We start from the raw sequence: 230,686 nt of genomic DNA, 5'->3' as shown, positions 1-230,686 counted from the left end.
AGCGGTGAGTCGGTGCTCGCGGAGGTCGAACTGCTGGCGTGAGCGTCCGCCCCGGTGGGGCCGTGTCGTGCGTGGTGCACGGCACGGCCCCACCGGCCTGTGACGGGGTTCGCCGGTCCTCGTCGCGCTACGCGTCCTCGTCGTCCTCTTCCGGCCCGACGTCCCGGAAGACGCCGCGGAAGTCCCCGGTGCGCACCAGCTCGTCCACGACCTCCACCATCGCGTCGATTCCCGCGTCCCGGACGATCAGCCCGTCCCAGACGTAGAAGTACCGGCCGCCGAGGCATTCGCCGGAGTCGCGGCACGCGTCCATGTTCCGGTGCACGACGTCGAGGGTGTAAACGGTCCCCGACCAGCGTTCGCCGTCGTCGAAGATCACCCACATGTCGACGTCGTCGATCTCGTCGAGAGGTGTGTCCGCGTCGGGCACGAAGAGGATCTCGTACCCGTCCCGCCGGACCCGGTAGAACGGCCCGTCCCACATCCTGTGCCCCCGCTGCTGGTTCACGGCTGAGGGCCGCACCCCCGTCGGACGGGGTGCGGCCCTCGACTCGCCTGCCGTGCCGCTTGTTCGTTACTTGCGGATCAGGCTGCGCAGCACGTACTGCATGATGCCGCCGTTGCGGTAGTAGTCCGCCTCGCCGGGGGTGTCGATGCGGACGACCGCGTCGAACTCGACGCCGGTGTCGGTGGTGACCTTCACCGTGCGCGGGGTGGTGCCGTTGTTCAGCTCCTCGACGCCGGTGAAGGAGAAGGTCTCCTCGCCGGTCAGGCCGAGGGACTCGGCGGAGGCGCCCTCCGGGAACTGGAGCGGCAGGACGCCCATGCCGATGAGGTTGGAGCGGTGGATGCGCTCGTAGGACTCGGCGATGACGGCCTTGACGCCGAGCAGCGCGGTGCCCTTGGCGGCCCAGTCGCGGGACGAGCCGGAGCCGTACTCCTTACCGGCCAGGATGGCCAGCGGGACGCCCTGCTCGATGTAGTTGCGGGAGGCGTCGTAGATGAAGGAGACCGGGCCGCCGTCCTGCGTGAAGTCGCGGGTGTAGCCGCCCTCGGTGCCCGGCGCGATCTGGTTGCGCAGGCGGATGTTGGCGAACGTGCCGCGGATCATGACCTCGTGGTTGCCTCGGCGGGAGCCGTAGGAGTTGAAGTCACGACGCTCCACACCGTGCTCGGTGAGGTACTTGCCGGCCGGGGTGTCGGCCTTGATGGCACCGGCCGGGGAGATGTGGTCGGTGGTGACCGAGTCGCCCAGCTTGGCCAGCACGCGGGCGCCGGTGATGTCGGAGACCGGGGTGGTCTCCATCGTCATGCCCTCGAAGTACGGGGGCTTGCGGACGTAGGTCGACTCGGCGTCCCACTCGAAGGTGTTGCCGGTCGGGATCGGCAGGGCCTGCCACTGGGCGTCGCCCGCGAAGACGTCCTGGTAGGACTTGTTGAACATGTCCTCGCCGATGGCGTTGGCCACGACGTCGTTGACCTCGGCCTCGGAGGGCCAGATGTCGGACAGGTAGACCGGCTTGCCCTCCTGGTCCGTGCCGAGGGCGTCCCGCGTGATGTCCACCTTCATGGAGCCCGCGATGGCGTACGCGACGACCAGCGGCGGGGAGGCCAGGTAGTTCATCTTGACGTCGGGGTTGATCCGGCCCTCGAAGTTGCGGTTGCCGGAGAGGACCGAAGTCACCGCGAGGTCATGGTCGTTGACGGCCTTGGAGACCTCCTCCGGCAGCGGGCCGGAGTTGCCGATGCAGGTGGTGCAGCCGTAACCGACCAGGTTGAAGCCGACCTTGTCGAGGTACGGGGTCAGGCCCGCCTTGTCGAAGTAGTCGGTGACGACCTTGGAGCCCGGGGCGAGGGTGGTCTTGACCCACGGCTTGCGGGTCAGGCCCTTCTCCACCGCCTTCTTGGCCACCAGCGCGGCGGCGACCATGACGTACGGGTTGGAGGTGTTGGTGCAGGAGGTGATGGCCGCGACGGTGACCGCGCCGTGGTCGATCTCGTACGTCGAGCCGTCGGGGGCGGTCACGGTGACCGGGTTCGACGGGGCGCCGTTCGGGGTGACGGCCGGGGAGTCGGAGGCCGGGAAGGACTCCTTGCCCGCCTCGTCCACGTCGTCGACGTAGTTGCGGACGTCCGTCTTGAACTGCTCGGCGGCGTTCGCCAGGACGATGCGGTCCTGGGGGCGCTTCGGGCCGGCGATCGACGGGACGACGGTCGACAGGTCCAGTTCGAGCTTCTCGGAGAAGTCCGGCTCGGCCTGCGGGTCCAGCCACAGGCCCTGGGCCTTGGCGTACGCCTCGACCAGGGCGACCTGCTGGTCGCTGCGGCCGGTCAGACGCAGGTACTTCAGGGTCTCGTCGTCGATCGGGAAGATCGCGGCGGTGGAGCCGAACTCCGGCGACATGTTGCCGATGGTGGCGCGGTTGGCGAGGCTCGTGGCCGCCACACCCTCGCCGTAGAACTCGACGAACTTGCCGACGACGCCGTGCTTGCGCAGCATCTCGGTGATGGTGAGCACCAGGTCGGTGGCGGTGGTGCCGGGGGTCAGCTCACCGGTGAGCTTGAAGCCGACCACGCGCGGGATCAGCATGGAGACCGGCTGGCCGAGCATCGCGGCCTCGGCCTCGATGCCGCCGACGCCCCAGCCGAGGACGCCGAGGCCGTTGACCATGGTGGTGTGCGAGTCGGTGCCGACCAGGGTGTCGGGGTACGCCTGGCCGCCTCGGACCATGACCGTGCGCGCCAGGTGCTCGATGTTCACCTGGTGGACGATGCCGGTGCCCGGCGGGACGACCTTGAACTCGTCGAACGCGGTCTGGCCCCAGCGCAGGAACTGGTAGCGCTCCTTGTTGCGGCCGTACTCCAGCTCGACGTTCTGCGCGAAGGCGTCGTTGGTGCCGAACTTGTCGGCGATGACGGAGTGGTCGATGACCAGCTCGGCCGGGGCCAGCGGGTTGATCTTCGCCGGGTCGCCGCCCAGCTCCTTGACGGCCTCACGCATGGTCGCCAGGTCGACAACACAGGGCACGCCGGTGAAGTCCTGCATGATCACACGGGCCGGCGTGAACTGGATCTCCTGGCTGGGCTGGGCCTGCGAGTCCCAGTTGCCGAGGGCGCGGATGTGGTCGGCGGTGATGTTCGCGCCGTCCTCCGTGCGGAGCAGGTTCTCCAGCAGGACCTTGAGGCTGTAGGGGAGTCGGGCCGAGCCCTCCACCTTGTCCAGGCGGAAGATCTCGTACGACTCGTCGCCCACCGGCAGCGTGCTGCGGGCGTCGAAGCTGTTCGCCGACACGACGGTCTCCTTCATTGATGTGCGCGTACCACCGCATCCTGCCGCCACGCGGGCTTGGCCGATCCGCTAAGGTCAGGCTAAGTTAGGTAACCCTTACTGGGGTGGCGACTGCGGTGCGCCTCGGCAGATATCTCGATGTCGAGATAACTCTAGTACATGGGGGCTGGATGGTCATGCCCGGGCTCGCGAGGGGAGCCGGGTGGCGCTTCGCGCTGCGCCGGGGCGACGCCCGCCGGGCCGGCCGCAGGGGAGCGAATGCGGGGTCGGATGCGGGGTATCCGCCAGGCGACGCTGAACCAGCATTGCCGACAGAAGGAGCTTCCATGCCCCTCACGTTCCGCAAGAGCTTCCGGATCCTTCCGGGCGTGCGGTTGAACATCAACCGGCGCTCCTGGTCCATCACCACGGGCGGCGGACGGCACGGCCCGCGCCACACCCACAGCAGCACGGGACGTCGTACGACATCGATGGATTTGCCCGGACCTTTCGGGTGGCGTCGGACCCGTAACGCCAGGCGGCGTTGACGGGGCATCACCCGAATGGACCCCCCAGGAGGCGCCATCTCATATCTGAGATAGCCTCAGCCTCATGGCAGACGACTACCTCGTACGTATCGGCAAGCTCATCCGCGACGCCCGACAGCACCGCGGCTGGACACAGGCACAGCTTGCCGAGGCGCTGGGAACCAGCCAGAGCGCGGTCAACCGCATCGAGCGCGGCAACCAGAACATCAGCCTTGAGATGATCGCTCGCATCGGTGAGGCGCTCGACAGTGAGATCGTCTCTCTGGGCTATGCCGGACCGATGCATCTGCGGGTGGTGGGCGGCCGACGGCTGTCCGGCGCCATCGACGTCAAGACCAGCAAGAACGCGTGCGTGGCGCTGCTGTGCGCCTCGTTGCTCAACCGGGGGCGGACGGTCCTGCGGCGGGTCGCCCGCATCGAGGAGGTCTACCGCCTGCTCGAGGTGCTCAGCTCCATCGGCGTGCGCACCCGCTGGATCAACGACGGGGTGGACCTGGAGATCGTGCCGCCGAGCGCGCTGGACATGGACGCGATCGACGCCGAGGCCGCCGTCCGCACCCGCTCCATCATCATGTTCCTCGGTCCGCTGCTGCACCGCGTGGACGCCTTCAAGCTGCCCTACGCGGGCGGTTGCGACCTCGGCACCCGGACCATCGAACCGCACATGATCGCGCTGCGCCGGTTCGGGCTGGACATCGCGGCGACGGAGGGTCAGTACCACGCCGTCGTCGACCGCGCCGTCCGGCCGGACCGGCCCATCGTGCTGACCGAGCGCGGGGACACGGTCACCGAGAACGCGCTGCTGGCGGCCGCCCGGCACGACGGCGTGACCGTCATCCGCAACGCCTCGTCCAACTACATGGTCCAGGACCTGTGCTTCTTCCTGGAGGCGCTGGGCGTGCGGGTGGACGGCATCGGCACCACCACCCTCACGGTGCACGGTGTGCCGGACATCGATGTCGACGTCGACTACTCGCCCTCCGAGGACCCGGTCGAGGCGATGAGCCTGCTCGCCGCCGCGGTGGTGACGGAGTCGGAGCTGACGGTGCGCCGGGTGCCCATCGAGTTCCTGGAGATCGAGCTGGCGGTCCTGGAGGAGATGGGCCTCGACCACGACCGCACGCCCGAGTACGTCGCCGACAACGGCCGCACCCGGCTGGTGGACCTCACCGTCCGGCCCTCCAAGCTGGAGGCGCCGATCGACAAGATCCACCCGATGCCCTTCCCCGGCCTGAACATCGACAACGTCCCCTTCTTCGCGGCGATCGCGGCCGTCGCGTCCGGCAAGACCCTCATCCACGACTGGGTCTACGACAACCGCGCGATCTACCTCACCGACCTCAACCGCCTCGGCGGCCGCCTCCAGCTCCTCGACCCGCACCGCGTCCTGGTCGAGGGCCCCACCCGCTGGCGCGCCGCCGAGATGATGTGCCCGCCGGCCCTGCGCCCGGCGGTCGTCGTCCTGCTGGCGATGATGGCGGCGGAGGGCACGTCCGTGCTCCGCAACGTCTATGTCATCAACCGCGGTTACGAGGACCTGGCGGAGCGGCTGAACTCGATCGGGGCGCAGATCGAGATCTTCCGGGACATCTGAATCGAGTTCCGGGTCATCTGATACGCCCGAACGCCGCCGCACCCCGTCCGACCTGCTGTTCAGTGGGTCCGGGCGGGGTGCGGCGGCGTTTCAGGTGTGGGCGGCCGGAGTGTATGAGGCCCGGGTCAGGGCGCGCCCGCGCAGCGGAGGGCCGTGGCCGTGAGGTCGGTGAGCAGGGTTTCGGTGCTGGTCGCGGCAGGGGTGGCGAGGGGGTCGACGAGGACTTCGCCGATCGCGCCGGTGAGGGCGGCGGCGGTCAGTTCGGCGTTCTGGCGGGGCAGGACGCCCGCGGCCATCCCCTCGCGGACCACCTCGGCGAAGAGCGCGCGGTAGCGGCGGCGGAAGTCGAGGCGTTCCGCGCCCACGGCCGGTTCGGCGGGGGCGGCGAGCAGCGCGTAGGCCAGGCCGCGGTTCTCCAGGGCGCGGCGGGCGAACACCTCGGTGCCGCGGGCGAGGCGCTCCACGGGGTCGCCGGGGCCGCCCAGCACCTCGCCGAGCACCTCGACCTCGCGTCCGGCGGCGCGCCGGAACACCTCGACGGCGAGCGCCGCCTTGGACGGAAAGTGCTGGTAGACCGAGCCGGCCGCGATGCCCGCCGCGTCGGCGACGGCCGACACGGACGCCTGCGCCCAGCCCACGTCCGCCACGACCGCGGTCGCGCAGACGACGAGGTGTTCGCGTGCGGCTTCGAGCCGACTGATTTCGGCGGGGGTCTTGCGGTAGGCCATGAAAGAAGTGAACCATCATTCAGACTTTCCCGCCATGGCCGGTTCTCGCCGGTCGGCTCGTCAGGAGAACGTGATGCACCTCAGTGCCCTGCTGGACAGCGCGGTTCGCTCGGCCGGTGACAAGGAAGCGGTCGTGTACGGCGACCGGCGGTGGACGTACCGGGAGTTCGCCGATGCCGCCCGGCGTGCCGCGACGGTGCTGCGGGAGGCCGGGCTGCGCCCCGGCGACAGGCTCGCGGTGATGACGTACAACACCCCCGCGTTCCTGTTCGCGGCGTTCGGCGCCTGGTACGCGGGGGCCACGCTGGTGCCGGTGAACCACAAGCTCCGGACGCCCGAGGTGGAGCGTCAACTGCGGCACTGCGGCGCCCGATTGGGGATCGTGGACGCGGAGATCGGCGAGCGCGCGACCTCGGCCGCGGTGGACGTGCCGTGGCTGGTCAGCCACCCCGACGCCGACGCCGGCAGCCGCCCCGCGGACTCCTTCGAGTCCCGGGTGGCGCGCGCCGAGCCGTGGAACGGCCGGGAATCCCGCCCGGACGACGACATCGCCCAGGTGCTCTACACCTCGGGCACCTCGGGGAACCCCAAGGGCTGTGTGCACACGCACCGGTCCATCGCCCTGACGGCCACGTACACGGCGGCCACCGTCCCCCTCCACCGCGACGAACGCTTCCTCGTCTGCATGCCGATCTGGCACGCGTCGCCGCTCAACAACTGGACGATGGGGACCCTGCTGCTCGGGGCGACGGTCGTGCTCCAGCGCGAGTACGAGCCGCGCGGCATGCTGGAGACGATCCAGCGCGAGCGGATCACCGCGATGTTCGGCGCCCCGATCGCGCTCATCGCCCCGGTGCAGAGCGTCCCCGACTTCGCCGACTTCGACCTCACGTCCGTCCGCGCCTGGATCTACGGCGCCGGGCCCCTGGACGCGGACACGGCCCGCCGGCTGATGAAGGCATACGGCTCGGACGACTTCCACCAGGTGTACGGGATGAGCGAGACGGGTCCTGTGGGGGCCTCGCTCTCGCCAGCCGAGCAGGTGACGAAGGCCGGGGCGATCGGGCGCGGCGGCATGCCCGGCGTGGACCTGCGGGTGGTGCGGTCGGACGGCACGGACGCCGGGGCCGGGGAGACCGGCGAGATCTGGCTGCGCTCGGACACCCGTATGGTCGGCTACCTCGACGACGAGGCGGCCACCGCCGAGGTGTTCGTGGGCGACTGGTACCGCAGCGGCGACCTGGGCCGGGTCGACGAGGACGGGTTCGTGACCATCGTGGACCGGATGAAGGACGTCATCATCACCGGCGGCGAGAACATCGCCTCGCAGGAGGTGGAGGGCGCGCTGCGCGGCCACCCGGACGTCCTGGACGTCGCCGTGGTGGGCCGCCCGCATCCGCAGTGGGGTGAGACCGTCGTGGCCGTCGTGGTCCCGCGCGACGGTACGGAGCCCGGCCTGCCGGGGATCCGTGAGTGGCTGGAGTCGCGGATCGCCCGGTACAAGATCCCGCGCGAGCTGGTGCTGCGCCGGGAGCTGCCCCGCACCCCCTCGGGCAAGATCACCAAGCATGTGCTGCGCGACGAACTGGCGCGGGAGGCCGCCCCGGTGGGCGGCTGAGCAGGTCTGCCGTACGGCACCGGCCGGGGCCCGCATAGGGTCGGTGGCATGGCCGACGATCAGGGACACAGCACACGGAGGGCGCCGGGGCGCCCGCGTCAGGCGCACGTCACCCGCGCCGTCCTCGACGCGGTCGTCGACCTGGTGGCCGAGAGCGGCATGGGCGCCCTGACCATGGACGCCGTGGCGGCCCGCGCCGGGGTGAGCAAACCCGCCATGTACCGGCGCTGGCCGACCAAGCAGGATCTCGTCATCGCCGCCGCGGAGTCCCGGATCGGCCCGCTGACCGTGCCGGACATGGGTGATTTCCGGGCCGAGCTGCGGGCCGTGCTGACGGCGCGCATGGAGGCGTACCGGCAGCCCGGCGTGGGCCGGCTGCTGGCCGGGGTGATCGGCGCCGCAGCCGAGGCCGGGGCGGAGCCGGGCGCCTACCGCGACTACACGTCCCGCGTGATGAGCGAGACGCGTCATCTGCTGGAGCGCGGGGTGGCGCGCGGGGACGTCCGGCCGGACGTCGACATCGCCGACGCCGCGACGCTGGTGGCGGCGTCGCTGGTCTTCCGCATGGTGGGCGAGCAGCGGATGCCGGACGAGACGCTCGTCGAGTCGATGGTGGAGCTGATCGGCCGGGCGGTCGGCGTCCGGCCGTAGCCGCGGGCTCAGCCCGGCCGTAGCCCCGGCCTCAGCCCAACCGGAACAGCGGCCTCAGCCCGACCGGAACAGCGGGCTCAGCCCGAGCGGAGCGCACGCAGGCCCATTGCCTCGTGCGCCCCTTCGGCCTGCCCGGAAGCGGGTGCCTCCCCCGCCGAACACGCTCACGGAACGCGCACCGAAACAACTCGTCCGGCCCCCTTGCCCCGCCACGGATCAATATCGATACTGCCGGTTACGTAATCCCATCCGCTGTCGGGAGGTACCCCATGCAGGCCGTCGCCTCGACCCCTGTGGCCAATCCCAAGCCCGTCCTCGACAAGCCCCTCATGCACTACGGCAGCCGTGTCCTGGAGCGACTGGCGCCCGGCGCCGAGCAGTTCGCCTACCGGCTGCTGGAGATCGGTCCGCTCACCCCGCACTTCGGTGCCGTGGTCGGCGGCGTCGACCTGACCGCGCCGATCACCGGCGAACTCGCCGCCGAGCTGCGCCAGGCGCTGCTCGAATGGAAGGTGATCTTCTTCCGCGGGCAGCGCGGCTTCACCTCCGCGCACCAGCTCGCCCTGTCCGGCGTCTGGGGCCCGCCCGAGGCGAACCCGTTCTTCGCGCGCACCGGGACCCCGGGCGTCTCCCGGCTCGCCAAGGACGCCAAGGCCGCGGGCAACAAGAACATCTGGCACAGCGACCACTCGTTCATGGCCAACCCGTCGCTCGGCGCCGTCCTGCGCGCGGTGGAGGTGCCCGACGCGGGCGGCGACACGATGTGGGCGGACATGGCCGCCGCCTACGACAACCTGCCCGCGGACCTGAAGGAGCGCATCGAGGGTCTGACCGCCGTCCACGACTGGGAGGCGAGCTGGGGCGCCCTGATGAACGACGAGCAGAAGGCCGCGTTCCGTGAGACCTGGCCGCAGGTCGAACACCCCGTCGTGGTCCGGCACCCGCGCAGCGGCCGCAGGACCCTGTACGTGAACGAGCCGTTCACCCGCCGTATCAAGGGCCTGTCCGACGCGGAGAACCGCGAGCTGCTCGACATCCTGGTCCTCCAGGCACGGATCCCCGAGTTCCAGGTCCGCTTCCACTGGGAGCCCGACTCCGTCGCCGTCTGGGACAACATCGCCACCCAGCACTACGCGGTCAACGACTACTTCCCCCGGCGCAGGGTGATGGAGCGCATCGCCATCGCCGGTGTCCCGCTCTCCTGAACGGCTCTCCCCCTCTTCCCCAGGAGCACCCATGACCGCGGTACCCACCGTGCCCCAGCACCCCACGGAGACCACCGAGACGACCGAGGCACCCGGCGGCGGCCGGCGCGCCTGGACGGTGACCGTGCTGCTCGTGGTCTTCATGATGATCAACTTCGCGGACAAGTCCGTCCTCGGCCTCGCCGCCGACGAGATCCGCGCGGACCTCCATCTGAGCGCCACCCAGTTCGGGCTCGCCAACAGCGCCTTCTTCCTGCTCTTCTCCGTGGCCGCGGTCGTGGTCGGGCTCGCCGCCGACCGGATGTCGCCGAAGACGCTGCTCCTGGTGATGGCCGTCCTGTGGTCCGTCGCCCAGGTGCCCGCGGCGATCGGCGGCGGCCTCGCCGTACTGGTCGCCTCACGGGTCTTCCTCGGCGCGGCGGAGGGCCCCGCCTTCCCCGTCGCCCAGCACGCCACGCTGGCCTGGTTCCCCGACCACCGGCGCAATCTGCCCGGCGCCCTGATCACCCTCGGCGTCACGCTCGGCGTGATCGTCTCGGCCCCCGGCCTCTCCTGGGTGATCCAGCGCCACGGGTGGCGGACGGCGCTGTGGGTGCTGGTGGCGGTGGGCGCCGTGTGGGCCGCGGTCTGGGCCGTCCTGGGCGCGGACGGCCGGCACCGCGCCGTCACGGCCGCCGGTGAACCCCGCGAGGAGGTGCGGGCGCCGGTCCCGTACCGCAGGATCTTCGCCAGCCGCACCTGGACCGGCGTCACCCTCGCCTACTTCACCAGCTACTGGACCGTCGCCCTGATGCTGGTCTGGCTCCCCTCCTACCTGCGCAACGCCCTCGGCTACTCGGCCCACACGGCCGGCATCGTCGTCGTCGCACCCTGGACCATCGGCGCCGTCGTGCTGCTCACGCAGGCGGGCGTCACCGGCCGGCTGATGCGGCGCGGTGTCGGGAGCCGGCGGGCCCGCGGCTGGGTGGGCGGCTGGCTCCTCGCGCTCGGCGCCGCCTGCTGCCTGGCGCTGCCGCTGGCCGACGGTACGACGGCGAAGACCGTGCTGGTCGCCCTCGGCTTCGGCCTCGGCGGCTCGTACGCCACGATCGCCGCGACCACGGTCGCCGAACTGGCCCCGCCCTCCCGCAAGGGCGGCGCCCTCGGCACCATGAACGCGGTGGTGACGGCGGCCGGTCTCGCGGCGCCCGCGCTCGTCGGGGCGCTCGTCGACGCGCAGGGCACCGGCGGCTACCAGAGCGCGGTGCTGCTGTCCGGGGGGCTGCTGGCCGTGGGGGCCGCCGCGTCGTTCCTGCTGGTCGATCCGGCGCGGGACATCGCGCGGCTGACCGGCTGACCGGCTGACCGGCTGAATCCGAACGGTTGAAGCAGACCGGCTGAATCCGACCCGGCAGACTCGAACTCACCTGTCCCTCTTAGGAGTTCCCCTTGACCGTCGCACCTCCCCTCGACACCCCGCCGCTCGACCAGGCCCTCGCGGACCTGCGCGGCCGGGCGGCCTCCTGGACCGCCACACCGCTCGCCGAGCGCATCGGCCTGCTGGAGCGGATGCTCCCCCGCATCGGCGACGGCGCGTCCGCCATGGTCGCCGACTCGGCCCGCGCCAAGGGCTACGACGCCGGCTCCGACTGGGCCGCCGAGGACTGGGTCACCGCGCCCTGGGCGCTGGCGCAGACCGTGGGCGCGTATCTGCACGTGCTGCGCCGGCTGGCCGCCGGGCGGGACCCGGTGCCCGCCGCAGCCGTCCACGCCCGCGAGGGCCGTACGGTCGTCGACGTCTTCCCCGCCACGGCCACGGACCGGCTGCTGCTCAACGGCTTCACCGCCGAGGTGTGGACCCTGCCGGGCACGACCCGCGAACAGGCCCTGGCCCGCGCGGCGGGCGAGTACCGCGGCCGGCCCGGCGAACCGGCCGTGGCGCTGGTGCTCGGCGCCGGGAACGTCCCGGCGATCACCCCGCTCGACATCCTGCACAAGCTGTACGCCGAGGGCCAGGTCGTCCTCGCGAAGATGAACCCGGTCAACGCCCATCTCCGCCCGCACTTCGAGAAGGTGTTCACCGAGTTCGTGGAGCGCGGCTGGGTCCGCTTCGTCGACGGGGGCGCCGCCGAGGGCGCGTACCTCACCGCTCACGACGACGTCGACACCATCCACGTCACCGGCAGCGAGCGTACGCACGACGCCATCGTGTGGGGCACCGGGGAGGAGGGCGAGGAGCGCCGACGCGCGGACACCCCGCTCAACGACAAGCCGTTCACCAGTGAGTTGGGCGGTGTCAGCCCCTGCATCGTGGCGCCGGGGCCGTGGAGTGCCGCGGACTTCCGCTTCCAGGCCGAGCACATCGTCACCAGCAAGCTGAACAACTCCGGCCACAACTGCGTCGCCACGCAGATCCTGCTCGTGCCCCGCGACTGGGACGGCACCGAGCGGCTGCTCGCCGAGATCCGCCGGGTCCTCCGCGAACTCCCGCGGCGCGGCCCCTACTACCCCGGCTCCGCCGACCGCCTCGCCGCGGTGACCCGCGCGCACCCGGAGGCCGAGACCTACGGCGACGACGACTGCCGCGTCCTGGTCCCGGACCTCGCCGACGCGGACGATCCGATGCTCACGGACGAGGTGTTCGCCGGTGCCCTGGGCGTGGTCCGCCTGCCGGGTGAGGACGTGCCCGCATTCCTGCGCGCGGCAACGGAGTTCGCCAACGACAAGCTGCCCGGCACCCTCGGCGCCACGCTGCTCGTCCACCCCCGCACCGAGCGGGCCCACCGCACGGCAGTCGAGGAGGCCGTCGCCGGGCTGCGCTACGGCACGCTGGGCGTCAACTGCTGGTCGGCGTTCGGCTTCCTGCTCGGCTACACCCCCTGGGGCGCCTTCCCCGGCCACGACCGCCGGGACATCGGCAGCGGGGTCGGCTTCGTGCACAACGCGTTTCTCCTGGAGGACGTCGAAAAGACGGTGCTGCGCGCCCCGTTCGCCCCGTCACCACGCGGCCTGTTCACCGGCTCGCCGTCCCTGTCGCCCCGTCCCCCGTACTACGTCACCAACCGCACGGGCCGGACGACGATGCAACGCCTCACCGCCTACGCGACGGACCGGAGGCTGTCCCGACTGCCGGGCATCTTCATGTCGGCGTTGCGCGGCTGAGCGGACTCACCGGCTGCGTGAGGCAGGCATGCGCCAACGCCGGTGTGAGGCTGCGGGGTTACCAACGGCTCGCCGGTGTCGGTGCCGCGTCGACGGCCGGGATGATGAACGAACTCCATGACCTGCTCTCCCCCACGCACCGGCACGTCGCCGAGGAGAAGGAGCGGCGGCTGGTGCTGCGGGAGGACGCCGGGTCGGGGGCACCTCCCCTTCGGAGGGTCGACCTCGAATCCGGGCGAGTGGTCGTGCGCTCCGAGACACCGCCGCCGCCGTCCGAGCCGAGGGACGGAGGGCGGGCGTAGCTCGTCCGGCCGGGCACGGGGCAAGGGCCGTTTGTGGGGAGAAGCCCGGCGAGGTGGAGGTGCCGTCGCTACGCTGCCCGTGGGGCTAGGAGTGGGGGGTCCATGGGTGACGGCGGGCGTGTCGAGAGTCGGCGCAGGCTGTGTCTGGTCGTGGATGTCGAGCGGTACAGCGGGCGCAGTTACGACGCCCAGGCGAAGGTCCAGGACGGGGTGGCGCTCGCGTTGGACCAGGCGTGTGCCAACGCCGGTCTGCGATGGCGTGATTGCGAGCGGCAGGACCGGGGGGACGGCCAACTGCTCCTGCTGCCACCGGAGATCGACGAGGACCGGGCCGTTCCGGGGCTGATCCTCGGGCTGCGGGACATGCTGCCGCTGCTCAACGCCCGGGTGCCGGAGGAGCATGTGATCCGGTTACGGGTCGCGCTGGCGCAGGGCGCGGTGCGGCCGGCCAAGCTCGGGTTCGTGGCCTGGTCGGTCGAACTGGCCTCCCGGCTGCTGGACTCGGCCCCGCTGCGCAAGGAACTCGCCGTGGCGCAGGGCAGCGACATGGCGCTCATCGTGCCGGACGACCTCTACCACGACGTCTTCGAACGCGGCGCCGGCGGACTGCCGCCGGACGCGTTGCGCAAGGTGCGCGTGGAGATCAAGGCTAAGAAGTTCGCGGCCGACGCCTGGCTGGGCGCCCTGCCGCGCGGCCGTACCGCCCCGCTGGGCTTCCCGGTGGTCCCCGTCGGCGCGCCGCTGGCCCGGCCCCGGCGGTCGCTCGCCCAGCGGGCCGGTGCGGCGGCCGTCCTGGTCGGCGGAACGCTGTTGCTGCTGCCCGGCGCGGAGGCGGCCGCGCACTCCGCCGATCAGCCGTCCGCCGATCAGCCGTCCACCGGCCACCGGGCGGCGGACGCCGCCGAGACCGTGGCGACGACGACCGCCGACCATGTTGTGGACAGCCCGCATCCTCACCCCCACCACGTCGTGTCCCACGACTGGGGCGAGCACTACGGGCATGTCGGGGAGGCGGGGTCCGTGGTCGAAATCGGGACTGGCACCGGGACCGATACCGGGACCGACGAAGGGACTTGGTACGAGACCCACACGCCGGTCCCTTACGACCACGACACCCACGACACGTACGAGCACGACACCTGCCGTCACGAACCCGACGAGCCCCTCCCCCACGACGACCCCGCGTCCGGCAGCTTCTCGGTCGATCCGCATCACCCCGACTGGTGAGCGTTGCGGAAGTGGAACTCCTCGCACAGTTCCCGCGCGGTGCGGGCGTGCCGTCGTACCGCGCGGGGGCCCGACGCCTCCCGGGTCCGCCAGTGGGCAGCCTCTCGTGCCGCCGCGCGGGCGATGTCGTGGGCCGGGGCGTCGGGTGGCAGGCGGAGGCAGGACGCGGCGTCCGTGCCCGTCGCCAGGGCGACCAGCGCGGCCGTCTCGGTGTCCCCCAGGGGCAGCGTGCCGTTCGCCAACTCGGCCAGGGCTGAGCCCAGTTCGGTCTGGCGAAGGAGCGGATGTCGGCGTAGCGCGGTCACCCCCGAGCGCAGGGCAGCCCATGCCTCGCGTGCGGCGGGGACCGCCTGGGCGGCGAGGGTCAGGTCGTCCAGGGACTGGAGGGCGGACGCGGCGCGCAGCCGGTCCGCCGCGGACACGAACCGTTCGTCCATCTCCCGTACGAGCGCGTCGAGTCCGGACTCCTCCCGCAGCCGTTCGAGGAGGGCGCCGGTGCCGCGTACGGCGGGGCGGCCGTCGGCGCCGGTGAGGAGGCCGACGGCGAGCGCGATGCCGTAGACGCCCAGGAGGTCCAGCAGACGCAGCCGGGCCGCCCGGTCCAGCGGGCCGTCCGTCCACTCGGCGAACTCCTCCGGCGAGTACAGCGCCTCCTCCAGCACATCCGGCGGTACGTCGGTGAGTTGGCGCAGGAGCGCGGTGTCGTCCTCGGTGAACTCGTCGCCGCCCGCGGTCTGCGCGAGCAGGCCGACGACGGGGACGATGTGGGAGACCATGCCGGTGAGACGGGTGGTGTACGTGGCCGCCACCCGGCGGGCGCGCGGCCACGGGGTGCCGGTGCCGGAGCCGAGTTCGTCGATCCGGCTGAGGACGCCGAGGACGTTCATCGCGGTCATCCGGGAACCGGCCTGGCGGCGCAGCGACTGGAGGGCCTCCGCGTCCCCGGCGCCGGGGTGCGGCATGACGTACAGCAGGGCGTCCGCCCGGGAGAGGGCGCGCAGGGCGACCTCGTCCAGACCGCTGAGCGTGTCCATCCCCGGGGTGTCAATGAGAATATGACGTCGGGTCAGTTCGCTGCTGGTGACGTCCACGAGGAGTTCGGCGATCTCGTCCGGTGGGCTGCCGAGCCGGCCCGGTTCGCGCGGGATGCCGCCGCCGGGGTGCGCGGGGACGTCGTAGGCGCGGCCGTCGAGCCGCTGGACGCGGACCTTGTTCTGTACGCCCTGGCGGAACCAGGCCACCACCATGGTGCACTCGGTGGCGGCCGTGGCCGCGAGCCGCTGTCCGAGCAGGGCGTTGACGAGGGTGGATTTTCCGGCGTTCATCCGGCCCCCGACGGCGATCCGCAGCCGCCCCTCCGCCAGCCGGTCCCGTACGGCCTCCAGGGCGGCGACGACCGAGCCCGGTTCCGGATCGGGGCTGGGGGTGAGGGACTTGAGGGCCGTGGTCACCAAGTCGGTGGCCGCCGCGCAGAGTTCGCCCTGCTCGCGGCCGCCGTCGCCGCCGTCGTCCGGCCGCGGGTTGTGCGCCGCCGTCATGTCACCGCCCGGCCGGGACGGGTGGCGCGGTGTGCGTGCGGGCCTTCTCCAGCGCGGCCAGCAACCGCTTCGCCGGGCGTTTCAGCGGGGCGAGTTCCTTCGCCTCCGCCTTGGCCTCCTGTTCGTGACGCTGCCATTTGCGGTACTCGCTCTCCACGCCGTCCAGGGTGGAGACGAAGCTGTTCCAGAGCCCGGACTTGTTCTTCGCCTCCTCCGCGAGGCGGCGGCTGACGGCCAGTTCGTGTTCCAGGTCCTCCACCCGGATGTTGAGGTGCTGCGCCAGGCACCAGAGGACCGGCACCTGGACCCCGGCCGGCCGCGGCCCGCAGGACAGGGCGACCGTGGCGGCGCGCACCATCGCGGCGCCGTCCAGCGAGCGTTGGAGCGGGTCCAGGGGCGCGGTGGCGCGCGCCCAGGCGTCGCCGGGCGGCAGGAGGTCCGCTTTGGTGTAGGCGAGCACGACCGGGATACGGCTGGTGCGGCCCTCCATCGCCCGCTGGAGCAGCACCGTCAGCCGTCGCACCTCGCGGCCGCCGCGCGCGTCCTCGGCGAGGTGGTGGGCGTCGACGAAGACGACGATGCCGTCCGCCTCGGTCAGTTCGGCGAGGACCCGGGAGGTCTCCTCGTCGTCGGTACGGCTGCTCAGGGCGCCGCCGCGGTAGTCGGTCCAGGTGAAGTCGGCGACGGCGCGCCGCCCGTGGGAGAGCCGGAAGACGTGCTGTTCGCGGCGGGAGGAGGGCGGCGGGTAGCTGCCCTGGCGTACGGCGTCGGCGGCGGACCGCAGTTCGCGGTCCAGGGCGCCGTCCTGGGCGCGGATCTTGAAGCCGCCGTAGCCCCGGCGCATCAGGTCGTACATCATCGCGATGTAGGTCGTCTTGCCCGCGTTGCTGTGGCCCAGCATGACGATGTTCATGTGCGGTCCCCCGAGGTGCTTGGTCCGCCGGGGGCACCGGGGTCGGTGCCGAGGCGGTGAGTGAGGTCGTCGGCGCGGCGCAGCAGGCCGGTGACAGCGACCAACCGGCGCTGGGCGCGCTCGCGTTCGGCGTCCCGCTGTTCCTTGGAGGCGCGGGCGTGGCGCTGGAGGTTGGCGAGTTCGTCCTCCAGCAGGCGGCGTTGGGCGGTGATGCGGTCACCGAGCCGTTCGGCGAGGCGTTCGCCGACCTCGTCCACGGCCTGGGTGATCTGGGGCGGCACCTCGGTCTCCAACTCGCTGATGACGCGCTGCGCGTAGCGGCTGCCGTCGCCGCGGGCCCGGACCAGTTCGTCGCGGTCGCGGCGGCGCCTGGAGAGGAGGGTGACCATGCCGAAGCCGGCCGCGAGCGGCAGCAGGACGCCGGAGGTGGCCATCGCGGCGACGGCGACCGTGAGCGCGCCGGTGCTGAGGGCCGGGACGACCCGTTCGACGGTGCCGAGGACGCCGTCCCCGTCGTGCGTGGAGCGCACCAGCGGGGGCAGTGCGGTCAGCCGGTCGGGGCGGGCGAGCCCCTCGAACGACTCCTCGTCGCCGAGGCCGCACTCGCGTTCCATCAGGGCGGTGAGACGGGCGACGCCGTCGCGGGTGGCGTGGTCGAGGTCCATCCACACCGCCTCGATGCCGGCCTCCAGGTCCCGGGGCAGGGCGGTCGCGAGTTCGGCGCCGGGGAGCGAGGCGATGCGGGCGTCGGCGAGTTGGCGCAGGTCGTTGACGTTGCGCCGGAAGCCGGTGCGCAACCGGCGTTCCAGCTCGCGGGTGGCCTTGCGGAGCAGACCGCGCCAGCGGGCGTCGGAGTCCTGGAGGGCGCGCAGCGCGTCCCGCTGGCGCTGGATGTCGTCCACGAGGGTGGGGTCCTGGGCGAGCGCGCGCAGCCGGCGTTCCTCGGCGGCGGCGAGCGGGGCGAGGCCGGCGCGGGCGACGTGCACGATGTTGGCCAGCCGGAGTTCCGCCGCGCGCACGGCGACGCGGCTGGTGAGCGCCGACCGCAGCGGGACGAAGCCGTCGGCGGCCATGTGCCTGGCGGCGCGTTCCTCGTCGCCGCGGGCGAGCGCGGTCAGGGCGTCCTGGTGGGCGCGGCTGCTGACCGGGTACCAGGGGGCGGTGGCGTAGCGCGGGGCGTGCCGGGCGAGCAGCTCCCGGTTGCGTTCCAACACGCTCGGCCAGGAACGGTACTTGTCGGTCTGGGTGAGCACGAACACCACTTCGGCGATGCGGGTGGTGGCCTGTTCAAGGAACGCCAGCTCGGAGGCGGTGAGTTCGGAGGAGCCGTTGACGACGAAGACAAGCGCGTCGGCGTGGTGCAGCGTGGCCATGGTGATCCGGGCGTGCCCCGACACGAGCCCGCCCACGCCGGGTGTGTCGATCAACCGAAGCCCGGTCGCCAGGAGTTGAGCGGGTATCCCCACCTCCACGTGGTGGATGTCCCCGCGGTAGGGCGCCTGACTGTCCGGGTCCACGGCGGCGTACTCGGTGAGATCGTCCAACTCGATGGGCCGCGCGCTCTGCCCACCGTCGACGTACGCGATCGCGTGCGGCTTCTCGGCATGCCGCACGAGAATGTGCACCCCGGTCGCCACGTCGACCTCCACGGGCAGGAGGTCGCGGTGCTCGACCAGGGCGTTCACCAGTGAACTCTTGCCGCGCTTCTTCTCCCCTACGACGACGACGGTTGCCGCACCTTCCCGGGCGACGGCGACCTCTTCCCGTATCGCAGCGGCGGCAGCGCCTTCGGCGGTGTTCGGCGGGGGTGAGGCGACGCCACCACCACCCCGAATCGCCGGAGTCCCCTCGGGCGCCGCCGGAGCCGCGGCAGCGGCCCGCTCCAACAACTGGGCAGCGTCTTCGGCAAAGGCGAGGACTTCGTGGTGGAGGGGGTGCGGGTCGGGGGTCATGGGTTCTCTCCCAACGGCGGGGTGGTGGGGTTCGGGGGGTCCGGTGGGGTGGTGGGGCTGGGGGCGTCCGGCGAGCCGGCGGGACCGGAGACGTCCGGTGGACCGGCGGGACCGGAGGCGTGCGGCGGGGCGCTTGGTGCGGGGGCTGCCGGCGGGGCGGCGATTCCGGGGCCGGGGGCGCCGGGCGGGGCGGTGGGGACGTAGTACCCCTGCGGGGCGGCAGGATCGGGCTCTCCCGGCCGGGCGGCATCGGGGCGCCGGTTGACGAAGCCAGGGGCACCCTGCGAGGTGGCGGGCGCGGGATCCCCCGACCAGGCAGGGGGGTTGGGCTTTTGCTGCCGGGCGGCAGGGCTACTGGTGGTGGGCCCGGAGCCCGCCGGTCCGATGGCGCGGCCAGGGTCTTCTTGCCCGACGGCGGGCCCGAACTCTCCCCACCGGTCGGCGGAGCCGGGCGCCGTGGCCCCGGGTTCTCCTTGCCGAGCGACAGACCCGGCAGACCCCGGCCCGGCAAAAGAGCCGACGTCTCCCTGTCGGGCTACGGGCTCAGGACTGGGTACGCCCGACCCGACGGCAGGACCGAACTCCCCCGACCAGGCAGCCGAGTCGGCCCCTTCGTTCCGGGCGTCGGACCCCGGCTCCCCCAGCCTCACTACGGCGCCGGGATCTCCCGGCCAGGCAGCAGGCGCAGGGGCTCCCTGCCGACTGACAGGGCCGGGCACCCCCGACCCGACGGCAGGACCGAACCCTCCCGGCCAAGCCGCCGAGTCGGCCCCCTCATGCCGCGCGACGGCCCCGGGCTCCCCCGCCCCCACGGCAGTGCCGGGAACACCCGGCCAGACAGCAGGATTTGAGGCTTCTTGTCGGCTGGTGGGACTGGGCTCTCCCGCCCCGGCAGCAGGGCCGAACTCCCCCGGCCAAGCGGTGGAACCGCGTCCTTCCGACCGGGCAGCAGGACCATGCGCACCCTGCGAAGCAACAGACGCCGGCTCCCCCAGACCGGTCCCCTGCGGCCCAGCGACAGGGCCCGGGGCGACGAACCCCGGCTCCTCCTGCGGCCCGCCCCGCCCCGGGTCTCGCGGTGGAGCGGCAGGCCCGTGCTCACCCTGCCAAGTCGCGGACCCGAAGTCCCCTGGCCCGGTGACACTGCCAGGGTCTTCCGTCGGGACGACGGGCCCCGGCTCTCCCTGGCGGCGGGCTGCAGGTCCGGGCTGTGTCGGGTGCGTTGCGGGGGCCTGGCTCCCCAGCTCGGTGGCCGGGGCGACGGCCTTTGGCGAGCGCGTGGGGGCGGGCGGTGGTGGTGCGTCGTCCCATTCGTCGAAGGCGGAGGTCGCCGCGTTCTCGGGTGCGACCTCGCGGGTGCGGCCGAAGACGGGGCCCTCGGGTGGAGGGGTGGGGCGGGGCGGGGTGGCCGCACGCAGGCGCGCTTCCGACTCGGGGTCGTAGAAGTCGTCGTCCTCCTCCTCGTAAGCCGCCCTGCCCGTCAGTCCGCCGAATTCCTGTTGTTGCCGTGGGGGATCCGGCTGGACCAGGCGGGCCAGACCCCGCAGGAATCGGCCGGCGATGTCGCGCGCGCCCTCCTCCGCCTCCTGCGCCGCCCGCAGTTTCTCCTGTGCGGCCCGCTGCTTCTCCTGCGCGGCCCGTTCCTTCTCCTGTGCCTCCCTCTGCTCATCCCACGCATCCCGCCGTTCCTCCCCCGCCGTTCCGAGGCCCACCGCTCGTCTGGCCTTGTCGCGTAGGCCCTGGGGGCGCTGGGAGCCTGATGAGACTGGGGTCGTAGGCGCCGGCGGTGGGGGCGTGTGGTGGACCGTCTGCGGGGTCGTGATGTCCGCGCCGCACGCGTGCGTGAGGACCGTGCGGTCGGCGTCGCGGGAGACCTGCCAGCCCGTGGCCAGCACGCACGGCACCTCCGTGCGGGCGGCCGCGTCCCACCAGCGTCGTGCCTCCGTCTGCGGCAGGAGGTGGAGGGTGTAGGGCCGGGCAGGCGGCCACTCCGGGTCCCGACCGCCGGACGGCGCCGCCGGCCAGGGCGCGGACCCCGGCTCCGACGTCAGCAGCGGTGCCGCACGCGCACGCCAGACCGGCCCGACGTACCGCCGGTACGCGTCGCCCGCCCAGGGCACGAACCCCTCCGCCAGCACACCGAGCGGCGGCACCGGCCTGCGCGGGTCGGGATGGTGCCAGCCGACGAAGCCGTACAGCGGCCTGCCGTGCCGCTCCGCGGCCATCTCGGTGTCGATCAGTTCGATCCGGCAGGCCGCGCCCACCAGCACGCCATGCGCACCGCGGGCCAGCAACGGCCGTGGCCCGGCGGCGAGTCGGCGCCCGCCGGCCACCGCGGCCCGTACCGCCTGCCCCACCGGGCCCGCGGCCCCCATGCCAGGCGGCAGCGCCCGCCACCACTCGTCGACCTGGTGGGTACGGCCGTAGACCACGGCGTACCACTCGTCGGCGTCGGACGGTGATCGTTCGCTCATCGGTCAGTCCTCCTGAAGCTTTCCGTCCCGATAGATCGGGCTCGTGCGCAGGTCCTCGGCCATCTGCTCGGCCCACACGCGCGCCCCGCTGATCTCGCCCGCGGTCTCGCCGCGCCGCTCCCGGTCGGCGTCGATGGAGGACTCCAGGGCGTTGATCCGGCCGCGTTTGATCCAGGGGCCGAGGAAGCCGTTGCGCAGGCTCTCCACCTCCTGCCGCTGGCTTTCGAGCCGATGGTCGAGACCGCTCAGGGCCTGCTGCTGCCGCGGCAGCCGCTCGGTGAGGTAGTGCATCAGCGCGAAGGAGATCGGCTTGTGCAGGTTCTTGGGGTTGACCTGGTCGGGCCGTACCTTCAGCGCGTCCTCGCGGTCGAGCCCGAACGAACCGATCTGCACCGGGCAGAGCAGCACCGTCACTTGGTGGGCGAGGACCGGCACGAGGTCGAACAGATTCCGCCGTACGACGTCCAGCGCGTCCCGCGTCGGCCGGCCGGTGATCTGCGCGAGCAGGTCCGTCTTGGTGATCAGCACGATGATCGCCGGGGTCTGGTTGCCCTCCTGGACGTGGGTCTCCACGACCGTGGAGATCGCGCGGGAGAAGCGGGCGATGTGCATGGGGTCCCCGGACCGGTTGCGCGTGCCGTCGGCCGCGTCGTTGATCCACTCGGCGACGTGCTGCCCGTCGAGGGTGAGGATGATGGTGTCGGAGATCGCCAGCCGCTCCTTCAGCGCGGCCACGTCGGCGGACGCCCCGGTCGCGCGCATCCGTTCGGTGCCGGCGCCGCCCCGGTAGTCCTGGAAGTCGATCTCCAGCAGGGTGGTCATGCCGTGCTTGAAGGCGAACTCGTAGTCCAGGGGCTCCACATCGGTGGCGTCGGGCAGGGTGCCCGCCACGCACAGTTCGTCCCACGCGTCCGCGAGGTCGAGGTCCTTGTCGGGGTCGGTGGCGTAGAGGAAGTAGCCGTTGAGGCCGCTGGAGAGGACGGCGTACATGCCGTGCAGATACGTCGTCTTCCCGCAGCCGGAGGCGCCGAGCATGGTCATGGTGATACGGGGTGCCTGATACATGGCGATCGGTCCCTGGGTGATGGCGTAATGGCGGGATTGCGTGATGACTTGATGGGCCTGACGACTTGATGACTTGATGACTTGGTGGCCTGATGGCTGATGGCCTGATGGCTGATGGGGAACGGACGGCTCAGTCGTCGTAGGAATCGGCGTCGAACGCGAACCCGAACTCGAAGTCGGGGTCGCCGTCGGGCCGCAGGTACCGCGGTCCGCGTAGGGCGACCTCGGCCCCACGAGCCCGTGAACTCGCGTGCCTGGTAACGGCGTTGGATACAAGCGCCCCGAGCGCGACCGTCGCCTTGGGGTCGGCGCTCAGCGCGGGGAGCCTGCCCTCGCGTTCGGCGATCAGGTCGGAGATCAGCGGCGTACGGCTGGCACCCCCGGTGAGGACGACGGCGTGCAGATCGGCGGGTTCGACGCCCGCCTCCGCGACGGTCGCCGCGAGCACCTCGTGACTGCGCGTCAGGAGCGGTGCGACGGCGGCCCGGTACTCATGGGCGCGCAGCAAGAAGGGTTCGGAGTAGCCGGGTACGGCGATCTCGACCGACCCGGCGGTGGACAGCGCCTCCTTCGCGGCCACGATCTCCCTTCGCAGCAGGGCGAGTTGAGCGGTGGACGCCGGTTCGGTCGACTCGGTCAGCTCCTTCCACGGGTCGGGGTCGCGGGCGACCGCCCGTTCGCGGAGCAGGTCGGTCAGACGGTCGTCGAGGTCCTCGCCGCCGAGGTCCGGGTCGCCGCCGACGGCCACGGTCGTGAAGCCGTCGGCCGTGCGGCGCAGGACCGCCGTGTCGAAGGTGCCGCCGCCGAGGTCGTAGACGGCCAGACAGGCGCCCTCGGGCAGATCGGCGGTGCGGGTGTGGTGCAGGGCGGCGGCCACCGGCTCGGGCAGCAGCTCGGGTTCCTCGATGCCGGCCAGGGCCGCCGCCCGGGTGAGCCGGGCGAGTTCCGTGGCGCCCCAGCGCACCGGGTGGGTCAGGACGGTACGGGCCGGCGCCGTACCGCCGTGCGCGGCGACGGCGGCCTCCCGGACCCGGCGCAGGACGGCGGCGGCCAGTTCCTCGGTGGGCACCGCGCGTCCGCCGAGCAGGACGGCGTCCTGCCGGACCAGGGCCCGTTTGGGCGCCCGTTCGGTCATGTCGGGCCGGTTGACGGCGCGTTGGAGCGCGGCGCGGCCGGTGAGCGGTGTGCCGTCGGCGGCCAGGGCGACGACCGACGGCAGACAGCGGCTGTTCTCGAACTCCAGCATCGTCGCGCCGACGGCGGTGCCGGCAACGGCGGTTGCGGCGGTGGTGAAGCACGTGCCGAAGTCGACGGACAGCGACCACGGCCGGCCGTCCCCCGTGTCACCGTCTCCACACCCGTCACCGGACGCACGCCCGGACGCGAACGCGTTCAAGGAACCCCCCAGCCCCCACGGGCACGTTGCCGTCCCCTACGACCCGCCGTGCCCGTTCGCCGCACGAAGATAGGACACCCCGTGTGCCGCCGTACGGGTATCGGCGTTTCTGACATCTTGAGCACTTCGGACGGGCAGAATCCGGTCACATGACGACATCCGGGCAGCAGGCCGTCGGTCCGCGGTCATCGGTCCGCGCCCGGCTTCGGGGGAGGTCCGACGAGGTGCGCAGCGAGGCGACACGGCAGGGGCGCGGCGGGCGTTCCCCGGGCGGCAGATACCACTGGACGCCGGGCAGTCTGCTGGCCGAGCTGCCGCCGGACGCCGCCGAGCGGTTCCTCGGGCTGGGTCGCCCGGTGACCTTCGCGGCCGGGGACCGGCTGATCAGCGAGGGGTCCTCGGAGACGTCTCCGTTCCTGATCCTGACGGGCTGCGTGAAGGTGACCAGCGACGCGCAGGACGGCGGCACGGTGCTGCTGGCGCTGCGGACGCCGGGCGAGGTCGTCGGTGAGCTGGCGGCGCTGGACGACCGGCCGCGGTCGGCCACGGTGACCGCGGTCCGGCCGACCCTGACGCGGGTGATGACCGCGCGGGCGTTACGGGAGCATCTGCGGGCGAGCGCGGACGCGTCGGAGGCGATGCACCGGGCGATGGCGGGCAAGCTGCGCGGTGCCACGCGGTACCGGGTCGACGCGGCCTCGGGGAGCGCGACGACGCGGGTGGCGCGGGTGCTGGACTATCTGCTCCAGCACCACGCCCAGCCGGCGCCGGACGGGCTGCGGATCAGTGTGCCGCTCAGCCACACCGACCTCGCGGCGCTGGCGAACATCTCCGACGCGAGCGTGCAGCGGGCGCTGCGCTCGCTGCGGGACACGGGGGCTGTCACCACCCGCTACCGCAATGTGCTGGTCCGGGAGCCGGCTCTGTTGCGGACGATCGCCGCGCGGGAGACCTCGTGACGACGGAAGCGGTGCTGGGCGGTACGGCCCGGACACGGCCAGGGGAGGGCTGTCCGGGCCGCCACCGCCGGGAGGGGCGGGCGCTCAGCCCTCGGTCAGCGTGACGTCCTGGTGCCCGACGGCGTGGAACCGGGGCAGCGGCAGTCCGCTCGCGGTGCTCAGCTCCATCACGGTGACCTCGACCTCCGCCGCGCCGGGCTTCAGCGTGGTCAGGCTGGTGCGGCCCGTGTTCTGCCAGGTGTGCTCGGTGCCGTCGCACACCGCGCGCGTGCCGCCGATGCCGTGCCGCAGGTCCTCGGAGCCCTGCCGGACGGAGGAGCTGACGAAGACGGGGTCCGTGCCGGCGACGCAGCGGTAGGTGCCGGAGAGGGTGACCGTGCCGTCGGCGGCGACCCGGCCGGTGGCGTCGACGGTGACGCTCTCGGCCGGGTCGGCGACGGCGGGTGCCGCGCCGGCGAGCAGCAGCAGGGCGGTGCTCGCGGCGGCGGCCAGGGCAGGGCGGATCTGCATGGGAGACCTCCTGTTGTGGGGGGGGCTCCACTGGTACCGGGCGGGCGGGCTCCGCGCGGTGACCGTCACCCCTTCGGTGGCGAGTCCGCACCGGTCGTCGGCGAACCGTCCCGGGGATGTCCTGGTGCTGTCACGCTCGCGGCCCGCCACTGGCGGCGGCCGCGCGAGGGGCGCAAGGTCGTCCTATGCGAGGCCGGCCGTACGGCCGGCCGCCACCGACGTGGAGGTGCGCCATGTGTTCCCACCCGCTCTCCGGCCCCACCGCCGACACCCCCGCGGCACACGTCGTCGCCGCCCACCCCGAACAGGGCTGGAGCCTGCTGTGCGACGGCACGATCGTCTTCGACGACTCGGGCGAACTCCACCCCGACGGCAGCGTCGTCACCCCGCACCGCTGGCAGACCCGCCACCTCACGACCGCGGCCTGAACCACCCTCCCGCCGCAGGGCTCACGCATCCAGCACCGCGAACCCGTCCACCTCGACGAGGGCCTTCTCGTCCCACAGGCGTACGACGCCGATGACCGCCATCGCCGGGTAGTCGCGGCCTGCCGACTCCCGCCAGACGCGGCCCAGTTCGGCGGCATGGGCGCGGTAGGCGGGGACGTCCGTGGCGTAGACCGTGACGCGTGCCAGGTCGGCGGGGGAGCCGCCGGCCGCCTTCAGGGCGGTCAGCAGGTTGGTCAGGGCGCGCGCGAACTGGTCGGGCAGGGTGTCGCCCACGATCTTTCCGTCCGTGTCCAGTGCCGTCTGCCCGGCGAGGAAGACCAGTCGGGAGCCGGTGGCGACGACGGCGTGCGAGAAGCCGGTGGGCGGGGAGAGTTCGGGCGGGTTCACGCGTTCCGTCGTCATCGTCCGGCCTCCCGCTCCGCGTACAACTCCCGCGCGATGATGCCCCGTTGGACCTCGCTCGCCCCCTCGTAGATGCGCGGGGCACGCACCTCGCGGTAGAGGTGCTCCAGCAGGTGGCCTCGGTGCAGGGCGCGGGCGCCGTGGAGTTGGACGGCCGCGTCGACGACGTACTGCGCGGTCTCGGTGGCGAGCAGCTTGGCCATGGCGGCGCGCCTGGACAGGTCCGGGGCGCCGGTGTCGTGGGCGGTGGCGGCCGCGTAGACCATCAGGCGGGCGGCCTCGGTGCGCAGGGCCATCTCGGCGACGGTGTGCGCGACCGTCTGGAGGTCCCTCAACTTGCCGCCGAACGCGTCCCGTTGTGCCGTCCAGTCGAGGGTGGCGTCGAGCGCGGCCTGGGCCATGCCGACCGCGAAGGCGCCGACGCTGGGGCGGAAGAGATCGAGGGTGGTCATGGCGACCCGGAATCCGCGGTCGGGTTCACCGAGGACGTCGTCGGCGGTGACCGGGACGGCGTCGAAGGCGAGGGCGCCGATGGGGTGCGGGGAGAGCATGTCGAGCGGGGTGCCGGTGAGGCCGGGGCGGTCGGCGGGCACCAGGAAGGCGGTGACGCCGCGGGCGCCGGCGCCTTCGGTCGTCCGGGCGAAGACGGTGTAGAAGTCGGCCTCGGGGGCGTTGGAGATCCAGCGCTTCTCCCCGGTCAGGCGCCAGCCGCCCCGGCCGTCGGGCGCGGCGGCCAGGGAGAGCGCGGCCGCGTCGGAGCCCGCCCCGGGCTCGGACAGCGCGAACGCGGCGACGGCGGTGCCGTCGGCCACCCGCGGAAGCCAGCGCTCGCGCTGGGCGGGGGTGCCGTGGGCATGGACCGGGTGGGCGCCCAGGCCCTGGAGGGCGAGCGCGGTCTCGGCCTCGGTGCACTCCTGGGCGAGGGACTCGCGCATCAGGCAGAGGTCGACGGCGCCGGAGGTGAAGAGCCGGGGCAGCAGGCCGAGGCGGCCCAGTTCGGCGAGGAGCTGATGGTTGACGCGGCCCGGTTCACCCTTCTCGGCGAGCGGGCGCAGCCGGTCGGCGGCCAGGGCGCGCAGTTCGGAGCACCAGGTGTTCTGTGCCGGTTCGAGTGAGAATGCGGGCATCGCAGGTCCCCTCCGTCGCCTCTGTACGGCGGCACTCCCATCGAACATATCGCGTCCCGTTGACTGTCGTCACCAACGCGCTACGCTCGGGTGGCCGGACCAGGCAGCCCAGCCTGACCAGCCGGCCCCACCGGACCAGCCCAGCCGGACTCGCCCGACCACGACGCCCACCCGAGAGCCCGTCCAGGCAAGGGGGCGAACGCCCATGAACGTCTCGCCAGACTCGGCACACTCACCCCGCTCGGCACACTCAGCCCGCTCAGCCCGCTCAGCCCACGTCGACACCTTCGCGCGCGACCATCTCCCACCCCCCGGCCAGTGGCCGGACCTCCGCTTCGAGTTGCCCGAGCTGGCCTACCCCGACCGGGTGAACTGCGCCGCCGCACTCCTCGACGGCGACGGACCCACCGACCCCGGCCGGCCGGTCTTCCGCACCCCGTCGGAACCCGTCTGGACGTACGGCGACCTGCGCGCCCGCGTCGACCGGATCGCCCACACCCTCACCGGCGACCTCGGGATCGTCCCCGGCAACCGTGTGCTGCTGCGCGGCCCGACCACCCCGTGGCTCGCCGCCTGCTGGCTCGCCGTGCTCAAGGCGGGCGCGATCGCGGTCACCGTGCTGGACCGGCAGCGCCCGCACGAACTGCGCACCATGTGCGAGATCGCCCGCGTGGGCCACGCGCTGTGCGACGTCCGCGCCGTCGACGACCTCGTCAAGGCGGAGGCACCCGGGCTGCGCATCACGACGTACGGCGGTGACGGACCCGACGACCTGCTGGACCGGCCGGGACCCGGCACCCCGTTCACCGCCGTGGACACCGCGGCCGACGACGTGGCGCTGATCGCGTTCACCTCCGGCACGACCGGCCGGCCCAAGGGGTGTCTGCACTTCCACCGGGACGTGCTGGCGATCGCCGACACCTTCTCGCGGCACGTCCTGCGGCCGGTGCCGGACGACGTCTTCGCGGGCAGCCCGCCGCTCGGCTTCACCTTCGGGCTGGGCGGGCTGGTCGTCTTCCCGATGCGGGCCGGCGCCAGCGCCCTGCTCCTCGAACAGGCGGGCCCCCGGCACCTGCTGCCCGCGGTCGCCGAGCACCGGGTGAGCGTGCTGTTCACCGCGCCCACCGCCTATCGCGCGATGCTCGACGACCTCGACGGGCACGACATCTCGTCGCTGCGCCGCTGTGTGTCGGCCGGTGAGAACCTGCCCGCGGCGACCTGGCGGGCCTGGCAGGAGCGGACCGGGCTGCGGCTGATCAACGGCATCGGCGCCACCGAGCTGCTGCACATCTTCATCTCCGCCGCCGACGGCCACATCCGGCCCGGCACCACCGGCGTCCCCGTGCCCGGCTGGCAGGCGCGCGTGCAGGACCCGGCCGGGGCGCCGGTCCCCGACGGCGAGCCCGGGCTGCTCGCCGTGCGCGGCCCGGTCGGCTGCCGCTATCTCGCCGACCCGCGCCAGCGGGAGTACGTGCGCGACGGCTGGAACGTCACCGGCGACACCTACGTCCGCGAGCCCGACGGCTACTTCCGGTACGTCGCCCGCGCCGACGACATGATCATCTCGGCCGGGTACAACATCGCGGGACCGGAGGTCGAGGAGGCGCTGCTGCGCCATCCGGACGTCGTCGAGGCGGCGGTCGTCGGACGGCCCGACGCGCACCGGGGCCAGGTGGTCGTGGCGTTCACCGTGCTGCGGGAGGGCGCGCCGCGCGACACGGAGGCCCTGCGCGCCTTCGTGAAGGCGGAGTTGGCGCCGTACAAGTGTCCGCGCGAGATCGTGCTGCTGGACGCGCTGCCGCGCACGGCGACCGGGAAACTCCAGCGTTTCCTGCTGCGCGCCCCGCAGGACGGCGTCCCGCCCGGCGGCGGTGCGGGCGTCCGTGAGGCAGTCGTCCCGACCGATGGTGACCAGCAGTGATGCCGACGACCTAAGATGATCAACGTGTCCGACCAGCCCGCACCTCGGTCTCTCATCGTCACGCTCTACGGCGCCTACGGCCGCTTCGCGCCCGGCCCCGTACCGGTCGCCGAACTGATCCGGCTGCTCGCCGCCGTCGGCGTCGACGCACCCTCCGTACGCTCCTCCGTCTCCCGGCTCAAGCGCCGCGGTCTGCTGCTGCCCGCCCGCACCGCGCAGGGCGCCGCCGGTTACGAACTCTCGGACGAGGCACGGCAGTTGCTCGACGACGGCGATCAGCGCATCTACGCCACGGCGCCCGCCGAGGACGAGGGCTGGGTGCTCGCGGTGTTCTCCGTGCCGGAGTCGGAGCGGCAGAAGCGCCATGTGCTGCGGTCCCGGCTCGCCGGCCTCGGTTTCGGCACGGCGGCGCCCGGGGTGTGGATCGCCCCGGCCCGGCTCGCCGAGGAGACCCGGCACACTCTTCAACGGCTGCGCCTCGACCCCTACGTCGACCTGTTCCGCGGTGAGCATCTGGGCTTCGCGCCGACCGTGGAGGCCGTCGCCCGCTGGTGGGACCTGGCGGCCATCGCCAAGGCCCACGAGGCGTTCCTCGACCGCCACGCCGACGTGCTGCGCGCCTGGCAGCAGCGGATGGACACCCCGCCTGAGGAGGCGTACCGGGACTATCTCCTCGCCCTGGACTCCTGGCGCCACCTCCCCTACACCGACCCCGGCCTGCCGACCCGGCTGCTCCCCGACGACTGGCCCGGCGCGAGGTCGGCGGCGGTCTTCCAGGGGCTGCACGAACGGCTGCGGGACGTGGGCGCGGGCTTCGCCGGGGTGGAGTGACCCCCAACCACCGACCTCGGTCTCAACTCAGCGGCGTGAGACGGGGTTTGGGCGCGTCCGTGCGGCCGGTGCGCGGCGGCCTGCTGCCCGCCCGGTAGGGGGCGGGCCATTCGGCGGCCGCTCCCGTGTAGCCCTGCTCGGCGGCGGCGTGCAGGGTCCAGTTGGGGTCGTAGAGGTGCGGGCGGCCGAGGGCGCACAGATCGGTACGGCCCGCCAGGATCAGTGAGTTGACGTCGTCCCAGGAGGAGATCGCGCCCACGGCGATCACCGGGACGCGCGCCTCGTGCCGGATACGGTCGGCGAACGGGGTCTGGTACGACCGCCCGAACTCCGGTGTCTCGTCGGCGACGACCTGGCCGGTCGACACGTCGATGGCGTCGGCGCCGTGCGCGGCGAAGGCGCGGGCGATCTCGACGGCGTCGTCCGCCGACGTGCCGCCCTCGGCCCAGTCGGTGGCGGAGATGCGTACGGTCATCGGCCGTTCCGCCGGCCACACCCCGCGTACGGCGTCGAACACCTCCAGCGGGAACCGCAGCCGCTTCGCGAGGGAACCGCCGTAGGCGTCGGTACGCCGGTTGGTGAGCGGGGAGAGGAAACCGGAGAGCAAGTAGCCGTGGGCACAGTGCAGTTCGAGCAGATCGAAGCCGACCCGGGCGGCCCTCCAGGCAGCGGCCGCGAACTGCTCGCGCAGATCGGTGAGTTGGGCGCGGGACAGCTCACGCGGCGTCCGGCCGCCCGGCTTGTACGGCAGCGGGGAGGCGGCCACGAGCGGCCAGTTGCCGTCGGGCAGCGGCTCGTCCATGCCCTCCCACATCAGCTTGGTGGAGCCCTTGCGTCCGGAGTGGCCGAGCTGGACGCCGATCGCGGCGCCCGGGGCCGCGGTGTGCACGAAGTCGGTGATCCGCCGCCAGGCGTCGGCCTGTCCGGCGGTGTAGAGACCGGTGCAGCCGGGGGTGATCCGGCCCTCCGGGGACACGCACACCATCTCGGTCATGACGAGCCCGGCACCGCCGAGGGCGCGGGCGCCGAGGTGGACGAGGTGGAAGTCGCCGGGGAGTCCGTCGGTGGCGGAGTACATGTCCATGGGCGAGACGACGACCCGGTTGCGCAGGGTCAGTCCGCGCATCCGGAACGGGGTGAACATGGGCGGTGTGCCGGGCGGGCAGCCGAACTCCCGCTCCACGGCCTCGGTGAAGTGGGCGTCGCGCAGCCGGAGGTTGTCGTGGGTGACGCGGCGGCTGCGGGTGAGGAGGTTGAAGGCGAAGCGGCGGGGCGGCTGGTGGAGGTGGAGGCCGAGGTTCTCGAACCACTCCAGGCTGGCCCGGGCGGCCCGCTGGGTGGAGGCGACGACGGGCCTGCGCTCCTCCTCGTAGGCGCTCAACGCCCTTTCCAGTGATGGCTGTTCGGTGAGACAGGCGGCCAGGGCGAGGGCGTCCTCGACGGCGAGTTTGGTGCCGGAGCCGATGGAGAAGTGGGCGGTGTGGGCGGCGTCGCCGAGCAGGACGACGTTGCCGTGCGACCAGCGTTCGTTGACGACCGTGCGGAAGGTGGTCCAGGCGGAGTTGTTGGACTTCAGGGGCCGTCCTCCGAGCGCGTCCGCGAAGATCTTGGCGCAGCGCTCGACGGACTCGCGCGGGTCCGACTCACTCTCGTCGCCTGCGTCGAATCCGGCCGCCCGCCAGACCTCCTCGCGCATCTCGACGATGACGGTGGACGCGTCGGCCGCGTACGGATAGCCGTGCAGTTGCATCACGCCGTGCTCGGTCTCGGCGATCTCGAAGCGGAACGCGTCGAAGGCGAAGTCGGCGGCGAGCCAGATGTAGCGGCAGCGGTGCGGAGTGAGCACCGGCCGGAACGCGTCGGCGTGGGCCGCCCGGGTCGCGCTGTGCACGCCGTCGGCGGCGACGACCAGGTCGTACTCCTGCGTCAGCCGGGCGGGGTGGGGGGCCTCGGTGCGGAAGCGCAGGTCCACGCCGAGGGAGCGGCAGCGCTCGTGGAGGATCTCCAGGAGCCGGCGGCGGCCGAGGGCGGCGAAGCCGTGGCCGCCGGAGGTGTGGCGGACGCCCCGGTGCACGATGTCGATGTCGTCCCAGCGTACGAACTCCCGCCGCAGGGCTTCGTACACGACCGGGTCGGCGTGTTCGATGCCGCCGAGGGTCTCGTCGGACAGGACGACCCCGAACCCGAAGGTGTGGTCGGGCGCGTTGCGCTCCCAGACGGTGATCTCGCGGGTGGGGTCGAGGCGTTTGAGGAGGGCGGCGGCGTACAGTCCGCCGGGGCCGCCCCCGACGACGGCGACACGCATCGCGGCGTCACCGCCCCCGCCACTTGGGGGGCCGTTTCCCGGTGAACGCGGCGTGGAACTCGGCGTAGTCCTCGCCGTTCATCAGCAGGGCCTGGGTGGCGGCGTCCAGTTCGACGGCGGCGGCGAGCGGCATGTCCAGTTCGGCGGTGAGCAGCGCCTTGGTCTGGGCGTGGGCGAGGGCGGGGCCGTCGGCGAGCCGGCGGGCCAGCGCTCGGGCGGCCCGGTCGGCGTCGCCCGGCTCGGTCAACTCGCTGATCAGGCCGATCCGTTCGGCCTCCGGGGCGTGCACGGCGTCGCCGAGCATCAGCAGCCGGGTGGCGTGGCCGAGGCCGACGACCCGGGGCAGGAGATAGGCGGCGCCCATGTCGCCGCCCGAGAGGCCCACCCGGGTGAAGAGGAACGCGAAGCGGGTGGTGGGGTCGGCGACCCGGAAGTCCGCGGCGAGGGCGAGGACCGCGCCGGCGCCGGCAGCCACTCCGTGCAGGGCGGCGACCACCGGGAACGGGCACTCCCGTACGGTGCGCACGACCTGGCCGGTCATCCGGTTGAAGTCGAGGAGCTGGGCGGTGTCCAGGGAGAGGGTGGCGCCGATGATCTCGTCGACGTCCCCGCCGGAGCAGAAGCCGCGGCCCTCGCCGGCCAGGACGAGGGCGCGCACGGACCGCTCCCGGGACAGCTCGGCGAGCAGATCGCGCAGGTCGGCGTAGGCGCCGAAGGTGAGGGCGTTGAGTTTCTCGGGGCGGGCGAGGGTGACGGTGGCGACGCCGTCCTCCCGCTCGACGCGGAGGTGTTCCCAGTGGGGGGTGGGAGCGGCGGATCCGGTGAAGGGACTCATCAGGGCGGCCTCCTCGACGGTCACCCCCGAAGTTATCACTCATACGTGACTGTCGTCACGAGCACGCGATAGAACCGGGGGGAGGACTGTGTCACCGGTCGTCGATAAGGCCGTAACAACGGGATCGGATCCGCGAGGCCGGCCGTTGTGAGGGGTAGGCCGTCCGGTAGCGGGGCCGCGGGTCCCGTCCGGCGCCCGCGGTGCACCTCTGCCGGGGGTCGCCGTACCATTCCTGAAGTTGAAGGCAGGACCGCCTGATGTCGATCACGGGACCCTGCGCCATGAACGGACTCGCCTTGCACGATCGCCCCTCCGACGCCGCCGCCTCCTGGCGGATCGCGCTGCCGCACTCCGCCGCGGCCGTGCCGGTGGCCCGCGCGCTGGTCCGCACGGCGCTGGCGGAAGCGGAGCACGGAGCGGACAGCGACACCGCCGAACTGCTGACGGCGGAGCTGGTGGCCAACGCGGTGGAGCACACCCCCGCCGGGGACGCCCCGATAGAGCTGGTGGTGGAGCTACGGCCGGGCGGCTGCCAGATCGAGGTCCACGACCACGACCCGGTCCCCCCGGGCGACCTCACCCGCCCCTCCGCCGGGGACCCCGACCCCTGGCAGGAACACGGCCGCGGCCTCCTCCTGATCCGCTCCCTCAGCTCCTCCTGCGGCCACCGCCCCACGGAACAGGGCAAGGCGGTGTGGTTCCGACTGGCGGTGATTCCCCCGCAGTGGCGGCCACGGCAGTCCTGACCCGGGGAAACCCCGTCAACCGCGGGCCATCGTCGCGACCAGGACCGCCTTGATCGTGTGGAGGCGGTTCTCGGCCTCGTCGAAGACGACCGAGTGGGGGGACTCGAAGACCTCGTCGGTGACCTCCAGGGAGTCCAGGCCGTGGGCCTCGAGGATCTCCTGGCCGACCGTGGTGCCGAGGTCGTGGAAGGCCGGCAGGCAGTGCAGGAACTTGACGTCCGGGTTGCCGGTGGCGCGCAGGACGTCCATGGTCACGGCGTACGGGCCGAGGGCGGCGATCCGCTCGTCCCAGACCGCCTTGGGCTCGCCCATGGAGACCCAGACGTCGGTGGCGACGAAGTCGGCGCCGAGGACGCCCTCCGCGAGTGACTCGGTGAGGGTGATCCGCGCCCCGCTGGTCCCGGCGAGCTTGCGGGCCCGGTCGACGATCTCCTGGGCGGGCCAGTAGCTCTTGGGGGCGACGATCCGGACGTCCATGCCGAGCAGGGCGCCGGTGATCAGGTAGGAGTTGCCCATGTTGAAGCGGGCGTCGCCGAGGTAGGCGAAGGCGATGCCGGTGAGGGGCTTCGCGCAGTGCTCGGTCATGGTCAGCACGTCGGCGAGCATCTGGGTGGGGTGCCAGTCGTCGGTGAGGCCGTTGAAGACGGGCACCCCCGCGTGCGCGGCCAGCTCCTCGACCTTCGCCTGGCTGTCGCCGCGGTACTCGATGCCGTCGTACATACGGCCCAGCACGCGCGCGGTGTCCTTGACGGACTCCTTGTGGCCGATCTGGGAGCCCGACGGGTCGAGGTAGGTGGTGGAGGCGCCCTGGTCGGCGGCGGCGACCTCGAACGCGCAGCGGGTGCGCGTCGAGGTCTTCTCGAAGATCAGCGCGATGTTCCGGCCGCGCAGATACCGCGTCTCGGTCCCGGCCTTCTTGGCCGCCTTCAGTTCGGCGGCCAGCTCGATCAGGCCGCGGAACTCCTCGCCGGTGAAGTCCAGCTCCTTGAGGAAGTGGCGTCCGGCGAGGGCGGTCGGGACTGTCGCCATGGGGGCGCTCCAGGAAGTGCGGTCGGCAGGTGCGGTGACAGGGACGAGCAGGAACTTGCATGGAACTCTATACGACCACCGGCATTTATATACAGGTGCCTGTTCCCACGACTCGCACACCAGTCCCAGTGACCCACCCGCCTACACGGGCCCCCGCTCCAGCGGACAGCTCATACAGCGCGGCCCGCCCCTCCCCCGGCCCAGCTCGCTGCCGGGGATCTCGATCACCTCGACACCCTGTTTGCGCAGGTGGGTGTTGGTGGTGGCGTTGCGTTCGTAGGCGACGACGACGCCCGGCTCGACGGCGAGGACGTTGCAGCCGTCGTCCCACTGCTCGCGCTCGGCCGCGTGCACGTCCTGGGTGGCGGTGAGCACCCGGATCTCGCTCAGGCCGAGGGCGGCGGCGATCGCGCGGTGCATGTGCTCCGGCGGATGGTCGGTGACCTTCAGTTCCTTGTCGCCGACGCCCGGCTCGATGGTGTACGAGCGGAGCATGCCGAGCCCCGCGTACTGGGTGAAGGTGTCACCGTCGACCATGGTCATGACGGTGTCGAGGTGCATGAAGGCGCGCCGCTTCGGCATGTCGAGGGCCACGATGGTCCGGGCCGAGCCGGCGGCGAAGAGCTTGTGGGCGAGCATCTCGACGGCCTGCGGGGTGGTGCGCTCGCTCATCCCGATGAGGACGGCGCCGTTGCCGATGACGAGGACGTCGCCGCCCTCGATGGTGGACGGGTAGTCGGCCTGCCCCTCGGACCAGAGGTGGAACGGTTCCTCCCGGAACAGCGGGTGGTGCCGGTAGATCGCCTCGAAGTGCACGGTCTCCCGCTGCCGCGCCGGCCAGCGCATCGCGTTGATGGCGACGCCGTCGTAGATCCAGGCGGAGGTGTCGCGGGTGAAGAGGTGATTGGGGAGCGGGTCGAGGAGGAAGTCGTCGAGGTCCATGACGTGGAAGCGCACGGAGGTCGGTTCGGGGAACCCCTCCAGGAACTCCCGTTTGGTCATGCCGCCGACCAGGCTCTCGGCCAGTTCGGGTGCGGTGAGGGTCTCGAAGGCGGTACGGAGGTGGTCGGTGGCGAGGACCCCGTACTCCTTCTCGTCGAAGACGCGGCCCAGGACGAGTGCTCGGGCCGCCGGGATCGCCAGGGCCTCGACGAGCAGATCGCCGAAGAGATGCACCTCGACGCCACGGTCCCGCAGGACGTCGGCGAAACCGTCGTGCTCGGCGCGCGCCCTGCGCACCCAGAGCACGTCGTCGAAGAGCAGCGCGTCCTTGTTGCTGGGGGTGAGCCTTTTGAGCTCGAGATCCGGCCGGTGCAGGATGACGCGCCGCAGTTGCCCGGCCTCGGAGTCGACTTGGAATCCCATGACTCCATCCTGACCATCGAAGCCCGCCTTCACCCGCTTGTGGACCGTTTCGCAACCGCTTGTTTTCGTCCCCTTGACGACAAACGGTGGAACGGATTATCGTCGTAGTGACGAAAACGGGGACGGGACACAGGGACGAGGGGGGCCTCTCATGGCCGACATCACACGGCGCCTCGGCTGGCGCCATCTGCGCGGCGCGCCGACGGCGCACATACGCCACCACCGCTCCGGAAAGCTGGTGCACGACGGGCCCGGACTCAGCTTCTGGTTCCGCTCGCTGACCGCCGCGCTCTCCGAAGTGCCGGTCGACGACCGCGAACTGGCCATGACCTTCCACGCCCGTACGGCCGACTTCCAGGACGTGGCGGTGCAGGCCACCGTGACCTACCGGGTCAGCGACCCGGCCGTGGCCGCCGCCCGGCTGGACTTCTCGATCGACCCCGACACCGGGGTGTGGCGCGGGGCGCCGCTGGAGCAGCTCGGCACCCTGCTGACGGAGACGGCCCAGCAGCACGCGCTGGACGTCCTCGCCCGTACGCCGCTGGCGGCGGCGCTGGTCGACGGGGTGACGTCGGTGCGCGAGCGGGTCGCGGCGGGGCTGGCGGCCGAACCCCGGCTGCCGGCCACCGGTATCGAGATCGTCGCCGTCCGGGTGGTCGCCCTGCGGCCGGAGCCGGAGGTCGAGCGGGCGCTGCGCACCCCTGCCCGCGAGCTGATCCAGCAGGAGGCCGACCGGGCCACCTACGAGCGGCGGGCGGTGGCCGTCGAACGGGAGCGGACCATCGCCGAGAACGAACTCGCCAGCAAGATCGAACTGGCCCGGCGCGAGGAGCAGTTGGTCGAGCAGCGCGGTACGAACACCCGGCGCGAGGCGGAGGAGAGCGCGGCCGCCGACAAGGTGCGGGCCGAGGCCGAGGCCACCCGCACGGTCCGGCTGGCGGAGGCCGAGGCGGCGCGTGCGGTGAAGCTCGCGGCGGCCGAGGCGGAGCGCGCGGTGAAGCTGTCCGAGGCGGAGGCCGCGGGGCAGGTCCGGCTGGCCGACGCGGAGGCGCGGCGCACCGAGCGGATGACCGAGGCCGAGGCGGCGCGCACGGTCCGGCTCGCGGAGGCGGAGGCCGCCCGCGCCGTCCAACTCGCCCGCGCGGAGGCCGAGTCGGCGCGCGCGGTCGGTGAGGCGCGGGCCCAGGCGCAGGCGGCCTGGCTGCGGGTGCACGCCGATGTCGACGTGACGACCCTGCACGCGCTCACCGGCACCCGGCTCGCGGAGAACCTGCCGCACATCGACAGTGTCACCGTCTCGCCGGACGTGCTGACCGGGCTGCTCGCCAAGCTGGGAGTGCGGGAGTGAGTCTCGCCCCGCGGGCCGTGCTGGTCCATCGCACCACGGAGTACGAAGAGTTGACGGCCCGGCACGGCACGCACGGCCAGGCCGCCTTCTTCCTCTCCTCGCGGGGCCGGGACATCGAGGAGGTGGCGGAACGGCACCGGCGCACCCGGCGGGCACTGGCGGAGGTGACGGCCGCGATCCCCCTGACGTGGCGTCAGACCCGCCTGGAGCGGGCCGATCTGGACCGCTTCCTGTTCGCCCCGGAGGACGTGGTGATCGTGGTCGGGCAGGACGGACTGGTGGCGAACGTCGCCAAGTACCTGTCCGGCCAGCCGGTCGTGGGCATCGACACCGACCCGGGCCGCAACCCGGGCGTCCTGGTCCGCCACCGCCCGGCGGACGCGGCCGCCCTCCTCGCCTCGGCGCTCGCCGCGGGGACGGGCGTCGACGAGCTGACCATGGTGGAGGCCGTCGCCGACGACACCCAACGGCTGCTCGCCCTCAACGAGATCTACCTGGGCGCCGCCGGCCACCAGACCGCCCGCTACCGCCTGGGCCTCGACGGCGACGGGGGTGCCGTCGAGGCCCAGGCGTCCTCCGGGGTCCTGGTCGGCACCGGCACCGGCGCCACCGGCTGGATCCGCTCGGTGTGGGGCGAACGGGGCGGCGGCGGGCTGCGCCTTCCGGGCCCGGCGGAGAACCGGCTGCTGTGGTTCGTGCGCGAGGCGTGGCCGTCCCCGGCGACCGGCACCTCCCTGGTGGCCGGCGAACTGACGGCCGGCGCCCGCCTGACCGTCACCGTCGAGTCCGAACGCCTCATCGCCTTCGGGGACGGCATCGAGACCGACGCCCTGGAGCTGACCTGGGGGCAGACCGTACGGGTGGGGGTGTGCGGGGAGCGGCTGCGGCTGCTGGGGTGAAGGGGGCCGGCGCACGGGCCCGGCCCCCCCTTCACCGGTTCACAGTCGCGGGTCCACCGGTTCCGACTCCAGGGCCAGTACGCCGAACACGGCCTCGTGGATCCGCCACAGCGGTTCGCCCCCGGCCAGCCGGTCCAGGGCCTCCAGGCCGAGGACGTACTCGCGGATCGCGAGGGACCGCTTGTGGTTGAGGAAACGGCCGCGCAGCCGGGCGAGGTTGTCGGGGCGGGTGTACTCCGGGCCGTAGATGATCCGCAGGTACTCGCGGCCCCGGCACTTGATGCCGGGCTGCACCAGCCGGCCCTCCGCGCCCCGCACGAGCGCGCCGAGCGGCTTGACGACCATGCCCTCGCCGCCGCGGCCGGTCATCTCCAGCCACCAGTCGACACCGGCCCGCACCGACTCGGGGTCGCCCGTGTCGACGTACAGCCGCCGGGTGGTGCGCAGCAGGCCGGTGGGGTCGTGCTCCACCAGCCGGTCCAGCAGGGTCAGTTGTTCGTCGTGCGGCAGACCCGCGAGGCTGCGGCCCTGCACGGCGAGGATCTGGAACGGCGCGAGGCGTACGCCGTCCAGCCCGTCCGTCGGCCAGCAGTAGCGCCGGTAGGCGTCGGTGAACGCGGCCGCCTCCGTGGCCCGTTCGCGCTGCCGCGCCAGCAGCTCGGTGACGTCCACGCCCCGGCCGGCCGCACCCTCCAGCGCGGCCAGGACACCCGGGAAGACCGCGCCGGACGCGGCGCCCACGGCGGCGTACTGCGAGCGCAGCAGTCCGGACGCCTTCAGCGACCACGGCATCAGCTCGGCGTCCAACAGCAGCCAGTCCGTGTCGAGTTCGTCCCACAGCCCGGCCTCGCCGACGGCCGTACGCAGCCGTCCGAGGACCTCCTCGGTCATCTCCGGGTCGGTGAAGAACGGCCGTCCGGTGCGGGTGTAGAGCGCACCCGTCGGCCCCTCCCCGACCCCGAAGCGCCTGCGGGCCGTCTCCGCGTCCCGGCACACCAGGGCCACGGCCCGCGAGCCCATGTGCTTCTCCTCGCACACGACCCGCGCGACCCCGTCCCCGGCGTACTGCGCGAACGCCTCCGCCGGGTGCTCCAGATAGCCCTCGACCCGGCTGGTCGGCGTCGGCGCCATGGTCGGCGGGAGGTACGGCAGCAGCCGCGGGTCGACCGCGAAACGGCTCATGACCTCCAGGGCCGCCGCCGCGTTCTCCTCACGGATCGCGATCCGGGTCTGTCCGGCGTACCGGGTCTCCACGATCCTGCGGCCGTGCACGTCCGCCAGGTCCAGCGGCCGTCCGTCCTGCCCGCCGGGCGCCTCGGAGCGCAGCGGCTTCGCCGGCTCGTACCAGACCCGTTCCGCCGGTACGTCGACCAGTTCGCGTTCCGGCCAGCGCAGCGCGGTCAGCTTGCCGCCGAAGACGGCACCGGTGTCGAGGCAGATCGTGTTGTTCAGCCAGGTCGCCTCCGGGACCGGGGTGTGACCGTAGACCACGGCCGCCCGGCCCCGGTAGTCCTCCGCCCACGGGTAGCGCACCGGCAGCCCGAACTCGTCGGTCTCACCGGTGGTCTCCCCGTACAGCGCGTGCGAGCGGACCCGGCCCGAGGTGCGGCCGTGGTACTTCTCCGGCAGACCCGCGTGACAGACCACCAGCCGGCCGCCGTCGAGGACGTAGTGGCTGACCAGCGAGTCGATGAACTCCCGTACCTCGGTGCGGAACTCCTCGCTCTCGCCCGCCATCTGCTCGACGGTCTCGGCCAGTCCGTGGGTGTGCTGGACCTTGCGGCCCTTGAGGTGACGGCCGTACTTGTTCTCGTGGTTGCCGGGCACGCACAACGCGTCGCCGGACTTCACCATCGCCATCACCCGGCGCAGCACGGCCGGGCTGTCCGGACCGCGGTCCACGAGGTCGCCGACGAAGACGGCCTGTCGGCCCTCCGGGTGGACGCCGTCGGTGTAGCCCAGCTTGCCGAGCAGCGCCTCCAGTTCGGCGGAGCAGCCGTGGATGTCGCCGATGATGTCGAAGGGTCCGGTGAGGTGGGTCAGGTCGTTGAAGCGCTTCTCGGTGACGACGGTGGCGTCCTCGACGTCCGCCGCGCCGCGCAGGACATGCACCTTGCGGAAGCCCTCGCGCTCCAGGTGCCGCAGGGAGCGCCGGAGTTCACGGATGTGGCGCTGGATGACCCGGCGCGGCATGTCGGCGCGGTCGGTGCGGGCCGCGTTGCGCTCGGCGCACACCTCCTCGGGGACGTCCAGGACGATGGCGATGGGCAGCACGTCATGCTCCCTCGCCAGCTCGACGAGTTTGCGGCGGGCGTCCGACTGCACGCTGGTGGCGTCCACGACGGTCCGCCGGCCGGCCGCGAGCCGCTTGCCGGCGATGTAGTGCAGGACGTCGAAGGCGTCCCGGGTGGCGCTCTGGTCGTTCTCGTCGTCGGAGACCAGGCCCCGGCAGAAGTCGGAGGAGATGACCTCGGTGGGCTTGAAGTGCCGTCGCGCGAAAGTGGACTTGCCCGAGCCCGACGCGCCGATCAGCACCACGAGGGAGAGGTCGGTGACGGGCAGGGCGCGTCCCTGTCGCGGGGATACGGACGTCTCGGTCATGCGGCCTTCGCCTCCTTCTCGTACGGGGTGCCGAGCGTGAACACGGCCATCTGGGTGGGCGGTCCGACCTCGGGGTCGTCGGGACCGACGGGGACGAACTCGACGGTGTAGCCGTGCCGTTCGGCGACGGTGCCGGCCCAGGAGCGGAACTCCGCGCGCGTCCACTCGAAGCGGTGGTCGCCGTGCCGGACGTGCCCGGCCGGGAGGCTCTCCCAGCGGACGTTGTACTCGACGTTCGGGGTGGTCACCAGGACGGTGCGCGGGCGGGCGGAGCCGAACACCGCGTACTCCAGGGCGGGCAGCCGCGGCAGGTCGAGGTGTTCGATCACCTCGCTGAGCACGGCCGCGTCATAGCCCTTGAGCCGGGTGTCGGTGTAGGCGAGCGATCCCTGCACGAGCCGGACCCGCGCGGCCTGCCGCTCCCCCATCCGGTCCAGCTTGAGCCGGCGGGAGGCGATGGTGAGCGCGCGCATCGACACGTCGACGCCGACGATCTCGGTGAACCGGACGTCCTTGAGCAGCGCCTGCACCAACTGGCCCTGTCCGCAGCCGAGGTCGAGCACCCGGGCGGCGCCGGCCGCCCGCAGCGCGGCGAGGATCGCGTCCCGGCGCTGCGCGGCGAGGGGGGTCGGGCGGGCCTCACCGGCCTCCGCCTCCGCCTGCGTCTCCGCCGGGGTGTCGCTGTCGTCCTCGACGGCGTTGTCGATGGCCTCGACCTCGCTGTCGTCGGTCTCGGCGAGCCGCACCAGCTCCAGCCGCTCCATGGCCTCCCGGGTCAGCGACCAGCGGCGGGAGAGGTACCGGCTGGTGATCAGCTTCTGCTCCGGGTGCTCGGGCAGCCAGCCCTCGCCGGCCCGCAGCAGCTTGTCGACCTCGTCGGGGGCGACCCAGTAGTGCTTGGCGTCGTCCAGGACCGGCAGGAGGACGTACAGGTGCCGCAGCACCTCGGCGACGGTCAGCCGGTCGGACTCCAGGACGAGTCGTACGTACCGCGAGTCGCCCCACTCCGGGAACTCGGCGTCCAGGGCGACCGGTTCGACGGTCGCCGTCCAGCCGAGCGGCTCGAAGAGCCGGTGCACGAGCGCGGCACCGCCCCGGGCCGGCAGCGCAGGCACCTCGATGCGCAACGACCGTGCCTGCGCCGGGAGTTCGGGCCGCGCGGCGCAGACGCCCCGCATCGCGCTGGAGAAGACGCCGCTCAGCGCCACGGCGAGCAGCGAGGAGGCCGCGTAGGGGCGGTCGTTGACGTACTGGGCGAGTGCCGCGTCGGGCGCACCGCCCCGGCCCTTGCCCTTGCCGCGCCGGACCAGCGCCACGGCGTCCACCTCCAGCAGCAGCGCCGCCGTGCAGCGCCGGTCGTCCGCCTCGGGGTAGAGGACGTGCGCCGTGCCGTAGGAGGTGGAGAACGCCTGCGACTTGCCGGGATGCTTGTGCAGCAGGTAGCCCAGGTCGGTGGCGGGGCGGTCAGGGGTGCCGGTGGTGGTGATCGTCAGGAACACGGTGGTTGCCTCGAATGCGGTCTCGGAAAGGTGCGAAAGCGCTGGTGACGCGCTGTTCGCCGGTTTCCAACGTACCGAGAACGCCCCCGGGACACCCAGGAATATTTTCGCACCGGCGGACCGCCGCCGCCGGACCGCTCACTCGCCCCGCTTCCAGGCGCTGACCCCCAGTTTCCCGGTGGTCCCGAGGTCCAGTCGGGGTGTGACGATCACGGGGGCGGCGCCGGGCTTGGCGTGGACACGGACGTGGGGCACGTTGACCGCGGTGCCGGCGCCGGTGGTGTTGCGCCACATCAGGCCGGAGGTGGCGTACTCGCCGGGCTCGAGAGTGACGGGCCGGGGCGGATCGTCGAAGCCGGTCACCAGGGCGACGCCGGCGCCGCCGTGGACGACGTCGATCCCGTCGACCGGTTCGAGGTCCTCGTCAAGCAGGGTGAGCCGGGGGTAGCCGTCGAGGGTGTAGTCGCGGGTTCCGCAGTTCTCCAGGCGCAGGCCCACGACGCGCAGGCCCATCGCCGCGTCGCCGTCGTCGGCCGTGACGCGGATCCCGGAGGCCGGGCAGGTGCCGGTCTCGGCCGGCGCCTCGTCCGCGGGGACCGTGGTGACCTCGGAGACCTTCACCTTGCGCACCTCGGGCATCCCCGGGGGCACCCTGCCGAGCTGCACGGTGCCGCGTACGGTCCGGCCGGGCGCGACCCCGCGTACGGTCTCGCGCTGGTTGCCCATCACCTCGCCGGTGCTCGTGGTGAAGCTGAAGAGCACGGTGTAGGTCAGGGTCTCCTTGCCGTCGTTGGTGACCTCGTAGGCGGCGGAGATGCCGGATTCGACGAAGTTCTCGGTGCCGGCGGGGATTTCGCCGGGCCGGTCCGGGACACCGGGCGTGGGGAGGCGGTCGGCGTGCACGGATCCGATGCCGGACGGGCCGTCGGACGGCTCGGCGGACGGTGAGGCGGTGGGGAGGTTCAGGGCGGTGATCCTGACCCCGTCCACCGGCGGGTCGGTGACGGGGATGCCGGGCGCCGTGGCGGACGCGCCGGCGCCGGCGGCCGTCCCGGGGTGCTCCGTCCCGCAGGCCGTGGCGAGCAGGAGGACGGCGGCCAGGGCCGGGAGGAGCGAGGCGGATCTGCGCATCAGGCCACCTCATCAGGGCCGTAGCACCCCGGCTGTGACGGAAGCCACAGTTCCGGTCACAGCCGCGTCACAGCTCGCCGGGGGCGGCACACCGCTCACCCCGGAGGCACCGCTCACTGCGGCAGAGCGGTGAGCACGCCCGACGCCCGGTCGAGCAGGTACTGGAGCGGCTCGGCGGTCCACGGCCCGCGGTGGGCGATCAGTTCGGCGGCGTGCCGGCCGAGGTCCGCGCCGCTGAGCCAGGCCGGGCTGTCGACGCCCAGGGCGGCCCGGGGGCGGGTGCGGATACGGCCGATGACGAGTTCGTAGATCCGCGGCCCCGCACCGTCGAGTTCGGCGGTCAGGGTGCGCAGCAGGGACTTCTTGGCCGCGTTGGTCGCGCCGACGAGGGCGGCTCCCGGGAAGGCGATCTCCGCGCTGAGGCCGGTGAGATGGACGAGCGCGCCGTCGACGGGAAGCAGCGGGGTGACGACCCGCAGGGCGCGGAAGTGGCTGGTGAGGTTGTCGGCGATCATGGCGTCCCAGACCGCGTCGGACACGTCGAGGAGCGGTGTCGGCTCCGGTGGCCCCCAGTTGCCGATGGTGAGGACGGCGCCGTCGAACTTCCCGTGCCGGTCGGCGAGTCGGGTCCGTACGGCGGCGCTGTCGGGGTCGGAGAGATCGACGGCGTGCGGATGCAGGACGCCGGGTCCGATGCCGTCGGTGTAGTCGGCGAGGCGGTTCAGCCGGGCCTCGCTGCGGCCGGCCGCCACCACGGTGGCGCCCAGCTCGAGGAGCGCGCGGGTGATCCCCTCCCCGATGCCGCCGCTCGCGCCGACGACGAGGACCGTGCGGCCCAGGAGGAAGGGCTCGTCGAGGGGGTCCTCTGGTTCCTCGACCGGTGCTGGACGACTGCTCATTTCGGGGAGGCTAGCCACGGTCCGTGCCGATGACCAGATGCACATTTGGCCGCTTGCGTACGGATTCCGGCCCCGCGGTCTCGTATCGTTCGGTCGAACCTCGCGTTCAGTCAGCCCTCTTGTTCGGTCACGCCTCGCCGTGCGCGCGGGCGCCGTCGAGGGCCGTCCGGTACGACGCGGCCGCCGTGTCCTTGAACCCGGCGAGCCGGGGCACGTGCTCCGACTTGGTGAACTCGGCGTGCAGGAAGGTCAGATCGGCGGCGAGGCCGACCATGCCGAGGGCCGCCTTCAGATACGGCTCCTGGTGGTCGCAGTCCTCGCGGGGCGTGCCGGGACCGTAGGCGCCGCCGCGCGCGGAGGCCACCACGACCCGCTTGCCCGACAAGGGGCCTTCGCCGGTGGCCGGATCGGCGATCAGGGGCGCGATCAGAACGCGGTCGAACCACGCCTTGAACGTCGACGGCACCGAGAAGTTGTACATCGGCACGCCGAGCAGGATGACGTCGGCCGCGAGGAGTTCCTCGACCAGCGGCCACGTGATCGCCCAACTCTCCTTCTCCTCGGCCGTCTTCGCCGCGTCACGGGCCGCCGCGAGATCGCGTGTGCCCTCGGTCTCCAGCCGGTGCATCACCTCGATCTGGGCGTGGTCCACGTGCGGCACGGGCTCGGCGGCGAGGTCGCGGTGGACGTACGTGCCGTCGGGGTGGGCCTTGCGCCAGGCGTCCGCGAACTCGGCGGAGAGCCGCCGGGAGACGGAGTCCCGCCGGGGGCTGGAGTCCAGGTGGAGAAGGGTGGGCATGGAGGCGTTCCTTGTCCTGGGAGGGAGGGAGCCGGGTTCCCATTGAAGGCGCCTCCCGGGCGAGTCGTCCCGTAATCCAGCGTGATACTTGGTGACCGGACACGTAAGCAGGAGTGACGGTCGGCTGGGCGGAGTGACGGGTGCTGGACGTACGGAAGCTGATGCTGCTGCGCGAAGTCGGGGCTCGCGGATCGATCGCGGCGGCGGCGCAGGCGCTCAACTACACGCGCTCCGCCGTCTCCCAGCAGCTTTCGGCCCTGGAGGCCGAGACGGGTACGGCGCTGCTCGACCGGGGCGGCAGACGGGCCGGACTGACCGCCGCCGGACGCCTGTTGGTGGCCAGCGCCGAACGCGTGCTCGCGGAACTCGAAGCGGCCGAGGCGCGGTTGCTCGCGCGGGACGGCAGGGTGACGGGCGAACTGCGGGTGGGGGTGCCGTTGCACGACGGTCCGGCGCTGCTGGTGCCGGCGTTGACCCGGCTCCGCGCGTGCCACCCGGAACTGCGGATCACCCTGCACGGCGTCGCCGCCGACGAGGGCCGGCGGTCGGTACGGCTGGGGCGGCTGGACGCGGTGCTGGCCGCCGGCTATCCGCAGGTGCCCGAGGCACGGGTGCCGGGGCTGTACGAGGAGGCGGTGATCAGCGACCGCATCCGGCTCGCCGTACCGCCCGGACATCCCCTGGCCGGAGGCGAAGGACCGCTGGACCTGGCCGAGTTCGCGGACCAGCCGTGGCTGCTCGACCGGGCCTCCCGGCTGGGACGTCTGGCCCTGCATCTGTGCGCGGACGCCGAGTTCGTCCCCGACGTCGTCTCCGACATCGGGGACATGCAGGCCGTGTTCGGTCTGGTCTCCCTGGGCTGGGGCGTCGCGCTCGCCCCCGACCTGGTGCCCGACCGCCCCGGCCACCCCGTCGTCCGGGTCCCCCTGAAGGGCATCGACCCGGTCCGCCACATCACCCTCGTGGTGCGGGAGGGCGCGCGGAACAGCCCACCGGTGGCGGCGCTGCTGCCGGCGGTACGGGAGGCGGCCGACGAACTGCGGCGCTCGGCCCCTGACCGACAGCCATGAGGCCGGCCATCGCTTACGGGAGCTGCGACTGCACCTTGTCGGAGATCAGCTCCAGGTGGTCCAGGTCGTCGAGGTCGAGGACCTGGAGGTAGAGGCGCGTGGAGCCGACCTCGGCATAGCGGCCGATCTTCTCGACGACCTCGGCCGGGGTGCCCGCGAGCCCGTTGGTCTTCAGCTCGTCGACCTCGCGGCCGATCGCGGCGGCGCGGCGGGCCACCTCCTGGTCGTCCCTGCCGACGCAGACGACGAGCGCGTTGGAGTAGGTGAGGGCGTCGGCCGGGCGGCCCGCCTCCGCGACGGCGTCCCGGACCCGGCCGAACTGCGCGGCCGTGTCCTCGACGGAGGAGAACGGCATGTTGAACTCGTCGGCGTACCGGGCGGCCAGCCGGGGCGTGCGGCGCGCGCCGTGTCCGCCGATCAGCACCGGCACCCTGCCCTGCGCGGGCTTGGGCAGCGCGGGCGAGTCCTTGAGCTGGTAGTACGTGCCGTCGAAGTCGTAGGTCTTGCCGACCTCGGTGGCCCACAGACCGGTGACGATCTCCAGTTGCTCCTCCAGGCGGCCGAACTTCTCCTTCGGGAACGGGATGCCGTACGCCTCGTGCTCCTGCTCGAACCAGCCGGCGCCCAGGCCGAGTTCGACGCGACCGCCGGACATCCGGTCCACCTGGGCGACCTGGATGGCGAGCACGCCGGGGAGCCGGAAGGTGGCGGCGGTCATCAGCGTGCCGAGGCGGATACGGCTGGTCTCCCGGGCGAGCCCGGCGAGGGTGATCCAGGCGTCCGTGGGTCCGGGAAGGCCGTCGGCGTCCCCCATCTTGAGGTAATGGTCAGAGCGGAAGAATGCGTCGAATCCAAGATCCTCGGTGGCCTTGGCGACGGTGAGGAGGGTGTCGTAGTCGGCGCCCTGCTGGGGCTCGGTGAAGATACGGAGGTCCATGCCTCCATCCTGCCTCCCCGGACCCCGTCCACCGCACCCGCACCCGCACCGCGCACGCCGCTCCCCTCCCGGTTCACCGCTCGGGCAGCACCCCCTCCCGCTCCTCCCGTGCCGTCAGTTTGCGCAGCATCTCCAGGACGCGGTCGCGGGACTCGTCCGCCGCGTCGATGGCTTCCATGCACTGCCAGTACGTGGCCTCGTCGGCCGCCGCGCTCGCCACGCCGACCAGGGCGATGCCGATGTCGGCGAGCAGGACGCCGAGGTCGAGCAGGGCCCGGCGGGCGTCGTCCAGATCGGTGAGCTGGGCGGCGCGCAGATCCCCGGGATCGAGGTCCGGCGCCTCCAGCACCCCGCAGCCCCGGCCCGCCAGTTCGGTCAGGCCGAGGGCCTCGCCGCGCAGTTCGGGCGGGCCCGAGACGGCGAGCCGGCTGCCTATCGCCTGTGACAGGGCCTGCGCCTGCCACACCTCCGCGAGGATCGCCCGGCCGCCGCCGCTGTCCGCCAGCGCACGCCTGCTCGTCAGGATGAGCCGCACCGCGTCCATGCGCCGCCCCCGTCCATCCGTCCGTCCGTCCGAACTCCCTGACCCGCAGGGAGCATCCACTACCCAGAGTGAGGGTGTGTGGGGCGAAAAGCCAGAGGAAGGCGGAAATCTGTGGACAACAAATCGGTTTCGGGCCGGTGAACGACTCCGGAGAGTGAAAACGGACCGCGCCACTCCCCGTTTGCCCGTCCGTTCGCCCGTCCGTTCACCCCTGCGTCCGCCTACGGCGCCGGGAACCGCCGTTCGTTGCGGTCGATCTTCGCGTCCAGGGCCGCCAGCGGGTCGATGCCGAGCACCTCGCACAGTTGCAGCAGATAGGCGAGGACGTCGGCGACCTCGTCGGTCACCCGGTGGGCGGTCTCCGGGTCGTCCATGACGCGCGCCGACTCCTCCGGCGTCAGCCACTGGAAGATCTCGACCAGTTCGGACGCCTCCACGCTGAGCGCGGCGACGAGGTTCTTGGGGGTGTGGTACGGCTGCCAGTTCCGCGCGGCCGCGAAGTCGGCCAGCCGGCGCTGGAGTTTCGCCACGTCGAGGTGTTCGGTCACGGACCCAGGTGTACCACCGTCACACCGGACGTCCGCACGGCCCAGGAGGCGTCGCTGACCGCGGCGGTGCAGCGGATGTGCCCGCGCTCGGCCATCCGCACCGCGAGCCGCAGCAGTTCGGCGCGCTGCCGGACGTCGAGGCCGCGGTCGAGGTTGTCGGCGAGGAGGGTGAGCGACTGCATCGCGGAGGGCACCTCGCCCGCGGTGTCCAGGTCGAGGACGCCGGGGCCGGTGAGCAGCACCAGGGCGTAGGCGACGTATCGCAGTTCGCCGTAGCCGAGCCGGGCCAGCTCGGTGCGGGTGCCGTCGCCGCGGTCGAGCAGGGCGCGGACAGTGCCGTCGCCGAGCGGTTCGGCGAGCAGGTCCGTGACGGGCCGGGCGCAGCCCGCGGCGAGGGCGCCCACGAGCTGGGCGTGCCGCCGTACGCACTCCTCGCGGGTGCGCCAGAGCACGTCGGCGAGGTTGTCGCAGCCGCCGAGCAGCCGCCCGGAACCGGTGGGCACCGGCGTGCCCATCCAGTCCGGCTGGGGGTCGCAGGCGAAGACCGAGCGCAGGGCCACGACCATCTGTTCGGCGGCGGCGAGCACCCGGCGCTGGCCGTCGGTCTTGCCGGCGACGCGCAGCGGCAGCAGGGCGGTGCCGAGCCGGTCGTCGGGGAGCGGGGCGCGGGTGACGGGCGCGGATCCGGCGGTGTGCCAGGCCGCCTGCACGGTACGGCGCCCCGGGTCCCGCAGGGCGGTCTCCAGCAGGACGACACCGCCCGCGCTCAGCCGTTCGCCCACGACGCGCAGTTCGGGCTCCGCCTGTACGGCGATGTCGAGCCGGACCGGCCCGGCCGGACCGTCGGCGGTGCAGCCGATCCGGAAGCCCCGCCTGCGCTGGGCGTCGGGGCGGGCCCGTTCCGGCACGCAGGCGACCGGGTCGGGGAAGACCTCCACGAGCGGCGCGCCGGCGCCGAGCCGGGCCAGTGCCTCGTGGGCCCGCAGCGCGGTGGTCTTGCCGCTGCCGCTGCGCCCGGCGAACACCGTCACCGCGCCCAGCGGGAACGCGGCCTGCCGGTGCCCGGCGAAGGCGGAGAGCCGCAGTTCGGTGAGACAGGGGCGGACGGGCCGGCCGGGCACGGGGTCGGAGTGCGTCGCTGCTTGCGATCCCTGGGCCGGCACCCGTGCCGGTCTCTCCGCGGGCGGCACATCGGTGGCGTCGGCGGCACAGGCCACGTCCGGTGAAGGGCTGGCGGGGGAAGCGGGCGGCGGAACGGACATATCCGGACCGTAGGACTCCGCGTGCCTGACGAACCGTTCCGCCCGGCGAGCTTCCTACGATCGGGCGACGCCGGGACGCCGGCCGCTCCCCCGCTCACAGCCCGGCCGCGCACCCGCTCACAGCCCGGCACTCACCCGCTCACGCCCTGGCTCTCACCCGCTCACACCCCGGCCCCCTCCATGATCCCGCTCACCTCGGTGCCGGGCGGGGTCAGCAGGAACACATTGCGGTCCACCCGGTGCATCCCGCTGGCCAGACCGAAGACCACGCCGGTCGAGAAGTCGAGGACGCGCTTGGCGACCTCGGTCTCCGCGCCGGTGAGGTCCAGCAGGACCGGGATACCGGCCATCAGGGTCTCGGCGACCTCGCGGGCGTCCGCGAAGATGTTGATCCGCAGGACGACGAACCGGCGCCGGGTCTCCGTGTCCGCGTCGGGAAGCGAACGGTGGTTCACCGCCGACGGCCACGCGTCCCGGCCCCGCAGCGGAACGACCTGAGCGAGCCCCTCCCACTGTTCGTCGGTGACGTCGTATCGGCTCACCGGATCCCCCCGAATTGACTCGCGCTCCATGCATGCACGGGCCAATTCTTACGCCAAGTCACCCGTTCGGCCCAACAGCGACACGGACCGCGACAGAGGACCCGCCCTGATCGGACGTTCTTGACGTCATCCCGCCGAGCGGACGAAGCGGAGCGTGGCCGTGACCGCGGTCAGTCCGCGCATCATGCCGAGCTGGTTCCACCCGAGCCCGAACTCGTCCCGGTCCACGGTGAATTCGGCGGCCAGCGTGACCGCGTCGCCGTCCGCCCGCTCGACGCGCGCGGTGAGGGTGTGCGGGCGGCTGATGCCGCGGACGGTCAGTTGACCGGTCACACGGACCGTGTCGGCGCCGTCGAGTTCGGCGGTCCGGACCACGTAGGTGATCTCGGGGTGGTTCTCGGCGTCGAAGAAGTCGGCGCTGCGCAGATGTGTGTCCCGCTTGGCGTTCTTCGTGTCGAGGGAGGTCACGTCCAGGGTCAGGGTGCCGGTGGCGGACCCGTCGGGCCCGACCTCTCCCCCGCCGGCGACCGAGGCGAAGGCGCCCTTGACGGCGACCAGGCCCCACATCGTGCGGTGCTTGAGAGCGACGGCGGAGGCGCTCGCGTCGAGCTGCCAGGTTCCGGTTTCCACGGCGACGGTCATGGTGATCCCTCACATCGGTGCGCTGGGCGCTGGGCGCCAGTAATCCAAATTTGGATGAGACTGCTGAGGTCAACGCTAGCCGGTCATCCAAATCTGAACAACCTGTCGTGCAAATTTGGACAACGGATAGACTCGACGGCATGGCAGCCCCCGAGGAGCGACCCGAGGAGACCCGCGAGGAGACCCCCGCCGGCCTGCCCGAATGCCCCTCCGCCGAGGGTTCCGGGCTGCTGCCCCCGGAGCTGCGGGCCTGGATGGTGCTGCTGGCCGCGACGGGCGCGGTCGAGCAGCGGCTGCGGGCGGTGGTGAAGGAGCGGCTCGACGTCTCGCACGACGAGTTCCTGATCCTGTGCCTGCTCGCCGAGCACCCCCGTGAGGGTCTGCGGATGACCCGCGTGGCGGAGCTGCTGGGCCGCCCCAAGACCCGGCTGACCTACCAGGTCGCCTGTCTCCAGCACGCCGGTCTGGTCGTGCGCCGGTCGGCCTGCGGGGACAAGCGGGGCGTCGAGGTCGCCCTCACCGAGAAGGCCCGCGGTCTGCTGCGGGAGGCGTCCGGCACGCTCGCCGAGACGGCCGCCGGGGCGCTCGCCCATGTGATGGGCCCCGAACAGCGGGCCGCCGTACTGGGATTGGTGCCGGGCCTGCACGAGGCCGACCCGGCCTGACCCGCCCCGAGGAAACCAGGCGGACGCACTCCACTCCCGCCCCCTCCAGCACATCTATAAAGGTACAAAGCACCGTGAATACCCCCAAGCAGTGACACGAAAAACTGGTACTGCTCGTTTTCTTGAACTCTTCGTGTTTATGGAAGTAGGTTGTTCCCATGACTGCACCCCAGACTCCGACCACCGCCGAGGAGCTTCGCGGTGCCGGCCTGCGGGTGACGGCCGCCCGCGTCGCGCTGCTCGAAACCGTCCGCGCCGGTGACCATCTCGACGTGGAGGCGATCGCGACCGGTGTGCGCGATCGCGTGGGCCACATCTCGCTGCAAGCCGTGTACGAGGCACTGCACGCGCTGAACGCGGCGGGACTCGTCCGCCGGATCGAACCGCCGGGCAGCCCGGCCCGGTTCGAGGGGCGGGTCGGGGACAACCACCACCATCTCGTGTGCCGCTCGTGCGATGTCGTCGTCGACGTCGACTGCGCGGTCGGCCACGCCCCGTGTCTGACCGCGGCGGACAGTCAAGGCTTCTCGGTCGACGAGGCCGAGGTCATCTACTGGGGCCTGTGCCCCGAATGCTCCGCCGCCGGTACCGCGGCACCGTGATTCCCCTGTTCGGAAGGATTCCCCCATGTCCGAGAACCACGACGCAATCGTCACCGACGCGAAGGACGCGACCGGCGCGACAGAGGGCTGCCCGGTCGCCCACGGGCGCGCCGCGCACCCGACCCAGGGCGGCGGGAACCGTCAGTGGTGGCCCGAGCGCCTCAACCTGAAGATCCTCGCCAAGAACCCGGACGTGGCGAACCCGCTGGGCGCGGACTTCGACTACGCCGAGGCGTTCAAGAACCTCGACCTGGCGGCCGTGAAACAGGACATCGCCGAGGTGCTGACCACCTCGCAGGACTGGTGGCCCGCCGACTTCGGCAACTACGGCCCGCTGATGATCCGTATGGCCTGGCACAGCGCGGGCACCTACCGCATCAGCGACGGCCGCGGCGGCGCCGGCGCCGGTCAGCAGCGCTTCGCGCCGCTCAACAGCTGGCCGGACAACGCCAACCTCGACAAGGCCCGCCGTCTGCTGTGGCCGGTGAAGAAGAAGTACGGCCAGAGCCTCTCCTGGGCCGACCTGCTGGTCCTCACCGGCAATGTCGCGCTGGAGACCATGGGCTTCGAGACCTTCGGCTTCGGCGGCGGCCGCGCCGACGTCTGGGAGGCCGAGGAGGACGTCTACTGGGGTCCCGAGACCACCTGGCTCGACGACCGGCGCTACAGCGGCGACCGCGAGCTGGAGAACCCGCTCGGCGCCGTCCAGATGGGCCTCATCTACGTCAACCCCGAGGGCCCGAACGGCAATCCGGACCCGATCGCGGCGGCCCGCGACATCCGGGAGACCTTCCGCCGGATGGCGATGAACGACGAGGAGACCGTCGCCCTCATCGCCGGTGGCCACACCTTCGGCAAGACCCACGGCGCCGGCCCGGCGGACAACGTCGGCGACGACCCCGAGGCCGCGCCGCTGGAGGAGCAGGGCCTGGGCTGGAAGAGCACCTACGGCACGGGCAAGGGCGGCGACACCATCACCTCCGGCCTGGAGGTGACCTGGACCAGCACGCCCACGCGGTGGAGCAACGGCTTCTTCAAGAACCTGTTCGAGTACGAGTACGAGCTGACCGAGTCCCCGGCCGGTGCCAAGCAGTGGGTCGCCAAGGACGCCGAGGCGATCATCCCCGACGCGCACGACCCGTCGAAGAAGCACCTGCCGACCATGCTCACCACCGACCTGTCGCTGCGCTTCGACCCGGTCTACGAGCAGATCTCGCGCCGCTTCTACGAGAACCCGGACCAGTTCGCGGACGCCTTCGCCCGTGCCTGGTACAAGCTGACCCACCGTGACATGGGCCCCAAGTCGCTGTACCTGGGCCCGGAGGTCCCGGAGGAGACGCTGCTGTGGCAGGACCCGCTGCCGCAGGCCGAGGGCGAGCCGATCGACGCCGCCGACGTCACGGCGCTCAAGGCGAAGCTGCTCGCCTCGGGCCTGAGCGTCTCGCAGCTCGTGTCCACCGCGTGGGCGTCCGCGTCCACGTTCCGCGGCAGCGACAAGCGCGGCGGTGCCAACGGCGCCCGGATCCGTCTGGAGCCGCAGCGCGGCTGGGAGGCCAACGACCCCGACCAGCTCCGTCACGTCCTGAGCGTCCTGGAGGGCGTCCAGGCCGAGTTCAACACCGGCGCCAAGAAGGTCTCCCTCGCCGACCTGATCGTCCTCGGCGGTGCCGCCGCGGTCGAGAAGGCCGCGGGGGACGCCGGGTTCGACGTGGAGGTCCCCTTCACGCCGGGCCGGGTGGACGCCACCGAGGAGCACACGGACGCCGAGTCGTTCGCCGCGCTGGAGCCGGCCTGGGACGGCTTCCGCAACTACGTCGGCAAGGGCACCCGGCTGCCGGCCGAGTACCTGCTGCTCGACAAGGCGAACCTGCTGACGCTGAGCGCCCCCGAGACGACCGTCCTCGTCGGCGGTCTGCGGGTCCTCGGCGCCAACACCGGCCAGTCCTCGCACGGCGTGTTCACCGACACCCCGGGCGTGCTGACGAACGACTTCTTCGTCAACCTGCTCGACCTGGGTACGACGTGGAAGTCCACCTCGTCGGACCAGCACACCTTCGAGGGCCGCGACGCCGCCACGGGCGAGCTGAAGTGGACCGGCACCCGTGCCGACCTGGTCTTCGGCTCCAACTCCGAGCTGCGCGCACTGGCCGAGGTGTACGCGAGCGACGACGCGAAGGAGAAGTTCGTGAAGGACTTCGTCGACGCGTGGGTGAAGGTGTCGAACCTGGACCGGTTCGACCTGATCTGACGGTCTGAAGGGTCTTTGTCTGACGGCCTGAAGGGTCTTTGCCAGCCGGGCGGCTGCCGCGTCACCGCGGCGGCCGCCCGGTCCGTCATGGGGTGGGCGCCAGCCCCAGTTCCCGCCCGTCGGGCGTCGGCGCGAAGAAGCGGTCGACGTCGGCGTCGGTGACCTCGGCGAGTGTCGCCGGGGACCAGCGCGGCCGGCGGTCCTTGTCGACGACCTGGGCCCGGATGCCCTCCACGAGGTCGGCCGTACGGAGGGTGGCGACGGAGACCCGGTACTCCTGATCGAGCACCTGCTCCAGCGTGTCCAGTCGGCGGGCCCGGCGCAGCGCGGCCAGGGTGACCTTGAGCGAGGTGGGAGAGCGGGTGAGCAGCGTCTCCGCGGCCTCCTTGGCCGCCGGATCACCGTGCGCGAGAAGCCGCCGCAGGATCTCCTCCACCGAGTCCGCGGCGTAGCAGGCGTCGATCCACCCCTGCCGACGGCCCAACTCCCCCTGCGGCGGCGGCTGCACATGACGGGCGAGCGCATCGGGTACGGCGTGCTCGGCGAGGTCGTCGAGCAGCGCCGGTACCGCGTCGGACGGTACGAAGCGGTCGGCGAGGCCGCACAACAAGGCGTCGGCCGCGCCGATCTGAGCGCCCGTCAGCCCGAGGTGAGTGCCCAACTCCCCCGGCGCCCGGGCGAGCAGATAGGTACCGCCGACGTCCGGCACGAATCCGATACCGGTCTCGGGCATCGCGATCCTGGACCGCTCGGTGACGATCCGGACGCTTCCGTGCGCGGAGATCCCGACCCCGCCGCCCATCACGATCCCGTCCATGACGGCGACGTACGGCTTGGGGAAACGGGCGATCCGGGCGTCGAGCCGGTACTCGTCGTACCAGAACGCGGCCGCCGCGCTGCCGTCCCCGTCGCGGGCGTCGTCGTGCACGGCCCGGATGTCACCGCCCGCGCACAGCCCCCGCTCCCCGGCCCCGGTGATCACAACGGTCTCCACACCCGGATCCCGCTCCCACGCGTCGAGCGCCCCGTCGACACGGCGGACCATCTCGTGGTTCAGGGCGTTGATGGCCCGGGGCCGATTGAGGACGATACGGCCGACCCGGCCGGCCCGGTGCAGCAGAACGGGTTCCTCACTCATGGTCTTGCCGATCCCTTCCAGACTCCGTCACCCACCGGGGTCACCGTAACCGCTGCCCACGCGACCGACCGCGCCGAAAATGCCCGCCGTCACCGCCGTCCGCTGTGCGATCATCCGCTCGCAGTCTCTGCCGTCATGGAAGCCGCACGGCTTCGCGCACCTGGAGCGTCACTCCCTTTGCCCTTCCTCTCCTCCTACCGCAGGCTGTTCTCCCACCAGGGGAGCCTCGCGTTCACCTCGGCCGGCTTCCTGGCCCGGTTGCCGCTGTCCATGTACGGCATCAGCACGGTGGTGATGATCGCGACCGTGCGCGACTCGTACGCGCTCGCGGGGCTGGTCGCCGGGAGCGGGCTTCTCGCCGCCGTGCTGATCGTGCCGAGGATCAGCCGGCTGATCGACCGGCACGGCCAGAGCCGCATCGCCGTACCGGCCACGGTGTTCTCCGTGGTCTTCACGCTCCTGCACGTCGCCTGCGTGCGCTACGGCGCCCCGGACTGGACGCTGTTCGCCACCGCCGTCGTGTCGTCGACGCTGCCCAATGTCGGGGGCATGGTCCGGGCCCGCTGGGCGGAGCTGCTCAAGGACGAACCCGACGCCCTGCGCACCGCGAACGCGCTGGAACAGGTCCTCGACGAGGTGGGTTTCATCGTCGGGCCGATCCTGTCGGTCGCCCTGTGCACAACTCTCTTCCCGGAGGCGGGAGTTCTGGGCGCGACCGCCCTTTCGCTGGCCGGCACCCTGCTGCTCACGGCCCAGCGGGAGACGGAACCGCCGGTGCACGAACCGGACGGCGGCCGGGCGTCCTCACCCCTGCGCAACCGGGGACTCCAGATCATGATCCTGACCTTCCTCCTGACCGGAGCGGTCTTCGGATCCCTCGAACTGGCCACGGTCGCCTACACCGAGGCCCTCGGCCACGCCTCGTCGTCGGGGTGGGTGCTGGCCCTGATGGCTCTCGGCTCGGCGCTCTCCGGCCTCGCCTTCGGCGCGGTCGCCGTCCCTGCGCGACAGACGACACAGTTCCCGATCGGCGTGGCCGCGATGGCGGTGCTGATCGTGCCGCTCCTGCTCGCCGACGGACTCCTGTCGCTCGCGCCGCTGATGTTCGTCGCCGGCATGGCCACGGCCCCCACGATGATCACGGGCATGACGCTGGTCCAGCGGCTGGTGCCCCCGGCCCAGATCAATGAGGGCATGGCCCTCACCGTGACGGGCCTGCTGGCCGGCAACGCCCTGGGCTCGGCCCTGACCGGCCGCGTCGTCGAATGGTCCGGCGCACAGACGGGCTACCGCATCCCGTGCGTGGCAGCGGTCCTGGCACTGGTGGCGGTGCTCGCCGGGACGAGAAGGCTCAGCCGCGGAGTGGCGGCGAGCGACGACACGGAGAGCCGACGGACCGTGGAGCAGCCCAGGTGAAGAAAATCGCCGTGGCCCCTATCCCCGTAGGCCCGCGGATCGACAGGGCCTTGGCCCACCGCATCTCCGCCGCCTTCCGCGCGGTCGGTGTCCCGCACATCCTCGTCACCGATCTCACCGACTCCCCCACCGCGACCACCCGGCTCCCTGCCGACGCGGACTGCACGGCCCTCCGCCCACCCCTCCTGCTGCGCACCCCCGAAGCCCCGCAGGGTGCCGTCTTCTACCCGGAGGCGGGCTACGCGCTGATCGCAGGCACCGCCGCCTTCATGGCCGCGGCCGTCCCCGAGGGCGCCGACGCGGCCCGCGCACACTTCGGCCGCTACGCCCGCTCCCTCGCCGAGCGTCACCCCACCCTGGCAACCGTGGCCGCCGCCCACCCGGGAGCGGATCCGGGGGACGCTCGGTGATCTCCTCGACCGCGTGTTCATGATCCTGGAGGACTACTCCGTCGACCCGGCCTTCGCGGAACCCGGCGACCTCGATGACACCGCGCTGCGGACCGCCGTAAGCGCGACGTGGACGGCGTTCGGGTCCCGTCGCGGGTGAACTCGGCCCGGGGCCAAAGCCGGAGGAGAACCGGGAGCCGCCGCCGAGGCGAACCGGGCCCCACCGCCGGAGGAGAACCAGAGCCCCGCCCCCGGAAGAGAACCACCCGTGCCTTCCCGCGCGTCCGTACCTAAAGTGTCGGCAGTCACCGAGGGAGCGAGGAGGACCCGTGGAGCAGGCGAGGACAGTGCTGGCCGGGCGGATCGCCGAGCGGAGAGAGGGCGGGGACGATCCCCGCGCCCTCATCGGTGAGATGAGACGTTCGGTGCTGCTGGTGCCGGTGGCCGACGGGGGCCTGTGGTCGGTGCGTTCGGGCGGGGTGCGCTGGATCTGCGCGTTCACCGACGAGCCGGCGCTGGCGCGGTTCGCGTTGCGGCACGGATCCGGTGAACAGCCCATGGAGTACGCGGCGTTGCTGGGGGCGAGGATCGTGGACGAGATCGTGCCCGCGCTGGGCGAGCCCGCCGGGCTGGCCGTGGACATCGCGACCGAGGACGGGTCGATGTTCTTCCCGCCGGTGGTGGGCATCGTCCCGGACGCGGTCGCCGTGGATGCCGGTGTGGCACGGGAGGGGGCCGGTCGTGGGCGGTGACGGTCAGGATCTGCGGCTGGGCAAGGAGGCCGTCGCGAAGTTCACGCAGGGCGTGGGCGGGACGATCGAGCAGCTCGGTGAACTGGGCGGTGCCACCGGCTCGGTGATGGGCAAGGGCTTCTCGGGGATGGCGATGACCGGCATGGAGGCCGGACATCACGGGCTGTCGGTCGACTTCGAGGATTTCTGCGAGCGTTGGGAGTGGGGGGTGCGGGCACTGGTGCGGGACGCGAGCGCGATCGCGAACCTGCTCGGCCTGGCGGCGGGCACGCAGTGGGAGCACGACCAGTATGTGGCGGGCTCGTTGAAGGTGGGCGTGAACGCGCTGATGGGCGGCAACCCGCACGCGTCCGAGGAGGAGATCGCCCAGCAGGACTGGGGCGACGTCTTCACCCCGGACTATCTGAACCCGGACTGGAGCGCGGAGTCGTTCGACAAGGCGGGTCAGGAGATGGGGCAGACCTGGAAGGACACCGGCCGCACGGTACTGACCGAGGGGCGGGGCGGCCGGCAGTCGGAGTTCCTCAACGACGCGCTCGGTATCTCCGACGACCAGTGGAACCAGGCGCTGGACGACACCTTCGGCCCGTCTCCGGAGGAACGCGCACAGCAACAGCAGCAGGGTGAGTCCGGGGGGAACTGACCGTGGGTATCGGCGACTTCATCAGTGACATCACGCCCGACTCGGTCGAGGACGCGGTCGAGGACGGCGTCGAGTGGGTCGGCAACAAGGTCGAGGACGCGGGCAACTGGACGGCCGACCGGCTGGACGACGCCGGCTGGGAGTCGGGCGCGGACTGGGTGCGGGAGCAGTCGCGTTCGGTCGCCAACCGGCTGGGCGCCGAGGTCGACGAGATGGACCTCGGGCAGACCGAGGACAAGACCAAGCTGATCTACGGCAGCGCGGAGAAGATCCGTTCGTCGGCGGAGAAACTCCGGGGTTTCCAGACGTCGTTCGACAGCGCCGGCGAGGGCCTGAAGGGCCTGGACTCCTCCCGGCTCAAGGGTGAGACGGCCGAGGCGGTGCGCACGGCGGTGAGCACGCAGCCGCCGAAGTGGTTCACGGGCGCGGACGCGTGCGAGAAGGCGGCGGCCGCGCTGGAGGCGTTCGCCGGGACGGTGACGTGGGCGCAGGGGCAGGCGCAGCAGGCGATCGACAAGTGGAAGCAGGGTGTGAAGGCGTCCGAGGACGCCGCCGACGCGCACCGCAAGAAGGTCGACGACTTCAACAGCGCCGTGGACCGCTACAACGCCCAGCCCCCGGACAAGCGTGACCCGTCCACGCTTCCGCCGCGCCCGGCGGCGACGTTCACGGATCCGGGCAAGAAGCTGATGCAGGACGCCCAGGACCTGCTGGCCGATGCGCGCAAGCAGCGCAACACGGCTGCGGAGACGGCGCGTTCGGCGGTGCGGGCGGCCCGTGACCTGGCTCCGAAGAAGCCGTCGTACGCGGAGCAACTGCGTGACGGCGCGCAGGAGTTGCAGATAATGGGTGACCATGTCGGCGGCGGCATCATCAAGGGCACGGCCGGCATCCTGAACTTCGTCCGCTCGATCAACCCGACGGACCCGTACAACATCACGCACCCGGCCGAGTACGCGACGTCGCTGAACAGCCTGGCGGCGGGTCTGGTGGTCGCGGCCAACGACCCGGTCGGCACCGGCAAGCAGATGATCAGCGACTTCATGAAGGATCCGGCGGAGGGCTTCGGCCGGCTGATCCCCGACCTTGCGCTGACGGCCGCGACCGGCGGGGGCGGCGCCGCGGTCAAGGGCGTGCGCATCGCGGAGGAGGCCGCCGACGCCGCCCGGCTGCGCCGTCTGGTGGACGACGTCCCCGACGGCACCCACAACCGCCCCGACGGCGGCCGCACCACCGGCGGCACGGACCCCGTCGACCTGGCCTCGGGCCGGATGTTCCTGCCCCAGACCGACGTCGCGATCCCCGGCATCCTGCCGCTGGTGTTCGCCCGCCGCACGGAGTCGGGCTGCACCGCGGGCCGTTTCCTGGGCCCGGCCTGGACCTCCACCGTGGACGAACGCCTCCACGTCGACGCGATCGGCGTCGTCCACGTCACCCCGGACGGCCTGCTGATCACCTACCCGCACCCGGTCCCCGGCGACCCCACCCGCCCCGAGACCGGGACGGCCCGCACCCTCCTCACGCGGGAGCCCGACGGCGACTACACGGTCACCGACCCCGACACGGGCCTGACCCGCCGCTTCACCGCCCCGCCCGAGACCGAACCCGGCGGCGACGGCACGGCCTGGCTGACCACGATCACCGAACCCAACGGCCACACCCTCACCGTCGACCGCGCCGAGGACGGCCTGCCGCTGGCCCTGACCCACTCGGCGGGCCACCAGGTGAAGCTGACCACCGCCGACGGCCTGGTCACCGCCCTGACCCTGACCGGCGCCGGCGAACACGCCACCGACCTGCCCCTGATGGTCTACGGCTACGACGACCGCGACCTCACCACGGTCACCAAACCCTCCGGCGCCGCGACCACGTTCCTCTACGACGACCGCCACCGCGTCATCGCCTGGATCGACTCCAACAACCGCCGCTACGACTACGTCTACGACGACCACGACCGCGTGATCGCCGAGGGCGGCGAGGCCGGCCACGTCCAGATCACCCTCGCCTACACCGGCCCCGACCCGGACACCGGCCACCGCACCACCACCCTCACCACCGCCGAAGGCCACACCACCCGCCACCTCATAGGCCCCGGCTGCCACGTCCTGGCCACCACCGACCCCCTCGGCCACACCACCCGCTTCACCTACGACACCCGGGGAAACCTCCTCACCCGCACCGACCCGCTGGGCCGGACCACCACGCACAGCTACGACGAGAGCGACCGCATGGTCGGGGTGCTCCTCCCGGACGGCAGCCGACTCGCCATGGAACCGGGCCCGTTCGGCAGGTACACGGTGCTGCACGGTCCGGACGGCAGCCGCTGGCTCCAGAGCTTCGACGAGCGCGGCAATCGGGTGGCGGTCACGGATCCGGCCGGTCACACGACTCGGTACTCCTACGACTCGCGCGGCCGTCTGACGTCGGTCACCGACGCGCTGGGAGCCGTCACCACGGTCCGCTGCGACGCCATGGGCCGGCCCGTGCAGGTCGTCGACCCGGCGGGCGGCACCACTCGTCTTGAGCGCGACGCCCTCGGAAACACCACACGCGTCACCGACGCCACAGGCCGCGTCACGTGCCTCGAGCGGGACGCGGACTCCAACCTGGTCCGCCGGGAAGCCCCGGACGGCGCCATCGACTCATGGACCTACGACGGCGAGGGCAACCGCCTCACCCACACCGACCCGATCGGCGGAGTGACCCGCTTCGAGTACACCCACTTCGATCTGGTGGCGGCCCGCACCGAGCCGGACGGCGGCCGGTACGCCTTCGAGTACGACTCCGCACTGCGGCTCACGGGGGTCACCGGCCCACAGGGCTCACGCTGGACCTACGCGTACGACCCGGCCGGACGCATGCTCTCGGAGACCGACTTCGACGGCCGGACCCTCGGCTACCGTCTCGACGCCGCCGGACAACTCGTCTCCCGCACCGACTCCGTCGGCCACGTGACGTCCTTCGAGCGGGACGCACTCGGCCAGGTGATCCGCAAGGACATCGACGGCCGGGTGACCAACTACGACTACGACCGGGCCGGACGCCTCCTGACGGCGACCGGGCCGGACAGCGAACTCCGCTACGTGTACGACCGCCGGGGACGGGTCAAGTCCGAGCTGGTCGACGGCCGCGCCATGAGTTACACCTACGACGCCGTGGGCCGCGTCACCCGCCGTATCACTCCCACCGGCCACGTCACCACCTACACGTACGACACCGGTGGCCGTCCCGAGCGCCTGACAGCCGGTGGGTCCCCGATCGTCTTCACCCACGATGTCGCGGGCCGTGAAACGGCGCGTGTCTTCGGGGACTTCGCCGCACCCCTCACCGTCACCTCGGCCTGGGACGAGGCCGGGCGGCTCGTGGCCAGCGACCTGACCTCCGGCGGCCGTACGCTCAACAGCCGTACCTACTCCTACCGTCAGGACGGCTACCTCAGCTCCGTCAGCGACCTCCTGTCGGGCACCCGCACCTTCGAACTGGACGCGGCCGGCCACGTCACCGCCGTCCGCGCGCCGGACTGGACCGAGCGGTACGCCTACGACGCGAGCGGCAACCTGACCGAGGCGTCCTGGCCCGCCTCCCACCCCGGCAACGAAGCCACCGGCCCGCGGACCTACGCCGGCACCGCGATCACCCGCGCCGGCGCCGTCCGCTTCGAACACGACGCCCTCGGCCGCATCACCCTGCGGCAGAAGACCCGCCTGTCCCGCAAGCCCGACACCTGGCGCTACGAGTGGGACGCCGAGAACCGGCTCACCTCGGTGATCACGCCGGACGGGACCCGTTGGCGCTACCGCTACGACCCCCTGGGCCGCCGCGTCGCCAAGCAGCGCCTGTCCCGCGACGAGAGCGTGGCGGAGGAGATCCGGTTCGCCTGGGACGGCATGACCCTCTGCGAACAGACGGTCCACCACCCGGACGTCCCGAACGCGGTCGCCCTCACCTGGGACCACCGGGCCGGCGTTCCCCTCTCGCAGACCGAGCGCATCCTCACGGCGGACGCCCGTCAGGAAGAGGTGGACCGGCGTTTCTTCGCCATCGCCACCGATCTCGTCGGGACCCCTACCGAGTTGGTGGGGCCGGACGGCGACATCGCCTGGCGCTCCCGCGCCACCCTCTGGGGCACCACCGCCTGGAGCAGAACCAGCACGGCCTACACCCCGCTCCGCTTCCCCGGCCAGTACTACGACCCGGAAAGCGGCCTGCACTACAACCTGTTCCGCCATTACGACCCCGAGACCGCGCGCTTTCTCACCCCCGACCCCCTGGGGCTCGCCCCCGCGCCCAATCCCGTCACCTATGTCCACAACCCCCACACCTGGTCCGACCCCCTGGGACTCACCCCGTATCCGCGGGGCGAGAAGGGCAATCCGTTCGCGAACCGCGCGGATGCGGAAAAGGCCGCGTTCGACCTCGCCGGCGTGCGGTACGGAGAAGAACCCATTGCCGAATGGGTGGTCACCGGAGACAAGCATCTGAAGCATGCGCCGGGTTATGTCTATTCACCCGACCCGGCACACTGGGGGAATTTCCGGCAATTCGAGACGGACAGCGGCTCTCGTGTCGTCGTGGAACACACCCACGATCCGGCAGGTCCACATTTCCATGCCGGAAAACCGAAGGGCGACGACACCCGGAGCCTTGTCAACTTCGGCTGGGACAATTCGAGGATACAGCGGCCCGATGGCACCCTCGGCTACCCGGAGTCGATGGAGCGATATGGCAAGATCAACAAATCGGGTGGCGACCATCACCTGTTCTATGAAGGCGGATGAGGTCGCGGGGATCGATGAGAGGCCAGGGATCATGAACGACCGGCGGGTACCGGAGTGGCGGGACACGCTTGAGCGCTGCGGTCTTGAGGTGACAGGGGACGCGCCATCCGACGCCCTGCCCGTGAACTCCGCCATCTACGCGGTGAACGGAATCGAGGTGGAGCCGGTCGTGACGATCCCCGACTCCATCCCCCACGCCTCCGACAAACTGGACGAGGCATGGCATCACCATGCTTCGCAAGCCGCGCTGTACGACGAGAAAGGCGAATTCCTCATCCTCCCTCCCGGACCGGGCGGGAGCAGGGTCGGCTGGGTGCGTGTAAAGGACACGGTCGGGAAGAACCTTCCGTCACGCATCTCCGGCGTGACGGGTTCACCCGAGTTCATAGCTGTTTCCATTGACGGCCGCCACTTGTGTGCCGCCTCGGTGGAAGAATACGACTACTGGGTGGTAGTGCACGAATTCTGAGATCCGACGAAACGCACGGGCACCCGCCACCGGAAGCGGTGACAGGTGCCCGTGCGTGTTCAGGTCACGTCGAACGGCAACTCCCGTACTCACGGCACGGCTTCGGCTTGGGCTTCGGCTTGTGTGTCGGTTTCGGCTTCGGCTTGCACGGCTTGTCGTAGTTGCTGTGGCACGGCTGCTTCTTCGAGACCGTGATCCGGGCACGGTCCGGGTTCGACCGGACGGTGCCGTTCTCGGCCGTGGCCACCGCGATGTTGGTGACGCTGCCGCGCCGCGCGTCGGCCCGGGTGACCACGTAAGTGCCGGTGCAGGTGGTGCTGTCGTCGTCGTCCCCGGCCGGGCCGAGGATCGTCGCCTCGCAGGTCACGTCGTCGATGCGGTTGTCGCTGACGCCGACGCCCGTCAGCTCCCGGTCGCCGGTGTTGGTGACGGTGTACGTGTACGTCACCCGGTCGCCGACGCGGTAGGTACGGGAGTCGTCCACCGTCTTCGTGACGCGCAGCCCGGGCACGCTCCTGGCCCGCAGCGTCACGTCGTCCGGCTCCGACACCACCTGCGTGGAGCCGGACCGCCCTTGCGCGGCGGCCACGTTGATGACCGTTCCCCGCGCGGCGTCCGCCCGGGTGACGGTGTACGTACCGGTGCAGGTCGTGCTGGCGGCCGGGGCCAGGGTCGTGGCCTGGCAGACCACGTTCGGCACCAGGTCGTCGGTGACGCCGACGTCCGTCAGCTCCTGGCCACCGGTGTTGGTGACCCGGTACGTGTACGTCACCTCGTCGCCGGCCCGGTACACGCGGCTGTCGTCGGCCGACTTCTCCAGCCGCAGCCCCAGTTCGGATTCGACGAGCACGGTCACGTCGTCGGGCGGTGAGACGACCGGGGTGGTCCCGGCCTGCCCCTGCGCGGTGGCGGTGTTGGTGACGGACCCGGCCGTCGCGTCCGCCGCCACGATCGTGTACGTACCGGTGCAAGTGGTGCTGTCACCGGTCTGCCCGTTCGGGGCGAGGCTTGTCGACGTGCAGGTCACACCCGTCAGCCGGTCGTCGGTGATCCCGATGTCCGTCAGCGCCACGGGACCGGTGTTGGTGACGGTGTACGTGTACGTCACCTCGTCGCCGACCTCGTACACATGGGTGTCGTCGGCCGACTTCTCCAGCCGGACGCCGGGCCCGGACTGCACCGGGAGGGTGACGTCGTCGGGCGGCGACTCGACCGGGGTGGTCCCGGCCTGCCCCTGCGCGGTGGCGGTGTTGGTGACGGACCCGGCCGTCGCGTCCGCCGCCGTGACCGTGTACGTACCGGTGCAGGTCGTCGTCCCGCCGACCGCGAGGGTGGTCTGCGGGCAGGTGATGCCGGTGACCCGGTCGTCGGTCACGGTCACGTCGGTCACCGGGACGGTACCGCTGTTGGTGACCACGTACTCGTACGGCACCTGCGTGCCCGGCGTCAGCGGGGTCTCCAGCGGCGGGTCCTGGGAGACCTGCTTGACCAGGTTGAGCTGGGGCAGCGCCGCCGCCGGGTGGACGGTGAGGTTGCGGATGAGGTGGACGTCGGTGAACAGCCCGGTCGACGCGGCGAACCCGAACTTGTAGGTAGCGGGCACCGGTTGGGGCGCCGGGGTCGACAGCACCTGCTGGGTGCCGTTGCCATCGTGGAAGTCGATCGAGACCGTGATCACCGGGCCGGGCGCCGGGGAGATCTCGACGGTCACGGTACGGCGCGACACCTCCAGCGCGTCCTCGGCGTCCTCCGGGTCAGCCGGGACCGTGGTGGTCGGTCCGTGCAACTGGCCCGGGAGGGTGGAGGGCCAGGGCCCGGTGGTCGTGAAGTTGCTGGTCGTCGCGTCGAGGAAGCAGTAGCCCTCGATGCCGTCGCCCGGCCCGCGCAGCGTCACCATGTTCGCGCCGGGCGCCGGGATCCGGAACGGCGTCCCGGCCGGGGAGCCGTCGGCGCAGCCGTTGCCGCGGTGCTCCCAGTCCCCGAAGTAGTTGCCGAGCACGTCCAGACCGACGCCCACGTATCCACGGTTGACGCCCGGCAGGAAGGTGGCATTCGGATCGTCGTTCGGCAGCTTCTGCGCGTAGCCGAGGCTGCCGCCGAAGGCTCCGGGCGCGGTCAGCGACGCGGCGCCGTCGATGAGGAAGAAGGAGATGCCGTCGGCCGGAGGGTTGGTCGTACCGCCGTACTGCCACTGGTCGAAGGTGGTGACCAGGCCCTGGTTCGCGGGCAGCGCGTGGTTGTAGAGGACGGCGGCGGACTGGTCGTTGGAGGCGTCGGTGAGCCGCAGATAGCCGTTCGGCGCGGCATTGTCCGGCGGCACGGGACCGGTCGCGCCGGCGGGACACCCGCCGAGCGGATGGGTACCGGGCCCGGGCGCGGGAGCCTGCGGCGCACCGGTGAGACAGGCGGGCCCGAACGCCTCGAACCCCGCGTCCGCACTGGCCCCGGTGAACGTCTCGTCGACCAGCGGCACGCCCACGGGTTGCGCGGAGGCGGCGGCCCGGCCCTGGGGAAGCGGTGACGCCGCCTGAGCAGGCAGGGCCAGCCCGGCGGCCACCAGCCCCAGCACGCCCAGCCCTCCGACGGCCACTCGACCGAGTCGGAATTGTCTAAGTATCATATGAATAAAGGTAGGGACGCCCCCGGCCCCTCGACCGCGACGCGGCCGGACCCTCACCACGCACCCACCTTCCGGCGTACGCATCCGAATGACACCCCGGACGCCCCAAGGGCGACACTTGTAGCGTTCACCCCCGGAAAGGCCAGAAACCATGAAGGACCGTCAGGCCCCGCACTGGGCCGCCACCCTCGACCGCTGCGGGCTCACGCGGACGGACGACCGGCCGGCACCCGACGGCCCACCCCTGAACGCCGCGTTCCACGCCGTGAACGGATTCGAGGTGCAGCCGACCGCGGCCGTCCCCGCCTCCCTCCCCCACGCCGCCGAGGACCTGGACACGGCATGGCACCACCACGCCGCACAAGCGTCGCTCTACGACGACAACGGCGAGTTCCTCATCCTCCCGCCCGTACCCGGCGGCAGCAAGATCGGCTGGGTACGCGTGAAGGACCCACTCGGCAGGAACCTCCCGTCCCGCATCTCCGGGGTGACCGGGTCACCCGAGTTCATGGCCGCTTCGGTCGACGGCCGCCACCTGTGCGCCGCGTCGGTCGAGGAGTCCGAATTCTGGGTGGTGGCGCACGAGTTCTGAGAGGACTCGGGCCGGCCTGCCGAGGAGCCCCCAGGTACTGACATGCCCGTGCCACTGCCGGAGGCACTGTCAGAGGCAGGGATTACTCTGCCCGGAAATGATCGACCGGGCCGAAAGGGCAGGCCCTGGACAAGGTGACGTACTCCTACGCCGAGGGGTGGGACGGCGACACCCGCCGCACGTTCGGACCGCTGACGCGGGCGGAGGCGCTGGAACGGGACAGTGCCGGGGAACCTTAAGTCGTGCTGCACCGGGCCCCGGGCCGCCCGGACCCCACCGAGGTGCACCTCGTCGCCTGGCGTGACCACTTCGTCGGGATGTGGACCTACGACGAGCTGGGACGACGAACCCGAGAAGCCGACTTGCGCCTGCTGGAGGACGACCGCCTGTTCCTGCGGCGGTACGTGGAACGGCGGTACGCCTCACCGGAACAGCCGGACCTGGCACCCGACGCCTGACAGCTCACGCTCGAACTCCGCCCCGGCCGCCGCGCCTTGAAGGTGGTGGACGAACGCGGTGCGAAAGGCGGTTCTTTCCACACCGTGGCCGATGTACCGGAAGAGCAGCGGTGGCACGACCGGAGCAGGTTCGGAGTCCGAGCGGACACACTCGGCGAAACGACCGCACAGCAGGTGGCCTTCGCGGCCCCGGCACAACATGGAGACAGCCGAACCGCGGCACATCGCCACGGTTCGGATCCCGTCCGGTCGTCTGGCCGTCTCGGACCCGGAGGACGAGATGCCCCGCGAACTCACCGAGCGCATACCCCCCCCGGCGAGTACGCCGTGGAGGCAGCCGTGGTCGTCGGTGAGGGCGAGTACGAGGGGCAACGTTTCCCGGTCACCGAGAAGCCCTCGGTACGCCTACTGATCCGCAACGAGCCGGCTGCCACCTGGGAGTTGGCCCTGAGCGAGGACGAAGACCCCCGTCTCGTCCTCGACGGCCACGCCTACGGCTTCGACACCGACACGGCGTCCGGCGGTTTCGCCGACGCCGCAGCCTGGGAGACGCTCTCCGAAAAGGTCAGGCGTTACTACGACCAAGAGGACGACGATGCATGCGAGTCCATCAGCGACGGCTATGTGCGCGCCGTCGACGAGAAGACCGGGAGCAGCCTGGTGTCGTTCTACACAGGGGGCGACGGCACCTGGCCGGTCTGGCTCGGCCGCTCCGCCACAGGTGACCTGGTCTCGGTGGTGGTGATCACGTCACACCTCTAGCGTCGCCCGTACAGCGACGCACCTCGTACGCAGGGTCAGCGTACGCGCACGTTCGGTGGACAGTACGTGTCACTTTCCGTGACGATGGGGCCCAGTCAGAAGCGGTAGGTGTGGCACGTGCGCGGGAGGTGGCCGACGGTGGCCTACGACAACACGGACGGCGGGGCGGGGAAGGGGAGTTGCGGCGAACCCGGGGTCTCGGACAGCTTGCGCACCTTCGGCGCGGTCGTCCATGCCTTACGGGAACACGCGGGCCTCAGCCGGGAGGAGTTCGCCGAGCGGGTCTGTTTCTCGAAGCACACGGTGGCCTCGGTGGAGCTGGGCCGTCGCATGCCGGAGCGGGACTTCGTGGAGCGTGCGGAGGAGGCGACCGGCAACACCGGCGCGCTGCGCAGGGCCGTCCCGCATCTGTCGCGGCAGGCGGGGCTGGCGAGTTGGTTCCGGCAGTGGGCCAGGCTGGAGACACAGGCGGAGACGCTGTGGACGTACGAGTGCCGGGTCGTCCCCGGCCTGCTCCAGACCGAACGCTACGCGCGGGCGGTGACGGAGAGCGTGCCGCCGGTGAAGGACGAGCACCAGGTGACCGAGCAGGTCACGGCACGGCTGGAACGCCACCGCCTGTTCGACCGCAGGCCACCGATCACGTTCAGCTTCATCATCGAGCAGTCCCTGCTCGAACGCGGCACCGGAGGCCCGGACGTGACAAGGGAGTTGCTCGACAGCCTCCTGGAACGGTCGTCGCAGTTCAACGTCGAGTTGCAGGTGATGCCCCGTCACCAGCCGGACCACGCAGGGTTCGACGGCCCGTTGATGCTCCTGGAGTCACCGGACAACAAGTGGCTCGGCTACGCGGAGGGACAGCGTGGCGGGATCCTGGTCTCGGAGCCGAAGGAGGTCAGCATCATGTTCCAGCGGTATGCGAGACTGCGCTCGCAGGCTCTCACCCCCGACGACTCCAGGAGTCTGCTGACGCGACTGCGAGGAGCGCTATGAGCAGCACCGACGAACTGGCCTGGTTCAAGAGCAGCTACAGCGGTTCCGACGGCGACGCCTGCGTCGAGGTGGCCCGGGGACCACGAGCCGTCCACGTCCGCGACTCCAAGAACCACCGAAGCCCCGAACTCGCCCTCTCCCCCACGGCCTGGCACGACTTCATCGACTTCGCGGCCGACGCCCAGGGCGCCGGTCACTCGGCGACGTCGACGCCGTAACCGCGAGCGAGGTCGGCCAGACCGTGGTCGTACCCCTGCCCGACGGCCCGCAGCCGTCGGCCCTCGCCTCTGCGGTACAACTCGGCGAGGATCATCGTGCGTTCGGTGGTGGCGGCGTCGAGGGTAGCCTGGGGAGTCTCCATGGGCAGCCGCTCCAGGTCGACGGCGACGGTCTGCTCGGTCGGGCCGTCGACGGCGAGCCGCACGGTGCCGTCAGGATGCTCGGGCACGCCGTAGAAGGCGAAGTCATCGTCCCCCGGCACCTGTTGGCGCCAAGTGGCAGCCACTGTCCAAACTGTGCCGGTGACGGGCAGGTCGAGAACGCCACCGCGAACCAGTACCGCCAAGGTGTCCTCCGGTTCCCCTCCCGCGAGGTCCTTGACGGGGGCGCGCGACCAGTCGGCGTCGTGAACACGCAACCCAAGCAAGGCGATGCACGTCATACGGCGATCCGTCTCGCCCCCGGGAAGCACCACGACGTCGGACACACTGGCCGAGAGGTTCACCGCGGCGGAGGCACCGAGCGCGACAGAACGAGCCCGTGCCTTGGCGGCGGCCTCATGCGTGCCGCCCAGCACCGGAACCCTGCGCCGGGAGACTCGGTGCGGGGACGGACACGCGCCGAGCGGTGCCTTTGGCCTGGCCGGGCCGTGCATCCTCCAACTGCCGCAGACAGGTGGGCTCGTCAACGAGCGGAACCCCTTCGTGCGCGGCGCGATGCAGCCTGGCGGACCCGGCGCCGGGATCCTTGGTGACGACGACGTGCATTTTCACACGCACCAGCACCATGCCCGGAGGTTCCGTGACAGAGCGCAACGCCACCTGGTGGGACCGACTGGAGGAAGAAGTCTGTGTCGTCGCCCCGACCGACACCCTCTCCGTCGCGCACGCCCTGCCTCCCACCGGACTGATCTACTCGGCTCGGATGCGGGGCAGGCAAATGCGGGACTCCGACGGGGTGTTCACCCAGTTCTACGAGGCACTACGCCTCCCGTCCCACTTCGGCTGGAACTGGAACGCCCTACGGGACTGCCTGACCGACCTGCACTGGATCGACGCCCCGCACATCCTCATCACCATCGACGACGCCGACGCCGTGCTGTCCGAGAGCACCGAGGAACGCGAATTCCTCTTCCGCGCCCTGAACGACGCCGTGAAGTTCTGGGCGAAAAAGCCCGAGCTACCGGCCCAGGAAAAGACCATTTTCCAGGCCGTACTCCTGAGCAACCCGACGAGCGCACCCGTCCGCGCCTGAGCAGCCTGGGAAGGAGGTCCGGCCGTCCAACGCCCTCCCCAGCTCGCCCGACTCCGTGGCCGAAATGGGGATACGCCTCCAGCGCACTGTCGGAGACTGGCGGGCGACGATCAACGGGGTGACGAGGAGAGGAGAGCGCGTCGATGGAGGCGTTCACATACGAGCCCGCCGCCGACCGGCTCTTCGGGGCGGTCCACATCGCGCTCGACCACGAGGACGGAACGCTGACGGTGAGCGGCGACGGCGTGCCGCGCACCGAGATCCGGCGGATCGCCGGTACCCCGCTGGAGAGTCATGTGCCGATCGGTACGCGTGACCAGCGACGGCTCACCCTGAGCGTCGAGGGCGCGGACGAGGCCCTGCGCCCTGCGAAGGGCTTCCTGACCCGGCGTTCGTATCGGGTGGAGGTCGAATCCACGGCGCGGGGGCACGGGTATCTGCTGGTGCCGGACTCCCTGGGCACCAGCCGCCTGCTGCGCGACGGCCGTCTCCTCGGCGTCTTCACGTCGACTGGGGACGGAACGGTCAGCGCCGCATGGGAGGGGTCGAACAGCGGCGAACGCGTGGAACCCCACGATGCCGCCGTGGGGTACGCGCTCGCCGCCGCCTTCGGGACGGGGGCCGAGCCGATGTGGAAGCTGACGCTGAACGTCCTGCTGGAGCTGTGGCCGTGAGCAGGGTCCGCCCTCATTCCCCGGCCTGCGGCAGCAGGTGGGAACAGGTCGAACGAGCGACGAAAGCGATGCCGTCGTAGTCCTTCGCCGGTACGAGCGGCGCGGTGTTGAACCGGTAGAAGAAGCGCGGCACGTTGGCACCGAAGCTGCGCTGTGCCTGCGGCGCGTGCAGCCACGGGGCTGTGCGGCGCAGGTCGATGTAGTAGTCGCCTTTCAGGGCGTCGGCGAGCCGTGCCTCGATGGACCGGGTACCGGTGCCGATGCGGTGCCGTACGGGAGGGGCCTGGAGGTCGTCGCCCCTGCGGGCGAGGAAGGAGCCCATGCCGAAGAGCAGGGCCAGGGCGTAGTAGCGGTCGCCGTACAGATCGCGGAGCCTGCTGCCGAGCGCGGTGACCCCGTCCCCGTATGTGCCTTTCGCGAGGTGGCCGTTGTGCGCCCAGACCATGACGCGGGCGGTCGGGTCGTCGTCCACGAGGCGGGCGACGGCGTCTGCCATGGCCCGGTCGCGGACGGCGAAGGCACTCTCCTCACCCACGGACTGGTCGAGCGAGCGGGTCACGAGATCGGCGGCGCGGACGAGGATCCGGGCGTGCTCCACGACGTCGTCGTCGGCGTCGTCGTGAGCGGCCAGGTGGCGGGCGACCTCCTCGGCGCGGTGCCGGAGCGCCTGTTCGGGGTCGGGGCGCGAGCCGGGGCGGGCGTGGACCAGGATCTCCAGGGCGCGGGCGTCCTCCTCCCGTTCGGGCGCGTACGCGTGCAGGAAGGCCGTGACGGCCTCGACGGAGTCGGCGCCGCGCTGCGGGTCGACGCCGGCGAAGCGGACTCGGCGCTCCTCGGGGAGGTCCCGGTTGTGCGAGCGGAGCCACTCGACGAGGTCGACCATCTCCTGGGTCCGCCAGGTCCAGAAGCCGAGCCGGGCGACGAGCCGGACGGGATCCCCGACGCCGTGCCGGACGTACGCGTCCACGGCCCGGGCGGCGGACTCGCTGGCCTCCATGGCCAGGGTGGTGAACCCCTCCTCACGTACCAGGAACTCCACGATCCGGTGCTTCAGCCGGAAGAACTCGGAGGTGCCGTGGGTGGATTCACCGAGACCGACGACACGGACGCCACGCAGCGTCACCCCCAGCGGCTCCAGGTCGTCGGTGGGCGCACCCGGGATCAGCGACTCCAGGGGGCGGGCGTGCTCGGTCAACCAGCGGGCGATGTCGTCGGGCACCGGGGTGCCTCTCCTCCCTGCGTGCGGAGGCGCGCGGCCCCTGCGGTCCGGCCGTGCCACCGCACCCGATCGTCTGTCAATTCTCCGCCTCGCGGTACGCCGTCAGGATGTCCTGAAGGTCTCGTACGGCGTCCTCCCGGCCATGATCGGAGTACACGCCCGCGACGTTGACGACAACTTCGTCCACGCCCGCACGGTCATATTCGGCCAGGCCGGCTGCGATCTCCTGTGCTGTCCCGTACAGGAAAACGCCGGCATCGACGAGGGCGCGGGCACCGATGGTCGGGTGACTGTGGTGCACGCGCAGCCCGGCGCGGCGGAGCATGTCGGAGTAGTGGGGCCCGGCAAGGTGGGCGCGGGCCGCCGTGTAGGCGAGCCGGTACGGACTGCGGTGCGGGCGGTTGACGGCGGCGTGCACGACGGTGACCAAGCGCGGCACGGGACGACCCGCTTCGGCGGCGCCCTCGGCCATGGCGGGCAGCAGGGTGTCCTGGACGTAGCCGTGCGGGGTCATCCAGCTGATCGCGGCGTCCGCGACCTGACCGGCGGCGCGCGCGAGCGTCGGGCGCAGCACGCCGAGCCCGGTCTCGACTCCCGGGTGCGGCAGAGCGGGCGTGGTCTGCCCCGGCCTAGTGACGCGGTGGGCCAGCATCCGGCTGTGGTGGCACCACGGCCGCGTGTACCGCGGACTCGCTCCGCTATGGACGGAGTTGCACGCCGCGTTCCCGGAGGACGCGCTCGAACGCACCCGGCCCGGCCACTGGTGGGACGTACTGACCCCGCGCAGCGTGCACCGCCGCTCTTACCGACGCGTCATCGAGTGCCGGGACGGACTGGTGCGGATCAGCCCCCATCTGGCGCTGGTGGCAGACACCGAGGGGCCCCTGGAGCCTGAGGTCGCGGCGTTCCATCTGCGGACGGCACTGCGGGCGTACGCGGCGGGAGAGGATGCGCCGTCGCAGGCGGTGCCGGTGGCACTGCCCAACGGGGACGGAAGCGGCGGACTGGAAGACGACGTACGGCAATTGACACGGATGTCCGAAGCCTTGGCGGCTTCGCGCATGTGAGGAACGGAGCACCGATGGAGACGGAAGCACTGATCTCGGCCGGGCAGGTGGTCATCGGGCCGCACGAGCGACGGCTGTTCGACGGTGCGGTTCTGGTCCGCGACGGCGTGATCATGGACGTCGGCCCGCGCAAGGAAGTGGAGGCCCGCGCTCCTGTCGGCGTGACACGCCACGACCATCCAGACGGCACGCTGCTGCCGGGCCTCGTCGACGCGCACGTCCACCTCGCGCTGGACGCGGGCCCCGACCCGGTCTCCGCGCTGCGGGAGGCAGACGACGCCACGGTGAGCAGGGGCATGGCCGACCGGGCACGCGCCCTGCTGGACTCCGGAGTCACCACCGTGCGCGACCTGGGCGACCGCAATGGCCTGGTGGTAGGGCTGCGCGACAGCATCGCGGCCGGCAGGTTGCCAGGCCCCCGGATCCTGGCCGCGGGCACGCCCGTCACGGGCCCCGGCGGCCACTGCTGGTTCCTGGGCGGCGAGGTCTCGGGGGCGGAAGCCGTCCGCGACCTGGTGCGCCGGAACGCGGCCCTGGGTGTCGACGTCATCAAGGTGATGGCGACGGGCGGTGGCATCACCAAGGACGGTCCGCCGATCTGGTCCGCGCAGTTTACGGCGGAGGAGCTGCACGTCGTGGTGGCCGAGGCGGCCCACGCCGGCCTCCCGGTGGCGGCCCACGCGCACGGCACCGAGGGCATCCGATCGGCGGTCGAAGCGGGGGTGACCACGATCGAGCACTGCACGTGGATCGACCAGGACGGCTTCCGGCTGATCGAGGACGTGGTCGATGAGATCGCAGCCAAGGGCATCCACGTCTGCCCGGCCGCCAGCCCCGACTGGCGAGGCTTCGCCCAGCGCTTCGGCGCCGAGCGCGCCGAGACGATGTTCGGCGGGCTACGCAGCATGCGGGAGCGGGGGGTCAGCTTGATCACCGGCACGGACGCCGGGGTGAGCCGTGCGGTCTTCGACGACTTCGTCTCCAGCCTGGAGTTCTTCGCCCATCTGGGCTGCACACCACCGGAGATCGTGGACTTGGCCACCCAGCGCACGGCCGAGGCCCTCGGCCTCACCGACACCGGAACCCTCATCCCGGGACACCGCGCCGACCTACTCGTCGTCCGGGGCGACCCCCTGCGAGACCTCCAGGCTCTCCGCGCCGTACGCCTGGTGATGGCAGCGGGCCGCGTGCACCGGTGACGCCCGACCACGGGCAGGTGTTGGTCTATTCGTCGTAACCACCTGTTCGGTCCCCGGTGTTGCGCAGATCAGGCGTCCTTCTTCACCGGCTCCAGAATCGCCACGCACTCCACATGATGCGTCATAGGAAACAGATCGAACGCCCGCAAAGTCCGCACCCGATACCCCCCGTCCCGGAAGTACCCCAGATCCCGCGCCAGCGCCGCCGGGTCGCAGGCCACGTAGGCGATGCGGCGGGCGCCGAGGGATGTCAAATGCTCGACCGTCTTCCTGCCCGCCCCCGCGCGCGGCGGGTCGAGGACGATCAGGTCGACCTCCGTGATGCCCGTGCGCGGGAGGACGCTCTCGACCTTGCCCTGTTCGATGCGGACGCGGTCGAAGCCGGCGAGGTTGTGTCGCGCGTCCTCGACGGCGCGCTTGCCGGACTCGATGCCCAGCACCGCGCCCTTGTCGCCGAGGCGGTCCGCGAGGGCGCCCGCGAAGAGGCCCACGCCGCAGTACAGGTCGAGCGCCATGTCGCCCTTGCGCGGCAGGAGGCCCTGCATGACGGCCTTGACCAGGGTGTCGGCCGCCTGCGGGTGGACCTGCCAGAAGCCGCCGCTGCCCACCCGGTAGGTACGGCCGTCGGCCCGCTCGCGCACGAACGCCCGGCCGTGCACCCGGTGGACGCCGCCGTCCTTCTCCTCGACGCGCATCACGGAGACGGGGCGGTCCAGCTCGACGAGGGGGAGGCGGGCGCCGGGGCGGGGTTCGAGGATCACCATGCGGTCCTGGGACCCGGTGGCGGCGATCGCGTCGACCGAGGCCATGCCGGACCAGTCGCGCTTCTCGATGCCGAGTTCACTGACACCGGGCGCGGCGATCATGCAGTGGTCGATCGGTTCGACCTCGTGCGAGCGGTGCCTGCGCAGTCCGGCGTTGCCGTCCGCGTCCACCGCGTACTGCACGCGCGTCCGCCACTGCGGTACCTGCCCGGCCGGGAGCTTGTCGCCCTCGGCCGGCATCACCGTGCCGTCCCAGCCGGCCTCCTCGGGGGTGAGCCCCGCGAGCCGCTGGAGCTGCTCGGCGATCACCTCGCCCTTGAGCCGACGCTGAGCGCCCGGCTTGGCGTGCTGCCAGTCGCAGCCGCCGCAGCGGCCGGGACCGGCGAAGGGGCAGGGGGCCTCGACCCGGTCCTTGGACGCGTCGAGGATCTGCACGGCGTCGGCACGCAGGAACCGCGCGCCCTCCTCGCCGTCGGTCACCCGGGCCACGACCCGCTCGCCCGGAAGCGTGTGCCGTACGAACAGCACCTGGCCCGAGTCGGTGCGGGCGATGCAGTGCCCGCCGTGGGCGACGGGGCCGATCTCGACCTCGTACTCGGTCCCCACCAGCGATTTCTTCGGTTCTGCCTGCATGGCGGGGTGACTCCAGTGACGAGAAAGGGAAACGGCCGGACAACAGCCCACCAGTCTACGTGGGTGCCGCCCGGCCGTTGACCAGAAAGCCCTGAGCCCCAAGCCCTGAGCCCCAAGCCCTGCGCGTCAAGCCCTGCGCGTCAAGCCCTGCGCGTCAGCGCTTCGTGCCCGACGGCCCGCCCGAAGACTTGCCCGACGTCCCGGCGGAGCCATCGGAACCCGAACCGCCGGAAGCCGAACCCCCGGCCCCCGCCCCCGTCTCCGCCGGCCCCCTCCGCACCGACCCCGGGGCGTTCCACTCCGACCGCTTGCGGGCGCGGTTGCGGGCCGCCTCGGAGGATTCGAGCTGGTAGGGGACGGACGTGACCATGACGCCCGGGGTGAACAGCAGCCGGCCCTTCAGCCGCAGCGCGCTCTGGTTGTGCAGCAGATGCTCGTACCAGTGACCGACCACGTACTCGGGGATGATCACCGACACCGCGTCGCGCGGCGACTCCTTGCGCAGGCTCTTGACGTACTCGATGATCGGCCGCGTGATCTCCCGGTACGGGGAGTCGAGGACCTTCAGCGGTACGGGGATCCCGCGCCGCTCCCACTCCGCGCGCAGCGCCTTCGTCTCGGTCGGGTCGACGTTGACGGTGAGCGCCTCCAGGGTGTCGGAGCGCATCAGCTTGGCGTAGGCGAGGGCGCGCAGCGTGGGCCGGTGGATCTTGGAGATCAGGACGACCGAGTGCACGCGGGACGGCCGTACGCTGTCGTCGCTCGGGCCCTCGGGGGCCGCGATCTCGTCGGCGACCCGGTCGTAGTGCTTACGGATGGCGGTCATCGTCGCGTAGAAGATGACCATGCCGAGCAGGGCGACCCAGGCGCCGTGGGTGAACTTGGTGAGCAGGACGACGACCAGGACCAGCCCGGTGAAGAAGGCGCCGAAGGCGTTGATCGCGCGGGAGCGGACCATGTGGCGGCGCTTGGCCTGGTCGGTCTCGGTGGCCAGGTGGCGGTTCCAGTGGCGGACCATGCCGATCTGGCTGAGCGTGAACGACACGAACACGCCGACGATGTAGAGCTGGATCAGCCGCGTGGAGTCGGCGCCGTAGATCACGATCAGCAGGGTGGCCGCGCCCGCGAGGAGCACGATGCCGTTCGAGAAGGCCAGCCGGTCGCCGCGGGTGTGGAGCTGGCGGGGCAGGTAGCGGTCCTGGGCGAGGATCGAGCCGAGCACCGGGAAGCCGTTGTAGGCGGTGTTGGCGGCCAGGAACAGCACCAGGGCGGTGGCGCCGGCGAGGATCAGGAACAGGAAGCTGCCCTTGCCGAAGACGGCCTCGGCGACCTGGGTGATCACCGGGTTCTGGACGTAGTCCGCGCCGACCGCGACGCCGTTGTGCACCAGGTCGACGGCCGGGTTCTCGGCCATCCGGACGTCGGTGACCAGGGCCAGGACGATGATGCCGCAGAACATGGTGACGGCCAGCAGGCCCATCAGCGCCAGGGTGGTCGCCGCGTTCCGCGACTTGGGCTTGCGGAAGGCCGGGACGCCGTTGGAGATCGCCTCGACGCCGGTGAGCGCGGCGCAGCCGGAGGAGAAGGCGCGCAGCAGCAGGAAGACGAGCGCGAAGCCCGCGAGGCCCTGGTGCTCGGGCTTGATCTGGTAGTCGGCGGTCGGTGCCCGCATGGTGTCGTCGAGGACCAGGCCCCGGAACGCGCCCCACGCGATCATGATGAAGACGCCCGTGACGAACACATAGGTCGGGATGGCGAAGAGCTTGCCCGACTCCTTGACGCCGCGCAGGTTCATCACGGTCAGCAGGACGACCACGCCGACCGCGCAGGCCACCTTGTGCTCGACCACGAAGGGGACCGCGGAGCCGAGGTTCTCGATGCCGGAGGCGATGGACACGGCCACGGTGAGGACGTAGTCGACGAGCAGGGCGCTCGCGACGGTCAGGCCGGCCTTGGCGCCCAGGTTGGTGGTGGCGACCTCGTAGTCGCCGCCGCCGCTGGGGTAGGCGTGCACGTTCTGCCGGTAGGAGGCGACCACGGTGAACATCAGGACGACGACCGCGAGGGCGATCCACGGGCTGAAGTGGTAGGCCGACAAGCCCGCGATGGACAGGACCAGCAGCACCTCCCCGGGCGCGTAGGCCACGGAGGACAGCGGGTCGGAAGCGAAGACGGGCAGGGCGACGCGCTTCGGCAGGAGGGTCTCCCCCAGCCGGTCGCTGCGCAGTGCGCGCCCGATCAGAATCCGCTTGGGCACGTCGGTCAGTTTGGACACAACAGAGGATCGTATGCCGTCGAACACGGGGACGCCCACCCTCCCCCGCCGCCGGGACGTCGCGTCTGCCTCACGGGTGAAATCGGCCACGGCACGGCTACGGATTCCACGGCGGCAGGGATCGGCATGTCTATATGACAAACTCCTGGCCCGCTGCCGCCACTCGGAGGTTCCATGCACTCGACCGCGGAGCTGATCGGCGCCGTCGGCACCCTCGTCGGCCTCGGAATCCTCACCTTCTTCAGCCTCTGGAGCATCAGCCGCCGCTGACTGTCCGAACTGTGCACGGGGGTGCCCCACATCGACCGCGCGTGTGTAGCTTGGTCGACGGTCTGAGACCCTGTTCTGAGCCACGCAAGAGAACTTATTGACATCTTGACTTCTTGACTCGGAAGGACGGTCGTGCACATCGTCATCATGGGCTGCGGCAGAGTGGGTTCCGCTCTCGCCCAGACCCTGGAGCAACAGGGGCACACGGTCGCCGTGATCGACCAGGACCCCACCGCCTTCCGACGTTTGGGCTCCGGCTTCGGCGGCCGCCGGGTCACCGGAGTCGGTTTCGACCAGGACACCCTGCGCGAGGCCGGTATCGAGGAGGCGGGCGCCTTCGCCGCCGTCTCCAGTGGCGACAACTCCAACATCATCGCCGCGCGGGTGGCCCGCGAGATGTTCGGCATCGAGAACGTCGCCGCGCGGATCTACGACCCGCGGCGCGCCGAGGTCTACCAGCGCCTGGGCATCCCGACCGTCGCCACGGTCCGCTGGACGGCCGACCAGATGCTGCGCCGGCTGCTGCCCTCGGGTGCCGAGCCGCTGTGGCGCGACCCGACCGGGGGCGTCCAGCTCGCCGAGGTGCACGCCGACGAGTCCTGGGTCGGCCACAAGATCAGCACGCTCCAGGAGGAGACGGGCGTCCGCGTGGCGTTCCTCACCCGGCTCGGCGAGGCGATCCTGCCGACCTCGCAGACGGTGCTCCAGGAGGGCGACCTGGTGCACGTGATGATGCGCAGCGACGACGTGGAGAAGGTCGAGGCGTCGTTCTCCGAGGGCCCGAAGGAGGACGGTCACTGATGAGAGTCGCCATTGCCGGTGCCGGTGCGGTCGGCCGCTCGATCGCGGGCGAGCTGCTGGAGAACGGCCACGAGGTCCTGCTCGTCGACAAGGCGCCGACCGCCATCTCGGTCGAGCGCGTCCCGCAGGCGGAGTGGCTGCTCGCCGACGCCTGCGAGATCACGTCCCTGGACGAGGCGGCCCTCCAGCGCTGCAACGTCGTGATCGCCGCGACCGGCGACGACAAGGTCAACCTGGTCGTCTCCCTGCTGGCGAAGACGGAGTACGGCGTCCCGCGCGTCGTCGCCCGCGTCAACAACCCCAAGAACGAGTGGCTCTTCAACGAGTCCTGGGGCGTCGACGTGGCCGTCTCCACCCCGCGTCTGATGTCCGCCCTGGTCGAGGAGGCGGTGAGCGTCGGCGACCTGGTCCGGCTGCTGCGCTTCAGCCACGGCGACGCCAACCTCGTCGAGCTGACCCTCCCGGAGGAGTCGGCGCTGGCCGGCACCCAGGTCGGCGATGTGGAGTGGCCCGAGGACACCTCCCTGGTCACCATCATCCGCGGCACCCGGGTCCTCACCCCGACCCGCGAGGACTCCCTGGAGCCGGGCGACGAACTGCTGTTCGTGGCCGCCCAGGCCCGGGAGGAGCAGTTGGAGGACCTGCTGTCGGTGCGGCGCGAAGGAAGCTGACCCGACGGCGAGGCCGTAAGCCCGCTTCTTACGACGACGGAGAGGCCGTACGCCGACTTCATACGACGACGGAAGGGCGCCCCGAGAATCCGGGGCGCCCTTCCGTGTCGCGCGGTTCGGGCGGCGTCAGTCCTCCCGGCGGTGCCGTCCGCCGTTGGCGTCGGCGGCAGCGGCGGCCTTCCGCTCCTCCTCGGCCTTCTCCTTCGCCTCCAGCTCCGCGAAGACGTCGATCGGCGCGGGCGCCTTCGCCAGGAAGACCCAGGTCAGCCAGACGGCGAGCAGGAACGGCGGGATCTTCAGCGCGACCAGCACCCAGCCGAACTGGGTGGTGTCGGCCCACCAGTACAGCGGGAAGAGGATCGCGCACTTGGCGAGCAGGATCAGGCCCCAGGCGTAGCTGGCCTTGGCGTACGCCGCCTTGCGGCCCGGGTTGCGGGTGCGCCAGGAGAGGTTCTCCTTGAACACCGGGCCGAGGATCAGCCCGATCAGCGGGACCCCGCACAGGGTCGTGACGATGTAGGCCAGCCCCAGACCCAGCGTGTAGAGCATGCCGGGGAGATAGAAGTCCTTGGCGTTGCCGGTCATCATCGCGAAGACGACACCGAAGGCCACGCCGAACACCCCGCTGAAGGCGTGCTTGACGGTGTCCTTCATCGCCAGGCGGACCACGACCAGGATCACCGAGACCACGAGGGCGGCGATCGCCGCCATGTGCAGGTCCTTGTTGATCGTGAAGATCGTGACGAAGAGCAGGCCGGGCATCACCGTCTCGACCATGCCCCGCACCCCGCCGAACGCCTCGAACAAGGCAGCCTCGGTCACCGCCCGGGCGTCGTCCTGCTGAGTGTCTTCGGTCGGCTTGTCGAGCGACGTCACCGGCTACTCCCTACCGAGGGGTCTCAGTTCGTACTTCGGGTTGAAGAGCACCCGGCGGCCTCTGCTCATGGAGACACGGCCCGATGCGATGAGCCTGCGCCCCGGTTCTATGCCCACGATGGAACGCCTGCCCAGCCACACCACGTCCAGCGCGGCGGTGCCGTCGAACAGCTCCGCCTCCAGAGCCGGGACACCGGCCCTCGGCCGCAGGGTGACCGTGCGCAAGGTACCAGTAACCGTCACTATCTGGCGGTCCTGGCAGTCTCCGATGCGGATGCAGCCGGCCGTCTCGGCGTCCTCGCGCAGCTCCTCCGACTCCAGGTCCTCCTGGGACGAGGAGAGCCGGTCGAGCATGCGCCGGAACCGGCCCACCGGCTTTTCGGAACGAGGAACAGCACTCATATCAGAAGCGTACCGGTGCCCGCCGACACCGCCGTACCCCGCGGTACGAGCACTGGCACTACCGTTCGAACCGGTATCCCGTCCCCGGTTCGGTGATGAGGTGCGCGGGGCGCGAGGGGTCGGGCTCCAGCTTGCGTCTGAGCTGGGCCATGTAGACCCGCAGATAGTTCGACTCCGTCCCGTACGACGGTCCCCACACCGCCTGGAGCAGGTGCCTGCGGCCGACCGGCCGGCCCGCGTTGCGCACCAGCACCTCCAGCAGCCGCCACTCGGTGGGCGTCAGCCGGACGTCCTCGCCGTCCCGGTGGACCTTCCCGGCGGCCAGGTCGACGGTGAACCCGCCGACCTCCACGACCACGTCACTGTCCACGGCCGCTTCGCGCACCGCGTCCCGCAGCCGGGCCAGCAGGGCGTCGAGGTCGAAGGGCTTGGTGACATAGGCGTCGGCGCCCGCCGCGAGGGACTCGGCTCTCTCGGCCGCGGAGTGCCGGGCGGACAGCGCCAGGATCGGCACCCGGGTCCGGTCGCGCAGCTTCTTGATCGCCTCGACGCCGTCCATGTCGGGGAGTCCCAGGTCGAGCACGACCGCGTCCGGCCGGTGGGCGGCGGCCAGCTCCAGGGCGGTGACGCCGTCCGGGGCGGTGTCGACCTCGTATCTGCGGGCGCGCAGGTTGATCACGAGGGCGCGCAGGGTCTGCGGCTCGTCGTCGACGACGAGCACCCTGGTGGGGTTCACCATGCGGCCTGCCTCTCTCAGCTCCCGAGGACCATGGTCCCCCGGCCGGGCCGGCCGGAGGGGGTGAGGGGCGCCCGCTCCGCCGCCCCTCACCCCCTTCATCGGACGAGACCCCCCGATCGGTTCACGCCTGCTCGATTCACGCGGAGTTCTGGGCGTGGGTCAGCGTCTCCCAGGCCACGAACAGGTTGTTGCTGCCCGCCGGGCGGCCGCGCTCGGTGAGCGTCTGGGTGTTGGTCATCGCGACGCCGAGCCGGTGGTGCAGCGCGTTGAAGCCGACCTCGGTGACCGGCCCGAGCCCCAGGTGCAGGGAACCCCCGCACAGCCAGCTCGGGACGGCCGTGCCCAGCTCGTACTTGGACTGGAAGCCGAGCGCCTGCCGCAGCCGTTCGCCGACATCGGTGCCGTAGAGGTCCTGGCCCTGGATGCGGCTGGTCTCGGCGATGTGGGAGATCGCGGAGATGCCGTAGCCGGTGTGGGTGAAGTCGCGGCAGGTCTCCTGGGTCAGGCCGGTGACGAAGGTGCCCTGGCCCTGCCAGTAGTTGACGATCTTCTCCCGGGTGTTGAGGTTCTGGCTCGGCACGGTCTTCGGCAGATCGCCGTCGGAGGCGAGGTAGACGTAGGCCGCGGTCCGGGTGCGGAACTTCCCCATGGCCTTGTCGTACGACGCCTTGTCCTCCAGGAAGACGGAGATCCCGACGGCGGCCTCCATCATCGACAGCTCCCAGTTGCCGTTGGAGTTGGAGCCGTTGATGATCTCGGGCAGATAGACGTCACGGAGCATGGTGGCGAACCGGCCGGAGTTCGGCCAGCCGCCGGTGTACGTGTACTTGATGATCTCCGCGGCCTTGGGCCAGGAGGAGCCGGCCCAGCCGGTCTGGAGCGGGGCGTTGCTGTTGGTGTGGTCCCTGACGACCGCCGACCAGGCGTCCATGAGCTGGATGGCCTTCCTGGCGTACCGCTCGTCCCGGGTGATGTACCAGGCGAGGGCGTCGGTGTACGCGGCGATGGCGTCCTCGCGCTCGTCGGTGCAGCCGTTGTTGGGGTTGGAGTAGGAGCCGCACTCGACGACCGCGCGGGGCTTGGGGGTGCGGTTCAGGTCGGCGTACTTGCTCGCCAGCATCTGGTCGAAGGCGCCCTTCCAGGGCTGGGCGCCGGCGTTGACCCGGGAGCGGGTGAAGTCCAACTGGCTCTTGGAGACGGTGACTCCGGGGTGGGCGAAGGTCGCGGGAGCGGCTTCGGCGCCGGCGGGCAGGGCGAGGACTCCGGCGAGGAGGGCGGTGACGGCCGCGAGAAGTGGGGTTCTGCGCATGCGTGGGGGGCCTTCCGTTCTCGTATGTGAACGTGAAGCGCCTTTATGAACAGGCGCGCTGAGCCGAGACGGTAGGTACAGACCAATCCGGCGTCAAGAGTTCACACACGAGAAGGACACAAGAAGGACACGAGAAAGGGCCGCATCCCGAACGGGATGCGGCCCTCGCCGTTTCTACGAAGCCGAACGAACCGTTTCGACGATCCTCAGCGGACCTCGGTGATCTCCGGTCCGCGCTGGAGCTGGCCCATGCCGCCGGAGAAGCGCGAGCCCTCCTCCTGCTGCTGGACACCCTCGGGCACCATCTGCGCGTCGTTGGGCAGCTTGAGGACGATCGGGTCACGGGGGGCCATCGGACCGTCACCGCGGACCACGACCGTGTCCCGGAAGATCTGCTCCAGCAGCCCGGCGGCCTGCGGCTGCACCGCGCCCTGCCCCGAGATCACCCCGCGCAGGAACCAGCGGGGGCCGTCCACACCGACGAACCGCACGACGTGGAAGCCGCCCGTGCCGTCGGGAAGCTGCACCGGCACCTGGGCCCTCAGCTCCCAGCCCAGGGGGCCCTCGACCTCGTCGATGATGCCGCCCTGCTGGGTGATGCCCGAGCCGATCTCCTCGCGCACCTCGCCCCAGATGCCCTCGCGCTTGGGCGCGGCGAACGCCTGGAGCTGGATGGCGCTGTCGCGCAGTACGACGGTGGCGGCGACGATCGCGTCACCCGCGACCTCGACCCGCAGCTCCATGCCGTCGACGCCCGGCACGAACAGACCGCCCAGGTCCACCCGGCCCTCGGCCGGGTCGCGGACCTCCGAGTCGTCCCACGGCCCGTCGGGCCGGGGCTCCGGCTCCAGCCGCACGCGCTCGCGCGGGCCGGTCACCTCGTCGTCCGCCTCAGTGTCGACACTGTCGACGACCTGCTCGGCCTCGCCGGCCGCGTTCTCGGCGGCACCCTTCTTGTTGCGACGTCCGAACACGTCACTGTCCTTCCCGGTCGGATACGACCGAAGCGTATCGATACCCACCCACACTGCCGCCCACGGCGGCCTGACCGCTTGCACCGTCCACCGAGGCGTGGCCGCCGGTGGACCCGAAGCCCCCCGCGGCCCGAGCCGAATCGGGAAGCTCCGCCACCTCCTGGAAGCGAACCCTCTCGACCTGCTGGACAACCAGTTGGGCGATCCGGTCGAAGCGCTCGAACCGCACGGACTCGCGCGGGTCGAGATTCACCACGATCACCTTGATCTCTCCACGGTACCCGGCATCAACCGTCCCCGGGGCATTCACGAGCGCGACTCCGCACCGGGCGGCCAGCCCGGAGCGCGGGTGCACGAAGGCCGCGTACCCGTCGGGCAGCGCCACGGAGACGCCCGTGGGCAGGACCGCCCGCTCCCCCGGCGCCAGTTCGCACGCCTCGGTGGTGCGCAGATCGGCCCCCGCGTCCCCGGGGTGCTCGTACGACGGAAGCGGTACGTCCGGGTCAACCCGGCGGATCAGGACGTCCAGCGGGGCACGGCTCACGGGTTCACCTCGAAGGCGCGGGCCCGCCGGATCTGGTCCGGGTCGCTCATGGCCGCCTGGATCTCCTCCTCGCGGCCGTGCTGCACGAAGTGCTCCACGGCGACCTCGATGAAGAGCGCGTCCGCGCGGACGGCGACGGGTCCCTCGGGGCCGCCGATCCGCCCGGTGGCGGTCGAGTAGATCTTGCGCCGGGCCACCGCGGTGACCTCGGCCTCCAGGTACAGGGTGGTACCGACGGGCACCGGCCGGACGAAGTCGGTCTCCAGCCGTCCGGTCACGGCGATCGTCCGCAGCAGCCAGTTCAGCGAGCCGAGCGTCTCGTCGAGCGCGGTGGCCAGCACCCCTCCGTGGGCGAGACCCGGCGCGCCCTGGTGGGCGGCCTGCACGGTGAACTCGGCGGTCACGGTCACGCCCGCACCGGCCCGCGCCTCCAGGTGCAGCCCGTGCGGCTGCCCGCCACCACATCCGAAACAGTGTTCGTAGTGGGCGCCGAGAAGCTCGCCCGGTGCGGGGGCGTCGGGATGACGGACGGGTTTCCCGGCGTCGGCCGGGGGCTGAAGAGCTGCGGAAGTACCACTCACAGCCGCAGACCTTACCCGCGCGTCCGCCCGACCCCGACACCGTGCCAAGCTTGCTTCCATGCAGCTCTCCGCCACCCCGTACGAAGAACGCCTCACCGCCCCCCGCTCCTGGTGGCTGGTGTCGTTCCTCGTGGGCGTCTCCTTCGCCCTGATCCTGCTGCCGTTCGGCACCCTGCCGCTGCTCGGCGGGCTGGTCGGCGGCACCGCGGCCGCCGCGGTCGTGGCCAGCTCCTACGGCTCGGTCCGCATCCGGATCGTGGGCGACTCACTGATCGCCGGGGAGGCGAAGATCCCGGTCACGGCCCTGGGCGAGGCGGAGGTCCTGGACGCGGAGGAGGCGCGCGCCTGGCGCACGCACAAGGCCGACACGCGCGCGTTCCTGCTGCTGCGCGCCTACATTCCGACGGCGCTGCGGGTGGAGGTCACCGACCCGCAGGACCCGACGCCCTACCTGTACCTGTCGACCCGGGAGCCGGAGCGGCTGGCCCAGGCCCTGGCGGCGGCACGGGAGGCCGCGGCGGCGTCCTAGCCGCCTCTCGGTCACCGGGCCAGTACCGTCACCGGGCTAGTAGCCCAGCTCCCTGGGATTCCCGGGGAGCTTCTTCATGTCCAGGGCGTCCGCGGGCTCCTCCAGGCGCGGCAGCTCCGGCAGCGCGTCCCACGGCACCTGGGCCTTGCGCAGGTCGCTGCGGATCTTGGCGGCCAGCTTCCGGGTGTCCCGCCGGTTCATGAGCGCACCGACGGCGGCGCCGACCAGGAACGGCATCAGGTTGGGAAGGTCGCGGACCATCCGCTTCATGATCTGCTGGCGCAGTTCGCGCCGCATGGGGCCGCCGAGGGCGGCGTTGATGGTGGAGGGCTTCAGCGGGTCCACGCCGCGCTCGCCCGACCAGGAGCGCAGATACGCGGTGCTGCGGTCCTTGAGGTTGCCGGGCGGCCGGAGGCCGTACACCTCGTGCAGTTCGGCGATCAGCTTCAGCTCGATCGCGGCCACGCCGGTGATCTCCGCGGCCAGTTCGGTGGGCATCGCGGGCGGTACGGGCAGCATCGCGGCCGCGCCGATGCCGGCGCCGACCGTGGAGGTGGCGTTCGCCGCGCCCGCCACGAGCTTGTCCGCGAGCTCCTCGGGTCCGAGGCCGGGGAACTGCCTGCGGAGCGTCTGGAGGTCGCGTACGGGGATTCTGGGGGCGATCTCGATGATGCGGTCGGTCAGGTAGGCAAGGCCGGCCCTGGCACGGTCACCGCCCTTGCGGACGCCTTCCCGGGCCAGGTCTCTCGCCTTGTCGCGGACCACCGCGGCCCGTCGCCTGGCGACGGGTGCGGTCTCCTCGCCGGGCACCGGGTGGTCGGCCCGGTCGCCCGCCGCCGCGAGCGAGGCCGATCCCGCGGGAAGTACTTCCTCGCCGGATGAGCCCCGCTCGTCGTCACGCACGCCGTGAGGGCCTTCCGCGGGCCCTTTGTCCGCTCCCCGCGACAGGAAGCGGCGCTTCCGGGAGGGGGTCGAGCCAGTCACGGCCGACCCCGCCTCAGTCGCAGTCGCGGCAGATCGGCTGGCCGTTCTTCTCGCGGGCCAGCTGGCTGCGGTGGTGCACCAGGAAGCAGCTCATGCACGTGAACTCGTCCTGCTGCTTGGGCAGGACGCGGACCGCCAGCTCTTCGTTCGAGAGGTCCGCGCCGGGCAGTTCGAGCCCTTCCGCGGCCTCGAACTCGTCCACGTCCACTGCGGAGGCGGACTTGTCGTTCCGCCGGGCCTTCAGCTCCTCAAGGCTGTCTGAGTCGACGTCGTCGTCGGTCTTGCGTGGGGTGTCGTAATCGGTAGCCATTTCGCCTCTCCCCCTCTGGGTGTCTGCGGTGTCTCCAGCGCACGTAACGCGTGAGAGGCCGGACTTGTGCCCGCCTCGAGGCGGAGATTTTGCCTCACATCAAGGTCTGTTACTCAATCGACACCCAACCGGACTCCTCAAGAGTGATCGGCTTGGATGGCGATCGGGACCGTACACGGTCCCGTTGCCGCACCTCAAAGGCGTCTCACCGTGTACTTCCCGTGATCAGGACCCCCGAAAACCCGGATTTTCCGGGCCTTCCGACGGGCCTCATGATCACGGAGAGTAGATGGCCGGAAATTCGCCCTTGTGATCGATCACACACGGAGATGCGGGGGGTGAGCCCTGAAAATTCCGCGCAAAGCGAACATCCCCGCGTGTGTCGGCGACATGATCTCAGACCGGCAGGGTGACCCGCATCACGAGACCGCCCCCTTCCCTCGGCTGCGCCGTGATGTGGCCGCCGTGCGCCCGGGCCACGGACCGCACGATGGACAGCCCGAGCCCGACCCCCTTGTCGCTGCCCGTGCGCTCCGTGCGCAGCCGCCTGAACGGCTCGAAGAGGTTGTCGATCTCGTACGCCGGCACGACCGGGCCCGTGTTCGAGACGACCAGGACCGCCTGGCCGTGCTGGACGTCGGTGGTGACCTCGACCCAGCCGTCCTCCGGCACGTTGTACCGCACGGCGTTCTGTACGAGGTTCAGCGCGATGCGCTCCAGCAGCACGCCGTTGCCCTGGACGACCGCCGGCTTCTGCTCGCCGCGGATCGTCACCCCCTTGGCCTCGGCCTCGCCGTGCACCTGGTCGACGGCCTGCCCGGCGACCTCGGCGAGGTCGACCGGCTTGCGCTCCACTATCTGGTTGTCGCTGCGGGCGAGCAGCAGCAGGCCCTCCACGAGCTGCTCGCTGCGCTCGTTGGTGGCCAGCAGGGTCTTGCCGAGCTGCTGGAGCTCCATGGGCGCGCCCGGGTCGGACAGGTGCACCTCCAGGAGCGTGCGGTTGATCGCCAGGGGCGTGCGCAGCTCGTGCGAGGCGTTGCCGACGAAGCGCTGCTGGGCGGTGAAGGCCCTCTGGAGCCGCTCCAGCATGTCGTCGAAGGTGTCGGCCAGCTCCTTCAGCTCGTCGTCCGGGCCGTCCAGCTCGATACGGCGGGACAGGTCCGAGCCCGCCACCGCGCGCGCGGTGCGGGTGATCCGGCCGAGCGGGGACAGCACGCGGCCCGCCATGGCGTAGCCGAACGCGAAGGCGATCACGGCGAGGCCGAGCAGGGCCAGCAGCGAGCGGCTGAGCAGGTTGTCCAGCGCGACCTGGCGCTGGTGGTCGATGCAGGCGCTGATCGCGGTGTTGAACTGGGTGAGCGTGAGGCTGGTGGCGTTGGCCTGGTTGACCGCGGGGCAGTCGGCGCTGGCGACCTTGATCTCGTCGCTGACACCGAGGTTCACGATCTTGAACGGCGGCTGGTTGCCGGTGCTGATGGCCTGCGCGGCGAGCAGATAGATGATCGACAGCAGCAGGATGCCGGCGATCAGGAACATGCCGCCGTACAGCAGGGTGAGGCGTATCCGGATGGTCGGGCGCAGCCAGGGGAGGTTGGGCTGCGGTCTGCGGGGGTCCCAGGTGGGCTTCGGAGGCGCCTGGGGCGGCGCGGGCGTGGCGGCCACCGGGATCAGATCCGGTAGCCGGAGCCGGGCACCGTGACGATCACCGGGGGTTCGCCCAGCTTGCGGCGGAGCGTCATGACGGTCACGCGGACGACGTTGGTGAAGGGATCCGTGTTCTCGTCCCACGCCTTCTCCAGGAGCTGTTCGGCGGAGACGACGGCGCCCTCGCTGCGCATCAGCACCTCCAGGACGGCGAACTCCTTGGGGGCGAGCTGGACCTCCTTGCCGTCGCGGAAGACCTCGCGGCGGTTGGGGTCGAGCTTGATGCCGGCCCGCTCCAGGACGGGCGGCAGCGGCACGCTGGTGCGGCGGCCGAGGGCACGCACGCGTGCGATCAGCTCGCTGAAGGCGAAGGGCTTGGGGAGATAGTCGTCGGCGCCGATCTCCAGGCCCTCGACGCGGTCGCTGACGTCGCCGGACGCCGTGAGCATCAGCACGCGGGTGGGCATGCCGAGTTCGACGATCTTGCGGCAGACGTCGTCGCCGTGGACGAGGGGCAGGTCGCGGTCGAGGACGACCACGTCGTAGTCGTTGACGCCGATGCGCTCCAGGGCGGCCGCGCCGTCGTACACGACGTCGACGGCCATGGCCTCCCGGCGCAGTCCGGTGGCCACCGCATCGGCGAGCAGTTGCTCGTCCTCGACGACGAGTACGCGCACGGCGCTTGTCCTTCCTGTGTCCACCCGCGTAGCGCTCCACGAGAGCGCGCGGGCAGGGGTGCTGGTGAGTGTGCGTCCCATCCTGCCCTTTTCGGCCATAAGTCGGCGGTAAGACGGGTGAGGGCGCACGAAGGACGGGTGCGGGGCCCGGGAATGCGAGATTTTCTCGTGCGGTTGAGGTTTCCGCGGAAGGGAGCGGGGGGAGGACGGCTTTACACCCCGCGATCACGCTCCGCATGTGCCGCAGCACCATGTGGTACCTCGCGGTCCGCTTGCCGCAGAGCGGGCGTGGGTGTCCGGCACCGTCGCCGCCCGGCAGGGGGGTGGGCCGGGCATCCGCCGGAGACGTGATCGCCCTTTCTTTCCCGACGGCACACCCCCGTGCCACCGACCCACCGACCCAAGGACGAGGGGGCGCAGCATGGACGCATTCACCGCAGGACTTCTGCAGCGCATAAGGGCGACCGAGTCCGACCTGACCCGGGCTCAGGACGAGGGCGACGACTTCCTCGCCGACGTGGAGCAGGCAGAGCTGGAGGACCTGCGCCGCCTCGCCGCCGAACACGGCGTGGAAGTCGGCGCGACCAGCGTCTGAGCGGTCGCGCGACAACGATCGCGCGGCAGGAAGGGCCCCGGCGAATCCAGCGCCGGGGCCCTTCCGCATGCGCGGACGCGTGACCGGTGTCCAGGCAGCAGACAGCCGTCAGTCGTGCCAGGCGCCGAAGTCCTCCAGGAGCCGCTGGAGGGGCGCGAAGACGGCCGGGGTGGCGGCGATCGCCAGATCGCGTGCCGGGGGCTCTCCGGGCCGTCCACCCGTCAGCGCGCCCGCCTCCCGGGCGATGAGGTCGCCCGCCGCGAGGTCCCAGGGGTGCAGCCCGCGCTCGTAGTAGCCGTCGAGCCGGCCGGCGGCCACGTCGCACAGGTCGACGGCGGCCGAGCCGCCCCGCCGGATGTCGCGCAGCAGCGGGATCAGCCGCCGGGCCACGTCGGCCTGGTGATCGCGGACCTCGGTGACGTAGTTGAAGCCGGTGGAGACCAGCGCCTGGTCCAGGGGCGCCGGGGGACGGCAGGCCAGGACCCGCTCGCCCGCCCAGGCGCCGGTCGCCCGGGCCCCGCCGCCGCGCACCGCGTGGTACGTCTCGCCGCGCATCGGGATCTCGACGACCCCGACGACGGTCTCGCCGTCCTGCTCGGCCGCGACGGAGACGGACCAGGTGGGCAGCCCGTACAGGTAGTTGACCGTGCCGTCGAGCGGGTCGATCACCCAGCGGACGCCGGTGCTGCCCTCAGTGGAGGCACCCTCCTCGCCGAGGAAGCCGTCGTCGGGGCGGTGCTCGGAGATCAGGCCGGTGATCAGCTTCTCGGCGGCGATGTCCATCTCGGTGACCACGTCGATGGGGCTCGACTTGGTGGCGGCCACCGCGAGGTCGGCCGGGCGGCCGTCGCGCAGCAGCTCGCCGGCCCGGCGGGCGGCCTCCCGGGCGAGGGCGAGCAGGTCCGTGTGGAAGGGGTCGGTCACGGTGTTCCTCACGCGTAGGGGCTGTCGGCGCCCGCGGCGGCGGGCCGGGGTGCCCGCGCGGGGCAGCAGCCGACGGGGCAGAGGTCGTGGCTCGCGCCGAGCGTGCCCAGGGCGCAGGGGGTGACGGGCCGGCCGCTCTCGGCGGCGGCGCGCTCCAGGATCAGCTCGCGGACGGCGGCGGCAAAGCGCGGGTCGGCGCCGACGGTGGCCGAGCGGCGCACCGGCAGGCCCAGCTCCCCGGCCCTGGCCGTCGCCTCGGTGTCGAGGTCGTAGAGGACCTCCATGTGGTCGGAGACGAAGCCGATCGGGGCCATCACGACCGCCGGGACGCCGGCCGCGCGCCGCTCCTCCAGGTGGTCGCAGATGTCGGGCTCCAGCCACGGGATGTGCGGGGCGCCGGAGCGGGACTGGTAGACGAGCTGCCAGGGGTGGTCGACGCCGGTGCGCTCGCGGACGGCGTCGGCGATCAGCGCGGCGACGTCCAGGTGCTGCCGTACGTACGCGCCGCCGTCGCCGTGGCCCTCGACGGGTCCTGAGGTGTCGGCCGCGGTGGTGGGGATCGAGTGGGTGGTGAAGGCGATGTGGGCGCCGTCGCGGACGTCCTCGGGGAGGTCGGCGAGGGAGCGCAGGACGCCTTCGGTCATCGGTTCCACGAAGCCGGGGTGGTTGAAGTAGTGCCGCAGCTTGTCGACCCTCGGCAGCGGCAGGCCCTCGGTCTCCAGGACGGCCAGCGCGTCGGCGAGGTTCTCGCGGTACTGGCGGCAGCCCGAGTAGGAGGCGTAGGCGCTGGTGGCGAGGACCAGGATGCGGCGGTGGCCGGCGGTGACCATCTCGCGCAGGGTGTCCGTGAGGTACGGGGCCCAGTTGCGGTTGCCCCAGTAGACGGGCAGGTCCAGGCCGTGGTCGGCGAAGTCCTTGCGCAGGGCGTCCAGCAGGGCGCGGTTCTGCTCGTTGATGGGGCTGACCCCGCCGAACAGGAAGTAGTGCTGCCCGACTTCCTTGAGGCGTTCCGTGGGGATGCCGCGCCCTCGCGTCACGTTCTCCAGGAAGGGCACCACGTCGTCCGGGCCTTCCGGGCCGCCGAAGGAGAGCAGGAGCAGGGCGTCGTAGGGGGTGGCTTCGAGCGCGTCTGGCATGGGTCCGATCCTGCCACCCGGCACCGACGGCCGGGAAACGGCGGGGTGCTCCGGTGGGCCTCGGCGGCCGGGGTGCGCGGACCGGTGCGTTAGGGTGACCTCACTCGTAAGCTGTATAGGCCACCTTTACGCCTTACCCGGCGTGACCGTGACCCCACGAGCCACCCTTCCTTCATGCCGCGCGAAGCCGCACGCGCGCGTGACCGGACTTCCGGAGAGCCGCCGTGCCCAGCCCCTACCGCGCCCTGTTCGACGCCCCCGGCTCCAAGGGCTTCGCCGCCGCGGGGTTCCTCGGCCGGATGCCGCTGTCGATGATGGGCATCGGCGTGGTCACGATGATCTCCCAGCTCACCGGGCGCTACGGCCTCGCGGGGGCCCTGTCGGCGACCATCGCGCTGTCGGCCGCGCTCGTCGGGCCGCAGATCTCCCGCATGGTGGACCAGTACGGGCAGCGCCGGGTGCTGCGCCCCGCGACGCTGGTGGCGCTGACGGCGGCGGCCGGGCTGCTGCTGACCGCGCACTTCCGGTGGCCGGACTGGCTGCTGTTCGTGTGCTCCGCGGGCATCGGCGCCGTGCCGAGCCTCGGCGCGATGGTCCGGGCCCGCTGGGCGGCCCTGTACCGGGGCACCCCGAAACTGCACACCGCGTACTCGTTCGAGTCGGTGGTGGACGAGGTCTGCTTCATCTTCGGTCCGATCGTGTCGATCGGTCTGTCGACGGCCTGGTTCCCGGAGGCGGGGCCGCTGCTGGCGGGCTGCTTCCTCGCGGCCGGGGTGTTCTGGCTGACCGCCCAGCGCGGCACCGAGCCCGTCCCGCACCCGCGCGAGCGGCGCGGCACCGGCAGCGCGCTGCGCTCCCCCGGTCTCCAGGTCCTGGTGGTCACCTTCGTGGCGACGGGGACGATCTTCGGGGCGGTCGACGTGGTCACCGTCGCGTTCGCCGACGAACAGGGCCACAAGGGCGCCGCGAGCGTCGTCCTCGCGCTCTACGCGGCCGGCTCCTGTCTCGCCGGACTGGTCTTCGGACTGCTGCGCCCGCGGGGTGTGCCGGAGCGGCGCTGGCTGCTGGGTGTGTTCCTGATGGCCGTGAGTATGATCCCCCTCCTACTGGTCGGAAACTTGCCGTTTCTGGCCGTGGCGCTGTTCGTTGCGGGACTGGCCATCGCTCCGACGATGATCACCACCATGTCCCTCATCGAAGAGCACGTACCACGCGCACAGCTCACCGAGGGCATGACCTGGATCAGCACCGGGCTCGCGGTCGGGGTGGCGCTCGGCTCCTCCATCGCCGGCTGGGTCATCGACGCGGCCGGGGCGCGGGCCGGGTACGGGGTTCCGGCGGTGGCCGGTGCCGTCGCGGTCGCGGTCGGATTCCTGGGGTACCGCCGGCTCGTCAGGCCGGCGCCGGGTCGGGGAGGCACCGTTGAGCAGCACAGCGAGCGCGAAGAACGGCACGTGGCGTAACTGGGGCGGCAATGTGACCGCCCGTCCCGCGCGGGAGGTCACGCCCGCCTCCGTCGACGAGCTGGCGGAGGCCGTGCGCCGGGCCGCCGAGGACGGGCTGAAGGTGAAGGCGGTCGGCACCGGCCACTCCTTCACGTCGATCGCCGCGACGGACGGGGTGCTGGTCCGCCCTCAGCTCCTGACTGGGATCCGTGACATCGACCGGGACGCCATGACCGTCACGGTCGAGGCCGGTACCCCGCTCAAGCGCCTCAACCTCGCGCTCGCGCGGGAGGGCCTGTCGCTCACTAACATGGGCGACATCATGGAGCAGACGGTGTCGGGGGCCACCAGCACCGGCACCCACGGCACGGGCCGCGAGTCCGCCTCGATCGCCGCGCAGATCAAGGGGCTGGAGCTGGTCACGGCCGACGGCTCGGTGCTCACCTGCTCGGAGAAGGAGAACCCCGAGGTCTTCGCGGCCGCCCGGATAGGTCTCGGCGCGCTGGGCATCGTCACCGCGATCACCTTCGCCGTGGAGCCGCTGTTCCTGCTCACCGCGCGCGAGGAGCCGATGCCGTTCGACCGGGTGCTCGCCGACTTCGACGAACTCTGGGCCGAGAACGAGCACTTCGAGTTCTACTGGTTCCCGCACACCGGCAGCACCAACACCAAGCGCAACAACCGCAGCGCGGGGCCGCGCCGCCCGGTGGGCCGGGTGCCGGGCTGGATCGAGGACGAGTTCCTCTCCAACGGCGTCTTCCAGGTGGCCCAGTGGGTCGGCCGCGCGGCGCCCGCGACGGTCCCGACGATCGCGCGCGTCTCCAGCAGGGCGCTCTCCGCGCGCACCTACACCGACATCCCGTTCAAGGTCTTCACGTCCCCGCGCCGGGTGCGGTTCGTGGAGATGGAGTACGCCGTCCCGCGCGCGGCCGTCACCGAGACGCTGCGTGAACTCAGGACGACGATCGAGCGGTCCGGGCTGCGGATCAGTTTCCCGGTCGAGGTGCGCACCGCGCCGGCCGACGACATCACCCTGTCGACCGCCTCGGGCCGGGACAGCGCGTACATAGCCGTACACATGGTCAAGGGGACGCCCTTTCAGGCGTACTTCACCGCCGCCGAGCGCATCTTCACCGCGCACGAGGGACGGCCGCACTGGGGCAAGGTGCACACGCGGGACGCCGAGTACTTCGCGGAGGTCTACCCGAGGTTCGGCGAGTTCACCGCGCTGCGGGACCGGCTGGACCCCGACCGGCGGTTCCAGAACGACTACCTGCGCAGGGTGTTGGGGTCGTAGCGGACACTCGGGTGATTCCGGAGAAAGGGTGAAGCGGGGGGTGAAGTGCGCCACTTACACGATCACCGGAAGCCCTTCAGCACGGCCAAGTCGCGGTTCTTGCCAGAAGTTGGGCGGCGTGCCAATCCACGCACGTGGCCCAAATGGAGTACTGTTGCGAGCCCTGGGCCCGGCCTCCCTTCGGGGTGTCCGGGGCCATGCTGGACCGCCGGGAGGGGCTCGTTGCACAGGGTGACGATGTTGGTGACTTAGCGTGGCGAAATAGGTAACCGTGCCATAACGGCGATCACGGGCCCGTGCCCGACACGCCGGGCAACTCGGCAAGGTTGTGGCAGGCTGCACCCGGGCAGGCCACACTCGACTAGCGGAAGCAGCGACGCACGTGACGTCGGCAGGCACCACCCGGGAGGTCCCCATGCCCGAACTGCGTGTCGTGGCCGTCTCGAATGACGGCACACGGCTGGTGCTGAAGGCTGCGGACAGCACGGAGTACACGCTTCCGATCGATGAGCGTCTGCGCGCCGCCGTTCGCGGCGACCGTCCCCGCCTCGGCCAGATCGAGATCGAGGTGGAGAGCCATCTCCGCCCCCGTGACATCCAGGCGCGTATACGTGCCGGCGCGACCGCGGAAGAGGTCGCCCAGATGGCGGGCATCCCCGTCGACCGCGTACGCCGGTTCGAGGGCCCCGTGCTGGCCGAGCGCGCCTTCATGGCCGAGCGCGCCCGCAAGACACCCGTCCGCCGCCCCGGTGAGAACGCCGCGGGTCCCCAGCTCGGCGAGGCCGTCCAGGAGCGACTGCTGCTGCGCGGCGCCGAGAAGGACACCGTCCAGTGGGACTCCTGGCGCCGCGACGACGGCACCTGGGAGGTCCTGCTCGTCTACCGGGTCGCGGGCGAACCGCACTCGGCGAGCTGGACCTACGACCCGCCCCGCCGGCTCGTCCAGGCCGTCGACGACGAGGCGCGCTCGCTGATCGGCGAGTCCGACGACCTCGCCGCGCCGGAGCCCAGCTTTCCGTTCGTCCCCCGGATCGCTCGGCTGCCGCGCGACCGTTCGATGGACCGGGCGCTGGAGCGGCCGAGTCTGCCCGCCCAGCCGTCCGAGCCACCCGAGGAGACCATCGGGGAGCGCGAGCGGGACTCGCTGACCAGCCTGCTGGAGGCGGTGCCGAGCTTCCGGGGCGACCTGGTGGTCCCGGAGCGCCCGGTGGAGACCCCCGAGGAGCCCGAGGAGCAGGAGCCCGAGGCCGAGGAGCCGCCGGCGCCGGCCGCCTCCGCGGGGTCCGCCTACGCGGACGTCCTCATGCCGCGCTCGGTGGGCAGCCACCGGGACCGGCTGATCGGCGCCACCGACCGTCAGGCCGAGGCGGACGGCGTCCGTCCCGGCCGCCGCGCCGCGGTGCCGAGCTGGGACGAGATCGTCTTCGGCACCCGGCGCAAGAAGTCCCAGGAGTAACGGGATTCGTAAGGCGACTCGGCACGGGAGCCGCCTGAGGAGAACGCTTCGCACGACCCTCTATACGTACGGGAGGGCCGCACCTGTTCGGTGCGGCCCTCCCGTACGCGCGTGTGCGAGGAAGGTCACTGCGGATCGGGACCGACGGCGACCGGCCGGGACGGGTCCGAGGACCACTCCGACCAGGACCCCACGTACAGGGCGGCCGGGATGCCCGCCACGGCCAGCGCCAGCACCTCGTGGGCACCGGAGACGCCCGAACCGCAGTACACGCCCACCTCGGCGCCGTCGGACGCGCCCAGCGCCTTGAAACGGTCGTGCAGTTCCTCCGCCGGCAGGAACCGGCCGTCCGGGCCCACGTTCTCGTTCGTGGGCGCGGAGACGGCCCCCGGGATGTGCCCACCGACCCGGTCGATCGGCTCGACCTCGCCCCGGTACCGCTCCCCCGCGCGCGCGTCGAACAGCACACCGGAACGGGCGAGCACCGCGGCGGCGTCCGCGTCGAGCAGGCCCGTGGCACCCGGAACCGGCTCGAAGTCGCCCTCCCCGCGCGCGGGTACATCCGTCGACAGATCGCCGGCCCACTGCGGCAGCCCGCCGTCCAGGACCCGCACGTCCGGGTGGCCCGCCCAGCGCAGCAGCCACCAGGCGCGGGCCGCGGCCCAGCCCTGACCGCCGTCGTAGACGACCACCGGGCGGGCCGCCGAGACGCCCGCGCGGCGCATCGCGGCGCCGAACTCCGCGAGGTCGGGCAGCGGATGACGGCCGGCGGCACCGGCCGCGCCCGCCAGTTCGCGGTCCAGGTCGACGTAGACCGCGCCGGGCACGTGCCCGGCCTCGTAGGCGGCCCGGCCGTCGAACGGCGGCTCGCCCGCCGCCTTGGCCACGCTGAGCTGCCAGCGGACGTCGAGCACCACCGGCGGGCACTCTCCCGCCAGTTCGCTCGCGAGTTCGGATGCGGAGATGATGGCGTTCATGCCCCCCATCCTCGCGCACGGGGTGGCCCCCACGTCCATGTCCGGCTACTCTGCTCCGCCGGACAGCCTCGGTCACGAGGCGTACGGGTTCGAGCACATGCCGTACAGGCGATCGACATACGGCGACAACCGCGCGTGAACCGACGAGAACCCTCCACCAGGCATCCTCCGAGGGCGGAAGCGACACGGCCACCACCAGGGCCGAGGAGAAGGTGACGATGACCGAGGCACGTGGGTCGGCCGGCTCGGGAGGAACGGCGCACACCCGGTACGCGTCCGGCACACCCTGCTGGGTGAGTCTGATGGCGCACGGGTTGACGGCGACACAGGAGTTCTACAGCGCGCTGTTCGGCTGGGAGTTCCAACCCGGTCCGCACCAGCTCGGTCCCTACGCGCGGGCCCTGCTCCACGGGGAGGAGGTGGCCGGAATCGGCCAACTTCCCCCCGACCGGCACCTCCCGGTCGCCTGGACGCCGTATCTGGCCTCGGACGACGTCGATTCCACCGCCGAGTCGGTGCGGCTATGCGGCGGCACGATCGGCGTCGGCCCGCTGGACGCCGGGGACGCCGGGCGCCTGGCGATCGGCTCGGACCCCGCCGGAGCGGTCTTCGGCGTCTGGCAGGCGGCGCACCACCTCGGCACGGGCGTCACCGGCGTCCCCGGCACACCCGCGTGGAACGAGCTGCTGACCTACGAGGCCGCCGGTGTCGTCAAGTTCTACGAGACGGTGTTCGGCCACGAGCGGGACACCGATGCCTCCGCCGACTCCGACCACCTCACCCTGCGGCTCGCCGGACGCCCGGTGGCCGGGATCCGGGGCATGGGCAACACCCTCCCCCGGGACCGGGGTGCGCACTGGCTGACGTCCTTCCAGGTGGCCGACGCCGACGACGCCGTGCGTCAGGTCCGCGACCTCGGCGGCCGGGTCCTGGAACCCGCCCACGACGAGCCGCACGGCCGCGCCGCCACGGTGGCGGATCCGGAGGGCGCGGTCTTCTCGGTGGTCGAGCTTCGCGGCTGACGCGGTCCGCCCACCGGTTCACCTGCTCACCGGTCATACCGTCGCGATCAATGTCTCGGTTGGTTCACGGTGCTGTCCCGGTCGGATGCCCGCCGCGCTCGCCGCCGTCGGTGGTGGCTAATGTGCCTGGTCGCAGGGGTGCGCATCAGTGCGATCGCCCCGCCGAGCCTTCCACCGACGCGACTTCACGGGGGTACGACGACATGGCCCAGGGGACCACCTCGACGACCGGCAGAACGTCCCGGCGACGCCTGCTGCGACTGACCGGCGGCGCGCTCGCACTCGGCGCGCTCGCGGTCGGGGCGACCGGCTGCCGCAACGACGCGCAGGACACCACCGGCGGCGGGACGGGATCCGGCGGCACCGGCAAGGACAAGGGGAAGGGCACGGACAGCGGCACCGGCGGCAAGGGATCCGGCGGAACGGACGCGGCCGGCGCGCCCAAGCCGCTGTGGACCAAGTCCGTCTCCGCCGAGACCTACGGCAACAACGACGAACTCGTGGCCGTCGCCGGTGTGGTGATCGCGAGCGGCGCGCCGCTCGACGCCCTCGACGGCAAGACTGGCCGGCCGCGGTGGACGCTGAAGAACGGCGCCACTCCCGGCGCCCCGCTCCTCATCGGCGACGACACGCTGTACCTGGCCAGCAGCGCCTACGACGGCACCGTCAGCGGGCACGACCCCGCCACCGGCAAGGAGACCTGGCGCGGCCGACTGGGCAAGGAGTACCGGCAGCCGCGGCCGGTCGCGGTGGACGACAAGCAGGTGTACGTCATCGCCGAGATCCTGGAGGCGGACGGCTCCTCCCACACGAACGTGATCGCCGCGCTGGACAGCGGCACGGGCCGGGTGGCCTGGAAGGAACAGCGCGACCTCGGCACCGAGCAGACCGGTGTGCACACCGCCGTGCGGGATCGTTTCCTCGTCTACACCGACCTCAAGAAGAACCTCACCGTCCGCGACACCGCCACCGGCCGCCAGGTGTGGACCCACAAGACGACGAGCACCAACTACGGCGTCTTCGCCCTGCACGGCGACCTGGTGATCGTCCCGCAGGGGCGGGTCCTCCAGGCGTTCGCCCTGGCCGACGGCGCCGAGAAGTGGTCGCTGAAGACTGACGAGTTCGCCACCTTCAAGGAGCCGACCGTCCTGGGCGACACGCTGTACATCGCGGACAGCAACCGCACGCTCCGGTCGGTCGACCCGCGGACCGGCAAGGAGAACTGGCGCTCCGAGGACCTCTCCGAGAAGGGCGCCCAGCCGCCCCGGCAGTTCCTGGAGGCGGGCGGCACCCTCTACGGCGCGACGGACCTCGACGAGGGCGGCGGCATCCACGCCTTCGACCCGAAGACCGGCACCCTGCGCTGGACGTTCAACGACAAGTCCGGCGACTTCCACGCCTGGCTGATGGCCACCGACGGCACGCACGTCTTCGCCCTGCACGGCACGAAGCTGCACGCCCTGCCCGCCTAGGGCGGTTCGGCGCCTACGCCGGCGGGACCGGCAGGACGTCCGGGGAGAGGGCCGCCGCGCGCGCCGTCGCCGCTGTCATGCGGCGGCGGTGGTGGCGGCGGCACAGGACCTCGTAGCCGATGGTGTCGGCCTGGTCGACGTCGCCGACGACGACCTGCGCGCCCTCGACGACCATGACGCCGCCCACCGTGCGGGCGTTGTGCGTGGCGCGCGCCCCGCACCAGCACAGGGCCTCGACCTGGAGGACCTCGACCCGGTCGGCGAGTTCCACGAGCCGCTGGGAGCCGGGGAACAGCTTGGAGCGGAAGTCGGTGGTGATCCCGAAGGCGTAGACGTCGATGTCGAGATCGTCGACCACGCGCGCGAGCTGGTCGATCTGGTCCTCGGCAAGGAACTGCGCCTCGTCCGCGATCACATAGTCCGCGCGGCCGCCCTGGGAGAGGTGGTCGACCAGGTAGGCGTACAGGTCCTGCCCGTCCTCGACCTCGACCGCGTCGGTGACCAGGCCGAGGCGGGAGGAGAGCTTTCCTTCGCCGGCGCGGTCGTCACGGGTGAAGATCATGCCCTGGAGGCCGCGCGCGGAGCGGTTGTGCTCGATCTGGAGAGCCAGGGTCGACTTCCCGCAGTCCATGGTTCCGGAGAAGAAGACCAGCTCGGGCATGGGGAGTTGAGCACCTTTCGGTGGAGAGTCGGAGAGAGGGCGGGGCGTCAGGAGCGTACTTCGAGCAGGGGGACGAGCTGCTCGGCAGGGGTCATGGAACCGTGGTTGCCGACCATCAGCGACTCCTTGGGCTCCCGCTCCGAGGCGATGAGCAGGACGTCGTCCCGGGCCGCCGCGATCACGTCGCCGAGCCGGTCGTACACCCGCTCGTCGACCTGGGGGCCGAACCAGCCCGCGGCGATCGCCTCGTCGCGCGAGGCCACCCAGAACTGCTCGCCGAGGACCTCGCGCCAGCAGGTCAGGACGTCGTCCGCGGCTCCCGGTACGGCGTAGACATGGCGGGCGCGGCCCTCGCCGCCCAGCAGGGCGACCCCGGCGCGCAGCTCCCAGTCCTCGTCGAAGTCGATGCGGTGCTGCTCGTCGAAGGGGACGTCGACCATGCCGTGGTCGGCGGTGACGTACAGCGCGCTGCGCGGCGGCAGTTGTTCGGCGAGGCGCTGGACGAGCCGGTCGACGTACATGAGCTGGCCGCGCCAGGTGTCGGAGGCGACGCCGTAGCGGTGGCCTGCGCCGTCGAGTTCGGCGTAGTACGTGTAGACCAGGGAGCGGTCGCCGGCGGCGAGCTGCTCGGCGGCGAGGTCCATGCGCTCCTCGCCGGTCAGCCGCCCGTGGAAGGTGCCGCCGCTGAGCGCCACCTTGGTCAGCGGGGTGTTCTGGAAGGTGGGCGAGGACACCTGGGCGGCGTGCACGCCCGCCCGGTCGGCGAGCCGGAAGATCGTGGGGTACGGCTGCCAGGCGTCCGGTGAGGTCCAGGGCTGCCAGCGGAGCTGGTTCATCAGCTCGCCGGTGGCCGGGTTGCGCACGGTGTAGCCGGGCAGGCCGTGGGCGCCGGGCGGGAGGCCGGTGCCGACGGAGGCGAGGGAGGTCGCGGTGGTCGCCGGGTAGCCGGCGGTGAGGGGGCGTCCGGTGCCGCCGCGGGAGCTGCCGAGGAGCGCGTGGAGGTAGGGCGCCTCGTCCGCGTGGTCCTTGATCTGCTCCCAGCCGAGGCCGTCGATCAGGAAGACGCAGTTGCGGTCGGCCGGGGCCAGCTCGGGGATCGCCGCGGTGGTGCCGGGGACGCCCATGCCCGCGGCCAGGGTGGGCAGCAGGTCGGCGAGGGAGCCGCTGCCGTACTCGGGTACGGGGGCGGAGGCGACGGTGAGGGGCTCGGGGTGGTCCCAGGCTGGCTGCGCCATCAGCGGGTCAGATCCGCGGTGGCCTCGGAGAGCGACTGGGCGAAGGCGAGCGCCTGGCGCACCGTCTCCGGGCCGTCGCCCGCCTCGCTGACCCGCAGGCTGAGGTCGTCCGCCGTCGAGTTGCCGGTGTAGCCGTGGTCGGCGTCGCAGTTGGGGTCGCCGCAGGCGGCCGGTTCCAGGTCGATACGGGAGACGGCGCCCCAGCCGATGGTCAGCACGACCTCGCGGGGCAGGGTGCCCGGCGTGTACGACTCGGGGTTGGCGACCACCCGGCTGACCACGACGGACGAGATCCGGCCGAGCTTCACGGACTCGGTGGACGTGGTGGCGTACGGCGTCGGGGAGGTGGTGTCGGCGGCCTGCTCGTCGGTGTGGCTGACGATGAAGCGGTTGCCGGTGAGGACCAGCACCGTCACATGCCGGCGGACCTCGTTCTGGTCGAACGTGGTCTCCTGGTGGACCAGGAACGACGTGATGGGCTCGCCGCCCACGGCGGCCTCCACCGCCTCGGCCACGAGGGCCGGGTAGTAGCCGCTGCGCTCGATCGCCGCGCGCAGCCCCTGGGTCGTCGTACTGGTCTTGGCCATGCCGTCCATCCTAATCCGTGGGTAAGGGCGGTCCGGGCCAGTCAAGGGCAACCCCGTCCCCCGCAACAGGGCCGAACCCCTCTCACCTCCCCGGAGGCCCCACCCAGGGCGCGAATCGCCGCCCGGGCGCCGGGTCCGCGCTCCAGTACCGCAGCACCTGCCCCTGGACGACTTCCAGCCGCTGGGCGGCGACGAGGCAGGGCGCGGGTTCGGTGCCGCCGGCGTCGGCCTCGAAGGCGATCACGACGGGCGGCGCCTCGCCGAGCCGACGGGCCAGCGACCGCAGCTCGTCGGGTGTGGGAGCCCGGAAGACCGGGTCCTGGAAGGCGGCCGGGCACCGGACGAAGGCGGGATCGCCGAAGACCAGTTCGAGGCCGTGGTGGTAGGTGAGGTCGTGGCCGGCCGCCAGCCGGAGTTCCGCCGGGTTCCAGGCGATCACGTCCCAGTCCCACCAGGAGCCCTCGGGGAGGGTGAGGGGGCCAGGCGGCGTGCCGTCGGGAGGGGTCACGGTGGCTCTCTCAGTACGCCGGGAGCGTGCGGGGGCCGAGGTCGTCTCGGGCCGGGGGTGGGGCCAGGCGGACCGAGGCGCCGAGGACGCTCAGGCCCTGGGGGGCGACGACGACCGGTTCCAGGGTGACGGCGACGACCTCGGGGTGGTCGTCGACCAGCCGGGAGACGCGCAGCAGCAGCTCCTCCAGGGCGGGGGTGTCGACGGGGGTCGAGCCGCGCCAGCCGAACAGCAGGGGCGCCGTGCGGATCGAGCGGATCAGCGAGGTCGCGTCGCGGTCGGTGACCGGGACCAGGCGGTGCGCCATGTCGCCGAGGAGCTGGGAGGCGGCCCCGGCGAGCCCGAAGGAGAGCACGGCCCCGGCGGCCGGGTCGATGACCGCGCGGACGACCGTGTCGACCCCGCGCGGGGCCATCGCCTGGACGACCGGACGCACCTCCTCCGGCTTCCCGAACATCTCGGTCAACTCGGCGTACGAGCGTCGCAGTTGCTCCTCGTCGGCGAGGTCGAGGCGGACGCCGCCCAGGTCGGCGCGGTGGCGCAGATGCGGGGCGGTGGCCTTGAGGGCGACCGGGTAGCCGAGGGCGGCGGCCGCCGCGGCCGCGTCGTCGGGGGTGGGCGCGGGGATCGCGCGGCGGGGGTGGATGCCGTAACGGCCCAGCAGTTCGCACGTGTCGTCGGTGCCCAGGGTGAGGCCCTGTCCGCGCGCGAGGAGGCCCTCGATGAGCCGGGCGGCGCCCCTCTCGTCGATGTCGTCGTACTCGGGGACCCGGCCGGGTTCGGCGACCTCGCGGCGCCACTGGGCGTACTTCACGACCTCGGCGAGGGCCCGCACCGCGCGCTCGGCGGCGGGGTAGGCCGGGATGAGGTGGGCGCCCTCGGGGGCCGCGGCGGCGGGCGGCCGCGGGACGCCGTCCTCCGACGCCGCGGCACGCGCGCGGGCGGCCGCCTCGGGGCGGGGCGGCGCGGTGCTGGTGGCGGCCGACAGGGCGGCGGCGAGACCGCCGAGTTCCACGTGGACGACGAGGACCGGCTTCGCGGGCGCCGCGGCCGCGGCGGAGCGCAGCGCCTCGGCCAGCGCCGCGTCCCCCGTGGACGCCTCCCCGATCGCCGGTATCGCCGTCACCACCACCGCGTCGCACGAGGCGTCGCCCAGCGCCCGGGCGAGGGCGGCGTGGAAGTCCTCGGCCGTGGCCTCCGTCGTGAGGTCCAGCGGGGGCAGCGGCCGCAGCCCCTCGGCGAGACACGCGTCGTAGGTGAGCAGCCCGAGGGACTCGGAGTTGCCGAGGATGGCCACCCGGGCGCCGGTCGGCAGCGGCTGGCGGGCCAGCAGCAGTCCCGTGTCGACCAGTTCGGTGATGGTGTCGACGCGGATCACCCCGGCCTGGCGCAGCAGCGCGGAGACCGTGGCGTGCGGGAGCCGGGTCGCGCGGACCGCGTGTCCCTGCGGGGCGGATCCGGCGCCCTGGACGACGACCAGCGGCTTGGCGGCGGCCGTGCGCCGCGCGAGCCGGGTGAACTTGCGGGGGTTGCCGATGGACTCCAGGTACATCAGGACGACGTCGGTGTCGGGGTCGTCGTACCAGTACTGGAGGACGTCGTTGCCGGAGACGTCCGCGCGGTTGCCGGAGGCGACGAAGGTGGAGACGCCGGTGACCCCGGTGACGCCGCCGCCGCGCCGGTGCAGCCGGGAGAGCAGGGCGATGCCGATGGCGCCCGACTGGGCGAACAGGCCGATCCGGCCGGGGCGGGGCATCTCCGGGGCGAGGGAGGCGTTGAGCCGCACCTGCGGGGAGGTGTTGACGACGCCGAACGCGTTGGGGCCGATGATCCGCATGCCGTACGCGCGTGCCTGGCGGACCAGCGCGCGCTGGCGTTCGCGTCCCTCGGGGCCGCTCTCCGCGTAGCCGGCGGACAGCACGACGAGTCCCTGGACGCCGTGTTCACCGCACTCGGTGACGACCTCGGGCACATGGTCGGCGGGGACGGCGACCACCACCAGGTCGACGGGTTCGGCGATCTCGCGCACGGAGCGGTGCGCGGGCACGCCGTCGAGGTGCTTGAGGTCCTCCGGGAACGCCTTGTTGACGGCGTGCAGGGACCCGGTGAAGCCTGCCTCGCGCAGATTGTCCAGGACGCTGCGGCCCACGCCGCCGGCGGTGCGTCCGGCTCCGACGACGGCGACCGAGCCGGGCACCAGCAGGCGTCGTACCGAGTGGGCCTCGGCGCGCTGCTCCCGCGCGCGCTGCACGGCCAGGGAGCGTTCGGTGGGTTCGAGGCCGAACTCCAGGTGGACGACGCCGTCCTCGAAGCTGCGCTTCTGGGTGTAGCCGGCGTCCGTGAAGACCTTGATCATCTTGTTGTTGGCGGGGAGCACCTCGGCGGCGAAGCGGCGGATGCCGCGCTCGCGCGCGACGGCCGCGATGTGTTCGAGGAGTGTGGAGGCGACGCCGCGGCCCTGGTGGGCGTCCTGGACGAGGAAGGCGACCTCGGCCTCGTCGGCCGGGGCGGAGGCGGCCATGCCGTCGGCGCCGATGCGGTCGTAGCGTACGGTGGCGATGAACTCGCCGCCGACCGTGGCCGCGAGTCCCACCCTGTCCACGAAGTCGTGGTGCGTGAAGCGGTGGACGTCCTTCGCGGACAGACGCGGGTAGGGCGCGAAGAAGCGGTAGTACTTCGACTCGTCCGACACCTGCTCGTAGAAGCTGACCAGGCGCTCGGCGTCATCGACGGTGATGGGGCGGATGCGCGCGGTGCCGCCGTCGCGCAGCACCACGTCGGCTTCCCAGTGGGCGGGGTACTCGTGCCGGTCCGAGGCGCTCTGCATGGGGCCCAGAGTACGGCTCGCGTACGACAACGGCGCGAGGCAGTCTGTGGAGGACGGAGGTCGGATCGAGGCCGCGATCCGACGGCCGCACGGGAACGGGACGCATGACCCGTTCCTCCTGTGCTTCACGTGTGGAACACTGGTCTAGACAACCTGAGAACCGAAGGGCAGCAACACATGGCTGAGCGCCGCGTCAACGTCGGCTGGGCCGAGGGCCTCCACGCCCGCCCCGCTTCCATCTTCGTCCGAGCCGCCACGGCCGCAGGCGTGCCCGTTACGATCGCCAAGGCCGACGGCAAGCCCGTCAACGCGGCCTCCATGCTGGCCGTCCTCGGCCTCGGCGCCCAGGGTGGCGAGGAGATCGTCCTCGCCACCGACGCCGAGGGTGCGGACGCCGCCCTCGACCGGCTGGCGAAGCTGGTCGCCGAGGGTCTCGAGGAGCTTCCCGAGACCGTCTGACGTCCGGTCACCGCGGTACGCGAGCCGCGTCGCCCTCCGGGGCGGCGCGGCTCCGCCGTTTCCGGCTTTTTCCGGGCACCCGTACCCGCCCGCCCCACCGCGGGGGAATTACCGACGACACACCCGGAAAACATCTCCGGGCATACGAAGAGCGCGACACCGGAATTTCCGGGCGCGCGATGAAAAGGGCAGCGGAAATACCGCTCCGCCGAATACCTCTTCTTTGTATACGGCCACCGTGTTAATGCCGCAGACCCGTGATGTTTACGGGAGGTTGCGAAGTCCTCACACGGTCGGCGCGCTCGGTCCCGCCGGAGAATCGCAGCCGGTGCGCGGCCGTCGCGCGCTCGGTGTGCAGCGCCGTGAGCGCCCGCGCGCGGTCTCCGTCGCCGCGCGCCACCGCGTCCACGATCGCGCCGTGCTGGACCCAGGACTCCACCGGGTCGGCCGGGGCGTCCACCGCGTACATCCAGGCGATCTTGTGCCGGAGCTGGGTGAGCATCGAGGTCAGGGCGTGGCTCCCGGAGGCCTGGGCGAGCGTCTCGTGGAACCAGCCGCCCAGGGAGCGCAGATCCTCGCTGTTGCCCCTCCTGGCGCGCTCCTGGCCCAGCCGGACGAGTCCGCGCAGCACCTTCAGATGGGCCTCGGTGCGGCGCTGGGCGGCCCGGGCGGCGCCCAGCGGCTCCAGCAGCATCCGCATCTCCAGCAGATCGGCCGCCTCGTGCTCGGTGGGCTCCGCCACGCACGCGCCCGCGTGCCGGCGCGTGACCACGAAGCCCTCGGCCTCCAGGGTGCGCAGCGCCTCGCGGACCGGGACCCGGGAAACGCCGTAACGGCGGGCGAGAAGTTCCTCGGTGAGACGGCTGCCGCGCTCGTAGACACCGGCGACGATGTCGTCCCGGATCGCCGTGCACACCGAATGCGCCGGAATACGCATGACCGACCTCCGCCTTAATCCCCGTGAAACGTCGACGATTGACGTGTGTTCCGTGACTCTATTGCAATGAGCCGGAATTTCCGACGGCAGGCCGGAATCCAGGGATATTTTTTGGACAGCGGGGTCCCGAAAACGACGAAAGCCCCGGCCGTGGGGCCGGGGCCGGACGATGTGTCGCCGTCAGAGGTTCACGCCGTGCGAGCGGAGGTAGGCGACCGGGTCCAGGTCCGAGCCGTACTCCGCCGTGGTGCGGGCCTCGAAGTGCAGGTGCGCACCGGTGACGTTGCCGGTCGCGCCGGACAGGCCGATCTGCTGGCCCGGGGTGACCTGCTGGCCGACCGAGACACCGATGGAGGACAGGTGACCGTACTGGGTGTACGTGCCGTCGTTCATCTTGATGACGATCTGGTTGCCGTACGCGCCGCCCCAGCCGGCCTCCACGACGGTGCCCATGCCGACCGCGTGCACCGGGGTGCCGCTGGAGGCGTGGAAGTCGACGCCGGTGTGGCTGCCGGAGGACCACAGGGAGCTGCTGGCCTGGTAGCCGGTGGAGACGTAGGAGCCGCTGATCGGCATGACGAAGGTGTTGAGGCGCTTGCGCTCGGCCTCACGGGCGGCACGCGCGCGTGCCTCGCGCTCCTCGGCGGCCTTCTTGGCGGCGGCCTCGCGGGCGGCCTCCTCGAAGGCGGCTTCCTTCTGCGCCATGACCTGGTTGTCGATCTGGTCGGCGACGTCGTCGCCGGTGACCACGGGGATCAGCGCGGTCTGCGCGGGGGCGGGTTCCGCGGCGAAGGCCGGGGAGGAGGCGACAGTGGCCATCACGCCGGTGGTGGTGAGCGCCGCGACGCCGGCCGCGCGGGCGCTGGTGCGCTGCATCCGGCTGGGGCGACGGTGCTTCCCGGCCGGCTTCCCGGCGGCGTAGGTGAACGCCATGAAGTTGGGCGGTCCTTTCCTTCCTTCTCGCCTACCGGGTTAGCTGACGGGTTCGGAGCAGGAAGGTCTCCTACGGGCCCCCTCGCGTACGCGCGGGCGTCCGATTCACCCCAGGGACTGCACAGAGTGGGTCCCCGGCTCCCCTGGCTCGCGCCGTACGGGGACTCGGCGATGACTGTCCGGTGCCGCGGCTGCGGCGCACTGCCTGACGAACAGCCCGACTGACGCTATGCGGCGCCGCTTTCAATCCTCAAACGGATCACGGTTTTTGTAGCGCACGCCACAGGGCAGACAGGCAGCCTCCGCATCAATTCGGACATCTTGCGGCCCTGGTGACGCTTCCGTCACCGGGGCCGCCCGATGCTCGTGGTGGACGTACGCGCGTACGCGGCCGCGCAGTTGTCCGTTCGCCGGCTACGCGGCGTGTCCGGCTACTCGGCCGCGACGACCGTCACCTCGCCGATCCCGAGGGCCGCCACGGCGTCCCGGATCTGCGAGGCGTCGCCCACGAGGACCGTGACCAGGCGGTCCACCGGGAAGGCGTTCACGGCGGCCGCGGTGGCCTCCACGGTGCCGGTCGCGGCCAACTGCTGGTACAGCGTGGCCTGGTAGTCGTCGGGCAGGTGCTGCTCGACCTGGTCGGCGAGCGTGCCCGCGACGGCGGCGGCGGTCTCGTACTTCAGCGGCGCCACACCGACGAGGTTCTGCACGGCGACGTCGCGCTCGGCGTCGGTGAGCCCCTCGGCGGCCAGGGTGCGCAGCACCTTCCACAGGTCGTCCAGGGCCGGCCCGGTGTTCGGGGTGTCCACGGAGCCGCTGATGGCGAGCAGCGCGGCGCCCGAGCCGTCCGGGGCGGAGCGCAGGACCTGGCCGAACGCCCGCACGCCGTAGGTGTAGCCCTTCTCCTCGCGCAGGACGCGGTCCAGGCGGGAGGTGAGGGTGCCGCCGAGGCAGTAGGTGCCGAGCACCTGCGCGGCCCACACGCGGTCGTGCCGGTCGGCGCCGATCCGGCCGATGAGGAGCTGCGTCTGCACGGCACCCGGGCGGTCCACGATGACGACCCGGCCGGCGTCGTCGGCGGTCACCGGCGCGACCGGCAGGGGCTGGGCCTGGGAGCCCGTCCACGCGCCCAGGGTGTCGCCGAGCAGCTTCTCCAGGTCGACGCCGGTGAGGTCGCCGACGACCACGGCGGTGGCCGTCGCGGGCCGGACGTGCTTCTCGTAGAAGGCGCGGACGGCCGCCGAGTCGATGTTCTCGACCGTCTCCGCGGTGCCCTGGCGGGGGCGCGACATGCGCGCGGTGGCCGGGAACAGCTCCTTGGACAGCTCCTTGGCCGCGCGGCGGGAGGGGTTGGCCAGCTCGTGCGGGATCTCGTCCAGGCGGTTGCGGACCAGGCGTTCGACCTCGCTGTCGGCGAACGCGGGCGCGCGCAGGGCGTCGGCGACCAGGCCGAGCCCCTTCGGCAGCCGGGAGGCGGGCACCTCCAGGCTCAGCCGGACGCCGGGGTGGTCGGCGTGCGCGTCGAGGGTGGCGCCGCAGCGCTCCAGCTCGGCGGCGAACTCCTCGGCGGAGTGCTTGTCGGTGCCCTCGGAGAAGGCGCGCGCCATGATCGTGGCGACGCCGTCCAGACCGGCCGGCTCGGCGTCGAGGGGCGCGTCGAGGATGATCTCGACGGCGACGACCTGCTGGCCGGGGCGGTGACAGTGCAGCACGGTGAGGCCATTGGCCAGTGTGCCGCGCGCGGGTGCCGGGAAGGCCCAGGGGGTGGCCTCGCCGGCCTGGGGCTGGGGGTGGAACTCCATCGTGGCGAGCTCGCTCACTGGGCCGCCTCCTCGTTCTCGTCCTGGTCGGCGGTGGCTTCGGGGGCGGTCGGCTCGTAGACGAGGACCGCGCGGTTGTCGGGCCGCAGGCGCGCCTCGGCGACCTGCCGCACCTCCTCCGGGGTGATGTCCAGCACGCGCTGTACGGCGGTCAGGGCGAGCTGCGGGTCGCCGAACAGGACGGCGAAACGGCACAGTTCGTCCGCGCGTCCGGCGACCGTGCCGAGCCGGTCCAGCCACTCGCGCTCCAACTGGGCCTGGGCGCGCTCCATTTCCTCGTCCGTGGGCCCGTCCGCGGCGAACCGGGCGAGTTCCTCGTCGATCGCGGCCTCGATGACGGGCACCTCGACGTCGCCGGACGTCTTCACGTCCAGCCAGCCCAGGGAGGGCGCCCCGGCGAGCCGCAGCAGTCCGAAGCCGGCGGCGACGGCCGTACGGTCGCGGCGCACCAGCCGGTTGTAGAGGCGGGAGGACTCCCCGCCGCCGAGGACGGTGAGCGCGAGGTCGGCCGCGTCGCTCTCGCGCGTGCCGTCGTGCGGCAGCCGGTAGGCGGCCATCAGGGCGCGGGACGGCACCTCCTCCTCGATGACCTCGCGCAGCTCCTCGCCGATGACGTCGGGCAGCGCGCCGTCACACGGGGTGGGCTTGCCGTCGTGGGCGGGGATGGAGCCGAAGTACTTCTCGATCCAGGCGAGCGTGCGCTCCGGGTCGATGTCGCCGACGACCGACAGCACGGCGTTGTTCGGCGCGTAGTACGTGCGGAAGAACGCGCGCGCGTCCTCCAGCGTCGCCGCGTCCAGGTCGGCCATCGAGCCGATCGGCGTGTGGTGGTAGGGGTGGCCGTCCGGGTAGGCGAGCGCGGTCAGCCGCTCGAACGCGGTGCCGTAGGGGACGTTGTCGTAGCGCTGGCGGCGTTCGTTCTTCACCACGTCGCGCTGGTTCTCCATGGACTCCTCGTCCAGGGCGGCCAGCAGGGAGCCCATACGGTCGGCCTCCAGCCAGAGGGCGAGCTCGAGCTGGTGGGCGGGCATGGTCTCGAAGTAGTTGGTGCGCTCGAAGCTGGTGGTGCCGTTGAGCGAGCCGCCGGCGCCCTGGACCAGCTCGAAGTGGCCGTTGCCCTTGACCTGGCCGGAGCCCTGGAACATCAGGTGCTCGAAAAGGTGAGCCAGGCCGGTGCGGCCCTTGACTTCATGGCGCGAACCGACGTCGTACCAGAGGCACACCGCCGCGACGGGAGTCAGGTGGTCCTCGGAGAGCACCACCCGCAGCCCGTTCGCCAGGCGGTGCTCGGTCGCTGTCAGGCCCCCGGTGCCTGCCTGGTCTGTGGCCGTGTGACCCATGGGCATGTACGTCCTTCCGATCGCGGACGCGGTCGTGCAAACCGCGCGGTTCCTGCCGGTCCTGTCACTGTATGCAACCGCACGCTCAGCGGGCGAAGTTCCCGAAGCTCGTACGCCGAGAGCGAGATGTGGGGGTTGGCGGGGGGCGGGCCCGGCGCAAGGGCGCGCAAGCCGAGCGAGGCCAGCTCAAGAAAGGGTGGTCCGTGGGATGGCGTAGCCTGCGGGCAACCGTGGCAGGTGCGGTGACTTGCGTGGCGGGGCCCGGCACGGCGTCCCTCCGTGCGCACCGGGTCCTGGCCCGCCCTGTCAGTGCCACGGTCCACAATGGTCCGCGTCAGATCCCGTCACACGCCCCAGCAAGGAGCCGGCAGCGATGGCCCGCCGCAGCACGAAGACCCCGCCGCCCGACGACTCGTACGAGGAGCGGATCCTCGACATCGACGTCGTCGACGAGATGCAGGGCTCCTTCCTCGAGTACGCGTACTCGGTCATCTACTCCCGCGCCCTGCCGGACGCCCGTGACGGCCTCAAGCCGGTGCACCGCCGCATCGTCTACCAGATGAACGAGATGGGCCTGCGGCCCGACCGCGGCTACGTGAAGTGCGCGCGCGTGGTCGGCGAGGTGATGGGCAAGCTGCATCCGCACGGCGACGCGTCGATCTACGACGCCCTGGTGCGGATGGCCCAGCCCTTCTCCATGCGCGTGCCGCTGGTCGACGGCCACGGCAACTTCGGCTCGCTGGGCAACGACGACCCGCCCGCCGCGATGCGGTACACCGAGTGCCGTCAGGCCGAGGCGACGAGCCTGATGACGGAGTCGATCGACGAGGACACGGTCGACTTCGCCCCCAACTACGACGGCCAGGAGCGCGAGCCGGTCGCGCTGCCCGCCGCCTTCCCGAACCTGCTGGTCAACGGCGCGTCCGGGATCGCGGTCGGCATGGCCACCAACATGCCGCCGCACAACCTGGGCGAGGTGATCGCGGCCGCCCGTCATCTGATCCGCCACCCGAACGCGGATCTGGACGCGCTGATGAAGTTCGTCCCGGGCCCCGACCTGCCCACCGGCGGCCGGGTCGTCGGCCTCTCCGGCATCCGGGACGCGTACGAGTCCGGCCGCGGCACCTTCAAGATCCGCGCCACGGTGTCGGTGGAGACCGTGACCGCCCGCCGCAAGGGCCTGGTGATCACCGAACTGCCGTTCACCGTCGGCCCCGAGAAGGTCATCGCCAAGATCAAGGACCTGGTCGGCGCGAAGAAGATCCAGGGCATCGCCGACGTCAAGGACCTCACCGACCGCGCGCACGGCCTGCGCCTGGTCATCGAGATCAAGAACGGCTTCGTGCCCGAGGCCGTCCTGGAGCAGCTCTACAAGCTGACCCCGATGGAGGAGTCCTTCGGCATCAACAACGTGGCGCTGGTCGACGGCCAGCCGCTCACGCTGGGCCTGAAGGAGCTGCTGGAGGTCTACCTCGACCACCGGTTCAACGTGGTCCGCCGGCGCAGCGAGTTCCGCCGCGGCAAGCGCCGTGACCGTCTGCACCTGGTGGAGGGCCTGCTGACGGCGCTCGTCGACATCGACGAGGTCATCCGGCTGATCCGCTCCAGCGAGAACAGCGCCCAGGCCAAGGAGCGCCTGATCGAGCGCTTCTCGCTGTCGGACGTCCAGACCCAGTACATCCTGGACACACCGCTGCGCCGGCTCACCAAGTTCGACCGCATCGAGCTGGAGTCGGAGAAGGAGCGGCTCAACGCGGAGATCGCCGAGCTGACCCGGATCCTGGAGTCGGACGCCGAGCTGCGCAAGCTGGTCTCCGCCGAACTGGCCGCGGTGGCCAAGAAGTTCGGCACCGAGCGCCGTACGGTCCTGATGGAGTCGTCGGGCAGCACCGCCTCCGCCGTACCGCTCCAGGTCGCGGACGACCCCTGCCGGGTCCTGCTGTCCTCCACGGGCCTGCTGGCCCGCACGGCGAACGGCGACCCGTTCACGGCGGACGAGAACGCCAAGCGGACCAAGCACGACGTGATCGTCTCGGCCGTGCCGGCCACCGCGCGCGGGGAGATCGGCGCGGTCACCTCGGCGGGCCGGCTGCTGCGGATCAACGTCGTGGACCTGCCACAGCTCCCGGACACGGCGTCCGCGCCCAACCTGTCGGGCGGCGCCCCGCTGACGGAGTTCGTCTCCCTGGAGGGCGACGAGACGCTGGTCTGCCTGATCACGCTGGACGAGTCCTCCCCCGGCCTGGCCCTGGGCACCGAGCAGGGTGTGGTCAAGCGGGTGGTGCCGGACTACCCGACCAACAAGGAGGAGCTGGAGGTCGTCACCCTCAAGGAGGGCGACCGGATCGTGGGCGCGGTCGAGCTGCGCACCGGCGAGGAGGACCTGGTCTTCATCACCGACGACGCCCAGCTCCTGCGCTACCAGGCCGCACAGGTCCGGCCGCAGGGCCGCCCGGCGGGCGGTATGGCGGGCATCAAGCTCGCCGAGGGCGCGAAGGTGATCTCGTTTACGGCGGTGGACCCGGCGGCGGACGCGGTCGTCTTCACGGTGGCGGGCTCGCGCGGCACCCTGGACGACTCCGTGCAGACGACGGCCAAGGTGACGCCGTTCGACCAGTACCCGCGCAAGGGCCGGGCCACCGGCGGTGTGCGCTGCCAGCGGTTCCTGAAGGGCGAGGACTGCCTGTCCTTCGCCTGGGCGGGCGCCGTCCCGGCGAAGGCGGCCCAGAAGAACGGCCTGCCCGTCGACCTGCCGGAGACGGACCCGCGCCGTGACGGCTCGGGCGTGTCGCTGGGGAAGACGGTGGGCGTGGTGGCGGGGCCGGTCTAGGCCACGGGCTCCTGATCCTGCTCCTGTACGAAGTGCTCCTGCTCCTGCTCCTGCTCCTGCTCCTGCTCCTGCTCCTGCTCCTGAACGAAGCGGAGGACGCCCCACATACCGTGCTCGTCGGCGGTGTGCGGGGCGTCGCTCACACAGGCGTCCAGTTCCCGGACGAGCGCGGGCGCGTCGATGCCGGCGCCGATGAGCACGAGCTGCGTGAGACGGCCCTCCCCGGCAGCGCCGTTCCAGGGCTCGGGATAGAAGCGCAGGAAGCGGCCGACGGCGTGCACCGCGTACCGGTTCCCGGTGTCGTGCGCGCCGAAGTCGACGTACCCCTTGATCCGGTAGAGCCCCTCCGGCCTGCTGTCGAGGAACCGCATCAGCCGGCGCGGGTCGAGGGGGACGGCGGAGACGAAGGACGCGCTGTCGTAGGCGGCGTGCAGATGACCGTCGTGTGCGCCGTCGTGCGTACTGTCCGGCCGGTGCAGATCGTCGAAGGACAGTTGCCCGATGCGCTCCTCGCTCGGCCGGCAGTCGAAGAGGAACTCCGGGTCGATCCGGCCGTAGGTGGCCGGTACGACGGCGGCCCGGTCGGCGAGCGTCCGGACGACCCCGAGGACCCGCGCGGCGTCGGAGTCGTCGGCGGCGTCGGCGGCGTCGGCGACCCGGTCGAGCTTGTTCACGACGACGAGGTCGGCGAGCGCGAGATGCCGGTCGATCTCGGGGTGCTTCGCCCGGGTCGCGTCGAACTCGGCGGCGTCGACGACCTCGACGAGCCCGCCGTAGACGATCCCCGGGTGCTCGCTGGCGAGCAGCATCCGTACGAGTTCCTGGGGTTCGGCGAGACCGCTGGCCTCGATGACGATCACGTCGACGCCGGTCTCGGGGCGGGCGAGCCGCTCCAGGTAGACGTCGAGTTCGCTCGCGTCGACGGCGCAGCACAGGCAGCCGTTGCCGAGGGAGACGGTGGAGTCGCCGAGCGCGCCGGCCACGGCCATGGCGTCGATCTCGATGGCCCCGAAGTCGTTGACGATCGCACCGATCCTGCTGCCGCCGCTGCGGTGCAGGAGATGGTTGAGCAGGGTCGTCTTGCCGGAGCCGAGGAATCCGGCGAGAACGACGACCGGGATCTGCCGCGGACCGGGACCGTGCGACACCGGAACGTGCCGCGGACCGGGACCGTGCGACACCGACACCTGCTCCGGGCCGGGACCGTGCGACACCGGGACCTGCCGCGGACCAGGGCTCTGCTGTGACACCGTGCCACCTCTCTGACACCCGCGCGTGCACCGGCTCACGGCTCCGGCGCGCGTGCGGAAACGGAATGCGGGCCCAGGATACGAGCCGGGGGAAAGCCTCCCAGGTGAACGATTGTCGGCAGCGCGCGCGGGGCAGACGTCAGGCAAGGCGCTGGTGCGTGCGACCCTCGCTTCCCTCCGTGCGCCTCCTCTCCGCCTCCCCCGCCGATCAGAGCCGCTCGGCACCCTGGGAGACGGCACGCGCCGCCCACAGCCCGCCGCCCCGGCCCGCCCACCCGCATCCCGCCGACCGGCGCAGGGCCGCCTGATTCGGGGGTTGTTGACATGGCCACACGGAAGTCACGGGCACGGGGGCTGGTCCCCGTCACGGCGGTCGGCCTCGGCCTCGCCGCGGGTGCCCTCGCCGCACTGGCCGCGCAGCGGCACATGCTCGACGCGCTGCGCACACGGCTCGACCAGCTCGAGGCGTCGGCCCAGGACCAGCGTCACACGAACCTCGCCCACCAGCAGCGGCTCCACTGGGAACTGCTGAGCAAGGCCATCGACAGCCCCGAGCTGGCGGAGGTGCTGGACATCTTCGAGGCACCGGCCTCACCGCAGGAGCGGCGCCAGTACCTCTTCGCGAACGCCCTCTACACGAATCTGCTGTTCTACTACCGCATCGGCAACCTCAGCCGCGAGGAGTTCCACGGCCGCATGCGGGGGCTGTTGCAGAACCCCGTCGTGCGCAAGTACTGGTACGCGACACAGGGCCAACGGGCCACGCTCCCCGACGACTCGGACGAGGCCGGTCTGGGGCGCATGGTCGACGAACTCCTTCACCAGCTCGAGGAAGCGGACATCGACGAGTGGTGGGTGGTGGGCGAACCGCCCGTCGAGTGACGGCGCGCGCCCGGAGCTTCACGCCGACGGCCCATAACGAACGGATGAAGTACGGCGTTGTCCCAGTCATGGCTGGGGTTGACTCACACGTGATCGCGTAGAGCGGCTCCATAAGACCGTCGTTCACGCCGCCGGATGACGAACGCGCCCCACAGGGTTGCCTTCTCGCCCCGCAGTCGCCGTGCGCGCATTCCCTTCAGCGAAGTTCAGCCTGAAAGGCCAGAGGAACCAACAGTGAGTCAGATCATCCGTCGGATCGGTGTGCCCCCCAGCGAACGGGGGAGCACGGGAGGCGGCAACTGCCCCGACATCTTCGAGTTGGCCGACGGGAACTTCGCCGTGATCGGCACGGACGCGACGGAGAAACTCGACGGAGACCTCCCGGCGGACGCCTCACGCGCCGACTACGAGCGCATCGTCGTCATCACCCGGGAGACGCTGCTGCGCGCCAAGGCCGACATTCCGGACGCGTGAGCGCCCCCGGGAACTGACCACGCCGCCAGGTCCGGCACCGCGGGTGCCGGACCTTCCGCATGCCGTGGGCCGGGACGGACCCTCACCAGGCTGTTGACGTGCACCGCTACGGTGACCTCCATGCGCGATCACGAAGGCGGCCCCGGCCACGGGGAACGACGGCTGAGCACCCAGGAGGCCGCCGAGGTGCTCGGGGTGAAGCCCGCGACCGTGTACGCGTACGTCAGCCGTGGCCGGCTCAGCAGCCGGCGGGCGCCCGGTGGGCGGGGCAGCACGCTGGACGCCCGGGAGGTCGAGGCACTCGCGCGCCGCGGGCGGCGGGAGGGGGGCGGCGACGCGGGGAGCGGCGCCGACCTGTCCGTACGCACCCGTCTCACCCTCATCGACCAGGACCGGTACTACTTCCGCGGCACCGACGCGACCGAGCTGGCCGTCCGGCACTCCTACGAGGAGGTCGCCGAGTGGCTCTGGACCGGCCGTCCGCGCCCCGGTGCCGTCTTCACCGCTCCCGGGCCGTCCGTCGAGGCCGCCCGGCGCGCGGTGGAGGCGCTGCCCGGCCACAGCGGCCCCGTCGACCGGCTGAGGGTGGCCGCCGTCGCCGCCTCGGTGACCGACCCGCTGCGGTTCGACCTGTCCGAGGAGGCCGTGCTCGGCACCGCGCGCAGCCTGATCCCCACCCTCGTCGCCGCCCTGCCCGCGAAGGACCCCAAGGGCCCACCGGTCGACGACGGCCCCCTCGCCGGGCGTCTGTGGGCCCGGCTCAGCGGGCGCGCCCCCGGCCCGGCCCAGCTCCGGGCCCTGGACACGGCGCTCGGTCTGCTCGCCGACCACGACCTCGCCGCCTCCACGCTCGCGGTGCGCGTCGCGGCGTCGGCCCGCGCGCACCCCTACGCGGCCGTCTCCGCCGGCCTCGGCGTCATCGAGGGCACCCTGCACGGCGCGGCCTGCGGAGGGGCCCACCGCCTGCTCCTCGGCGTGCTCGACGCCGGCCACGCCACCCCGGTGATCGCCGAGGAACTGCGGGCCGGACGCCGTATCCCGGGGCTGGGCCACCCGCTCTACACCGGCGAGGACCCACGCGCGCGTGCCCTGTTCACCCTCCTGGCCGACATCCCCGAGGCGGTGCCCGCGCTCGCGGCGGCCCGCGACATCGTGGCCACCACCGCCCGCCACACCCCGCTGCACGCCAACGTCGACCTCGCGCTCGCCGTCCTGACCGCCTCCGGCGGCATGCAGCCCTCCGCCGGCGAGACGATCTTCGCCGTCGCCCGAACGGCGGGCTGGATCGCCCACGCTCTGGAGGAGTACGGCGAGCGGCCCCTGCGGATGCGCCCGAGCGGCCACTACGTAGGGCCGAAGCCGCCCCGGCCCCTCGCCGAGTGAGCGGCACGACACTCCCCGAGTGAGCAACGCGACGCGAAGCACACGGCACCGTGGACACGACTCGGAAGTCGCTCCGCGTCAAGTCAGGTTAGGCTCACCTCTGTGAGTACGTGCGCGACCGTCTCGCGGGACCTCGACGAGCCCCTGTCCGGAACCGCGGCCACGGCATCGACCTGGCTCCTTCTGGAACAGCCGGGCCCCTGGGGTGCGAAAGCGCTGGTGCAGAGCCACCTGGACCCCGTCCTGGGCCGCGCCCTGGAAGCGGCCGCCCAGGGCACGGGCGTGCGCGTCGCGCTCATCAGACGCCCCGGACGCCACGCGGACTTCGGCACTCCGCCGCTGCGCCAGGTGTACGCCGCGCACACCGTCCCGGGACGGCTCTGGCTGCGCAGCGCCTGGACCCACGACCCGGGCCGACTGCTCGACCTGGACTTCGCCGCCCTCGGCCGGGGCGACCACCGCACCTTCGACACCGCGCTGCGGGGCGGACCCCACACCGGCGACCCGCTGGCCCTCGTCTGCACCAACGGCAAGCGCGACCGCTGCTGCGCGCTCCTCGGCCGTCCCCTCGCCGCCGAACTCGCCGCGTCGGGCGTGGAGGGCGTCTGGGAGGTCACCCATCTGGGCGGCCACCGCTTCTCCCCCACCACGCTCGTGCTGCCGTACGGATACGCGTACGGCCGCGCCGAGGCCCACACCGTCAAGGAAGTCCTGCACGGCGTCCAGGACGGCCGGATCGTCCTCGACGGCTGCCGGGGCAGCTCCGCCTGGGAACGGCCCGGCCAGGCGGCGGAACTGGCCGTCCGCAGGGCGATCGGCGAGGACGCGGCGGAAGCGCTGACGGTCGTCGGCACGCACGGCGGCGCACCGCACTGGGAGGTGACCGTCGCCCACACCGACGGCCGCCACTGGCGGGTCACCGTGGCCCAGACCGCCTCCCAGCCGCCCCGCGAGGAGAGCTGCGGCGCGTCGGCCCTCGGCGCACCGGCCCGGATGGACGTGGTCGGGGTGCGGGAGCTGAGGACGGCGGGGGTGGCGTAGGCGGGGGTGGCCTAGGCGGGGGGCGGCCTAGGCGGGGGGCGGCGTAGAGGGAGAGGCCCGACGGGGCTGAGGTCGGCCGAGAGGGCCGCACTCCTACGGCCTCACCGCCCGCCCACGTACCGTCTGGGGCATGAGCACGCCTCCCGCCACCCGCCGCCACCTCCGCCTGGGCCTGCCCCGGCGCATGTTCTCGCAGGTGCTGCTGATGCAGTTGGCGATCGCGGCGGGTGTCGCGGTGCTGGCGACCGGGCTGTTCCTGGCCCCCCTGAGTGATCAGCTCGACGACCAGGCGATGCGCCGCGCGCTCGCCATCGCGCAGACCACGGCGGCCATGCCGGGGCTCGCCGAGGAACTCCAGGACACCTCGCCCGCCGTCGACGGGCCGGTGCAGCGGGAGGCGGAGCGGATCCGCGAGGCCAGCGGCGCCGAGTACGTCGTCGTGATGGACGTCCACGGCACCCGCTGGTCGCACCCCGACCCGGGCCAGGTCGGCGGCCATGTCTCGACGGACCCCAGCCAGGCCCTGGCCGGCGAGGACGTCATGGAGATCGACGACGGCACCCTGGGCCGCTCGGCCCGCGGCAAGGTGCCTCTGCGCGACGGCGACGGCACGATCGTCGGGGCCGTCTCGGTCGGCATCGAGTACGACAGTGTCCGCGCGCGGCTGCTCCACGCGATCCCGGGTCTGTTCGCCTACGCCGGCGCCGCCCTCGCGGTCGGTGCCCTGGCCGCGTGGCTGATCTCCCGCCGGGTCCAGCGGCAGACCCGTGACCTGGCCTTCTCCGACATCTCGGCGCTGCTGGCGGAGCGCGAGGCGATGCTGCACGGCATCCGGGAGGGCGTCGTCGCCCTCGACCGCACCGGCCACGTCCGTCTGCTCAACGACGAGGCCCGGCGCCTGCTGGACCTCGGCGACGAGGCCCTGGGCCGCTCGCCCGACGAGGCGCTCGGCGCGGGCCGCACGGCCGACGTGCTGGCCGGCCGGGTGACCGGCACCGACCTGATCGCCGTACGCGGACAGCGCGTCCTCGTCGCCAACCGCATGCCCACCGACGACGGTGGCGCGGTGGCCACCCTGCGCGACCGCACCGAGCTGGAGCAGCTCGGCCGCGAACTCGACTCCACGCACGGCCTCCTCGACGCCCTGCGCGCCCAGGACCACGAACACGCCAACCGCATGCACACCCTGCTCGGCCTGCTCGAACTGGAGAGGTACGACGACGCCGCGGAGTTCGTGGGGGAGGTGGTCGGCGAGCACCGGGCCACCGCCGAGCAGGTGGCCGAGCGGATCGAGGACCCGCTGCTCGCCGCCCTGCTGGTCGGCAAGGCGACCGTGGCGGCCGAGCGCGGGGTCGCCCTGTGGGTCTCGGACCGCACCCGCCTCCCGGACCGGCTGATCGACCCGCGCGGACTGGTGACGGTCGTCGGCAACCTGGTGGACAACGCGCTCGACGCCGCCGCGGGCACCCCGCACGCGCGCGTGGAGGTCGAACTGCGCGCCGAGGGACGCACGGCGATCCTGCGCGTACGGGACACCGGACCGGGCGTCCCTGCCACCGAACGCGAGCTGATCTTCACCGAGGGCTGGTCCACGAAGCGGGCTCCCGCACACGGGAAGCGCGGCATCGGGCTCTCTCTCGTCCATCGGCTCGCCGAGCGCCAGGGCGGCAGCGCCACCGTGGGCGAGGCGGACGGCGGCGGCGCCGAGTTCACCGTCGTCCTGCCCGAGGCACTGACCGACCCCGGGCCGGGAGACGGCCCCGAGGCCGCTCCCTCCGCCACGGATCCGGCGCCCGCCCTGGCCGCCCCGTCGCCCCGCACCGCCGAGGAGAAGTCACGATGATCCAGGTCCTGGTCGTGGACGACGACACCCGGGTCGCCCAGGTCAACGCCGCCTACGTCGAGAAGGTGCCCGGCTTCCGCGTGGCCGCCGAGGCCCACGACGCGGCCGGGGCGCTGCGCCAGTTGGAGCTGCTGCCCCAGGTGGACCTGGTCCTGCTCGACCACTATCTGCCCGACGAGACGGGCCTGGAGGTCGTCCAGGAGATGCGCCGCCGCGGCCACCAGACCGACGTGATCATGGTGACAGCGGCGCGGGACGTCGCCACGGTCCAGGCCGCGATGCGCCAGGGCGCCCTTCAGTGCCTGGTGAAACCGTTCGCCTTCGCCGGCCTGCGCGCCAAGCTGGAGGCGTACGCCGATCTGCGCCGCACGCTGGACGGCGGCGGCGAGGCCGAGCAGGCCGACGTCGACCGCATCTTCGGCGCCCTGTCCGCCTCTTCGGAACCCGGACTGCCCAAGGGCCACTCCCCCACCACCGCCGAACTGGTCCGCCAGTCCCTGATGAACGCCGAAGGTCCCCTGTCCGCCCAGGAGATCGCCGAGCGGACGGGAGTGAGCCGCCAGACCGCCCAGCGCTACCTGAAGCTCCTGGAACGCACCGGCCGGGCCCGCCTGACCCTGAGATACGGCGAAGCGGGCCGCCCCGAACACCGCTACACCTGGGCGACCCGCCCCTGAGCACCGAAGGCCGGCTGCCGTACGACGGTGCCGGTGGACGTAGGCCGCCTACACCGCCCCCGCTCCCGTCAGCGAACGCACCTCGGTCTCGGCGTGCTTGGCCTCGTCCGCGACCTCGGTGGAGGTGACGGTGCCGAGCCAGCCCGCGAGGAAGCCGAGCGGGATCGAGACCAGGCCGGGGTTCTGGAGCGGGAAGTACTGGATGTCCACGCCGGGGAAGAGCGATTCGGGGCTGCCCGACACCACCGGCGACAGCACGACGAGCAGCAGGGCCGGCACCAGCCCGCCGTACACCGCCCACACGGCGCCCCGGGTCGTGAAGCCGCGCCAGAACAGCGAGTACAGCAGGACCGGCAGATTCGCGGACGCCGCGACCGCGAACGCGAGCCCCACCAGGAAGGCCACGTTGAGATCGCGGGCCAGCAGGCCGAGGGCGATCGCGACGACACCGATCCCGACGGCCGCCGCCCGCGCCACCGCCACCTCACTGCGCGGCTTCGCGCCCCGGCGGCGCAGCGAGGCGTACAGGTCGTGCGCCACCGAGGCCGAGGAGGCGAGGGTGATGCCGGCGACGACCGCGAGGATCGTGGCGAAGGCGACGGCCGCCACGACCGCGAACAGCACCGTGCCTCCGGTGGAGTCGGCGCCGCCGCCCAGGTCCAGGGCGAGCAGCGGCACCGCCGTGTTGCCCGCCGCGTTGGAGCCCCGCACGGCGTCGGTGCCGACGATGGCCGCCGCCCCGAAGCCGAGGACGATCGTCATCAGGTAGAAGCCGCCGATGAGCCCGATCGACCAGACGACGGACCGCCGTGCCGCCCGGGCCGTCGGCACGGTGTAGAAGCGCGACAGGATGTGCGGGAGTCCCGCCGTGCCCAGCACCAGCGCCAGTCCCAGGCTCATGAAGTCGAAACGGGCCGTCCAGTCCCCGCCGTACTTCAGCCCCGGTGCCAGGAACGCCATCCCGTGCCCGCTGCGCTCCGCCGCCGTCAGCAGCAGCCGGTCGAAGTCACCGTGGAAGCGCACCAGGACGAGCACCGTGAGCACGATCGTGCCGGCGAGCAGCAGCACCGCCTTGACGATCTGGATCCATGTGGTGGCCCGCATCCCTCCCAACGACACGTAGATCACCATGAGCGCACCGACCCCGATGACCGCCCATACCTGGGCCGCGGCGCTCGTGTTCCCGAGGAGCAGCGCGACCAGGCTGCCCGCCCCGACCATCTGCGCCACCAGATAGAGAACGGACACGGTGACCGAGGAAGTTCCCGCCGCGATCCGCACGGGCCGCTCCCTCATCCGCGCGGCGACGACGTCGGCGAGCGTGAACCGCCCGCAGTTGCGGACCAGTTCGGCGACGAGGAACAGCACCACCAGCCAGGCCACCAGGAAGCCGACCGAGTACAGCAGCCCGTCGTAGCCGTAGAGGGCGATGAGCCCGGAGATCCCGAGGAAGGAGGCGGCCGACATGTAGTCGCCCGCGATGGCAAAACCATTCTCCATCGGCGAGAACAACCGCCCGCCGGCGTAGAACTCCTCCTCCGAACCGTGCCGGTGCCGGCTCACCCACGTCGTGATCCCCAAGGTGACCGCGACGAAGGCACTGAACAGCAGTAACGCGAGCGTCTGGTGGTCGCCGGTCACAGAACGCCGCCTCTCGCGCCCCGCGTCAACTCCTGTGTGTCCCAGCGCAGTTCCAGCGCGGCACGGTCCCGCCGCAGCCGGGCGTGCCGGGCGTAGGCCCAGGTGAGCAGGAACGTGCTGAGGAACTGTCCGAGCCCCGCGAGCAACGCCACGTTCACCGCGCCGGCCACGGGCCGCGCCATGAATCCCGGCGCCGCCGTCGCGGTCACGACGTACCCGACGTACCAGAGGAAGAACCCGGCGACGGCCGGCCCCACGAACCTCCGGTACCGGCTGCGCACTTCCTGGAAGGCCGCGCTGCGCTGCACCTCCAGGTAGACCTGGGCCGCCGCCACGGCCCCGTCCTCCCGCTCCTTGCGCGCCGCCGGCACCTCGGCCGTCGGCGCCCTTCCGGTGCCCGGCTCGCCCCAGCCCGACGCGAGCGCGTCGTACCACGGGTCTTCGTAGCGCACACCTGTCGGCGCGTCGACGAACGCCGAACCCTGGCTCTGATGGTGGTCGCCCGGTCTCTCGGGACCGTCCCCGTCGCCGTGGGAACGACCGTTGCTTGACTGCATGCCCAAGGATGGACAGAACGGGAAGATCCCCGACTCTTCTTCCCTGCACACTTCACCCCATCAGGTGACCCAACCGACGATTCACCCCGCCGGAGGCCGTACCAACCCCTTTCTGTACGCGTAACGCACCGCCTGCACACGATCCTTGATCCCGATCTTGGCGAACATGTTGTTGATGTGGGTCTTCACCGTCGCCGTGGACACATGCAGCCTCCGTCCGATCTCCTGGTTGCTGAGCCCTTCGGCGATCAGCAGCAGCACCTCCGTCTCCCGTGTGGTCAGTCCGTCCGGCGGTTCCGCCGGGTGCGCCGGCTCGGGCTCGGGCGCCGAAAGCCGCTCCAGCAACCGCCGTTGGACGCTCGGCGACAGCCCCGCGTCCCCGGACAGGACGCTCTGCACGGCCCGCACGATCTCGTCCCCGCCCGCGTCCTTGGTCAGATATCCCCGGGCACCCGCCTTCAACGCCGGGAACAGGGACTCGTCGTCGGCGAACGTCGTGAGCACCACCACGTGCGTCCCGGGGTGCTCGGCCCGGATGCGCCGGGTGGCCTCGACTCCGTCGCAGCGGGGCATGCGCAGGTCCATCAGCACCACGTCCGGGGCGAGTTCGGCGACCAGCTTCACCGCCTCGTCCCCGTCTCCCGCGGCGCCCACGACCTCGACCCCCGGCAGCAGTCCGAGCAGCATCACGATGCCCTCCCGGACGACGGTCTGGTCGTCCGCCACCACGACCCTGGCCGGCCTGTCGTCCGTCTCCCGCGTCATACCGGCACCCTCAGCGTCACCACGAACCCTTCCTCACCCGGTCCCGCGTCGAGCGACCCGCCCAGCAGCTCCGCGCGCTCGCGCATACCCAGCAGACCGTACCGGCCGCCGACCTGCGCGAGTTCGCCCGGCGAGCCCCCCGAGTCCCGTACGTCCAGGGTCACTTCATGGGCTTCGTACGCCAACCGCACACGGACCTTCGCCCCGGGCGCGTGCTTGCGGGCGTTCGTCAGCGCCTCCTGCGCGACCCGCCGCACGGTCTGCGACGCCTCGGCCGGCAGTGGTCTTCGATCGCCCTCGACGGTGATCTCCGTTCCATCGGCCTGACGCACGAGGCCGGTCAGGAACTCCTCCAGCGGGGTCAGCTCGCCTCTGAGCGCGGAGAGCGCCTGCCGGGTCTCGTCCAGCCCGTCACGGGCCATTCCGCGTGCCGCCACCACCCGTTCGAGGATCTGCTCCCGGTCCGCGCCCCGCTCGATCAGCAGCCGGGCGGCCTCCAGGTGCACGAGCTGCGCCGAGAGACTGTGGGCCAGCACATCGTGGATCTCCCGGGCGATACGGGCTCGCTCGGCCAGCGCCGCCGACTCCGCCTCGGCCGCTCTGGCCGCCCGTTCCTGCGCGAGCAGCCGCTGGGCACTGCCGCGCGCCTCGGCGTCCAGTCGCAGCGCGTAACCGGCGAGGGCCATGCCCCCGATGATGACGGCGGTGGTCGGCCAGGCGTCCCCGTCGGCCAGGGCGAAGGCGGCGAACGCGACCGTGGCCATGGGCAGACCGGCCGCGATCGGAAGTCTCTCCAGCGCGGCGATGGCGCACCCGCACCACAGGACGACGGCCGGTGAACGGAGGCCCACCGCCTGAAGGGCGGCCGCGAGCCCCAGCAGCAGGGCGTTGAGTCCGAGGGAGGGCCACAGCCGGTGCTGGAGCGTGGTCCGGAAAAACGCCCAGGCCAGCCCGCCGGCCACCAGCACCCCGACGCCCCCGGCGACGGCGGCCCCTCCGTGGATCCGGCTGTCGTGGAAGGCGCTCCACAGCAGCGCACCGAGCACCAGCAGCCGTACGGCCCAGGCCAGCAGCCGTCTGGGGCCCGAGATCCCCTGGCGGCCCAGCGCCTCGCGCGAGGGCCAGCGTGTCCACACGTTCTCCGTCACACGGGCTCCTTCCACGCGGCCCGGGGCAGGCGGTCACGGTACGCCGGACCGTGCGCGGAAGCCCCGTGCAGCTCGCTCGCCCGCCAGATCAGGATCCCGGAGCGGACCAGCAGGGTGGAGGCGAGGGCCAGGAGCAGGGCGGAGCTGTTCCGGTGGACGCCCACCAGCGCGCCCAGGCCGAAGAGACCCACGCGCAGGCCGATGCCGGTGATCCAGACGATCACGCTCGCCTTGGTGCTCTTGCTCCACACCGCGCCGTCCGGCTCCACCCAAATGCGGGTGGTCCAGGCCCAGCCGGCTCCCAAGGCCACGCCCACGATCAGCTCGGCCCCGAGCACCAGGGCCGAGGCGAGGTGATGGTGGGCGTCGAGAAGACCGGGCTCGCGCAGGGCCACGACGGCCAGGACACCGGGCAGGACCCACCACCGCCGGTCCGTGTCCACACGGCTCGCACGGAACTGCCGCACGATCACCAGCACGGCCACGGCCGCGATCAACAGCACGTCGACAAGCCCGGACATCACAGCCTCCGTCAGCGGGAAGGGGAAGCCGACAGCGAGTGCTGCCGACGCCTTCGACGCTACGGAATCCCGCAGGCCGGGAGATCGGAGCCAGGGTGGATCACGGGTGGAACTCGACCGGCCTGTTCCCTCCACCCACGGGTGGAGAGCCGGGCTCGTGCGCCCCGGCACCGGTCAGCCGTCGGGCCCGGCCCGGGCACAGACCTCGTGTCCGGCCCAGGCCCCACCTCTCACGGCCGAGCGCAGCGGCTACGCGTCGATGCGCGACCGGTCCAGCGTCGCCGCCGAACTGGAGATGAACTCCTTCCGAGGGGCCACGTCGTTACCCATGAGCAGATCGAACACCTGCTCGGCCGCTTCGAGGTCGGACAGGTTGATCCGTCGCAGGGTGCGATGGCGCGGGTCCATCGTCGTCTCGGCGAGCTGGTCGGCGTCCATCTCACCGAGGCCCTTGTAGCGCTGGATGGAGTCCTTGTACCGGACGCCCTTGGTCTGGAACTCCATGAGCTTGTCGCGCAGCTCGCGGTCCGAGTACGTGTAGACGTACTTGTCCTGACCCCGCTTCGGCTGGACCAGCTCGATGCGGTGCAGCGGCGGCACCGCGGCGAACACCCGGCCGGCCTCGACCATGGGCCGCATGTAGCGCTGGAACAGGGTCAGCAGCAGGCACCGGATGTGGGAGCCGTCCACATCGGCGTCGGTCATCATGATGATCTTGCCGTAGCGGGCGGCGTCGATGTCGAAGGTGCGCCCGGAGCCGGCCCCTATGACCTGGATGATCGCCCCGCACTCGGCGTTCTTCAGCATGTCGGTGACGGACGACTTCTGGACGTTGAGGATCTTGCCGCGGATCGGCAGCAGCGCCTGGAACTCGGAGTTCCGGGCGAGCTTCGCCGTACCGAGCGCGGAGTCGCCCTCGACGATGAACAGTTCACTGCGGTCGACGTCGTCACTGCGGCAGTCGGCGAGCTTGGCGGGCAGGGAGGAGGACTCCAGGGCCGTCTTGCGACGCTGCGCGTCCTTGTGCTGGCGGGCGGCGATACGTGTGCGTGCCGCGGCGACCGCCTTCTCCATGACGACCCGCGCCTGGGCCGCGGCGTCCCGCTTGGTGGACGTCAGGAACGCCTTGAGCTCCTTGGAGATCACGGAGTTCACGATGCGGCGGGCCGCCGAGGTGCCGAGGACCTCCTTGGTCTGGCCCTCGAACTGCGGCTCGGCCAGCCGGACGGTGACGACGGCGGTCAGGCCCTCCAGGGCGTCGTCCTTGACGATGTCGTCCTCGGCGACGCGCAGGAGCTTCTTGGCGCGCAGCACCTCGTTCATGGTGCCGGCGACGGCCGTCTCGAAGCCGGCCACGTGGGTGCCGCCCTTGGGGGTGGCGATGATGTTCACGAAGGACTTCAGGGTCGTGTCGTACCCCGTGCCCCAGCGCATCGCGACATCGACCTCGAGCTCCCGGGTGACCTGGGTGGGGGTCATCTGGCCGTGCTCGTCGAGGACCGGGACGGTCTCCCGGAAGGTGCCCTGTCCGGTGAAACGGAGGACGTCGCAGACAGCCTTGTCGGTGGCCAGGTACTCGCAGAACTCGCTGATGCCGCCGTCGAAGCGGAACGACTCCTCGCCCTTGCTGCCGCCGTCGCCCAAGCCGTACTCGTCGCGGACGACGATGGTCAGGCCCGGCACCAGGAAGGCAGTCTGGCGGGCGCGCTGGTGGAGGTTCTCCAGCGAGAGCTTGGCGTCCTTGAGGAAGATCTGCCGGTCGGCCCAGTACCGCACGCGCGTGCCGGTGCGGGCCCTGGCGATCTTCTTGGCCTTGCGCAGGCCGCTCCCGGATTCGAACTTGGCGTCGGGTCCGTCGGCGCCGAAGGCCCCGGGGACACCGCGGCGGAAGCTGATCGCGTGCGTGTGGCCACTGCGGTCCACCTCGACGTCGAGCCGGGCGGACAGGGCGTTCACGACGGAGGCGCCGACGCCGTGCAGACCGCCGGAGGCGGCGTAGGAGCCGCCGCCGAACTTGCCGCCGGCGTGCAGCTTGGTCATCACGACCTCGACACCGGAGAGTCCGGTCTTGGGCTCGACGTCGACCGGGATGCCCCGGCCGTTGTCCCGCACCTCGACCGAGGCGTCGTCGTGCAGGATCACCTCGATGTGGTCGCAGTAGCCCCCGAGGGCCTCGTCGACCGAGTTGTCGATGATCTCCCACAGGCAGTGCATCAGACCGCGGCTGTCGGTCGATCCGATGTACATGCCCGGACGCTTCCGCACGGCCTCGAGCCCCTCGAGGACGAGCAGGTGCCGCGCGGTGTAGTTGGAACCGTCCCGGTCTGCTCCTGCGAGCAGAGCTGTGGACGGCACGGACGTTTCGGCGGTCACGCGGTTCGCTCCTCGCTGAATTTCAGGTGGGGCCCTTCTGGGTAAGGGCACGGCGTCATTCGCCGCCAAGAGGGTACCGATGCCTGGTAGAGCCGTTGTCACGCCACCCTCGTGTGAGACTCACCCTAGTCCAGGGTCGCATGCGTGTTCGATCCCTCAATGGGGTGAAGTACATATCACGTTCCCTTCGAGGCATGAACCATTTAGGCTCCGGGCACGTCCTCATGAACAAACCGGCAACCCAGCCGGAAGGACCGGACCATGACCGACAGCGCGAAACCGTAAGACACAAAGACACGCAATACGGCACATTCGCCGCCAAACCGGCAGCAGACGGCCACCTCGAAGATTTTTTTCGAGGAGAAGCCACGAGCGGGAACGTTTTGGGGCTGGTTGGATGTTGACCCTGGTACGACAGCTCGTCGAGCTAGAGAAGAGGCGACGTGACTACTGTTCTGACCCCCGCGAGCCCGCTGACGGCCGCTGACCGCTGCGACCGCTGCGGCGCCCAGGCGTACGTGCGCGTCGTCCTGCTCAGCGGCGGAGAACTGCTCTTCTGCGCCCACCACGGCCGCAAGTTCGAGCCGGAGCTCAAGAAGATCGCCGCTGAAATACAGGACGAGACGGAGCGGCTGACGACCGTTCCTGCATCCGCCTCCGAAGAAGAGCGCTGATCCCTCGCGTCCACGACGAGCGAAAACCGGCACAGGCCGGTGCGTGGCGGCGGCCCCTGGAAACAGGGGCCGCCGCCCGTTTTTCTACCGCGAAACGACCTCCCCGCCCCAGGACGGAGAAGCACCCGGCTCCCGTCAGGGCATCGTGGCGGCGCCTGAAGGGGCCGCGAGGGCGCCCGGAGGTGTGGCGCGGAGCCCGAGTACCCGTACGACGTCCGAGACGCGCGTATAGACGCCTGGGCTCCCCGCGCGGCCGCAGCCGCTGCCCCACGACACCAGGCCGATGAGCCGGCCCTGGGCGACCAGCGGTCCGCCGCTGTCCCCCTGGCAGGCGTCGCGGCCGCCCTGCGGCTCACCGGCGCACACCATGCTCGACGCCAGGTAGGTGCCGTCGGCCGAGGCCGGATAGGCCCGCTCGCAGCGCTCGTCGTCCAGCACATGCACCTGGGCCGCCCGCAGACTGTGGGCGTAGGCGCCGAACCCGGTGGTGTCCCCCCATCCGTAGACGACGGCCTCGGTACCGGGCGCGTACGCGGGATCACCCTCGGCGGCCAGCGCGATGGCCGCCGTCCGCGGCAGAGATTCGGCAAGCGTCAGTACGGCGAAGTCGCCGGCGTTGCTCGCACTGTCGTAGCCGGGATTCACCCAAGTGCCGCTCACGCGGATCTCCCGGCCCTGGTCCGTGTACAGATCCGTGCGCTCCGCGATGACCTTCAGGTCACGCACCTGGTCCGGCGGCGCCCCGAGGGCGTCCAGGCTCAGGCAGTGGGCGGCCGTGAGCACGGTGGTCGGACCCACCACCACCCCGCCGCAGAACTGCCCCGATCGCGTACCTCCGAACCGGTCACGGCTGGACAACGCGACCGTCCACGGGCTGTGCGCGACATCGACGGGAAAGCCGCCCACGACGACGCCGTCGGAGGCTGCCGGGGCGGCCGACAGCAACGGTATGGCGGCCGCCGCGGCCGCGAGGATCAACGGCCGGGCCAGCGCCCGGACCAGGGGACGTCGCATGCACGCTCCTCACCTGAAGTGATCGATGAACACCCAGAGTGATCCAGTCGGCGACGCCCCGCACCCGCGCGCTCACGCCGAAGGCCCGGCCTCCCCTGGGGGGGAGCCGGGCCTTCGGCGTCGTACGGCGGTGACGCGGTCGTACGGCAGTGACCTAGTCGAGGTAGTCGCGGAGCACCTGCGAACGCGACGGGTGGCGCAGCTTCGACATGGTCTTGGACTCGATCTGGCGGATCCGCTCACGCGTGACGCCGTACACCTTGCCGATCTCGTCGAGGGTCTTGGGCTGACCGTCGGTGAGACCGAACCGCATGGAGACGACGCCGGCCTCGCGCTCGGAGAGCGTGTCGAGGACGGAGTGGAGCTGTTCCTGGAGGAGCGTGAAGCTGACCGCGTCGGCGGGCACGACGGCCTCGGAGTCCTCGATGAGGTCACCGAACTCGCTGTCGCCGTCCTCGCCCAGCGGGGTGTGCAGGGAGATGGGCTCGCGGCCGTACTTCTGGACCTCGATGACCTTCTCGGGGGTCATGTCGAGTTCCTTGGCCAGCTCCTCCGGGGTGGGCTCGCGGCCCAGGTCCTGGAGCATCTGGCGCTGCACGCGCGCGAGCTTGTTGATGACCTCGACCATGTGCACCGGGATACGGATGGTGCGGGCCTGGTCGGCCATGGCGCGGGTGATCGCCTGACGGATCCACCAGGTGGCGTACGTGGAGAACTTGTAGCCCTTGGTGTAGTCGAACTTCTCGACCGCGCGGATCAGACCGAGGTTGCCCTCCTGGATGAGGTCCAGGAAGAGCATGCCGCGGCCGGTGTAGCGCTTGGCCAGGGAGACCACCAGACGGAGGTTGGCCTCCAGGAGGTGGTTCTTGGCGCGGCGCCCGTCCTCGGCGATGATCTCCAGCTCGCGCTTGAGCTTGGGGGCGAGCTTGTCGGCGTTGGCCAGCTTGTCCTCGGCGAACAGACCGGCCTCGATGCGCTTGGCGAGCTCGACCTCCTGCTCGGCGTTGAGCAGCGGGACCTTGCCGATCTGCTTGAGGTAGTCCTTGACCGGGTCGGCCGTGGCGCCGGCGGCGGCGACCTGCTGGGCCGGCGCGTCGTCCTCGTCCTCGTCGGACAGGACGAAGCCGGCGTTCTCGGTGCCCTCGGGCTCGTCGCCCTTGGGGGCCGCCTCTTCGAGGACTTCTTCCTCGACCAGCTCGGCGTCGTCCTTCTTGGCGGCGGTCTTCTTGGCCGCCGTCTTCTTCGCGGGGGCGGTGGTCTTCTTCGCGGCCGCCTTCTTGGCGGTCGTCGTCTTCTTGGCGGCCGCCTTCTTGGCGGGGGCGGTCTCTTCGTCTGTGACGTCGTCCGCAGCGGAGGCGACCGGGGCGGCCGAGGTGGTGGCGGTGGCCTTCCTCGTGGTCACCGTCTTCGCCGCCACGGTCTTGGTGGCGGTGCGCTTGGCCGGACTCTTCGCTGCGACGCTCTTTCGGGTGCGCTTGGGCTCCGCGGCACTGACCATCAGCGTCACACCCTCTTCCTCGAGGATCTGGTTGAGGCTGCGCAGTACGTTCTTCCACTGAGTGGCCGGAATCTGGTCAGCTTCGAAGGCCCGACGCACATCGTCGCCGGCGATCTGCCCCTCAGCCTTTCCCCGCTCAATGAGCGCCATGACAGAGACGGACTCGGCGATCTCCGGCGGGAGCGTACGGGATGTGCTGGCCGACACGAACAACCTCTCGGAACGTTGGAAAACGGCTTCCGGCCCCGTCCACGACGGACAGGAGCCGACCACCGACCTGGGGATGGGCCGACGGTGCGGGCGGGGGCCGGGAAGATTCACAGCGCCGTGACCGGCGTCCGTATTCCCTCCTCGACTGTCACCTCTTAGGTCATCGCGTTGTTTCCATGAGCGTTACGCCCAATCTTCGTGGCCCGAGTCACACCCCGTAAGCGATCAAAAGCGGTCAGGCCATGACAAAGAAGGTCACCTGTGGCACCCGTGCGCGTTCTGCGCCTCTCGCGGCGGCCTTCCTCGCACGTCATCAGCCCCTGATTGTTGTGCGCCGGCGCATGCGCGTCGCACGCCCCACATCTGCCGTGCGCCCCATGCCCGCCAGGCGCCCCCGCCTGTCACGCACCGGACCCCGCAGCCCCGGGGACGGGTTCCGCGGGGTCCGAAGGGGGCGGGCAAGCCGGCCGGGGATGACGCAGGAGGGGGAGGGCACCCCCGGGCCGTGCCGCCCAGTGGTGCGCGGTCAGTGCTCGCGCGGCGCCGGTACGACGCGCTCCACCTCGGGGTGCACGGTGAGGAGCTGCCGCATCGCCGCCTCGGCCGCACCGCCGTCGGCCGCGGCCAGGGCGTCCACGATCCTGCCGTGGTGCGCCAGGGACACCTCGGTCGGCCGGTCGCAGCCGGTGACCGGACCGCCGGAGACCTGAAGGGCCGCCGACACGATCCCGGAGAGGTGTTCCAGCATGCGGTTTCCCGAGACCTGGATGAGCAGCGCGTGGAACTCGGTGTCGGCCCGGGAGTACGTGAGCGCGTCCCCCTGCGCCATCGCGTGCCCCATGATCTCGACCATGTCACCGAGCCGCTGCTGCACATCGTCCCGGCCGTGCCCGGCGGCGAGACGGGCGGCGAGCGGTTCGATCGTCCAGCGCAGCTCGCTCAGCTCACGTCGCTGATCGTCCCGCTGCGGACCGAAGGCGCGCCATTCGATGATGTCCGGGTCGAGAAGGTTCCAGTCGCTCACGGGACGCACGCGCGTGCCGACGTTCGGCCGGGCGCTGACCAGGCCCTTGGCCTCCAGCACGCGAAGCGACTCGCGGACGACGGTGCGGGAGACCTCGAAACGCTGGCCGATCTCCTCGGGCACCAGCGGACGGTCGGCGCCCAGGTCACCCGAAACGATCATCTGTCCGAGCTGTTGGACGAGCTGGCCGTGCAGCCCGCGACCGCGGCTGCCCGCGGTGCGCCGGCCCACGCGGCCCAGCTCGGGATCCGCGCCTTCCCAGACGGGAACGCCGACGCGGTCGACGGCGGGCGCGTCGGCGAAGGGGTAGCGGTCGAGTTCGCCCGGGCCGGCCAGACCGGAGTCGGCGGAGCGGGCGGCGGTCATCATGGTGTGCGCAAGGGTACTCACGGATCCTTTGTCGGCGTCGCCTCCAACTCCCTTGAGGTCTTTGGTGAAAAGCACACGAAAGGGTGATCGCTCACCCCGTCGCAATTGACGCCTTATCGGAAAGAAATGGGCTTTCTCCGGGGAGTTGTGCACATGCCCGGACCATATGGTTGCGGACAGTCGTCATCGGACCCTGCTGCGCAGGGTCGTGAACAGATACGCGCAGAGCAGCGTGGTCAGCGACAACGCCAGCGCCCAGCCCACGGGTTGAGCGACGAGGCGCACCGCGGCGGACAGATACCGCTCCCCGCCGAAGGGCCACTGCACCAACAGCACTTCGCGCAGGCGCACCGAAAGTCCCGCCGCAGTCCGCACTGATGTGTTCCCGGCGGCCGCCTGTACGAGGGGTACGACGGCCACCGGTACGGCGAGCCCCGCCGCCAGTCCTGCCGTGGTGGAGCGGAAGACACCCGCGGCCAGGACGCCGGCCCACGCACAGCCGACGACCAGTCCGAACCAACTGGCGGTCAACGCAAGCCAGTCCCCCGGAACCTTCGCGAACTCCCGACCGTAGAGCAGGTAGAGCACTTCGGCGTTGCAGCCCATCGTGAGGAAAGCCAGCAGCAGCGCGGTGAACGCGGCGACGACGAGCTTGGCGGTGAGCATGCCCAGCCTCCGGGGCACGGTCCCGCGGTCCGCGGCCAGCGCGGGGTGACGGAACTCGTCCCCGAAGGCCAGCGCTCCCAGCAGCCCCGCCCCGAGCGCCGCGGGCGGCAGCGGCAACTGCGCGGGCCACGCGGCCAGCAGCCGCGCCTGCGGGGTGTGCCCCACGCGCGCGAGGAGTACGGCGGTGAGGGCGGACACGACCAGGACGGCGGCCCCGGTCAGGAAGCCCGTGCTGATGCCCGCGGCACGGCGGAGTTCGTAGCGAAGTGGGCGGAGCGGGCTGGGGGCGGAGCGGACGGAGATGGGGGGCGGGAGGGCGGAGAGGGCGTCGGCGGCGCGGGGGGAGGGGAGAGGGGGTGACTGGGCGGGGGCGGGAGGCGGGGTGGTGTCGGGGCGCTCAACCTCGGCCTCAGAGCCGACCTCAGTTTCGGCTTCGGCTTCGGCTTCGGCAGGGTTGTCGAACGAGTCGTCGGTGTCGGTATCGGTGTCCGACTCCGTGCAGTCCGCCGTAGCGGATGCCTCGACGCGAGCCCCCGCCCCCACCACGCCCACGGCAGCCATCACGACGGCATTGCTCCCCATGTCGCCTGTCTCATCGGCAAGTTGGTGGATGAGGATGCCGTGGCGGAACGCCGCCTCTCCCACGTGTGCGCACGTACTGCCGTACACCGAGAGCCGGTTGCCGTCCTCCTGGACGACCTCGACGGAGCAGTGCGCGGTTCGGGCCTCCTTGGTGAGCAGAGCGGCGAGGCGGGCGGCGTGCGGGCTGCGGACGGCCACGCGGGGGCGCAGCCGGGTGCGGGCGAAGTCGGCGGCGTCCTGGTCCGCGACGAGCCTGCCCTCCTTCAGGGTGACGACCTGGTCAGCCGTGCGCGCGGCTTCCTTGGGGTCGGTGGTGGTCGTCAGGACCGTGCCTCCCTGGTCCGCGTGGGCCCGCAGCATGCCGTGCAGCCAACGGTTTTCGCGCGACGAGAGTCCGTCCGCCGGGGCGTCGAGAACGAGCGTGTGCGGATCCGCGAGCAGGGCGCAGGCCAGTCCGAGGCGTCGGTCCATGCCGCGGGAGAGGGTGCCGAGGCGTTCGTCGCGGAGGCTGACCAGGCCGACGACCTCCAGGACTTCGTCGGCTCGTCTGACCGGAACTCCGGTGGCCGCGCACAGCATCCGCAGATGGCCGCGGACGGTGCGGGACGGGTGTCCGGGTACGTCGCCCAGGAGAACGCCGACTTCTCGGGAGGGGTGGGCGATGCGGTGCAGGGGGCGGCCTCTGAAGTAGGTGAGACCGCGCCCCTGTTGGAGTTCGAGCATGAGTCTCAGCACCGTGGTCTTGCCCGCGCCGGGCGCGCCGAGCAGTACGGTGACGCGGCCCGCGCGTGCCTCGAAGGAGACGTCGTCGACGGCGGGCGGAAGCGCCTTGCGGGGGTTGCTGGTCAGTCCGACGGCCTGGATCACCCGAAGCAAGATAGCGCGTTATGTCCGATTTTCCCGGTCACCGCACGGCCGACGAGGCTGGCGTGATCCTCAACGGCCGCGGCGGCCCCGGCTCACACCTCGGGCCGCAGCATCGGCGGGTTGAGGAGGGTCGCGCCACCGGCACGGAAGAGTTGGGCGGGCCGGCCGCCCTGACGTGTGGTGGTGCCGCCGGTCGGGACCAGGAAGCCCGGGGTCCCCGTCACCTTGCGATGGAAGTTGCGCGGGTCCAGCGCCACGCCCCACACCGCTTCGTAGACGCGGCGCAGCTCGCCGACCGTGAACTCGGAGGGGCAGAACGCGGTCGCCAGGGACGAGTACTCGATCTTGGAGCGGGCGCGCTCCACACCGTCCGCGAGGATCTGGGCGTGATCGAAGGCCAGGGGGGCGACGGGTTCGCTGTCACGGCCGTACCCGCCCTGCTGAAGCAGTTCCTCGACCGGCGCCCAGCGCGCGTTGCTGACGTCGCCGCCGGCCCGTGGCGCGGGGAGGTCCGGGGCGAGCGCGAGGTGGGCGACGCTGACGACACGCATCCGGGGGTCGCGCTTGGGGTCGCCGTAGGTGGCGAGTTGTTCCAGGTGAGCGCCGTTGTCCTGGGACGGGGCGGCGGGATCGTGGGCGCGCAGTCCCGTCTCCTCGGCCAGTTCACGCGCCGCGGCCTGGGAGAGGTCCTCGTCCTCCCGTACGAAGCCGCCGGGCAGCGCCCACCGCCCCTGGAAGGGCGACTCACCCCTGCGTACCGCCAGCGCACACAGCGCATGACGACGCACGGTCAGCACGACCAGGTCCACGGTGACGGCGAAGGGCGGAAAGGCTGACGGGTCGTAGGGCATGCGGCGATCATAGTCGTCTTCCTGACGATAAACACTCCCTTCGCCGGACGCTTCAATGGCCGATCGACACCGGTTCGGCCGGGCTGGAACCGTTCTGCCCGGCTCCTTCCCGCCAGGGGTCGCCGTCTGAGATCACACGAGGTCGGACCTGGTCACGCTCCCAATTGCAGCCCGTCGGACGCCTCCTCGACCATGGCGAGTCCGAGCCGGCTGACGCGGACCGAGAAGGGGGCACCTGCGACGCGCAGGCCCGTGAGGACGATCTCGCCCAGGGGAGCGCTGGGCAGCGGGCGAAGGGTGACCGTGCCGGCCGGGGCATCGGGCCGGACACCGGCCGGCACGGTCAGCAGCAGCACCCCGGCGGCCGCGGCGGTGGCGGCGGGCCGGCAGGCCGCCGGGTGCGGCAGAGGAACGCCTGCCTCGCCTCGCTGCTCCCCCGCATACATCTCGGGGAGGCGGTGGTCGAACGCCTCGGCCGCCGCCAGCAGGCCGCGCAGCAGCGCACCGGCCTCCTTCTCGTGACCGGCGGCGGCCATGCCCGCCACGGCGATCGCCGTCTCGTGCACGCGTACGGCACCGTTGCGGTGGCCGAAGGGGTTGTGGCCGGCTTCGTCGGCAGCCAGGCCGCGCAGTCCCCAGCCGGAGTCCATGACAGGGCTGGCGAGGAGGCGGACCAGTTGGCCGGTGCGCACCTTGTCGAGCAGTCCCGGGGCCATTTCGCCACCGCCCAGCAGACCGGTGTCGAGCAGGTGGGCCGTGGTGGCGCAGAGCTGGGGCACCGGCCGCCCGTCCGAGGTGAGAGCGGCCATGGGCCGGCCGCCACCTGGATCGTCGGTCCAGAAGTCCTGCCGGAACGCGGCCCGCAGGGCCAACGCCCACTCCCGCAACTGACCGCCGCCCGGTCTGCCGTACGCGTCGAGAAGATCGGCTCCGAGCAGTGCCGCGCGGTGGGCGTGGGCCTGCGTCTCGCAGCGGACCGGTCCACCCGGCTGCGGATCGCGCAGATAGGGGCGGTCTCCGACGGTGGCGAGCAGCCAGGACAGGCATCGCTCGGCCGCCGGAAGCAACTCCTTCGTGTCCTGCTCGGGCAGGCCCCATCGGCGGGCCTCGGCCAGCAGGACGGGGAAGAGCAGGGTGGCCTCCGTCCCCGTGCAGCTCGGCGGCAGATGCGCGCCCGCGTCCCGGCGTGGGCCGGGGATCATGCCGGTCCTCGGTCCCTCCCCCGTGATCTGGCTGCGGGCGAGGACGCGCAGTGTTCCCGCGGCCAGTCGAGTGCCGAGCGGCAGTGCCATCCGGGCTGCGGCGAGCGCCTCGGCGGGGGCCAGGCCGCAGCGCCACGGCGCGCCCGCCGCGAGATGCGTGTCCGACGGGTGAGCCGGGTCGCGCACCAGCAGGGCCTGGAGATCCTCGACGCTCGTGGCGAGGAGTGGCTCGACGCGTGGATCGTCGCCCGTCGCTCGCGCGGGAGCTACGGGGCTCGTGGCGGCCCGGCCGGCGGGCCGGACGGGGCCCGCGCCCTCCAGGCGGGCCTTCAGCTCCACGGAGACGCTGCCGCCGGGAGGTACGTCGAAGTCCCAGCGCAGCAGTCCCGCGGAGGCGAGTGCGTCGGCGGGCGGCGGAGTGGCCGTGACGCACGACGCCCCGTGGGCGCCGGACCAGCGCAGGCCCGAGTCGTGGACGCTGGCGGGCAGTTCGGGACCGACGGTGCCCGACGCGATCGCCCCGAGGTCGGCCAGGTCCGTGCCGAGGGCCACCTCGACCGGGAGCCGCAGGGGCCGGGTGGCGGCACTCCGCAAGGTGATCCGCTCGGTGCCGTCCGCGGACCGGGTCCGCTCGATGACGACGTCCGGGTCCGGGCCGCCGTGCGGTGTGACGCGCAGGGTGCCGATGAAACGAGCCCGGTCGGCGGACGTCATCCTGGCCTGGACGACCAGTGGTTCCCGTCCGGCCACCCGCACCTGGCAGCGAGCCAGGACGCGTCGGCCCGCTCGGTAGATCCCCTCCAGCCCCTGCCCGGTGAGTTGGCCTTGGTCCGTGGAGACGGCCAGGCCCGGCAGGGCGACGCAGATCATCGCCGTGTGGGCGGGCGGCAGACCGGCGGAGCGCTGCGCCGGTGCCGGTGCCGCCGGGCGACGCGTGGCGCTCAGAGACACCGTGGTGTTGAGAGACGGCCCCGGCACCCCGGCAGTTGGTGTGTGTGCCCCGGGGATGGAGCGTTCGTCGGCGGTGGAGGGCGGAGTCGGCTGGTGCATAAGGGCTTCTTCGCTCTCTGTGCGCCTCGGGACAGGGTCGTCGCCGGCGGGAAGGCCCGGCTGGCGGGGTGCGGCGTGGCGGTACGGCGCGCGCGGGCGTACCGCCACTCAGGTGAACGGGCGTGGCTCCCCCGGGTCACGCCTCTCATCACCGAGGCCCACCGAATGGCCGTGTGGCACGCGCAGTCGCTCACACCTCCTTCTTGGAGCCGTCGCTGTCGGGCCTTGCCCCTTCGGGTCGGTCGCCCCGGCTCCGCACGGCGGGGTTCACCTCGGTGCGAGGCCGTGAGCCGCCCCGGCCCGGAGGGACAGGGCGCGTGGTGCTCGAAGAAGGACGGACCACGCCCGAACGTCGACGCCGACGGCCGGTCAGCGTCGCCGGCGCACAGCCATTCCGCTGCCGAGGCACCCGTACGGACATCTGCTCCGGTACCTGCGCACGCGCCTGGTCGTCCGCCTGACCACTCATCTGGCCACTCGGCGGCGCGAGTTCGCGCTCCCCGGTCAGGCCATCCCTGTCGGACGGCGCCCCGCGCCGCTCCCGCGCAGAGCGCAGGCAGCGTCGTACCGACTCGGGGTCGAGGCCCTCGTTGCAGGCCTGGTGGAGAAGTCGGGCGAAGAGGTACTCGGGATCCGCGCCGAGGGCCATGGCCAGCGCTTCCCTGGCCTCCAGTTCGTCTCTGCTGGACCAGGCGACCCAGCCCGCCAGCGTGAGGGGTGCCGCCGCGTGTTCGCCGTACGGTCCGACACAGCGGCGCGCCAACGCCCGCCACAGACGCAGGGCCGGAGCGGCCTCGTCGCCCTCCATCCACTCGGCCGCACGGTCACGCGTCTCACGGTCCTGGAGGCCGAGGATGAGCGTCGCGGCCTCGTCGGACCCGATCAGTTCGTCGTCCCGGCGATCCGCGAGCAATACGCCGGGAATCGCGGGCGCTTCACCGAACCGCCGGATGAGACGTCCGGCCAGACCGAGCGTCTCCTCGGCCACCTCCGCGCGGCTCACGTCGTCGAGAATCCTGGGGACGAGCGCCATGCCCGCGGCGTCCAGGGCGACCTCCTGCTCCAGTGCGTCGCCGCCCTCCCAGGGCAGCAGCCTGGCCCGCAACTCGCGCAGTGTGCCCCGGACCTGGATCCCCGCGTAGGTGGCGGCCGCGGCCAGCACGGAGGTGCCGGGCAGACCCATGGCGGTGCCTTCGACCGGACAACAGCCTTCCCTGGAGCAGCAGTACGACCAGAAGCGGCCGTCGGAGATGCACAGCGCTTCGATCACCGGGACTTCGAGGTCCCCGCAGGCCAGGCGCAGCTTGTGGGCCAGCGGTTGCAGCCGCTCCATGACCTGCCGGCCCGTCTCGCCCGGGCCCGGCTCCTGACAGAGGTAGACGACCATCTGGGCGGGTCGCACTCCTCGCCGTTCGCGGCCCTTCACGAGTCCGCGCGCGAGTTGCATCGCGACGTCGGGCCAGTCGTCCGGGTTGGCGGGGATGCCGAGCCGGGCCCGTCCGCCGAACCTGCCCCTCCGGCCTCGGTCGTCCAGGGTCACCAGAACGATGCTGTCCTCCGGCCGGTGTCCGAGCAGGTACGGCAGCGCGTCGGCCAGCTCGGCGGGTGTGCGCAGGGTGACTTGATGGACGGTCGGGCTGCTGTCGTACGAAGTCCTCGCGTCGTACGGGCTGTGACTGATGTACGGCAAGGGGCCGTCGTCGACGGGTGGCGCACCGACCTCCGCCTCACCCCCGTACGACTCCCACTCCTCTCCCTCGTTCCACTGCTCCCACTCTTCTCGCTCCGCCTGCCCCGCCGGACCACCACCGCCGGTGATGTCGCCGTTTTCGGGGGATCCAGTCGTTTCGCTGTGATTCGTCATGCGCTGACGATCTCGCGGATCGCAAAGTTCCGCTTGGCCTGTGGATAAGTCCGATCAGGGCCACGACAACAGTCGGGGGCGGGCGGCGATCGCGACCGGATTGTCAGTGCCGTCCTGTTGTATGGAGGCATGGAGCACACGAACAACGCGGATCTCCGGGCGGACGCCGACACCGTCCTCGCCCGGCTCGTCGGCGACGCCACCGGCGGCGCCCGGCTGCGTGAGGACCAGTGGCGGGCCATCGAGGCGCTGGTCGCCGACCGGCGCCGGGCCCTGGTCGTCCAGCGCACCGGGTGGGGCAAGTCCGCGGTCTACTTCGTGGCGACCTCGCTCCTCCGGGCCAGAGGCGCCGGGCCCACCGTGATCGTCTCACCGCTTCTCGCCCTGATGCGCAACCAGGTCGAGGCGGCGGCCCGGGCCGGTATTCACGCACGGACGATCAACTCCTCCAACACCGAGGAGTGGGAGACCGTGCAGGGTGAGATCGCGGCGGGTGAGGTCGACGTCCTGCTGGTGAGTCCCGAGCGGCTCAACAACCCTGATTTCCGCGATCAGGTGCTGCCCGCGCTGGCCGCCGCGACCGGGCTGCTGGTGGTCGACGAAGCCCACTGCATCTCCGACTGGGGCCATGACTTCCGCCCGGACTACCGTCGGCTGCGGACCATGCTCACCGACCTCCCGACGGGCGTTCCGGTGCTCGCCACGACGGCGACGGCGAACGCGCGCGTGACGGCCGACGTGGCCGAGCAACTGGGCACGGGCGGTTCGTCGGACGCGCTGGTGCTGCGCGGCCCGCTGAACCGGGAGAGCCTCAGCCTGAACGTGCTCCGGCTGCCGGACGCCGCGCACCGCATGGCGTGGCTCGCCGACCACCTGGACGAGCTGCCGGGCTCCGGGATCATCTACACGCTCACGGTGGCCGCCGCCGAGGAGGTCACCGCCTTCCTCCGGCAGCGCGGACACCTGGTCGCCTCCTACACGGGCCGTACGGAGAACGCCGAGCGGCAGCAGGCCGAGGAGGATCTGCTGGCCAACAAGGTCAAGGCGCTGGTCGCGACCTCGGCGCTCGGCATGGGGTTCGACAAGCCCGACCTGGGCTTCGTCGTGCACCTCGGCTCGCCCTCCTCCCCCATCGCCTACTACCAGCAGGTGGGCCGGGCGGGCCGCGGTGTCGAGCACGCCGAGGTGCTCCTGCTGCCGGGCAGGGAGGACGAAGCGATCTGGGAGTACTTCGCGTCGCTCGCGTTCCCCCCGGAGGACCTCGTGCGCCGCACGCTGGACGTCCTCGCCCGCGCGGAGAAGCCGATGTCGCTGCCCGCCCTGGAGCCCTTGGTGGAGCTGCGCCGCTCCCGTCTGGAGACCATGCTCAAGGTGCTCGACGTGGACGGGGCGGTCAAGCGAGTGAAGGGCGGCTGGATCGCCACCGGCCGGCCGTGGACCTACGAGACCGAGCGGTACGACTGGGTGGCGCGCCAGCGCAAGGCCGAGCAGGAGGCGATGCGGCAGTACGCGTCGACGACGGAGTGCCGGATGGAGTTCCTCCAGCGCCAGCTCGACGACGAGGGCGCGAGGCCCTGCGGACGCTGCGACAACTGCGCGGGAGCCCGCTACGCCGCCGATACGTCCTCGGCGGCGCTGGACGCCGCGCGGGTCGATCTGGGCCGCGCGGGTGTCGAGGTGGAGCCCCGCCGGATGTGGCCGACCGGTCTCCCCGCGATCGGCATGGACCTCAAGGGACGGATCTCGGCGGGCGAACAGGCGGCCACCGGAAGGGCCTTGGGGCGCCTTTCGGACATCGGCTGGGGCAACCGGCTCCGTCCGATGCTCACCGCGCAGGCTCCGGACGGATCAGTTCCGGACGATGTGGCGCGGGCCGTCGTGACCGTGTTGGCCGATTGGGCGAAAGGGCCGGGCGGTTGGGCCTCCGGGGAGCCCGACGCACAGCCGCGCCCGGTCGGTGTGGTCACCCTCGCGTCGCGCACCCGGCCGCAGTTGATCCGTTCACTGGGCGCACGCATCGCGGAGGTCGGCCGCCTGCCGCTGCTGGGCACGGTCGAGTACAGCGGTGACGCCTCACCGGTCACCCGGAGCAACAGCGCTCAGCGCCTCAAGGCACTGGACGGCATGCTGGAGGTGCCGCAGGAGCTGGCCGTCGCCCTCGCGGACACGCAAGGGCCCGTACTGCTCGTGGACGACTACGTGGAGACGGGCTGGACCCTCGCGGTCGCCGCCCGACTGCTCCGACGCGCGGGAGCGCAGGGGGTGTTGCCTCTCGTCCTCGCTGTGCAGGGATGATCACAGCGCGTGGCCGCCGCCGCGCCCCTCCCCGCACCCCTGTGACACGGCTGAGTCCGCCTGCCTCCGCATGAGCGGGACAGGCGGCGGCCCACGCGTCGAACTACGCATCACCGGGTAGGGATATATGACCCGGACCTCCATATAACGGTCGGTGGCCCCAATTGCTCGTTGCCGCATCCCAGTTCGACAGGAAGAATTGAATTCCGCTCCCCGCACGGATCCCGCCCGTAGTTCCGGAAGGGCTCTCTGTGGCGTGCGCTCCCCCGAATCCGACCCGCCCGCAGTGTGGGCCGTAGCCGAAGGGAGGATCGTGACCCTCGGATTCGCTCCGTCCTCGGCAGCATCGCTGTCGTCCACGTCCGCCGCCTCCGCCAACCGCCTGCTCGAGCCCGCCGAATGGGCCGCGGCCGGCATCCCTCTGCTGCGCAACCCGCGGGAAGTGGTCAGCGGTCTGCACGCACGGCACGTGCCCAGGCCGGCCACCGCCGTCGTGGCCGTCCTCGATCCGGACGAACGGGTCTGTGCCAGCGCCTCGTTCACCCGGCGTCAGGCACCGGCCGACGGCTGGATGTTCCGCAACGCGCTGCTCGCCCAACTGCGCCGGATCATTCCGCACGACCTGCGGCGCCGCACCCCGGTGCGCACCGCCGTGCTGATGTACTGCCGTGACGGCGAGGCGCGTTGGACGGAGGAGGACGGCGCGTGGATGTGGGGGCTGCGGGACGCCTGCACGCTTCACGGGCTGCGCTGCGGGGCGTACATCACGCTGACGCGGGACGGCTGGCAGGTCCTCGGTGAGGGTCGCGGAGGACGGCGCCCCAACTCGGAGTCCGCGGCGGAGCCGTTCGGCCTGTTCGAGGCGCCGCCGCCGCTGCCCCGGACCGGCGGTGCCGCGTCGGAGGTACTCCGCCGCGCCGCCGCTCGCTGAGCCGGACGCCGGTCCGACCCGTACTGCTCCCTGACGTACCCGGACGCGGAAGGGAGAGCCGCCCGAGGGCACCAGGCACGACCGATGACACTCCCCTGCCCGGCCGCCGTGCAGCGCACGACGCATCACGCACGACGTGAGCCTGCGGGTCGGGAACCATCGGGGACGGGCGGACGTTCATCCAGTGAGCCGCCCGAGGCGGGCCACAGACGCCGGGCCCGCAGGCCCGGCGATCGGCCGACGACACCCGACGCCTGCCGGACGGCAGCAGAGCGTCGGCTCCGGACCTCGATCAGGCCCCGGCCGCACCGAAGCGCGCCGGGACGCCGTCATCCGCGCGCGTAGAAGCGACGCGTGGAGCAAAACCGTGGAGGTGCCGCCGCGACGACGCCTCCCCGGCTCCGATGTCCCCGGTCTACCGGAACCGGCTCAGACGCCCGCGCCCAGCGCCGCGTTGATCCGCTGCGGGTCTCCGCAGACGATCAGCAGGGCGCCGGCCCGAGCACGAGCCAGAGGCAGAGCGGTGGCGGCGGCCGTGTCGGAGCCGCCGTTGACGGCGACCACGACGACCGGGCGCGCCGACGCCCGGCCCACGGCGGCGGCATCGGCGTAGAAGACGTCGTCTCCCGCGTCGTGCTGCGCCCAGTAGGACGCCTCGCCGAAGGTCAGCTCGTGGGCGGCCCAGGGGTGCTGCTCGCCCGTGGTGAGGACCAGCACCTCCCCCGGAGCGCGACCCGAGTCGAGCAGCAGGTCCACTGCCTCCTCGGCGGCGTCCAGGGCGCCGTCGGCCGAGGCGGGGATCAGCTGGATCTGGGGAACCGCCGTGGCGGGCGCGGAGGCGGCGGGAGCGGCCGGGGCCGAGGGCCCGGGCTTGGGCGCGGCGTCACGCGGGGCGCGCTGCGCCGGCGGCGTGGGCCGCAGAGGTCCGGGACGACCGGGGCGCGACGGCGCCGCAGGACGGGGACCGGGTACGGGGCGAGGGGTCGGCGCTGTGCGGCCACTGGCCGGAGTGGCGCGGGGACCCTGGGCACTCTCGTGAATCTGAGGCTCCTCGGGAATGAGAGGCATGAGCTGTTTTTTATCAAACGCTGGTGCGGCTCGCGCCAGCAGGTGGCACATCAGTGCGAGCGGAATGGTCAGAAGTCGAAACCCAGCTGGCCCTCGATCTCCGGAACGCTTCCCTCCGCCCAGCTACGGGCCTTCTTGAGATGCCGCCACTGGGGCAGCGCATCAAGATACGCCCACGACAACCGGTGGAACGGAGTGGGGCCCCGTACCTCCAGTGCGGCCTTGTGCACAGGTGAGGGATACCCGGCATTGTCCGCAAAACCGAAGTCTGCATGGTCGATACCCAGTTCGGCCATCATTTTGTCGCGCTGAACCTTCGCGATCACCGAGGCCGCCGCCACCGCCACGCACGAGCGGTCGCCCTTGATGACCGTACGGACCTTCCACGGGGCGCCGAGGTAGTCGTGCTTCCCGTCGAGGATCACCGCGTCGGGGCGGATCGGCAGCGCGTCCAGTGCCCGCCCTGCGGCGAGCCGCAGCGCGGCCGTCATGCCCAGTCCGTCGATCTCCTCGGGAGAGGCATGCCCCAGGGCGTAGGAACTCACCCATTTCCGCAGTATCTCGTCGAGTTCGTTGCGTCGCTTGACGGTGAGGAGCTTGGAGTCGGTCAGGCCGACGGGCGGCCTGCGCAGTCCGGTGATCGCCGCGCAGACGGTGACGGGTCCGGCCCACGCTCCGCGGCCGACCTCGTCGACACCGGCGATGACCTTCGCTCCGGTCGTGGCGCGAAGGGAGCGCTCGACGGTGTGAGTAGGGGGTTCGTACGGCATGGCGCCCTTAGCGTACGCCGCCCGGATCCCCTCGCGACACCCCGGCCCCCTAGACAGCCCGACCGCACCGAAATCGTCCTCGGATCGACCGGAACCGTGCCGATCTCATTCGCCGATGCACACGCTCAGCGCATGCGCCGACACGACCCGAACGGCGGCAGAGGCGGAGGCGTTCTCTGCCCTCACCACCCGCCCCTGACCGACCAATTGGCCATCACAGACAGCTACACGCGAACGACGGGCCCGGCAGCGCATCCCACACAAGATCACGCCTGCGAATCATCGAGGGAGTGGCGCCGAGCGCCGTCACTCAGTGCCTCGCACCCACTCGGGCAGGGCCTCGACATGGTCCGCCCAGGCGGCGGGTGGAGCACCGGCCTTCCCCGCGGCCAGGACGCCGCCCACGATGGCGCAGGTCGTGTCCACGTCGCCGCCCACCTGGGCGGTCGTCCAGAAGGCGCCCTCGAAGTCGCCGAGGGCGCGAGCCGCCGACCAGAGGGCGAAGGGCACGGTGTCATGGGCCGAGGTGCGCCGTCCGCAGCCCAGCACGGCGGCGACGGTGGCCGCGTCGCCGTAGTCGAGCATGTCCCTGGCCCGTCGCAGGCCGGCGCCGACGGCGCTCTTCGGGATGAGCGCGATCACGCCGTCGAGCAGGGCGCCGGCACTCGGCGGTCCTCCCGGCGCCCCGGCGAGGGCGGCGGCCGCGGCGACGGCCATGGCCCCGACGACGGCCTCCCGGTGCTGGTGCGTGGGGTACGAGGAGATCTCCGCCTGGTGGGTGGCCTGCTCGGGGTCGTCCGCGTACCAGGCGCCGAGGGGGGCGATCCGCATCGCGGCGCCGTTGCCCCAGGAGCCCTGGCCGTTGAAGAGGGCGGTCGAGAGTTCGCGCCAGTCGGCGCCCTCCCTGACCAGCCGGAGCAGTCGGTTGACGGCGGGGCCGTAGCCGCGGTCGAAGTCGTGGTGGTCCGCGAAGGCGTGCGCGAGGGCGTCCTGGTCGATGCGGTGGTGGGCGGCGAGGACTGCCACCACGGAGCAGGCCATCTCGGTGTCGTCGGTCCACTGCCAGGGACCGGGGGGCAGCTCGCGGCGCTTCAGCAGCGGGTAGTTCACCGGGACGAAGAACTGCGAGCCCAGTGCGTCACCCACCGAGAGTCCGCGCAGGCTGGCGAGGGCGCGCTCCAGGCGCCCGTCGGGAGAGGAGTCAGCGGTCATCGCTCTGCCACTCTATCCGGTGATCCCGTACGGTTCCGGATCTCGCCAGCGGTCGAAGGGCCGGTCAAGTGTGTACTTACCGTCGTCTCCAAGAACGAGCATCCGCATCTCGGCGTTCCCGGGGTTCGACAGCGACTCGAACTCGGCGACCGTCCAGTGGAACCAGCGCATGCAGAAGAGGCGCATGGCGAGGCCGTGGGTCACGATGAGCACGTTCGGGGGGTGGTCGGGGGCCTCGAAGCTGCGGAAGAGGCTCTCCAGGAAGCCGCCGACCCGGTCGTAGACGTCGGCTCCGCTCTCGCCCTGGGCGAAGCGGTAGAAGAAGTGCCCGTAGGCGTCCCGGTACGCCTTCTGAAGCCGTACGTCGTCGCGGTCCTGCCAGTTCCCCCAGTCCTGCTCGCGCAGCCTGGGCTCCTCGCGTACGCGTATGAGGTCGCTGTCGAGGTGGAAGGCCCGCAGGGTCTCGTGGGTGCGCCGATACGGTGAGACGTACACGCTGACGCGCTCGCGGCCGAGCACTTCCCTGAGCCTTCTGCCGGTCTCCTCGGCCTGTTGCCGCCCGCGGTCGGTGAGGGCTAGTGCGTGGTCGGGTTCACGCTCGTAGACGGTGTCATCAACATTGCCCGTTGACTCCCCGTGCCGGACAAGGACGATGCGCCGTGGTCGTGCCATGCCAAGACCCTAGATCGGGTGGCGGCAGATCGAATACTCGTCCTGGCACCATACGGCGTAGGTCACACGGATTCCGCACCGGAAATCACACGGGTGTACGGGTTGCGGACCCTCGGACTCTCGGGTCCGGGATCTCACACCGTCCAGGTCGACTCCAGCTCGACGATGTCCCCGGTCAGGGCGGCTATGTCCGCCTCGGTCTGGGCGCGCAGCGCCAGCCGCTCCACGCGTTCGGTGCGGTACTTTCCGTGCTCGGCCTCGGAGCGCCACATCGACAGGACCAGGAACTCGTGCCCCGGCGCCTCGCCGAACATCCCGCGGATCATGCCGGGCGAGCCGGCCATGGCGGGGTTCCAGACCTTCTCCTGCATCAGGGTGAAGTGCTCGGCGCGCTCCTCGTGGACCCGGCACAGGGCGACCCGCAGCAGGTCGGAGTCGGTGAAGCGGGGCTCGAACCCCGTCTTCACGTCGAAGCGGTAGTCGAAGAGCCGGACCTGGGCGTCCTTGAAAGTGCCTGCCTGGGTCTGGGCCAGCCGGTCATGGGAACGGGCCATGAACGAGTCGTAGAAGGCGCGGCTCTCCCAGAAGGCGAAGACATGGGCCACCGAGGGCCGTCCCCTGCTCCAGCCCCCGCCCTGTCCCCGAAACCCCGGCTCCCCCAGAAGCCCCGCCCACTTCCGCTGCCCCCGCTCGAAACCGCGGCGGTCCACCACGGTGCAGCGAATCCACTTGACCAGCACCGCGCCATCGTAAGGCCAGAAGGCCACGCGGCGTGGCGTCGGTCACTCTCTGGCCCAGTGCGGTCATGCCGACTGTCGGACCCACGTGGCAGGATGGACAACCTGCCCTGACGAGGCAGCAGTTCGGACGACGGCAGTCGGGGACACGGGGAGGAGAGTCCGGTGAACGGCCTCAACAAGGGGATCCGCAAAGTCGAGATGGCGCTGAAGTGGGACCCGAGTCCCACTGGGCAGTCCGACACGGACCTGGACATCGTTGCCGCGACCTACCTGGCGGACGATCCGCACGGCGCGCCCGCCTATGTGGTGCACTTCGACAGCCGATCCCCCGACGGCACCATCATCCTCAACCGTGACAGCAAGGACGGCAAAGGCTTCGGCTGGGACGAGGTCATGACGCTGGAGCTGGACCGGCTGAACGCGCGGTACACGCGTGTGGTGCTCGGTGTGGTCATCCAGCAGCACCGCGAGGACCGGACGTTCGTGAACGTGGCCAACCCGGCCTACCGGATACGGGAGGGCTACACCGTCCTGGCCGAGGGCGACTTCGGCGACGTCCTGGGCGCCACGGCCGCGACGGTCGCGGAGTTCGTGCGCGAGAGCGACGGCTGGACGTTCACCTCGGGCGTCCAGGGCTTCGAGGACGACCCGGCGACGTTCACCCGGGTGATGGGCCAGGTACGCCGGTCGTCCTGATGCCCTGAGGTCAGACGCCTCGCACAGGCCGCCGTACACGCCGAAGGCGGTGGAACCGAGACCGGCTCCACCGCCTTTGACGGATCGTTCACGCCTCAGCGGCGCCCGAGACTAGCTGCAACCGCTGGTCGAGCCGCAGCCCTCGCAGATGTAGCAGGAACCGGCGCGCTGCATCTTCGTGCCGCAGGAGAAGCACAGCGGGGCGTCGGCCTGGATGCCGAGCTGCATCTCCACCAGTTCGGCGCTGGTGTGGGCCTGCTTCGGGGCGGGCGCCGCCACCTCGATGTCGGCCTTGGGGGTGACGACAGCCTTCAGGTCCGTCTGCCGCGGGGCGGACTGGGCCAGGCCCTCGACGTCGACGTCCTCGTCGTTCGGCTCGTACGAACCGGTCTCCAGGTGACGCTGACGCTCCTCGGCGGAGTGGATGCCGAGCGCGGAGCGGGTCTCGAAGGGCAGGAAGTCGAGCGCCAGGCGGCGGAAGATGTAGTCGACGATCGACTGCGCCATCCGCACGTCCGGGTCGTCCGTCATACCGGCCGGCTCGAAGCGCATGTTGGTGAACTTCGAGACGTACGTCTCCAGCGGGACGCCGTACTGCAGGCCGACGGAGACGGCGATGGAGAACGCGTCCATCATGCCCGCGAGGGTCGAGCCCTGCTTCGACATCTTCAGGAAGACCTCGCCGAGACCGTCGTCCGGGTAGGAGTTGGCGGTCATGTAGCCCTCGGCGCCACCGACGGTGAAGGACGTGGTGATGCCGGGACGGCCCTTGGGGAGACGCTTGCGGACCGGGCGGTACTCGACCACCTTCTCGACCGCGGTGCGGATCGTGTCCTCGGCCTTCTCGGTGATCTCGGCCTTCTCCTTCTCCTTGGTCTTCGCGGAGAGGGGCTGGCCGACCTTGCAGTTGTCGCGGTAGATCGCGAGCGCCTTGACGCCCAGCTTCCACGCCTCGAAGTAGATCTCCTCGACCTCCTCGACGGTCGCCGTCTCCGGCATGTTGACCGTCTTGGAGATGGCGCCGGAGATCCAGGGCTGGATCGCGGCCATCATGCGGACGTGGCCCATCGGGGAGATGGCGCGCTCGCCCATGGCGCAGTCGAACACCTCGTAGTGCTCCTGCTTCAGACCCGGGGCGTCGATCACATTGCCGTGGTCGGCGATGTGGGCGACGATCGCCTCGATCTGCTCCTCCTGGTAGCCCAGGCGGCGCAGGGCCTGCGGGACGGTGCCGTTGACGATCTGCATCGAGCCGCCGCCGACCAGCTTCTTGAACTTGACCAGCGCGAGGTCGGGCTCGACACCGGTGGTGTCGCAGGACATCGCGAGGCCGATGGTGCCGGTCGGGGCGAGCACGGACGCCTGGGAGTTGCGGAAGCCGTTCTTCTCGCCGAGGCGCAGCACGTCCTGCCAGGCCTCCGTGGCGGCGGCCCAGACCGGGGAGTCCAGGTCGTCGGCCTGGACGGCGACGGCGTTGGCGTCGGAGTGCTGCTTCATGACGCGCTTGTGGGCGTCGGCGTTGCGGGCGTAGCCGTCGTACGGGCCGACGACCGCGGCCAGTTCGGCGGAGCGGCGGTAGGCGGTGCCGGTCATCAGGGAGGTGATGGCACCGGCCAGTGCGCGGCCGCCGTCGGAGTCGTAGGCGTGTCCGGTGGCCATCAGCAGGGCGCCGAGGTTGGCGTAGCCGATGCCGAGCTGGCGGAACGCGCGCGTGTTCTCGCCGATCTTCTGGGTCGGGAAGTCGGCGAAGCAGATGGAGATGTCCATCGCGGTGATGACCAGCTCGACGACCTGCTGGAAGCGCTCGGTCTGGAAGGACTGGGTGCCCTGGCCGTCGTCCTTGAGGAACTTCATCAGGTTCAGCGAGGCGAGGTTGCAGGACGTGTTGTCCAGGTGCATGTACTCGCTGCACGGGTTCGACGCGGTGATCCGGCCGGACTCGGGGCAGGTGTGCCAGTTGTTGATGACACCGTCGTACTGGATGCCGGGGTCGGCGCAGGCCCAGGCGGCCTCGGCGATCTTGCGGAAGAGCGCCTTGGCGTCGACCTTCTCGATCACCTCGCCGGTCATCCGCGCGCGCAGGCCGAACTGGCCGCCCTGCTCCACGGCCTGCATGAACTCGTCGTTCACGCGGACCGAGTTGTTGGCGTTCTGGTACTGGACGGACGTGATGTCGTCGCCGCCCAGGTCCATGTCGAAGCCCGCGTCGCGCAGGACGCGGATCTTCTCCTCCTCGCTGACCTTGGTCTGGATGAAGTCCTCGATGTCCGGGTGGTCGACGTCGAGGACGACCATCTTGGCCGCGCGGCGGGTGGCGCCACCGGACTTGATGGTGCCGGCGGAGGCGTCGGCACCGCGCATGAAGGAGACCGGGCCGGAGGCGTTGCCGCCGGAGGACAGCAGCTCCTTGGAGGAGCGGATGCGGGAGAGGTTCAGGCCGGCGCCGGAGCCGCCCTTGAAGATCATGCCCTCTTCCTTGTACCAGTCGAGGATCGACTCCATGGAGTCGTCGACGGCCAGGATGAAGCAGGCGGAGACCTGCTGGGGCTGCGGGGTGCCGACGTTGAACCAGACGGGGCTGTTGAAGCTGAAGATCTGGTGCAGGAGGGCGTACGCCAGCTCGTGCTCGAAGATCTCGGCGTCGGCGGGCGAGGAGAAGTACTTGTGGTCCTCGCCGGCCTTCCGGTAGGTCTTCACGATCCGGTCGATGAGCTGCTTGAGGCTCACCTCGCGCTGCGGGGTGCCGACGGCGCCCCGGAAGTACTTGCTGGTGACGATGTTGACCGCGTTCACCGACCAGAAGTCGGGGAACTCGACGCCACGCTGCTCGAAGTTGACCGAGCCGTCGCGCCAGTTGGTCATGACGACGTCACGGCGCTCCCAGGCGACCTCGTCGTACGGATGCACGCCGGGGGTGGTGTGGATGCGCTCGATACGCAGTCCCTTGGTGGCCTTGGTGCCCTTCGCTCGGGACCCTCGTGCCGGACCGCTCGCCGTCTCTGTCATGCCGCCTCCCTCTACGGGCGAAAACGCCCTGAAATGCCACGCTGTTCCCGTGACACGTTGTTCTGTCGTGTGCTGCGGGCGCCCACGCGCTACCGCCCGCAACAGGTCTGGTTCCGCCGTTCCCGGGCCGGCCCCGGACACCCTGGTCCGGTTCCGGCCTGTCGGTCAGTCGGCGGCGTGGGCGGGCACGGGGACCTCGACGGCCCCGCTTCCGCCGTCGTCTTCCCGGCTCCCCGCGACAGCGCCCGCGGCGCCTCCCGCGTGCTCACGGTCGTCATCGTCCGCGGCGGAGCGTCCCGTCTGTTCCCTGAGTTCCGCGATGGCGGACTCGAAGTCCTCCAGCGAGTCGAAGGCCCGGTACACGGAGGCGAACCTCAGGTAGGCGACGAGGTCCAGCTCCTGCAACGGCCCGAGTATGGCCAGGCCCACGTCGTGGGTGGTCAACTCGGCGCTCCCTGTGGCCCGCACCGCCTCCTCGACCCGCTGGCCGAGCTGGGCGAGGGCGTCCTCGGTGACAGGCCGTCCCTGACATGCCTTGCGCACACCGTTGATGACCTTGGTGCGGCTGAACGGCTCGGTGACTCCCGACCGCTTCACCACCATGAGCGAACACGTCTCCACGGTCGTGAAACGACGGGAGCAGTCCGGACACTGGCGGCGACGGCGGATGGACGTGCCGTCGTCCGTCGTACGGCTGTCGACGACACGGCTGTCGGGGTGCCTGCAGAAGGGGCAGTGCATGAACTCCCAACCCTCCTCACAGCAGACTCGATGGCCTCGCCGGACCTCATGGGCCCCTCGAAGCAGCCCCAAGCATAGGCGATCCGCGGGCGTCCAAAGACACGGGGGACACAACTTCTGGGCTGCTGTTGCCATCCAACCACTACATGTAGGGATTGGCCCATGCACGCACCCCTTGCGCGCGTGTCGCGTCCACGCGGTCACGCACCGTACGCTCCGGCCGCCGCGCCGGCCCCTCGGAACACCGCACACACGCGTGCACACCCGTGTTCACGCGAGGTTCACGGCGATACGGTGGGGCCGCACGCGGAGGGGCACGGCTCCCGCGCGGAAGCGGGGCGGCGGTGAAGGCTACAACAAAGGGCCCTTTTGTCCGCGAGACGCCGCGTCAGCCATACACCCGGAAACATGATCAAGTCACGCTCTCCACGCTTTTTCACTCGAACGTGTGTTTGGCGCAACCTTTCGAAAGCAACTACCGTTGTCCAGCAGGGAGACAATCGAGAGGGGCCGACGTGACCACCACCGCAGACAGTGCCACCATCACCGCCCAGGACCGCTCCCAGGGCCGACTCGAGCCGGTGCATGCGATGAACGAATCCGTGAACCCGGAGGGGCACAAGCGCTCCCTGCCGGGCCGACCTCCAGGCATCCGGGCGGACAGCTCGGGGCTCACCGACCGCCAGCGCCGGGTGATCGAGGTCATCAGGGACTCGGTCCAGCGGCGCGGCTACCCGCCGTCCATGCGGGAGATCGGCCAGGCGGTCGGCCTGTCCAGCACCTCCTCGGTCGCGCACCAGCTCATGGCCCTGGAGCGCAAGGGCTTCCTGCGCCGCGACCCGCACCGCCCGCGCGCGTACGAGGTGCGCGGCTCCGACCAGGCGGCCAGCGTCCAGCCCACGGACACCGCGGGCAAGCCCGCCGCCTCGTACGTCCCGCTGGTCGGCCGGATCGCAGCCGGCGGGCCGATCCTCGCGGAGGAGTCCGTCGAGGACGTCTTCCCGCTCCCCCGCCAGCTCGTCGGTGACGGCGAACTGTTCGTGCTGAAGGTCGTCGGCGACTCGATGATCGAGGCCGCGATCTGCGACGGCGACTGGGTCACCGTCCGCCGCCAGCCCGTCGCCGAGAACGGCGACATCGTCGCCGCCATGCTGGACGGCGAGGCCACCGTCAAGCGCTTCAAGCGCGAGGACGGCCATGTCTGGCTCCTCCCTCACAACGCCGCCTACGAGCCCATCCCGGGTGACGACGCGACCATCCTCGGCAAGGTGGTGGCCGTACTGCGCCGCGTCTGAGACCGGCGGGCGGACTCACCTCCTCCGCCCCCTCGACTGGGCCCCGGGATCCCTGCGCCGGTTCCGGGGCCCTGCGCTGTCCGCAAAACCCGGTCGCCAAGTCCCGGCGTTCTGTACGGCTCCCCACCCACGCGCGGGTGGCCCGGACCTACGCCGGGACGGGCCACCCGACCGGCTTCACTCCGCCTCGGCCTGCTTGGCCGCCGTGTCGATCGCCGCGAGCGACCTCCGCACCTGGTTCCGGTCCGTGGTGTACCAGAAGTCCGGCAGGGACGCCTTCAGATAGCTCCCGTAGCGGGCCGTCGCCAACCGCTGGTCCAGTACGGCGACCACGCCCCGGTCCCCCGACGCGCGCACGAGCCGGCCCGCGCCCTGCGCCATCAGCAGCGCCGCGTGTGTGGCGGCGACGGCCATGAAGCCATTGCCGCCCGCGTCCTCCACCGCCTTCTGGCGGGCGCTCATCAGCGGGTCGTCCGGACGCGGGAACGGGATCTTGTCCATGACGACGAGCTGGCAACTGGCCCCCGGGACGTCCACGCCCTGCCACAGGGACAGCGTGCCGAACAGACACGTCGCCGGGTCCGCGGCGAAGTTCTTGATCAGCTCACCGAGGGTCTCCTCGCCCTGGAGGAGGATCGGGAACTCGGGGATACGGCCGCGCAGCTCCTCGGCGGCGAGCTGGGCGGCCCGCATGGAGGAGAAGAGGCCGAGGGTCCGGCCGCCGGCCGCCTGGATCAGCTCCGTCAGCTCGTCCAGCATGTCGGTGCGGTCGCCGTCGCGCGCGGGGCGCGCCAGATGCTTGGCCACGTAGAGGATGCCCTGCTTGCGGTAGTCGAAGGGCGAGCCGACGTCGATGCCCTTCCACTGCGGCAGGTCGTCCCCCTCCGTGCCCTCGGGGGCGAGCCCCATCGAGGCACCGACGCCGTTGAAGTCGCCGCCGAGCTTCAGGGTCGCCGAGGCCAGGGTGACCGAACGGTCGGCGAACAGCTTCTCCCGCAGCAGGCCCGACACGGACATCGGGGCGACCCGCAGGGAGGCGCCGAAGCGGTCGTGCCGCTCGTACCAGACGACGTCCCACTCCGAGCCGTTGACGATCCGCTCCGCCACGTCGTGCACGGACTCCACCGAGGCGAGCGCCTGCTTGCGGACCGCGTCCTCGTCCTGCACGGACTTGTCGCGGGTCGCCCCGATCCCGGAGATCACGGTCCGGGCGGCGTCCCGCAGCGCCATCAGCGCGTAGCCGAGGTCCTCCGGGATCTCCTCCAGACGGCCGGGCAGCGCCAGCTCCATCAGCCGCTCGAATCCCTCCGCTGCGGTCTGGAGCTGGTCGGCGGCCTTCTCGTTGACGAGTTTCGCGGCCCGGCGCACCGCACGGTTGACCTGGCCCGGCGTGAGTTCGCCGGTGGCGACGCCGGTGACCCGCGAGACCAGCTCGTGGGCCTCGTCGACGATCAGCACCTCGTGCTGGGGCAGGACGGGGGCGCCCTCGATGGCGTCGATGGCCAGCAGGGCGTGGTTGGTGACGACGACTTCCGCCAGCTTGGCGCGCTCGCGGGCCATCTCCGCGAAGCACTCGGCGCCGTACGCGCACTTCGACGCGCCCAGGCATTCCCGCGAGGACACCGACACCTGGGCCCAGGCCCGGTCCGAGACACCGGGCGTGAGGTCGTCACGGTCGCCGGTCTCGGTCTCGTCCGACCAGTCGCGCAGGCGCAGCAGGTCCTGGCCCATCTTGCTGGTGGGCGCGGCCGCCTCGAACTGGTCGAAGAGGCCCTCCTCCTCGTCCTGCGGGACACCTTCGTGCAGGCGGTGCAGGCAGAGGTAGTTCGATCTGCCCTTGAGCATCGCGAACTCCGGGCGGCGGCGCAGCAGCGGATGCAGCGCGTCGACCGTACGCGGCAGATCCCGCTCCACGAGCTGGCGCTGGAGGGCCAGGGTGGCCGTCGCCACCACCACCTTCTCTCCGTGCGCGAGCGCGGGCACGAGGTACCCCAGCGACTTACCGGTGCCGGTGCCGGCCTGGACGAGCAGGTGCGATCCGCCGTCGATGGCCTCCGCGACGGCTTCGGCCATGGCCACCTGGCCGGGACGCTCCGCCCCGCCGACAGCGGCGACGGCGGCGTGCAGGAGTTCGGGGAGAGAGGGCTTCGTCATAGCGCGACCACCCTACGGCTCGGCACTGACAATCGAGGGATCGCGCAGGTGGTCGGGGAGGTAGAGGGGGCTGGAGAGGAGACAGAGGGAGCTGGTGGCGGAGTCAAGGTGAGGGGTTCTCGGGTTCGGGAGCGGTGGGGATGGGGGTGGGGGGTTCGGGAGCGGTGTGGCTCGGGAGCAACGGGGTTCGGAGAAGTCGGAGGAAGAGAAGTCGGAGGAAAGGGAGGAGCCGACGGGAACCGATGCGATTCCCGAGGCGTTCCATCTGTGACGGTCCGATTTCGGAGCGTCACGAGACATCACACAGCTTCCGGTCCCTGACCATGAGGGCGGCCCGTTTGGCGGGAAGGTCGACCTCGGCGGAGAACCGGAAGCCCGCACTGAGGAAAGCGGCGACGGAGGGAGTGTTGCGAAGGTCTGGTTCAGCGATGACACGAGTACATGCGAGCCACTCGTTCAGTACGAGATCGACGACGGCTCTGAGCAGCAGACTGCCGAGTCCTCGTCCCCGGTCGGTCTTCGCGCCGACGAGCAGATGGATCCCGATGTCGTGGGGCCGCGCCGGATAGTGGCGGGCCAGCGGATCGAGGTCCGCCCGGTAGATCTCCCAGTAACTCATCGGCGTGCCCGCCAACACGCCCAGGCACGGAACGCTGTGCCCGCCGTCGGCGAACTGCCGACGCAGATGCCGCTCGGTCACGGACCTGGGCCCCGCCAGTTCCCAGAACTCCGCGACCTCGGGGTCGTTCATCCACCGCTCGACGCAGGCGAGGTCCCGCTCGATGCGCACGGGCACCAGACGGAACACGCCTGCGGGCGTGACCGCCGAGCGCCAGTCACCGGCAGGAAAAGAGACTGACGCGGACACGGACCGGGCTCCTCTCGGCGGTGGTGGGGCAGGGCGGCGGTCGGTTCAGGAATTGCGGTCGGTTCTGCGGTCGGTTCAGGAATGCAGACGATGAAGGGGGTTGGTGATGGTGACGTAGACGGACTGGGTGTCCACCGGGCCGACGAGTTCGTCCAGGCCGTGCAGCCGGGTCAGCAGATTGGCCTTGCAGCGCAGTGTGGGTGAGTCGAGCAGTCGGGCGGGCAGAGAGCTGCGCAGCCGGTCGGGGCCGGAGGCGACGTCCGTGAGGAAGCGGCGGAACGCGGCGAGCAGGAGGCGCTCATCGGCGAGCTGCTGGGAGCCGAAGGCGCCGATGAGTCCGAGCACGTTGTTGATGCCGAGGTAGTAGGCGAAGCGCTCGTCGGTCACCTCGTCGGAGACGAAGGTGTCGCTGCGCTCTCCGATGCCGGGCAGCCGGGCGTCGAGTTCCGCACGGCGGGATTCGCGGAAGTAGTAGCCCTGGTTGTCGCGGTAGCGGCCGCCCGCCGGCCAGCCGTCGGCGTCCAGCAGAAGCAGCGTGTTCTGCTGGTGCGCCTCAAGGGCGACGCCGGCCTCGCCGTCCAGCCACAGCACCGGGCGGACGACCTGCTCCAGGTACCGCAGGAACCACTCGGCGGCGACCGCCGCGCGCGGACGACCGGTCTTCTCCGCAAGGCGTGCGACGAGCGCGACGAGCCGAGAACTGTGGACAGGCGGTCGGTCCGTAGCCGGCCCGGGGTACGGACGGGGTGCGACGAGTCCGGCGACACAGGTGACGTCGTCGGTCGGAGCGAACGGGTTGTGGCGGATGACGACGTCCAGGCCCGGCACCGGAAGGCCGTCCGGACCGTCGATCGCGAGCCAGGCCGGGTCACGGACGATGTCGAAGTCGGGATGGGCCGACTGCCACTGCCTGACCAGGCCGGCGCGGAGCAGCCGGTGCACCTCGACGCCGCGGTGGAGTTCCTTGCGGAGGTTCTCACGACGGGAGTTGGTGATGCGCAGGCCCAGCGACAGCTTGAGCATCGCCGGGGCGCCGGAGCGATGGACGGTCCGGACCGAGGAGGTGGGGTGCCAGGGTGAGCCGTGGGCACCGAGGTCGCGGAGCAGGCCGGCGTCGAGGAGGGCGGCGACGTCCGGCCGGTGCCGGGCCTCGCGGAGTTGCCAGGGGTGCACGGGCAGCGCCGCGTAGCCGTCGGGGAGCGGCAGTGCGGCATCGGCCAGCCGCGCCGTCAGCCGAACGGCGGGGATCGTACGGCCCCGGGCCGTCCATGCGGAGTCGGTGGCGAGTACGGAAGGAGCGACAGCGAGCCAATGGAGGAGGAAGGAGCCATGTGACTCGGGTGAGTAGAGACGCGCTTCGGCGTCGGAGAGGCCCTCTCGGCTCTTCGGGGTCGGGTGCAGGGGGTGGCCGAGGACCAGTGCCTGCTCGGCGGAGAGGAAGAGGTCGGGTCCGTCGGCGGGGTGTTCCCGGCGCTCGCTGATGAAAGCGGTGGTGCGGCGGACGGAGTCGGCGACGCGGGCGACGAGGTCGGGCGCCTCTTGGATGGGCGCCTTGTGGGCGGGCTCGGTGCCCGGGGTCTCTCGGGACAGCAGGGCCGCGAGTGTGACCGCGTCCACGGGTGGGGCCTGGTCGGGGGCGTCGGCGAGGCGCGGGAGGCCGAAGCGGTGGCAGCCGGTCGGGGACCAGTAAAGGACGGGGGCGAGCAGGGCGGTGCCGCTGGCGGGGAGCGGAATACGCAGGGTGCCGTCGGCCGGTGCGGGGAGGTCCGTCTCGCGGACCCAGCAGCGCAGCAGGTTCTCGACGGCCGCGGCCTGGGCGGCCGTGTGCGGGTCGGGGTGGTCGAGGAGGTCGTTCGACGTGAGTGTCGAAGCCGGAGGCGATGCGGGGGTTGGGGAGCTTGTCGAAGGAGCGGTGGTGGGCAGCGATGCTTCGGTGCGGATGGTCTCGGCCTGGCGGCGCGGGGCCGGGAAGGAGGCAGTCGGTGGGGAGGTGGGGACCGCGGGCTGTGGGGAGGTGGTCAAGGTCGCTCCTCGTGAGGTGGGGCCGGGGCCGGCCGGCTCTGCCGGATGAGGGGGTGATCCGTGGGGACGGCGCCGACGGCGTGGGCGTGGGACACCGCAGTCATCGCGTCGGCCAGGCGGTCGAGTACGGCCGCCGCCTGCTCGTCGGTGATCGTCAGCGGCGGGAGCAGCCGGACGACGCTGGCGTGGCGCCCGCCGAGTTCGACGATCAGGCCGCGGCGCAGGCACTCCTGCTGGAGGGCGGCGGCGAGGGCGGGGGCCGCCGGGTGCGGGCCTCGGGCAGGGGGCGAGGTGGGGTCCGTGTGGAGGGTGTCCGTCATGCTCGCGCGTTCCCCCGCCGGGTCGACCAGTTCGAGGCCGATCATCAGGCCGCGTCCGCGGACGTCACCGATGCAGGGGAAGTCCGTGGCCAGGCTGCGGAGTTGGTCGAGGAGGCGGGAGCCCAGGGTGGCCGCGCGGTGGGCGAGGTCGTTCTCGCGCACATAGGCGAGGGTGGCCGTGCCGGCGGCCATGGCGAGCTGGTTGCCGCGGAAGGTGCCGGCGTGGGAGCCGGGTTCCCAGACGTCGAGGTCGTCGCGGTAGACGACGACGGCCAGGGGCAGGCTGCCGCCGATGGCCTTGGAGAGGACCATGACGTCGGGGGTGACCCCGCTGTGCTCCACCGCCCAGAAGGCGCCGGTGCGGCCGACGCCCGTCTGGACCTCGTCGGCGATGAGCGGGATCGCGCGGTCGGCGGTGAGCTGCCGCATGCGGCGCATCCAGGCGTCGGGGGCGGGGATGACGCCGCCCTCGCCCTGGACGGGTTCGAGGATCATCCCGGCGGGTGGGCGGACCCCGGACTTGGGGTCGTCGAGGAGGGATTCGGTCCAGCGGGCGGCGAGTTCTGCGCCGGTCTCGCCGCCGACTCCGAACGGGCAGCGGTAGTCCTGCGGATAGGGCAGGCGGGTCACCCGTACGTCGGTGGCGCCTCCGGATGCTTCGAGGGATCCGGCGGTCATGCCGTGGTAGGCGCCGGTGAAGGCCAGGACGCCGGTGCGGCCGGTGGCGGCGCGGACCAGTTTGAGCGCGGCCTCGACGGCGTCCGTGCCGGCCGGGCCGCAGAACTGCACGCGCGCGTGGTCGGCGAGGCCGGGCGGCAGGGTGCGGAACAGCTCGGTGATGAAGGCGTCCTTGACGGGGGTGGCGAGGTCGAGGACGTGCAGGGGAGCACCCGAGTCGAGGACCTTGCGGATGGCCTCCAGCACGACGGGGTGGTTGTGGCCGAGGGCGAGGGTTCCGGCGCCGGACAGGCAGTCGAGGTAGCGGCGGCCGTCGGCGCCCTCGATGGTCAGTCCGCGGGCGCGGACGGGCACGATCGGCAGGGCACGGGCGTAGGTGCGCGCCGCGGACTCGCGCGCCGACTGGCGCCGCAGGATCCCCTCGTGCGCGCGCCGTGCGCCCCCCAAGCCGGACACCGGTCCCGATACGAGTCCCGACACCGGGCCCGACGCGACGCCGACCCCGCCGGCATCCGCCTCACGGACGGTCGCCGCCCCCGCAGCTCCCTGCCCCTGCCCCTGCCCCTGCCCCGCATGCTTCCCCGCTGGGCCCGCTCCCGCTGGGTCCCTCTCCGCGCTATCTCCACCTGCCGTGTCTCCGCCTGCCGTGTCCCTCCCCGCCGCATCTCCCTCCGCCAAAGATTCGGTCACCGTCACGGCTTCCCGCCCTCCCCGTTGTCCAGAGGCACGTCGGTGCGTCGCGCAGAAGGCCCGGGATGCCGAGAAATCGAGAGGTCGAGATGCCGGCATCACGTACGCGAGGCCGGGCACCGACGGCCGGCCTCATCGCTACCAACCGCGGAGTGCGCAACGGGTTACGGGTTGCTTCAAGATCCTTGCCGTGACGGAACCGTTGCCGTTCCGTGGGGAGTACCGCACAGCCAACGCATATCGTGTGGTGCCGTCGCACCTGGCCGTGAGCCCGCGCGAACTCGCCCTGAGCCAAGGACGAGTACGCGCGAGGGGATCGGTCGGCGGCTCCAAGTTCGTTGACAGCAGGGGGAGTTAAGACCATGCGATCCATACGGCCGTCGTTCACCGTTCGCCGAGGGGGGACCGCGCGCCGCAGGACCTCCCCCGTGCTGGGCGCCCTCGCCCTCGTCTCGGTGCTCGCGCTCACCGCGACCGCCTGTGATTCGGGCGACACCGACGTCGACGGTCAGGCCGGTGCCACGGCCACGGCCGGCGGTGCCGGAGAGCTCAAGATCCCGGACGACATCAAGGACCGGCTCAAGGAACACGGGATCGATCTCGACAAGTGGAAGAACGGCGCCTGGAAGCAGTGGGACAAGGACGACTGGCTGCGTGAGGCGCAGGACTACATCAACCCCATCATCGAGGGTCTGTGGGACCCGGACCGGATGCGGGACGCCGAGGACCCGGACCGCGGGGTCGACGACAACGACCTCACCGGTGACCAGGGCGTGACCGACCCGACGCCGCAGCCGGTGGACGCGCGGGCCGTGGCGACGAAGTACCACGCCAACGCCCCCGAGGCGGGCAAGGTGTTCTTCGACTCCCCCGAGGGCACGATGGTGTGCTCGGCGACGGTCGTGAAGGACCCGGCCCACCCCGGCAAGTCCAACATGGTGTGGACGGCGGGCCACTGTGTGCACGCGGGCAAGAGCGGCGGCTGGTACCGCAACATCGCGTTCGTGCCGTCGTACAACGACTCCGGTCTGTCGGACCAGGAGCTCCAGACGGCGACCAAGGAGCAGGTGGCTCCGTACGGTGTCTGGTGGGGCGACTGGGCGCGGACCTCGGACCAGTGGATCGCGCAGGGCGGGCAGACCGGCGGTGACGGTGCCTCGTACGACTTCGCGGTCATCCATGTGACGCCGGAGGACGGTGGCTCCGGTAAGTCCCTGGAGGAGACGGTCGGTTCCGCGCTGCCGGTGGACTTCAACGCGCCCGCGGTACCGAAGGTGAACAGCATCACCGCGACGGGATACCCGGCGGCGAAGCCGTTCGACGGGCAGAAGCTGTACCAGTGCCAGGACAAGCCGGGACGGCTGTCGATCAACGCCTCGGACCCGACGATGTACCGGATCGGCTGCACGATGACCGGTGGTTCCTCCGGCGGCGGCTGGGTGGCCGCGGGGTCGGACGGCAAGCCCGCGCTGGTGTCCAACACCTCGATCGGCCCGGTGACGTCGGGCTGGCTCGCGGGGCCGCGGCTGGGTGAGGTGGCCAAGGGTGTGTTCGACTCGGTGAGCGACAAGTTCGCGGGCCAGTAGTCCAGTAGTAGCGAGGACAACAGCCCGGAGCCCCGCGCCCTGTGACAGGGTGCGGGGCTCCGGGCTGTAGTGCTCGTTGTGGCGTTCGCCTTCGGGCGTTCGCCTTCAGGCTGTCGGTCAGACCGTCGAGGCGGCCGAAGCCGCGGACGGCACGTACGGTGCGAGGTCCGCCGCGAGTTCCTCGTGGACCCGGACCTTGAGCAGGGTGCCCTCCGCCGTGTGCTCCTCGGAGATCACCTCGCCCTCGGTGTGGGCGCGGGCGACCAGCTTGCCGTGGGTGTACGGCACGAGGGCCTCGATCTCGACCGAGGGCCGCGGCAGCTCGTTGTCGATGAGCGCGAGCAGTTCCTCGATGCCCTGGCCGGTACGGGCCGAGACCGCGATGGAGCGCTTCTCGATCCGCATCAGCCGCTGGAGGGTCAGCGGGTCCGCCGCGTCCGCCTTGTTGATCACGACGATCTCGGGCACGCCGGTGGCGCCGACGTCCCGGACGACCTCGCGCACGGCGGCGAGCTGCTCCTCCGGGTTGGGGTGCGAGCCGTCCACCACGTGCAGGATCAGATCGGCCTCGCCGACCTCCTCCATGGTGGAGCGGAACGCCTCGACCAGGTGGTGCGGCAGATGCCGGACGAATCCGACCGTGTCCACCAGCGTGTACAGCCGGCCGCTCGGTGTCTCGGCCCGGCGCACGGTCGGGTCGAGGGTCGCGAACAGGGCGTTCTCGACGAGGACGCCCGCGCCGGTGAGACGGTTGAGCAGGGACGACTTTCCGGCGTTGGTGTAGCCCGCGATGGCGACCGAGGGCACCTTGTGGCGCTTGCGCTCCTGGCGCTTGATCTCGCGGCCGGTCTTCATGTCCGCGATCTCCCGGCGCATCTTCGCCATCTTCTCGCGGATCCGGCGCCGGTCCGTCTCGATCTTGGTCTCACCGGGACCACGGGTGGCCAGGCCGCCGCCCTTGCCGCCGCCCATCTGACGGGACAGGGACTGACCCCAGCCTCGCAGCCTCGGCAGCATGTACTGCATCTGCGCGAGCGCGACCTGCGCCTTGCCCTCTCGGGACTTGGCGTGCTGGGCGAAGATGTCGAGGATCAGGGCCGTACGGTCGATGACCTTGACCTTGACGACGTCTTCGAGGTGGATGAGCTGGCCGGGGCTCAGCTCGCCGTCACAGATGACGGTGTCCGCGCCCGTCTCGATCACGATGTCGCGCAGTTCGTCGGCCTTGCCGGAGCCGATGTAGGTGGCCGCGTCGGGCTTGTCGCGGCGCTGGATGACGCCGTCGAGCACCAGCGCGCCCGCTGTCTCCGCGAGGGCGGCCAGCTCCGCGAGGGAGTTGTCCGCGTCCTGCGCGGTCCCCGTGGTCCAGACACCGACTAGGACGACCCGCTCCAGACGGAGCTGCCGGTACTCGACCTCGGTGACGTCCTCGAGTTCGGTGGAGAGGCCCGCCACGCGGCGCAGGGCCGCGCGCTCGGAGCGGTCGAACTGGTCGCCGTCCCGCTCTCCGTCGATCTCGTGGCTCCAGGCGACGTCCTCTTCCATCAGGGCATCGGCCCGAAGACCTTCGGGGTGGGCGTGCGCGAAGCGCTTGGCGTCCTGGGAAGGGGAAGAAGAGGAGGTCATTGGATCCTTACGTCGTTGGGGATGCCGATACGGCGGTCCTTCACGTGGAACAACGCACGAGTGCCCCGGGAGATTCCCGTGACCCGTGCCGCGCCGACCGGACGATGGTCGCACGGGACGCCCCGTCTCGTCACCGTGTTATTCCGAGGCCGGTCCACGGGCCTGCTTCGCGACGGGTGCGGCGGTCTCCCAGTCGGCGTGACCGGGCATCGGCGGGGTCTTCTCGCCGTACAGCCATGCCTGGAAGAAGGCGTCGAGGTCGCGTCCGGAGATCTTCTCGGCGAGGCGCCGGAAGTCGTCCGTGGTGGCGGTGGAGTCCCGGTGTTCCTGGACCCAGGCGCGTTCGAGCTGCTCGAAGGAGCGGGTGCCGATCTCCTCGCGCAGGGCGAACAGGACGAGGGCCGCGCCGTCGTAGATGTTGGGGCGGAAGATCCCGATCTTCTGGCCGGCCTGCGGCGGCTTGGGGAGCGCGGGAGGTCCGCCGGCGGCGCGCCAGCGGTCGGACGCGCCGTACGCCGCCTTCATGCGCGCCTCCAGGGTGCGGCCCGCCTTCTCCTCCGCGTAGAGGGCCTCGTACCAGGTGGCGTGGCCCTCGTTGAGCCAGACGTCGGACCAGGTGCGCGGGCTGACGCTGTCGCCGAACCACTGGTGGGACAGCTCGTGCACCATGATCGACTCGATGTACCACTCGGGGTAGCCGGGCTCGGTGAACAGGTCCTTCTCGAAGAGGGAGAGGGTCTGTGTCTCCAGTTCGAAGCCGGTGGTCGCCTCGGCCATGAGGACGCCGTAGGTCTCGAAGGGGTAGGGGCCGACCTTGCTCTCCATCCAGGCGATCTGGTCGGGGGTCTTCTTCAGCCAGGGTTCGAGCAGCTCGCGGTCCTTGGTGGGGACCACGTCGCGGATGGGCAGCGCGTGCGGTCCCTCGCGGTGGACGACGCTGGAGCGGCCGATGGACACCTGGGTGAGTTCGGTGGCCATGGGGTGCTGCGTGCGGTACGTCCAGGTGGTCGAGCCGCCCTCCCGGTCGACACCGGCCGGCAGCCCGTTGGCGACGGCGGTGTAGCCGTCGGGGGCGGTGACCCGGATGGTGAAGAGCGCCTTGTCGGAGGGGTGGTCGTTGCAGGGGAAGACCAGGTGGGCGGCGTCGGCCTGGTTGGCCATGGCGAGGCCGTCCGCGGTGCGCACCCAGCCGCCGTCCCTGCCGTCGGCGCCCACCGGATCGCTGGTGTGCCGCACGGTGACGCGCGTCCAACTGCCCGTCGCCAGCGGGTCGCGCGGGGTGACGACCAGATCGTCGCCGGCGCTGGCGAAGGCGGCGGGCTCGCCGTCGACCTCGACCGATTCCACCGCGCCGTGGGCGAAGTCGAGGTTGATCCGCTCCAGGGCGGTCGTCGTCCAGGCGTCGATGGTGGTGACGGCCCGGAGTGGCTCGGTGTTGCTGCCCGGATAGGTGAAGGAGAGGTCGTACGACGCCACGTCGTACCCCGGGTTGCCCAGATACGGGTAGAGGCGGTCGCCGACGCCCAGCGGGGCCGCCGGGGCGCTCGCGGCGACGAGACAGACGGAGACGGCCGAGGCGAGCAGCGCGGACTTCAGCCGACGGGAGGTCGCCGGGCGGGGGCGGACACGGGGACCGCCAAAAGCACGGGGACCGGCAAAAGAACGGAAACCGGCGAAGGGCAGAAGGCGGCGGGACGACGCGTGGCGGAGGGTGAGCGGCATGCACCACCGCTACCAGCGCGTCTGTGCCCCACGGCGGCGGCGCGCGCCCGGCCCACCCGAACGGGTTGCGCACGCGCGTGTGCGGTGACGTGGGCGCCAGGACGCGGGCGCCTGAGCCGTACGTCGGCGGGAAAGGCCCGCTCAGGCCGTTGGCGCGTGGTGCCGGGCGCGGTCGACGTCGTACACGCCGGGGACGTTGCGCATGGCGCGCATCAGGGTGGGGAGGTGGGCCGCGTCGGGGAGTTGGACGGTGTACGTGTGGCGGACGCGTTGCTGGGTCGGCGGTTCGACGGTCGCGGAGACGATCTCGGCGCCCTCCAGGGCCATCGCCTCGGTGAGGTCGGCGAGCAGATGGGGGCGGCCGAACGATTCAGCGACCAGGGTGACGCGGCAGCCGGTGGTGTCTCCCCAGCTCACGTCGACCGCCGCGCGCCCCGCGTCCGCCATGCGCGCCACGGCGGCGCACTCGGCGCGGTGCACGGTCACCACGCCGCCGCGTACCGCGAAGCCGGTGACCTCGTCGGGCGGTACGGGGGTGCAGCACCCGGCGAGCCGCACGCTCGCGTCGGGCCGGTCCACGACGGTGATCGCGGCCGCCGGCCGGGACGCCGGGGCGCCGGGGACGGCGGGGGCGACGGCGTCCGGAGCCTGCGCGTCCGCGCCGGACGGCTCGGACGGGGTCCCCGCGAGCGCCTCGTCGCCTGCGGAGTCGTCGGCGCGGTCGGTCTCGGCGGGCGCCGGGTGGGTCGCGAGCCAGCGCTGGATGGCGATGCGCGCGGCGGGGGTGTGGGCGTGCTCCAGCCACTCCCGGGAGGGCTCGGAGGCCGGGTCCTGGCCCATCAGGAGCTGCACGGTGTCGCCGTCCCGCAGCACGGTGCTCAGGGTCGCGAGCCGGCCGTTCACACGGGCGCCCATGCACGCGTGCGCGTCCTCGCCGTACTGCGCGTACGCGGCGTCCACGCAGGTGGCGCCGTCGGGCAGGCCGAGGGTGCCGCCGTCGGGGCGGAAGACGGTGATCTCGCGGTCCTGGGCGAGGTCCTCGCGCAGGGTGGACCAGAAGGTGTCGGGGTCGGGCGCGGCCTCCTGCCAGTCGAGGAGGCGGGAGAGCCAGCCGGGCCGGGTGGGGTCGACGCGCTCGTCGACGCGCGCCTCGTCGGCCGGGGCCGCATCGCGGGGCGGGTCCTCCGGGGAGGCGACGTAGGGGTTGCCGAGCGCGACGACTCCGGCCTCGGCGACCTTGTGCATCTGGTGGGTGCGGATGAGGACTTCGGCGACCTGGCCGTCCTCGCGGGCGACGGCGGTGTGCAGCGACTGGTACAGGTTGAACTTGGGGACGGCGATGAAGTCCTTGAACTCCGAGACGACGGGCGTCATACAGGTGTGCAGTTCGCCGAGGACGCCGTAACAGTCCGCGTCCTCGTTGACCAGGACGAGCAGGCGGCCGAAGTCGCAGCCGCGGAGCCGTCCGCGTTTGCGGGAGACGCGGTGGACGGAGACGAAGTGCCGTGGCCGGATGAGGACTTCGGCCGGGATGTCGGCGTCGCGCAGGACCGTGCGCATGGCGTCGGCGAACTCGGCGAGCGGGTCGTCGGCCTGGGAGGCGTTGCCTGCGATGAGTTCGCGGGTGTGCTCGTACTCCTCGGGGTGCAGGATCGCGAAGACGAGGTCTTCCAGTTCCGTCTTGAGGGCCTGGACGCCGAGGCGTTCGGCGAGCGGGATGAGGACGTCACGGGTGACCTTGGCGATGCGGGCCTGCTTCTCGGGGCGCATCACGCCGAGGGTGCGCATGTTGTGCAGCCGGTCGGCGAGTTTGATCGACATCACGCGGACGTCGTTGCCGGTGGCGACGAGCATCTTGCGGAAGGTCTCGGGCTCGGCGGCGGCGCCGTAGTCGACCTTCTCCAGTTTGGTGACGCCGTCGACGATGAACCGCACCTCGGCGCCGAACTGTTCGCCGACCTGATCGAGTGTCACCTCGGTGTCCTCGACGGTGTCGTGCAGCAGCGAGGCCGTCAACGTCGTGGTTTCCGCGCCGAGTTCGGCCAGGATCAGGGTCACGGCGAGCGGGTGGGTGATGTAGGGCTCGCCGCTCTTGCGCATCTGGCCGCGGTGCGAGGACTCGGCGAGCACATAGGCGCGGCGCAGGGGTTCGAGGTCGGCGTCGGGGTGGTGGGCGCGGTGGGCCTCGACGACATGGCCGATCGCGTCGGGCAGCCGGCCGCGGGAGGCGGTGCCGAGCAGGGCGGCCCGGCCCAGGCGGCGCAGGTCGATCCTGGGCAGGCTGCGCCTGCGGGACACGGCGGGTACGACCGGGCCTGGGGTCGCAGGGTTCGTGGCCTCCGCACTCATGGGCACCTCCGGCTGCGTGGACCGGCGGACGGGGTGTCCCAGGGCGGACACGGCTCAGGGGACAGGTGATGTCCCCCGTCCGGGCCGGTGCTTGATGCTACCGACCCCATCACGCGCGACAGACCGCCTCTCGCCCAGCGTGAAACGGATCACCCATTCGAGCGACGATCCGGGGGTTTACTGTTTTGCGCCACTCGAAGGGGGACGGTCGGTCATTTCGAACCCCTGCCCGAGACCCGAGGATGCCATCCGTGCACCTCGGGACCGCAGGGCCTCCGATGCGAAGCCGAGCCGCCGTCAGCGGGCGGCGGTTTCCAGCCACTCCGGGTCGATCTCCCCTGTGGCGACGATCACGGCGGGGCCGGTCATCTCGACCTCGCCGTCAGGCCGTTCGGTGATGACGAGCCGTCCGCCGGGGACGTCCACGGTGTAGGTGACCGGGGTGCCGGTGACGGCCGGGTCCGCGCCGTCCCGCCGGGCGGTGGCGACGGCGACGGCACACGCGCCGGTGCCGCAGGAGCGGGTCTCGCCGGATCCGCGCTCGTGCACGCGCAGGGCGACGTGCCGGGGGCCGCGGTCGACCACGAATTCGACATTGACCCCGTCCGGGTACGCGGCGGCCGGGCTGAACGGCGGTGGGGAGTACAGGTCGCCCGCGTGCGCGAGGTCGTCCACGAAGGCGACGGCGTGCGGGTTGCCCATGTTCACGTTGCGCGCGGGCCAGCTCCGTTCGCCGACGCTGACCGTGACCTCGCCCTCGGGGAGGCGGGCGCGGCCCATCCCCACCGTGACGTCCCCGTCCTTGGCGAGGTGGACGCTCTTGACGCCTCCGCGGGTGGCGACGGTGAGATCGCCCTCGGTGACCAGCCCGGCCTGCTGGAGGTAGCGGGCGAAGACGCGTACGCCGTTGCCGCACATCTCGGCGATCGAGCCGTCGCTGTTGCGGTAGTCCATGAACCACTCGGCCTCGGCGGCCATCTCCCGGGCCTCCGGGTGGGCCGCGGACCGCACGACGTGCAGCAGGCCGTCCCCGCCGATGCCGGCGCGGCGGTCGCACAGGGCGGCGACGGCGGCCGGGGGCAGGTCGACGGTGTTCTCGGGGTCCGGGACGATCACGAAGTCGTTCTCGGTGCCGTGACCCTTGAGGAAGGCGATCCGCGTGCTCATTCCTCGATCGTACGGGCTGCCACCGACAGCCAGGTCACGGGCGGGACGGCGGTCCGGTCACGGGCGGGACGCCGGTCGGCGCGAGGCCCGGAGGACGGCCCTCGACGCGGGCCAGGACAGCCCGCACGCGCGTGTGCCGCTCAGCGCAGCCGGGCGACCCGCCAGACGGCGAGTACCGCCACGACGACGACCAGGAGGACGTAGGCGAGGACGACCCGCCAGTCCGGGCGGCGGCCGGAGCCGCGCGGGGGCAGCCCGGGCCACGTGTAACCCACGCGGCGCGCGGCCATCATGCCCCAGCCTGCCGCGCAGGAGCAGATCAGCAGCCCCAGCATGGCGATCACGGCCCCGCTGTCGCCGAAGTCGAAGGCGAGCGGGAAGGCGAACATCAGGGAGCCGGTCGCGGAGAGGGCCACGATGGGCGCGAGCTGCCAGATCCGGAGCCGGCCGCGCGGGCGCAGCTCGACCTCGACCTCGGGCCCGCCCGGGAACATCTCCTCGGGTTCGGGACCGTCGTCGGTCACCGCACCGGTCTGGGTGTCGTCCGCCACGTCCGGGGTCGCGGGGACCACCTCGGGCTCCACTTCCCCCGGCTCGGGGGTGAGGTGCTCGGTACCTGGTGCGGTGTCACGAGGGCCGGCCTCCATCGCCACGCGCCCTCCCAACTCGGACTCCACTTGGTCGATCGAAGCTCGATGATGGCACGGCGCCGGAGGCCCGGATGACGGCCTGGGCGTCCCGATGCCATGACGTGATCAGGCTGTAACCGGTCGTTCGACCAACGCCAGCGCAAGCCGCGGAAGTTCCGTGAGGTCCGCCGCCGCCCCACTCAACCAGTGCACCCGCGGATCGCGCCTGAACCACGAATCCTGACGGCGCGCGAAGCGTTTGGTGGCACGGACGGTCTCGGCGCGCGCCTCGTCCTCGGTGCACTCCCCGGCGAGGGCCGCGAGGACCTGCTGGTAGCCCAGCGCGCGGGACGCCGTGCGCCCGTCGCGCAGGCCCCGCGCCTCCAGCGCGCGCACCTCGGCCACGAGCCCCTGGTCCCACATCCGGTCCACGCGGCGTGCGATGCGCTCGTCCAGTTCGGGACGCGCCACGTCGACACCGATCTGCACGGTGTCGTAGACCGAGTCGTGGCCCGGCAGATTGGCCGTGAAGGGCTTGCCGGTGATCTCGATCACTTCGAGGGCGCGGACGATACGGCGGCCGTTGCCGGGCAGGATGGCGTGCGCCGCCTCGGGGTCGGCGGCGGCCAGCCGGGCGTGCAGCGCGCCGGAGCCGCGCAGGGTCAGCTCCTCCTCCAGCCGGGCGCGGACCTCGGGGTCGGTGCCGGGGAACTCCAGGTTGTCGACGGCGCCGCGGACGTACAGGCCGGAGCCGCCGACGAGGATCGGCCAGCGGCCGTCGGCGAGCAGGGCGTCGATCCGGGCGCGGGCCAGCCGCTGGTACTCGGCGACGGAGGCGGTGACGGTGACGTCCCAGACGTCCAGCAGATGGTGCGGGACGCCGGCCCGTTCCTCGGGCGTCAGTTTGGCGGTGCCGATGTCCATCCCCCGGTAGAGCTGCATGGAGTCGGCGTTGACGACCTCGCCGCCGAGCCGTTGGGCCAGAAATACGCCCAGATCGGACTTTCCGGCCGCGGTCGGTCCGACGACGGCGATGACGCGGGGGACAAGGGGTGCGCTGCTCACCGCACCAGTGTCCCAAACCCCGGACACCGCTCTCGAACGAGTTACGTGACGGTGCGTGTGCGGTGTCGTTGCCCGGGGCGGGATCCCGTCACCCGCGCGCGGGGCGGTGACCCCGGTGGCGCAGCGAGGCGCACCGGGTGACGCGGGATTTCGTCCGCACGAGTACCGTATGGAGTGAATATGGGCGTTTTGGAGCGACTTTTCGGAAGGTCGAAGGCTTCGAAGGCCACGGAGGCGGCCGCACGGGCCACCGGGGAAGCCACGGAGGAAGCCGCCGAGGAGGCGGTGACCGCCGGGGACGGACCGGAGGCGAAAGTGGAGGCGACCGAGACCGGGGCACCCGCCGGGGACGGCACGGGGACGGAGACCGCAAGGACGGAGACAGGGACGGAGCCGGAACCGGGCACGCGCGCGGCGGGCGCCGTCGCGGTCACCGGCGCCGAGCCCGTGGAGATCCCCCGGCAGCAGTCCGCCGACGAGGTGGCCGACAGCGAGTCCGGCGAGAACGCCCGATCCTGACAGCACTCACGAGGGAAGGTGACCCATGGGTCTTTTGGACAATCTCAAGGCCAAGCTGGCGCCGGCCAAGGACAAGGTCTCTGACCTCGCGCATCAGCACGGGGACAAGGTCCATCACGGCATCGACAAGGCCGCCAAGGTCGTCGACGAGAAGACCAAGGGCAAGTACAGCGGCAAGATCCACACCGGCACCGACAAGGCGAAGGGTGCCATGGACCGGATCGCGCACAAGGAAGGGCCCGGGGCGGGTGGCGGCGACACGTTCACCCCGCCGAAGTCCCCGCCGCCGGCGTCCTGACCGCGCCCGCCCCCGCGTCGGCGACCGCGCCCCGTACGGCGGTGCGGTCGCCGTGGCGCGCTACGACCAGGCCGTGACCACGTATCCGACGCCGTACGGGGCGTCCTCGTAGAGCAGGGTGCCGGTCAGGCCGGCGGGCTCCGCGGCGCCCGCGAGCACCTGCCAGGAGGCGCGGCCCGAGACCTGGAGTTCGCGGGCGAGGCCGGTGTCCAGGTCCCGCAGCGCCGCGAGGTCGGCGGTGCCCAGCACGCGGGCGACCGCCGCGTCGAAGGGTGCGGCGCGCTCGTCGAGGTAGCCGGGTGCCTTCAGGGTCCGGCAGGCGCTGGCGTCGCCCATCACCAGCAGCGCGACCCGATCCGCACGCGCGCCGATCTCCCGTCCGGCCTCGGCGCACGCCTCCGCCGTGAGCGTCTCCGGCACACCGAGCGCCTCGATCGGCGCGTCCGCCCACCCGGTCCGCTCCAGCAGCCAGGCGGCGACGGCCAGGGAGGGCGGCAGTGCGGGGCCCGCGGGGCTGTCCGCGTCCGCACGGCCCAGGGTCACGCCGAGGTCGACGCCGAAGCCGCGGAACGAGCCCCTCGTGCCCTCCGCGCGGGCGCCGCTCCCGGCCTCGTCGGCGGGGCCGACGACCACGAGCAGGTCCGGACGGGAGGCCGCCAGCACGGCCAGCGCGTCGGAACACGCGGCGCGCGCCGCGTCCAGTTCGGGTGCGGCACCCGCGGCGACCTCGGGCACGAGGAGCGGCGGACAGGGGCAGACTGCGGCGGCGACAAGCATGTGCGGCAGGGTAACCCCAGGTGGGCGGCCCACCGTCACGTCCCGGCCCAGCGGCGCCGCGCCGCCGCGTCCACGCGCGCGTCAGTCGCAGCCGCTCGCCACGGGAGCGCCCGTCGCGCCCTTTCGCCGAGCGCGCGCCGGACCGGAGCCCGTCACCACGCGCGCGCGTCAGTCACCTGGGAGGCCCGAGCGTCGCGGGATCGGTCGTCCCCCTCACCACGCGCGCGCGTCCGTCGCAGCCGCTCGCCCCACCCGCGTCAGTCGCAGCCGCAGCCGCTCGCCACGGCCGGCAGCGGTGCCGGGGCGCCGATCTTCGGCAGGCCGAGCATGACGCCGGCCGGCTGGGCGGCCTTCTCGGCGGTGCGCTTCTCCCAGGCGTCGCCCGCGCGCGTGCGGCGCACACCGAGGACGGCGCCCTCGGCGAGGAGGTGGTGCGGGGCGGCGTAGGTGATCTCGACGGTCACGACGTCACCGGGGCGGACCTCCTGGTCCGGCTTGGTGAAGTGGACCAGGCGGTTGTCGGGCGCGCGGCCGGAGAGGCGGTGCGTGGCGCCGTCCTTGCGGCCCTCGCCCTCGGCGACCATCAGCTCCAGGGTGCGGCCGACCTGCTTCTTGTTCTCCTCCCAGGAGATCTCCTCCTGGAGGGCGACGAGACGCTCGTAGCGCGCCTGGACGACCTCCTTGGGGATCTGGTTCTCCATGGTCGCGGCCGGGGTGCCGGGCCGCTTGGAGTACTGGAAGGTGAACGCCTGCGCGAAACGGGCCTCCCGGACGACGTGCAGGGTCTGCTCGAAGTCCTCCTCGGTCTCGCCGGGGAAGCCGACGATGATGTCGGTGGTGATCGCGGCGTGCGGGATGGCGGCGCGGACCTTCTCGATGATCCCGAGGTACCGCTCCTGGCGGTAGGAGCGGCGCATCGCCTTCAGGACCGGGTCGGAGCCGGACTGGAGCGGCATGTGGAGCTGCGGCATCACGTTCGGCGTCTCGGCCATCGCGGCGATGACGTCGTCCGTGAAGTCGCGCGGGTGCGGGGAGGTGAAGCGGACCCGCTCCAGGCCCTCGATCGTCCCGCAGGCGCGCAGCAGCTTGCTGAACGCCTCGCGGTCGCCGATGTCGGAGCCGTACGCGTTGACGTTCTGGCCGAGCAGGGTGATCTCGGAGACGCCCTCGCCGACCAGGGCCTCGATCTCGGCGAGGATGTCGCCGGTGCGGCGGTCCTTCTCCTTGCCGCGCAGCGCCGGGACGATACAGAAGGTGCAGGTGTTGTTGCAGCCGACGGAGATCGACACCCACGCCGCGTAGGCGCTCTCGCGGCGGGTGGGCAGCGTGGAGGGGAACGCCTCCAGCGACTCGGCGATCTCGACCTGCGCCTCTTCCTGCACGCGCGCGCGTTCCAGCAGCACCGGGAGCTTGCCGATGTTGTGGGTGCCGAAGACGACGTCCACCCAGGGCGCCTTCTTCACGATGGTGTCGCGGTCCTTCTGGGCGAGGCAGCCGCCGACCGCGATCTGCATGCCCGGGCGGGACGCCTTGCGGGGAGCGAGGCGGCCGAGGTTGCCGTAGAGGCGGTTGTCGGCGTTCTCACGGACCGCGCAGGTGTTGAAGACGACGACGTCCGCGTCGCCGTCGGAGCCCTCGGGGGCGCGTACGTATCCGGCGTCCTCCAGCAGTCCGGACAACCGCTCGGAGTCGTGGACGTTCATCTGGCACCCATAGGTGCGGATTTCATAGCTCTTGGGTGCTTGAACGTCCACTGCGAGGCTCCGGTCGCTGCTGCTGGTCATGCATCAAGGGTAGGCGCTCGCCACGGGGGTCCCGGCCGGGCGGGTACGGCGGCCCCGGCCCCGCCTCATTCCGCCGGGGCTCGCGAGCGCTCCGCGTCCTCCGCGTCGTCCGAGATCCGCAGCAGGGCCAGCGTGATGTTGTCCGGGCCGCCCTCGGCCATCGCCGCCTTCCACAGTTCGAAGGCGGCACGCGCGTCGTCGTACTCGCGCAGCACCTCCTCGATCGTGTCCGGCGGGACGGGGTCGGTCAGTCCGTCGCTGCAGACGAGGTAGCGGTCGCCGTGGGCCAGGGGGAAGGCCGTCACGTGGGCCTGGACGGGACGGAAGTCGGGGCTGCCGCCGAGGCACTGGGTGACCACGGACGTCGTGCGCTGCCCGGGGGCGAGCGGCGGGCTGTCGTCGACGCTGACCTGGCGCAGTCCGTCGTCGCGGACGGCGAGGACCCGGCTGTCGCCCACGTTGAAGACGAGCAGGTCGTCCGCGCGTACGACGACTCCGGCGACCGTGGTCCCCATGCCGGCGAGGTCGCCGCCCGCGTCACCGCCGGCCGCCTGGTACACGGCGCGGTTGCAGGTGTCGAGGGTGTCGCGGACGGTGCTCTCGTCGGTCAGGACGGGGCCCACGGACGCGAGCCGGCGGACCACCAGTCCGCTGGCCACGTCACCGCGGGGATGCCCGCCGAGCCCGTCGGCGACGGCCACGACCAGGGGTGAGCCGAGCGGGAACACCAGTGTCTGGGGGTTCTCGGTCACCGTCGCGCACAGGGTCCACGGTCCGGCGACGAGGCTGTCCTCGTTCCGGTCCCGGAGCAGTCCGGGGTGGCTCAGCGCTGTCACGGCGACATGCGGCATGACTCAAGGGTAGGTGGATTCGGTGACATCGGGGGCGTCGGCCTCGGCGGTGCGGGCCTCCAGGGCGCGCAGGACGGCGACCATGTCCTCGCCGCCGTAGCCCTGGTCGACGGTCTCTCCGTAGAGGGTGTGGCAGACGTCGAGGAGGGGTGAGGCGAGGCCGGCGGCGCGGGCGGCCTCGGCGATCAGCCGGTTGTTCTTCAGGACGTCCGCGGCCGCCGCCTGGACGGCGAAGTCGCGGGCCAGCAGCTTGGGGGCCTTCACCCGGGAGACGGCACTGGCCATCGGTCCGGCGTCCAGGACGTCCCGGAGCAAGCTCTGGTCGAGTCCGTGCCGGTCGGCGAAGTGGAACGCCTCGGTCAGCCCGGTGACCAGGGTGATCAGGAACAGGTTCACCGAGAACTTCATCAGCAGGGCGCCCGGTACGGCACCGCAGTCGAACGTCTCGCGGCACATCGGGGCCAGCAGGGGCCGCACCGCCGCGAGGGCGTCGTCGTCGCCCGCCAGCATCGCCACGAGTTCGCCCTGTTCGGCGGGGGTCCGGGACCCGGAGACCGGCGCCTCGACGTACCGTCCGCCGGCCGCCCGGACGTCGTCCCGCAGACCCGCCGAGTACGCGGGGGCGGTGGTGCCCATGTGGACGACGGTGCGTCCGGTGACACGCGGGGCGAAGTCGGGGGTGCCGCGCGCCAGGACAGCGTCTACGGCGGTCTCGTCGGCCAGCATCAGGAACACCGTCCTCGCCCGCGCGAACACTTCGGCGGGGTCGGCCACGACCTCGGCGCCTGCCTCGCGCAGGGGTGCGGTGCGGGCCGGGGTGCGGTTCCAGACGACGAGGGGGGTTCCGGCGCGGGCGAGGTTGAGCGCCATGGGCCGGCCCATGACACCGAGGCCGATGAAGCCAAGGCGGTCACACATGACTGACCCTCCGGTGCGGGACGCTCGACTATGACAGTGGTCATAGTAGCCCCTGCTATGACGGCGGTCATAGGGTGTCGGGAGGCTGTGGGGCGACGAACCGGGAGGTCGGGATGGCGGTGTCCGAACGGGGCCCACGGGAGCGGATGGTCTTCAGCGCGGCCCAGCTCATCCGGCGCGACGGGGTCGCCTCGACGGGGATGCGGGAGGTCGCCGAGCACGCGGGGGCGCCGCGCGGATCGCTCCAGCACTACTTCCCCGGCGGCAAGGAACAACTGGTCAACGAGGCGGTGAGCTGGGCCGGCCGCTACGCGGGCAACCGCGTCGCCCGCTTCGTAGCGGCGCTTCCGGAGCCGACGCCGAGCGGCCTGTTCGCGGCGATGGTCCGGCAGTGGACCGACGAGTACGAGTCGGCCGGGTTCGCCGGCGGCTGCCCGGTGGCGGCCGCCACGGTGGACCGCGCGGAGTCGGCCGCCTCCACCCGCGAGGCGGCGGCGTCGGCGTTCGCGGGCTGGAGCGGGGCCGTGGCCGGGGCCCTGGAAGACATGGGAGTCCCGGTCGAGCGCTCCGGCGCGCTGGCCACCCTGATGATCAGCGCCTTGGAGGGCGCGATCCTGATGTCCCGCGCCGAGCGGGACATCCGCCCGCTGACGACGGTGGCCCGGGAGCTGGGGCCGCTGCTGGATGGGGCAGCGGTGCGGGGTGGGTGAGGGGGACGCCGGGGCAAGGCGGCTGAGAGCCCCGAGGAACGGCCGCTGCTATCCGAGCGAGGAGACGAACTTGCCCAGGCGGGCGACTCCCTCGCGGAGTTCGTCGGCCGAGGCGGCGTAGGACAGGCGTACGTGGGTCTCGGCGGTGTGGCTGCCGAAGTCGCGGCCCGGGGTGAGGGCCACGTGGGCCTCCTGGAGGGCGCGTTCGCAGAACTGCCAGGACGTGAGGCCGGTGCCGCTGACGTCGAAGTAGACGTAGAACGCGCCGTCGGGCGGGACGGGGACCGGCAGCCCGATCCGCTCCAGGCCGTCGAGGACCAGCGCGCGGCGCTCGCCGAACTCCGTGCGGCGGGCCTCGCAGACTGCGAGGGACTCGGGGGTGAAGCAGGCCAGCGCGGCGTGCTGGGCGGGGGCGGAGGCGCAGAGGAAGTAGTTCTGGGCCAGGCGTTCCAGCGCCGGTACGAGGGGTTCGGGGACCACGCACCAGCCGAGCCGCCAGCCGGTCATCCCGAAGTACTTCGAGAAGCTGTTGATGACGACGGCGCCGGGGTCGAGGGACAGCGCGCTGCGCGGCGGGCGGCCCCGCTCGTCGTGGTCGGCGAGGTCCACGTAGATCTCGTCGACGAGGCGCCAGGCGTCGTGCTCGCGGGCGAGATCGCAGATCGCGGCGAGTTCGGAGGTGGGGACGGAGGTGCCGGTGGGGTTCGACGGGGTGGCGACCATGACCCCACGGGTCCGCTCCGTCCAGTGCGCGCGTACGGTCGCCGCGTCCAGTTGGTAACGGGTCTCGGCCGTGGTGGGGACGAGACCGACACGCGCGCCGAAGCTCTCGACGATCTGCCGGTTGCAGGGGTACGACGGGTCGGCGATGAGCACCTCGTCACCCGGGTCGACGAGCGCGGCGGTCGCCAGGACGAGCGCCGCCGAGGCACCGGCGGTGACGACGACCCGGGCCGGGTCCACGTCGACGTCGTGCCGGTCCCGGTAGAAGCCCGCGATGGCTTCCCGCAGCGCGGGCAGGCCGAGGGCGGCCGTGTACGCCAGGGACGTACCGCCGTCCATCACGTCACGCATCGCTGCCACGACGGCCGGGGGCGCGCCGAAGTCCGGCTCCCCCAGGCTGAGCTTGACGACGTGGTGGCCCTGGGCCTGGAGGGCGGCGGCGTGCTTGCCGAACTCCATGGCGTAGAACGGCGCGACGGCCTGGGCGCGCTGCGAGATCCTCATGCTGCGACCTCCGGGTTCGAGGGCGGACGGATGCCGGGACCTCCCGGTCGTCGACCGGGACAGGCCGACCGGAACAGTATGCGAGGCGCGACCGGCGACCGGATCCACCGCAGGCCGCGCCCCCGCCCCTTCAGGGATCGATCTTCAGGGATCGATCAGACCGGCCCGAATCGCATAGCGGGTGAGTTCCAGGCGGTCCCGCATGCCGAGTTTCTGGAGGAGATTCGCGCGATGGCGTTCGACCGTCTTCGCGCTGATGTGGAGCAGCGCGCCGATCTCGCGGGAGGTGTGCCCCTCGGCGACCAGCTTGAGGATCTCCTCCTCGCGCTCGGTGATGGGCCGCTCGGGCAGACCGTCGAGGCCGTGGCCGCGGTGGAGCCGGTCCAGGTAGGAGCGGACCAGGGCCCGCTCGGCGCCGGGGTAGATGAACGGCTCGTCGCGCACCACCGCCCGGCACGCCTCCACGAGGTCCCGGTCGGCGACCGACTTCAGCACGTACCCGCCGGCCCCCGCCTTCAGGGCCTCGAAGAAGTACTGCTCGTTGTCGTACATGGTGAGGATGAGGATGCGCAGGGCGGGCAGCCGCCGGGAGAGTTCGCGGGCGGCCTGGATGCCGGTCATCCGGGGCATGGCCACGTCGAGGACGGCGAGGTCGATGTCCCCGGCGCGGGCCTTCTCGACGGCCTCCGCCCCGTCCCCGGCCTCCGCGACCACCTGGAGGTCGGGTTCGCCGTCCAGGATGAGCCGCACGCCGCGCCGGACGAGCGTGTGGTCGTCGGCGAGCAGCACCCGGATCGGCCGACCGTCGGGGCCGACCCGACCGTCGCTGCCTTCGCGACCGTCGTGGCCCTCGCGACCGTCGTGGCCTTCGCGGCCGTAGCTCATCGGCCCGCTCCGGACCCGGCCGCGGCCGCCCGTTCGCCGTCCGGGACGCCGGTCACCGGTTCGGCGGACGGCATCAGGGACGACACCCACAGCCGGATCTCCGTCCCCGCACGCCCGGGGTCGAAACGATCGGCGGCACCCCGCCACGCGGCCTCCCCGACGCCCGCCGCACTCCCCCGCCCACGACCGACGACGGTCCCCGGCACCTGACCCACCCCCGACGTCACGACCAACCGCGCCCCGATCAGCAACGCCCGCTCCCGCATCCCGCGGATCCCGGCGCCCTCCCCGGTCGTCCCGTCCAGCCCGCGCCCGTTGTCGCGTACGAGGAGTTCGACGCCGTCGGCGGCGGGGCGCAGCCGGAGTTCGGCGTGGTCGGCGCCGGAGTGCCGGGCGGTGTTGGTGAGGGCTTCCTGGGCGACGCGGTAGAGCACGAGTTCCGTCTCCTGGGGCAGCGGGGGCAGGCCGGGCCGCAGCTCGGGGCGGACGGTCAGCCCGTGGTCGGTGAACTCGGCGGCGAGCGACCGCAGCGCGCTGATCAGCCCGAGTTCGTCGAGGACGCCGGGGCGCAGCCGGCGGGCGATCCGGCGGATCTCGTCGAGCCCCGCGCGGGTGGCCTCCTGGGCCTGGCCGAGTTCCTCGCGCAGTTCGGCCGGTGCCCGGTCGGCGACCCGTTTGAGCTGGAGGAGGACGGCGGTCAGGGTCTGGCCGACCTCGTCGTGGAGTTCGCGCGCGATCCGGTGCCGTTCGCGTTCCTGCGCGGACAGCGCCCGTCCCGCGCTGGCGGCGCGCTCGGCCTCCAGCCGGTCGAGCATGGCGTTGTAGGTGGTGATCAGCCCGGCGGTCTCCACCGGCCCGGAGACCACGGCACGGGCGCCCGGTCGCAGCAGATCGGCGGCGGCCATGGCCCGCCCGAGACGGCCGAGCGGCGCCAGCCCGACCCGCAGCACCACGACGTTGACGGCGAGGAGCACGGCGAGACCGGCCAGGACGACGAACGCCTCCCCCGGCAGGACCGGAGTGGATACGGTGACCGGACCGAGCAGCAGCGCGGCGGCCACGACGAGGCCGAGGGCGTTGAGGGCGAAGATCCGCCAGAACAGCGACACGTTCCCTTTCCCTCCGCTCAACCCGGCCGCGCCACGCACCCACAGCGCCGCCGTGACCACCCTTTCCGCCGCCCGGCCCCGCTGTCCATCCGTGACAACACCCATGTCGCCACCGTACGGGGGGATGGCAGCATGTCTGCTGCTCGCATCCGGCGGCGGCGCCTCGGTGCGCCGTCGGGGCAGCCGCTACGCAGGAACGATCAGCAAGGGGAAGAAACGTGTCTGCTCCACGCCTCCGGACGACACCGCTGCCAGGTATAGGAGTCCAGTACGACCTCGTGACGCGCGAGCAGCGCCATCTCTCGGTGGTCGCGCACCGCGACGGCACCCGCACCGTCGGCCTCTACCAGGCCGACGACCCGGACTCGTGCTCGCACTCCATCCACCTGACCGGCGCCGAGGCGGGATCGCTGATCGACGCGTTGAAGCCCACCCACCACAGCGCGAGCCTCCTCTACACGACGGACCTCGGACTGGTCGCCGAGCGCATCGAGGTCTCGGCCACCTCCCGCTGGAACGGCAGGCTGCTGGGCGACACCCGGATGCGCACGGAGACGGGCGCGTCGATCGTGGCCGTGCTGCGGCGGGCCGAGGCGATACCGTCCCCCGCGCCGGACTTCCGCCTGGCGGGTGGTGACACCCTCATCGTCATCGGCACCCGCGAAGGCGTGGACGCGGCCGCGGCGATCCTCGGTCGGGAGTGAGGGCCGGGTGCATTCTTCCGCCGTTCTGCTGATCGAATTCGGTTCCATCATCCTGGGCCTCGGCCTGCTCGGCCGGTTCGCCGCCCGATTCCAGTTCTCGCCGATCCCGCTGTATCTGCTGGCCGGTCTGGCCTTCGGCGAGGGCGGACTGCTGCCCCTCGGCGCGAGCGAGGAGTTCGTCGCGACCGGCGCCGAGATCGGCGTCATCCTGCTGCTGCTCATGCTCGGCCTGGAGTACTCGGCGAGCGATCTGGTCTCCAACCTCAAGGCGCACTACCCCTCCGGTCTCGTGGACGGCGCCCTCAACGCGCTGCCCGGTGCGGCCGCCGCCCTGCTGCTGGGCTGGGGCCCGGTGGCGGCCGTGGTCCTGGCGGGCGTCACCTGGATCTCGTCGTCCGGTGTCATCGCCAAGGTCCTCGGCGACCTGGGCCGGGTCGGCAACCGCGAGACACCGGTCATCCTCAGCGTCCTCGTCCTCGAGGACCTGGCGATGGCGGTCTACCTGCCCATCATCACGGCGCTGGTGGCCGGGGCCGGGCTGGCCGCGGGCAGCGTCACCCTGGCCGTCGCGCTGGGCGTCGCGGGGCTCGTGCTGTTCGCCGCCGTGCGCTACGGCCGGGTCATCTCGCGCTTCGTGTCGAGCGACGACCCGGAGAAGCTGCTGCTCGTGGTGCTCGGCCTGACCATCCTGGTCGCCGGTGTGGCCCAGCAGCTCCAGGTGTCGGCGGCCGTGGGCGCTTTCCTGGTGGGCATCGCGCTGTCGGGTGAGGTCGCCGAGGGCGCGCACACGCTCCTCAGCCCGCTGCGGGATCTGTTCGCCGCGGTGTTCTTCGTGTTCTTCGGACTCCACACCGACCCGGCGAGCATTCCTCCGGTCCTCCTTCCCGCGCTCGCGCTGGCCGTCGTCACCGCCGCGACGAAGATCGCCACCGGTTACTGGGCCGCCCGTCGCGCCGGTGTCTCACCGAAGGGACGCTGGCGGGCCGGTGGCGCGCTGGTGGCACGCGGCGAGTTCTCGATCGTCATCGCCGGACTGGCGGTCTCGGCCGGTATCGAGCCGTCCCTCGGCCCGCTGGCCACGGCGTACGTCCTCCTCCTGGTCGTCCTGGGCCCCCTCACCGCCCGCTACACGGAACCGATCGCCACCTGGTGGACCGGCCGCCGCAAGCCGCCCGCGGGGACGCGTACGGCCGCGGGTGCCACGGCCTCCGGCACCGGCGCGCAGGAGCAACTGCCCGAGGCGCAGCGGTAGCGGCGACAGCGGCAGTCAGGGCACCGGCGAGCGCCTGAGCGAGCGCGCGGCCGCAGCCTGTGGAGTGGGAGGAGAGGAGAAGGGGTCGTCACCCCGGCCTCTCCCCCCACTCACGCGTGCTCTGCTTCCCTCACGCGTCCCCTGCTTCCCACCCGTGTCTCACGTCACACCCCCCACGTGTCCGATCCGCCGAACGACTCCCCCCACCCATGGCATGCTCATGGTCTGTTACCGGCCAGTAGTACGCGACCACGCCCGCTGCCCGGCCGGTCCTCCTCAGCTCACCCCCCACCTCCAGGACTGACCTTGCGCAGACGCCTGAGGCACTCCCGTGCCCTCGTGCCCGCCTTAGCCGCATCCGCCCTTCTCCTCGCGGCGGGCTGCTCCTCTCCCCCGTCGCAGGCCGCCCCCCCTGCCTCCACCGCCGGCTCGCGGGCCGATGCCTCACCCGACTCCACCGACCGCTCCCTCACGGTGGCCGCCGCCCCCGCGGGCACCGCGACCGCCACCGCCCGCCCGGGCTCCGCCGGCGGCAAGGCCCACCGCACGAAGCTGAGCGTCAGCTCCTACGACGGCAAGACCGGACGCGCCGTCATTTCCTCCAACGGTCGGACGGGCAAGCCGAGTTCCGCTCCTCCCGCGAGTTCGCCCACCGCGAACTCCCCCGCTCCCGGCACCTCGCCCAGCGCCTCGGAGGCCGGCCCGGGGACCACCCCGGAGACTCCCCACCGCACCGCCGTCGGCGACGTCATCGCCAGCGCCCCGGCCCCCGGCGCCCCGGAGGGACTGCTCGCGAAGGTCACCAAGGTGATCGGCGAGACCCCCGAGGGCACCGAGGTGCAGACCGAGCCGGCCCAGCTCAACGCCCTGCTCGGGGACGACACGGCGAAGGGCAGCGTGCCGGTCGCCCCGGCCGACTTCGACATCGACGAGCTGCTGCCCGATGTCGACGTCTCCTGGTCGCGCACCCGGGACACCCACATCGGCCCCGAGGGCGCGACCGTCCCCCTGGGCAGCCTGCGGCTCGACGTCCGCACCGACCTCCCCAGCGTGGGGAACGCCACCGCCTCGGCGTCCGCGTCGGCTTCCGCATCCGTCGAGGGCTTCGTCCAGGTCGCCCCGCAGGTCGACTTCCGCTACGGCGGCCAGGGCACCGGCAGCACGCCCGCGTCGGCCTACCTGGGCGTCTCCGGAGACTGGACCTCCGGCTGGGCGCTGAAGGGACGCGCCGGCGCCTCGGCGGCCCCGACGCGCATCCCGTTCGCCACCCTGCACGCCGACCCGGTGCTCCAGGTCGGCCCCGTGCCCGTGGTGGTCAACCTCGATCTGACCCTCTATCTGCGGATCAGCGGCGACGGCAAGGTCACCGTGGACGTCGAGCAGAACCTCAAGGGCGATTTCAAGGCGGGCGGCACCTTCGGCCTCGGTCAGGGCTGGACGCCGGTCAGCTCCGCCGACATGACGAGCACGCCCGTGAAGACCACCGTCACCAGCGCGGGCAGCGTGCAGGCGGCCCTCGGGGCCGAGGCCAGCGTCGGCCTCTACGGCAGCGTCGGGGTCGTCGCCGACCTCGCCCCGTACGTCCGCGGCGAGGCCACCGGCACGGTGACGGGCACCGACGACGTGTTCACGTTCGACGGCTCCTGGGCCGTCCACGGCGGGGTCGACCTCAACGGCGCCCTGCGGTTGCAGCTCTCCGTCTTCGGCACGCCCGTCCTCCAGCGGAACATCCCCCTCGGCAGCGTCCACCGCGAGTGGAAGCTGGCCGGCGGGGAGACCTCTTAGCGCGAGCCGGCTGGGAGACGTCGTAGCGCAAGCCAACGGGGAGACGTCGTAGCGAAGAAAGCGCAGGCCCTCTAGGACGCGCCGCCAGGTATCCAGCCCTGGCGGCGCAGGACCGCCGACACGTCCGGTGCCTCGTAGTGCTCGCCCTTGAGGACCTTGCCGTCCTCCCGGCGGGCCACCTGGCCGTCGGGGCCCAGCTTCGTCATGTTGGACCGGTGGATCTCGGCGAGCACCACGTCGAGGTCGATCCCGTGGATCAGGGCTGTGCCGTAGGCGACGTAGACGACGTCCGCCAGTTCGTGCGCGAGCCGGTCCAGCGGGCCGTCGACCGCCACCTCGGCCACCTCCGCCGCCTCCTCGGCGAGCAGCTCACCGCGGTGCGCGGCGAGGCTCGGCGCCACCTCGGTCGGGGTGGTGCGGGCGTCGAGCCCGAAGACGCGGTGGAACTCACGGACCAGTTCGACAGGCGAAGAACTCATGCACAGACTGTAACGACCCCCACTGACAACCCGCCCCGCTCACACCCCGCTCCCGCCCCGACCACACGCCCGCTGTGGGCCCCGGCCTGGTCAGCACCGCGTCCGGGCTGGCAGGATCGCCGCATGTCCAAGGTGTTCCCCCGGATCAGCCGACGTCGGGCGCTGCAAGGTGCGGCGGCCGGTGTCGTCACGCTCGGTCTGCTGCTGTGGTGGCTGCTGCCCCTGGGCGAGGCCCCGCCGAGCGGCTCGATCACCTTCAGCACGGGCACGACCCGCGGTGTCTACCAGGAGTACGGCTCCCTGCTCCGCGACGAGCTGGCGAAGGACATGCCGAACCTGAAGGTGACGCTGCGGACCAGCAACGGCTCGCAGGAGAACGTCGCGCGCGTGGCGAACGGCGAGGCCGACTTCACCATCGCCGCCGCCGACGCGGTGCAGGCATACGAGGCGCAGAACCCGAAGTCCTCGGCCCGGCTGCGCGGCGTGGCCCGCCTCTACGACGACTACGTACAGCTCGTCGTGGCACGCGGCTCGAAGGTGCGGTCCCTGGCCGATCTGAAGGGCCTGACCGTGGCGACGGGGCTGCCGGGATCGGGCGTACGGCTGATAGCGGAACGGGTGCTCAAGGCGGCCGGAGTGGACCCGGCCGCGGACATCACGGCGGTGTCGGAGGGCATCGACACCGGCCCCCAGAAGCTCCAGCGGGGTGACATCGACGCGTTCTTCTGGTCGGGCGGGGTGCCGACGGGCGGTCTGCGCGACCTGGCCGGGAGCTTCGACTTCCGGTTCGTGCCGATCGACGCCACGCTGGTCGCCAAGATGCACGACGCGGACCGCTCGACCGGCTACTACCGCGCGACGAACATGCCCGAGTCGGCGTACCCGACCATTCAGAACGGCGAGACGGTACCGACGATCGCGGTGTCCAACCTGCTGATGACCCGCACGGACCTGGACCCCCGGCTCACCGAATGGCTGACCCGGACCGTGATCAAGAGCCGGGACGACATCGGCTCACGCGTGCACTCCGCCCAGCTCGTCGACCTGCGCACGGCGATCTACACCGACCCCCTCCGCCTGCACGACGGCGCCCGCCGCTACTACCGCTCGGTCAAGCCGTAGAAGCCCGCACCACGGCGACCGTAGAACCCCTCACACCGTCGGCCCCGACCTCGGCACCGACACCGTCACCCGCAGCCCCGTCGGCTCGTGGCGCTCGTAGAAGAGGGAGCCGCCGCCCGCCGCGAGCAGGGTCCGGGAGATGGACAGGCCAAGGCCGGAGCCCTTGATGTTCTGGTGCCGGTTGCTGCGCCAGAAACGGTCGCCCACGCGCGTGAGCTCCTCGTCGGTGAGGCCGGGGCCGTGGTCGGTGACGACGACGGTGGAGGTCTCGCCGTCCGCCGCGACCGTCACCTCGACGCTCTCGCCCTCCGGTGTGAACTTCACGGCGTTGTCGATCACCGCGTCCAGTGCGCTGGACAGCGTGACCGGGTCGGCCCAGGCCGTGGTCGCCGGGCAGTCGCCGACCAGCCGGACGCCCTTGGCCTCGGCGGTGGGCGCCCAGGCAGCGACGCGCTCGGCGGTCAGCGCGCCGATGTCGGTGACCCGGAGATCGGCCTCGGTGTGCTCGGCCAGGGCCAGGTCGAGCAGGTCGTCCAGGACCTGGGCCAGGCGGCGGCCCTCGCTCTGGACGGAGGCGATCTCCTCGTTGCCCTCGGGGAGTTCGTAGGCGAGCAGTTCGATGCGGAGCAGCAGTGCGGCGAGGGGGTTGCGCAACTGGTGGGAGGCGTCGGCGACGAAGGCGCGCTGCTGCTCCAGCACGTCCTCGACGTTGTCGGCCATCTCGTTGAACGACCGGGCCAGCCGTCTGAGTTCCGGCGGACCGCCGGACACTGCGACCCGGGACTTCAGCCGGCCGCTCGCGATCGCGTGGGTGACGACGTCCAGGACGCGTACGGGCTTGAGGACCCAGCCGGTCAGGCGGAGCGCGGCGCCGATGGCCAGCAGCATCGCGGCGGCCTCCCCGGCGGCGATGAGCACCCAGCCCTGCTGGATCCGCGACCGCATCGGCCCGGTGGGCGAGTCGGTGACGACGACGGCGACGACGTCACCGTCCCGGATGACCGGCGACGCGACGACCAGACGATGACGTTGCCATGGCCACACCTGCTGCGGATCATGGCTGCGGCGGCTGAGCAGCGCCTCCTGGAAGGCGTCCCGCACCTCACCCTCCTGGGGGAGCGTCCAGTCGCCCGGGGACGCGGCCAGGGGGGTGCGGGTGGGGTAGAAGACACCGGTACGGATGCCGTAGACGTCGTAGTAGCTGTCCAGTTCGCGTTCGAGCGTCTCCAGGCGCTCGTCCGTGGAGGAGGGCACCGAGGCGTCCGCCGCCGACGGGACGGTCACGAACTGGGCGAGCGCGGCGAAGCGCGCGGTGTCGTCGATCCGGTCGACGACGACCTTCTGCTGCTGGGCACCGGCCACACTGACGGCCAGCGGCACGCCGAGGGCGAGCAGAACGGCCGCCATCAGCACGATGAGCAGCGGCAGCAGACGCGTGCGCAACGTGCCCCGCTACGCGCCGGGGGCGACGAGCCGGTAGCCGACGCCCCGTACGGTCTCGATCAGGGCGGGCATGCGCAGCTTGGCGCGCAGGGAGGCGACATGGACCTCCAGGGTGCGCCCGGTCCCCTCCCAACTGGTGCGCCAGACCTCGCTGATGATCTGCTCGCGCCGGAAGACCACCCCGGGGCGCTGGGCGAGCAGGGCGAGGAGGTCGAACTCCTTGCGGGTCAGTTGGACGACCGAACCGTCCACGGTGACCCGGCGGGTGGGCAGCTCGATCTGGACGGTGCCGAGGCGCAGCGCGTCGTCGGAGCCGGTCACGGCCGGGTCCTCGTGGACGGTGCGCCGGCTGACGGCGTGGATCCGGGCGAGCAGCTCTCCGGTGTCGTACGGCTTCACCACGTAGTCGTCGGCGCCCAGGTTGAGGCCGTGGATGCGAGAGCGCACGTCGGAGCGGGCGGTGACCATGATGACCGGGGTGGCGGTGCGTTTTCGGATCTTGCCGCAGACCTCGTAGCCGTCCTGGTCGGGCAGGCCGAGGTCGAGCAGGACGACCCCGAAGCCGGGCCCCTCCGGGACCAGCGCCTGGAGGGCCTCCTCGCCGTTGCGCGCGTGCGTGACGTCGAAGCCGTGCCGTCTGAGGACCGCGGACAGTGCGGCTGCGACGTGGTTGTCGTCCTCGACGAGGAGCAGTCTCATCCGGGCCCCCTTCGGTTCATCGTCCGTTTGGTCTTGTTCTGTACAAAAAAGGCTGCACACGTGCGCGTGCACCATGGCAGTCACGCTGATGGACGACGATGGCGTCAAGTAGGTTCCGGTTGCGGGCGACTTCCGTTACCCGGCCGATACGCGCGCAGGTCGTACGTGCTACGACACGTGTCCGATTGCTATCGGATCGTGATGCTCAGATTCCCCTCAGATGTAATGACGCTGGTCGCGACCGGTTACTACTGTCCTCCGAAACCGAGGAGGACGGAGCCTGAGAGCGATGACCGATGTATCGGTGACCAAGGAAGACACGGTCCCGCCCGGCGATCTCGTCGTCCTGAAGGATGTCAACAAGCACTTCGGCGCGTTGCACGTACTCCAGGACATCGATCTGACGATCACCCGTGGTGAGGTCGTCGTGGTCATCGGGCCCTCCGGGTCCGGGAAGTCGACCCTGTGCCGCACGATCAACCGTTTGGAGACGATCGACGCGGGCACGATCACGATCGACGGAAAGCCGCTGCCCCAGGAGGGCAAGGCGCTGGCCCGGCTGCGGGCCGACGTCGGCATGGTCTTCCAGTCGTTCAACCTGTTCGCGCACAAGACCGTGCTCGAGAACGTGATGCTGGGCCAGATCAAGGTCCGCAGGACGGACAAGAAGCAGGCCGAGGAGAAGGCCCGCGCCCTCCTCGACCGCGTCGGCGTGGGCACCCAGGCCGACAAGTACCCGGCGCAGCTCTCGGGCGGCCAGCAGCAGCGGGTGGCCATCGCACGAGCCCTGGCCATGGATCCGAAGGTCATGCTCTTCGACGAGCCGACCTCCGCCCTCGACCCCGAGATGATCAACGAGGTGCTCGAGGTGATGCAGCAGCTCGCCCGCGACGGCATGACCATGATCGTCGTCACCCATGAGATGGGCTTCGCGCGATCGGCGGCGAACCGGGTGGTCTTCATGGCCGACGGCCGCATCGTCGAGGAGGCCACGCCCGACCAGTTCTTCAGCAACCCGCGCAGCGACCGTGCCAAGGACTTCCTGTCGAAGATCCTGCACCACTGACCGCGCACAGGACCCCTCGTCCGACGGACCCGCACCGCCCTCAGCCCTTCATCACCGTAAGGAACAAGTCATGAAGCTTCGCAAGGTCACCGCCGCCTCGGCCGCCGTACTCGCCCTCGCCCTCGCCGCCACCGCGTGCGGCGGCGACAGCGACGACGACGCGGGCAGCGGCTCCACCGGCGGCACCGGTGGCGGCGGCAAGATCAAGGTCGGCATCAAGTACGACCAGCCCGGTCTCGGTCTGAAGAAGCCCGACGGATCCTTCGCCGGCTTCGACGTGGACGTGGCGACCTACGTGGCCAAGCAGCTCGGCTACGAGCCCGACCAGATCGAGTTCGTCGAGACCAAGAGCGCCGACCGCGAGAACGCGCTCGCGCGCGGTGACGTCAAGTTCATCGCCGCCACCTACTCGATCAACGACGAGCGCAAGCAGAAGGTCGACTTCGCCGGCCCGTACCTGCTCGCCCACCAGGACCTGCTGGTCAAGTCCGACTCGGACATCTCCAAGGGCACGGACCTCAACGGCGAGAAGCTGTGTTCCGTGACCGGTTCGACCTCGGCGCAGAACGTCCAGAAGTCGATCGCCCCGAAGGCGAACCTGAAGGAGTACAGCAGCTACTCGGAGTGCATCGCCGCCCTCCAGAACGGCACCGTGGCCGCGGTGACCACCGACGACTCGATCCTCGCCGGCTTCGCCGCCCAGGACCAGTACAAGGGCAAGTTCAAGCTCGCGGGTCTGAAGCTCAGCAACGAGAACTACGGCATCGGCGTCAAGAAGGGCGACGCCACGACCGTCGACAAGATCAACAAGGCGCTGGAGCAGATGGTCAGCGACGGCTCCTGGGACAAGGCGGTCGCCGCCAACTTCGGCCCGGCGAACTACAAGAACGAGCAGGCCCCGAAGATCGGCGTCATCGTCAAGTAAGTAGTGCGGGGCCTCGGCCCAGCCATCCGGGGTTCCTGCGGTGCGCCGCCGTCCGTCGCGATCACGGCGGCGGCGCGCCCTGCCCTCCCCCTATGCCACCCACCCGGAAGCGCGGGAGATCGTGTTCGACTTTCTTGAAGGTTACGACGTCCTCGGGGCGTTCTGGATGACGGTGAAACTCACCGCCCTCTCCGCCGTGGGTTCCCTGATCTGGGGCACCCTGCTGGCCGCGATGCGGGTCAGCCCGGTTCCCCTCATGCGCGGGTTCGGCACCGCCTACGTCAACATCGTCCGGAACATCCCCCTGACGGTCATCATCCTCTTCTGCTCGCTCGGCCTGGCCGACGTCTTCGGTGTCACCATGGGCTCCGAGGACTTCAAGATCCAGGGCTTCCGGCTGGCCGTGCTCGGCCTGGTCGCCTACACCGCGGCCTTCGTCTGCGAGGCGCTGCGCTCCGGCATGAACACGGTGCCGCTCGGCCAGGCGGAGGCGGCCCGCGCCATCGGCCTGAGCTTCACCCAGACCCTGTGGCTCGTCGTGCTGCCGCAGGCCTTCCGCTCGGTCATCGGCCCGCTGGCCAACGTCCTGATCGCCCTGACCAAGAACACGACAGTGGCGGCCGCGATCGGTGTCGCCGAGGCCGCCTATCTGATGAAGACGATGATCGAGAACGAAGCGCAGACACTGCTCATCGGCGCGGTCTTCGCGTTCGGGTTCGTGGTGCTGACCCTGCCGACCGGCCTCATCCTGGGCTGGCTGAGCAAGCGACTGGCGGTGAAACGATGAGTTCGGTCCTCTACGACACTCCGGGCCCCCGCGCCAAGCGGCGCAACGTCCTCTTCACGGTGGTCTTCGCCGTCCTGCTCCTGCTGCTGCTGTGGTGGGTGTGGCTGAAGATGGACGAGAAGGAGCTGTGGGCCTCCGCCCAGTGGAAGCCGTTCACCGAGTCGCAGGCATGGACGACGTACCTGCTGCCCGGGCTCGCCGACACCCTGAAGGCCGCGGCGCTCGCCATGGTGATCGCCCTCCCGCTGGGCGCCGTCTTCGGTATCACGCGACTGTCCGACCACCGGTGGGTGCGGGGCGCGTCCGGCACGGTGGTGGAGTTCTTCCGCGCGATCCCGGTGCTGCTGCTGATGCTGTTCGCCAACGAGCTCTACGCCCGCTACACCGACGTCGGCAGCGAGGAGCGGCCGCTCTACGCGGTCGTCACCGGCCTGGTGCTGTACAACTCCGCGGTCCTCGCCGAGGTCGTCAAGGCGGGCATCCTGGCCCTCCCCAAGGGCCAGACGGAGGCGGCCTACGCCATCGGTCTGCGCAAGGGCCAGACGATGAGCAGCGTCCTGCTTCCGCAGGCGGTCACGGCGATGCTGCCGGCGATCGTCAGCCAGTTGGTGGTCATCGTGAAGGACACCGCCCTCGGCGGTGTGATGATCGGCTTCACCGAGCTGCTCAACTCGCGCGGCACGCTCGCGGCCAACTACGCCAACCAGATCCCCAGCTTCATCGTCGTCGCGATCATGTTCATCGTGCTGAACTTCATCCTGACCAGCTTCGCGAGCTGGCTGGAGCGCCGACTGCGGCGCAGCAAGCGCAGCACGGGCGCGGTGCTCGGCGCGGAGGACATCGACGATCTGAACGCGGCCGAGGTCGGCGGCGCCCACGGCACCGGCGCGGTGGGCAAGACCTGACGCGCACTCAACCGATGTGACCTGTACGGAGGCAGTGGCCCGCGCGCCGCTGCCTCCGTCGCTTGACGCAAACAACGTCAATGGGTTGCATTCATTCTGTGATCGTGCACCCTGCTCCACCCTGTTGTTCACTCACGCCCGCGAGTCCGTCGCCGAAGGCAGGGAGTGTCGCGCCGTGGACCCGGTGATCATCGTCGGAGCGGGGCCCGTGGGGCTCTCGCTCGCCCTGGCGCTGGCGCGTCAGGAAGTGCCGTCGGTCGTCCTCGACGAGGGCCCCGGCAAGGACGAACCCCGCCTCGCGCGCACCGTCGTGCTGCGCGCCGACACCGCCGCCCTGATGGAGCGGCTCACCGGTGAGCCGCTGGACCAGGCGGGCATGCGCTGGGCCGGATGGCGGGCGATGCGGCGCAAGCAGGTGACACGGGAGGTCACGTTCGGCGGCGACGAACCCGCCCCGCTGCACATCGCCCAGCACGAGCTGACGGGCGCCCTGCGCGCCGCCGCGGCGGCCGAGCGGCTGGTGAGGATCTCGGTCGACAGCCGGCTCGACACGATCGAGCAGGAACCTTCCGGTGTCACCGCCCACACCCGCGGCCCGAAGGGCACCTGGTGGCGCGGCAGCTACCTGGTGGGCTGCGACGGCCCGCGCTCCACGGTCCGCAAACTCCTCGACATCCGCTTCCCCGGCCGTACGGCGGTGGAGCGACACGCCGTGGCCGCGCTGCGGGCGGAACTTCCGTGGCCCCGTCAGGCGTTGCTCCATCGGACACCGCCGTGGCGGACGTCCGGTCCCTCCGCCGGGGAGATCACCGGACGCCCGCTGCCGGACGGCGTCTGGCGGCTGGACTGGCTGCTCCCGCCCGGCAAGGACCTCGTCACACCCGAGCTGCTGGTCGCGCGCGTCCGCGAAACCCTCCAGGGCTGGAGCGAGGGCTCGGTTCCCGCGTACGAGCTGCTCGACACCGGCGTCCACACCGTGCACCACCGGCTGGCTCGCCGGTGGCGCGTGGGCCGGGTGCTGCTCGCCGGGGACGCCGCGCATCTGCTCGGCGCGTTCGGCACACAGGGGCTCGACGAGGGGCTGCGGGACGCCGACAACCTCGCCTGGAAGCTGTCCCTGGCCTGGCACCACGGGCCGCACGACGCGCTGCTCGACAGCTACCAGGCCGAGCGGCGCGCCGCCGTCTCCGCCCGGCTGCGCGCCGCCGACCAGGCCCTGCCTCTGCTGCGCGCCGGTGGCGGCATAAGGACCTACGTCCCCGGCGCGGCCCGCGGCCACGACGTGCTGCTCTCGGACGGCCACCTGGGGCACGGCCCGCTCGGCGCGCCGGGCACCTACGCGCACTCCCCGCTCGCGCCCCGGCACCTGGAGGCGGAGGTCCCGGTGGGCACACCCCCAGGGGAGCCGGTCGCGGACGTCCGGGTGACCGCGGAGGACGGCTCCTTCGTACGGCTGCGGGACCGGCTCGGCCGGGCCGCGCTGCTCGTCGTCCTGATCGCACCGGGCACGGGCGTGTGGGAGCGCCGGCACTGGGTGTCGGCCGGGATCATGCCCCGGCTGGCCGCCGCGGTGACGGCACTGCCGTGTCCGGCCGAGCTGCTGGTGGCCGAGAGCTATCCGGGCGCGGCCGCCCACACCGTCCTGCTGATCCGCCCGGACGGCCATCTGGTCACCGCGCTCAACGGCGTCCGCCCCGCCGACCTGTACGCGGCGGCGGAGGCCGCGGTGGGCGGCAGACGGACCCGGGAGAACGCGGACGGCATGGAGAACGCGGAGGCTACGGCCGGATCCGCGGCGACGTGAACGCCGTGCGTCTCATGGGGTGACCGGGGAGGGCGGGAGGGCTGTCGTCGGCCGGAGGCAGCCCTCGTGCGTGCCCGCGCATCCGGTACGACCGTCACATGACCGTACGCTCCGTTCCCGCTCCGTCCGCATGGCGACGGTGAGTTGACCGGCCCACACCGGCATGGTGTACTCCGGATCGTGACCGACACCGATGTGCGCCTGTGGCGGAGGGTCCATATGGACCTCGTCCGCTATGCGGGCTGCGTGTGTCGTCCCTCCTGCTGAACTCGCACCCTTTCCTCCACGGCACGCGCCCCCGCGACCCGAGTCGCCCCTGTGCGCCGCCGCACCCGCGAACGTTCTCAGGACGGTACCCGTGTCTGTCTCTCCCGCTGTCCCAGCCGCCGCCGTCGCCGCGCCGACCCAGGCGGACCTTCTCGACTTCGTCCGGCGCACCGCCGCCGACGCCGAGCTGATCGCCTCGCTCCCCCTCGACCCCGAGGGCCGTACCTGGGTGCACCTGGAGGGGCCCGGCGGCAGCGAGGCGTGGCTGATCGGCTGGCCGCCCGGCTCGGGCACCGGCTGGCACGACCACGCCGACTCGGTGGGCGCCTTCCTCACCGCGCGGGGCGAGCTGAAGGAGTACTCGCTGGCCGCGCGGCTGCCCACCGACGGCTGGAAGACCCTGGAGCTGACGGAGGGCGTCGACCGGGAGCGCACGCTGCCGGCGGGCCGGGGCCGCTCCTTCGGACGCCATCACGTCCACGAGGTCCTCAACGAGTCCACCGAGGAACACGCGATCTCCGTCCACGCCTACTACCCGCCGCTGCCCCGCATCCGCCGCTACAGCCGCTCGGGACAGGTGCTGCGCCTGGAGCAGGTCGAGCGCCCGGAGGACTGGCAGTGAGCGGCGGCGGACAGCAGGCGGGCACGGGCACAGAACGACCGGGGCCGGAACGACCGGGCACGGAACAGCCGGTGGGCATAGACGAGTTGCTCGAACGGGTCCGCGCCGGGTACACGCGTGTGGAGGCACGTGAGGCGTACGAGGCGGCCGGTGCGGGCGAGGCGCTGCTCGTGGACATCCGGTACGCCGCCCTGCGCGAGCGGGACGGTCTGATCCCCGGTGCCCTGGTCGTCGAGCGCAACGAACTGGAGTGGCGGCTCGACCCGCAGGGCAGTCACCGTGTCCCCGAGGCGACGGGCCACGATCTGCGGATCGTCGTCATCTGCAACGAGGGCTACGCGTCCAGCCTGGCCGCCGCCTCCCTGCACGGCCTGGGGCTCCACCGGGCGACGGATCTGGTGGGCGGCTTCCAGGCGTGGAAGGCGGCCGGGCTGCCGGTGACGCCGTAGCGGGCCGTTCGTCCATGACGGCGGGCCTCGGCGGGCGCGTGCGGGAGGGGGCTCAGTACTCCCCGTCCCCCAGGAACTCCGTGTCCTCGCCCTCCTCCTCCAGCGCCTGCCGGACCACTCTCAGGGCCATGCCCTCGGAGTAGCCCTTGCGCGCGAGCATGCCCGCGAGACGGCGGAGCCGCTTGTCGCGGTCGAGGCCGCGCGTCGAGCGCAGCTTGCGGGCGACGAGCTCCCGGGCGGTCGCCTCCTCCTGCTCGGAGTCGAGCTGTCCGACGGCCTCGTCGATCAGCTCGGAGTCGACGCCCTTGGTACGCAGCTCTCTCGCCAGGGCCCGCCGGGCCAGGCCCCGGCCGTGGTGCCGGGACTCCACCCAGGCGTCCGCGAAGGCGCTGTCGTTGATCAGCCCGGCCTCCTCGAACCGCGAGAGCACCTCTTCCGCCACGTCGTCCGGGATCTCCCGCTTGCGCAGGGCGTCCGCGAGCTGTTTGCGGGTGCGCGGGGTTCCGGTGAGCAGGCGCAGGCAGATCGCCCGTGCCCGCTCAGCCGGGTCCCCTGAAGACTCCCCCTCCTCGGCCCTCGACGAGGAGGAAGTGCCTCCGTCCTGTGCGGACGGCTCTCCGAAGCCGCGCCGACGGCGCCCACGCCGGCCCCGGGGACCGCTGCCCCGGGGACCGCTCTCGCCGTCCGGGGCGAGGCCGCCGTCCTCCCGGCTCCCCGGCTCCCGTGGGGTGCCGGGGTGCGCGTGCTCGGCCCAGTCCGTTCGTCGTGTCACGGATCAGCTCTTGGCGGCCGCGGCCTTCTTGGCGGTCTTGGCGGCGGGAGCCGGGACCGTCTTGGCGTCGTCCGCGGGCGTGCCCGGGGTGGCTGCGGCATCGGCGCCGGGCTCCGCCGAGGCGTCCGCGGGACGGACTCCGACGCCCAGCTTCTCCTTGATCTTCCTCTCGATCTCGTTGGCGAGATCGGGGTTGTCCTTGAGGAAGTTACGGGCGTTCTCCTTGCCCTGGCCGAGCTGGTCGCCCTCGTACGTGTACCAGGCGCCGGCCTTGCGGACGAAGCCGTGCTCCACGCCCATGTCGATCAGGCCGCCCTCGCGGCTGATGCCGTGGCCGTAGAGGATGTCGAACTCGGCCTGCTTGAAGGGCGGCGCGACCTTGTTCTTGACGACCTTGCAGCGGGTGCGGTTGCCGACCGCCTCCGTGCCGTCCTTCAGGGTCTCGATACGGCGGATGTCGATACGCACCGAGGCGTAGAACTTCAGCGCGCGGCCACCGGTCGTGGTCTCCGGGGAGCCGAACATCACGCCGATCTTCTCGCGGAGCTGGTTGATGAAGATCGCGGTGGTCTTGGACTGGTTGAGCGCGCTGGTGATCTTCCGCAGCGCCTGGCTCATCAGACGGGCCTGGAGACCGACGTGGCTGTCGCCCATCTCGCCCTCGATCTCCGCACGCGGCACGAGCGCGGCGACGGAGTCGATGACGATCAGGTCGAGGGCACCGGAGCGGACCAGCATGTCCACGATCTCCAGGGCCTGCTCGCCGTTGTCCGGCTGGGAGAGGATCAGGTTGTCGATGTCGACGCCGAGCTTCTTCGCGTACTCGGGGTCGAGGGCGTGCTCCGCGTCCACGAAGGCGACCTGGCCGCCGGCCTTCTGGGCGTTGGCCACGGCGTGCAGGGTCAGCGTGGTCTTACCGGAGGACTCCGGTCCGTAGATCTCGACGACGCGGCCGCGCGGCAGACCGCCGACGCCGAGGGCCACGTCGAGTGCGGTCGACCCGGTCGGGATGACCTCGATGGGCTCCATCGTCCGCTCGCCCATGCGCATGACCGCGCCCTTGCCGAATTGCCGTTCAATCTGTGCGAGAGCGGCATCCAGGGCCTTCTCGCGGTCGGTTCCTGCCATGGGTTCCACCCGATTTGCTTGAGTCGATCGCTTCACGTCAAAGACGCTAACGCCTGCCACTGACAATGCGCCTCGACGCCGGTCCGGCCTGTGGATAACTCGGGGACTCACCCGACCAAACCGGGACGTAACACCCGCCGAGAACCTCGCCGGAGCCTCCATAAGAATGGATGTTCGATTTTCGTGTCAAGCGCACCACGCGACACCACCGCTACTTCACCGGGTGTACGCCGGACGCCTTCGACCGGAGGACGACGGCACGCGTCGGCGACGGGACGCTCGGTGCATGCCCGATCAGACGACCACCTCTTCTCAGGACCGCATACCGGACCGCGTCTACGAGGCGACCGCCGCCCTCCTGATCCTCTCCGGCCTCCTCCATCTCGTCGTCTTCGCCGTCGACGGCGGCCCCTGGGACGGGCCGGTGTCCTGGCGCAAGCCGGTGACCTTCGGGCTCTCCTTCGGAGTGACCCTCCTCGCGGTCGTCCGGGTCACCTCGTGTCTGCGCCTGGACGCACGACTGCGCACCCTGCTGCTCGGGGTGTTCGCCGCCGACTGTGTCGTGGAGGTCGGCGGCATCACTCTCCAGGCGTGGCGGCGCGTGCCCTCGCACCTGGACATGGAGACGCCCTTCAACACCGCCGTGTCCATGACCCTCGCGGTCGGCGGCGGTGTCCTCGTGGTGCTGCTGACCGTCTTCGCCGTGGTGTCCTTCCGGCATCCGCCGACGGGACCCGCCGGAATGGCGCTCGCGGTGCGCTCGGGCTTCGCGGTCCTGCTGGTCGCGCTCGCCTCGGGAACGGCGATGATCGCGCGCGGAGTCGTCCTGACCCGCACGGGCCACCAGGAGGCGGCCTACCGCTCGACGGCCCCGCTCAAGCCGCTGCACGGGGTGAGCCTGCACGCCGTCCTCGTGCTGCCCGCGCTGGCCTGGCTGCTGTCCCGCACCCCGTGGAGCGCGCCCGTGCGACGGCGGATCGTGGTCGCGGCGGTGGGCTGCTACTGGGCGGCGGTCGCCGCGGCGGGGGTGTGGGCCGTGCTCACGTACTGAGCCGTGCCTTCCCTTCGGGGAGCCTGCCCCCTCGGGAACGGGCGGATCAGCCGGTGCCGGTCTCGGGCGCGCCTTCCCGATTCTGAACCCGGTCCCGACTCTGAACCCGGTCCCGAGCTTGGCTCGGGACCCGTGTCCGCCGCCCCCACAGCCCCCGCGCGCGGGACAGCGGGCTCGGGCCCTCGCCGCGGCGCCGGTGGCCGTGGACGCGGGGATCGTCCGTGACGTCGTACCGCTTCACATAGGCGCCCAGGAACGCCTGGAGCGTGGCGACCGCCGGGATGGAGATCAGCGCGCCGACCGCGCCGAGGAGGGCGGTGCCCGCGATGACCGAGCCGAAGGCGACCGCCGGGTGGATGTCCACGGTCCTGGCCGTCAGCTTGGGCTGGAGCATGTAGTTCTCGAACTGCTGGTAGACCACGACGAAGACCAGCACCCACAGCGCGTACAGCGGGGAGACCGTGAACGCGATCAGCATGGGCAGAGCGCCCGCGAGATACGTGCCGATGGTGGGGATGAACTGCGAGACCACGCCCACCCACACGGCGAGCACGGGCGCGTACGGGATGCCGAGGGCCTCCAGGAGGATGTAGTGCGCGATGCCCGAGATCAGCGCCATCAGCCCGCGTGAGTACAGGTAACCGCCGGTCTTGTCGACGGCGATCTCCCAGGCGCGCAGCACCTCGGCCTGCTTGGCGGGCGGCAGGACGGAGCACAGGGCGCGGCGCAGTCGCGGTCCGTCGGCGGCGAAGTAGAACGAGAACAGCGCGATCGTCAGCATCCGGAACAGGCCGCCCAGGACCTGAGTGGAGACGTCCAGGACGCCGGCGGCGCTGTTCTGGGCGTACTTCCGCAGCCAGTCGGAGTGGAGCAGGCCCTCCTGGATGTCGACCCGGCGCAGCTCGGTGTGGAACGTGGTGTTGACCCAGTTGATCACGGAGTCGAGGTACTCGGGGAAGCCCTCGATCATCTTGATGATCTGGCCCGCGAGCATCGAGCCGAGGAGGGTGAAGAACCCGGCGACCACGATCAGCAGGCCGAAGAAGACCAGAAACGTGGCGAACCCCCGGCGCATGCCGCGGGCGGCCAGCCTGCTCACGGCGGGTTCCACGGCGAGGGCCAGGAAGAAGGCTATGAGGACGTTCAGCAGCAGACCTATGAGCTGGTGGAAAGCCCAGGTACCGAGCTGGAACACCCCGACGAGGGCGAGCGCCAGGACCATGGCGCGCGGCAGCCAGCGGGGCATGCGCGCGACCTGCCCGACGGCGCCGCCCGCCGGGGTGTCGGAGGGCGGCGTCGCGCCGGGCCGGGGTGTCTGCCGGGCGGTCGGCCCGGGCTCGTCAGTGGGTGCCACGGGGCAAGTCTCGCCTACGCCACCGACAATCGGGGAGGCGCCCGCGATCTTCGCGACGGATCGGCGCAGGGATCAGCGCTTTTCGTGGGGAACGTTCATCACCGTGCACACCACGCGCCATACGTCCTTGGCGTCCCAGCCGCCCGCCAGCGCCTCGTCCACGGTGTGCCCGCCCAGCTCCGTCATCACGTGATCGCGCGCGAACGTCTCGGCGTAGCCCGCGCCGAAGTGTTCGTCCATCCGCTGCCAGAAGACCGTCAACCGCATGACACCAGTATCCCGCGCCCGGGGGTGGCCCCCGCCGGTCCCGCCTGCCGAGACCGCTTTCCGTCCTACGGTCTGACCCATGGCCGCAATCGGAGCATCCCCACTCCCCCAGAAACCCCCGTCACACCCGTCACCGCAGGCGACCCCGACGCCCTCGACGCGTTCCCCGCTCTTCCGCGCCGAGCACTTCGTCTGGCTCACCGCGCGCGTGCTGGAGCAGCGCCTGTTCGCGTACCACTTCCTGCGCGGCGGAGCCGACCCGGTCGAGACCGCCCTCGACGCCCATCTGAACGACGACGGGGGGTACGGCCACGCGCTGGAGCCCGATCTGCGCGGCCCCGTCAGCCAGCCGCTGCACACCGCGCACGCGCTGCGTGTCCTGGACTCGATCGGCCGCTGCGGCGGGCAGCGCGTGGAGCGCGTGTGCCGCTATCTGACCTCCGTCTCCACCGCCGACGGTGCACTGCCGGCCGTCCTTCCCGCGCAGCGCGGGTATCCGGTGGCGCCGTTCGTCCCGATCGTGGACGACCCGCCCAGCGAGCTGCTGGCGACCGGTCCGGTGGTCGGTCTGCTGCACCGAAACGAGGTGTGGCACGCGTGGCTGTTCCGGGCCACGGAGTTCTGCTGGCGGGCGGTGGACTCCCTGGAGCGGTCCCATCCGTACGAGGTCGAGGCCGCCGTGGCCTTCCTGGACGCCGTACCCGACCGCCCGCGCGCGGAGGCGGCCGCCGACCGTCTGGGCCGGCTGGTGCGCGAGCACCGGCTGGCCGCGCTGGATCCGGACCGCCCGGACGCCTTCCCGGTCGCGCCCGGGTACGCCCCCGGGGAGCACCACTTCCCGCACGACTTCGCGCGGACACCGCACTCCCTCGCGCGCGCGTGGTTCACGGACGACGAGATGGCCCGCTCCCTGGACTTCCTCGCCGGCGAGCAGCAGGAGGACGGCGGCTGGCCGGTGCGGTGGCGTCACTGGGCGCCTGCTCCCGCCCTGGAGGCGCGCCCCATGGTGACGATCGAGGCGTTGCGCACCCTGCGGGCGCACGGCCGGGCGGTCGGCTGACCCCGTCCGGCGCCGGTCGGGGTCCCGGGCGGTCCGTAAGCCGCCCAGTGCCGTCAGCCGACCAGTTCCGTCAGCCTCCCAGTGCCCGCACGCCCGCGGTCACCACCACCGCGGCGGCGACGACCAGCAGGAAGGGCGCCCGCAGGATCAGTGCCACGGCCGCCGCGGCCAGTCCGGCCGCCCGCGCGTCCAGCACCAGGGCGTGCCCGTCGGCGAACGTCTGCTGGGCCGTGAGCGCGGCCAGCAGAGCGACGGGGAGCAGGGCGGCGAGCCGCCGGACGAGGGGCCGCTCCAGCGCTCCCGCGGGCACGAGGAGCCCGGCGAGCTTGACGGCGTAACAGCCGAGGGCGGTGGCCCCGATCGCTATCCAGACGTTCACCGCTGCTCTCCTCGCCGCTCGTCGTCACGGTCCTGCTCGTCTTCCGGCGCCTGTGGTGACGCACCGCCGGTCCCGCCTCCCTTGCGCCGCCCCTGGGCGTACAGCACGACCGGCGCGGCGAGCGCGGCCGCCAGGACGGGCACCCCGGCGGGCAGGACGGGCAGCAGCCCGAGGCCCAGCAGGACCGCGAGGGCCGCGACGGTCCGCTCGGTGGTGGTCCGGAGCATGGGCGCGAGCAGCGCCAGGAAGACGGCGGGACCGGCCGCGTCGAGCCCCCACGCGTCCGTGTCCCCGATGGCCTCGGCGCCCAGCGCGCCGAGCAGGGTGGTGAGGTTCCACAGCAGGTACAGGCTCAGTCCCGTGACCGTGAAGCCGATGCGGGCGGCGCGCCTGCCGGGCTGCGCCAGCGACACGGCCGCGGTCTCGTCGATCACCCACTGCGCGGCAAAGGGCCGCACCGCGCGCGGGAGGGCCAGCAACTGCGACAGACGCAGCCCGTAGAACGCGTTGCGCACCCCGAGGAAGAAGGCACCGGCGGCCGCCGTCAGCGGGTTGCCGCCCGCGGCGAGCGCGCCGACCAGCGCGAACTGGGAGGCGCCGGTGAACACCAGGAGGCTCAGCGCGCAGGTCTGCCACACCGTGAGCCCGCTGCCGGCCGAGGTCACCCCGAAGGCGAACCCGGACAGTCCTACGGCGACCCCGACCCCGAGGGCGTCCCGTACGACGGCGGAGTCCGGCTTTCCCGCGCCGTCGGCGCGTATGTCTGCGAGAGCTGTCTGTTCTGCCACACCGAGGACGGTAGGAGCAGCTCCCCGCGCGCGTCTTGTACGTTCTTGCGCTCCCGCTGGTAGGCGCCCGGCGGGACGCCCACGATCCGCGCGAAGTGCCGGTTGAGGTGCGGCTGGTCGGTGAACCCCACCGCCAGGGCGGCCTCGGCGGGTGCCGTCCCCGCGTCCAGCAGCCGCCGCGCCCGCCGCACGCGCGCGTCCGTCAGCCAGGTGTGCGGGGGCATGCCGTACGCGTCGCGGAAGGCCCGCAGCAGGGCGAAGGGGCTGGTGCCGAGGTCGGCGGCGAGCTGCTCCAGGGTCGGCGGGTCGGTCATGCGCTGTTCCAGCACGGCACGCGCGCGGGCCGCGATCCGCGCCCCGGCCGTGCGCACCTCGCGCTGCGGGAGCGGTCCGCCGTTGAGCCGCAGCAGCCGGGTGACGGCCACCCGCAGCAGGGTGTCGGCGGCCAGCGCGTTGCCCTCGTCGGCGGCACGGAGCACCTGGTGGACCAGACCGACGGCGTAGGGGTCGTCGAGGACGGGGCGGACGAATCCGGGGGTGCCGCGCAGGGTCGTCGTCTCGGCGGCGATCTGTGCGACGACGTCGGGCGCCGGGTACACCGCCCCGTACTTCCAGCCCTCCGGGACACCGGCCCGGCCGGTGTGCGGGGTGTCCGGGTTGACCAGCGCGAGCGCGCCGGCGCCCGCGTACTGGTCGGCGCCGCCGTGGTGGAAGACCTCGACGCCGTCGGCGATGGCAGCGATGACGAAGTGCTCGTGGGTGTGCCGGACGAAGGTCTTGCGGATGTAGCGGGCGCGCAGCAGATCGACCCCGGGCAGGTCGGCGTACCGCCAGTGCCGCGCCAACTCGTCCGAACCCGCCATACCCCCATTCTCCGCGACCCCGGCTCCGGCACCCACCCCGCCCCTCCCCAGGTCCGCCGCATCCGCGCAGCTCAGGGCCATTGTCAGTGGCGGGGTGCAGGATGGACGCATGGTCAGCTCCGCACACCGGGCCCTCGACGGCTTCTCCCCCGCGACCCGCGGCTGGTTCACGGGGGCGTTCTCCGCGCCCACCGCGGCCCAGGCGGGCGCGTGGCAGGCCATCGGCGCGGGGTCGGACGTGCTGGTGGTGGCCCCGACGGGTTCCGGAAAGACGCTGGCCGCCTTCCTCGCCGCCCTGGACCAGCTCGCCTCGACCCCGCCGCCGGCCGACCCGAAGAAGCGGTGCCGGGTGCTGTACGTGTCTCCGCTCAAGGCCCTCGCGGTCGACGTCGAGCGCAACCTCCGCAGTCCCCTGACCGGGATCCGTCAGGAATCCGTCCGCCTGGGCCTGCCCGAGCCCGAGGTCAGGGTCGGCATCCGCTCCGGCGACACCCCGCCCGCCGAGCGCCGCGCGCTGGCCACCCGCCCGCCGGACATCCTGATCACCACCCCGGAGTCCCTGTTCCTGATGCTGACGTCGGCCACGCGCGAGGCGCTGGCCGGGGTCGAGACGGTGATCCTGGACGAGGTGCACGCGGTCGCCGGCACCAAGCGCGGCGCGCATCTCGCGCTGACCCTGGAGCGGCTGGACGAACTGCTGCCGAGGCCCGCCCGTCGCATCGGCCTGTCGGCGACCGTCCGCCCGGTCGACGAGGTCGCCCGCTATCTCTCACCGCGCCGCAAGGTGGAGATCGTCCAGCCGAAGTCCGGCAAGGAGTTCGACCTCTCGGTGGTCGTCCCGGTGCAGGACCTGGCCGAGCTGGGCGCCTCCCCGGTCGCCGACGGTTCGGAGGGGGCCGAGCGCCCGTCGATCTGGCCGCATGTCGAGGAGCGGATCACTGATCTGGTCCAGGCCCATCGCTCCACGATCGTCTTCGCCAACTCCCGTCGGCTCGCCGAGCGCCTGTGCAACCGGCTCAACGAGATCGCCTACGAGCGGGCCACCGGCGAGCCCCTCGACGAGCATCACGCCCCCGCCCAGTTGATGGGCGGCTCGGGTGCGGCCCAGGGCGCCCCGGCGGTCATCGCGCGGGCCCACCACGGCTCGGTCTCCAAGGAGCAGCGCGCGCTGGTCGAGGAGGACCTGAAGGCGGGCCGGCTGCCCGCCGTGGTCGCGACCTCCAGCCTGGAGCTGGGCATCGACATGGGCGCCGTCGACCTGGTGATCCAGGTCGAGTCGCCGCCCTCCGTCGCCTCCGGGCTCCAGCGCGTCGGCCGCGCGGGGCACCAGGTGGGCGCGGTCTCCACCGGCGTCGTGTTCCCCAAGTACCGCGGCGACCTCGTCCAGGCGGCGGTGGTCACCGAGCGGATGCGCACGGGCTCGATCGAGTCCCTGCGGGTGCCCGCCAACCCGCTGGACGTCCTGGCCCAGCAGTTGGTGGCCATGACGGCCCTGGACACCTGGCAGGTCGACGACCTGCTGGCCACGGTCCGCAGGGCCGCGCCCTTCGCCTCGCTGCCGGAGTCGGCGTTCACGGCCGTCCTGGACATGCTCGCCGGCCGCTACCCGTCCGACGCGTTCGCGGAGCTGCGCCCGCGCGTGGTGTGGGACCGCGTGGCCGGTACGGTCACCGGCCGGCCCGGCGCCCAGCGCCTCGCCGTCACCTCCGGGGGGACGATCCCGGACCGCGGCCTGTTCGGCGTCTTCCTGGCGGGCTCCGACCCCAAGAAGGGCGGCGGCCGCGTCGGCGAACTGGACGAGGAGATGGTCTACGAGTCCCGGGTGGGCGACGTCTTCACGCTCGGTACGAGTTCCTGGCGCATCGAGGACATCACGCGTGACCGCGTCCTGGTCTCCCCGGCCCCCGGGGTGCCGGGCCGCCTGCCGTTCTGGAAGGGCGACCAGCTCGGCCGCCCGCTGGAGCTGGGCCGCGCGGTGGGCGCCTTCCTCCGCGAGGTCGGCTCCCTGTCCAAGGAGGACGCGCGGCTCCGGCTGCTCACCGCGGGCCTGGACGCCTGGGCGGCCGACAATGTGCTCGCCTACCTCGACGAACAGCGCGAGGCGTGCGGCCATGTCCCGGACGACCGCACGATCGTCGTGGAGCGCTTCCGTGACGAACTGGGCGACTGGCGGGTCGTCGTCCACTCCCCCTTCGGCGCCCAGGTCCACGCCCCCTGGGCCCTCGCCCTCGGCGCCAAGCTCTCCGAGCGGTACGGCATGGACGCCCAGGTCATGCACGCCGACGACGGCATCGTGCTGCGGCTGCCGGACGCCGACCTCATGGGCCTGGACCTGCTGGACCAGGAACCCCGCAAGACCGGCACGGAGTACGACGCCGAGCAGGCCCCCGTCGGCGCGGCCGACGTCCTCTTCGACAAGGGCGAGGTCGACCGGATCGTCACCGACCAGGTCGGCGGCTCGGCACTGTTCGCGGCCCGCTTCCGCGAGTGCGCCGCCCGCGCGCTGCTGCTCCCGCGCCGCAGCCCCGGCCGGCGCACCCCGCTGTGGCAGCAGCGCCAGCGCGCGGCGCAACTGCTGGAGGTGGCGAGCGAGTTCGGTTCCTTCCCGATCGTCCTGGAGGCGGTCCGCGAGTGCCTCCAGGACGTCTTCGACGTCCCCGGGCTCGTGGAGCTGATGGGCGACCTGGAGTCCCGCAAGGTCCGCCTGGTCGAGGTCACCACCCCGGAACCCTCCCCGTTCGCCCGCTCCCTGCTCTTCGGCTACGTCGCCCAGTTCCTCTACGAGGGCGACTCACCGCTCGCCGAGCGCCGCGCCGCCGCGCTCTCCCTGGACTCGCGGCTCCTGGCCGAGCTGCTCGGCCAGGCGGAGCTGCGCGAACTGCTCGACGCCGAGGTCCTCACCGAGCTGGAGCGTGAACTCCAGTGGCTCACCGAGGACCGGCGGGTGAAGGACGCCGAGGGCGTCGCGGACCTGCTGCGCCTCCTGGGCCCGCTCACCGACGCCGAACTCGCCGAGCGCGGCGCCGAACCGGCGTGGGCGCCTGAACTGGCCCGGGCCCGGCGCGCGATCAGGGTCCGGATCTCCGGCGCCGACCACTGGGCCGCGATCGAGGACGCGGGCCGACTGCGTGACGCGCTCGGCACCGCACTTCCGGTGGGGGTGCCGGAAGCCTTCACCGAGCCCGTGAAGGACCCCCTCGGCGACCTCCTGGCCCGGCACGCGCGCACCCACGGCCCGTTCACCTCCACGAGCGCGGCGGCCCGCTTCGGTCTGGGCGTCGCGGTCACCGACGGCGCCCTCCAGCGGCTCGCGGCCGCCGGACGCGTCGTCCAGGGCGAGTTCCATCCGGCGGGCATCGGCCAGGAGTGGTGCGACGCGACCGTGCTGCGCCGGCTGCGCCGCCGCTCCCTGGCCGCCCTGCGGCACGAACTCGAGCCCGTGCCGCCGCCCGCCCTCGCCCAGTTCCTGCCCCAGTGGCAGCACATCGGCAAGGGCCACTCCCTGCGCGGCGTCGACGGTCTGGCGCGGGCCGTCGAGCAGCTCCAGGGCGCGTCGGTACCCGCCTCGGCCCTGGAGAAGCTGGTCCTGCCGTCCCGCGTGCGGGACTACACCCCGGCGATGCTCGACGAACTCACCTCGGCCGGCGAGGTCGTCTGGGCCGGCGCGGGCGCCCTCCCCGGCAAGGACGGCTGGGTCTCCCTCTACATGGCGGACGCGGCGCCCCTTCTCCTGCCACCGCCCCACCCCTTGGAGCTGACGGCACTGCACCAGTCCGTGCTGGACACCCTGTCCGGCGGCTACGGCCTGTTCTTCCGTCAGATCGCCGACCAGATCCGGGCCACCACCCACCCGGACGTCACCGAGCCCCAACTCGCCGACGCCGTCTGGGACCTGGCCTGGTCCGGCCGGCTCACCAACGACACGCTCGCCCCGATGCGTTCCCTGCTGGGCTCGGGCCGCACGGCCGGTGCCACGGCCCACCGCGCCAGACGCACGGTCCCGCGCGGCCGGTACGGCTCCCTGGCCTCCGGCGCCCGCACCGCCTCCCGCACCGGCCCTCCCACCGTCGCGGGCCGCTGGTCCCTGCTCCCGGCGCTGGAGCCCGACCCCACCGTCCGCGCCCACGCCGTAGCCCGCACGCTCCTCGACCGGCACGGCGTGGTGACCAGGGGCGCGGTCGCCGCCGAGGGCATCGAGGGCGGCTTCTCGGCGACGTACCGGGTCCTGTCCGTGTTCGAGGAGAGCGGCCAGGCCCGGCGCGGCTATGTCGTCGAGGGCCTGGGCGCGGCCCAGTTCGCGATGGACGGCGCCGTGGACCGTCTGCGCGCGGTGGCCAACGCGCGCGACCGGGGCGAGCCCCTTCCCGGTGCGGCGCCCGCCTCCGACGGCTCCCCCGACGGCCGCTTCCCGGGCGACTTCCCCGCCGAGGACCTCTCCTGGGACGCGGCAGGTCTCGACGACCCCTTCGCCTCCCCCGGCGCGGGCGGCCCCCGTGGCGGCGGCCCGGCATCTCCGTACGACCAGGGCCCCGCCCCCTCGCCGTACTCCTCCGCCTACGCGCCCCACGCCGACCGCCGCCGCCGTACCCGCGACGACTCCGCCGCTTCCCGGGCGCTCGTGCTCGCCGCCGCCGACCCGGCCAACGCGTACGGCGCGGCCCTGTCCTGGCCCGAGCCCCCGACCGGTGCCGGGCACAAGCCGGGCCGCAAGGCGGGCTCCCTGGTGGTGCTCGTCGACGGCGAGCTGACGCTCTACATGGAGCGCGGCGGCAAGACCCTGCTGGCCTGGCCCTCCGCCCCCGGCGGCGAGGAGTCCCCGACCGACGATCCCCGGCTGCACAGCGCGGCCGAGGCCCTCGCCGCGGCCGCCCGCGCGGGCTCGCTCGGCACGATCACCGTGGAGCGGGTCAACGGCGCCTCGGCCCTGACCTCCCCCCTCGGCACTCTCCTGGAAGGAGCGGGCTTCATCGCCACCCCCAGAGGGCTGCGCCTCCGCCCATGACCGCCACCCGCCCTCACCCCTTCTCGCCGTGCCGCCCTTCCTCACCGTGCCACCCTTGACCCATGCCCGAAGGTGACACGGTCTGGCAGGCGGCGGCGCGGCTGCACGGCGCCCTCGCGGGCAAGGTGCTGACCCGCTCCGACCTGCGCGTGCCGAAGTACGCCACGGCCGACCTCACCGGCCGCTCCGTCCTGGACGTCACCCCGCGAGGGAAGCACCTCCTCACCCGTGTCGAGGGCGGCCTCACGCTCCATTCGCATCTGCGGATGGACGGCTCCTGGAAGATCTACGCCCACGACCAGCGCTGGACCGGCGGCCCCGGTCACCAGATCCGCGCGATCCTCGGCACCCACGACCGCACGGCCGTCGGCTACCGCCTCCCCGTCCTCGAACTGCTGCGCACCAGCGAGGAGCAGCGAGTCGTCGGCCACCTGGGCCCCGACCTCCTGGGCCCCGGCTGGGACCCCGACCAGGCCCTCGCCAACCTGCTCGCCGACCCCGCCCGCCCGCTCGGCGAGGCCCTCCTCGACCAGCGCAATCTCGCCGGCATCGGCAACGTCTACAAGAGCGAACTCTGTTTCCTGCTCGGCGTCACCCCATGGCTCCCGATCGGCGCGCTCCCCGCCGACCGCGCCGCGAAACTGGCCCCGCTCGCCCAACGTCTCCTGGAGGCCAACCGCGACCACCCGGTCCGCAGCACCACCGGCCGCCGCGGCCAGGACCTGTTCGTCTACGGCCGCGCGCGCCGCCCCTGTCTGCGCTGCGGCACCCCCGTGCGCGTCGCCGACCAGGGCGACGGCTCCCGCGAGCGCCCCACCTACTGGTGCCCGCACTGCCAGCAGGGCCCGGCCCCGGCACCGGGCTCCCCGCAGGCCCGCCGCGTCCGACCGTCACCGACCGATTGACGATCCGTCAGAAACACTCGTACCGTCCCTTCATGGCCGTGAAGGCGTACGACCTCACCGGGCGCACCGCGTTCGTCACCGGCGCGGCGAGCGGGATCGGCCGCGCCTGCGCCGTACTGCTCGCCCAGGCAGGCGCCACCGTGCACGGCGCGGACCTCGACGCGGCGGGCCTGCACGAGACGGCGACCCTCATCAAGGCCCAGGGCGGAATCGCCCGCACCCACCACCTCGACGTCACCGACCGGGTCCAGATCCGGCAGGCCGTCGGTTCCTGTGAGCGGGTGGACGTGATGGTCGCCGTCGCCGGGATCATGCACAGCAGTCCGGTCCTGGAGACCCGCGACGAGGACCTCGACCGGGTCCTGGACGTCAATTTCAAGGGGGTGCTGTACGCCTGCCAGGAGGCCGCCCGCATGATGATCGCGCACGACAGCGGCGGCAGCATCGTGACCATGGCCTCCGGCGCCGTGGACACCGGCGGACCCGGTCTGCTCTGCTACGGGGCCGCCAAGGCGGCCGTGGTCCAGCTCACCAAGACCCTCGCGAACGAGGTCGGCCGGTACGGCATCCGGGTCAACGCGGTTGCGCCGGGCTGGATCCGCACCCCGATGACCGACCGCCACGACGCCGGCGCACAGGAGCACACCGAGGCGCTCATGTCCCGCATGTCACCCCTGGGCCGCGTGGGCGCCCCCGAGGAGGTGGCACACGCCGTCCTGCACCTGGCGTCGGACGCGTCGGCCTTCACGACGGGCCAGATCCTCCGCCCGAACGGCGGCGTGGCCATGCCCTGGTGACACCTGCCTGATCCCCGGCCCCCGGCCCGGCCCCGCCCCCGACCCCGGGACCGGCCTCCATCCCCGCAGCAGCACCCGCACCCGCGCTCGAAGCCCCCGCACCAGCCCCCGCCCCAGCGCTCGAAGCCCCCGCCCCGGCCCTCGCGGAACCCGCCCGCCAAGCCGCCCCCCACCGCCCCGCAGCCACCGCCCCGGCGGCCCGTGCCTTGGCCACACAGTGCACCGGCAGCAGACTCAGCCCCCACCCGCCCGCGGCCACCGCTCCCTCCAGCACACCGGCGTCGGGTGCCACCGCCCAGCGGATCGCGGCCCACCACCACACCGCGCCGAGCCCCACAGCGGCCGCCCGGCGCACTATCCAGCCCTCCATGGCCTCACCTCCACGCCGAGCCCTCGGGCCCCTCCACGATGACCGCAACCCCCGGCACCGGCAATCGCACCCGGAAAGCCGCCCCGCCCCCGCACGCCCCCGACAATGCGAAAAACCCCGACCGCACCTCTCCGGGATCTTCCCGGAGAACCCCGGCCGGGGCCTCACACTGATCTTCACACTCACACGTGGCCGCTCAGGCGCCCACGCGCGTGAACCTACGCGGCGACCACGTCTACCGCCTCGGCGGGTGCCTTGATGGTCACTCGCTCCGGCGGCACACCGGTCACCGACACGGAACCCAGCATCGGGCGAACCGACGTGGGCACAGGCTCACTGGGGGTGGCCGCAGCGGACTGGGCCAGCTCGGCGAGGGCGAGTTCGTCGCTCACTTCTCGCATGAGCTCGGACATCCGTACGTCCAGCGCGTCGCAGATGGCGGACAGCAGCTCGGAGGATGCCTCCTTCTGCCCCCGCTCCACCTCGGAGAGATAGCCGAGTGAGACTCGGGCGGACGAGGAGACTTCGCGCAGAGTACGGCCCTGGCGCTGGCGCTGCCGACGCAGCACGTCACCCAGCAGGCGACGGAGCAGAATCATCGGTGGCTCCCTCCTCGGACCGCGTAGCCGCATCCTTCACGCCCCACCGTACCGCCTCGCGCTGCGGCCGTGCGGGGAGCGATGTCGTGTTCACTCAGGGCTGCAAACATCAAAACCCCCCGTTCTGTTCCGTATCCTGTGCCCGCTCATTCCCGGTCTGTTCGCCCGCGAGCTCCCTCAGGAGCAGTGCGAGTACGCTCCGTACACTCTCTCTACGAATTTCCGCGCGGTCGCCGTTCAACCGCAGGGCCTCCACTTTTCCGCCAGAGGCGGAACCGGACGCGGCCCCGGACGGGCCGTCGACGGCCACGAAGACGGTCCCGACGGGCTGTCCGTCCTGGGCGTCCGGGCCGGCCACTCCGGTGGTCGCGACCCCCCAGTCGGCGCCCAGCGCCTTGCGCACTCCGGCCGCCATCTGGGCCGCGACCTGCGGATCCACGGCTCCACGGGCGGCCAGCAGATCGGCGTCGACCCCGAGCAGCTCGTGCTTGAGGGCGGTGGCGTAGGCCGTGACCGACCCCCGGAAGACTTTGGATGCCCCGGGGACCGATGTGATCTCCGCCGCAACCAGGCCACCGGTCAGCGACTCGGCCACGGCAAGCGTCCCGCCGTTCACCGTGAGTAGTCGCACCACGTCAGTGGCCGTGGATGTCACGCTTGGTTCTCCTCCGTGGTCTCCTGCGTAGCGGCCCGGCGCGCGGCGATTCCCTGGCGGCGCAGCACAATGGCCTGTCTCACATAGTCGAGCCCGGTCACGACGGTCAGGACGACGGCCGCGGCCATCACCCACCACCGCAGTGTGGCCAGCCATCCGGTGAGCGCCAGGACGTACATCCCGACGGCCACGCCCTGGGTGAGCGTCTTGAGCTTGCCGCCCCGGCTCGCCGGGATCACTCCGTACCGGATGACGATGAAACGCAGGAGCGTGATCCCGAGTTCCCGGCCGAGGATCACGATCGTCACCCACCACGGCAGGTCGCCGAGGTACGAGAGGCAGATGAGCGCGGCTCCCATGATCGCCTTGTCGGCGATGGGGTCGGCGATCTTCCCGAAGTCGGTGACGAGGTTGTACGTCCGCGCGAGGTGCCCGTCGAACAGGTCGGTGATCATGGCGATCGCGAAGGCCGCCCAGGCGAGGGACCGCCACGCGGGGTCGTACCCGCCGTCGGCCAGCATCAGGGCGACGAAGCCGGGCACCAGGATCAGCCGGAGCATCGTCAGCAGATTGGCGATGTTCCAGACGCTCGCCTGGTTGACGGCCGCGGCGGCGATCTTCTTGCCCCGCGGAGCCTTCCCGGCGGAGCCGTCGGTGTCAGGACCAGTGGCAGGACCGGAGGAGGACGAAGAAGAACGGCCGGTCACGGCGGCGGACACCCCGGCGCCCGAAGCGCCTGAGACATCCGACGCGTCCGACACGTCCGCGGCGGGCGCGGTCGCCTTCGCCCGCGCGGAGCCGCCCGCGGCCGACGCCGGAACACCCGTCATCTGCCCGCCTCCTCACTACACCCGAACGAGCCCTGGAGAGGCTCGGCCACCAGGTCGACACCTTCCGTCCCGACCACCTTCGCCTCGACCATACGGCCGACGCTCAGACCTTCGCCCGACGTGAGCAGCACCTGGCCGTCCGTCTCCGGAGCCTGGTGCTCGCCGCGGCCGTACACGCCGTCCTCGTCGACGGACTCGACGAGGACGTGCACGGTCTCGCCGAGGCGCTCCTCGGCGCGCTGCGAGACGAGTTCCTCAGCGAGCCGGGAGACCCGGGCGAGCCGCTCGGCGACGATCTCCTCGTCGAGCTTGTCGCCGTAGGTCGCGGCCTCGGTGCCCTCCTCGTCGGAGTAGCCGAAGACGCCGATGGCGTCCAGGCGGGCGCCGTTCAGGAAGCGCTCCAGCTCGGCGAGGTCGCTCTCGGACTCGCCGGGGAAGCCGACGATGAAGTTGGAGCGGACACCCGCCTGCGGGGCCTTGCTCCGGATGGTGTCGAGCAGCTCCAGGAAGCGGTCGGTGTCGCCGAAGCGGCGCATCGCGCGCAGCACGCCGGGCGCGGAGTGCTGGAAGGAGAGGTCGAAGTAGGGGGCGATCTTGGGCGTGGAGGTCAGCACGTCGATCAGGCCGGGCCGCATCTCGGCGGGCTGGAGGTAGCTGACCCGCACCCGCTCCAGGCCGTCGATGTCGGCCAGCTCGGGCAGCAGGGACTCCAGCAGGCGGATGTCGCCGAGGTCCTTGCCGTAGGACGTGTTGTTCTCGGAGACCAGCATGATCTCCTTGACGCCCTGCTCGGCCAGCCAGCGCGTCTCGTTCAGCACGTCGCTTGGGCGGCGGGAGATGAAGGAGCCGCGGAAGGACGGGATGGCGCAGAAGGAGCAGCGCCGGTCGCAGCCGGAGGCGAGCTTGACCGAGGCGACCGGGGCGCCGTCGAGCCGGCGGCGCAGCGGGGCGCGGGGGCCCGACTGCGGCGCGAGACCGTCGGGCAGATCGGCCGGGAGGTCCGTGGGGGCGCCGTGCCCGGGCAGGGCGACGTCGGTCGCGCTCTGCCGCTCGGCCGGGCTGATCGGCAGCAGCTTGCGCCGGTCGCGCGGGGTGTGGGAGGCGTGGATGCCGCCGTTCAGGATGGTCTGGAGGCGGTCGGAGATGTCGGCGTAGTCGTCGAAGCCGAGCACGCCGTCGGCCTCGGGGAGGGCCTCGGCCAGTTCCTTGCCGTACCGCTCGGCCATGCAGCCCACCGCGACGACGGCCTGGGTCCGGCCGTGACCCTTGAGGTCGTTGGCCTCCAGGAGGGCGTCGACGGAGTCCTTCTTGGCGGCTTCGACGAAGCCACAGGTGTTGACGACGGCGACGTCCGCTTCCTCGGCGTCCTCGACGAGCTGCCAGCCGTCCGCCTCCAAACGGCCTGCGAGCTCCTCCGAGTCCACCTCGTTACGGGCGCAGCCAAGGGTGACGAGTGCGACGGTACGGCGTTCAGGCATGGGCTCAAGACTACTTTGTCCCACCGACACCGAATGTCGACGGGGTTGGCGATCTTCGCCAACCCCGTACGGACTCATGGACCCACCGGCCCTTACCCGGCCTGGGGGTCACCCTTGGTGTAGGTCAGGCGCTCCACGGCGCCCGGCCGGAAGTCGTCCTCGATCTTCTTGCCGTTGACGAAGAGGTCGATCGCCCCGGCGTCACCGAGGACGAGATTGATCTTCTCGCTGTCCTGGAAGGTCTTGGAGTCGCCCTGCTTGAGCAGGCCGTCGAAGAGCAGCCGGCCGTTGTGGTCCTTGGCGGAGATCCAGCTACGGCCGTCGGTGGCGCTGACCTGGACGGTCACCTTGTCCTGGGGTGCCGCGGCGATGGCGCTGTCGGAGGGCTCGGGCTTCTGGTCGACGGGCTTCTCGGTCTTGGGGGTGGGCGAGGCGGTGGCGCTGGCCGCCGGGGTGCCGCCCTCGGCGACCTGTTCCTTCGAGCCGCCGTCGTCGCCGCCCTTGACCGCGGTGAAGCCGACGAAGCCGATCACGGCGACGATCGCGGCGACCATCGCCGCGGTCCAGTTCGGGCCGCGGCGCTCGGGGCGGATGCGTTCCGCCTCGAACAGGGGTGCGGGAGCGGTCGGCGCGGGCCGGCCGCCGTGGGTGGCGTCGTAGCGCTCGATCAGCGGGGCCGGATCGAGGTGGACGGCCCTGGCCAGCGTCCGGATGTGCCCGCGCGCGTAGACGTCTCCGCCGCACGGGGCGAAGTCGTCCGCCTCGATGGCATGGACGATGGCGATGCGGACCCGGGTGGCGGTGCTGACGTCGTCGACGGTCAGCCCGGCCGTGATGCGCGCCTCGCGCAGGGCACGGCCGATCGAGAAGGGGACTTCCTCGGACGGGTCTTCGAACGGACGCTCGTCTTCAGGAGAGTTGCCGATGGACACGGGGGCGCCTTTCGAGCGTGTAGCCACCTGTGCTGGAGGTTCAGTCTAGGGGGGGTGCCAAAGGGAGGGGCAACCGGGCGGTACGACTTTGTACGCCATCGGAATGGCCGGACAATCCGATGACGGGCCAGGCACGGCGCTCGGTTGAAAGCCGTACCTGATCCTCTCGCTCAACTGGACGTTCGTCGCAGGGAAACGGTTGCTCTGAGATCTCTAACGGGTGAGTCACGGTCGCGTCTACCCCCGTGCCGGGCCGCTATCCCTCGGACTCACCGCGGATCACCGCGAGCACGCCGTCCAGTTCGTCCGGCTTCACGAGGACGTCACGCGCCTTGGACCCCTCGCTGGGGCCGACGATGTTGCGCGACTCCATGAGGTCCATCAGCCGGCCGGCCTTGGCGAAGCCGACGCGCAGCTTGCGCTGGAGCATCGAGGTCGACCCGAACTGGGTGGAGACGACCAGCTCGGCCGCCTGGCACAGCAGGTCGAGGTCGTCGCCGATGTCCTCGTCGATCTCCTTCTTCTGCTTGGTCCCGACGGTGACGTCGTCCCGGAAGACGGGCGCCATCTGGTCCTTGCAGTGCTGGACGACCTCGGCGACCTCGGCCTCGGTGACGAACGCGCCCTGCATACGCGTCGGTTTGTTGGCCCCCATCGGCAGGAACAGCCCGTCGCCCTTGCCGATCAGCTTCTCGGCGCCGGGCTGGTCGAGGATGACCCGCGAGTCGGCGAGCGAGGAGGTGGCGAAGGCGAGCCGGGAGGGCACGTTCGCCTTGATCAGACCGGTGACGACGTCGACGGAGGGGCGCTGGGTGGCGAGCACGAGGTGGATGCCGGCCGCGCGCGCGAGCTGCGTGATCCGCACGATCGCGTCCTCGACGTCACGCGGGGCGACCATCATCAGGTCGGCCAGCTCGTCCACGATGACCAGCAGGTAGGGGTAGGGCTGGAGTTCGCGCTCGCTGCCCTCGGGCGGCTTGACCTTGCCGTTCCTTATGGCCTCGTTGAAGTCGTCGATGTGCCGGAAGCCGTACGCGGCGAGGTCGTCGTAGCGCAGGTCCATCTCGCGGACGACCCACTGGAGAGCCTCGGCGGCCCGCTTGGGGTTGGTGATGATCGGGGTGATCAGGTGCGGGATGCCCTCGTAGGCGGTCAGCTCGACGCGCTTGGGGTCGACCAGGACCATCCGCACGTCCTCCGGTGTCGCGCGGACCATGATCGAGGTGATCAGGCAGTTGATGCAGGACGACTTGCCGGAGCCGGTGGCGCCGGCCACCAGGATGTGCGGCATCTTCGCGAGGTTGGCCATCACATAGCCGCCCTCGACGTCCTTGCCGAGCGCGACCAGCATCGGGTGGTCGTCCTCCGCCGCGTCCGCGAGCCGCAGCACGTCGCCGAGGTTGACCATCTCGCGGTCGGTGTTGGGGATCTCGATGCCGACCGCCGACTTGCCGGGGATCGGGCTGATGATCCGTACGTCGGGGCTGGCGACCGCGTAGGCGATGTTCTTGGTGAGCGCGGTGATCCGCTCGACCTTCACGGCGGGGCCGAGCGTGACCTCGTAGCGGGTGACCGTCGGCCCCCGGGTGAAGCCGGTGACGTCGGCGTCCACCTTGAACTCGGCGAAGACCTGGCGCAGGGAGTCGACGATGGCGTCGTTGGCGGCGCTGCGCGACTTGCCGGGTCCCCCGCGCGTGAGGAGGTCGAGCGACGGCAGGGAGTAGGTGATGTCCCCGGAGAGCTGGAGCTGCTCCGCGCGCGGCGGCAGGTCGCGGATCTCCTCAGGGGCCGACTTGGTGAGGTCGGGCACGGCCTGTTCGGGGCTGAGCTTCTCCTGCCTGGCCCGCTTCGCGGGGGCCGGGACCGGGGTGGGGACGGGGGTGGTCTCCTCGCGGTCGCCCACGCTGACGCCCTGGGTGAGGTCGGCGACGAGCGGCGAGGGCGGCATGCCGTGCAGGACGGCGCCGTCGAGGTCGGCCGCGGCCGCCGCGGCGATGTCCACGGCGTCCAGCTTCCGGTTCATCGCGGGCTGCGGCACCGCGGAGCGCCGGGGCCGGCCGCGGCGCTTGGCGAGGGCCTCCTGCTCGGCTTCCTCGGCATCGAACTCCCGGGGGGCGTTCCGATGCCCGCGGGGGCGCGCGGGCAGCGCTTCGCGCCACTGGTCGTCGTAGCGCTCGTCGTCGGCGCCGAACTCGCCGAACTCGTCGAACCGGTCCGGCTCGGGGGCGTCGAGCACTCCCAGGCGTACGCCGAGCGCCCGCAGCCGCTGCGGAACGGCGTTGACCGGGGTGGCGGTGACGACCAGCAGTCCGAAGATCGTCAGCAGCACCAGCAGGGGTACGGCGAGCATCTCGCCCATGGAGTACGTCAGCGGGGTCGCCGCGCCCCAGCCGATCAGACCGCCGGCGTCCCTTATCGCCTGCATGCCGGCGCTGCGGGCGGGCGAGCCGCAGGCGATGTGGACCTGGCCGAGGATCCCGATGACGAGGGCGGACAGGCCGATCACGATCCGCCCGTTGGCCTCGGGCTTCTCGGGGTGGCGGATGAAGCGCACGGCGACGGCCGCGACCAGGATCGGCACCAGCAGGTCGAGCCGGCCGAACGAGCCGGTCACCAGGATCTCCACGAGGTCCCCGACCGGTCCGCGCAGATCCGCCCAGGTGCCCGCGGCGCAGATCAGCGCGATCGCGAAGAGCAGCAGCGCGAGGCCGTCCTTGCGGTGGGCGGGGTCGAGGTTCTTCGCGCCGTTCCCTATGCCGCGGAAGACGGCGCCGACGGCGTGCGCCAGTCCGAGCCAGATGGCGCGCACCAGGCGGTACACGCCCCCGGTGGGGCTCGGCGCCGGCTTGGGCGCGGGCGCGGCCTTCTTCGCCGCGGCCTTGCGGGCGGGCGCTTTCTTGGCCGGAGCCTTCTTCGCGGCGGCCTTCGCCGGAGCCTTCGAGGGAGCAGCCGCCTTCTTGGCGGGCTGCTTCTTGGCTGCGGAGGGACGTGAGGCCATGGGTGTGAGGTTACCGGGGGAGGCCACAGGGGACACGCGTGCCCACTGCTTCACCCGTTCGTGTCGTCACCACTGTGGCGCGGAAGTGACGCTTCCGCTTCGAGGAGGGGGACGCCCGCCGCATCCCCCGTGTGCGAGGGCGGAACTGAGGGACGCTCATGCCCAACTGCTCCCGCCCCTCACGTCAGTTCTGCGACGGCAGTGCGGAGGCGCCGCCGGTACCCGGCTCCAGCGCGTCCAGCGCCCGCCGCAGACCGGTGAGTTTGCGCTCCAGATGGGCCGCCGTGGCCACCGCCGCCGCGTCCGCCGACTCGTCGTCGAGCTGCTTGGACAGCGCCTCGGCCTGCTCCTCGACGGCCGCGAGCCGCGCCGACAGCTCGGCGAGCAGCCCCGCCGGCTCCTTGGCACCACCGCTCGCCGCGGCCTTGCCGCCGCCCTCCAACTGGAGCCGCAGCAGCGCCGCCTGCTCCCGGAGCTGGCAGTTCTTCATGTACAGCTCGACGAACACGGAGACCTTCGCGCGCAGCACCCACGGGTCGAACGGCTTGGAGATGTAGTCCACCGCACCGGCCGCGTACCCCCGGAAGGTGTGATGCGGGCCGTGGTTGATCGCCGTGAGGAAGATGATGGGGATGTCTCTGGTGCGCTCTCGCCGCTTGATGTGCGCGGCCGTCTCGAATCCATCCATTCCCGGCATCTGGACGTCCAGCAGAATGACCGCGAAGTCGTCCGTCAGCAGTGCTTTGAGCGCCTCTTCCCCGGACGATGCCCGCACCAGCGTCTGATCGAGCGCAGAGAGGATCGCCTCCAGCGCCAGCAGATTCTCCGGCCGGTCATCGACCAGGAGGATCTTGGCCTTCTGCACCATGGCCCGCCCTCCTCGCCCCGGCAGTGCACCGGGCGCCGCCCCTGGGGACGACTCCTTTGCGCCGCCCTTCCTTGTGCCGGTCATGGTAGCCGCACCCCGACCGTCGCCACACCCTGTCACCGTGATGTCACTGTGCACATAGCGGGAACGGGGCGGAAGACCAGAAGGTTCCCCGGATCCCGCCCCGTTACACCGCCTTGCGCACCTCGAGTCCCGGGAGCCTCACGCCTCCCGCATCCACTGCTCCATCACCGACAGCAGATGATCGGGATCGACCGGCTTCGTCACATAGTCGGAGGCGCCCGACTCGATCGCCTTCTCCCGGTCGCCCTTCATCGCCTTCGCCGTCAGCGCGATGATCGGCAGCCCCGAGAACTGCGGCATCCGCCGGATCGCCGTCGTCGTCGCGTACCCGTCCATCTCGGGCATCATGATGTCCATCAGCACCACCGCCACGTCGTCGTGCTGCTCCAGGACCTCGATGCCCTCCCGGCCGTTCTCCGCGTACAGCACCGACAGCCCGTGCTGCTCCAGCACGCTCGTCAGCGCGAACACATTGCGGATGTCGTCGTCGACGATCAGCACCTTCTCGCCGCCGAACCGGATGACCCGCTGCCCCTGCGGCGCCTGCCACGGCCCGGACTCCCCGGCGAGCCGCTCACCGCCGTTCACCGACCGCCGCCGGCGCCGGAAGAGCGCGGCCGCGCCGTTCTGCGTCTCCTGGTACGACTTCACCTCGGCCGGCGTCTCGATCTCCGTCTCGGTCAGCTCCGACAGCTCCGCGGCGCCGTTCTCCGACGCCACCAGGTCCCCGGCCTCCAGCGCGGCCACGGCCTGCGTGTAGCCCTGCGGCGGCAGCTCGCTCGGGTGCAGCGGCAGATACAGCGTGAACGTCGAACCGCGGCCCGGCTCGCTCTGCGCGTGGATCTCACCGCCCAGCAACTGCGCGATCTCCCGCGAGATCGACAGCCCGAGCCCCGTACCGCCGTACTTGCGGCTGGTCGTGCCGTCCGCCTGCTTGAACGCCTCGAAGATCACCCGCATCTTGCCGGCCGCGATCCCGATACCCGTGTCGGTCACCGAGAACGCGATCAGCGCGGCGTCCGGATCGGTGAGCGAACCGGCCTCCAGCAACTGCTCCTTGATCGCCACCGGGACGTCCGCCCCGGCCGGCCGGATCACCAGCTCCACCGACCCGGAGTCGGTGAACTTCACCGCGTTGGACAGCAGGTTGCGCAGCACCTGGAGCAGCCGCTGCTCGTCCGTGTGCAGCGTCGCCGGCAGCTCCGGCGAGACCCGCACGGACAGGTCGAGGCCCTTCTCCGCGGTCAACGGCCGGAAGGTCGCCTCGACATAGTCCACGAGCTGGACCAGCGCGATTCTTGTCGGCGAGACGTCCATCTTGCCCGCCTCGACCTTCGACAGGTCCAGGATGTCGTTGATCAACTGGAGCAGGTCCGAGCCGGCCCCGTGGATCGTCTCCGCGAACTCGACCTGCTTGGGGGTGAGGTTGGTGTCCACGTTGTCGGCGAGCAGCTTGGCCAGGATCAGCAGCGAGTTCAGCGGCGTGCGCAGCTCGTGCGACATGTTGGCGAGGAACTCGCTCTTGTAGCGCATCGACACGGCGAGCTGCTCGGCGCGCTCCTCCAGAACCTGCCGCGCCTCCTCGATCTCGGTGTTCTTCACCTCGATGTCCCGGTTCTGCTGGGCCAGCAGCTCGGCCTTCTCCTCCAGTTCGGCGTTGGACGCCTGGAGGGCCTTCTGCCGCTGCTCCAACTCCGCCGACCGCTCCCGCAGTTGCTCGGTCAGCTCCTGCGACTGCTTCAGGAGCTGCTCCGTCTTGGTGTTCACCGAGATCGTGTTGACGCTCGTCGCGATCATCTCGGCGAGCTGGTTGAGGAAGTCCTTCTGGATCTGTGTGAACGGCGTGAAGGAGGCCAGCTCGATCACCCCGAGCACCTGGCCCTCGAACAGCACCGGCAGCACGATCACCTGCGCGGGCGGCGCCTCGCCGAGCCCCGAGGAGATCTTCAGATAGCCGCTCGGCGCGTTCTCCACGAGGATCGTCCGCTTCTCCTCCGCGGCCGTCCCCACCAGCGCCTCACCCGGCCGGAACGACGTCGGCATCGACCCCATCGAGTAGCCGTACGACCCCAGCATCCGCAGCTCGTACGGGTCGTCCGTGCCGTCCGCCGACGGCATCGCCAGGAAGAACGCGCCGTGCTGCGCGGCCACCAGCGGCGGCAGCTCGCTCATGATCAGCGAGGCCACGTCCTCCAGGTCGCGCCGCCCCTGCATCAGCGCCGACACGCGCGCGAGGTTGCCCTTCAGCCAGTCCTGCTCCTTGTTGGCGATCGTGGTGTCGCGCAGGTTGGCGATCATCTTGTTGATGTAGTCCTGGAGTTCCTGGATCTCCCCCGACGCGTCCACGTCGATCTTGAGATTCAGGTCGCCGCGGGTCACCGCGGTCGCCACGCGCGCGATGGCGCGCACCTGCCGGGTCAGGTTCCCGGCCATCTCGTTCACCGACTCGGTCAGGTCCCGCCAGGTGCCGTCGACGTCACGCACGCGTGCCTGTCCGCCGAGCTGCCCCTCGGTGCCCACCTCGCGGGCCACCCGGGTGACCTCCTCGGCGAACGACGAGAGCTGGTCGACCATCGTGTTGATGGTCGTCTTCAGCTCCAGGATCTCCCCGCGCGCGTCGATGTCGATCTTCTTCGTCAGGTCACCCTTGGCGATGGCCGTCGTCACCATGGCGATGTTGCGCACCTGACCGGTCAGGTTGGACGCCATCTGGTTCACCGACTCGGTGAGGTCCTTCCAGGTGCCCGCCACGCCCGGCACATGCGCCTGACCGCCCAGGATGCCGTCCGTGCCCACCTCGCGGGCCACCTTGGTGACCTGGTCGGCGAACGAACTCAGCGTCTTCACCATGGTGTTGAAGGTGTCGGCGAGCTGCTGCACCTCACCGCGCGCCTCGATCGTCACCATCCGCGTCAGATCGCCGTTGGCGACCGCCGCCGCGACCTGGGAGATGTTGCGCACCTGCATGGTCAGGTTCTTGGCCATCAGGTTCACATTGTCGCTGAGGTCCTTCCAGATGCCCGTGACCCCCGGCACGTGCGCCTGGCCGCCCAGGATGCCCTCGGTGCCCACCTCGCGGGCCACCCGGGTCACCTGCTCGGCGAACGACGACAGTTGGTCGACCATCGTGTTGACGGTGGTGACCAGTTCGAGGATCTCGCCCTTGGCGTCGACGGTGATCTTCTTCGACAGATCGCCCTTGGCGACCGCGGTCGTGACCTCGGCGATCTGACGCACCTGGATCGTCAGGTTGTTCGCCATGAAGTTCACCGACTGCGTGAGGTCCTTCCAGGTGCCGGAGACACCCTGCACCTCGGCCTGACCGCCGAGCTGGCCCTCCGTACCCACCTCACGGGCCACACGCGTGACCTCCTGGGCGAAGGAGGAGAGCTGGTCCACCATCGTGTTCAGGGTGTTCTTCAGCTCCAGGATCTCCCCGCGCGCGTCCACGGTGATCTTCTGGGACAGGTCACCCCGGGCCACCGCCGTGGCCACCTGGGCGATGTTGCGGACCTGCGCGGTGAGGTTGCCGGCCATGCCGTTCACCGAGTCGGTCAGATCCCGCCACACACCGGCCACACCGGGCACCTGCGCCTGGCCGCCGAGGCGCCCCTCGGTGCCCACGTCCCGGGCCACCCGGGTCACCTGGTCGGCGAACGCGGAGAGCTGGTCCACCATCGTGTTGATGGTGTTCTTCAGCTCCAGGATCTCGCCCCGCGCGTCCACGTCGATCTTCTGCGACAGATCACCCCGGGCCACGGCCGTCGTCACCTGCGCGATGTTGCGCACCTGCGAGGTGAGGTTCCCCGCCATCGAGTTGACGGAGTCCGTCAGCTCCTTCCAGGTGCCCGACACCCCGTCGACCCGCGCCTGACCGCCCAGCCGCCCCTCGGTGCCCACGTCCCGCGCCATCCGCGTCACCTGGTCGGCGAACGACGAGAGCTGGTCCACCATCGTGTTCACGGTGTTCTTGAGCTGGAGCATCTCGCCGGAGACGTCCACGGTGACCTTCTGCGACAGATCACCGTTGGCCACCGCCGTGGTGACCTGCGCGATGTTCCTCACCTGTCCGGTGAGATTCCGGAACGCCGTGTTGACGGAGTCCGTCAGGTCCTTCCACGTCCCCGCCGCGCCCGACACCTGCGCCTGGCCGCCCAGCTCACCCTCGACACCGATCTCCCGCGCCACGCGCGTGACCTCGGCACCGAACGCCGAGAGCTGGTCCACCATGCCGTTGACGGTGTTCTTCAGCTCCAGCATCTCGCCGGCCACGTCCACCGTGACCTTCTGCGACAGATCACCGCTGGCCACCGCCGTCGTCACCGCCGCGATGTCCCGCACCTGCGTGGTGAGGTTGCGGAACACGGTGTTGACGGAGTCCGTCAGGTCCTTCCACGTCCCCGCCGCGCCCGGCACATTGGCCTGCCCGCCGAGCCGCCCCTCGGCACCCACCTCGTTGGCCACCCGCGTGACCTCGTCCGCGAAGATCCGCAGCGTCTCGGTCATCTGGTTGATCGTGTCCGCGAGCTGCGCGACCTCACCGCGCGCCGGCACGGTCACCTTCCGCGACAGATCACCGCCCGCGACCGCCGTGGTGACCTCGGCGATCTGACGCACCTGCGCCGTCAGATTGCCGGCCATGGTGTTCACCGAATCGGTGAGTTCCTTCCACACACCGTCCACACCCGACACCTGGGCCTGACCGCCCAGCATGCCGTCGGTGCCCACCTCACGCGCGACGCGTGTCACCTCCGACGAGAACGCCGAGAGCTGATCCACCATCGTGTTGACGGTGTTCTTCAGCTCCAGCATCTCGCCTTCGACATGAACCGTCACCTTCCGTGACAGATCACCCTTGGCCACCGCCGTCGTCACCAGCGCGATGTCCCGCACCTGCGCCGTCAGCCGGTACGCCATCGTGTTGACCGACTCCGTCAGGTCCTTCCACGAACCCGACATCCCGCGCACCTGGGCCTGACCGCCCAGCTTGCCCTCGGTCCCCACCTCGCTGGCCACCCGCGTGACCTCGTCGGTGAACGTCGACAACTGGTCGACCAGGTTGTTGACCGTCCGCCCGACCTTCAGGAACTCCCCGCGCAACGGCTGCCCGGCGACCCCCTCCGGGGTCTGCGTCCGCAGCTCCATCCGCGGCGACAGATCACCCTCGGCCACCGCCGACAGCACCCGCCCGACCTCGGACACCGGCCGCACCAGGTCGTCCACCAGCGCGTTCGAGTTGTCGATCGCGGCCGCCCAGGAGCCCTCACAGGCCCCCGTCTCCAGCCGCTCGGTGAGCTTGCCCTCCCGGCCCACCATCCGCCGGACCCGCGACATCTCACCCGTGAGATGGAGATTACGGTCCGCCACCTCGTTGAAAACGGCCGAGATCTCCGACATCACGCCGTCGCCGGACACCGTGAGCCGCTTACGGAAATTACCGTCCCGCATGGACACCAGCGCGGCCAACAGCCGGTTCAGCGCCGCGGTGTCCACCACCGTGGTGCCACCGCGCGGCGCCCGCCTGCTCAGGGTCTGTCCGCCCTTCGCGCGCGCCTTGGTGCCCCGCGTCGCTGCGCCAGACTCCACTTTGTCCCTCCCGCAGGGGTCGACCGTCACCGCTGACCTTCACCACAAGCTTGCCCAGTGTTTCACCCTTGCCGAACCCGGCCATAACAGTTCGGCAGCTTCGCACACCGTCCCCACACCCATGGGACGGAAACACTGCTGACCGGCATCCGCAGGGGCGGGGAAGGTAAGTAACCTTGCATGCGGCTGTCCAGCCACGCCGGTCCAGACCGGCCTGGGCGGTGGCACGAGGCGCACGAGCGGGCATCGGAGGGGCGGCCGCACACAATGACCACCGGACTGATCCCTGGGGGACAGCCCCCGGACCCCCGGCCGTCCGACCCGCGCGCGCCCGAGCAGCGCGGCGACCCGACCGGCCAGGGATCCCCGCACGTCGACAACCGGCCGAGGAGTTCTGTGATCACCGCGCGCGCGGCCGCCAGCTTCGAGCCCGTCGGGCGATCCGTCGCGACCGCCCGCGCCTTCGTCCGCGACACCCTCCAGGGCTGGGGCTTCGCCGACATCGTCGACGACGCCGTCGTCCTCACCAGCGAACTGGTGACCAACGCCGTCGTCCACGCGGGCACACACGCCGACGTCCTGTGCCTGCGCTCCGAGGACGGCGTACGCATCGAGGTGGGCGACCGCTACCCGGAGCGCGAGATCCCCCTCCAGGGCTCCCCCGCCACCATGGGCAGCCCCGACCGCGAGGGCGGCCGCGGCCTCCAGCTCTGCGCGGCCATCGCCACCCGCTGGGGCGTCGAGTACACCCCCACCCACAAACAGGTCTGGTTCCAGCTCGACCTCCCCGACCGGCCCGTCGGCACCCGCGCCGCGGGACCCTCCCTGCCGCCCGACCTGCTGCCGCTCGCCGACAGCCGCGTCCGCGTCGCCGTCGTCCAGATCGACCGCTCCGGCGCCATCTCCTCCTGGAACGAGGACGCCGAGGAACTCTTCGGCTACACCGCGGACCAGGTCACCGGCAAGCCCCTCACCGACCTCGCCGCCTGGCCGCACACCCCCGGCACCGGCACGGGCATCGCCGAGGCCCTCCAGCTCTCCCGCTGGGAGGGCAGCTACGGCATCCGCGGCGCCACCGGCCGCGTCACCCCGGTCTACGCCTCCCACCTGCGCGTCCGCGACACCGACGGCGAGCCCTCCACGGTCTGCCTCCTGGTCCGCGACCACGAACGCGCCGTGCTCCAGACCCCGTCCCGTCACCCGGCCTCCGACACCGCGCCCGCCGACGGCCAGAGCGCCGACCCGTTCGAGGTCTTCATCGGCTCCCCCGCCCCCGACGACCTCGACGGCCTCCTCCAGCGCACGGTGGAACGCGCCCGGGACATGCTCGACGGCGACTCCGCCTTCCTGCTCCTGGCCACCGACGACGAGACGGAACTGGAGGTCCGCGCCTCCACCGGCCTGCCCTCCGCCCGCCAGCGCTTCGCCCGCGTCCCCGTCGAGGCGGGACCCGGCCGCTACGGCTCCGCCCGCATGCCGGCCGTCCACGAGGACCTCCTCGCCGTCCCCGGCGCCGTCCCGCTGCTCAACAACACCGGGATGCGCTCGGTCGTCACCGTCCCGCTCAAGGTCGAGGGCCGCCTCACCGGCTCCCTCGGCGTCGCCGCGGAGAGCCCCGGCCGCTACTCGAACGAGGAGGCCCTGCGCCTCCAGTTCGCCGCCGACCGCATCGCCCTCGCCGTCGAGTCCGCCCGCCTCGGCGAACTGGAACGCCTGCGCAGAGGCTCCCTGAGCTTCCTCGTCGAGGCGTCCGACCTGCTCGCCGGCACCCTGGACCGCGACCAGACCCTGGCCCTCATGGCCCAGATGACCGTCCCGACCCTGGCCACCTGGTGCGCGGTCTACACGATCGCCGACCAGGCGTCCGAGCCCTACCTCTCCTACGTCCTGCACGAGGACGAGGAACTCATCGACGGCATCAAGTCACTGCTGTCCAAGGTCTCCCCGCCGGACCCGGTCCCCACCCCCGGCGCCCGCATCTGGGCCGCCCCCGCCGCGGCCGCGCACGACTCGGCCCTGCGCAGCTCCATGCGCAGCCTCGGCCTGAGCGGCAGCCCCACCCACCAGGTCTCCTCCGGCATCGGCCCCACCCTCGCCACGGCCGCCGCGGTCGGCGGCGAGACCGTCGTCCTGCCCCTGGTGGCCCGCAACCGCGTCATCGGCATGCTGACCCTCGGCAAGCCCACCGACGAGCACTTCCGCCAGGAGATCCTCGAACTAGCCGAGGACCTCAGCCGCCGGGCCGCCCTCGCCCTGGACAACGCCCGCCTCTACTCCGAGCGCACGGCGATCAGCCAGTCCCTCCAGCGCAGCCTGCTGCCCCCGGGACTGCCCGACATCGACGGCGTGGAGGTCGACGTCATCTACCGCGCGGCCGGCGAGGGCAACGAGGTCGGCGGCGACTTCTACGACGTCTTCCCGATCAGCGACGGCGCCTACGGCTTCGCCATCGGCGACGTCTGCGGCACCGGCCCGCACGCGGCCGCCGTGACCGGCCTGGCCCGCCACGCCCTGCGGCTGCTGGCCCGCGAGGGCCTCAGCGGCCCGGCCGTCCTGGAGCGCCTCAACTCCGCCATCCTCGACGAGGGCGACCGCAGCCGCTTCCTCACCCTGCTCTACGGCGAGATGCGCCCGCAGGCCGACGGCAGCGCGGAACTGAAGGTCGTCTGCGCGGGCCACCCGCTCCCCCTGCGCCTGCGCCAGGACGGCACGGTCGAACCCGCGGCCGAACCCCAGCCCCTGCTGGGCGTGATGGACGACCTGGAGCTGTACGAGCAGACGGTGATCCTCGATCCGGGGGACGTCCTGCTCTGTGTCACGGACGGCGTCACCGAGCGCCGCGAGGGCACCCGCATGCTGGGCGACGACGGCCTGGCGGACGTCCTGACCACCTGCACCGGTCTGACGGCCGGCGCGGTTGCGGCCCGCATCATGCGTGCCGTGGAACGCTTCGCCTCGGACGCCCCGTCCGACGACATGGCGATCCTGGCGATGCGCGTGGCGTAAGGGAGTCGAGACGAAAAGGGCATGAGAAAAGCCCCCGCCCGAAAGGGCGGGGGCTTTCTTCGTGGAGCCCCCTAACGGAATCGAACCGTTGACCTTCTCCTTACCATGGAGACGCTCTGCCGACTGAGCTAAGGGGGCTGGTCACTTTTCGAGGTTTCCCTCGCGGCAACGGAATAGAGCATACCCCGAACGGGCCGGTGTTCCCAAACTCGTTCAGAAGGCGGGCTGAAGCAGTCCTCCGAGTGCGTTGCACGCGGCGACGATGCGCTGCATGTCCCGTCTCGTCAACGTGGCGTCGACCGGCAGGGAAAGCGTCTCGTCGGCGGCCAGCTCGGTCTCCGGCAAGGACACACAGCGCCGGAACTCGGGCAGCCGGTGCAGCGGCGTCTTCACGGGCACCCGGCACTCAACTCCCCTGCCCCGCAAGGCGCGTGCGAAGGCGTCACGGTCGGGCCGGCCGTTCCCCGGCACCCGCACCACGTACTGCTGATAGGTGTGCCCGTCCCCGCCCTCGGGCCTGCGCACCCCGCGCAGCCGGGCATCGAGATAGGCGGCCCGCTCCCGACGCCGAGCGATCTCGTCGTACGGCTCGTCGGACTCCCCCTGCTCCAGCACCAGCAGCCCGTGCCGCCGCCCGAGCCCCCGCAACGGCCCGACCTCGGCCGGTCGTCCGAACCGGTGCACGACAACGACGGCCGCCGTCCGCGGAGTTACGACGGCCTCGACGGCCCCCGGGTCCAGGCAGTACGTCACGGGGTCGATGTCGGCGAACACCGGCAGCGCACCCACGAGGGTGACCGCACCGGCGACTTCGGCGTTCCCGAAGGACGGTACGACGACCTCGTCACCGACTCCGACGCCGGCGGCCCTGAGCATTGCGGCAGTACCCATGCTGTGGATGTTCGACGCGCAACGTGAACGTCAAGTGACGGCAAACAAAAAAGGGTTGGGCTCCGAACCGAAGTTCAGAACCCAACCCTTTTGAATGATTGTTCGGCGGTGTCCTACTCTCCCACAGGGTCCCCCCTGCAGTACCATCGGCGCTGTGAGGCTTAGCTTCCGGGTTCGGAATGTAACCGGGCGTTTCCCTCACGCTATGACCACCGAAACACTATGAAACTGTTTCAGCCGCACCACGCCCTGACACGGGCGTGGGGCTGTTCGTGGTTTCAGAACCAACACAGTGGACGCGAGCAACTGAGGACAAGCCCTCGGCCTATTAGTACCGGTCACCTCCACACGTTACCGTGCTTCCAGATCCGGCCTATCAACCCAGTCGTCTACTGGGAGCCTTACCCCATCAAGTGGGTGGGAGTCCTCATCTCGAAGCAGGCTTCCCGCTTAGATGCTTTCAGCGGTTATCCCTCCCGAACGTAGCCAACCAGCCATGCCCTTGGCAGAACAACTGGCACACCAGAGGTTCGTCCGTCCCGGTCCTCTCGTACTAGGGACAGCCCTTCTCAAGACTCCTACGCGCACAGCGGATAGGGACCGAACTGTCTCACGACGTTCTAAACCCAGCTCGCGTACCGCTTTAATGGGCGAACAGCCCAACCCTTGGGACCGACTCCAGCCCCAGGATGCGACGAGCCGACATCGAGGTGCCAAACCATCCCGTCGATATGGACTCTTGGGGAAGATCAGCCTGTTATCCCCGGGGTACCTTTTATCCGTTGAGCGACGGCGCTTCCACAAGCCACCGCCGGATCACTAGTCCCGACTTTCGTCCCTGCTCGACCCGTCGGTCTCACAGTCAAGCTCCCTTGTGCACTTACACTCAACACCTGATTGCCAACCAGGCTGAGGGAACCTTTGGGCGCCTCCGTTACCCTTTAGGAGGCAACCGCCCCAGTTAAACTACCCATCAGACACTGTCCCTGATCCGGATCACGGACCCAGGTTAGACATCCAGCACGACCAGAGTGGTATTTCAACGACGACTCCACCTGAACTGGCGTCCAAGCTTCACAGTCTCCCACCTATCCTACACAAGCCGAACCGAACACCAATATCAAACTGTAGTAAAGGTCCCGGGGTCTTTCCGTCCTGCTGCGCGAAACGAGCATCTTTACTCGTAGTGCAATTTCACCGGGCCTATGGTTGAGACAGTCGAGAAGTCGTTACGCCATTCGTGCAGGTCGGAACTTACCCGACAAGGAATTTCGCTACCTTAGGATGGTTATAGTTACCACCGCCGTTTACTGGCGCTTAAGTTCTCAGCTTCGCCAMSMCGAAKMBTGACTAACCGGTCCCCTTAACGTTCCAGCACCGGGCAGGCGTCAGTCCGTATACATCGCCTTACGGCTTCGCACGGACCTGTGTTTTTAGTAAACAGTCGCTTCTCGCTGGTCTCTGCGGCCACCCCCAGCTCGRRSAGCAAGTSYYCTCACCARDBRTGGCCCCCCTTCTCCCGAAGTTACGGGGGCATTTTGCCGAGTTCCTTAACCATAGTTCACCCGAACGCCTCGGTATTCTCTACCTGACCACCTGAGTCGGTTTAGGGTACGGGCCGCCATGAAACTCGCTAGAGGCTTTTCTCGACAGCATAGGATCATCCACTTCACCACAATCGGCTCGGCATCAGGTCTCASMCTMWRTGWSWGGCGGATTTGCCTACMTSWCGKSCTACACCCTTACCCCGGGACAACCACCGCCCGGGCTGGACTACCTTCCTGCGTCACCCCATCACTCACCTACTRCMASYYTGGKYCRKCGGCTCCACCACTYYCCTTKCCCCGAAGGSTCCGGRRCGGCTTCACGGMCTTAGCATYRMYDGGTTCGATGTTTGACGCTTCACAGCGGGTACCGGAATATCAACCGGTTATCCATCGACTACGCCTGTCGGCCTCGCCTTAGGTCCCGACTTACCCTGGGCAGATCAGCTTGACCCAGGAACCCTTAGTCAATCGGCGCACACGTTTCTCACGTGTGAATCGCTACTCATGCCTGCATTCTCACTCGTGAACCGTCCACCACTGCCTTCCGGCGCRGCTTCACCCGGCACACGACGCTCCCCTACCCATCMMWRNMGSCGTTGGSCSTRTTRYWKSAATGACACGACTTCGGCGGTACGCTTGAGCCCCGCTACATTGTCGGCGCGGAATCACTAGACCAGTGAGCTATTACGCACTCTTTCAAGGGTGGCTGCTTCTAAGCCAACCTCCTGGTTGTCTCTGCGACTCCACATCCTTTCCCACTTAGCGTACGCTTAGGGGCCTTAGTCGATGCTCTGGGCTGTTTCCCTCTCGACCATGGAGCTTATCCCCCACAGTCTCACTGCCGCGCTCTCACTTACCGGCATTCGGAGTTTGGCTAAGGTCAGTAACCCGGTAGGGCCCATCGCCTATCCAGTGCTCTACCTCCGGCAAGAAACACACGACGCTGCACCTAAATGCATTTCGGGGAGAACCAGCTATCACGGAGTTTGATTGGCCTTTCACCCCTAACCACAGGTCATCCCCCAGGTTTTCAACCCTGGTGGGTTCGGTCCTCCACGAAGTCTTACCTCCGCTTCAACCTGCCCATGGCTAGATCACTCCGCTTCGGGTCTTGAGCGTGCTACTAAARYCGCCCTGTTCGGACTCGCTTTCGCTACGGCTACCCCACCCGGGTTAACCTCGCAACACACCGCAAACTCGCAGGCTCATTCTTCAAAAGGCACGCAGTCACGAGAWMWSWGCAAGCWSWKWTCCGACGCTCCCACGGCTTGTAGGCACACGGTTTCAGGTACTATTTCACTCCGCTCCCGCGGTACTTTTCACCATTCCCTCACGGTACTATCCGCTATCGGTCACCAGGGAATATTTAGGCTTAGCGGGTGGTCCCGCCAGATTCACACGGGATTTCTCGGGCCCCGTGCTACTTGGGTGTCTCTCAAACGAGCCGCTGACGTTTCGACTACGGGGGTCTTACCCTCTACGCCGGACCTTTCGCATGTCCTTCGCCTACATCAACGGTTTCTGACTCGTCCYRYSGCCGGCAGACSRYRGAAGAGAGATCCCACAACCCCGCACACGCAACCCCTGCCGGGTCTCACACGTATACGGTTTGGCCTCATCCGGTTTCGCTCGCCACTACTCCCGGAATCACGGTTGTTTTCTCTTCCTGAGGGTACTGAGATGTTTCACTTCCCCTCGTTCCCTCCACACTGCCTATGTGTTCAGCAGCGGGTGACAGCCCATGACGACTGCCGGGTTTCCCCATTCGGAAACCCCCGGATCAAAGCCTGGTTGACGACTCCCCGGGGACTATCGTGGCCTCCCACGTCCTTCATCGGTTCCTGGTGCCAAGGCATCCACCGTGCGCCCTTAAAAACTTGGCCACAGATGCTCGCGTCCACTGTGCAGTTCTCAAACAACGACCAGCCACCCATCACCCC

The 230,686-nt window shown here is 71.5% G+C and carries 193 protein-coding genes, 1 tRNA gene, 2 rRNA genes, 1 pseudogene and 1 riboswitch (1 of these 198 only partly in view); of the genes and pseudogenes, 81 read left to right on the top strand and 116 right to left on the bottom strand.

Annotated elements, in window-relative coordinates:
* Positions 1–42, top strand: partial view of a GH92 family glycosyl hydrolase gene (locus AFM16_RS29500; protein ID WP_179123321.1) — the final stretch only. 3,762 nt of this gene lie to the left of the window's left edge; the window shows 42 of its 3,804 coding nt (coding positions 3,763–3,804); its start codon lies beyond the left edge, outside the window; the stop codon is at positions 40–42.
* An 85-nt stretch (positions 43–127) separates the two neighbouring features.
* Here AFM16_RS29500 and AFM16_RS29495 read toward each other — a convergent pair whose 3' ends face one another.
* The gene (locus AFM16_RS29495; protein WP_245177830.1) at positions 128–508 is read right to left on the bottom strand and encodes a hypothetical protein; all 381 of its coding nucleotides are present in this window, start codon (positions 506–508) and stop codon (positions 128–130) included.
* Positions 509–574: 66 nt separating this feature from the next.
* The gene (gene acnA / locus AFM16_RS29490; RefSeq protein ID WP_030789744.1) at positions 575–3,292 is read right to left on the bottom strand and encodes an aconitate hydratase AcnA; all 2,718 of its coding nucleotides are present in this window, start codon (positions 3,290–3,292) and stop codon (positions 575–577) included.
* 323 nt (positions 3,293–3,615) lie between these two features.
* On the opposite strand from acnA, the gene AFM16_RS29485 reads away from it, so the two are divergent.
* On the top strand, positions 3,616–3,816 hold the full coding sequence (locus AFM16_RS29485) for a DUF4236 domain-containing protein (RefSeq protein ID WP_078635306.1): 201 nt from the start codon (positions 3,616–3,618) through the stop codon (positions 3,814–3,816).
* Positions 3,817–3,880: 64 nt separating this feature from the next.
* Complete coding sequence (locus AFM16_RS29480; RefSeq protein WP_030789747.1) at positions 3,881–5,410, top strand: helix-turn-helix domain-containing protein; 1,530 nt, start codon at positions 3,881–3,883, stop codon at positions 5,408–5,410.
* 125 nt (positions 5,411–5,535) lie between these two features.
* Here AFM16_RS29480 and AFM16_RS29475 read toward each other — a convergent pair whose 3' ends face one another.
* Positions 5,536–6,138, bottom strand: a complete 603-nt coding sequence (locus AFM16_RS29475; RefSeq protein ID WP_078635304.1) for a TetR/AcrR family transcriptional regulator — start codon at positions 6,136–6,138, stop codon at positions 5,536–5,538.
* Between the two features lie 73 nt (positions 6,139–6,211).
* Here AFM16_RS29475 and AFM16_RS29470 point away from each other — a divergent pair, with 73 nt between their 5' ends.
* The 7 genes from AFM16_RS29470 (at position 6,212) to AFM16_RS29440 (ending at position 14,282) form a co-directional block, all read left to right on the top strand.
* The gene (locus AFM16_RS29470) at positions 6,212–7,756 is read left to right on the top strand and encodes a class I adenylate-forming enzyme family protein (protein ID WP_078635301.1); all 1,545 of its coding nucleotides are present in this window, start codon (positions 6,212–6,214) and stop codon (positions 7,754–7,756) included.
* A 48-nt stretch (positions 7,757–7,804) separates the two neighbouring features.
* Positions 7,805–8,407 carry a TetR/AcrR family transcriptional regulator gene (locus AFM16_RS29465; RefSeq protein ID WP_078635299.1) on the top strand — a complete coding sequence of 201 codons (603 nt, stop codon included), beginning with the start codon at positions 7,805–7,807 and terminating at the stop codon, positions 8,405–8,407.
* 269 nt (positions 8,408–8,676) lie between these two features.
* Positions 8,677–9,612 carry a TauD/TfdA dioxygenase family protein gene (locus AFM16_RS29460; protein ID WP_078635296.1) on the top strand — a complete coding sequence of 312 codons (936 nt, stop codon included), beginning with the start codon at positions 8,677–8,679 and terminating at the stop codon, positions 9,610–9,612.
* A gap of 31 nt (positions 9,613–9,643) precedes the next feature.
* A complete protein-coding gene (locus AFM16_RS29455) occupies positions 9,644–10,948 on the top strand; it encodes an MFS transporter (RefSeq protein WP_078635294.1) in 1,305 nt (434 codons plus the stop codon).
* Positions 10,949–11,040: 92 nt separating this feature from the next.
* A complete protein-coding gene (locus AFM16_RS29450) occupies positions 11,041–12,753 on the top strand; it encodes an aldehyde dehydrogenase family protein (protein ID WP_078635291.1) in 1,713 nt (570 codons plus the stop codon).
* Between the two features lie 17 nt (positions 12,754–12,770).
* A complete protein-coding gene (locus tag AFM16_RS29445) occupies positions 12,771–13,055 on the top strand; it encodes a DUF6191 domain-containing protein (protein ID WP_143648463.1) in 285 nt (94 codons plus the stop codon).
* A gap of 102 nt (positions 13,056–13,157) precedes the next feature.
* Positions 13,158–14,282: a hypothetical protein gene (locus tag AFM16_RS29440; protein WP_078635287.1), complete on the top strand. Its 1,125-nt coding sequence runs from the start codon at positions 13,158–13,160 to the stop codon at positions 14,280–14,282.
* Here the strand turns inward: AFM16_RS29440 and AFM16_RS29435 are convergent.
* The 5 genes from AFM16_RS29435 to AFM16_RS29410 form a co-directional block, all read right to left on the bottom strand.
* Positions 14,267–15,820 carry a dynamin family protein gene (locus tag AFM16_RS29435; RefSeq protein ID WP_078635285.1) on the bottom strand — a complete coding sequence of 518 codons (1,554 nt, stop codon included), beginning with the start codon at positions 15,818–15,820 and terminating at the stop codon, positions 14,267–14,269. The genes AFM16_RS29440 and AFM16_RS29435 overlap by 16 nt on opposite strands.
* A 1-nt stretch (position 15,821) precedes the next feature.
* A complete protein-coding gene (locus tag AFM16_RS29430) occupies positions 15,822–16,733 on the bottom strand; it encodes a TRAFAC clade GTPase domain-containing protein (RefSeq protein WP_078635282.1) in 912 nt (303 codons plus the stop codon).
* Entirely contained in the window at positions 16,730–18,685 is a 1,956-nt protein-coding gene (locus AFM16_RS29425; protein WP_078635280.1) for a dynamin family protein, read from the bottom strand. The genes AFM16_RS29430 and AFM16_RS29425 overlap by 4 nt, the downstream gene beginning before the upstream one ends.
* Positions 18,686–21,162: 2,477 nt before the next feature.
* The gene (locus AFM16_RS29415; protein WP_078635275.1) at positions 21,163–22,224 is read right to left on the bottom strand and encodes a hypothetical protein; all 1,062 of its coding nucleotides are present in this window, start codon (positions 22,222–22,224) and stop codon (positions 21,163–21,165) included.
* Positions 22,225–22,354: 130 nt separating this feature from the next.
* On the bottom strand, positions 22,355–23,620 hold the full coding sequence (locus AFM16_RS29410) for an Hsp70 family protein (protein WP_051780646.1): 1,266 nt from the start codon (positions 23,618–23,620) through the stop codon (positions 22,355–22,357).
* 149 nt (positions 23,621–23,769) lie between these two features.
* Between AFM16_RS29410 and AFM16_RS29405 the strand changes: the two genes are divergently transcribed.
* Positions 23,770–24,579 (top strand): Crp/Fnr family transcriptional regulator, encoded by an 810-nt coding sequence (locus AFM16_RS29405; RefSeq protein WP_078635273.1) that lies wholly within the window; start codon positions 23,770–23,772, stop codon positions 24,577–24,579.
* A gap of 84 nt (positions 24,580–24,663) precedes the next feature.
* Here the strand turns inward: AFM16_RS29405 and AFM16_RS29400 are convergent, their stop codons facing one another.
* Positions 24,664–25,089, bottom strand: coding sequence for a DUF6299 family protein (locus AFM16_RS29400; RefSeq protein ID WP_078635271.1), 426 nt, complete (start codon positions 25,087–25,089; stop codon positions 24,664–24,666).
* A gap of 233 nt (positions 25,090–25,322) precedes the next feature.
* Here AFM16_RS29400 and AFM16_RS29395 point away from each other — a divergent pair, with 233 nt between their 5' ends.
* Complete coding sequence (locus AFM16_RS29395; RefSeq protein ID WP_030789795.1) at positions 25,323–25,517, top strand: DUF5999 family protein; 195 nt, start codon at positions 25,323–25,325, stop codon at positions 25,515–25,517.
* Positions 25,518–25,538: 21 nt separating this feature from the next.
* Here AFM16_RS29395 and AFM16_RS29390 read toward each other — a convergent pair whose 3' ends face one another.
* Together AFM16_RS29390 and AFM16_RS29385 are read right to left on the bottom strand one after the other, a co-directional pair.
* On the bottom strand, positions 25,539–25,940 hold the full coding sequence (locus AFM16_RS29390) for a RidA family protein (protein WP_078635269.1): 402 nt from the start codon (positions 25,938–25,940) through the stop codon (positions 25,539–25,541).
* Positions 25,937–27,067: an acyl-CoA dehydrogenase family protein gene (locus tag AFM16_RS29385; RefSeq protein WP_078635266.1), complete on the bottom strand. Its 1,131-nt coding sequence runs from the start codon at positions 27,065–27,067 to the stop codon at positions 25,937–25,939. Before AFM16_RS29385 ends, AFM16_RS29390 begins: the two co-directional genes overlap by 4 nt.
* Before the next feature lie 205 nt (positions 27,068–27,272).
* Here AFM16_RS29385 and AFM16_RS29380 point away from each other — a divergent pair, with 205 nt between their 5' ends.
* Together AFM16_RS29380 and AFM16_RS29375 are read left to right on the top strand one after the other, a co-directional pair.
* Entirely contained in the window at positions 27,273–28,988 is a 1,716-nt protein-coding gene (locus tag AFM16_RS29380; RefSeq protein WP_078635263.1) for an AMP-binding protein, read from the top strand.
* Positions 28,989–29,003: 15 nt separating this feature from the next.
* Positions 29,004–29,819, top strand: a complete 816-nt coding sequence (locus tag AFM16_RS29375; protein WP_030789807.1) for a PaaX family transcriptional regulator — start codon at positions 29,004–29,006, stop codon at positions 29,817–29,819.
* Between the two features lie 22 nt (positions 29,820–29,841).
* Here AFM16_RS29375 and AFM16_RS29370 read toward each other — a convergent pair whose 3' ends face one another.
* Positions 29,842–32,124 carry a bifunctional salicylyl-CoA 5-hydroxylase/oxidoreductase gene (locus tag AFM16_RS29370; RefSeq protein WP_078635261.1) on the bottom strand — a complete coding sequence of 761 codons (2,283 nt, stop codon included), beginning with the start codon at positions 32,122–32,124 and terminating at the stop codon, positions 29,842–29,844.
* A gap of 7 nt (positions 32,125–32,131) precedes the next feature.
* Positions 32,132–32,959, bottom strand: a complete 828-nt coding sequence (locus AFM16_RS29365; protein ID WP_078637124.1) for an enoyl-CoA hydratase family protein — start codon at positions 32,957–32,959, stop codon at positions 32,132–32,134.
* Between the two features lie 281 nt (positions 32,960–33,240).
* Here AFM16_RS29365 and AFM16_RS29360 point away from each other — a divergent pair, with 281 nt between their 5' ends.
* On the top strand, positions 33,241–33,705 hold the full coding sequence (locus AFM16_RS29360; RefSeq protein WP_037875735.1) for an ATP-binding protein: 465 nt from the start codon (positions 33,241–33,243) through the stop codon (positions 33,703–33,705).
* A 15-nt stretch (positions 33,706–33,720) separates the two neighbouring features.
* On the opposite strand, the gene argF is transcribed toward AFM16_RS29360, so the two are convergent.
* Positions 33,721–34,734, bottom strand: coding sequence for an ornithine carbamoyltransferase (argF, locus tag AFM16_RS29355; protein ID WP_030789817.1), 1,014 nt, complete (start codon positions 34,732–34,734; stop codon positions 33,721–33,723).
* Positions 34,735–34,875: 141 nt separating this feature from the next.
* Positions 34,876–36,099 (bottom strand): arginine deiminase, encoded by a 1,224-nt coding sequence (locus AFM16_RS29350; protein WP_030789819.1) that lies wholly within the window; start codon positions 36,097–36,099, stop codon positions 34,876–34,878.
* Between the two features lie 151 nt (positions 36,100–36,250).
* Between AFM16_RS29350 and AFM16_RS29345 the strand changes: the two genes are divergently transcribed.
* Entirely contained in the window at positions 36,251–37,447 is a 1,197-nt protein-coding gene (locus tag AFM16_RS29345; RefSeq protein WP_078635259.1) for an SPFH domain-containing protein, read from the top strand.
* Positions 37,444–38,346, top strand: coding sequence for an NAD(+)/NADH kinase (locus AFM16_RS29340; RefSeq protein ID WP_078635256.1), 903 nt, complete (start codon positions 37,444–37,446; stop codon positions 38,344–38,346). The genes AFM16_RS29345 and AFM16_RS29340 overlap by 4 nt, the downstream gene beginning before the upstream one ends.
* 39 nt (positions 38,347–38,385) lie before the next feature.
* Here the strand turns inward: AFM16_RS29340 and AFM16_RS29335 are convergent, their stop codons facing one another.
* From AFM16_RS29335 to AFM16_RS29315, 5 genes are all read right to left on the bottom strand, one after another.
* A complete protein-coding gene (locus tag AFM16_RS29335) occupies positions 38,386–40,947 on the bottom strand; it encodes a polynucleotide kinase-phosphatase (RefSeq protein ID WP_078635254.1) in 2,562 nt (853 codons plus the stop codon).
* Complete coding sequence (locus AFM16_RS29330; protein WP_078635251.1) at positions 40,944–42,446, bottom strand: 3' terminal RNA ribose 2'-O-methyltransferase Hen1; 1,503 nt, start codon at positions 42,444–42,446, stop codon at positions 40,944–40,946. Before AFM16_RS29330 ends, AFM16_RS29335 begins: the two co-directional genes overlap by 4 nt.
* 138 nt (positions 42,447–42,584) lie before the next feature.
* Positions 42,585–43,577 carry a DUF4232 domain-containing protein gene (locus AFM16_RS29325; RefSeq protein ID WP_078635249.1) on the bottom strand — a complete coding sequence of 331 codons (993 nt, stop codon included), beginning with the start codon at positions 43,575–43,577 and terminating at the stop codon, positions 42,585–42,587.
* A gap of 113 nt (positions 43,578–43,690) precedes the next feature.
* Entirely contained in the window at positions 43,691–44,476 is a 786-nt protein-coding gene (locus AFM16_RS29320; protein WP_167797273.1) for an SDR family NAD(P)-dependent oxidoreductase, read from the bottom strand.
* Between the two features lie 127 nt (positions 44,477–44,603).
* A complete protein-coding gene (locus AFM16_RS29315; RefSeq protein ID WP_078635244.1) occupies positions 44,604–45,275 on the bottom strand; it encodes an FMN-dependent NADH-azoreductase in 672 nt (223 codons plus the stop codon).
* A gap of 140 nt (positions 45,276–45,415) precedes the next feature.
* Here AFM16_RS29315 and AFM16_RS29310 point away from each other — a divergent pair, with 140 nt between their 5' ends.
* Positions 45,416–46,345 (top strand): LysR family transcriptional regulator, encoded by a 930-nt coding sequence (locus AFM16_RS29310; RefSeq protein ID WP_256861362.1) that lies wholly within the window; start codon positions 45,416–45,418, stop codon positions 46,343–46,345.
* Between the two features lie 13 nt (positions 46,346–46,358).
* Here AFM16_RS29310 and AFM16_RS29305 read toward each other — a convergent pair whose 3' ends face one another.
* The 6 genes from AFM16_RS29305 to AFM16_RS29280 all read right to left on the bottom strand — a co-directional run bounded on the left by AFM16_RS29305 (position 46,359) and on the right by AFM16_RS29280 (position 50,820).
* Positions 46,359–47,282 (bottom strand): LLM class F420-dependent oxidoreductase, encoded by a 924-nt coding sequence (locus tag AFM16_RS29305; RefSeq protein WP_078635241.1) that lies wholly within the window; start codon positions 47,280–47,282, stop codon positions 46,359–46,361.
* 73 nt (positions 47,283–47,355) lie between these two features.
* The gene (locus AFM16_RS29300) at positions 47,356–47,826 is read right to left on the bottom strand and encodes a DUF6099 family protein (RefSeq protein ID WP_030789843.1); all 471 of its coding nucleotides are present in this window, start codon (positions 47,824–47,826) and stop codon (positions 47,356–47,358) included.
* A gap of 221 nt (positions 47,827–48,047) precedes the next feature.
* Complete coding sequence (locus AFM16_RS29295) at positions 48,048–48,374, bottom strand: nucleotide pyrophosphohydrolase (RefSeq protein ID WP_030789845.1); 327 nt, start codon at positions 48,372–48,374, stop codon at positions 48,048–48,050.
* The gene (locus AFM16_RS29290; RefSeq protein ID WP_078635239.1) at positions 48,371–49,636 is read right to left on the bottom strand and encodes an AAA family ATPase; all 1,266 of its coding nucleotides are present in this window, start codon (positions 49,634–49,636) and stop codon (positions 48,371–48,373) included. The genes AFM16_RS29295 and AFM16_RS29290 overlap by 4 nt, the downstream gene beginning before the upstream one ends.
* A gap of 161 nt (positions 49,637–49,797) precedes the next feature.
* Positions 49,798–50,208 (bottom strand): cell division protein SepF, encoded by a 411-nt coding sequence (locus tag AFM16_RS29285; RefSeq protein ID WP_037875704.1) that lies wholly within the window; start codon positions 50,206–50,208, stop codon positions 49,798–49,800.
* 96 nt (positions 50,209–50,304) lie between these two features.
* On the bottom strand, positions 50,305–50,820 hold the full coding sequence (locus tag AFM16_RS29280) for a YceI family protein (RefSeq protein WP_078635237.1): 516 nt from the start codon (positions 50,818–50,820) through the stop codon (positions 50,305–50,307).
* Positions 50,821–50,960: 140 nt separating this feature from the next.
* Here AFM16_RS29280 and AFM16_RS29275 point away from each other — a divergent pair, with 140 nt between their 5' ends.
* The 3 genes from AFM16_RS29275 to katG all read left to right on the top strand — a co-directional run bounded on the left by AFM16_RS29275 (position 50,961) and on the right by katG (position 54,335).
* Entirely contained in the window at positions 50,961–51,485 is a 525-nt protein-coding gene (locus AFM16_RS29275) for a MarR family winged helix-turn-helix transcriptional regulator (protein WP_078635234.1), read from the top strand.
* Between the two features lie 158 nt (positions 51,486–51,643).
* Positions 51,644–52,087, top strand: coding sequence for a Fur family transcriptional regulator (locus tag AFM16_RS29270; RefSeq protein WP_030789858.1), 444 nt, complete (start codon positions 51,644–51,646; stop codon positions 52,085–52,087).
* A 25-nt stretch (positions 52,088–52,112) separates the two neighbouring features.
* On the top strand, positions 52,113–54,335 hold the full coding sequence (gene katG / locus AFM16_RS29265) for a catalase/peroxidase HPI (protein ID WP_078635232.1): 2,223 nt from the start codon (positions 52,113–52,115) through the stop codon (positions 54,333–54,335).
* A gap of 85 nt (positions 54,336–54,420) precedes the next feature.
* Here katG and AFM16_RS29260 read toward each other — a convergent pair whose 3' ends face one another.
* Positions 54,421–55,473 (bottom strand): enoyl-CoA hydratase/isomerase family protein, encoded by a 1,053-nt coding sequence (locus AFM16_RS29260; protein WP_078635230.1) that lies wholly within the window; start codon positions 55,471–55,473, stop codon positions 54,421–54,423.
* 177 nt (positions 55,474–55,650) lie between these two features.
* Between AFM16_RS29260 and AFM16_RS29255 the strand changes: the two genes are divergently transcribed.
* From AFM16_RS29255 to AFM16_RS29230, 7 genes are all read left to right on the top strand, one after another.
* Complete coding sequence (locus AFM16_RS29255; RefSeq protein WP_209313231.1) at positions 55,651–56,889, top strand: MFS transporter; 1,239 nt, start codon at positions 55,651–55,653, stop codon at positions 56,887–56,889.
* Positions 56,890–56,939: 50 nt separating this feature from the next.
* Positions 56,940–57,299, top strand: a complete 360-nt coding sequence (locus AFM16_RS29250) for a hypothetical protein (RefSeq protein WP_078635226.1) — start codon at positions 56,940–56,942, stop codon at positions 57,297–57,299.
* A gap of 13 nt (positions 57,300–57,312) precedes the next feature.
* Positions 57,313–57,438 carry a hypothetical protein gene (locus AFM16_RS40240; RefSeq protein ID WP_256861361.1) on the top strand — a complete coding sequence of 42 codons (126 nt, stop codon included), beginning with the start codon at positions 57,313–57,315 and terminating at the stop codon, positions 57,436–57,438.
* Positions 57,439–57,607: 169 nt separating this feature from the next.
* Positions 57,608–58,030, top strand: coding sequence for an SseB family protein (locus AFM16_RS29245; protein WP_179123320.1), 423 nt, complete (start codon positions 57,608–57,610; stop codon positions 58,028–58,030).
* On the top strand, positions 58,020–58,673 hold the full coding sequence (locus AFM16_RS29240) for a hypothetical protein (RefSeq protein ID WP_030789873.1): 654 nt from the start codon (positions 58,020–58,022) through the stop codon (positions 58,671–58,673). Before AFM16_RS29245 ends, AFM16_RS29240 begins: the two co-directional genes overlap by 11 nt.
* Positions 58,674–58,675: 2 nt before the next feature.
* The gene (locus tag AFM16_RS29235; protein WP_078635223.1) at positions 58,676–63,451 is read left to right on the top strand and encodes a putative T7SS-secreted protein; all 4,776 of its coding nucleotides are present in this window, start codon (positions 58,676–58,678) and stop codon (positions 63,449–63,451) included.
* A complete protein-coding gene (locus AFM16_RS29230) occupies positions 63,438–63,920 on the top strand; it encodes a PH domain-containing protein (protein WP_245177828.1) in 483 nt (160 codons plus the stop codon). Before AFM16_RS29235 ends, AFM16_RS29230 begins: the two co-directional genes overlap by 14 nt.
* Positions 63,921–63,984: 64 nt before the next feature.
* Here the strand turns inward: AFM16_RS29230 and AFM16_RS29225 are convergent, their stop codons facing one another.
* Entirely contained in the window at positions 63,985–66,510 is a 2,526-nt protein-coding gene (locus AFM16_RS29225) for a CLIPPER-2 domain-containing protein (RefSeq protein WP_078635221.1), read from the bottom strand.
* Between the two features lie 181 nt (positions 66,511–66,691).
* Here AFM16_RS29225 and AFM16_RS29220 point away from each other — a divergent pair, with 181 nt between their 5' ends.
* The 5 genes from AFM16_RS29220 to AFM16_RS29205 all read left to right on the top strand — a co-directional run bounded on the left by AFM16_RS29220 (position 66,692) and on the right by AFM16_RS29205 (position 69,563).
* Complete coding sequence (locus tag AFM16_RS29220; RefSeq protein WP_078635220.1) at positions 66,692–67,132, top strand: PH domain-containing protein; 441 nt, start codon at positions 66,692–66,694, stop codon at positions 67,130–67,132.
* A gap of 242 nt (positions 67,133–67,374) precedes the next feature.
* Entirely contained in the window at positions 67,375–67,590 is a 216-nt protein-coding gene (locus AFM16_RS40235; RefSeq protein ID WP_245177827.1) for a hypothetical protein, read from the top strand.
* A gap of 339 nt (positions 67,591–67,929) precedes the next feature.
* Positions 67,930–68,352 (top strand): DUF4241 domain-containing protein, encoded by a 423-nt coding sequence (locus AFM16_RS40230; protein ID WP_245177826.1) that lies wholly within the window; start codon positions 67,930–67,932, stop codon positions 68,350–68,352.
* Positions 68,353–68,490: 138 nt separating this feature from the next.
* The gene (locus AFM16_RS29210) at positions 68,491–69,345 is read left to right on the top strand and encodes a helix-turn-helix domain-containing protein (protein ID WP_030789881.1); all 855 of its coding nucleotides are present in this window, start codon (positions 68,491–68,493) and stop codon (positions 69,343–69,345) included.
* Positions 69,342–69,563 (top strand): DUF397 domain-containing protein, encoded by a 222-nt coding sequence (locus tag AFM16_RS29205; RefSeq protein ID WP_078635218.1) that lies wholly within the window; start codon positions 69,342–69,344, stop codon positions 69,561–69,563. Before AFM16_RS29210 ends, AFM16_RS29205 begins: the two co-directional genes overlap by 4 nt.
* Here AFM16_RS29205 and AFM16_RS40225 read toward each other — a convergent pair.
* The gene (locus tag AFM16_RS40225; RefSeq protein WP_245177825.1) at positions 69,539–69,850 is read right to left on the bottom strand and encodes a TerD family protein; all 312 of its coding nucleotides are present in this window, start codon (positions 69,848–69,850) and stop codon (positions 69,539–69,541) included. The genes AFM16_RS29205 and AFM16_RS40225 overlap by 25 nt on opposite strands.
* 515 nt (positions 69,851–70,365) lie before the next feature.
* Here AFM16_RS40225 and AFM16_RS29195 point away from each other — a divergent pair.
* Positions 70,366–70,818 carry a barstar family protein gene (locus tag AFM16_RS29195; protein WP_245177824.1) on the top strand — a complete coding sequence of 151 codons (453 nt, stop codon included), beginning with the start codon at positions 70,366–70,368 and terminating at the stop codon, positions 70,816–70,818.
* Between the two features lie 143 nt (positions 70,819–70,961).
* Positions 70,962–71,492, top strand: coding sequence for a hypothetical protein (locus AFM16_RS29190; RefSeq protein ID WP_078635214.1), 531 nt, complete (start codon positions 70,962–70,964; stop codon positions 71,490–71,492).
* Between the two features lie 13 nt (positions 71,493–71,505).
* Here the strand turns inward: AFM16_RS29190 and AFM16_RS29185 are convergent, their stop codons facing one another.
* Positions 71,506–72,711, bottom strand: a complete 1,206-nt coding sequence (locus AFM16_RS29185; RefSeq protein ID WP_078635212.1) for an erythromycin esterase family protein — start codon at positions 72,709–72,711, stop codon at positions 71,506–71,508.
* Between the two features lie 76 nt (positions 72,712–72,787).
* The gene (locus tag AFM16_RS29180) at positions 72,788–73,363 is read right to left on the bottom strand and encodes an LLM class flavin-dependent oxidoreductase (RefSeq protein ID WP_078635209.1); all 576 of its coding nucleotides are present in this window, start codon (positions 73,361–73,363) and stop codon (positions 72,788–72,790) included.
* On the opposite strand from AFM16_RS29180, the gene AFM16_RS29175 reads away from it, so the two are divergent.
* Together AFM16_RS29175 and AFM16_RS29170 are read left to right on the top strand one after the other, a co-directional pair.
* Positions 73,326–73,778, top strand: a complete 453-nt coding sequence (locus AFM16_RS29175) for an MAB_1171c family putative transporter (protein WP_348634586.1) — start codon at positions 73,326–73,328, stop codon at positions 73,776–73,778. The two genes, AFM16_RS29180 and AFM16_RS29175, sit on opposite strands and share 38 nt — an antisense overlap.
* Before the next feature lie 14 nt (positions 73,779–73,792).
* Positions 73,793–74,977 (top strand): amidohydrolase family protein, encoded by a 1,185-nt coding sequence (locus AFM16_RS29170; RefSeq protein WP_078635205.1) that lies wholly within the window; start codon positions 73,793–73,795, stop codon positions 74,975–74,977.
* Positions 74,978–75,045: 68 nt separating this feature from the next.
* On the opposite strand, the gene AFM16_RS29165 is transcribed toward AFM16_RS29170, so the two are convergent.
* Both AFM16_RS29165 and AFM16_RS29160 read right to left on the bottom strand, forming a co-directional pair.
* Positions 75,046–76,374, bottom strand: a complete 1,329-nt coding sequence (locus AFM16_RS29165) for a class I SAM-dependent RNA methyltransferase (RefSeq protein WP_030789902.1) — start codon at positions 76,372–76,374, stop codon at positions 75,046–75,048.
* 154 nt (positions 76,375–76,528) lie between these two features.
* The gene (locus AFM16_RS29160; protein ID WP_078635203.1) at positions 76,529–78,649 is read right to left on the bottom strand and encodes an APC family permease; all 2,121 of its coding nucleotides are present in this window, start codon (positions 78,647–78,649) and stop codon (positions 76,529–76,531) included.
* Between the two features lie 402 nt (positions 78,650–79,051).
* Here AFM16_RS29160 and AFM16_RS29155 point away from each other — a divergent pair, with 402 nt between their 5' ends.
* Together AFM16_RS29155 and AFM16_RS29150 are read left to right on the top strand one after the other, a co-directional pair.
* Complete coding sequence (locus AFM16_RS29155; protein ID WP_030789906.1) at positions 79,052–79,720, top strand: potassium channel family protein; 669 nt, start codon at positions 79,052–79,054, stop codon at positions 79,718–79,720.
* Positions 79,720–80,391, top strand: coding sequence for a potassium channel family protein (locus tag AFM16_RS29150; RefSeq protein ID WP_030789910.1), 672 nt, complete (start codon positions 79,720–79,722; stop codon positions 80,389–80,391). Before AFM16_RS29155 ends, AFM16_RS29150 begins: the two co-directional genes overlap by 1 nt.
* Before the next feature lie 126 nt (positions 80,392–80,517).
* On the opposite strand, the gene AFM16_RS29145 is transcribed toward AFM16_RS29150, so the two are convergent.
* The 7 genes from AFM16_RS29145 to AFM16_RS29115 form a co-directional block, all read right to left on the bottom strand.
* Positions 80,518–81,267: a DUF3159 domain-containing protein gene (locus AFM16_RS29145; protein WP_030789913.1), complete on the bottom strand. Its 750-nt coding sequence runs from the start codon at positions 81,265–81,267 to the stop codon at positions 80,518–80,520.
* 3 nt (positions 81,268–81,270) lie between these two features.
* Entirely contained in the window at positions 81,271–81,669 is a 399-nt protein-coding gene (locus AFM16_RS29140) for an OB-fold nucleic acid binding domain-containing protein (RefSeq protein ID WP_037875712.1), read from the bottom strand.
* 58 nt (positions 81,670–81,727) lie between these two features.
* The gene (locus AFM16_RS29135; protein ID WP_030789918.1) at positions 81,728–82,408 is read right to left on the bottom strand and encodes a response regulator transcription factor; all 681 of its coding nucleotides are present in this window, start codon (positions 82,406–82,408) and stop codon (positions 81,728–81,730) included.
* Positions 82,409–82,544: 136 nt separating this feature from the next.
* A complete protein-coding gene (locus AFM16_RS29130; protein ID WP_030789921.1) occupies positions 82,545–83,717 on the bottom strand; it encodes an alginate lyase family protein in 1,173 nt (390 codons plus the stop codon).
* 206 nt (positions 83,718–83,923) lie between these two features.
* Complete coding sequence (locus AFM16_RS29125; RefSeq protein WP_030789924.1) at positions 83,924–84,691, bottom strand: DUF3710 domain-containing protein; 768 nt, start codon at positions 84,689–84,691, stop codon at positions 83,924–83,926.
* A gap of 1 nt (position 84,692) precedes the next feature.
* Positions 84,693–85,235, bottom strand: coding sequence for a dUTP diphosphatase (gene dut / locus AFM16_RS29120; RefSeq protein WP_030789927.1), 543 nt, complete (start codon positions 85,233–85,235; stop codon positions 84,693–84,695).
* Complete coding sequence (locus tag AFM16_RS29115) at positions 85,232–85,816, bottom strand: PaaI family thioesterase (RefSeq protein WP_030789930.1); 585 nt, start codon at positions 85,814–85,816, stop codon at positions 85,232–85,234. Before AFM16_RS29115 ends, dut begins: the two co-directional genes overlap by 4 nt.
* A gap of 58 nt (positions 85,817–85,874) precedes the next feature.
* Between AFM16_RS29115 and AFM16_RS29110 the strand changes: the two genes are divergently transcribed.
* Entirely contained in the window at positions 85,875–86,345 is a 471-nt protein-coding gene (locus AFM16_RS29110; RefSeq protein ID WP_078635201.1) for a DUF3093 domain-containing protein, read from the top strand.
* Positions 86,346–86,381: 36 nt separating this feature from the next.
* Here the strand turns inward: AFM16_RS29110 and AFM16_RS29105 are convergent, their stop codons facing one another.
* The 4 genes from AFM16_RS29105 to AFM16_RS29090 all read right to left on the bottom strand — a co-directional run bounded on the left by AFM16_RS29105 (position 86,382) and on the right by AFM16_RS29090 (position 89,960).
* A complete protein-coding gene (locus AFM16_RS29105; RefSeq protein ID WP_107419171.1) occupies positions 86,382–87,329 on the bottom strand; it encodes a hypothetical protein in 948 nt (315 codons plus the stop codon).
* Positions 87,330–87,342: 13 nt separating this feature from the next.
* Entirely contained in the window at positions 87,343–87,639 is a 297-nt protein-coding gene (locus tag AFM16_RS29100; RefSeq protein WP_003993510.1) for a DUF4193 domain-containing protein, read from the bottom strand.
* Between the two features lie 396 nt (positions 87,640–88,035).
* Positions 88,036–89,301, bottom strand: a complete 1,266-nt coding sequence (locus AFM16_RS29095; protein ID WP_030789939.1) for a sensor histidine kinase — start codon at positions 89,299–89,301, stop codon at positions 88,036–88,038.
* A 5-nt stretch (positions 89,302–89,306) separates the two neighbouring features.
* Entirely contained in the window at positions 89,307–89,960 is a 654-nt protein-coding gene (locus AFM16_RS29090; RefSeq protein WP_003993508.1) for a response regulator transcription factor, read from the bottom strand.
* A gap of 421 nt (positions 89,961–90,381) precedes the next feature.
* Here AFM16_RS29090 and AFM16_RS39510 point away from each other — a divergent pair, with 421 nt between their 5' ends.
* Positions 90,382–90,555 (top strand): hypothetical protein, encoded by a 174-nt coding sequence (locus AFM16_RS39510; RefSeq protein WP_167797272.1) that lies wholly within the window; start codon positions 90,382–90,384, stop codon positions 90,553–90,555.
* A gap of 108 nt (positions 90,556–90,663) precedes the next feature.
* Here AFM16_RS39510 and AFM16_RS29085 read toward each other — a convergent pair whose 3' ends face one another.
* Together AFM16_RS29085 and AFM16_RS29080 are read right to left on the bottom strand one after the other, a co-directional pair.
* Positions 90,664–91,479, bottom strand: a complete 816-nt coding sequence (locus tag AFM16_RS29085; protein WP_078635197.1) for an inositol monophosphatase family protein — start codon at positions 91,477–91,479, stop codon at positions 90,664–90,666.
* An 8-nt stretch (positions 91,480–91,487) separates the two neighbouring features.
* Positions 91,488–92,615: a ferrochelatase gene (locus AFM16_RS29080; RefSeq protein WP_078635195.1), complete on the bottom strand. Its 1,128-nt coding sequence runs from the start codon at positions 92,613–92,615 to the stop codon at positions 91,488–91,490.
* A 224-nt stretch (positions 92,616–92,839) separates the two neighbouring features.
* Between AFM16_RS29080 and AFM16_RS29075 the strand changes: the two genes are divergently transcribed.
* The 3 genes from AFM16_RS29075 to sepH all read left to right on the top strand — a co-directional run bounded on the left by AFM16_RS29075 (position 92,840) and on the right by sepH (position 96,813).
* Complete coding sequence (locus AFM16_RS29075) at positions 92,840–94,078, top strand: MFS transporter (RefSeq protein WP_030789947.1); 1,239 nt, start codon at positions 92,840–92,842, stop codon at positions 94,076–94,078.
* Entirely contained in the window at positions 94,038–95,357 is a 1,320-nt protein-coding gene (locus tag AFM16_RS29070) for a D-arabinono-1,4-lactone oxidase (RefSeq protein ID WP_078635193.1), read from the top strand. Before AFM16_RS29075 ends, AFM16_RS29070 begins: the two co-directional genes overlap by 41 nt.
* A 415-nt stretch (positions 95,358–95,772) precedes the next feature.
* Positions 95,773–96,813 (top strand): septation protein SepH, encoded by a 1,041-nt coding sequence (gene sepH / locus AFM16_RS29065; RefSeq protein WP_078635191.1) that lies wholly within the window; start codon positions 95,773–95,775, stop codon positions 96,811–96,813.
* Between the two features lie 125 nt (positions 96,814–96,938).
* Here the strand turns inward: sepH and AFM16_RS29060 are convergent, their stop codons facing one another.
* Positions 96,939–97,790, bottom strand: coding sequence for a sulfurtransferase (locus tag AFM16_RS29060; RefSeq protein WP_078635189.1), 852 nt, complete (start codon positions 97,788–97,790; stop codon positions 96,939–96,941).
* A gap of 218 nt (positions 97,791–98,008) precedes the next feature.
* Between AFM16_RS29060 and AFM16_RS29055 the strand changes: the two genes are divergently transcribed.
* Entirely contained in the window at positions 98,009–98,812 is an 804-nt protein-coding gene (locus AFM16_RS29055; protein WP_078635187.1) for a VOC family protein, read from the top strand.
* A gap of 203 nt (positions 98,813–99,015) precedes the next feature.
* A complete protein-coding gene (locus AFM16_RS29050) occupies positions 99,016–100,284 on the top strand; it encodes a PQQ-binding-like beta-propeller repeat protein (protein ID WP_078635185.1) in 1,269 nt (422 codons plus the stop codon).
* 13 nt (positions 100,285–100,297) lie between these two features.
* Here AFM16_RS29050 and AFM16_RS29045 read toward each other — a convergent pair whose 3' ends face one another.
* From AFM16_RS29045 to AFM16_RS29025, 5 genes are all read right to left on the bottom strand, one after another.
* Positions 100,298–100,945: a thymidine kinase gene (locus AFM16_RS29045; protein WP_030789964.1), complete on the bottom strand. Its 648-nt coding sequence runs from the start codon at positions 100,943–100,945 to the stop codon at positions 100,298–100,300.
* 47 nt (positions 100,946–100,992) lie between these two features.
* Positions 100,993–102,180, bottom strand: coding sequence for an alkaline phosphatase family protein (locus AFM16_RS29040; RefSeq protein WP_030789966.1), 1,188 nt, complete (start codon positions 102,178–102,180; stop codon positions 100,993–100,995).
* On the bottom strand, positions 102,180–102,776 hold the full coding sequence (locus tag AFM16_RS29035) for a DUF5998 family protein (RefSeq protein ID WP_030789970.1): 597 nt from the start codon (positions 102,774–102,776) through the stop codon (positions 102,180–102,182). Before AFM16_RS29035 ends, AFM16_RS29040 begins: the two co-directional genes overlap by 1 nt.
* Before the next feature lie 73 nt (positions 102,777–102,849).
* Positions 102,850–103,275 (bottom strand): hypothetical protein, encoded by a 426-nt coding sequence (locus AFM16_RS29030; RefSeq protein ID WP_078635183.1) that lies wholly within the window; start codon positions 103,273–103,275, stop codon positions 102,850–102,852.
* A gap of 10 nt (positions 103,276–103,285) precedes the next feature.
* On the bottom strand, positions 103,286–106,102 hold the full coding sequence (locus tag AFM16_RS29025; RefSeq protein ID WP_078635181.1) for a bifunctional acetate--CoA ligase family protein/GNAT family N-acetyltransferase: 2,817 nt from the start codon (positions 106,100–106,102) through the stop codon (positions 103,286–103,288).
* A 177-nt stretch (positions 106,103–106,279) separates the two neighbouring features.
* On the opposite strand from AFM16_RS29025, the gene AFM16_RS29015 reads away from it, so the two are divergent.
* Positions 106,280–106,561, top strand: coding sequence for an HPr family phosphocarrier protein (locus tag AFM16_RS29015; protein WP_030789975.1), 282 nt, complete (start codon positions 106,280–106,282; stop codon positions 106,559–106,561).
* Between the two features lie 241 nt (positions 106,562–106,802).
* On the opposite strand, the gene AFM16_RS29010 is transcribed toward AFM16_RS29015, so the two are convergent.
* From AFM16_RS29010 to AFM16_RS28995, 4 genes are all read right to left on the bottom strand, one after another.
* Positions 106,803–107,498, bottom strand: a complete 696-nt coding sequence (locus tag AFM16_RS29010; protein ID WP_030789978.1) for a GntR family transcriptional regulator — start codon at positions 107,496–107,498, stop codon at positions 106,803–106,805.
* Positions 107,499–107,678: 180 nt separating this feature from the next.
* Positions 107,679–108,431 (bottom strand): M23 family metallopeptidase, encoded by a 753-nt coding sequence (locus tag AFM16_RS29005; RefSeq protein WP_078635179.1) that lies wholly within the window; start codon positions 108,429–108,431, stop codon positions 107,679–107,681.
* A gap of 14 nt (positions 108,432–108,445) precedes the next feature.
* A riboswitch (cyclic di-AMP (ydaO/yuaA leader) is annotated at positions 108,446–108,612 on the bottom strand.
* Between the two features lie 250 nt (positions 108,613–108,862).
* Positions 108,863–110,251, bottom strand: a complete 1,389-nt coding sequence (locus AFM16_RS29000; protein WP_030789984.1) for a M16 family metallopeptidase — start codon at positions 110,249–110,251, stop codon at positions 108,863–108,865.
* A complete protein-coding gene (locus tag AFM16_RS28995) occupies positions 110,248–111,597 on the bottom strand; it encodes a M16 family metallopeptidase (protein WP_078635177.1) in 1,350 nt (449 codons plus the stop codon). The genes AFM16_RS29000 and AFM16_RS28995 overlap by 4 nt, the downstream gene beginning before the upstream one ends.
* Before the next feature lie 367 nt (positions 111,598–111,964).
* On the opposite strand from AFM16_RS28995, the gene AFM16_RS28990 reads away from it, so the two are divergent.
* Positions 111,965–114,421 (top strand): DNA gyrase/topoisomerase IV subunit A, encoded by a 2,457-nt coding sequence (locus AFM16_RS28990; protein ID WP_030789989.1) that lies wholly within the window; start codon positions 111,965–111,967, stop codon positions 114,419–114,421.
* On the opposite strand, the gene AFM16_RS28985 is transcribed toward AFM16_RS28990, so the two are convergent.
* On the bottom strand, positions 114,418–115,569 hold the full coding sequence (locus AFM16_RS28985) for a CobW family GTP-binding protein (RefSeq protein ID WP_078637121.1): 1,152 nt from the start codon (positions 115,567–115,569) through the stop codon (positions 114,418–114,420). The genes AFM16_RS28990 and AFM16_RS28985 overlap by 4 nt on opposite strands.
* A gap of 426 nt (positions 115,570–115,995) precedes the next feature.
* Between AFM16_RS28985 and AFM16_RS28980 the strand changes: the two genes are divergently transcribed.
* From AFM16_RS28980 to AFM16_RS28955, 6 genes are all read left to right on the top strand, one after another.
* The gene (locus tag AFM16_RS28980; protein WP_030789995.1) at positions 115,996–116,553 is read left to right on the top strand and encodes a DUF6082 family protein; all 558 of its coding nucleotides are present in this window, start codon (positions 115,996–115,998) and stop codon (positions 116,551–116,553) included.
* Between the two features lie 234 nt (positions 116,554–116,787).
* Positions 116,788–117,027, top strand: coding sequence for a hypothetical protein (locus tag AFM16_RS28975; RefSeq protein WP_030789998.1), 240 nt, complete (start codon positions 116,788–116,790; stop codon positions 117,025–117,027).
* A gap of 120 nt (positions 117,028–117,147) precedes the next feature.
* Complete coding sequence (locus tag AFM16_RS28970) at positions 117,148–118,410, top strand: citrate/2-methylcitrate synthase (protein ID WP_030790000.1); 1,263 nt, start codon at positions 117,148–117,150, stop codon at positions 118,408–118,410.
* A gap of 102 nt (positions 118,411–118,512) precedes the next feature.
* Positions 118,513–119,451: a ferredoxin family protein gene (locus tag AFM16_RS28965; RefSeq protein ID WP_078635175.1), complete on the top strand. Its 939-nt coding sequence runs from the start codon at positions 118,513–118,515 to the stop codon at positions 119,449–119,451.
* A gap of 130 nt (positions 119,452–119,581) precedes the next feature.
* A complete protein-coding gene (locus AFM16_RS28960; RefSeq protein ID WP_078635173.1) occupies positions 119,582–121,294 on the top strand; it encodes a sensor histidine kinase in 1,713 nt (570 codons plus the stop codon).
* On the top strand, positions 121,291–121,971 hold the full coding sequence (locus AFM16_RS28955; protein ID WP_078635171.1) for a response regulator: 681 nt from the start codon (positions 121,291–121,293) through the stop codon (positions 121,969–121,971). The genes AFM16_RS28960 and AFM16_RS28955 overlap by 4 nt, the downstream gene beginning before the upstream one ends.
* Before the next feature lie 48 nt (positions 121,972–122,019).
* Here AFM16_RS28955 and AFM16_RS28950 read toward each other — a convergent pair whose 3' ends face one another.
* The 6 genes from AFM16_RS28950 to AFM16_RS28925 all read right to left on the bottom strand — a co-directional run bounded on the left by AFM16_RS28950 (position 122,020) and on the right by AFM16_RS28925 (position 128,976).
* Entirely contained in the window at positions 122,020–123,612 is a 1,593-nt protein-coding gene (locus AFM16_RS28950) for a monocarboxylic acid transporter (protein ID WP_030790012.1), read from the bottom strand.
* Entirely contained in the window at positions 123,609–124,169 is a 561-nt protein-coding gene (locus AFM16_RS28945; RefSeq protein WP_078635169.1) for a DUF485 domain-containing protein, read from the bottom strand. Before AFM16_RS28945 ends, AFM16_RS28950 begins: the two co-directional genes overlap by 4 nt.
* An 81-nt stretch (positions 124,170–124,250) precedes the next feature.
* On the bottom strand, positions 124,251–124,934 hold the full coding sequence (locus AFM16_RS28940) for a response regulator transcription factor (RefSeq protein WP_078635167.1): 684 nt from the start codon (positions 124,932–124,934) through the stop codon (positions 124,251–124,253).
* Positions 124,931–126,082, bottom strand: coding sequence for a sensor histidine kinase (locus AFM16_RS28935; RefSeq protein WP_078635165.1), 1,152 nt, complete (start codon positions 126,080–126,082; stop codon positions 124,931–124,933). Before AFM16_RS28935 ends, AFM16_RS28940 begins: the two co-directional genes overlap by 4 nt.
* Positions 126,079–126,603, bottom strand: a complete 525-nt coding sequence (locus AFM16_RS28930) for a CcdC protein domain-containing protein (protein ID WP_078635163.1) — start codon at positions 126,601–126,603, stop codon at positions 126,079–126,081. Before AFM16_RS28930 ends, AFM16_RS28935 begins: the two co-directional genes overlap by 4 nt.
* A 249-nt stretch (positions 126,604–126,852) precedes the next feature.
* Positions 126,853–128,976, bottom strand: a complete 2,124-nt coding sequence (locus AFM16_RS28925; protein WP_030790023.1) for a DNA gyrase/topoisomerase IV subunit B — start codon at positions 128,974–128,976, stop codon at positions 126,853–126,855.
* Between the two features lie 443 nt (positions 128,977–129,419).
* On the opposite strand from AFM16_RS28925, the gene AFM16_RS28920 reads away from it, so the two are divergent.
* A complete protein-coding gene (locus AFM16_RS28920; protein ID WP_030790025.1) occupies positions 129,420–129,650 on the top strand; it encodes a DUF7455 domain-containing protein in 231 nt (76 codons plus the stop codon).
* A gap of 135 nt (positions 129,651–129,785) precedes the next feature.
* Here the strand turns inward: AFM16_RS28920 and AFM16_RS28915 are convergent, their stop codons facing one another.
* The 7 genes from AFM16_RS28915 to AFM16_RS28885 form a co-directional block, all read right to left on the bottom strand.
* Positions 129,786–130,664 carry a serine protease gene (locus AFM16_RS28915; RefSeq protein ID WP_078635161.1) on the bottom strand — a complete coding sequence of 293 codons (879 nt, stop codon included), beginning with the start codon at positions 130,662–130,664 and terminating at the stop codon, positions 129,786–129,788.
* 154 nt (positions 130,665–130,818) lie between these two features.
* On the bottom strand, positions 130,819–132,369 hold the full coding sequence (locus AFM16_RS28910) for an RNA polymerase sigma factor (protein ID WP_030790032.1): 1,551 nt from the start codon (positions 132,367–132,369) through the stop codon (positions 130,819–130,821).
* A 529-nt stretch (positions 132,370–132,898) separates the two neighbouring features.
* On the bottom strand, positions 132,899–133,786 hold the full coding sequence (locus AFM16_RS28905; RefSeq protein WP_078635159.1) for a FadR/GntR family transcriptional regulator: 888 nt from the start codon (positions 133,784–133,786) through the stop codon (positions 132,899–132,901).
* 162 nt (positions 133,787–133,948) lie between these two features.
* Positions 133,949–135,880, bottom strand: a complete 1,932-nt coding sequence (locus AFM16_RS28900) for an ABC transporter ATP-binding protein (protein ID WP_078635157.1) — start codon at positions 135,878–135,880, stop codon at positions 133,949–133,951.
* A gap of 92 nt (positions 135,881–135,972) precedes the next feature.
* Complete coding sequence (locus tag AFM16_RS28895; RefSeq protein WP_078635155.1) at positions 135,973–136,731, bottom strand: NUDIX hydrolase; 759 nt, start codon at positions 136,729–136,731, stop codon at positions 135,973–135,975.
* A 152-nt stretch (positions 136,732–136,883) separates the two neighbouring features.
* Positions 136,884–138,803 carry a glycogen debranching N-terminal domain-containing protein gene (locus AFM16_RS28890; RefSeq protein ID WP_078635153.1) on the bottom strand — a complete coding sequence of 640 codons (1,920 nt, stop codon included), beginning with the start codon at positions 138,801–138,803 and terminating at the stop codon, positions 136,884–136,886.
* Between the two features lie 370 nt (positions 138,804–139,173).
* Positions 139,174–140,847, bottom strand: a complete 1,674-nt coding sequence (locus AFM16_RS28885; RefSeq protein WP_078635151.1) for a DUF4192 domain-containing protein — start codon at positions 140,845–140,847, stop codon at positions 139,174–139,176.
* Positions 140,848–140,976: 129 nt separating this feature from the next.
* Between AFM16_RS28885 and AFM16_RS28880 the strand changes: the two genes are divergently transcribed.
* Complete coding sequence (locus AFM16_RS28880) at positions 140,977–143,142, top strand: RecQ family ATP-dependent DNA helicase (RefSeq protein WP_078635149.1); 2,166 nt, start codon at positions 140,977–140,979, stop codon at positions 143,140–143,142.
* 313 nt (positions 143,143–143,455) lie between these two features.
* On the top strand, positions 143,456–144,073 hold the full coding sequence (locus tag AFM16_RS28875) for a hypothetical protein (protein ID WP_030796610.1): 618 nt from the start codon (positions 143,456–143,458) through the stop codon (positions 144,071–144,073).
* Between the two features lie 429 nt (positions 144,074–144,502).
* On the opposite strand, the gene AFM16_RS28870 is transcribed toward AFM16_RS28875, so the two are convergent.
* From AFM16_RS28870 to AFM16_RS28850, 5 genes are all read right to left on the bottom strand, one after another.
* Positions 144,503–145,141, bottom strand: a complete 639-nt coding sequence (locus AFM16_RS28870; protein WP_078635147.1) for a hypothetical protein — start codon at positions 145,139–145,141, stop codon at positions 144,503–144,505.
* Between the two features lie 68 nt (positions 145,142–145,209).
* Positions 145,210–145,911 carry a ribonuclease HII gene (rnhB, locus tag AFM16_RS28865; protein ID WP_078635144.1) on the bottom strand — a complete coding sequence of 234 codons (702 nt, stop codon included), beginning with the start codon at positions 145,909–145,911 and terminating at the stop codon, positions 145,210–145,212.
* Positions 145,912–146,217: 306 nt separating this feature from the next.
* On the bottom strand, positions 146,218–147,123 hold the full coding sequence (locus AFM16_RS28860; RefSeq protein WP_078635142.1) for an ADP-ribosylglycohydrolase family protein: 906 nt from the start codon (positions 147,121–147,123) through the stop codon (positions 146,218–146,220).
* A gap of 12 nt (positions 147,124–147,135) precedes the next feature.
* Complete coding sequence (locus AFM16_RS28855) at positions 147,136–147,795, bottom strand: histidine phosphatase family protein (protein ID WP_030796603.1); 660 nt, start codon at positions 147,793–147,795, stop codon at positions 147,136–147,138.
* A 134-nt stretch (positions 147,796–147,929) separates the two neighbouring features.
* Entirely contained in the window at positions 147,930–148,535 is a 606-nt protein-coding gene (locus tag AFM16_RS28850) for a YdbC family protein (RefSeq protein WP_078635140.1), read from the bottom strand.
* 162 nt (positions 148,536–148,697) lie between these two features.
* Here AFM16_RS28850 and AFM16_RS28845 point away from each other — a divergent pair, with 162 nt between their 5' ends.
* Positions 148,698–149,231, top strand: coding sequence for a TerD family protein (locus AFM16_RS28845; RefSeq protein ID WP_030796599.1), 534 nt, complete (start codon positions 148,698–148,700; stop codon positions 149,229–149,231).
* Positions 149,232–149,342: 111 nt separating this feature from the next.
* On the opposite strand, the gene AFM16_RS28840 is transcribed toward AFM16_RS28845, so the two are convergent.
* Positions 149,343–152,237, bottom strand: a complete 2,895-nt coding sequence (locus tag AFM16_RS28840; protein WP_078635138.1) for a vitamin B12-dependent ribonucleotide reductase — start codon at positions 152,235–152,237, stop codon at positions 149,343–149,345.
* A gap of 165 nt (positions 152,238–152,402) precedes the next feature.
* Positions 152,403–152,978: a transcriptional regulator NrdR gene (gene nrdR / locus AFM16_RS28835; RefSeq protein ID WP_030796595.1), complete on the bottom strand. Its 576-nt coding sequence runs from the start codon at positions 152,976–152,978 to the stop codon at positions 152,403–152,405.
* A gap of 515 nt (positions 152,979–153,493) precedes the next feature.
* Here nrdR and lexA point away from each other — a divergent pair.
* Positions 153,494–154,273, top strand: coding sequence for a transcriptional repressor LexA (lexA, locus tag AFM16_RS28830; RefSeq protein WP_030796593.1), 780 nt, complete (start codon positions 153,494–153,496; stop codon positions 154,271–154,273).
* Positions 154,274–154,450: 177 nt separating this feature from the next.
* On the opposite strand, the gene AFM16_RS28825 is transcribed toward lexA, so the two are convergent.
* The 4 genes and pseudogenes from AFM16_RS28825 to AFM16_RS28810 form a co-directional block, all read right to left on the bottom strand.
* Positions 154,451–156,427, bottom strand: a complete 1,977-nt coding sequence (locus AFM16_RS28825; protein WP_078635136.1) for an ATP-dependent DNA helicase — start codon at positions 156,425–156,427, stop codon at positions 154,451–154,453.
* A gap of 289 nt (positions 156,428–156,716) precedes the next feature.
* Positions 156,717–157,256 (bottom strand): annotated as a pseudogene (locus tag AFM16_RS28820) (GNAT family N-acetyltransferase); the annotation flags it as partial.
* Between the two features lie 114 nt (positions 157,257–157,370).
* Entirely contained in the window at positions 157,371–159,317 is a 1,947-nt protein-coding gene (locus tag AFM16_RS28815) for an IucA/IucC family protein (RefSeq protein ID WP_179123319.1), read from the bottom strand.
* Positions 159,314–160,771, bottom strand: a complete 1,458-nt coding sequence (locus AFM16_RS28810) for a diaminobutyrate--2-oxoglutarate transaminase family protein (RefSeq protein ID WP_245177823.1) — start codon at positions 160,769–160,771, stop codon at positions 159,314–159,316. Before AFM16_RS28810 ends, AFM16_RS28815 begins: the two co-directional genes overlap by 4 nt.
* Positions 160,772–161,367: 596 nt before the next feature.
* Between AFM16_RS28810 and AFM16_RS28805 the strand changes: the two genes are divergently transcribed.
* Positions 161,368–162,591 carry a trypsin-like serine peptidase gene (locus tag AFM16_RS28805; RefSeq protein ID WP_030796580.1) on the top strand — a complete coding sequence of 408 codons (1,224 nt, stop codon included), beginning with the start codon at positions 161,368–161,370 and terminating at the stop codon, positions 162,589–162,591.
* A 117-nt stretch (positions 162,592–162,708) separates the two neighbouring features.
* On the opposite strand, the gene hflX is transcribed toward AFM16_RS28805, so the two are convergent.
* The 6 genes from hflX to miaA all read right to left on the bottom strand — a co-directional run bounded on the left by hflX (position 162,709) and on the right by miaA (position 171,149).
* The gene (gene hflX, locus AFM16_RS28800; RefSeq protein ID WP_078635132.1) at positions 162,709–164,217 is read right to left on the bottom strand and encodes a GTPase HflX; all 1,509 of its coding nucleotides are present in this window, start codon (positions 164,215–164,217) and stop codon (positions 162,709–162,711) included.
* Between the two features lie 138 nt (positions 164,218–164,355).
* Positions 164,356–165,939: a M1 family metallopeptidase gene (locus tag AFM16_RS28795; RefSeq protein ID WP_078635130.1), complete on the bottom strand. Its 1,584-nt coding sequence runs from the start codon at positions 165,937–165,939 to the stop codon at positions 164,356–164,358.
* A gap of 141 nt (positions 165,940–166,080) precedes the next feature.
* Complete coding sequence (locus AFM16_RS28790; protein ID WP_078635128.1) at positions 166,081–168,288, bottom strand: RelA/SpoT family protein; 2,208 nt, start codon at positions 168,286–168,288, stop codon at positions 166,081–166,083.
* Between the two features lie 297 nt (positions 168,289–168,585).
* Positions 168,586–169,455, bottom strand: a complete 870-nt coding sequence (gene dapF / locus AFM16_RS28785) for a diaminopimelate epimerase (protein WP_078635126.1) — start codon at positions 169,453–169,455, stop codon at positions 168,586–168,588.
* Between the two features lie 140 nt (positions 169,456–169,595).
* Positions 169,596–170,102: a hypothetical protein gene (locus AFM16_RS28780; RefSeq protein ID WP_030796567.1), complete on the bottom strand. Its 507-nt coding sequence runs from the start codon at positions 170,100–170,102 to the stop codon at positions 169,596–169,598.
* A 108-nt stretch (positions 170,103–170,210) separates the two neighbouring features.
* Entirely contained in the window at positions 170,211–171,149 is a 939-nt protein-coding gene (gene miaA, locus AFM16_RS28775) for a tRNA (adenosine(37)-N6)-dimethylallyltransferase MiaA (RefSeq protein WP_078635125.1), read from the bottom strand.
* A gap of 180 nt (positions 171,150–171,329) precedes the next feature.
* On the opposite strand from miaA, the gene AFM16_RS39505 reads away from it, so the two are divergent.
* Together AFM16_RS39505 and AFM16_RS28765 are read left to right on the top strand one after the other, a co-directional pair.
* A complete protein-coding gene (locus tag AFM16_RS39505) occupies positions 171,330–171,668 on the top strand; it encodes a hypothetical protein (protein WP_078635124.1) in 339 nt (112 codons plus the stop codon).
* Between the two features lie 25 nt (positions 171,669–171,693).
* Positions 171,694–171,966, top strand: coding sequence for an antitoxin (locus AFM16_RS28765; protein WP_078635122.1), 273 nt, complete (start codon positions 171,694–171,696; stop codon positions 171,964–171,966).
* A 60-nt stretch (positions 171,967–172,026) separates the two neighbouring features.
* Here the strand turns inward: AFM16_RS28765 and AFM16_RS28760 are convergent, their stop codons facing one another.
* The 4 genes from AFM16_RS28760 to AFM16_RS28745 form a co-directional block, all read right to left on the bottom strand.
* On the bottom strand, positions 172,027–172,743 hold the full coding sequence (locus AFM16_RS28760; RefSeq protein ID WP_078635120.1) for a class III extradiol dioxygenase subunit B-like domain-containing protein: 717 nt from the start codon (positions 172,741–172,743) through the stop codon (positions 172,027–172,029).
* 257 nt (positions 172,744–173,000) lie between these two features.
* The gene (gene miaB, locus AFM16_RS28755) at positions 173,001–174,527 is read right to left on the bottom strand and encodes a tRNA (N6-isopentenyl adenosine(37)-C2)-methylthiotransferase MiaB (protein ID WP_030796556.1); all 1,527 of its coding nucleotides are present in this window, start codon (positions 174,525–174,527) and stop codon (positions 173,001–173,003) included.
* A gap of 65 nt (positions 174,528–174,592) precedes the next feature.
* Positions 174,593–175,378 carry a PP2C family protein-serine/threonine phosphatase gene (locus AFM16_RS28750; RefSeq protein WP_078635116.1) on the bottom strand — a complete coding sequence of 262 codons (786 nt, stop codon included), beginning with the start codon at positions 175,376–175,378 and terminating at the stop codon, positions 174,593–174,595.
* A 3-nt stretch (positions 175,379–175,381) separates the two neighbouring features.
* Positions 175,382–176,434: an NAD(P)-dependent oxidoreductase gene (locus tag AFM16_RS28745; protein ID WP_245177822.1), complete on the bottom strand. Its 1,053-nt coding sequence runs from the start codon at positions 176,432–176,434 to the stop codon at positions 175,382–175,384.
* On the opposite strand from AFM16_RS28745, the gene AFM16_RS28740 reads away from it, so the two are divergent.
* Positions 176,410–177,006: a TetR/AcrR family transcriptional regulator gene (locus AFM16_RS28740; protein ID WP_078635110.1), complete on the top strand. Its 597-nt coding sequence runs from the start codon at positions 176,410–176,412 to the stop codon at positions 177,004–177,006. The two genes, AFM16_RS28745 and AFM16_RS28740, sit on opposite strands and share 25 nt — an antisense overlap.
* Before the next feature lie 48 nt (positions 177,007–177,054).
* On the opposite strand, the gene AFM16_RS28735 is transcribed toward AFM16_RS28740, so the two are convergent.
* The 3 genes from AFM16_RS28735 to AFM16_RS28725 form a co-directional block, all read right to left on the bottom strand.
* Positions 177,055–178,233, bottom strand: a complete 1,179-nt coding sequence (locus AFM16_RS28735; protein ID WP_078635109.1) for a pyridoxal phosphate-dependent aminotransferase — start codon at positions 178,231–178,233, stop codon at positions 177,055–177,057.
* Positions 178,234–178,377: 144 nt separating this feature from the next.
* Positions 178,378–179,118: a response regulator gene (locus tag AFM16_RS28730; protein ID WP_245177821.1), complete on the bottom strand. Its 741-nt coding sequence runs from the start codon at positions 179,116–179,118 to the stop codon at positions 178,378–178,380.
* Entirely contained in the window at positions 179,115–180,227 is a 1,113-nt protein-coding gene (locus tag AFM16_RS28725) for a sensor histidine kinase (protein ID WP_245178014.1), read from the bottom strand. The genes AFM16_RS28730 and AFM16_RS28725 overlap by 4 nt, the downstream gene beginning before the upstream one ends.
* A gap of 218 nt (positions 180,228–180,445) precedes the next feature.
* On the opposite strand from AFM16_RS28725, the gene AFM16_RS28720 reads away from it, so the two are divergent.
* The 3 genes from AFM16_RS28720 to AFM16_RS28710 all read left to right on the top strand — a co-directional run bounded on the left by AFM16_RS28720 (position 180,446) and on the right by AFM16_RS28710 (position 183,968).
* On the top strand, positions 180,446–180,931 hold the full coding sequence (locus AFM16_RS28720) for a cation:proton antiporter regulatory subunit (RefSeq protein WP_030796542.1): 486 nt from the start codon (positions 180,446–180,448) through the stop codon (positions 180,929–180,931).
* Between the two features lie 7 nt (positions 180,932–180,938).
* On the top strand, positions 180,939–182,183 hold the full coding sequence (locus tag AFM16_RS28715; protein WP_078635108.1) for a cation:proton antiporter: 1,245 nt from the start codon (positions 180,939–180,941) through the stop codon (positions 182,181–182,183).
* Positions 182,184–182,522: 339 nt separating this feature from the next.
* A complete protein-coding gene (locus AFM16_RS28710) occupies positions 182,523–183,968 on the top strand; it encodes a hypothetical protein (RefSeq protein ID WP_179123317.1) in 1,446 nt (481 codons plus the stop codon).
* Positions 183,969–184,039: 71 nt separating this feature from the next.
* Here the strand turns inward: AFM16_RS28710 and AFM16_RS28705 are convergent, their stop codons facing one another.
* Positions 184,040–184,447 (bottom strand): pyrophosphohydrolase domain-containing protein, encoded by a 408-nt coding sequence (locus AFM16_RS28705; protein ID WP_078635106.1) that lies wholly within the window; start codon positions 184,445–184,447, stop codon positions 184,040–184,042.
* 123 nt (positions 184,448–184,570) lie between these two features.
* On the opposite strand from AFM16_RS28705, the gene AFM16_RS28700 reads away from it, so the two are divergent.
* On the top strand, positions 184,571–185,569 hold the full coding sequence (locus AFM16_RS28700) for a TAXI family TRAP transporter solute-binding subunit (RefSeq protein ID WP_078635105.1): 999 nt from the start codon (positions 184,571–184,573) through the stop codon (positions 185,567–185,569).
* A gap of 30 nt (positions 185,570–185,599) precedes the next feature.
* Here the strand turns inward: AFM16_RS28700 and AFM16_RS28695 are convergent, their stop codons facing one another.
* Together AFM16_RS28695 and AFM16_RS28690 are read right to left on the bottom strand one after the other, a co-directional pair.
* The gene (locus tag AFM16_RS28695; RefSeq protein ID WP_078635104.1) at positions 185,600–187,012 is read right to left on the bottom strand and encodes a sensor histidine kinase; all 1,413 of its coding nucleotides are present in this window, start codon (positions 187,010–187,012) and stop codon (positions 185,600–185,602) included.
* Between the two features lie 9 nt (positions 187,013–187,021).
* Positions 187,022–187,711, bottom strand: a complete 690-nt coding sequence (locus tag AFM16_RS28690; RefSeq protein ID WP_030796530.1) for a response regulator transcription factor — start codon at positions 187,709–187,711, stop codon at positions 187,022–187,024.
* A gap of 289 nt (positions 187,712–188,000) precedes the next feature.
* On the opposite strand from AFM16_RS28690, the gene AFM16_RS28685 reads away from it, so the two are divergent.
* The 8 genes from AFM16_RS28685 to AFM16_RS28655 all read left to right on the top strand — a co-directional run bounded on the left by AFM16_RS28685 (position 188,001) and on the right by AFM16_RS28655 (position 194,536).
* A complete protein-coding gene (locus AFM16_RS28685; RefSeq protein ID WP_030796528.1) occupies positions 188,001–188,777 on the top strand; it encodes an amino acid ABC transporter ATP-binding protein in 777 nt (258 codons plus the stop codon).
* 70 nt (positions 188,778–188,847) lie between these two features.
* Positions 188,848–189,702, top strand: a complete 855-nt coding sequence (locus AFM16_RS28680; protein WP_030796526.1) for a glutamate ABC transporter substrate-binding protein — start codon at positions 188,848–188,850, stop codon at positions 189,700–189,702.
* A gap of 121 nt (positions 189,703–189,823) precedes the next feature.
* Positions 189,824–190,489 (top strand): amino acid ABC transporter permease, encoded by a 666-nt coding sequence (locus tag AFM16_RS28675; RefSeq protein ID WP_030796524.1) that lies wholly within the window; start codon positions 189,824–189,826, stop codon positions 190,487–190,489.
* Positions 190,486–191,394 (top strand): amino acid ABC transporter permease, encoded by a 909-nt coding sequence (locus AFM16_RS28670; RefSeq protein WP_030796522.1) that lies wholly within the window; start codon positions 190,486–190,488, stop codon positions 191,392–191,394. Before AFM16_RS28675 ends, AFM16_RS28670 begins: the two co-directional genes overlap by 4 nt.
* 175 nt (positions 191,395–191,569) lie before the next feature.
* Positions 191,570–193,198 carry an FAD-dependent monooxygenase gene (locus AFM16_RS28665; RefSeq protein ID WP_030796520.1) on the top strand — a complete coding sequence of 543 codons (1,629 nt, stop codon included), beginning with the start codon at positions 191,570–191,572 and terminating at the stop codon, positions 193,196–193,198.
* Positions 193,199–193,378: 180 nt separating this feature from the next.
* Positions 193,379–193,465 carry a putative leader peptide gene (locus tag AFM16_RS40660; protein WP_311605579.1) on the top strand — a complete coding sequence of 29 codons (87 nt, stop codon included), beginning with the start codon at positions 193,379–193,381 and terminating at the stop codon, positions 193,463–193,465.
* A gap of 91 nt (positions 193,466–193,556) precedes the next feature.
* Positions 193,557–194,087 (top strand): cupin domain-containing protein, encoded by a 531-nt coding sequence (locus AFM16_RS28660; protein WP_030796518.1) that lies wholly within the window; start codon positions 193,557–193,559, stop codon positions 194,085–194,087.
* Between the two features lie 71 nt (positions 194,088–194,158).
* The gene (locus AFM16_RS28655; RefSeq protein ID WP_030796516.1) at positions 194,159–194,536 is read left to right on the top strand and encodes a rhodanese-like domain-containing protein; all 378 of its coding nucleotides are present in this window, start codon (positions 194,159–194,161) and stop codon (positions 194,534–194,536) included.
* A gap of 52 nt (positions 194,537–194,588) precedes the next feature.
* Here AFM16_RS28655 and recX read toward each other — a convergent pair whose 3' ends face one another.
* Both recX and recA read right to left on the bottom strand, forming a co-directional pair.
* Positions 194,589–195,308, bottom strand: a complete 720-nt coding sequence (gene recX / locus AFM16_RS28650) for a recombination regulator RecX (RefSeq protein ID WP_078635101.1) — start codon at positions 195,306–195,308, stop codon at positions 194,589–194,591.
* Positions 195,309–195,311: 3 nt separating this feature from the next.
* On the bottom strand, positions 195,312–196,436 hold the full coding sequence (gene recA, locus AFM16_RS28645) for a recombinase RecA (protein WP_030796513.1): 1,125 nt from the start codon (positions 196,434–196,436) through the stop codon (positions 195,312–195,314).
* Positions 196,437–196,722: 286 nt separating this feature from the next.
* Here recA and AFM16_RS28640 point away from each other — a divergent pair, with 286 nt between their 5' ends.
* On the top strand, positions 196,723–197,487 hold the full coding sequence (locus AFM16_RS28640) for a hypothetical protein (RefSeq protein WP_078635099.1): 765 nt from the start codon (positions 196,723–196,725) through the stop codon (positions 197,485–197,487).
* A 46-nt stretch (positions 197,488–197,533) separates the two neighbouring features.
* Here the strand turns inward: AFM16_RS28640 and AFM16_RS28635 are convergent, their stop codons facing one another.
* Both AFM16_RS28635 and AFM16_RS28630 read right to left on the bottom strand, forming a co-directional pair.
* On the bottom strand, positions 197,534–198,733 hold the full coding sequence (locus tag AFM16_RS28635) for an AI-2E family transporter (RefSeq protein WP_030796508.1): 1,200 nt from the start codon (positions 198,731–198,733) through the stop codon (positions 197,534–197,536).
* 180 nt (positions 198,734–198,913) lie between these two features.
* Entirely contained in the window at positions 198,914–199,108 is a 195-nt protein-coding gene (locus tag AFM16_RS28630) for a DUF3046 domain-containing protein (RefSeq protein WP_030796505.1), read from the bottom strand.
* Positions 199,109–199,187: 79 nt separating this feature from the next.
* Here AFM16_RS28630 and AFM16_RS28625 point away from each other — a divergent pair, with 79 nt between their 5' ends.
* Positions 199,188–200,168 carry a hypothetical protein gene (locus AFM16_RS28625; protein WP_078635097.1) on the top strand — a complete coding sequence of 327 codons (981 nt, stop codon included), beginning with the start codon at positions 199,188–199,190 and terminating at the stop codon, positions 200,166–200,168.
* Between the two features lie 70 nt (positions 200,169–200,238).
* On the opposite strand, the gene AFM16_RS28620 is transcribed toward AFM16_RS28625, so the two are convergent.
* Genes AFM16_RS28620 through AFM16_RS28610 form a run of 3 tightly spaced genes read right to left on the bottom strand, consistent with a single transcriptional unit; the run spans position 200,239 to position 202,198 of the window.
* The gene (locus AFM16_RS28620) at positions 200,239–200,547 is read right to left on the bottom strand and encodes an AzlD domain-containing protein (protein WP_078635094.1); all 309 of its coding nucleotides are present in this window, start codon (positions 200,545–200,547) and stop codon (positions 200,239–200,241) included.
* Complete coding sequence (locus AFM16_RS28615; protein WP_078635092.1) at positions 200,544–201,335, bottom strand: AzlC family ABC transporter permease; 792 nt, start codon at positions 201,333–201,335, stop codon at positions 200,544–200,546. The genes AFM16_RS28620 and AFM16_RS28615 overlap by 4 nt, the downstream gene beginning before the upstream one ends.
* Positions 201,236–202,198, bottom strand: a complete 963-nt coding sequence (locus AFM16_RS28610; protein WP_078635090.1) for an AraC family transcriptional regulator — start codon at positions 202,196–202,198, stop codon at positions 201,236–201,238. The genes AFM16_RS28615 and AFM16_RS28610 overlap by 100 nt, the downstream gene beginning before the upstream one ends.
* 109 nt (positions 202,199–202,307) lie before the next feature.
* Between AFM16_RS28610 and AFM16_RS28605 the strand changes: the two genes are divergently transcribed.
* The 3 genes from AFM16_RS28605 to AFM16_RS28595 all read left to right on the top strand — a co-directional run bounded on the left by AFM16_RS28605 (position 202,308) and on the right by AFM16_RS28595 (position 208,902).
* Positions 202,308–207,200, top strand: a complete 4,893-nt coding sequence (locus tag AFM16_RS28605) for an ATP-dependent helicase (RefSeq protein ID WP_078635088.1) — start codon at positions 202,308–202,310, stop codon at positions 207,198–207,200.
* A 62-nt stretch (positions 207,201–207,262) separates the two neighbouring features.
* Entirely contained in the window at positions 207,263–208,105 is an 843-nt protein-coding gene (locus tag AFM16_RS28600; RefSeq protein ID WP_030796489.1) for an Fpg/Nei family DNA glycosylase, read from the top strand.
* 32 nt (positions 208,106–208,137) lie between these two features.
* The gene (locus AFM16_RS28595; RefSeq protein ID WP_078635085.1) at positions 208,138–208,902 is read left to right on the top strand and encodes an SDR family NAD(P)-dependent oxidoreductase; all 765 of its coding nucleotides are present in this window, start codon (positions 208,138–208,140) and stop codon (positions 208,900–208,902) included.
* A gap of 588 nt (positions 208,903–209,490) precedes the next feature.
* Here AFM16_RS28595 and AFM16_RS28585 read toward each other — a convergent pair.
* The 8 genes from AFM16_RS28585 to AFM16_RS28550 form a co-directional block, all read right to left on the bottom strand.
* Positions 209,491–209,871 carry a helix-turn-helix domain-containing protein gene (locus tag AFM16_RS28585; protein WP_015657463.1) on the bottom strand — a complete coding sequence of 127 codons (381 nt, stop codon included), beginning with the start codon at positions 209,869–209,871 and terminating at the stop codon, positions 209,491–209,493.
* 109 nt (positions 209,872–209,980) lie between these two features.
* Positions 209,981–210,526, bottom strand: a complete 546-nt coding sequence (locus tag AFM16_RS28580; protein ID WP_078635081.1) for a CinA family protein — start codon at positions 210,524–210,526, stop codon at positions 209,981–209,983.
* Positions 210,523–211,356, bottom strand: coding sequence for a CDP-diacylglycerol--glycerol-3-phosphate 3-phosphatidyltransferase (pgsA, locus tag AFM16_RS28575; RefSeq protein WP_078635079.1), 834 nt, complete (start codon positions 211,354–211,356; stop codon positions 210,523–210,525). Before pgsA ends, AFM16_RS28580 begins: the two co-directional genes overlap by 4 nt.
* Positions 211,353–212,834, bottom strand: coding sequence for a 30S ribosomal protein S12 methylthiotransferase RimO (rimO, locus tag AFM16_RS28570; protein ID WP_078635077.1), 1,482 nt, complete (start codon positions 212,832–212,834; stop codon positions 211,353–211,355). Before rimO ends, pgsA begins: the two co-directional genes overlap by 4 nt.
* A 92-nt stretch (positions 212,835–212,926) precedes the next feature.
* Positions 212,927–213,766, bottom strand: a complete 840-nt coding sequence (locus tag AFM16_RS28565; protein ID WP_030798427.1) for a helix-turn-helix domain-containing protein — start codon at positions 213,764–213,766, stop codon at positions 212,927–212,929.
* Positions 213,767–214,022: 256 nt separating this feature from the next.
* Positions 214,023–216,764 (bottom strand): DNA translocase FtsK, encoded by a 2,742-nt coding sequence (locus tag AFM16_RS28560; protein WP_078635075.1) that lies wholly within the window; start codon positions 216,762–216,764, stop codon positions 214,023–214,025.
* A gap of 184 nt (positions 216,765–216,948) precedes the next feature.
* Positions 216,949–217,632: a response regulator gene (locus tag AFM16_RS28555; RefSeq protein ID WP_078635072.1), complete on the bottom strand. Its 684-nt coding sequence runs from the start codon at positions 217,630–217,632 to the stop codon at positions 216,949–216,951.
* A gap of 222 nt (positions 217,633–217,854) precedes the next feature.
* Positions 217,855–223,302, bottom strand: coding sequence for a HAMP domain-containing protein (locus AFM16_RS28550; RefSeq protein ID WP_107419170.1), 5,448 nt, complete (start codon positions 223,300–223,302; stop codon positions 217,855–217,857).
* A 267-nt stretch (positions 223,303–223,569) separates the two neighbouring features.
* Here AFM16_RS28550 and AFM16_RS28540 point away from each other — a divergent pair, with 267 nt between their 5' ends.
* Positions 223,570–226,308, top strand: coding sequence for a SpoIIE family protein phosphatase (locus AFM16_RS28540; protein ID WP_078635070.1), 2,739 nt, complete (start codon positions 223,570–223,572; stop codon positions 226,306–226,308).
* A 62-nt stretch (positions 226,309–226,370) separates the two neighbouring features.
* Here AFM16_RS28540 and AFM16_RS28535 read toward each other — a convergent pair.
* The 4 genes from AFM16_RS28535 to AFM16_RS28520 all read right to left on the bottom strand — a co-directional run bounded on the left by AFM16_RS28535 (position 226,371) and on the right by AFM16_RS28520 (position 230,629).
* A tRNA-Thr gene (locus tag AFM16_RS28535) sits at positions 226,371–226,446 on the bottom strand.
* Positions 226,447–226,521: 75 nt separating this feature from the next.
* Complete coding sequence (locus tag AFM16_RS28530; protein WP_030798417.1) at positions 226,522–227,184, bottom strand: DegT/DnrJ/EryC1/StrS family aminotransferase; 663 nt, start codon at positions 227,182–227,184, stop codon at positions 226,522–226,524.
* A 115-nt stretch (positions 227,185–227,299) separates the two neighbouring features.
* Positions 227,300–227,416 (bottom strand): 5S ribosomal RNA (gene rrf / locus AFM16_RS28525).
* Between the two features lie 91 nt (positions 227,417–227,507).
* Positions 227,508–230,629, bottom strand: a 23S ribosomal RNA gene (locus AFM16_RS28520).
* Positions 230,630–230,686: the final 57 nt, after the last annotated feature.

The organism is Streptomyces antibioticus (genome assembly GCF_002019855.1).
Lineage (GTDB): Bacteria > Actinomycetota > Actinomycetes > Streptomycetales > Streptomycetaceae > Streptomyces > Streptomyces antibioticus_B.
Note: the sequence above shows the minus strand (reverse complement) of the source record. Positions and strands in the feature narration are given on the sequence as shown.

Bases quoted from the DNA above. Each gene is read 5' to 3' on its own strand.
- AFM16_RS29485 (WP_078635306.1), top strand. From the start codon at position 3,616: ATGCCCCTCACGTTCCGCAAGAGCTTCCGGATCCTTCCGGGCGTGCGG.
- AFM16_RS29480 (WP_030789747.1), top strand. From the start codon at position 3,881: ATGGCAGACGACTACCTCGTACGTATCGGCAAGCTCATCCGCGACGCC.
- AFM16_RS29475 (WP_078635304.1), bottom strand. From the start codon at position 6,138: ATGGCCTACCGCAAGACCCCCGCCGAAATCAGTCGGCTCGAAGCCGCA.
- AFM16_RS29470 (WP_078635301.1), top strand. From the start codon at position 6,212: ATGCACCTCAGTGCCCTGCTGGACAGCGCGGTTCGCTCGGCCGGTGAC.
- AFM16_RS29465 (WP_078635299.1), top strand. From the start codon at position 7,805: ATGGCCGACGATCAGGGACACAGCACACGGAGGGCGCCGGGGCGCCCG.
- AFM16_RS29460 (WP_078635296.1), top strand. From the start codon at position 8,677: ATGCAGGCCGTCGCCTCGACCCCTGTGGCCAATCCCAAGCCCGTCCTC.
- AFM16_RS29455 (WP_078635294.1), top strand. From the start codon at position 9,644: ATGACCGCGGTACCCACCGTGCCCCAGCACCCCACGGAGACCACCGAG.
- AFM16_RS29440 (WP_078635287.1), top strand. From the start codon at position 13,158: ATGGGTGACGGCGGGCGTGTCGAGAGTCGGCGCAGGCTGTGTCTGGTC.
- AFM16_RS29435 (WP_078635285.1), bottom strand. From the start codon at position 15,820: ATGACGGCGGCGCACAACCCGCGGCCGGACGACGGCGGCGACGGCGGC.
- AFM16_RS29430 (WP_078635282.1), bottom strand. From the start codon at position 16,733: ATGAACATCGTCATGCTGGGCCACAGCAACGCGGGCAAGACGACCTAC.
- AFM16_RS29425 (WP_078635280.1), bottom strand. From the start codon at position 18,685: ATGACCCCCGACCCGCACCCCCTCCACCACGAAGTCCTCGCCTTTGCC.
- AFM16_RS29415 (WP_078635275.1), bottom strand. From the start codon at position 22,224: ATGTATCAGGCACCCCGTATCACCATGACCATGCTCGGCGCCTCCGGC.
- AFM16_RS29405 (WP_078635273.1), top strand. From the start codon at position 23,770: ATGACGACATCCGGGCAGCAGGCCGTCGGTCCGCGGTCATCGGTCCGC.
- AFM16_RS29400 (WP_078635271.1), bottom strand. From the start codon at position 25,089: ATGCAGATCCGCCCTGCCCTGGCCGCCGCCGCGAGCACCGCCCTGCTG.
- AFM16_RS29395 (WP_030789795.1), top strand. From the start codon at position 25,323: ATGTGTTCCCACCCGCTCTCCGGCCCCACCGCCGACACCCCCGCGGCA.
- AFM16_RS29390 (WP_078635269.1), bottom strand. From the start codon at position 25,940: ATGACGACGGAACGCGTGAACCCGCCCGAACTCTCCCCGCCCACCGGC.
- AFM16_RS29385 (WP_078635266.1), bottom strand. From the start codon at position 27,067: ATGCCCGCATTCTCACTCGAACCGGCACAGAACACCTGGTGCTCCGAA.
- AFM16_RS29380 (WP_078635263.1), top strand. From the start codon at position 27,273: ATGAACGTCTCGCCAGACTCGGCACACTCACCCCGCTCGGCACACTCA.
- AFM16_RS29375 (WP_030789807.1), top strand. From the start codon at position 29,004: ATGATCAACGTGTCCGACCAGCCCGCACCTCGGTCTCTCATCGTCACG.
- AFM16_RS29370 (WP_078635261.1), bottom strand. From the start codon at position 32,124: ATGCGTGTCGCCGTCGTCGGGGGCGGCCCCGGCGGACTGTACGCCGCC.
- AFM16_RS29365 (WP_078637124.1), bottom strand. From the start codon at position 32,959: ATGAGTCCCTTCACCGGATCCGCCGCTCCCACCCCCCACTGGGAACAC.
- AFM16_RS29360 (WP_037875735.1), top strand. From the start codon at position 33,241: ATGAACGGACTCGCCTTGCACGATCGCCCCTCCGACGCCGCCGCCTCC.
- argF (WP_030789817.1), bottom strand. From the start codon at position 34,734: ATGGCGACAGTCCCGACCGCCCTCGCCGGACGCCACTTCCTCAAGGAG.
- AFM16_RS29350 (WP_030789819.1), bottom strand. From the start codon at position 36,099: ATGGGATTCCAAGTCGACTCCGAGGCCGGGCAACTGCGGCGCGTCATC.
- AFM16_RS29345 (WP_078635259.1), top strand. From the start codon at position 36,251: ATGGCCGACATCACACGGCGCCTCGGCTGGCGCCATCTGCGCGGCGCG.
- AFM16_RS29335 (WP_078635254.1), bottom strand. From the start codon at position 40,947: ATGACCGAGACGTCCGTATCCCCGCGACAGGGACGCGCCCTGCCCGTC.
- AFM16_RS29325 (WP_078635249.1), bottom strand. From the start codon at position 43,577: ATGCGCAGATCCGCCTCGCTCCTCCCGGCCCTGGCCGCCGTCCTCCTG.
- AFM16_RS29320 (WP_167797273.1), bottom strand. From the start codon at position 44,476: ATGAGCAGTCGTCCAGCACCGGTCGAGGAACCAGAGGACCCCCTCGAC.
- AFM16_RS29315 (WP_078635244.1), bottom strand. From the start codon at position 45,275: ATGCCCACCCTTCTCCACCTGGACTCCAGCCCCCGGCGGGACTCCGTC.
- AFM16_RS29305 (WP_078635241.1), bottom strand. From the start codon at position 47,282: ATGGACCTCCGTATCTTCACCGAGCCCCAGCAGGGCGCCGACTACGAC.
- AFM16_RS29300 (WP_030789843.1), bottom strand. From the start codon at position 47,826: ATGGACGCGGTGCGGCTCATCCTGACGAGCAGGCGTGCGCTGGCGGAC.
- AFM16_RS29290 (WP_078635239.1), bottom strand. From the start codon at position 49,636: ATGTCCGTTCCGCCGCCCGCTTCCCCCGCCAGCCCTTCACCGGACGTG.
- AFM16_RS29285 (WP_037875704.1), bottom strand. From the start codon at position 50,208: ATGGAGCGCGAGTCAATTCGGGGGGATCCGGTGAGCCGATACGACGTC.
- AFM16_RS29280 (WP_078635237.1), bottom strand. From the start codon at position 50,820: ATGACCGTCGCCGTGGAAACCGGAACCTGGCAGCTCGACGCGAGCGCC.
- AFM16_RS29275 (WP_078635234.1), top strand. From the start codon at position 50,961: ATGGCAGCCCCCGAGGAGCGACCCGAGGAGACCCGCGAGGAGACCCCC.
- AFM16_RS29270 (WP_030789858.1), top strand. From the start codon at position 51,644: ATGACTGCACCCCAGACTCCGACCACCGCCGAGGAGCTTCGCGGTGCC.
- katG (WP_078635232.1), top strand. From the start codon at position 52,113: ATGTCCGAGAACCACGACGCAATCGTCACCGACGCGAAGGACGCGACC.
- AFM16_RS29260 (WP_078635230.1), bottom strand. From the start codon at position 55,473: ATGAGTGAGGAACCCGTTCTGCTGCACCGGGCCGGCCGGGTCGGCCGT.
- AFM16_RS29230 (WP_245177828.1), top strand. From the start codon at position 63,438: ATGAAGGCGGATGAGGTCGCGGGGATCGATGAGAGGCCAGGGATCATG.
- AFM16_RS29220 (WP_078635220.1), top strand. From the start codon at position 66,692: ATGAAGGACCGTCAGGCCCCGCACTGGGCCGCCACCCTCGACCGCTGC.
- AFM16_RS29205 (WP_078635218.1), top strand. From the start codon at position 69,342: ATGAGCAGCACCGACGAACTGGCCTGGTTCAAGAGCAGCTACAGCGGT.
- AFM16_RS29190 (WP_078635214.1), top strand. From the start codon at position 70,962: ATGGAGGCGTTCACATACGAGCCCGCCGCCGACCGGCTCTTCGGGGCG.
- AFM16_RS29180 (WP_078635209.1), bottom strand. From the start codon at position 73,363: ATGCTGGCCCACCGCGTCACTAGGCCGGGGCAGACCACGCCCGCTCTG.
- AFM16_RS29170 (WP_078635205.1), top strand. From the start codon at position 73,793: ATGGAGACGGAAGCACTGATCTCGGCCGGGCAGGTGGTCATCGGGCCG.
- AFM16_RS29165 (WP_030789902.1), bottom strand. From the start codon at position 76,374: ATGCAGGCAGAACCGAAGAAATCGCTGGTGGGGACCGAGTACGAGGTC.
- AFM16_RS29150 (WP_030789910.1), top strand. From the start codon at position 79,720: ATGAGAGTCGCCATTGCCGGTGCCGGTGCGGTCGGCCGCTCGATCGCG.
- AFM16_RS29140 (WP_037875712.1), bottom strand. From the start codon at position 81,669: ATGAGTGCTGTTCCTCGTTCCGAAAAGCCGGTGGGCCGGTTCCGGCGC.
- AFM16_RS29135 (WP_030789918.1), bottom strand. From the start codon at position 82,408: ATGGTGAACCCCACCAGGGTGCTCGTCGTCGACGACGAGCCGCAGACC.
- AFM16_RS29130 (WP_030789921.1), bottom strand. From the start codon at position 83,717: ATGCGCAGAACCCCACTTCTCGCGGCCGTCACCGCCCTCCTCGCCGGA.
- AFM16_RS29110 (WP_078635201.1), top strand. From the start codon at position 85,875: ATGCAGCTCTCCGCCACCCCGTACGAAGAACGCCTCACCGCCCCCCGC.
- AFM16_RS29100 (WP_003993510.1), bottom strand. From the start codon at position 87,639: ATGGCTACCGATTACGACACCCCACGCAAGACCGACGACGACGTCGAC.
- AFM16_RS39510 (WP_167797272.1), top strand. From the start codon at position 90,382: ATGGACGCATTCACCGCAGGACTTCTGCAGCGCATAAGGGCGACCGAG.
- AFM16_RS29080 (WP_078635195.1), bottom strand. From the start codon at position 92,615: ATGCCAGACGCGCTCGAAGCCACCCCCTACGACGCCCTGCTCCTGCTC.
- sepH (WP_078635191.1), top strand. From the start codon at position 95,773: ATGCCCGAACTGCGTGTCGTGGCCGTCTCGAATGACGGCACACGGCTG.
- AFM16_RS29060 (WP_078635189.1), bottom strand. From the start codon at position 97,790: ATGAACGCCATCATCTCCGCATCCGAACTCGCGAGCGAACTGGCGGGA.
- AFM16_RS29055 (WP_078635187.1), top strand. From the start codon at position 98,009: ATGACCGAGGCACGTGGGTCGGCCGGCTCGGGAGGAACGGCGCACACC.
- AFM16_RS29050 (WP_078635185.1), top strand. From the start codon at position 99,016: ATGGCCCAGGGGACCACCTCGACGACCGGCAGAACGTCCCGGCGACGC.
- AFM16_RS29045 (WP_030789964.1), bottom strand. From the start codon at position 100,945: ATGCCCGAGCTGGTCTTCTTCTCCGGAACCATGGACTGCGGGAAGTCG.
- AFM16_RS29040 (WP_030789966.1), bottom strand. From the start codon at position 102,180: ATGGCGCAGCCAGCCTGGGACCACCCCGAGCCCCTCACCGTCGCCTCC.
- AFM16_RS29035 (WP_030789970.1), bottom strand. From the start codon at position 102,776: ATGGACGGCATGGCCAAGACCAGTACGACGACCCAGGGGCTGCGCGCG.
- AFM16_RS29025 (WP_078635181.1), bottom strand. From the start codon at position 106,102: ATGCAGAGCGCCTCGGACCGGCACGAGTACCCCGCCCACTGGGAAGCC.
- AFM16_RS29015 (WP_030789975.1), top strand. From the start codon at position 106,280: ATGGCTGAGCGCCGCGTCAACGTCGGCTGGGCCGAGGGCCTCCACGCC.
- AFM16_RS29010 (WP_030789978.1), bottom strand. From the start codon at position 107,498: ATGCGTATTCCGGCGCATTCGGTGTGCACGGCGATCCGGGACGACATC.
- AFM16_RS29005 (WP_078635179.1), bottom strand. From the start codon at position 108,431: ATGGCGTTCACCTACGCCGCCGGGAAGCCGGCCGGGAAGCACCGTCGC.
- AFM16_RS28995 (WP_078635177.1), bottom strand. From the start codon at position 111,597: ATGCCCATGGGTCACACGGCCACAGACCAGGCAGGCACCGGGGGCCTG.
- AFM16_RS28990 (WP_030789989.1), top strand. From the start codon at position 111,965: ATGGCCCGCCGCAGCACGAAGACCCCGCCGCCCGACGACTCGTACGAG.
- AFM16_RS28980 (WP_030789995.1), top strand. From the start codon at position 115,996: ATGGCCACACGGAAGTCACGGGCACGGGGGCTGGTCCCCGTCACGGCG.
- AFM16_RS28970 (WP_030790000.1), top strand. From the start codon at position 117,148: ATGCGCGATCACGAAGGCGGCCCCGGCCACGGGGAACGACGGCTGAGC.
- AFM16_RS28960 (WP_078635173.1), top strand. From the start codon at position 119,582: ATGAGCACGCCTCCCGCCACCCGCCGCCACCTCCGCCTGGGCCTGCCC.
- AFM16_RS28955 (WP_078635171.1), top strand. From the start codon at position 121,291: ATGATCCAGGTCCTGGTCGTGGACGACGACACCCGGGTCGCCCAGGTC.
- AFM16_RS28945 (WP_078635169.1), bottom strand. From the start codon at position 124,169: ATGCAGTCAAGCAACGGTCGTTCCCACGGCGACGGGGACGGTCCCGAG.
- AFM16_RS28940 (WP_078635167.1), bottom strand. From the start codon at position 124,934: ATGACGCGGGAGACGGACGACAGGCCGGCCAGGGTCGTGGTGGCGGAC.
- AFM16_RS28930 (WP_078635163.1), bottom strand. From the start codon at position 126,603: ATGTCCGGGCTTGTCGACGTGCTGTTGATCGCGGCCGTGGCCGTGCTG.
- AFM16_RS28915 (WP_078635161.1), bottom strand. From the start codon at position 130,664: ATGCGACGTCCCCTGGTCCGGGCGCTGGCCCGGCCGTTGATCCTCGCG.
- AFM16_RS28895 (WP_078635155.1), bottom strand. From the start codon at position 136,731: ATGCCCTACGACCCGTCAGCCTTTCCGCCCTTCGCCGTCACCGTGGAC.
- AFM16_RS28890 (WP_078635153.1), bottom strand. From the start codon at position 138,803: ATGATCTGCGTCGCCCTGCCGGGCCTGGCCGTCTCCACGGACCAAGGC.
- AFM16_RS28885 (WP_078635151.1), bottom strand. From the start codon at position 140,847: ATGACGAATCACAGCGAAACGACTGGATCCCCCGAAAACGGCGACATC.
- AFM16_RS28880 (WP_078635149.1), top strand. From the start codon at position 140,977: ATGGAGCACACGAACAACGCGGATCTCCGGGCGGACGCCGACACCGTC.
- AFM16_RS28870 (WP_078635147.1), bottom strand. From the start codon at position 145,141: ATGCCTCTCATTCCCGAGGAGCCTCAGATTCACGAGAGTGCCCAGGGT.
- rnhB (WP_078635144.1), bottom strand. From the start codon at position 145,911: ATGCCGTACGAACCCCCTACTCACACCGTCGAGCGCTCCCTTCGCGCC.
- AFM16_RS28860 (WP_078635142.1), bottom strand. From the start codon at position 147,123: ATGACCGCTGACTCCTCTCCCGACGGGCGCCTGGAGCGCGCCCTCGCC.
- AFM16_RS28855 (WP_030796603.1), bottom strand. From the start codon at position 147,795: ATGGCACGACCACGGCGCATCGTCCTTGTCCGGCACGGGGAGTCAACG.
- AFM16_RS28840 (WP_078635138.1), bottom strand. From the start codon at position 152,237: ATGACAGAGACGGCGAGCGGTCCGGCACGAGGGTCCCGAGCGAAGGGC.
- nrdR (WP_030796595.1), bottom strand. From the start codon at position 152,978: ATGCACTGCCCCTTCTGCAGGCACCCCGACAGCCGTGTCGTCGACAGC.
- AFM16_RS28825 (WP_078635136.1), bottom strand. From the start codon at position 156,427: ATGACGAAGCCCTCTCTCCCCGAACTCCTGCACGCCGCCGTCGCCGCT.
- AFM16_RS28805 (WP_030796580.1), top strand. From the start codon at position 161,368: ATGCGATCCATACGGCCGTCGTTCACCGTTCGCCGAGGGGGGACCGCG.
- hflX (WP_078635132.1), bottom strand. From the start codon at position 164,217: ATGACCTCCTCTTCTTCCCCTTCCCAGGACGCCAAGCGCTTCGCGCAC.
- AFM16_RS28795 (WP_078635130.1), bottom strand. From the start codon at position 165,939: ATGCCGCTCACCCTCCGCCACGCGTCGTCCCGCCGCCTTCTGCCCTTC.
- AFM16_RS28790 (WP_078635128.1), bottom strand. From the start codon at position 168,288: ATGAGTGCGGAGGCCACGAACCCTGCGACCCCAGGCCCGGTCGTACCC.
- dapF (WP_078635126.1), bottom strand. From the start codon at position 169,455: ATGAGCACGCGGATCGCCTTCCTCAAGGGTCACGGCACCGAGAACGAC.
- AFM16_RS28780 (WP_030796567.1), bottom strand. From the start codon at position 170,102: ATGGAGGCCGGCCCTCGTGACACCGCACCAGGTACCGAGCACCTCACC.
- AFM16_RS39505 (WP_078635124.1), top strand. From the start codon at position 171,330: ATGGGCGTTTTGGAGCGACTTTTCGGAAGGTCGAAGGCTTCGAAGGCC.
- AFM16_RS28765 (WP_078635122.1), top strand. From the start codon at position 171,694: ATGGGTCTTTTGGACAATCTCAAGGCCAAGCTGGCGCCGGCCAAGGAC.
- AFM16_RS28760 (WP_078635120.1), bottom strand. From the start codon at position 172,743: ATGCTTGTCGCCGCCGCAGTCTGCCCCTGTCCGCCGCTCCTCGTGCCC.
- miaB (WP_030796556.1), bottom strand. From the start codon at position 174,527: ATGACCAGCAGCAGCGACCGGAGCCTCGCAGTGGACGTTCAAGCACCC.
- AFM16_RS28750 (WP_078635116.1), bottom strand. From the start codon at position 175,378: ATGCCGCATGTCGCCGTGACAGCGCTGAGCCACCCCGGACTGCTCCGG.
- AFM16_RS28740 (WP_078635110.1), top strand. From the start codon at position 176,410: ATGGCGGTGTCCGAACGGGGCCCACGGGAGCGGATGGTCTTCAGCGCG.
- AFM16_RS28735 (WP_078635109.1), bottom strand. From the start codon at position 178,233: ATGAGGATCTCGCAGCGCGCCCAGGCCGTCGCGCCGTTCTACGCCATG.
- AFM16_RS28730 (WP_245177821.1), bottom strand. From the start codon at position 179,118: ATGAGCTACGGCCGCGAAGGCCACGACGGTCGCGAGGGCCACGACGGT.
- AFM16_RS28705 (WP_078635106.1), bottom strand. From the start codon at position 184,447: ATGAGTTCTTCGCCTGTCGAACTGGTCCGTGAGTTCCACCGCGTCTTC.
- AFM16_RS28700 (WP_078635105.1), top strand. From the start codon at position 184,571: ATGTCCAAGGTGTTCCCCCGGATCAGCCGACGTCGGGCGCTGCAAGGT.
- AFM16_RS28690 (WP_030796530.1), bottom strand. From the start codon at position 187,711: ATGAGACTGCTCCTCGTCGAGGACGACAACCACGTCGCAGCCGCACTG.
- AFM16_RS28685 (WP_030796528.1), top strand. From the start codon at position 188,001: ATGACCGATGTATCGGTGACCAAGGAAGACACGGTCCCGCCCGGCGAT.
- AFM16_RS28680 (WP_030796526.1), top strand. From the start codon at position 188,848: ATGAAGCTTCGCAAGGTCACCGCCGCCTCGGCCGCCGTACTCGCCCTC.
- AFM16_RS28670 (WP_030796522.1), top strand. From the start codon at position 190,486: ATGAGTTCGGTCCTCTACGACACTCCGGGCCCCCGCGCCAAGCGGCGC.
- recA (WP_030796513.1), bottom strand. From the start codon at position 196,436: ATGGCAGGAACCGACCGCGAGAAGGCCCTGGATGCCGCTCTCGCACAG.
- AFM16_RS28640 (WP_078635099.1), top strand. From the start codon at position 196,723: ATGCCCGATCAGACGACCACCTCTTCTCAGGACCGCATACCGGACCGC.
- AFM16_RS28635 (WP_030796508.1), bottom strand. From the start codon at position 198,733: ATGCCCCGCTGGCTGCCGCGCGCCATGGTCCTGGCGCTCGCCCTCGTC.
- AFM16_RS28630 (WP_030796505.1), bottom strand. From the start codon at position 199,108: ATGCGGTTGACGGTCTTCTGGCAGCGGATGGACGAACACTTCGGCGCG.
- AFM16_RS28625 (WP_078635097.1), top strand. From the start codon at position 199,188: ATGGCCGCAATCGGAGCATCCCCACTCCCCCAGAAACCCCCGTCACAC.
- AFM16_RS28610 (WP_078635090.1), bottom strand. From the start codon at position 202,198: ATGGCGGGTTCGGACGAGTTGGCGCGGCACTGGCGGTACGCCGACCTG.
- AFM16_RS28605 (WP_078635088.1), top strand. From the start codon at position 202,308: ATGGTCAGCTCCGCACACCGGGCCCTCGACGGCTTCTCCCCCGCGACC.
- AFM16_RS28600 (WP_030796489.1), top strand. From the start codon at position 207,263: ATGCCCGAAGGTGACACGGTCTGGCAGGCGGCGGCGCGGCTGCACGGC.
- AFM16_RS28595 (WP_078635085.1), top strand. From the start codon at position 208,138: ATGGCCGTGAAGGCGTACGACCTCACCGGGCGCACCGCGTTCGTCACC.
- AFM16_RS28585 (WP_015657463.1), bottom strand. From the start codon at position 209,871: ATGATTCTGCTCCGTCGCCTGCTGGGTGACGTGCTGCGTCGGCAGCGC.
- pgsA (WP_078635079.1), bottom strand. From the start codon at position 211,356: ATGACGGGTGTTCCGGCGTCGGCCGCGGGCGGCTCCGCGCGGGCGAAG.
- rimO (WP_078635077.1), bottom strand. From the start codon at position 212,834: ATGCCTGAACGCCGTACCGTCGCACTCGTCACCCTTGGCTGCGCCCGT.
- AFM16_RS28560 (WP_078635075.1), bottom strand. From the start codon at position 216,764: ATGGCCTCACGTCCCTCCGCAGCCAAGAAGCAGCCCGCCAAGAAGGCG.
- AFM16_RS28555 (WP_078635072.1), bottom strand. From the start codon at position 217,632: ATGGTGCAGAAGGCCAAGATCCTCCTGGTCGATGACCGGCCGGAGAAT.
- AFM16_RS28540 (WP_078635070.1), top strand. From the start codon at position 223,570: ATGACCACCGGACTGATCCCTGGGGGACAGCCCCCGGACCCCCGGCCG.
- AFM16_RS28530 (WP_030798417.1), bottom strand. From the start codon at position 227,184: ATGCTCAGGGCCGCCGGCGTCGGAGTCGGTGACGAGGTCGTCGTACCG.